Source organism: Nonomuraea glycinis (genome assembly GCF_014646515.1).
Classification (GTDB): domain Bacteria; phylum Actinomycetota; class Actinomycetes; order Streptosporangiales; family Streptosporangiaceae; genus Nonomuraea; species Nonomuraea glycinis.
The window spans coordinates 399476-621013 of record NZ_BMNK01000001.1 but is presented as its reverse complement, the minus strand read 5'-3'; the positions used below and the strand labels follow the sequence as shown (position 1 = coordinate 621013).

The window sequence follows — 221538 nt, the reverse complement described above, 5'->3', positions numbered from 1 at the left end:
CCTGGCCGCCACCGAGGACACGCTGCGCCGCCATGGGCCCGCCAAGGCGACGGTCGTGGACGTGGCACGGGCACTCGGCGTCAGCCACACCGCCGTCTACAAGCACTTCCCCTCCAAGACGGCCCTCCGCGAGGCCGTCACCCGGCGCTGGCTGAGCCGCGGCCGCGACACCCTGGCCGCGATCGCCGGCGACACGGAGCTCTCCCCGCCGCGGCGGCTACGCGCCTGGCTCACCGCGGTGCTCGCCGCCAAGAAGGCGAAGGTCCGCGACGACCCGGAGCTGTACGCGGCCTACGGGATGCTGGCCGCCGAGCACAGCAGCGTGGCCGCCGACCACGTGGCGGACCTCCTCGACCAGTTGCGGGGCATCCTCGCCGACGGCATCGCCGGCGGCGCCTTCCAGGCCGGTGACCCGGCCGAGGCCGCACGCGCCGTCTTCGACGCCACCTTCCGCTTCCACCATCCCGCGCACGCCGCCGAATGGCAGGCACCCGGCATCGAGGCCGAACTCGACGCCGTGTGCACCCTGCTCCTCCACGGCCTGCAGACACGCCCGACCACACCGGACCTCAGACACGACCACCCGTAACCGTTCGATCAAGTCCGTGAAGGCTCCAGGTGGAGAGTCGAGCGTTCTGGCGAAAATCCTCGGCTGTGCCGGCATAGATCGAGGTGCTGCCCGCGTCCTTGCCTGTAGACATCGCGAGGAGGATGGGTGGATCCAGGATTCGAGGCGGACTTCCGGCAGTTCGTCGTGGACCGATCAGGGGCGTTGTTCCGTACCGCGTACCTGCTGACCGGTGACCGGCACGCCGCAGAGGACCTGGTGCAGTCGGCTCTGGTCAAGACAGCCGCGAAGTGGCGCGGTCTGCGCGATCCGGCCGCCATCGAGGGATACGTCCGCCGGGTCATGTACCACGAGCAGGTGAGCTGGTGGCGACGGCGCTCACGCGTCGCAGAGGTGTCCTCCGGCCGGCTGCCCGACCAGACCGGCGACGGGCACGCCGACGTCGTGGAGCTTCGCATGGTGATGCGCGCGGCCCTCTCCCGGCTCACCCCCCGGCAACGGACCATGCTCGTGCTGCGCTACTTCGAGGACCTGTCCGAGACTGAGATCGCGCGCCTGCTCGGCGTCAGGGTGGGGTCGGTACGCAGCCAGATCTACCGCTCGCTGGCGCGCCTGAAGGAGACGGCACCTGAACTGACCACCGTGAAGGAGTTCGGATGAACATCGAGAACCTGCTGCGTGAGACTCTCTCCGACATGGCCGACGAAGAGCGGCCACCCGCGCCGGGCCGGTTCCTCCAGGTCCGTGAGCGCCGACCCCATCGCCGCGGCCTCGCCCTGGTGGCGGCGTCGGCCGTCGCCGCGATGGTGGTCGTATCCACAGTCGTGGTGCAGGGGATGTCGTCGCGGGCTCCCAGCGATGTCGCCGGGCATCAGAACGCCGTCCCGCGCCTGGCCCCCGAGCGCCGACCGGCCATCACCGTGACCGTGGCTGAAGGGATGCGGCTCTCGCAGCTCTTGAAGGCTCTGTCGTCGCTCACCGGCAGGCCGGTGGCGGAGTTCGAGAAGGCCGCCAAGGACGGCATGGCGCTCGGCCTGCCGTCCTATGCCCGGGGGAGGCTCGAAGGGTTCGCCTTCCCCGGAACCTACGAGTTCGCGCCCACCGTGAGCCCGGGCGAGATCCTCAAGGCGATGGTGGCCCGGTTCGGGCCCGCCGCCGAGGACGCCGACCTGGTCGACGGCGCCAGGCGCGCCGGCAGAACGCCGCTGGAGATCCTGACCATCGCCAGCATCGTCCAGGCTGAGGCAGGCAGGCACGAGGACATGCCCAAGATCGCCCGGGTCATCTACAACCGGCTGAACCGGAAAATGCGGCTGCAGATGGACAGCACAGTCTTGTACGGCCTGGACAAGTACGAGGCCAGGGCAGCGCTCAAGGATCTCAAGAGCTCGTCGCCATACAACACCTACAGGCGTTTCGGCCTTCCGCCGGGCCCCATTGGCAACCCGGGAGAAAACGCCATCAGGGCCGCGCTGAAGCCGGCCCCCGGCTCCTGGCTCTTCTATGTGCACACCGACCCGAAAAGGGGAATCACGAAGTTCGCCTCCTCCGCAGCGGAATTCACCGAACTGATGGAGCGCACCAAGAAGCCCGGCGCCGAGTGACGTCGCCAGCCGCCGGGCGAGACGAGCCACGCTTGACCCAGGAGGCCAGGAAATGAAGATCGCTGTCATCGGTGGGACCGGCCTCATCGGGTCGCGGGTGGTCGGCGTCCTGAACGCGGGCGGGCATCGGGCGGTGCCGCACGCGACGTCCACCGGCTTGGACCTGCGCAGCGGTGAGGGCCTGCCGGAGGCGCTGACGGGCGCCGACGTCGTCGTCAACCTGACCAAGCCGGCGACCTTCGACGAGGCCTCCCCCGTCTTCTTCCAGCAGACCATGGACCACCTGCTGACCGCCGCCGAGGAGGCCGGCGTCGGCCATGCGGTCATCCTGTCGATCGTGGGCGCCGACCTGGTGCCCGGCCTGGCCCACTACCGCGCGAAGGTGCTGCAGGAGGACCTCCTGAAGGCCGGACCCGTGCCGTACTCGATCGTGCGTGCCACGCAGTTCTTCGAGTTCATCGACACGGTGCTGTCCTGGACCTCCGACGAGCACACCGTCCGGCTGCCCGCCACCCTGATGCAGCCCGTGGCGGCGGACGACGTCGCCCAGGCCGTGGCCGACGTCAGCGTGGGCGTCCCGCTGCGCGGCACCCGGGACATCGCCGGCCCCGAGGTCTTCACGCTCGACGAGCTGGGCCGGATCACCCTCGCCGCCCGCGGCGACCACCGCGCCGTCGTCACCGACGACGGCGCGGGCCTGTACGCCGCCGCGCCGGGCCGCGCCCTGCTCGCCGGGGGCGGCGCCGTCATCGCCAGGACCACCTACCGGGAGTGGCTCGCCTCGACGGCCGGGCGTCAGGTCAGGAGACGGTGATCACTGGGCCGTACGTCTCGGGTGAGCTGCCCGAGCCGTGGAAGACGACCCGGTGCGGGCCGGTCAGCGGCACCCGCCAGACGAACAGGTCGTCGGCGGAGGACACCAGCGGGTTCAGGTCCACGGGCGTCCAGTTCCAGCCGGTGCCGGTGTGCCGGTAGAACCAGGAGTTCTCGATGAGGTAGTCGGCGCCGATACCGGCCACCGCGAAGCCGGTGGTGGCGTCGTTGTCCTGGTCGATGTACACGTGGTGGAAGTCGAAGGGCAGGTTGTAGCGCGCTTGGTAGGTGGCGTCGGTGGCGGTGACCGAGCCGGTCTGCTCGGAGATGGGGTCGCCGCTGGGCGCGGTGGTGGTGACGGTCAGTGGCCGGGCGGGCGCGGACTCGTTCCCGGTCGCGTCCCTGGCGACCACGGTGAAGGTGTACGAGGTCGCCGGGGTCAGGCCGGTGACCGGGACGGTGGCGCCTGTGGGCAGCAGGGCGGCGGGCAGCCTCAGCAGACGACGGCCGTCCATGAGGACGTCGTACCAGGCGGTGTCCTGCGTGCGTGCCCAGGTCAGCCGGGCGCTGGCCACCTTGATCTGGTCGGCGCGCAGCCCGCTCGGGGTGGCGGGCGGCCGGGAGTCGGACCTCCTGGTCCGCGCGGGCACGGGGATGCTCGCGGGTGAGGCGTTGCCGGCCGCGTCGCGGGCCTTGACCGTGACCGCGTATCCGGTGCCGGGGTCCAGGTTCTTCAGGGTGACGGCGGGGACGCGGCCGGCTGTGCCCGCGACGCGCCGTCCGTTCAGGTGTACGTCATAGCCGACGGCGCCGGGCGAGGGCGGCCAGCCGAGGGTGAGCGTCGTGGGGCCGCGCTGGACGGCGACGGCCGGGCCGGGGCGCGCGGGCGCGGTGGTGTCCGGCGACCTGGCCGCGTCCAGCTCGGCCTGCCAGTAGTCCGGCAGCGTGTCCCACGGGTTGGCCAGCACGTCGGGAGTGACGTACATGTAGCCCGCGCCGCGCTCCTTGCCCAGGCGCAGCGCCTCGGTCATCTGCTCCTGGGTGGCGGTGGCGTGCACGAGGTGCCAGAACCGGCGCGGGTCCCGGCCGCGCTGCCAGGCGGGCGGCTGCCAGCTCCGGTAGGTCTCGTACGTGCCCTCGAACGTCAGGCTCACGTCGGCGATGTCGGCGTAGCACTGCTCGGTGCCGATACCGGGGTTGATGACGGTGAACGCGCCACGGTGCAGGCTTTTGATCGACTCGTCCAGGGCCCGGTAGGTGTCGGAGTAGGCGTTGCCGGGGCCGCAGACGTTCTGCACCTCGTCCAGGAAGACGCCGCCGAGACCGTGCGCGCCGTACAGCTCGTACCAGCGGGCCACGTCCTGCTGCGCCTGCGCGAGCCAGGCGAGCGGGGTGGTCTCGCCGAGCCTGGTGGCGCGGCCGGTGCTGCCGAGGTAACCGGTGGCCACGTAGCCGAGCACGGTGACCCCGGCGGCGCGGGCGTCGGAGATGGCCTGGGCGTAGGCGGGGTCGGCGTCCTTGCCGGGGCCCGAGAACGGGTTGGCCACGACGATCCCCACCCCGGGGTCGGCGAGCCGGTCCCACAGCTCGCCCGGGGCGAAGTACGCGGGCACGGCCAGGGAGACGCCCGCCGGGGTGCTGTCCGCATGAGCGGTACCGGATAACCCGGATACAGAGGTCAGGAGGAGAACCGCCACCACGGCGGCTCGGCGTAAGAACATGGGTCAGCCTTTGCTGCCGGTGTGGGCGATGCCCTGGATGAACTGGCGTTGCAGGAAGACGAACACGGCGATCACGGGGAGCGAGGCGAGCAGCGAGCCGGCCATGAGGACCGGGTAGTCGGTCTGGTACTGGCCCTGCAGCGCCGCCAGCCCCGCCGACAGCGTCATCTTGCCCGGGTCGGTGTTGACCACGAGCGGCCAGAACAGGTCGTTCCACGCCCACAGCAGGGTGAGGATGCCCAGCGCCACCAGGCCGGGCCGGGCCAGCGGCAGCATGATCGACCAGTAGATCCGCACCGGACCGGCGCCGTCGAGGCGGGCCGCCTCCTCGATCTCGCGGGGCAGCGCCAGGAAGAACTGCCGCAGCAGGAACACCCCGAAGGCGCTGAACAGCCCCGGCACGATGATCGCCTGAAGGCTGTTGAGCCAGCCGAGCGACGACATGATCTGGTACTGCGGGATGACGAACAGCTGCGGCGGCACCATGAGCACCGACAGGAAGACGCCGAACAGCAGGTTCCTGCCGGGGAAGCGCAGCCGGGCGAAGGCGTAGGCGGCCATCGAGCAGAACAGCACCTGCCCGCTCACCCGCCCGGCGGCCATCAGCACGGTGTTGAGGAACTGCTCGCCGAACGGCAGCAGGTCGAACACCTTCGCGTAGTTGTCCCAGCGGCCCTCGGGCAGGATCGTCGGCGGCACCGCGGTGGCGCTGCTCAGCGTCTTGAGCGAGGTGATCAGCTGCCAGGCGAACGGCGCCACCATCACCAGCGACGAGACGACGAGCACCGCGTGCACGCCCAGCACGCCGCGACGCTCAGACATAGTGCACCCACCTCCGCTGGAGCCGGAACTGTACGACGGTCAGCGCCGCGATGAGCACGAGCAGCGCGATCACGATGGCGGCGGCGTAGCCGCGGTCGTTGGTGACGAAGGCGCGCTCGTAGAACAGCTGCACGACGGTCTGCAGCCGCGCGTAGGCCGGATTGGCCCGCGCCGCCTGCCCGGACCCGGTCATCACGAAGACCAGGTCGAACAGCTGCAGCGAGCCGATCACCGAGATGATCGAGATGAAGAACGCGGTCGGCGACAGCATCGGCAGCGTGATGGCGAAGAACTGCCGGACGCGGCCGGCGCCGTCCATGGCCGCGGCCTCGTACAGCTCCTTGGGGATGGCCTGCATCCCGGCCAGGAAGATGATCAGGTTGTAGCCGATGCTGCTCCAGATGCCGACCACGACGAGGGCGTACATCGCGGTGGCCGGGTCGGCGATCCAGTTGGGCCCGTCGATCCCGACGACCGCGAGCGCCTGGTTGACCAGGCCGTAGTCGCCGTTGTAGAGCCAGCGCCAGAGCATCGCGACCGCGACCGGCATGGTGACCACGGGCAGGAAGAACGCCGTCCGGTAGACGCTCACCCCGCGCAGGCCCGGCCGGTTGATCAGCGCGGCGAACACGATGGCCAGGGGGATGCCGATCAGGCCGAGCGCGGTGTACGTCAGGGTGTTGAGCATCGCGCGGCCCACCTCGGGGTCGGCGAACAGCCGGGTGTAGTTGTCCAGCCCCGTCCAGGTGTGCCCGCCGAACGCGCCCCACTCGGTGAAGGAGAAGTAGGCGGTCTGCGCGACGGGCCACAGGTTGAAGATCGCCAGACCGAGCCCGGTGGGGGCGATGAACGCGTACCCCCACAGGGCCTGGGTGCGGTTTCCGCGGCGCTTCGCCACGTGGGCCGCCCGGGCGGTGGTCATGTCACTCCTTGGCCAGCAGGTCGTTCATGCCGGTCGCGAGGTCGGTGGCGGCCTTCTCGATCGGCACCTCCCCCGTCCACGCCTTGGTGAGGTGGGTGAGCTCCGCCTCCTGCCAGGCGGCGGTGTTCTTGGAGACCGGGTACGGCACCGCGTAGGCGACGGCGTCGAGGAACGTCTGCAGCTTCAGCTCCGGATGGGCGGCCACCCAGTCGCTCTGCGTGCCGTTGTAGGCCGGGATGGGGCCCTTCTTGCCCAGGATGTCGGCGGCCGGCTTGGAGCCGAGGAACTTGACGAACTCCCACGCCTCCGCCGGGTGCTCGGTCTTGGCCGACATCACGTTGGCCACGCCGTGGATGATCGTGGCCTGCTTCTCACCCTTGGGCAGCGGGGCGACGTCGACCTTGTCCTTGGTGTAGTCGTTCTTGGTGAACTCCGCCACGTTCCACGACCCGCCCCAGTACATCGCCAGCTTGCCGGCCTCGAAGAGCTGGAGCGTGGCGGTGTCGGTCATGGTCTTGAGGTCGGGCGACTGCTTGGCGGCGATGAGGTCGGTCCAGAACTTCAGACCCTCGATCGTCTTGGGGTCGTCGTAGCCGGACTTCTTGCCGTCCGGGGAGATCACGTGGCCGCCGGCCTGGTAGATGGTGTTGTACTGGTATTCCTGGAAGCTCGTGAGCTGCGCCCCGACGGCGTGCACGCCCTTGTCCGGGTCGGTGAGCTCGGCCGCGGCCTCCTTGAAGTCGGCCCAGGTCCAGTCGTCGGCCGGATATTTCACCTTCGCGGCGTCGAAGAGCGTCTTGTTGTACCAGACGCCGACCGTGTCCATGTCCTTCGGCAGGCCGTACAGCTTGCCCTCGTAGGTGTAGAGGTCCACCAGGGGCTTGGGCCAGACCGAGGTGTCGACCTGCTCCTCGATCGGCTTGATCACGCCGTTGGAGGCGTACAGCTGGAAGTTGGGGCCGTTCATCCAGAAGACGTCGGGCGCCGCGCCGCCGCTCACCGCCGCCTTGAGCTTCGTCCAGTAGTCGACCCACGGGGTGAGCTGGACGTCGACGGCGACGTTCGGGTGTGTCTTGGTGAACTCCGTGGCCAGCTCCTGCATGACGGCCTGCTGGGTGGCGTCCCAGACGCCGTAGGACAGCGTCACCTTCTCCGGCGACCCCGTGTCCGTGCCGGCCTGCTCACCACCCGCGCACGCGGTGGCGAGCAAGGCCGCGCAGAGGAGGGCCGCACCGCTCCGTGCCGACTTCCACATCTCCCAGTCCTCTCATAGAACGTGGGAGTAATCATGGAGTCCATGGAAATTATTGGCAAGGGCACCTATGTCACAGATGGCTTACGAGCGGGGCCCGGCCGTCGAGCACGCGGTCCTCGACGTCGTCGAGCGCGAGCCGTACGGCGCCGAGCACCACGGCCTCGTCGCCGAGCGCGGACATCCGCACCTCGGGGGTCCGGATGCACCAGCGGTCGAGCTCCCGTTTGAGCGGCTCGATGAGCACGTCGGCCGAGCGCGAGAAGCCGCCGCCGACCACCACCATCTGCGGGTCCAGCGCCAGGACCAGCGCGGACGCGCCGAGCGCCAGATCCTTGACGTAGCGGCGCACCGCCGCGACCGCCGCCCGGTCGCCGGCCCTGGCCGCGGCGAACACGTCGCCCGCCTCGCCGTTGGCGGCGCTCAGGTGCTCCTGGGCGCGGATCCAGCCGAGGGCGGGCAGCGCGCCGATCTCGCCGGAGGCGTTGCCGAAGCCCCGGTGCAGCTTCCCGTCGATGACCAGGCCCGCGCCGGTGCGCAGCCCCGCCAGCAGGAACACCATGTCCTTGGCGTAGCGGGCCACGCCGCGCCAGCACTCGGCCAGGGCGGCGAGCTTGCTGTCGTTCTCGACCAGCACCGGGGCCGGGGCCAGCCGGCGGACGTGCGCGGCCAGGTCCACGCCGGTCCACTCGGGCAGCGCCTCCGACAGCATCACCCGGCCGGCGCCGTCCACCAGGCCGGTCGTGCCGACGCCCGAGGCCCAGATGTCGCCGCCGGTCAGCCCGGCGCCCGCCAGGCACTCGGCGACCGCGCGGTCCACCGCGTCCAGACGTTCGAGCCGGCCCATCGCGGGCGTGACGGCCACACAGGCGCTGTGCTGCACCTCGCCGTCGAGGTCGGCGACCACCGTGCGGATCTTGTGGCCGCCGATGTCGATGCCGAGCAGCCGGCCCGCGTCGGCCCTGAAGCGATAGCGCCTGGCCGGGCGGCCCACCCCGCCCGCCGTGGCCCCGGCCTCCGCCACCCAGCCCTTCTGCAGCAGCTCGCGGACCACGTCCTCGGTGGAGGCCCGCGACAGCCCGGTGCGCTTGGCGACCTCGGTGAGCGTGAGCGACGGCCCGCCCTGCAGAGCCTTGATCACGGCCAGCGCGTTGAGCTGCCGCAGCCGCGACAGATCACCGCCGCTCAGTTCCCCGGCCATCGGGCCCCCTTGCCGTCAGCTTCCCAAGACCGAATAATGACACTCTCCAGGATAATTCGTCGGGGAAGGTTCCATGACTGAGGTGACTCTAGCCGTCGTCGGCGGCGGCCTGCGAGGACTGACCTACGCCCGCCGCGCGCACGCCACGGGCGCGGGGCGGGTGGTGGCGGTGGCAGAGCCCGATCCGGCGCGCCGGGCGGCGTTCGCGGCCGAGTTCGGGATCGCGCCGGACCAGGCGCACCCGGGCTGGAAGGAGCTGGCGGCGGCCGGGCGGGTGGCGGACGCGGCGGTCATCGCCACCCACGACCGGCTGCACACCGATCCGGCGATCACCCTGGCGGACCTCGGTTATCACATCCTCCTGGAGAAGCCGATGGCCACCGAGGAGCGGGAAGCGGTCCTGATCGCGGACGCGGCCAGCCGCAACGGCATCATGCTGGCGGTCTGCCACGTGCTGCGCTACACGCCCTACACCCGGATGATCAAAGAGCTGCTGGACGAAGGGCGGATCGGGCGGCTGGTCAGCGTCCAGCACCTGGAGCCGGTGGGGTGGTGGCATCAGGCGCACTCGTTCGTCCGCGGGCACTGGCGGCGCCAGGACACCTCGGCGCCGATGCTGCTGGCCAAGGCCTGCCACGACGTGGACTGGCTCGTGCACCTGTTCGGCCGCCCACCCGCCCGCGTGTCGTCGTTCGGCTCGCTGTCGCACTTCCGCCCGGAGGAACGGCCCGCGACGGCGGCCGACCGGTGCGTCGACTGCCCGCTGGAGCCGTCCTGCCCGTACTCGGCGCCGCGGCTCTACCTGGGCTGTCTCGGCGACGAGGACAGCGAGTTCTGGCCGTTGTCGGCCGTCACGCAGGGGCGGACCGAGGAGGAGGTGCTGCGGGCGCTGCGGACCGGGCCGTACGGGAGGTGCGTGTACGCCTGCGACAACGACGTCGTCGACCACCAGGAGGTGGTGATGGAGTTCGACGACGGGGCGACGTGCTCGTTCACCATGAGCGCCTTCACGCCGATGGAGCACCGGCGCACCCGCCTGTTCGGCACCCACGGCTACCTCGACGGCGACGGGCACGAGCTGCGGGTGGTGGACTTCCGCACCGGCACGGAGGAGATCATCGCCACGGAGGGGGCGACGGGCCCGTCGGCGGCCGACGGGCACGGGGGCGGCGACGAAGGGCTGGTGGACGCCTTCCTCGCCGCCGTGGCCTCGGGCGATCCGGCCCTGCTGCGCTCGGAGGCGGCCGAGAGCCTGATGACCCACCGCGTGGTGTGGGCCGCCGAACGCGCCCGCCTGACCGGCACGGTCGTGTCACTCGACCGATGAGGAACCGCTCACCCGTTCTCGACCATGCCCTCGTCGATCACGTACTCGTCGCCGGCGATGTCGTCGGGTGAGGCCAGGAACGCGATCATGAGAGGTTCTCCTTTCCGTGGCGGTGGGACCGCTCCGGCCGGAGACCTCTCCAGATGAGCGTGACACTGACGAGCGTGACGACCACGTTCACGGTCAGCGCCAGGTGGATTCCGTTCAGTTCCGACGCCTGGGTGGCGGCGATCGCGCTGAGGATCGGGATGCCGATCGTGATGGCGACGTTCTGCGTCATCGTCGTGAGGCCGGTGGCCAGGCCCTGCTCCTCGTCGGGCAGGCCGGACGTGCCGGTGACCGTGTACGCCACGATGGACGTCACGTGCCCGAAGAAGCTGATGAGCAGTGCCGGGATCAGAACGACCAGCCCCAGCGGGTCGGAGCCGATGAAGATCAGCGGGACCACGGCGAGGCTCTGCACGGCCAGCCCCGCCGGCAGCACCTTGCGGTAGCCGTAGCGGCCGATGAGGCGACCGGCGATCGGGCCCGCGAGCACCGCGGCCAGCCCCGGGACGCCGAAGATGAGGCCGGTGACGAGCGGGGTGAACGTGAGGATGTTCTGGAGGTACAGCGTCATCATGAAGATCATCGCGGTCTCCATGCTGAACACCACGAGACCGGCGTAGTTGCCCCACTTGACGGTGGGGCGCTTGAGGATGCCGACCGGGGCGAGAGGGGCGGGCGAGCGTAGCTCGATCACCCAGAACGCGGCCAGCAGCACGATGCCGACGACACCCTCGGGGATGCTCTGCTCGATGATCGCGTAGACGACGGCCAGCAGACCGCCGGTCACGGTGATCGCGCCGGCCACGTCCAGCTTGACCCGGTCGGGCACCTTGCTCTCGGAGATCAGGAACGGCGTGAGCACGAGGATGATCATGGCGACGGGCACGTTGATGAAGAACGCCGCGCGCCAGCTCAGCAGACTGACCAGGGTGCCGCCGGCGAGTGCGCCGATGGTGAAGCCGCCGGACAGCAGCGCGCCGTTGAGGCCCAGGACGCGATCCCGAGTCGCGCCCTCCTCGAAGGTGGTGGTGAGCAGGGAGAGCGAGGCCGGGATGGACAAGGCGGTGGACAGGCCCTGGAGCGCGCGGGCGCTCAGCAGCGTCTCGGGGTCGGTCGCGAAGCCGCCGAGCAGCGAGGAGGCGGCCAGCAGCACCATGCCCGCGAGGAAGATCCGGCGACGGCCGAACAGGTCGGCCAGCCGCCCGGACAGGAGGGTGAAACCCGCCGCGGGCAGGGCGTAGGCGGAGGCGATCCAGGGCAACGCCGTCACCTCCAGCCCGACGCCCTCGCCCACCTGCGGAAGCGCGACGTTCAGGATGGAGAAGTCGACGGACAACATGAACCCGGCGCCGAGCAGAACCAGCAGGATCAACCGTTGCCGGCCGGTGAAGCGGGGCGGCGCGGTGGTGTCGATGTGCAAAGGACGGTTCCCTTCTCAAGAACCCGTTATGGACATCGGCCCGTCGTCGGGCCGGTCGGATACGCACCCTCAGGTGTCGTCACGGAAACTGTTTCTGGTGACCGCCGAGCGCGGCCGTTCACCTTCTCGGCGGGGTGGGCGGGGGTGCCCCACGCGACAGCCCGCCGCACTCGGTTTCATGGCACGCTCAGGAAACCCGCGGTACGGGGTGAGCTGTTTCCTTTGGCCGCCTTCGGGTCCACCCGCGACAGTGGGCGGGTGACCTGGTAAGAGGTGGGCTAGCCCTGTTCCGGTTCGGCCGCCTCGGCGACGCGCTTGATCGTCGCCAGCCGCCTGTCCCAGTCGGCCGCGAGCGCGGCCATCCACCGCGCCGCGGCGTCCAGTGCGGCAGGCCGCACCGTGTATCGCACCTCGCGCCCCACCCGGCTGCCGGTGACCAGCCCGGCGGCGTCCAGGACGGCGAGGTGCTTGACGATCGCCTGCCGCGAGACGGGCAGTCGTTCGGCGAGCGTTGTCGCGGTGGCCATCCCCTGCGCGGCGAGCAGATCGAGCAGCTGACGTCGCGTCGGGTCGGCCAGCGCGACCAGAACGCCGTCCACCGTCTCAGCGGCGCCGCCGCGTTCGTATGTCACACGGATGCCTGCTCGGCGCGCGCCTTGAACGCATCGAACGCCATGGCCCAGCCGCTGGTGTTGAACCGCATCGCCTTGACGCGCAGCTCCTCGGACGCGCTCAGCGCCGCGAACCCGCTCTCGATGACGCGCAGGCGGATCTTGTCGCCCTCCTGGGCCAGGGTGAACTCCACGAGGGTGCTGTTGTCCGCACGCAACTCTTCTCCGGGGAACGCGCTCGTCCAGCGGTACGCCACGTACGTCAGCGGCTCCACCTTCTCCACACGCACCCAGACCTCACCGAGATGGGGGTTCTTCGCGACCAACGACGCGCCTTCCGTGGCCACACTACCGGCCACCTCCGCCTCGTCGGCCACCCAGAACCCTGGTTCGGCCACCAGCGACCACACCCGCTCCAGCGATGCCGCGATCAGGGTCTCGCGTTCGATCCGATCCTCAGTCATGAGGAGAACTCCCTCGCTGTCGACATTTAGTGCAATCTGATAGTTGCACATCGGCCAGCTTTGCGCAACCCATAGGTTGCACATGTACGGCCCCGAGGCGCGTATCCAGTGATCAGAGCGCAGCCGAAAAGGCCCTCCTGCCAAGGGGCAGGAGGGCCGGACGGTGCAGCTCTCGCGACGGCACTCTCTTCAGTCGGAATGCGTCCGGTCACTTCCAGGTGGCGCGTTCGACGATGCCCGCCAGGCCGGAGACGTTCCAGTCGTCGGCGATGAGGATCTGCGATGTGGGCAGATACCACACTCGCTGCTTGAAGGTCCTGCCGCCCTTGTCGGTGTTCATGTCGTAGCACTCGCCGGCCCACACCCGGTATTGCGCGCGGTGACCGGAGCTGGGGCGGCTCGGCTCGGCATCGCCGCTTCAGAGCAGGAAGGGATTCTCACCGGACGCGACGGCCGAGAACAGCGCGGACCCGTACGCGTTGTAGAGGTGCCGTTGCAGGGCCGGCCCGAAGCTCACCCGCGCGACGCCGAGCGCGGCGAACTCGGCCTGCGACAGCTTCCCCTGCCCGTACCCGACGTTGATGGGCCCGGGAATGTCCTTGGCCAGGACCCGGATCACGTCGGGATCCCCGGCGCCGATCGGATAGACGCAGTCCGCGCCGGCCGCGAGGTAGCGGGCACCCCGGTCGAGGGTGGCGGCGAGCTGCGCCTCTGGCGACCCCGCCCGGCGTACGAACGAGTCCGTACGCGCGTTGATGACCAGGTCCACGCCCAGCGACACCGCCGCCTCGCGCACCGCGGCCAAGAAGTCCGTTTGCTCCGAGACATCGATCATGTCCCCGGTCGGCGGGTTCGAGTCCTCCAGATTCAGCCCAACGGCCCCGGTCGCGGCGAACCGCTCGACCAACTCCGCCGGCGCGAGCCCGTAGCCGCGCTCGAAGTCGACCGTCACCGGCACGCTCACCGCCCGGACGATCCGCTCGGTCGCAGCCAGCACCTCCTCGACCGGCGCCGCCTCGCCATCGTCGTAGCCGAGTATCGCGGCCGTGGCGGCGCTGCTCGTGGCCACGGCCGTGAATCCGGCCGCCTCGACCATCCGGGCCGAGGCGGCGTCCCAGGCGTTGGGCAGCACGAGCGGGTCACCGGCCACGTGCGACCTCCGCAGCGTGGCGGCCTTCTCCTGTGCGGAGCGGAACAGGTCTGTCATCGTGTCCTCCATGTCATAGTGATCATTAGGCGCGTTCGCCCTGGGGTACGACGCCCGCCACCGGCGGTGGTGCGGCCGGTCGCCTGCCGGGCATGCCGAGTGCGACGAGCATGCCGACGAACGCGAACGCGGTTACCGTGCCCATCGCTGCCGTGAACCCCGCACTGAAGTCCTCGGCCGAGGCGTAGCCCCCGGTGCCTGCGAAGACGGTGACCGAGACCGCCACGCCGAAGACCCCGCCGAAGATCCGTAGCATCATGAACGCGCCGGACACCTGGCCGATCTCCTGTGGTCGCACCGCTCCCACCACCGCCTTCTGCGCCGCGGGCATGGCCATGGTGAGTCCGGCCCCGCCGACGATGAGCGCGGGCAGGAGTTCGAGGTAGCCCGTATCGGTGTCGGCGACCAGGGCAATCCAGCCCATGCCGATCGTCTGGAGCAGCAACCCGGCGACCACGAACGTGCGCTCGCCGTACCTGTCGGCCAATCTGCCGGCGATCGGCGCACAGATCATCAGGGTCGCGGTCCAGGGAATCAGCCGCAGGCCGGCGCCGAGCGGCCCTTCGCCGTGCACGGTCTGGAAGTACTGCGCGAGAAAGAACAGCGTGCCGTACAGCGAGGCGAACACGCAGAAGTTCGCCGGGTTGGCCGTGGCGAACGCCCGCACCCGGAAGAGCCGCATCCGCAGCATCGGCGCCTCCGTGCGTTGCTCCCACAGCACGAAGGCGATCACCAGCGCGACACCGAGCAGCAGCGCGCTCAGCACTTCCGCGCTGGTCCAGCCCGCCGCGTTCCCGCGGACCAGCCCCCAGACGAGGCCGAACGCGCCCAACGTCACGAGCACGACGCCACCCAGGTCGAACCGGTTGTTCGGGCCGAAGCTCTCGTTCACGCGCCGCGCCGTGAGCATGATCGCGATCAGGCCGATCGGCAGGTTCAGCCAGAAGATCCACTGCCAGGCCAGCCCTTGGGCGATGACGCCGCCGACGAACGGGCCGCTGAACGTCGCCAGGCCGGTGATGCCCAGGTACAGGCCCATCGCCTTGCCCCGCTGCCGTGGCGGGAACAGCGCGCTGATCAGAGTGAGCGACAGCGGCAGCACCAGCGCGGCGCCGACCCCTTGCAACGCCCGCGACACGATCAAGGCGCCGATGTCCGGCGACAGCGCGCACGCCACCGACGCGACGGTGAACACCGCCAGCCCTGCGGCGAACATCCGGCGGCGGCCGAACCGGTCGCCCAGCGCCGCTCCCGTCAGGAGCAACACCGCGAACGTCAGGTTGTACGCGTTGACGGTCCACTCAAGTGATTCGACCGATGCCGTCAGATCCTGCCGGATCGTGCTCAGCGCCGTCGTCACGACCAAGCTGTCCAGGGCCATCATGAACGACGCCAGTGCGGCAAGTCCTAAGGCCCATGCCTGCTCGGACGTCATCCGTCCCCCGTTGGAACTCACCGTTCCTCCTCTTCGGGTGTGCCGTCGGATTTCCGGTTCACGCGTAGCGATCGTGGAAGCCCGAATCCGGTCAGCAGTGAGTTGTCGTGGAATCGGGTCAGCGCGATAATCCGGTCGCCGGTCAGGGTGAGCACCAGCAGTCCGTGCGCGTGCAGGATCGGTGTCCGCGGGTCGCGTACGTAACAGCCGAATGCCGGTTGGCCGTTCGCCCGCGTCGGGACCAGCATCTCGCGGCGGCATCGGCGCAGCGCGACGGTAGCCAGGAAGTGCCGGATGGCGTCCCGGCCCTGGTATTCCAGCGGCAGCGGCGGCATGGTCAGCCACGCGTCGTCCGTCAGCATGGCCACGATCGCATCGACGTCCCCGGCCTCGAACGCGCGGGTGAAGTCGGCCACGACCCGGCGTTCCTGTGGTGAGTCCGGCAGCGGGGCGCTCTCCCGGTCGGGGCCCGGCAGCACGTGCGCCAGCGCGCCCCGTGCCCGTCTCAGCGCGCTGGTCACCGCGTTCTCGGTGGTGTCGAGCATGCTCGCCACCTCGGCGGCCCGGAATCCCAGCACGTCCCGCAGCACCAACACGGCCCGTTGCCTCGGCGGCAGTCGCTGCAGCGCTACCAGGAACGCCAGCGACACCGACTCCCTGACCTCGTAACGCGCTTCCGGGCCAGGCAGGTGGTCGGCGATCTCGTCCAGCAGCACGTCGGGGTACGGCTCCAGCCAGCTCGGCTCCTCCCGGCGGCGCGACGGCTCAGGCAACGCAACCTCCAGCTGGTAGGCCGCGCGTTCGTGCGGACGACGGGCACTGGACCGCAACGCGTTGAGACAGCGGTTGGTCGCGATCCGGTAGAGCCACGTCCGCACCGACGCGCGCTCCTCGAAACCGTCGATCCCGCGCCACGCCGCCAGCAACGTCTCCTGCAGCACATCCTCGGCGTCCTGCACCGACCCGAGAATGCGGTAGCAGTGCACCTGAAGCTCACGTCGGTACGGCTCGACCAGCCGGCGGAACTTCTCGCCGTCTTCACCTCGCGCCGACACCGCCGGCTCCCCGGGCAGCGAAATCCCCTGCATCTCGGCTCCTTCCATCCATGGACCCCTCTCCCCTGGATAGACACCGCCGGAGCCGGAAAATGGTCGGTCGTGAGCAAGCTCAGCGCGCGGGCGTCAGCATCACCTGTCCGTCGCGATCAGAGCCGGAGGCGGTAAAAGCGCCAGAAGCCGAAGTCGCTGATCGGCAGGACGTCGACGCCGGTGAATCCGGCCTCCTCGGCGTACCGCCGCAGGGTGCCGGGGCGCATGACGGTGCCGGTGGCGGCCGACGGCTGCTCGCTCATCCCGTCCGGCAGGCAGATGAGCAGGCTGAACCCGTACATCAGCCGCTCCAGCTCGTCCGCGTCCGGGGTGAACGCGTCACCGACGGCCTCGTCCATGACGACGACGGCGCCGCCGGGCACGAGCGCGCGGCGGGCGGCGGCGAGGGTGTCCACCGGGCGTGGCATGTCGTGCACGCACTCGAAGGCGAACACCGCGTCGTACCGGCCCGCGCCGAGCCCGGCCGCGTCGCCGCAGCGGAAGGTGACCCGGTCACCGAGCCCTGCCGCGTTGCGGCGGCGGAAGGTGACCCGGTCACCGAGCCCGGCCGCGTTGCGGCGGGCCAGCTCGATGGAGGGCGCGTCGATGTCCACACCCTCGACCGTCGCCTCCGGGTACGCCCCGGCCAGCGCGATGGCCGACCAGCCACCGCCGCAGCCGACGTCGGCGATGCGGGCGCCGGGACGGCGCAGCAGCGCGTCCAGGTCCGGGACCCCGGCCAGGGCGTCCGGCAGCGCGTGCTCGAACCAGGGCCGGTTCATGTCGGCCTGCGACTCACGCATGTCCGTCCCGAACGCCGCCCAGCCGACCCCGCCGCCGGTGCGGTAGGCGTTCTCCAGGGCGGGCAGCTGCGTGGCGGCCGCGGCGAGCATGCGGGCCAGCGGCGCGAGGTAGGCCAGGCTGGACCGGTCGGTCAGCACCTCGGCCACGCCCGGCGGCAGCGCGAACCGGCCGTCCGGAGCGACCTCCAGGATCCCGGCCGCGGCCTGCTGCTCCAGCCACTCCCGGGCGTACCGCTCGGCGCCACCGGCTCGTACGGCCAGCTCGGCGGGTCCGGCCGGGCCCTGCTCGGCCAGCGCTCGGTACCAGCCGAGCCGATCACCGAGATGGATGGCGAGAATCTCGATGGTGCCGAGCGCCGCCTGGAGCAGGTGATCGGCGAACTCGTCGGTCTTGGTGGTCATGTCTCCGTCCTCCGTTCTGCTGTGGTTCTCAACGAGGATCGGCGCCCACGGGCAAAGCGAAAAGGTCCTTGGACACACACCGATGGCCGCGGTTCACCACCGGGCACTTGGACTCCTCCCCAGCTCAAGCCGGGTCGATGCCCACGTGCCCGGATGGCGCCCCGTCGGCGTGTAGATCACTTCAAGCGCATCGGCAAAGGTTCCGCGGGGGCAGGTTCGATGATCGCCGCCCAAGGACACATCTGCGGGAGTGACCGGGACACGTCACGCCGTGTCGAACAGCGCGGCAGCGAAATCACCAGAGGGGGACGTCCATGTCCGAGCTGCTCTTCTACCGTGAAGGCGACGGCGGGATTTCCACGGCCAGAGTCGACGACCAGGGCACCTTCACCAATCTGAAGGACGGACGCGTCAACCCGAACTGGACCCGCATCACGCCGGCCTGATACCACCCTGGCCCGTCTTCACCACGTGTAGAAGCCCTGGCCCGTCTTGCGGCCGAGGTGACCGGCGGCGACGAGGTCGCGCAGGATCTGTGGCGGGTCGAATCGGGGGCCGAGCTCGCGTGACAGGTGCTCGGCGATGGCGAGCCGCACGTCGAGGCCGACCACGTCGGTGGTCCGCAGCGGTCCCATCGGGTGGCGGTAGCCGAGGGTCATCGCCGTGTCGATGTCGGCCGCGCCGGCGACGCCCTCTTCGAGCATGCGCATCGCCTCCAGCGCCAGGCAGACGCCGAGGCGGCTGCTCGCGAACCCGGGCGAGTCCGCGACGGTGATCGGCGTCTTGCCGAGCGCCACCGCCCAGTCCCGGGCTCGCGTCACGAGCGCGGGGTCGGTACGGGGCCCGGTGACGATCTCGATGAGCTCGCTCACCGGGACGGGGTTGAAGAAGTGCAGCCCGAGGAAGCGGTCCGGCGAGGCCAGACCGGCGGCGAGCCCGCCGATGGACAGGCTGCTGGTGTTGGAGGCGAGCACCGCGTCCGGCGCCAGCCTCTCGGCCAGGGCGAGCACCTGGGCCTTGAGCGCCGCGTCCTCCGGCACCGCCTCGATGACGAGGTCGCACGGCGCCAGGTCGCCGGGGTCGGCCGTGGCCCGCAGCCGCTCAAGGGCATCCTCGGCCACCCCCCGACCCTCGGCCAGGCTCTCAGCCTCCCGACCCTCGGCCAGGCTCTCAGCCACCCGACCCTCGGCCAGACTCTCAGCCACCCGAGCCTTGGCCAGGCTCTCAGCCACCCGGTCGCGGGCCTGGCCGGCCGCCTCCGGCCCGTTCTCCACGACGATCACGTGGCTGCCCGAAGCGAGGAACGCGTGCGCGATCCCCGCCCCCATCCGCCCGCCGCCGAAGACGCCGACCGTCCGTGGCAAGGTCATGAGCGCCGCTCCTTCCACCGGTCCAGGAATGCTGTCATACCAGCGTGCTTCTCCTCCGTCCCGTACGAAACCGCCGCTCGTACGAAACCGCCGCCCGAGCACCGACCCGGCCGTGATGTCCGGCCTGCCCTCCGGCCGCAGCAGTTCCCATGCCGGCCCGGCCCACCGTGCGAGTTGCCTCAGGGCTTGCGCCGGTCGGGAGCCGGGGTGCCGGTGATCGCCCGCCTGGCGATGTCCCACAGCCGTTCCAGGGTCGCGTTGACGTGCGGGGATTCCGGTCCCAGCAGCCTGGCCCAGGCGCCCGCCCGGTTCGGCAGCGTGCTCGCCCCGCCCACGAGCCCGCTGCCCGCCGCCGCCTCGTGCAGCGCGTCGGCCAGCTCGGCGGCGTCCACCGCCGACGTGACCACGTACAGGGTGGACAGCACGCCGTGCGCGCCGAACATGGCCGGCCCGGCGACCGGTGCCCGCCCGGGGACGAGCCTCATCGGGTCGGCGAACAGCAGCTCGCCGCCCGGACCGCATACCTCCAGGTCGTTGCAGTAGGCGGTGTAGGCGTGCCGTTCGCCGTGGGCCAGCCGCCCGGCCAGCAGGGTCTCGCCGAGGATCACGGTGGCGGTGGGGTCGCAGGTCACCCTGGTGCACTGGTAGAAGCGGGACTCGGCGAACGGGATCACCGGATCCGGCAGATACTCGACGTAGCCGCCCGGCCCCGCCGTGATGGTGACGAGCTGGCTGGCGTAGTCCTGCTCCATCCGGTAGATCTTCGTGGCGGCCTGCGTCGTCAGGTGCACCGACGCGTCCGCGCCGCAGGCGAGGTCGAGCCGGTAGCGGTCCCCCTGCAGCATCCCGCCGCCCGAGGACATGACGATCACATACGGCAGGTCCGGCCGGGCCGGGTCGTAGTAGAGCGGCCGCATGATCTGCAGCGGCGCCTTCTGATAGTGGCCGGTCAGCTCGGTCCGGCCACTACGCCGCTCGAAGGCCAGGTCGAGCACGCCGACCTTGCCCGGACTGCCGACCGGCAGCGTGTCCGGCACCTCGGCGTACCTCGCCACGTCCTCCGGGATCGAGGTGATCGTGTAGTGCCCGGCGGCCAGCCGGTCTACGCGCTCGGCGAGCATGCCGGCCTGCGGCTGGCGATGAAGTCGGCGACCTCCGCCACGCCGGTGCCCTTGAGCGAGTCGGTGAGGATGACCGGGCGCCCGTCGCGGACGCGGTCGGCGTCGCGTGCCATCACCTCCAGGTCGGCGCGGACGTACGGGGCGATGTCAATCTTGTTGATGACGAGCAGGTCGGAGTTCGTGATGCCCGGCCCGCGTTTGCGCGGCATCTTGTCGCCCTCGCCGGTGTCCAGGACGAACACGTACACGTCCGCCAGGGCGGGACTGAAGGTGAGCGTGAGGTTGTCGCCGCCGCTCTCGTACAGCAGCGTGTCGATGTCTCCGAAGCGCTTGACCATCTCGGCCCCGGCGGCCAGGTTCATCGTCGGGTCGTCGCGGACGGCGGTGTGCGGGCAGGAGCCGGTCTCCACGCCCACGACGCGGGCCGGGTCCAGCACGCCGTCGAGGGTGCGCTTGATATGGTCGGCGTCCTCCACGGTGTAGATGTCGTTGGTGATGACGCCCACGCTGTGCCCCCGCTCGATCAGGATGGGGACCAGCGCCTCGATCAGGGCCGTCTTGCCGGAGCCGACGGGCCCGCCGATGCCGACCCGGAGAACGCCGTCCATGTCGTGGTGCGTGCCGGGGTCCATCTGGTGGTGCATGTGCTGGTGCATGGCGTGCTGCCTTTCAGGTGGTGAAGAGGCGGGCCTCCGCCCGCTCGTGGACGGCGCTCATGATGTCCGCGACCGGGGTGGCGGCGTGCAGGTCGAGAGGGCCGCGGGCGGCCAGCGCGTGCGCGGCGGCCCGCCCGATCGCGCCCGCCGCGCCGTACAACGTCGCCTGGGCCTGCCGGAAGTCGAGCCTGCCGAGCCGGACGGCGGCGCTGACCCAGCTCGCGGCGAACGCGTACAGGTCGCCGGTCACCGCGTCGTGCACCGGCACGCCCAGGCCGGCGTAGGCGGTGCCCAGGACGACGGCGTGGTTGCCCGGCGCGGTCCCGGCCTCGACCAGCTCGGTGAGCCGGGCCAGCTCGGGGGTGGCGAAGACCAGGGTGGCGGTCCGCAGGACCTGGTTGCCGGTCCTGGTGGCGGCGGCGCGGATCTCCCGGCTGAGCTTGATCGCGTGCAGCCGCCGGTCGGCCGCCACCACCGCGTCCCAGTCCCCGGCCGTCACCGCCCGTTGGGTGAGCACCAGGGCGGTGGCGTCGCCGGGCCCGGCGGCGTGCAGCAGCACGTCCTCCAGCAGCTCACCGACGTCCACCGGCCCGGCCTGTGTGTACGCCTCCAGCCCGTGGGAGAGCGTGTAGAGGCCGCCCGGGAAGGCCGAGTCGGTCAGCTGGAGCTGGGCGAGCAGGGTCATGCCAGGAAGAACAGGTGGTTCAGCGGCAGTTCCTGCGCCGGCGCGATGGTGGCGTGCTCGCCGTCCACGGTGACCTTGTACGTCTCCGGATCCACGGTGATCTTGGGCAGCGCTGAGTTGCGAACCATGTGCCGTTTGTCGACCGTACGGGTGTGGCGGATCTTGGCGATCAGCCGTTGCAGGCCGAGCCGTTCCGGCACCCCGGCGGCGATGGCGGCGTCCGGCAGGAACGTCACGTTGCTCTTGCGCTGCGCCATCCCCATCGCCCCGAACATCGGCCGGTAGTAGACGGGCTGCGGGGTGGGCAGCGAGGCGTTCGGGTCACCCATCTGCGCCCAGTTGATCAACCCGCCCTTGACCACGAGCGCCGGTTTGGCGGCGAACGAGGTGAACGGCCAGAGCACGATGTCGGCCAGCTTGCCGTCCTCCAGCGAGCCGACCGTCTCGGCGATGCCGGTGGTCCTGGCCGGGTTGATGGTCAGCTTGGCCAGATAGCGCAGCACCCGGGCGTTGTCGTTGCGCTCGGAGTCCTCGGGCAGCCTGCCGCGCTGGTCCTTGCAGTGATGCGCGGTCTGGAAGGCCCGGGTGAAGGTCTCCCCGACCCGGCCCATCGCCTGGGAGTCGGAGGAGAACATGCTGATCACCCCCATGTCATGCAGAACCGTCTCGGCGGCGATGGTCTCCGCCCGCACCCGGCTGTCGGCGAACGACACGTCCTCGGGGATGTCGTGGCTGAGGTGGTGACAGACCATCACCATGTCGAGCAGCTCGTCGACCGAGTTGATGGTGTACGGCAGCGTCGGGTTCGTCGAGGACGGCAGCGCGTTCGGCTCGCCGGCGATGCGGATCAGGTCGGGCGCGTGCCCGCCGCCCGCGCCCTCGGTGTGGAAGGTGTGGATGGCCCGGCCGTCGATGGCACTGATCGTGTCCTCCAGGTAACCGGCCTCGTTGAGGCTGTCGGAGTGCAGTGCCACCTGGACGTCGTAGGTGTCGGCCACCCGCAGCGCGCAGTCGATCACGGCCGGGGTCGAGCCCCAGTCCTCGTGCACCTTCAGCACGCACGCCCCGGCCTCGATCTGCTCGATCAGCGTGCCGGGCCGGCTGGAGTTGCCCTTGGCCATGACGCCGATGTTCACCGGCAGCGCCTCGACGGCCTGCAGCATCCGGCCGATGTTCCACGGGCCCGGCGTGCAGGTCGTGCCGCGGGTGCCGTCGGTGGGGCCGGTGCCGCCGCCGATGAGCGTGGTGATGCCGTTGGTGAGCGCGGCCTCGGCCTGCTGCGGGGAGACGAAGTGGACGTGCGGGTCGATGGCGCCCGGCGTGGCGATCATGTTCTCGCCCGCCAGCACCTCGGTGCCCGCGCCGATGATCAGCCGGCGGTCCACGCCGTTCTGGGTGTGCGGGTTGCCGGACTTGCCGATGCCGACGATCTTGCCGTCCTTGATGCCGATGTCGCCCTTGACGACGCCGAGGATCGGGTCGAGCACGACCGCGTTGGTGATCACCAGGTCGAGCGCGATCGTGGCGTTCTGCGAGCCAGGGTCGGCCGACATGCCGTCGCGGACGGTCTTGCCGCCGCCGTAGACGGCCTCGTCCCCGTAGTGGCCGGCCGTGTAGTCCTTCTCGATCTCGATCACCAGGTTGGTGTCGGCCAAGCGGACCCGGTCACCCACCGTGGGACCGAACATGCTCCCGTACTGCTTGCGGCTCATCGTGGCCATCGGTGTCAGCCCTTCTTCCTGCTGGGAGACTTCTTGCCGTCGGCCGGCTTCTTCGCCGCCTTCCCTTCGGCGCCCTGCTGGTCGGTCGCCGAGGGCTCGGGCGCGTCGGCGTAGCCGAGCTCGGCCAGCCGCCGCAGCGCCCGTGCCCGGGCGTCCCGGGTTCGGATGCCGCCGTCGAGCAGGCCGGCGAAGCCGACGATGCGCATGCCGCCGCCGTACTCGACCAGGTTGACCCGGTGGGTGTCGCCCGGCTCGATGCGGACGGCGGTGCCCGCCGGGATGTCGAGGTGCCTGCCGTACGCCTTCGCGCGGTCGAAGCTGAGTGCCCGATTCGCCTCGAAGAAGTGGAAGTGCGACCCGACCTGGACGGCGCGGTCCCCGGTGTTGCGCACGGTCAGGGTGACCGTGGGCCGGCCGGCGTTGATCTCGATGGGGCCGTCGGCGTAGACGACCCTGTCCGTGTCCGTCATGACGAACCGGTCCTTTCTCGTCTGGCGGCGGTGTCAGCCGCCGATGGGGTCGTGGCAGGAAACGAGCTTGGAACCGTCCTTGAACGACGCCTCGACCTGCATCAACTTGAGCATTTCGCGCACGCCCGGCATGACGTCGTCGGCGCCGAGGACCTGCTTGCCGAGCTCCATGCACTCGGCGACGGTCCTGCCGTCACGGGCCGCCTCCAGGACGGCGGCGCTGATCAGGGCCACCGCCTCGCTGTAGTTCAGCTTGAGACCGCGGTCCCGCCGCTTGGTCGCCAGGTCGGCGACCACGTAGATCATCAGCTTGTCGATCTCACGAGGGGCGAGGTTCATCAGCTCTCCTTAGGTAGTACTGCGCCGCAGGCCGGAGAACGCCGGCACCGCCGCCAGGAAGATCCAGGTGACTATGACGAAGGGCCAGGTCAGCGTGTGGCCGCCGACGGGCTCGAACAGGTCGCCGACGAACGCCGTCAGCACGGTCGCCGACACCACGCCGGCGAGCGCGTACAGGATGCCCAGCGGGGTCAGGGCGAGGAACGTGCCACACAGGGCGATGCCGGTCAGCACCGCGTTGTAGCCGTACAGCCCCGCGCCGACGTCGGCGGCGGGCGCGCCCAGCAGCAGTGCCACCACGATGCCGACGGCGCTGGAGACGAGCGCGGCCACCCCCACGAGCCATCCGCCGAACAGCAGGCCGATCAGGAAGATCAGGCCGACGTACCACTTGCTCTGGAAGAACACCTGGCCGATGCCGTTGAACAGGCCCTGCAGGTGAGCATGCCGACGGCGCCGGCGATCATGGTGTTGAGGAAGGCGTTGACGGCGACGCGGCCGTCGGCAGTTTGGGCAGGGTCGCCAGCGTCGCCCGTCTACGGGGCGAGACTCGGCGCCTGGGCGAGAGAAGCCTGGCCCAGGACGCGGCCGAGCCAGTCGCTGCGTGTCCTGCGCGCCGCGGCCGAGAGCCGCACCTGCGGGAACAGCGCGTCGAAGCCGTGGAAACCGCCCGCCCAGATGTGCAGTTCGGCCTGGCCGCCGGCCGCCCAGATCCGGGTGGCGTACTCGACGTCCTCGTCACGGAACACCTTGGCGGTGCCGGCGTCGATGTAGGTGGCCGGCAGACCCGACAGGTCGTCGGCCACCGCGGGCGAGACGTACCCGGGCACCTCCTGGCCGGCGAGGTCGCCGAGGACCGCCCGCCATCCGAACGCGTTCATCTCCCCGGTCCAGGTGCCGGGCCCCTCGGCGTACTGCCTGCTGGAGGTAGTGCCGTTGCGGTGGTCGAGCATGGGACAGATCAGCACCTGAGCGGCGACGGCCGGGCCCCCGAGGTCACGTGCCATCAGTACGGTCCCGGCCGCGAGGCCGCCGCCGGCGCTCGTACCGGCGACGACGATACGGGCGGGGTCGATGCCCAGCTCACCGGCGTGCTCGGCGACCCAGCTCAGCCCCTGGTAGCAGTCCTCGACCAGCGTCGTCCCGTTGACCTCCGGCGCCAGCCGGTAATCCACGGAGATGACGACGGCGCCGAACTCGGCGAGCCACTCCAGCGGGATGTCGATCTGCGAGAACCGATCCCCCATGATCATGCCGCCGCCGTGGATCCAGTAGACGCACGGTGCCGCCGCGGTCTGATCGGTCCCGGCGGGACTGAAGATCGACAGCGGGATCCGTACGCCGTCCGAGCCGGGCACGCTGACCTCGCGCCGGTCCACCGCCAGCCCTTCGAGAAAGGTCTCGACCGGCGGCGACGGATACTGGCGCAGCTGGGCGAGCACCTCGGAGCTGAGCGGCGGCATGGACGGCAGTTGGGCGAGCGCGACCTGCAGCTCGGGGTCGAAGTCGGGGCGAGCGAGCGTCATGAGAGGGGTCCTTCCTAAGGTGTTGATGCCGGGTGGTCTTAGAAGGCGGCCTTACCGCCGACCGGCACCTCGTCGACGTACTCGGACTCGCCGACGAGCAGCGTCCCGAGCTTCGCGACCAGCTCCTGCGCCTCCTCGGTCTTGAAGAACCGGCCGTGGGCCTCCTCACTGCTCCAGCCCTCGGTGACGTACACGATGTCCTGGTCACTGGCCGAGCGGCTGACCAGGAAGACGACGCAGTCCTCGTTCGCCAGGGACGGCGCGTTCAGCAGGAACTCGACCACCTCGTCGGCCTTTCCGGGCCGCGCGGTCAGGGTGGCGTGGAAACCGTGCTCGACGCTCATGGGGGACTCCTTCGATCGTGGAGCCGCTGTGTGCTCCTGGGATGTCGATGAGTCAATGTAAACAGCCCGACCTGCGCAAACGTTAGAACGATGCTGCCGGCTTCTTGCCTGATCCTCTCATTGCCGAGAGAATCAGGTACGTGCTTCAATCGGGGCATGAACCTTGACGAGCTACGCGCCTTGCTCGCGCGCCATGCCCGGCCCGACATGACCACCGCCGTCGAGGGCGTCCTGGTCTCGAAGGCCGAGCACGCGGACCCGCCGTCCCCCTCGATGTCGGGCACGGTGCTGGCGCTCATCGCGCAGGGCGCGAAACGGATCGCGCTGGGCGACCGCGTGTACGAGTACCGCGCCGGGCAATACCTGCTGGCCTCGGTCGACATGCCGATCACCGGCCACTTCACCGAGGCGAGCCCCGACCGGCCGGCCCTCGGCTTCGGCCTGGTCCTGCACCCGACCACCGTCGCCGAGCTGCTGCTGCAGGCGGCCCCCGGAGACCTCCCACCCGACAGCGGCACACCGTCCGGCATGGCCGTCAGCGACGCGCCCGACGAGCTCGTCGACGCGGTGATCAGGCTGCTGCGCCTGCTGGACCGGCCACGCGACCTGGCGGTCCTCGCCCCGCTGCTCAAGCGGGAGATCCTGTGGCGGCTCATCACCGGCGAGCAGGGTGCGGTGGTCCGTCAGCTCGGCCTCGCCGACAGCAGTCTCGCCCACGTCGCGCGGGCGGTCCGGTGGATCCGCGACCACTACGCGCAGCCCTTCCGGGTCGAGGACGTGGCGCGGCTGTCCGGCATGAGCGTGTCCGCCTTCTACCGCAACTTCCAGGCGGTCACCGCGATGAGCCCCATCCAGTTCCAGAAGCAGATCCGGCTGCAGGAGGCCCGGCTCCTGCTCGCCACCCACCCCAACGACGTCACCACCGTCGGTCATCGCGTCGGCTACGACAGCCCGTCACAGTTCAGCCGTGAATACCGCCGCCAGTTCGGCGCGCCGCCCAGCCAGGACGCCGCCCGCCTGCGCGGCTCGGCGCCCGGCGCCTCCCCCGCCCTGGCGTGAGACCTCAGTGGCTGTGGGCCATCTGGAGACTCTCCCGATGCGCTCGGTTGATGACCATGAGTTCGTCGAGCGTGTCCCGGGTGCGGATGAGGTCGGCGATGTGCGCGGACAGCCGGTCGCGTTCCTGCGCCATGCGCTCCATCGCGGCGTCCGAATTCTCCTCGCTGGGCGAATGGACACAGGGCAGCAGCTCGGCGATGGTACGACTGGACAGACCGGCGGCGTACAGGCGCTGGATGAGCGCGACCCGGTCGATCTCGCCGGCGGTGTAGTGCCGCTGCCCGCTGGCGCTGCGGGTGCTGGCGAGCAGCCCCTGCTCCTCGTAGTAACGCAGGGACCGGACGCTGACCCCGGTACGTGACGCCAACTCCCCGATGCGCACGCCGTCCTCCCGACTGTGACCTGTGCCACACATGGTTGCCTCTGACATGGATGTGAGGTTCTAGCTTAGCCGCAGCGGGCCGGATCGGGCGCCGCGGAACGCGAAGGAGCCTTGCGATGACCACCCTTTTCGACAGCTACCGGCTCGGGGACCTGGTCCTGCCCAACCGGGTGGTGATGGCCCCGATGACCCGGGTCCGGGCCGCGGCCGGGGGCCTGGCGACACCGTCCATGGCCACCTATTACGCCCAGCGGGGCGCGCGGACCTCATCAGCTTCGGCCGCGCCTTCATCGCCGACCCCGACCTCGTCGAGCGGCTGCGCACCACGCTCCCGATCACACCCGTCGACGATGCCACCTACTACCAGGGCGGTGACGCGGGCTATCTGACCTACCCGACGTATCAGCACACGGCCTGATCGCGGGTGCTACGGTTTCCCCCGAATACACGCACGGGGGAACATATGTTTGGCATCGTCCGGCCATGTCAGCACGGCATGTGCAAAGGGCTCTACGCGGACTGGATGGGCCACCTGTGCGGGCTCTGCCTGGCGCTCCGCGACGAGCACGGCCACCTGTCCCGCCTGGTGACCAACTACGACGGCCTGCTCGTGTCCGTTCTCACCGAAGCTCAGTCGCCCGCCGCCGCGCCCCGCCGGCGAGCGGGCGCGTGCGCGCTGCGCGGCTTCAAGGGCGCGCACGTGGTGGAGGCCGAAGGGGTACGGCTGGCGGCCTCGGTGTCGCTCCTCCTGGCGGCCGGCAAGGTGCGCGACCACGTGGCGGACGGGGACGGCGCCTACGCCCGCCGCCCGGTGGCCGCCGGCGCCACCCGCCTGGCCGACCGCTGGTCCTCGGCCGGCGCCGCCACGGCCGGCACGCTCGGCTTCGACGTCACCCCACTGACGGCGGCGGCCGGCCGCCAGGCCCTCCTGGAACGTACGGGGAGCGCCGGGTTACGGGAGCTGACCGCGCCCACCGAGGACGCCGTGGCCGCCGCGTTCGCGCACACCGCGACCCTCACCGGCAAGCCGCACAACCAGGAGGCCCTGGAGGCGGCCGGGCGCCGGTTCGGCAGGCTGGCCCACCTGATCGACGCGGTGGAGGACCTGGCCGACGACCGCGCGTCCGGATCGTACAACCCGCTGGCCGCCACCGGCACCGGCCTGGACGAGGCGCGCCGCCACTGCGACACCGCGCACGCGGAGCTGCGCGCCGCCGTGGACGAGCTGGACCTGCCCCGCCCCGCCCTGACCCGCGCCCTGCTGGTACGAGAGACCGGCAACGCCGTCTCCCGAGCCTTCGCCGCCGCCGCCCCCGGCCCCGGCCACCCACCCGGCTCCCCGGACGCCCCACCGGGACACCGCCCGCCGAAGCGGGACCCCGGCGGCCTGCTGTCGTTCGTATGCGCCGCGCTGACCTGCTGCACGTGCGGCCTGTACCGTCCCGAGTGGGACGAGGACCACCAGAGCTCCTGCTGCGGGCGCTTCGACTGCTCCGGCTGGGACTGCTGCGGCAACTGCTCCCAGTGCTGCTCCTGCGACGGCGACTGCTGCTGCGACGGCTGCGACTGCAACTGCAACTGACCGTCCGGCGACTACCGGCCCTGGATCATCTCGTCACCTCGTCGATGATGCCCCGGTTGTCCTCCATGATGTCCCTGTCCTCGAACTGCAAGGGACTGCGCCGCCCGGTGTTGAAGTCGTTGAGCAGGTCCACGACTATTTCGGCGAGCACCGGGTGCGTCTCCTGAGGAAAGACCGCCCGGCGTTCGCTGTCGATGCAGACGACACCAGGAATCCCGGCGCCGAGCGAAGGGAATACGAGCCGCTCGATCGGCACCGAGACGCTGCTGGCGATATGAAAAATGATGTTCGAAACCTTGTCTCGGGTGAAACCGTGCTGGACGGCTTCCGCTATGTAGGCTTCGGGATCCGCCGCGTATTCCGCTTGGTAGTCCACGTGGTGAAGCCGGCGCTTGTTCCATGCGCTGGCGGCGGGGTTCAGGTGCCGTTGCCGACCAGGGTCGAGAGTGAAGCGGTGTTTGCAGTGCCCGACGACCGACGTATCCGAGACGTACAACTGCAGTCGCAGGCATTCGTACTGCTCGTGGACCGTGAACAACAGGACGCGGACGGCCGGCACATGGCGGTACGGCGAATCGTCGAGAAGGCGATAAGCGGTAAGGAGGACGTTTTTCACCGCATTATGGATGTTCGAGCAGAGCTGTGCGGCAAGTCGAAGATCGCCCTCACGTAGTGTCGTCCGCGCGAGTTCATGCTCCAGCTCGTCATGCCTCGTTATCGTCACCGGAGGATGCGCTGCTCTGATCGCCCGCACCAAGGCGCGCAGCGAGTCGGCCATAAGATCAGGCCGGGAGAAGTCGATGGCGAGCTTCCGAGCCAGATAGGCAGGCAGTTCGGTGTCGTCCAGCTTGACCGGGATGACCCGCGGGCCACGGTGCTTCTCTTCCAGCTGTAATGCCTGCACGAGCTCCTCGGCGACCCATCGTGATTGCACGGAATGCCGTGAGACAACGGCGAGGACACATGAGCTGGCCGGAATCTGTTTCGATATTTTATCCTGAATGAAGTCACCCGCATGCATTTCGTGCAGGTCGATCCACACCTCGATCTCATGCGAACGCAGCAGCTCCACAAGAATCAGCAGAAAAGGTTTGTCCTGCGAGCTGTGGCAGATGAAGACACTGCGCGGCGGCGGAGCCTGAGCCGAGGAGGATTGATCCATGCGACCACCTGGAAGGACTTGCCGGGTCTCTCCGTCACGTATGCCTAATCCACACGTTCCCTACCCACGACAAGAAGGATCGGAACCGCATCACTTCATTCGCTCCAAAAGCTGTCAACCGGGTACGCCGCAGGTAAAGTCGGGGCGTGACGAAGACTCAGCTGACCGCTCTTCGCCAGGGGCGGGTCGTCCGCGTGTTAGCAGCGGCCGTCGTCGGCGCACTGGCCGGCCTGGTGATCTTCGAGTTGACCAGGATCGGTGGCCGCGGTCTCTACGTCACCGCCGGCGCCGTGGCCGGGGTGGCGGGCATCCTGGTGATCCAGATCTACAACCGGTCGGCCCGGCTGACCGAGGTGAAGGTGTCGGTTCCGCAGCTGAGCGAGCTGACGTTCGTGGTCAACAACGAGAGCCGCAACGTCGCCTGGCAGTTGTTCGTGGAGACCGTGACCCGGGTGTCCACGCAGCCTCTCGACGATGACGAGGGCCTGACCCGCGAGGCGCTGACGTCGCTGTACGGCCTGTTCGCCACCACCCGCGACACCCTGAAGTCCAGCCGACCGTCGGTCCCGGCGCCGGGAGGGCGGACGGTCGAGCATCTGGCGATCACGATGCTCAACCAGGAGCTCCGCCCGTTCCTGTCGAAGTGGCACCCTCGGCTCCGCGAGTTCGAGCAGGCGCAGCCGGACGCCCCCGAATCGGACTGGCCGGCGAACGCCGCCTGCCGCACGGAGCTGCGGGAGGTGCAGCGGCGCGTCCATGGCTACGCCATGGGGTTCGCCAAACTGGCGGGTGTTCGGGAACCGGAGGCGATGGCCAGTGCGGGGATCTGAGGAGAGCCGGTACGACGCCTTCCTGTCCTACGCGTGGGAGCCGGATGCCCCCCTGGTGGCGGCCGTGCGCGACGCCCTGCACCGGCTGGCGCGGCCCTGGTATCGGCTGCGAGCCTTACGGGTCTTCCGTGACGCGTCGAGCCTGGCGGCGAATTCGGCCCTCGATCCGGCGATCGAGGATGCGCTGGCCGCTTCCCGCTGCCTTATCGTGTTCCTCTCGCCCTCGGCCGTCAGATCGTCCTGGGTCCCCCAGGAGATCGACTACTGGTTGAGGCACAAGAGCGTGGACAGCTTGCGGCTGGTGCTGACCGGCGGCGATCTCGTCTGGGACGCCTCTGCCCGCGGCTTCGACATGGAACGCTCCACCGCGCTTCCCGCCGTGCTGCGCGGCGTCCACCGTCATCGGCCGCTCTACGTCGACCTGCGCTGGGCGCACGCGGAAGATCAGCGCGTCCTGCGTAACGACGACTTCCACAGAAGCGTCGTGCAACTGGCCGCGCCGCTGCACGGCAAGCAGCCGGACGAGCTGTACGGCGAGGACGTCCGGCAGCATCGCAGGACCCGCCAGGTGAGCGCCGCGGCGGTGATCGCGCTGGCCGTGCTCGCCGCCTCCACGGCGGTGGCGGCGGTGATCGCCGGCCTGCGCGCCGAAGAGGCCCTGGCCAACCTGCGCCAGGCGACCTCGCGCTATCTGGCCAGCCAGGCGCTCGCCGACCGGGAGGGCAATCTGGACCGGGCTCTGCTGCTGGCCGTACACGCCTGGCGGACGGCGCGGACCGCCGCCGCCCGCAGCAGTCTCGTCACGGTCGTGCACGAGGCGATGCGGGGGGTCGTGGGTTTCCCGCGCATCCGGCCCGGTGACCCTGTTCCCTTCCACCTGCTGACGCTGGCGATCAGCCCGGACGGGCGCAGGATGGCGGCCAGCAGATACAGCGAAGGGGGAGACGCCGGCGCGCCCGCCGACGGACGTGTCTACGTGTGGGAGCTCGCCGGTGGCGACGCCCGCATTCTGCGCAGCCCCTTCGAGCGGGTGCAGAACGTCAAGCGATTGATCTTCGGACCGGACGGCCGCCATCTGGTCGCGGAGGACCTCGACGGCCAGGTGCTGCTGTGGGACCTGGCCGGCGACCCCGCTCGCGTGGTGCGGACCGCCCAGGCGCCGCTGGACGTGACCGCTGATCATCACATCGCCGCCGTGTCCTCCGCCGGCGGCGGAGTCGTGCTCCTCGACCTGGTGTCCGGCGGGGAGCTGGGCAGGCGTGCGGGCACGCTGTTCGAGGTGGACCGCCGTAGCGAACGGGCCTTCGGCAAGGACCCGTCCGAGCGGCCCGTGGTGTGGGATCTGCGCTCATCTCGGGCGGTGAAGATGAAGGTCGCCACCCAGTACGGCTTCGCCGAGTTGGCCGGTGACCGCGTGGTCATGGCGACCGGAAGGGATCTGACGAGCCTGGCGGGCTACGACGCGACGACCGGCGAACGCCGCTGGCGGGCCGGGCTCCCGGGCCGGGCGGTCGCCGCGGCGGTGTCCTCCGACGGCGGCCGGTTCGCCGTGTGGACGGCGAACGGCACCGTGATCCTGGTCGCGACCAAGGACGGCACCGTCACCGGCCGAGCCCGGCACGCACCCGGGCAGGACCCTCGGCTCTCCTTCAGCCCTTCCGGTCGCTTCCTGGTCGCCGCCGACTCCCGTGACAGCACCGGCCGGCAGACGCTGCTGGACGCGCGCACCGTACGAGTGCGCTGGACGAAGCGCGGAGAGGAGGTGATCTTCGGCTCCGGCGACAAGGTGGCGGTGGTGCGAGGATCCCCCGTCCAGGTCACCGACCTCATGACCGGCGACGTCATCGCCTCGGGAGAGGCCGACGCCTGGTCAGCGGCCGTCTCACCCGATGGCCGGCACGTCGCCCTGGCAGGAGACGACGTCCGCCTGATCGACCTGACCGCGCCGGAACCACGGTTGGTCTCCCTGCCCGGGGAGCCGTCGACGATCTACACGGTGACCTTCGACCCCTCGGGACGCCGCCTCGCAGGGGTCGGCATCGGAGGTGCGGCCGTCGTGTGGGACGTCGCGGCCGCGCTGCGCCCCGCCGACGTGCCCACCGCTCCGCGAAAGAAGCCATCCGCGCTGAGCAGCGACGGTGTGACGCTGGTCTATGCCGATGACAGCCGCCAGGTGCGGCGTCGCGACCTGCGCGACGGGAAGGATCTGCCCATTCCCGGCCTGAGCGAGGTAAGCGGCCTGCGGATCTCCCCCACCGGGACGCACCTGTTGGCCAGTGTGGGCAGCTCGTACGTGCTGTGGTCCATCGCGCAGGCCGCCGCCGTACTGCGCTTCCCGTACGAGCTCGGCACCGAGACGGCGTTCAGCGGGAACGGCCGCCGCCTCGCGGTGGCCCGGCGCGACGCGAACACCGGCCGCTACACCGTGACGGTCCACGAGGTCGGCAGCGGCGCCGTGGTGGCCACGATCCCGCTGCCGGACTTCGCCCAGCCGACGGACCTCACCAGCGCCCTCGCCTACCCGGTGATCGCTCTCGACGAGACCGGGGGGCGGCTCGCGGCCAGTCTGAGCACTCGGCAGATCCGCACGTGGGAGATCGCCTCCGGCGCGCCCGAGGGAGGATGCGACACCCGGGTCGACGACTACACCCTGCTCTCCGGCAGCGTCCAGTTCACCCCCGACGGGCGGACGCTCGTGGTCAGCGCCCCTGACAGCGAGACCATCAGCTTCGTTGATCCGGCGTCCTGCGCGGTACGGCGCAGCCTGACCACCGGCAACGGCAAAGCCACCCTCAGTCCGGACGGCACTCTGCTGATCACCGAGAGTCCGCTCCGCCTGTGGGACACGCAGACCCTCGAACCCCTCGGCGAGCCGCTGCTCCCCCCGGAGACCGACCCCGATCAGATCGTCTTCACCGCCGATGGTTCCAGCGTCATGGCTCTCACCGCGGACCGGTCGGTGCGCCGCTGGCCCGTCGCCCCCGAAGCCCTGATCCGGCAGGCCTGCGCCGTCGCGGGACGGGAACTCACCACCGAGGAGTGGGACAGATTCCTGCCGCAGGGCGACAGACAGCCCGCCTGCACGCCACGACCCTGATCGAGCCGCCTCAGGGCAGCGAGGCGGGCAGACCGATGGCGGTGAAGTGCTCGGGGCCGATGAACGAGGTGATCTCGCAGATGTACGCCCCACGCAGCGTGAACACGTTGACCGACCAGGCGAGGTAGGCGCCGGCGGCGTCGTTCCAGAGGTAGCAGCCCAGGGCGGGCTGGCCGTTCGCGCCGGTCTCCAGGTGCCGCCAGGAGCCGCAGCCCGTCAGCGGGACCCGTACCGCGAAGTCGGTTACGGTCGCCAGGCCGCGGTACCAGTGCGGCAGCGGCGGCATCGACCAGGTGACGTCCTCGGTCAGCAGGGCGATGAGCGCGTCGGCGTCGTCGCGTTCGAGCGCGGTGGAGTAGCCGGTGACGATCTCCCGCAGGCGCGCGTCGCCGATCTTGCGCAACGTCTGCTGCTGCGTACGGGAAGGGACCTTCTCCGCGACGACGCGGCGGGCACGCGCGAGGGCGGAGTTCACCGAGGTGACGGAGGTGTCCATCATCGCGGCGATCTCGGCGGCGGAGAAGCCGAGCACCTCGAACAGCAGCAGCGCCGCCCGCTGGTTGCCCGGCAGGTGCTGGAGGGCGGCGACGAAGGCGAGCTCGACGGCCTCGCGCTGCTCGTAACGCGCGGCCGGGCCGGCCTGGCCGCCGGTCAGGGCCTTGTCGGGATAGGGGCCCAGCCAGGCGACGTCGGACAGCGGGGCGTCGTCGATCACGGGGTGGTCGCTGGCCGGGCCGAGGTCGACGGGCAGCGCCCGCCTGCCGCGCGCCGCGACGAGGTCCAGGCAGGTGCGGGTGGCCACGGTGTAGAGCCAGGAGCGCAGCGAGCTGCGGCCCTCGAAACGGGCGAGTCCCCGCCACGCCCGCAGCAGGGCGTCCTGCAGGGCGTCGTCGGCGTCGTGGGTGGAGCCGAGCATGCGGTAGCAGTGCGCGTGCAGCTCCCCGCGCAGCGGCTCCACCAGGCGGGTGAAGGCCGTGTCGTCCCCGTCGCGTGCCAGCGTCAGGTCCCGCGTCGCAGAATTCTCCTCCATGAGCGACGATTCTGCCCTCCGTGGGGAGTCCCTACTGCGACCGGACCGAATATCGCCTGCCAGGAGGCCCAGATGAGCCCGACGATCCCCGCCATCTCCGCGACGCTGGAGGTCCCTGGCGCGCGCCTGCACTACGAGGTGCGCGGCGCGGGCCCGCTCGTGGTGCTCGTCGGCGCGCCGATGGGCGCCGACGCCTTCGCGCCGGCGGCCGACCTGCTCGCCACCGACCACACCGTGCTCACCACCGATCCGCGGGGCATCAACCGCAGCCCCGTCGCCGACCCGGACCAGGACTCGACCCCTGAGCTGCGCGCCGACGACCTCTCCCGGCTCCTGACCCACCTGGACGCCGGTCCTGCCGCCGTCTTCGGCTCCAGCGGCGGCGCGGTCAGCGCGCTGGCGCTCACCCAGGCCCACCCCGAGCAGGTGCACACCGTGGTCGCGCACGAGCACCCGGCCTACGCCCTGCTGGACGACCGCGAGCGGCTGCACGCCGCGGCCGACGACATGATCGCCACCTACTTCGCCGGTGACGTCGTCGGGGCCTGGAAGCGGTTCATGGCCCTGTCCGACATTTTTCTGCCGGAGGGGATGATCGAGCAGACGTTCGGCGGGGAGCGCGACCCCCAGCAGGTGGCGGACGAGCGCCGCTGGTTCGCCCACGAACTGCGCCCGACCATCGGCTGGAAGCCCGACCTGACGGCTCTGCGCGAGGTGCCGACCCGCATCGTGATCGGCATCGGCGAGGAGTCCACCGGCCAGCTCTGCGACCGTACGTCGACCGCGCTCGGCGCGGCGCTCGGCATCGAGCCGACGCTGTTCCCCGGTGACCACACCGGCTTCGCTGACGACCCCGAGCGGTTCGTCACCCGGCTGCGCGCGATCCTGCGCGACAACTGACCACCGAACGACCACGCGGTCCTGCGCGACAACTGACCACCGGACGACCAGAGGAGACCACGATGCCCACCCAGCCGATCGATCTCACCTTCACCGCGCCCATCGAGAAGGACGGGGCCTTCGCCACCTTCGTGACCGTGCCGGGCTCCGCCGAGTATCTCGGGACGAGGGCGGCGGTGAAGGTCGCCGGTACGATCGACGGCCATCCGTTCAACGCCACCCTCATGCCGTCGGGCGGCGGCCCGCACTGGCTGCCCATCAGGGCGGCGCTGTGCAAGCTCATCGGGAAGAACCGGGCGGGCGAAGAGGTGACCTTCCACCTGCTGCGGCGGCTCAGCTGATTGTCGGAGTCGATCTCTAGTCTGCGGCGCATGACGAACGCGATCTCCCGCGATGGAGCCGGGCAGGACGTACGCGATCTCATCAGCGCGCGCAGGACCGGAGAGCTCGCCGACCGGGTGCTCGCACTGACCGGCCCCGAGCGGGCCGAGGTGGCGCGGCGGCTGCCGGAGTTCCGCGCACAGGCTCGCGCGATCGCCGTACGGGCGGAACGGGTGTCCTGGGGTGGGGAGGAGGACGATGAGGACGGCCGGGATCGCCTAGGGTGGCGCGGTGATGTCCCAGGTGATCGTTCTCAATGGTGGTTCCAGCTCGGGGAAGTCCGGCCTGGTCCGGTGTCTGCAGGCGGTCCTGCCGGATCCGTGGCTGGCCTTAGGGACGGACACCATGATCGAGGCCATGCCGGCGGCGATGCACAGCTCGGCGGCGGGGATCGAGTTCGCCCCGGACGGCACCGTGAGCGTCGGGCCGGAGTTCATGGCGATGCAGGCGGCGTGGATCGAGGGCGTCGCCGCGATGGCCCGGGCCGGCGCCCGCATCATCGTCGACGAGGTCTTTCTGGGCGGGGCGGGGTCCCAGCAGCCCTGGCAGCGGGCCCTCGATGGGCTGCACGTCGTGTGGGTCGGCGTGAGATGCGAGGCCGCGGTCGCCGAGGGCCGCGAGATCGCCCGGGGCGATCGGATCGCCGGGATGGCCGCGTCCCAGGCGGAGCTGGTCCACCGAGGCGTGACCTACGACCTGGAGGTGGACACGACGCACACCGAGTCGCTGGAGTGCGCGCGGGCCATCGCCGCCCGGCTTCGCTGACCGCAGGTCGCGGCCCCCGTCCGCGACTGGCGCAGCCAGGCCGAGGCGGCAGGGCGGTCGTCTCTGTCCGGGGCCTACTCGAAGAGAGAAGGATCACCGGTGCCTCGGCGGAGGATCTCGGGCTCACCCTGGGAGAAGTCGACCACCGTCGTCGGGGTGGCGCCGCACTCACCGGAGTCGATGACCGCGTCCACCACGTGATCGAGCCGCTCCTTGATCTCCCACCCCTGCGTCAGGGGCTCAGCCTCGTCGGGCAGCAGCAGGGTGCTCGACAGCAGCGGCTCACCGAGCTCGGCCAGCAGCGCCTGGGTGACGACGTGATCGGGGATCCGGACGCCGACCGTCTTCTTCCGGGGATGCATCAACCGCCGCGGCACCTCTTTGGTCGCGGGCAGGATGAACGTGTATCCGCCGGGAGTCGCCGCCTTGACCGAGCGGAACAGCGCATTGCTCAGATGCACGAACTGGCCGAACTGAGCGAAGTCCCCACACATCAGGGTGAAGTGATGGTTGCTGCCGAGGCCCCGGATCTCTCTGATCCGATCGATCCCGTCCCTGTTGCCCAGCCGGCACCCCAGGGCGTAGCACGAGTCCGTCGGGTACGCGATCAGCCCGTCCGCCCGCAAGAGGTCGACCACCTGGCTGATCAGCCGGGGCTGCGGATTGTCCTGATGCACATCGAAGTACCTGGCCACACCCTGGATCTTAGGAGCGAAGCCGCGACCGCATGACATCGGCCTGCCGACTCGACGGCCGTCGGAGCCCCCGGGCCGGTTGATCAACAAGTGTGATCGATGAGGGTGGGCGGCGGTGAGACACCGACTACGCTTGCGGCAACTTGATCTCCGAGCCTGACGTCGCATGCCGCGATCGTCCACAACGACGAGGTGCCGGATCGTGGTTACGCACGAAGAGCTGGTCGAAGCGTTCGGCGACGACGGCCTCCTGCTGATGGACCCGGCGCGGCTCCACGGCACGGGCGTCTCGGCGGCGGACACACACCTTCTGTGCCAGGTCGGGCTGCCGGTACGGGTGGACCCGGCGTTCACCACCCTGGTCACCGGTGAGCCGGCGGTGGGCTCGCTGGTGGAGTTCCGGGCGGGCGCCGTCCTGGTGCTCGGTGGGACGCCGGGGGACGCGGGCATGCGCTACTTCCTCGACCCCCGCAGCGGCGCCGTGGGACTGCTCACCTTCGACGACGAGCCGCACGCCGAGCAGGTCAACAGCTCCCTGGGCCACTTCGTGGAGTTCCTCCTGCGGCTCGGATCCGCGACCGTCGAAGAGCTGAAGGCGCTGGATCCGGGCGCCTTCGGCGACGCCGAGGCCTGGTGGCCCATGGTGCTGGTCCGCCGGATCACCGAGCGGCGCGCCGACCGCGACCGGTTCGAGCGGGCGCTCGGCCGGTTGGCGGACGAAGGCTGGCAGATCGTCGACGCCGAGCGGTTCGCCGCCGACACCGGGACCAGCGGGCTGCTGAGCCCGGCCGTGGGGGACCACTTCACGCCCGACGGCGCGCTGGTGAAGGATGTCGCCCTCGCCTGGCGGGGCGGGCTCTCCTCGCGGATCCAGTCGCTGTTCGCCTGGGAGGGGCTGGTGCTCTCCGTTCCCGGGCAGGCCGAGCGGCGTGCCGACCATGACGCGCTGCTGGAGATGGACGCCGACGAGCTGAGCGAGCAGGCGGACGCCGCGATGGACGCGCTCTTCGCGGCGGTCCACGGCCTGGCCAAGGCGGAGGAAGGGGTCGTGACCTGCCTGGCCACGGACCGGGCCTCGGATCTGTGCCGGATCGTCGGCGTGTTCGGCCGGCTGGTCGCGCGCGGCTACGTCGCCGAGCCCGACCTCTGGCCGACCTCCTCCGGCGGCTGGCAGACGGTCCACGACCTGACCCCGGCCGGGGAGCCGCCCAGGGCGCTCTTCTGGACCACCCAGGCGCACACGTCCTGCTTCGACGCCCGTGGCGACCTGGTCGACGACCTCGCGCTGGAGTGGGCCGGCGATCGGGACCTGATCGCGGCGATCCTGGCCGAGACCGGGCTCGTGGTGCGGGTCCCCGAGACCGCGGACAGCGCCTTCCTGCTCCGCCCGGCGGGCCGGGCAGGTCTCACGTGATCACTCGCCGTCCGGCTCCCAGACCCAGTTCCGGCGGCTGTACATCGGCAGCAGCCCCGCCCGCAGCATGTTGTTCAGCGACGGGTTGGGCCGTCCTTCCTGCGGCAGCCCGGTCTCGGTGACCAGCCAGCGGCACCCCAGCTCCGCGGCCAGCTCGGCGCGCCTGGCCAGCAGGGCCGACTGCGCGCCCTGGTTGCGGTATTCCCGCAGCGTCGCGTCGGCGGTGAGCGCGCCGACCTCCCCGCGGACGAAGAGGCTGCCGGTGGCGACCATCGTGTCGCCGTCCCACGCGGCCAGCGGGTGGAAGTCCGGATGGTCGTAGGTGGCCGCCAGCATCTCGGTGAACCCCTCCTCGGGCATCCCGAACCCGCGGAAGGTGACCGTCGCCCACTGCCGCACGTCCTCGGGGCGGACGGGCTCGACGTCCAGCTTGCTCTCCCCGGGCCAGAAGTCCTCCACCCGGCAGGCCAGCTTCACGTAGTGCGAGGCCGGCCGGAGGCCGAAGGCGGCGCGGATCTCCTCCCAGTCGGGCGGCAGCACCGAATGCGCGATCTGGAACGTGGTCCGCGTGTTCCCCTGTGAGCGGTAGAAGTCCACCACCCGGCCGATGAGCTCGTACGTGACCGGCTCCTCGAAACCGAAGCCCAGCGCCTTGTTCCAGAACCCGGTGACGTCATGGAGGATCGACAACGCCACCCCGCCACCGATGCGCGTGGTGGCGATCCCGAGCTGGGCCTTGACCGAGGGCGCCGCCATGGACTCGTACTGGTACATGGTCTCCGCCTCGACGCCTTCGGCGAGAGCGGTGGACAGGTCTGCCATTTCATTCCCCTCGACACGCGGTGTGGCCGCCACACTCTCTCAACGGGATGTCCACTCTCCAGACCGTTTCCTGCCCACTTCCTGCCCACCCGTGCCGTACGTCGACTGCCCACCCGTGCCGTACGTCGACGCCCGGAACAGGAAGGACGCCCAGGAGCGGTAGGGCCGCCACGCCTCCGCCAGTTTCCGGTACGCGGCCGGGGTCGCGTCCTCCGGCAGGTCGTACGCCTGGCGCAGGATCGCGAACAGGCGCGGCTCGTCGCCCGGGAACGCGTCCGGCGCGCCCGCGCCGCGAATCAGGATGAGCCCCGCCGAGAACGGCCCCACGCCGGGCAGCGCCCGCAGCTCGGCCAGGGCCACCTCCGGCTCGGCCGCGCGCAGGTGCTCGGTGGTGAGCACGCCGTCGAGCGCCGCGCGGGCCAGCCCGCGCAGCCACTCCTCCTTCTGCGCGGGCAGCCCGAGCCCGCCGGCTTCCAGCAGCGTCACGGGCGGCGGGAAGACCGCGTACGTCTGCCCGTCCATGGTGATCTCGGCGCCGTACCGCTCGGCGATGCGCTGCTTGAGCCTGGCCGCGACGATCATCGACGACCGTTGGACGATCACCGCCCAGCACGCCGCCTCCCACGGGCTCCAGAAGCACACCGGTCGCAGGCCGGGGCTGCGCCGCTGCAGGTCGCCGAGCACGTCGTCATCCTGGCCGAGCTTGGCGAAGCCGCCGCCGTCCACGTCGAGGGACAGGATCCGCGCCACCTCGCCCCTGATCTCCCGCCCGGTGGCGCGGGTCGTGGCGACGGCGACGCCGTCCGGCGCGGCCGTCACGCGCACGCCGATCGGCAGCCAGTCGGCCTCCGCGCAGTAGGCGAAGCGCAGGGCCCGCCCGTCGGAGGGCAGCGCGCTGGTGGCCGGCCAGTCCTCGACGAAGCGCAGCGACGCGCCGAAGTCGAACGGCCCCTCGGCGGAGAGCGTGAATCCGTGCATGGTCATGTGCCTATGCTGCCCGCCCTCTCCCCGGGTGCGCCCATGCCGGTGGTGAAGTAATGTTCGCCCCACGTACGCGTGGGAGGTGAGGATGGCACGCATCGTCTTCATCGGCGCCGGTGACGTGGACCTGCTGCGGAGGATCGTCTCCGATCTGCTCCTCGCCCCCGCCCTGCGGGGCGAGCTGGAGATCGTGCTGTACGACGACGACCCCGGCCATCTGGCGACGGCCGAGGCGCTCGTCCGGGCGCTGGACGCCGAGGCGGGATCGGCCGCGGTGATCAGCGTCTGCCCCGTGCGCCGCCAGGCGCTGGACGGCGCCGACTTCGTGGTCGGCTACCTCCATGTGGGCGGGTTCGAGGCGACGCTGCGCGACTTCGAGATCCCGCACCGCTACGGCCTGCGCCAGACGATCGGCGACACCATCGGCATCGGCGGCATCTTCCGGGGCCTGCGCACCATCCCCGTCTATGTCGAGCTGGCTCGGGAGATGGCCGAGCTCTGCCCGGACGCCTGGTTGCTGAGCTGCAGCGACCCGATGGCGATGACGGGCTGGGCGGTGCAGGAGGCCACCACGTTCGAACGGTTCGCGGGCGTGTGTCACGCGGTCTGCGACACCCACGCCTACCTCGCCGACCTGGTGGGCCGTGGCCTGGACGAGGTCCGTTTCCGCACCGCCGGGGTCAACCACCAGTCGTTCGTGCTGAGCTTCGAGGCCGACGGCCGCTCGCTCTACCCGGAGCTCGACGCGGTGCTGGCGACCGACCCGGAGCTGGAGCGGCACGTACGCGTGGAGATGTACCGCCGCTTCGGCTACTTCCCCACCCAGTCCAGCGAGCACGCCGCCGAGTACGTGCCGTGGTTCATGCGGCACCCGGCGGAGACCTCCCGCCTCGGCGTGCCGGTGGAGGAATATCTGCGCCGGGCCGGCCGGAGCCTGCACAAATACGAGGAGACCAGGCGCGCGCTGTCGGCGGGCCGGCCGCTGCTGGTGCGCTGGCAGCATCAGGAGCCGGCCGCCGCCGCCATCCTGGCCATGCTGACCGGCCAGGAGAAGGAGGTCTACGTCAACGTGCGCAACCGGGGCCTGATCGGCAACCTGCCCGAGAGCTGCTGCGTGGAGGTGCCCGCCCTGGTCGACGCGGCCGGGGTGCATCCGCAGCCGATGGGGGACCTGCCCGTCCAGCTGGTCGCGCTGAACCGTACCTTTCTCAATGTCGTCGAGCTGACGGTGCGCGCGGTGCTCGACGGCGACCCGCGCCATGTGCACCACGCCGCGATGCTGGACCCGAACACCGCGGCCACGCTCCCGCTGCCGGCCATCGAGGCGCTGTGCGAGGAGCTGATCGAGGCCCACGGCGACCTGCTGCCGGCGGCGATCCGCGCCCCCGGCCGTCCCGCCGGCGCCCGCTCATGACCGAGTCGGTGCCGACGGAGGTGCGGCGCGAGCGCATGCTCGGCCTGCTCATGGAGCAGGAGTTCGCGCGGGTGGCCGAGCTGGCCGAGGTGTTCGGCGTGTCCAGCGTGACGGTGCGCGCCGACCTGGACGCGCTGGAGGAGCAGGGCCGGATCCGGCGGGTCCGCGGCGGCGCGGTGGTGGCCGGTCCGCTGCCGCGCACCGAGCCGTCGTTCGAGCTGTCGCTGGGCACCGCCGCGGTGGAGAAGGCGCAGATCGCCAGGGCCGCCGCGCGGCTGGTCGGCTCTGGCGAGAGCGTGATGATGGGGGCCGGCACCACGACCGCCTACGTCGCCAGGGAGCTGGTGGCGCGCGCCGACCTCACCGAGGTCACCGTGTTCACCAACGGCCTGCGCACCGCCCTGGAGCTGGAGCCGGCGCTGCCCCGGTTCGCCGTCGTGCTGACCGGCGGGAGCCTGCGCCGCCAGCAGCACTCCCTGGTGGACCCGCTCGGCGGCAAGCTCATCGAGGGCGTCCGGGTGGACACCGTCTTCATCGGGTGCGGCGGCGTGCATCCCGACGACGGGGTCACCAACGTCAACCTGCCCGACGCGGAGATGAAGCAGCGGATGCTGCGCTGCGGTGCGCGCCGGATCCTGGTCGCCGACTCCGCCAAACTGGGGGCGACGAGCATGGCGCCGATCTGCGCACTGTCGGACATCGACCTGCTCATCACCGGCGAGGCGGCCGATCCCCAGCTGGTGGCGGTGCTCCGCGAGCGCGGCCTGAAGGTCGAGCTCGCCGGCTGAGCAGGGCGGCCCGTAGGTCGAGCCGGCTGAGCAGGGCGGCTCGAAGGTCGAGCTCGCTAGCTGACCAGGGTCGTCCGCAGCTCCGGCGGCAGCAGGTCGCCGTGGGCCTTGGTCAGGTCGTCGCACATGCGCCAGATGGCGTCCAGGGAGAGCGTGGCCGAGGCGTTGGGATCGACCATGACCGCATGCCGTACATACTCGGGCCGTCCTTCGAGCGCCGCCCGTACCGTGAGCTCGTTGACGCTCACGTAGGTGCGGTTGAGCGCGGCGAGCTGCGGCGGCAGCGCGCCGACGCGGGTGGGCCGCACGCCGCTCCCGTCCACCGCGCAGGGCACCTCGACGACGCAGCCGGGCGGCAGGTTGGAGATCAGGCCGTCGTTGACGACGTTGCCGTAGACCACCCGCGGGGTGCCGGTCACCATGCTGTGGATGATCTGCGGCGCGTACTCGCCGGTGCCCTCGACGGGCAGCTCGGCGCCGGTGCGGACGGCCTCGCGGGTCCGCTCGTACTCGCGTACGTTCTCCGCGCTGATCCCCACATAGTCACCCACGGGGATGCGCAGCCGGTCGATCTCGGCGTCGTGGCGGAGCAGCCAGGACACGTATTCGGCCGAGTGCTCGCTGGTCTCGGTCGGGTAGTGGCCCAGCCGCCGGTACATCTCCACCCGCACGCGCCGCCGCAGCTCGGCGTCCCGCTCGACGGCGGCGTCCAGCCGGTCGTAGAGGTTCTCGCCGTCCCGCTCGAACCGCAGCACCCAGGCCTGGTGGTTGACGCCCGCCGCGAGATAGGTGACCTCGTCGTACGGCACCCCCACCAGCTCGGCGAGGCCCTGCATGGTCCAGTAGACCGAGTGGCACAGGCCGACGACGTTGCGCACCTTGCCGCTGAGGTACCAGACGTTCATCGCCATCGGGTTGGTGTAGTTGAGCAGCAGCGCGTCGGGGCAGACCGCGGCCATGTCGGCGGCGATGGCGTCCAGGACGGGGAAGGTGCGCAGCGCGCGGAAGACGCCGCCGACGCCGATGGTGTCGGCGATCGTCTGGCGCAGGCCGTAGCGGGCCGGGATCTCGAAGTCGGTGACGGTGGCGTCGTGCCCGCCGACCTGGATCATGTTGATGGCGAAGTCGGCGCCGTCCAGGGCGATCTTGCGGTCCGGCTCGGCGGTGATCTCCGGGCGGGCGCCGCGCTCGGCGGCGATCCGGTGCGCGACGGCCTCGGCGACCCGCAGCCGCTCGGGGTCGATGTCGTGCAGGACGATGCGGGCCGCGTGCAGCTCCGGGTAGGCCAGCAGGTCGGCGAGCAACCCCTGGGTGAACACCACGCTGCCCGCGCCAATGAAGACGATCTTCGGGTTTCTCATGCTGGAACGACTTCCTCCCAGGTCGGCCGTGCCGCCGTGCCCCTGCGGCGGCCATCGGCAGGAACGCTCCCAGCACCTTCGATAACTTGTCAAGTCTTACGAAGTTACTCGCATAACGCTCGCGTCGCGTTTCGCATCGAAGGTATTGACAAGGTTTCGAAAGTGGCGAAGATGGACTCCATCCCGCCGTTCAGGAGGTCTGGAGATGCCGCCACGATGCTAGAGACCCCACGTAGACAGCGCAGGGACGGCAGGGTCGCCGTGGGATTCCTCGCCCCGGTGTGCCTCGCCTTCGCCGTCTTCTACCTGTATCCGGCGATCCGCGGCGCGTGGTACTCCCTGACCGACTGGAACCTGCTGTCCGAGCCGACCTTCGTCGGCCTGGACAACTACGCGACCCTGGTGAGCGACCCGCTGTTCTGGAACGCGCTCAAGGTCACCGGCTACTACGTCGTGCTGACCATCGCCCTGCAGATCGTCGGCGGGCTCGGCCTGGCCGCGCTGCTGCACCGCCTCACCCGCTCGCTGCTGATCCGCTCCCTGCTGCTGGTGCCGTGGCTGGTGCCCAGCGTGACCACCGCCCTGCTGTGGATGTGGCTGCTGGACGCCAACCTGGGCTTCTTCAACCATGTGCTGCGCGGTGTCGGCCTGGACAACCAGGGCTTCCTGACCTCGCCCGACCTGGCGCTGCCCAGCGTGGCCGTGATCAACGCCTGGAGCGGCGTCGGCTACACCGCCCTGCTGCTGTACGCCGGGATGCTGCTGATCCCGCCGCAGATCTACGAGGCGGCGGCGATCGACGGCACCGGCGAGGTGCGCCAGTTCTTCTCCATCACGATGCCGCTGCTGCGGCCCATCCTGGCGTTCGTCCTCGTGGTGTCCCTGATCGGCTCCTTCCAGCTGTTCGACACCATCGCCGTCACCACCAAGGGCGGTCCCGTCAACGCGACCCGGGTCGTCTACTTCTACATCTACGAGCAGGCGTTCACCCACTTCAAGATGGGGTACGCCTCCGCGCTGGCGCTGAGCCTGGTGCTCATCCTCGGCGTGCTGACCTTCATCCAGCTGCGCCTGTTGCGCGCCTCCACCTCGGACCTCACGTGAACCTGTCCAAGATCGGCCGCCTGGTGGCGTGGCTCTGCCTGATCGCGGCCCTCGTGATCTCGCTGTTCCCGCTCTACTGGATGCTGCGCACCGCGATCACCCCCGGCCGCGAACTGGCCGCCGACAACGCCGGCCTACTGCCCGGCAACCCCACGCTGTTCAACTTCGAGCGGGTGCTCGGCCTGGCGACCAGGGAAGAAGCACGGGCCGCCGGCGGCTCGGGGGCCGACCTGAACTTCTTCCTCTACCTGCGCAACTCCATCCTCTACACCGGCCTGATCACCGTCGTGCAGACGCTGATGTGCGCCATGGCCGGCTACGCCTTCGCGCGGCTGCGCTTCCGGGGCCGGGACACGCTGTTCGGCCTGTTCGTCGCGGCGCTGATAGTGCCGCCGATCTTCACCCTGCTGCCCAACTTCGTCCTGGTCAAGGACCTCGGCTGGCTCAACACCCTGCCGGGGCTGGTGGCGCCGACGCTGCTGATGACGCCGTTCGCGGTCTTCTTCCTGCGCCAGTTCTTCCTCGGCATCCCGCGCGAGGTCGAGCAGGCGGCGCTCATCGACGGCGCGGGCGCGTGGACCATTTTCTGGCGGGTGGTGCTGCCCATGACGAAGGGCCCTCTGCTCACCCTGGCCCTGACCACCGCGGTCTGGACCTGGAACGACTACCTTTGGCCACTGCTGGTGGCTCCGGGCGAGGAGTCGCGGGTGCTCACCGCGGCCCTCGGCATCTTCCTCAAGCAGTCGCCGAACACGGCGCCCGACTGGACCGGCCTGATGGCGGGCTCGGCGCTGTCGGTCATCCCGGTCCTGCTGCTGGTGGCCTTCTTCGGCCGCCGCCTCGTGGACTCGATCCAGTTCTCCGGCATGAAGGGATAAATGATGAAAAAGCTGTTCATGGCGGTGACGGCCGTGGTGCTCACCGCGTCGTGCGGCGGCGGCGGCGCGTCCGACGGGGGCGCGTCCGGCGAGGGCAAGACCACGCTGACCTACGCGCTCTGGGACGACGTCCAGCAAGGCGCCTACCAGCAGTGCGCCGACGCCTTCCAGAAGGCCAACCCGGACATCACCATCAAGATCACCCAGAACGCCTGGGACCAGTACTGGCAGAGCCTCACCACCCAGATGGTCTCCGGCGACGCCCCGGACGTGATCACCATGCAGGCGTCGTTCTATCCCCAGTTCGTCAAGAACGGCCAGCTCCTGGACATCCAGCCCATGGTCACCGCGGACAAGGTCGACCTCACTCAGTACTGGCCCGGCCTGGCCGAGTCCTGGGTCAAGGACGGCAAGAGGTACGGCCTGCCCAAGGACTGGGACACCATGGCCATCATCTACAACGTCAAGCAGGCCAAGGAGGCAGGCGTCGACCTGACCGACCTGACCTGGAACCCCAAGGACGGCGGCACCTTCGAGGACGCCCTGGCCAAGCTCACCGTCGACACCGCCGGCAAGCGCGGCGACGAACCCGGCTTCGACAAGACCAAGATCGCCGTGTACGGCTACGCGCCCGAGCTGAACGACGGCTCCCTGGGGCAGAACAGCTGGGGCAACCTGGCGGTCTCCAACGGCTTCTCCTACATCGACAAGAACCCGTTCGGCACCAAGTACTTCTACGACGACCCCAAGCTCGTCGAGACCGCGGCCTGGTTCAAGACCATCGCCGACAAGGGCTACACGCCGTCGTACGACAAGACCAGCTCGCTCGGCACCGACGCGGTGCTCACCTCCGGCAAGGCGGCACTCGGCGTCACCGGCTCCTGGATGATCAAAACGTACCTGGAGGCCACCGAGCAGGAGTTCGCCTTCGCCCCGCTGCCGGCCGGGCCGCTGGGCCGCAAGTCCTCCTTCAACGGCCTGGCCGACGTGATCTACGCCGGCACCGAGCACAAGGACGCGGCCTGGAAGTGGGTGAAGTTCCTCGGCTCCACCGACTGCCAGAACATCGTCGCCGACAACGCCGTCGTCTTCCCCGCCATCACCAGCGCCACCGAGCGGGTGCTGGCCGCGCACGAGAAGGCCGGGCGGGAGGTGCAGCTCTTCGTGGACCAGGCCAAGGCGGAGAACGGCACCTTCCTGCTGCCGGTCAGCGACCACGCCGACGAGATCAACCAGATCATGGGCACCGCGTTCGACGAGATCTGGCTCGGCCAGAAGGACGCCAAGACCTCCCTGACCGCGGCGAACCAGCAGGTCAACTCCCTGCTCGCCGGCGGCTGACCCCCTCCACCGGAATCACGTTCGACGCCCCTTCACCCCAGCGAGAGGCAGAACATGCGTTTTTCCCGATCCCTGATCACGGCGCTCGTCACCTGCTGCGCCATCGCCCTAACCGGCGTGGCTCAGGCGCAGGCCCAGCCCGCGCACACCCAGCGTCCGGCCACCGCCGCCACCGCCACCGCCACCGCCGAGAAGCTCAAGCTGCCCGCCCCCATCCCCTGCCCCGGCTGCTGGCGTCCCGCGCTCAACACGAGCTGGCAGTGGCAGCTCTCGTCCGTGCCCACCGAGCCGTTCCTCAACGTCACCATGTACGACATCGACGGTTTCAACGCCACGAAGGCGACCGTACGCCGCCTGCACGACACCAAGGCGGGCCGCAAGGTCGTCTGCTACCTCAGCGCCGGATCGTACGAGGACTGGCGGCCGGACGAGGCCGACTTTCCCGCCTCGGTGCTCGGCGACCCGCTCGACGACTGGGAGGGCGAGCGCTGGCTGGACATCCGCCAGTACACCGGCGCCTTGGGCGGCATCATGCGAGCCCGCCTGGACATGTGCAAGGCCAAGGGCTTCGACGCCGTCGAGTTCGACAACGTCGACGGCTACACCAACGAAACCGGCTTCGACCTCGACGCCGGCGACCAACTTCGCTACAACGCCTGGCTCGCCAACGAGGCCCACCGCCGCGGACTGTCCGCCGCCCTGAAGAACGACGTCACCCAGATCCCCGCCCTGCTGCCGTACTTCGACTGGGCCCTCAACGAGCAGTGCTGGCAGTACAAGGAATGCACGACCCAGCAGAACGGCGACTACGGCTACGACCAGTTCGTCAAGGCGGGCAAGGCGGTGTTCACCGTCGAATACGAGCTGCCCACCTCAAAGTTCTGCACCAAGTCCAACACCCAGAACTTCAACTCCCTAAAGAAGAACCTGGACCTGGACGCTTACCGAGTCGCCTGCCGCTAACCACCCCGCCCGGCCGTGCACCCCAGCAAGAACACCCAGAGCATTCCGGACCTCGGCATCCCACCCCCTCCAGCGACTTCCAGGGCACGGCGAGCTATCCTGTCAAAGAGCCAGAATATCCTGGCTCTTTGACATTAATATACGGAGCGTGATCAGTTCATCACGCATGCTGCTGGCAAAGGATCCAGGCATGCAGCGACCACCGCCCCCGATTTTCCCGATCTTCCGCTCCCTGATCACCTGTGCGGTGCTGACGCATACGTACGTGGGTGGCGGCGAGCAGTCTGTCACCGAGTTGGCCGAGGCCATCGGGACCGACAGCGGCACCATGACCCGCGAGGTGTTCAAGCTTGAACAGGCCGGCATCCTGACCAGCCGCCACGTAGGCCGCACCAAATTGGTGCGAGCCAACCGGACGGCTCCCTTCTATGAGCCATTGCGGGACCTCGTCACGATCACTCTGGGTCCCGCCCAGGTCCTCGCCGAGGAACTGGGCCACATCGACGGGATCGAGGAAGCCGCGATCTTCGGCTCGTGGGCGGCACGCATGCGCGGCGAGCCTGGTCCCGCCCCGGTGGACATCGACCTTCTCGTCATCGGCCGTCCCGATCGCGACGATCTCCACGACGCCACGGCACGGGCAAGGTCCAGGCTCGCGCGCGAGGTCAACACCGTGGTCGTCACCAGCGCCCGGTGGCAGGCGAACGAGGATGGATTCATCCGTGAACTCCACAATCGCCCACGGGTGACGCTGCGCCTCGCCGTTGGAGACACCTGATGCCGAGCTGGGCCCGTGGGAGGCACGAGATAGGCGGCGCTCCTCCAGATCCAGGGCCTATGCGCGACTACGGCCGGTGGCCACTTGGCGGTCCAGCACGCCGCCCGCGCGCAGTTCGGCGCCTCCATGGGAGCGATCCTCCGCCCGGTCGACCGTATCCGTACGACTCGACACGAAAGCGAATATCCGACTACGACCACCTGGATCGACGAGGACAGCGTTCGCGACGACCTTCCAGCGGCGACCGCAGTCGTGGACGCGGCGGACAAGGCACTTCAACACCTCTCACCGTTCGTCCGGTGACACTGCTCTGTCAAAACGCCAGGACATCCTGGCGTTTTGACAGTTGTCAACGGACTGCGATCGGCTCGCCACTCCGAGGCCAAGCGATCAGCTGGAACCAGACGGACTTCCCGTATGGCGTGACGGTCCAGCCCCAGTCGTGGGAGAAGGTCTGGACGATGGCGAGCCCCCGGCCGGACAGGTCCAATGGTGAGGCGAGGCGGAGGCGGGGCAGCACGGGACAGGTGTCGTGGACATCCACCACGAGCAGTTCCTCCTCGCGGCTGACCGTGACGCGGATGGCGTGAGTGCCGGCCGCCCCGTGCGTGAGCGCGTTGGTGACGAGCTCTGAGACCAGAAGCTCGGCAACTTCCGGTACGTCCACCGCCGCGCCCCAGTCGGCGGCCACGTCGCGGACGAACCGGCGAGCCGACGGCAGGCGTCTCCTTTCGCACGGAATCCATTTCTCGCCCAGCACGGGAACGAGCCGATCCGGCGCGTAACGGCATTCGGCCAGGGCCGCACGGGCGCTGAGGGCCTCTTTCATCGATGTTTCTCCCGGTCTTGGATTCCCGGGTTCCACGCTCTCGCACCGCGACTACTCTTAGTAGATTATTCATTACCAAGAGTAGGATTTGAAGGCCACGCCCATGTCATTGAAGTCTGGCGAGGGAGGGCGCAGTGAGTGATTTCCATTCACCACAGGCGATATGGGGCCGAGAGCTCCGCCACTACCGGCAGCGGGCATCCCTGACCCAGGCTTAGCTCGCCGACAAAATCCACTTCAGCGAGTCCCTGATCAGCGGAGTCGAAACCGGGCAGCTCCCGGCCAGCCCCGAGTTCGCCCAATGCTGCGACACGACCCTCGACACCGGCGGCGCCCTCCAGCGCCTGCTCGACTGGCGCCGAGCCCAGGTCTTCCCCTCCTGGTTCGGCAAGTGGCGCGACAAGGAACAGGTCGCCACCACACTGCGCTCCTACGAGCCGCTCCTGATCCCGGGTCTCCTCCAGACCAAGGCGTACGCGCATGCGCTGCTGCGTGGCGATGAGAGCGCCGTGGCCGCCCGCCTTCATCGGCAACTCATCCTCACCCGCGAGGACCCTCGGCCCCCGATCCTCCGTTGCGTGATCGACGAGGCCGTGCTTCACCGGCCGATCGGCCCGCCGGAGGTGATGCGCGAGCAGTTCGACCACCTGATTTCCATGGTCAGTCCAGCGCTGAGCGTGCAGGTGGTCCCCCATGGCATGCATTCCGGTCTCATGGGCGGCTTCGCCATCGCGACGCTGGAGGGCGGGATCGACGTACTGTATGCGGAGACGGCCGTCCGAGGTCTGACCACCAACGATCACGACGACGTCACGGCGGCGATCGAGCGTTTCGAGGCCATCCGCACCGAGGCGTTGCCGCTGAGCATGTCGCTTGAGCTCATCAAGAGGACAGCGGAGGAACGATGGACCTGAGCAAGGCGCAGTGGCGCAAGTCAACCTTCTCCGGCGACAACGGCGGAAACTGTGTCGAAGTCGCGGAGCTGACCTCCCGGTTAGAGGGCGCCCGCCCCGGTCATGACGACACACTGATCGCCGTACGAGACTCCAAAGACCCCGACGGCCCAAAACTGTTCTTCACCCCGGCCGAATGGGACGCCTTCCTCAACGGCGTCAAGGCCAACGAATTCGACCGCAGCTGACCTCGTACACGAGCAGTTTGTCGCTGACAGGCGCACCGGATGCACGTCTGCCGCCTTCCGGTTCGGAGAGCAGCGCGACAACCCTGCCCTTGCTGAACAGGCATTCTGTCAAAACGCCAGGACATCCTGGTGTTTTGACAGGACCCAGCGCGATCAGGCGGCCAGCAGTTGGTTCTCCAGCTGATGCTTGATCACCATAGGTGAGACCTGATAGCGAACCGCAATCTCCTCGATGTCATCCTGGATCGCCACCAGAGGCGAGGCGCCCAGCAGACCGCCGATGCCGGCGGCAGGAGCGAGCAGTTCGGCGGCGAACGCCCTCTCCACCTTCTGACGATCGGTGTACGCCGTCGTGACCAGGAAGAACGGCTCGGACTCCCACAGGTAGTGCCACAGTGCCCGGGAGAGGGTGAACCGGCTCGCCGTCACAGGAAGGCCCGGCACGGTCACCGCCACCGGCCCGAACCCTTCGGCCGCGCCGCCGAAGGCGCGCAGCCCCGGATCGGCGGGACTCCTACCTACATTGACGATGTACGGCTCCAGCGGGAATCTCTCGCTGTCTGGCAGACCCAGTGCACGCCGCACGGTTCGCGCCTGCGTCCATCCTCTCTCCCAGGCCCGATCCACCGGCGGCGGCGTCGTCGTCGCCCCCGCCCACAGGTCTTCCCGCAGCCGTACGGCATCCGTCCGGCGCTGGGTGAGCCCTACCTCGGACCGCGCCTCGTTGATCCAGTCCAGCGCGGCAGCCAGCGAGTCCGGCTCCACCGCGTCCTAGAAGTCCCCCAGGATGTTCCCCCGCAGCTCACTCGCCGCCCGCACGATCAGATCCTGGTACGGCTCAGCCTCGGCATAGGGATCGAGCCCCAGCCGCGCGGCGGCGAGACAGAACTCCACCTCATCGGGCTCAGCCGCCTGAACCGCACCCCACTCCTTCTCCAGCGTGGTGCCGTGAACCCCCTGCTCGGCAAGCCGGGTCAGTACGGCCGAGATCAGCCGTTCGAGCTCCAACTCCACGGCCGCGCCATCGACCAGCGCCTCTCCCTCGGACAGGAACCGAATCGGGCGTTGCCCATCCGGCTGTGCATGATCTCGCTGCCAGATCAGCCGCTTGCTCTGCCCCTCAGGAATGATCAGCAGATCGGGCCACAGGAAGCCGTCCCCACTGCCACGGAGGGAATGCCTGCGGACATCTCGCGGCAGATAGCGATCCGGACGGCCGACATCGACGTTGCGCGCCGGCCTCGCGTCGGCGCGCAGAAACCACCAGTGGTAGGCGGCCCATTCGGCCAGCGGGTACAAGGGGCAGTAGATCGACCGCCGCGAGCTCCCCGACTCCCGGTCCTCCACCAGTGTCACCTGCTCAGAGCCCACACTGATCTCGATCCGAGCCCACGTCGCCCGATACTCCGGCGCCCTGACCGAAGGCGCCGGCTCCCACTCCCACCGGAGCCTCAGCCCAGAATCCGTCGTCATCGCTCGCCTCATAGATCACATCATCCAGGCCGCGCCAGACGTATCGAGGGAACTTGCCGCAGATCGGTCGTCGGTGGTGATGACGTTGCGCATATGGCCGACCGTGGACAGTGTGTATCTATAGAATCACGCTCTGTGGCCATGAAAGTCGGCACCGTTGTGGCCACGCTCCTCCTCCACACGAGCGTTTCCCCACAGGAAGGGACCACCGACCATGCACACAGCCCTCAGAATCACCCTCGGCGGCGCGGCCATGAGTCTCCTCGCACTCCAGGGCACGGCAACGGCATCTGCGATCCCCGCGGGCAACGCCCCGTCCTGCGTCACCGTCTGGCAGACCACGGGCACCATCACCAAGACCGGCTACGCCAGGAACGACTGCGGCGAGACGATGAACCTCAAGATCGTCTGGGCGCACGGCGTCGACGGGAGCTGCCAGACGGCACGGCCGGGCGACACCATCAGCAGCAAGGTGCCCCGCGGCCCCAGGAACTTCGACGGCGCCGGCCGGTGCTGACCGTCTGAAGCGAGCCCGGGACAACCTCCGATCGAGACGAACGGGGGTTGTTCCGGCCGGCCCATCGGGAATCTCCGCGAGGCGGACTCGCCGCTATGGCTGTGACAAGAAACGATCACCGGTTTCGCGATCGGCCGGTTGCGGCCTGTCGGATTTGATACACAATCTCCATGGAGATGCAGGTCTGGGCTTCGCTGCTCGGTGTGCTGCTGGGAGGGCTGATGTCCTATCTGGCGCAGTTCACCACCGTGCGACTTACCGGCAGGAATGAGGAGAAGCGGCAAGCGGCTCAGCGGGCCGAGGCTCGACGTTCGGAGCAGCTGGAACTGCTGCGCGAGTTCATCACGATCACGCAGGAAGGCATTCGCATCGCCGAAGAGCGCGATCAGGCCCCTGACTGGAATGCCGCAGGAACGCCTGAGTGGCTCGCGAAGGCCCGGAGCGTCATCGACCGCCTCTGGGTGGCTGAGCGGATGATCCAGGTCCTGTTCCGTCCTCAGATGTACCAACTCGCGCGTGCTTACGCGACAGCGGTGGACCATGTCCTGTGGCGCCTGCCCGACCAGATCGCGGCCGAGGGTTCGATGTGGGACCACCTCAGAGGTCCGCAGCACGCGTTCCTGGAGGCGGCCCGTACAGAGGTCGGTTCGCAGCACGCTTGAGATGACCGGCGAGCCCGGCTCCGGCGCAAGCGCCAGGTGAACGTCTCAACCGTCACGCAACACCGTTGGCGAACAAGCCCTGACCCGCGACAAGGAACTCCTTCTGAACCCCGTGCGTTTCCTGAGTGTCACCCCTCGACACAAGGAAAATCATGACCAATATGGGCGTCCCGGAGATCCTCCAGCTGCTTGTGATCGTCGGCGTGGTGGTCCTCATCGTCCTGCTGGTGAACCGCCTGCGAAAGTAGCGCCGCTCCGGAACCTGTCAAACCCGGTGAGACAGGTTCCACCCCGTCATGGGACGGGCGCCCTCTCACCATCGCCGAGCATGGTCACCGTCTCCTCCAGGGTTCCCGCGAACTCGGCGGCAGGGAGCTCGGCCACGAAGACCGTTCCCGCATGCCCGGGATGTGTGAGCAGGTGGCCCTCTCGCCAGAACTCCAACGTGATCACCAGGCGGACCCCTTCCCGCCAGAGGAATGACGTCACGTTGTCAGTCGTGGGACCCCAGCCCCAGCGGTGAAAGAACCCGAACCGCTCGTACTCCTGCTCGCCGTCCCTGGCCCCGGCCTGAAGCCGCCGGTGAATGGCGGCCGGAGACAAACCGACGAACGGCGGGGCCTGGTCCTCAAGGGAGCGGATCCCGGCAGCGGTGCGTGCCACGTCAAAACGGAACTGTTTGACGAAGACCATGTTGTCCTCGCACGTCACCCACTGATCAGCGACCCACAGGTCCACCCGACGCAGCGACGAGCCGCCCCAGCCTCCGACCTCGACAGCGAACCTACGCTTGTCACCCAAAAGCCCAGCCATCCGAGCACCGTGGCAGATGCATCGCCCGCGCACAAAACACGCCTCTCCCGTCACTCACACAAAACCATGATCACTGGACTTGGCCTAGTCAGCTGCATATAGGCGGAAACGCGACATCGGAGCACCAGAGCCCTCGATACGACCATGACGTTTGGCATATGGCCAGTCGGTGACTATGGGCATCTATATGCTTACGCTTCGTGGCCATTGACGTCGGTAGAAACCAACTGCGAGCTCGTTCAGCCGCCCATCTGGCAGCGAGCGATTCCCTGGAAGAGGAACCGTCGGCCGCGCTGCTGCTCTTCTACGGGGCAGAGTGTGGACTGAAGGCGGAGATCATCCACCAACGCGGTCTGCGGACCACAGCCGACCTCCCGGACTACCTGCGTAAACATGATCTGCAGCGTCTGGCAAGAGAACTGAACCTACCGCCGCAGCTCTGCGCCCAGATGCGGCCTTGCGCCACCCGGCGGAGGGAAGCACAAGTCTCCTTCAGCGAGCTTCATGAAGCCTGGAGGTACGGCCGGCCACTCGATGAGAAGCACGAGATACAAGCCGTCGTGGTGCTACGTGCTTTGCTGGACTGGTGTGGATGAGAATCGAGGCCATGACCATGCCCGTATCTGGCGCCGGTGTCCCGGAACACATCTACACGTGGGTCGACGTCAACGATCACCTGGCGGTCTTGGCCACATGCCGGGCCTGGCCGATGTGGCTGCTCGAGTGTGACGCGTTCTGGGATGGGCTGGAGTTGACGGTCCGCCCCGACACCTCCCCAGACCTGGCCATACAGTGGCTGGGAGAGTCATTCGGCGTGGGGTCGTTGGTGCGCGAGGCCGGTGAGGCGTCGCTTCGGCTCGACGGAGTGCCCGGTCGCCTGTCTGATCGTCTGCTTCCGGTCTCCATCAGGGAGCGCAAGGTCACATCCGCCCGCCGTGAGCTGCGATGGCGGGAACGGCACATCGTCCGGGCCCTGGGCGAACCGCTGCCCGCGCCTGAGGCGCCTTTCGCGGGCGGAGTGCAGATCGCGGCGTTGCACTCGTTCAAGGGTGGAGTCGGCAGGACGCTGCACGGAGTGGCACTTGCCCACGCGGTCGCCCAGCGAGGCGGCAAGGTGCTGCTGGTGGACGCCGATCTCGAAGCTCCGGGAATCACCTGGATGTTCGCGGCCCAGGGGCGGCGGATCGACTTCAGTTACGAGGACTTCCTCGCGCTCCTGCACTCCTCCGAAGACGGTCGTCCCGACGACGCCGTAACCCTCGGCGCGGCCTATCTGCCTAATCAGAGAGCCGACAACGTCATCGTGCTTCCGACGAAGCGATCGCTCCTCGATGTGGTCCCACCCCGGCTGGAACCTGTCGACCTGCTGACTCCAGGCCGTTCGAGCTACTTCCTCACCGAATCGCTCGCGGAGTTGGCCGTACACTTGGATGCCCGTACCGTGCTCGTGGACCTTCGCGCGGGCACCAGCGAACTTACCGCCCCCGTCCTGCTGGATCCGCGGGTCAAACGGGTCTTCGTCACCACGATAAACGATCAGTCATTGCGGGGGACGGTACGCACGATCAGGGAACTCGGCCGCCGAGCACCGACCCGACCGGAGATCGATCCGCCCGGTTCAGTGATCATCACTCAGTTCCGTGATCAGGGGCACGAAGATCTGGCCGCCAACGCTGCGGCTCAGCTGCGTGACGCGGTCGCATGGACGCTCGTTCCGGACGAGGGCGGCGCGGAGGATCGCACAGTCGATGACGATGTCACTCTTGAGCCCATCTTCAGCCCATTCCAGGAACGTCTCCTGGCTCTTCCCGCGTCATGGGATGCTGTCATCGATGTGATCCGCCGCCAGCAGTTGCCCGAGATGCTGTCGTCGCTCGTCAACGAGCTGAGCCAAGTGAGAAGCGCCGCCGCCGATGACGACATACGGGGCGAGATGATTCTCGATGACTTGCCGAGCCGCCGGGAGCGCCTCAAGCGTTTCAGCCGGAAACTCGTCTACGCGGAGACGGCGGAAGACGCGGACTTTCTCGCGACCGAGTCCCTCCGGAATCTGCTCTCCTCACATCGCACCGAGCCCCCGCTGTGCGTAGTGGTCGGAGCCAAAGGTTCCGGGAAGACCTTCACCCAACTCCAGATGTGTTTCCGCAGAACCTGGAACCGTTATGCGGAATCCGTGGGTGTCAGCGATGTCACGCTCAAGGCACCGTTGGTACCGGTCTTCGTATCGAAGAATCTGAAGACCTCCACAATGGACCGCCTCGAGAGAATTCAGCGAGACGTCGGCGCGTTCCCGGACGGCGTGCCTGCGAGTCCACTCGATCTCCGCGATCTGATCGCCGATGCGCTGCGTTCGAACCTGTCGGATATCGAGTGGCGGAGGGTGTGGCTGACCTGTATCGCCCGCTCTGTCGGGCTGAAAGCGGCTCCGGACAACGTCGAACTGCTGCTCGCCCGGTTCGCTGCCGGCAGCAGCCGGATATTTCTCGTCGACGGTCTCGAGGATCTGCTCCAGAATTTCTCGCAGAACAAGGCGGAGAGCCAGGCTCTGCGGGTGCTCCTGGTGGATTGCCTGGACTGGCTGCGAAGTCTGCGCGGGCGACCACTCGGGCTCGTCGTGTTCGTCCGCCGCGATCTGGTCCAGGCGGCCATCCGACAGAATCTTCGACAGTTCTTCGCGCGATACAGCGAGTACGAACTTAAATGGAACCCATCTGAGGCGCTGCGGCTCGCGCTGTGGGCCGCGCAGCAATCCGGAGCCCTGCCTGATATCACCCCCGAGCAGGTGTTCAAGGCTACCGATCAGGCACTGGGACATCTGCTCACCCGACTGTGGGGCGAGAAGATGGGCTCCACCCGATCGCGGGAGGCCCGGTCGGTCGGGTGGTTTCTGGCGGCGCTGTCGGACTTCAACGGGCAGATCCAGGCTCGCGACATCATGACGTTCCTCGCCGAGTCAGCCGCCCTGTCAGTGGACGAAGGGCGATGGTCGGACCGCCTGCTGGCACCGGCGGCCATGCGAAAGGCACTCGTGGCGTGCAGCCAGGACAAGATTCGCGCGATAAGTGAAGAGAGCCCTCCTGTCGGGGCCCTGCTCAAGCGACTCGATGAACTGCCGATCGAACAGAAACGCATTCCCTCCGGCCCCAAAGCCCTGCGGCTGGCCAGCGGTGACCTGGAGATTCTGGCCGCGAACGGAGTCGTCTTCCGCGAAGAGGACCAGTACTGGATCCCAGAGATATTCCGGCACGGTCTCGGGTTCAAGGCGGCGGGCCGTCCGAAGATCCTGGCAATCGCGAATCTGGTCCGGCAGCAGATCACCTGACCCGTGTTCCCCACCCCCCGGTCGCGGCGGGCGGGGAACACGTTGTCAGTCCACGATCATCCGGGCGCGGCGGCCGTCGTGTTCGCGCTGCCGCCGGACCACGTACGCCCCCGGCGCGCACCCGGACGCCCCGTGCTCCGGGTGCAGCAGGTAGACGGGCGCGGTGGCTTCGAAGATGCCGATCGCCAGCCAGTCGGGGTCCGTCACATGAGTCGTCCAGCGGCCGGTGCCCCGGTCGGCGACGAGCGTGTGCGGGTTGCCGCCGGATCCGCCGCGCAGGAGTTCGATGCCCTCGGGGGGCACGTCCGTCCAGGGGCTGTCGGGCCAGGTGCGCACGGACGGGGCCAGCATGGCCAGCGGGATGACGATGAGGTCGCCCTGGGCCTGGAGGCCGTCGACGACGGGGATGCGGGCCGACTGCTCCAGGTGGTCGAGCACGGCGAGTCCGGTCTGCTGGGCGAGCGATGCGAGTGTCACGGTCATGGAGATCACCTCAGGTTCGGCGGACGAGTTGGGAGTACTGCTCGGCGGACAGCCCGTACGTCCAGCCGGCGGCGTCGACGGGGTCGCGGAGGAAGCCCGGCACGGTCAGCCCGTACTGGCGGCGGCGCCCGTCGCGTTCGACGGATCCGTTGACCGCGAGGAGCACCTTGGTCTCCGCGCGCATGTCGTACAGCCGCAGGTGTGAGCCGGGGTTGCCGGGGTCCGGCGCGGTGGCGACCAGGCGCAGCCCGGCCCGCTCGATGTAGGACGCCCAGCCGATGCGCTCGATCGCGCACCGCCTGATCTCGACGTTGGGCTCGCGGGCGATCCGCTCGACGCTGGGATCGGTGATCACCCACGCGGGCACCGGCCGGCCGTGCCAGGCGTGTACGTCCCAGCCGTCGGCGTACCGCAGGGCCGGGCCGTCCGCGTGGTGCAGCCGGATCTCCCCGGGTTCGTCTCCCGGCTCGGTGTGCATTTCGGCCGGTCGTTCGGCGATGACGCACACCTCGTCGCGGGGCCACCACCAGCCGCACGACCGGGCCACCTCGACCCACAGATCGAGCAGGCGGGTCTGCTCAGTGGCGAAGACCACGCCGGCCGCCCGGCGCAGGGCGTCGTAATGGGCGATCCGGGACGGTTCCTGGGCCACGTACCAGCTGGCGGTCCAGTCGTAGCGTGACTTCCGCGCCCGTGGGAGCGCTTCCTGGAGCGACCTGTCGAAGGACCGGGCCAGCGGGGCGCGCACCTGCGCGCCGATCAGCTGGTCCAGCGGGCGCTGAGGATAGGTGAGCCGACTGTCGAGTTCCATGTACAGGGTATGGAGGAGGGTGGTCAACCGGCGCGGCACGGGCCAGTCGGCCAGCCGGTCGATGCTCTCCGCGGGACGGACGCCGGACGGGACGGTCTCCACGGCCATGAGCGGCGAGGAGACCCAGTGGAAACGGGGTGGGGTGCGCCCGATCAGGCGATAGAGCTCGGAGATGGCCGCCTCGGCGGCCGGTCGATCGGCGGGCCGGGTGGAGAACACCCAGCTCAGCCATTCTTTCCGGATCTCGGCAGCTTCCCGCTGCACGAGCGTTCTCACCGGAGGGGGGCGGCAGCGCCCCTTTCATTGATCATGCCGCAGATGGTGACAGATCGTCGGGGGCGCTGTCCAGTCCGTCGCTTCGCTACCGGCGGCACATGGTCCCGTTCCTCGGCGGGACGCGGTTGATCAGATAGCGGTCGACCGCGCCGTTCACGCAGGTGGAGGGGTCGCCGTAGGCGGTGTGGCCGTCGCCGTCGAAGCCGAGCAGCACGCCGGACGAGAGCTGGCCCGCGAGGGCTCTGGCGTCCTTGTACGGCGTGGCGGGGTCCCGGGTGGTGCCCACGACCAGGATCGGCGGCGCGCCCTTGGCCCGTACCCGGCCGACGATGCCTTCACCGCTCTTGACCGGCCAGAAGGCACACGGCGAGAGCAGCCCGTCGGAGAAGTACTTGCCGAAGTGCCGCGACTCGGGCACGTACGTCACCGCCGAGCGGGTGGCCCTGCTCGTGGGCGGGTAGTCGGCGCAGTTGACGGCGGTGAAGGCTTCACTGCTGTTGTCGTACGAGCCGTCGATCCGCCTGCCGTTGTAGCCGTCGGCGAAGGCCAGCAGCGCGGTGCCGTCGCCCTTGAACGCGTCGCCGAGCGCGGCGCGCAGCGACGGCCACTGCTCGTGGGAGTACATGGCGGCCATCACGCCGCGCCACACGAGCGCCTCGTTGATCTGCCTGCCGTCGAGGTCGTTGCGCAGCGGCGCCTTGTCGGCCCGCTTGAACAGCTTCGCCAGCTGCTGGAACGACGCGCTGACCTTGTGCGTCCTGAACGGGCAGCCCGGCCGCTTGTAGCAGTCGCGCAGGAAGGACGCGAACGCCGTCTCGAAGCCGTGCGCGGCCGCGCCGGGGGCGGTCCCGCGGGTGGCGGGGTCGATCGCGCCGTCGAGCACCATGGCCCGCACCCGCTTCGGGAACGCTTCGGCGTACGTGGCGCCGAGCAGGGTGCCGTACGAGAAGCCGAGGTAGGTCAGCCGCCGGTCACCCAGCGCCGCCCGCAGCACGTCGATGTCCCTGGCGGCGTCGCGGGTGCCGACGTGGGCCAGCAGCGCGCCGGCGTTCGCCTTGCAGCCCTGGGCGTAGATCTGCTGGTAGGCGTCGCCCTTGCGGACCTCGGACGGCGTGTCGGGGGTGGGGTCGAGCGCGTGGTAACTGTCCATCACGCCGTACGAGAGGCAGCGGACGGGCGAGGAGAGCCCGACGCCGCGCGGGTCGAACCCGACCACGTCGAAGCGGGCGAGCAGCGCGGGCGACAGGAACTGCTTGGCGTTCCTGGCCAGGTCCACGCCCGACCCGCCGGGACCGCCGGGGTTGAGCACGAGCGAGCCGATCCGCTTGGGCCCCTTGGCCCGCAGCCGGATCACCGCGATGTCGATCTGCCGCCCCTTGGGCTTGGCGTAGTCGAGCGGCACCTTGACCTTGGCGCACTGGAACCCGCCGCCGCAGGCGGACCAGGCGAGCCGCTGACCGTAGTAGCCGGCCAGCCCTGGCGGGGCCTGCGCGGACGCGGGCACGGCCGAGACGAGCAGGCCGACGATCGACATCAGAATGACCGCGAATAAGCGTCGCATTTTCCTGTCCCCATCTGGCGGCCGGGTGGACTTTCACTGGCTTTCGATAGTCGGTGAAATCGGTTGCGACGCCCTTGAACCCGGCTGACGAAAGTGTTCGTTCAGCGGGCCCGGTTGGGGAGTAGGAAGCCCAGGCCGAAGGTGATCGCCGTCAGGACGATGGCCACCAGCGTCACCTGCGTGACGGCGTCGAGGAAGCCCTGGGCGCCGGCCACCGAGAAGAACAGCGTGCCGAGCGCCGCGACCCCGAGGGAGGCGCCGAGTTGCTGGAAGGCCGACAGCAGGCCGGAGGCGGAGCCCACCTCGTGGTCGCGCAGGCCGCCGACGATGATGTCGAAGAGCGGGACGAAGATCATGCCCATGCCGATGCCGTACACGACGAGCGCGGGGGTGAGGTCCCAGCCGTTCAGGGTGGCGCCGGTGATGGCGAACACCGCGTAGAGGCCTGCCAGGCCGGCGGTCATCAGGGCCAGGCCGATGTGCAGGAGGTTGCGGCCGAGCCTGTTCATCAGCGTGCCGCCCACGGCCGAGCCGATGAACGCGCCCACCGCCCAGCCGATCATCGCCACGCTGGCCTCCAGCGGCGAGTACTTCAGGCCGATCTGCAGGAACAGGGCCACCACCAGGGAGAAGCCGGTGATCGCGCCGAAGAAGGCGACGACGAACGCGACTCCGGAGGCGTACGAGCGCTTGCCGAAGACGCTGAGCTCGACCAGCGGGGCGCGGCCGGTGCGGCTGCGGCGGAGCTGGTGGAGGGTGAAGGCGGCCAGGACGGGCAGCGAGGCGGCGAGCATCACCAGGGTCCAGGTGGGCCAGCCCAGCTCGTGGCCCTGTACCAGCGGGACGACCAGCATGGTCAGGCCGGCCGCGGCCAGCAGCGCGCCTGTCACGTCGAGGCGGGTGCCGCGCGCGGTGGGCGGCTTGGCGGGGAGCACCTTCCAGCCGACGGCCAGCGCGAACGCGCCGAGCGGCACGTTGATCAGGAAGATCGCCCGCCAGCCGGTGCCGAACAGGTCCGCCTCTACGAGCAGCCCCGACACGACCGGCCCGAGGATGGTGGCCAACCCGATCACCGGCCCGAGCGCGGCGAAGGCCTTGCCGGTGCTGTCGCCGAACAGGTCGCGGATGAGGCCGAAGGACTGCGGCACCATCAGCGCGCCGAAGCCGCCCTGCAGGACGCGGGCCGCGATCAGGGACTCGGGCGAGAAGGCGAGACCGCAGGCGAGGGAGGCGGCCAGGAAGCCGACGATGCCGATCATCATCATGCGCTTGCGGCCGAACATGTCGCCGAGGCGACCTCCGGTCAGCAGCCCGACCGCCATGGCCAGGGTGTAGCCGGCGACGATCCACTGCATGGTGGCCGTGGAGCCGCCGAGGTCGGCGCGGATGGCGGGGGCGGCCACGTTGCCGACGGTGCCGTCGAGCAGGTTGAGCAGGTCGGCGGAGAGGATGGCGAACAAGCCAAGCCATTTCCGGGACGGCGCCCGGGTGATGACTGCGGGTACGGGGGGAGCTACGACGGCCATCTGCTCGGCTCTTCTCTAACGGAACGGAACGTTATATTCCCATCATAACAGAACGGAACGATCGGTTCCACAAAGGTGGCGCAGGTTTACGCGCCCTGCTCCACGGAAGAGCTAACACGTGGCTCGAATAGCGATTGTGGGCAGTGGATTCGGCGGTTACACCTGTGCCCGGCTCCTGGAGCGGTGGCTGCGGCCCGACGAGGCGGAGATCGTGCTGATCACGCCCAAGGACTACACCCTCTACCTCCCGCTCCTGCCCCAGGTGGCCGCCGGGGTGCTGCAGCCACGCTCGATCGTGGCACCGCTGCACACCAGGCTGCGCCGCGCCAAGCTGCTGCCCGGCGTCGCCATGGACGTGGATCTCGACCGCCGCCGCTGCGAGGTGCTCAAGATCAGCGGCGAGGTCACCAGCGTGCCGTTCGACGTGATCGTGCTCGCGCCCGGCAGCATGACCCGCACCTTCGACATCCCCGGGCTCAAGGAGCACGCCCGCGGCATGAAGACGCTGGCCGAGGCGGTGTTCCTGCGCGACCACGCGATCGCCCAGCTGGAGCTGGCGGCCAGCTCCAGCGATCCGGCGGAGCGGGCGGCCAGGTGCGGGTTCGTCGTGGTGGGCGGCGGCTACTCAGGCGTGGAGACCGCCGCGACGATGCAGCTGGTGACCCGCGCGGCGCTGGCCCGCTTCCCCGGCCTGGACCCCGGGCTGCTGCGCTGGACCCTGCTCGACATCGCGCCCAAACTGATGCCCGAGCTCGGCGAACAGCTCGGCGACGCGGCCACCCGGCTGCTGAGGAAGCGCGGGATCGACGTACGGCTCGGCGTCACGCTGGAGAGCATGACCGACACGTCGGCGAAGCTCACCGACGGCACGACGCTGCCCACCCGCACCGTGGTCTGGACGGCCGGGGTGACGCCCAGGCCGGTGGTGTCGAGTCTGGGCACCGAGACGGTCAAGGGGCGGCTCGTGGTCGGCCCGGACCTCCAGGTGCCCGAGCACGACGGCGTGTTCGGGCTGGGCGACGCGGCGGCCGTACCCGATCTGACCACGCCGCAGGGCGGGGTCTGCGGGCAGACCGCGCAGCACGCCTCCCGGCAGGCCGCGACGGCCGCGCGCAACGCGATCGCGGCGCTGCGCGGCGGCCCCATGCGGGAGTATCGGCATCGCGATCTCGGCCTGGTCGTCGACCTCGGCGGCAGGGACGCGGTGGCCAGGCCGCTGGGCGTGGACCTGTCCGGCCCGCTGGCGCAGCTCGTCACCCGTGGCTACCACCTGCTGACCGCGCCGTCGGGGCGCACCAGGTTCAGGATCAGCGGCGACTGGCTGATGAACATGTGCGCCGGCGACGACCTGATCAGGCTCGACTTCCTCAAGGACTCCCCCGGCACGCTGGACGAGCTGGAGCACATGCCGATCAAGGTGAAGTCGCGCCACGAGCAGAAAGCGGGACTCCGACAGTGATCTCGCCGCTCAGCCGGTAGTCGCCCTGAAGGTCGAGGTCATCGCCGCTCCAGAACTTGCCCGGGTCGTACCAGTTGGGGCGGCGGCCCGGCAGCAGCAGCCCCATCGCCTCGTAGGTGACGGCCACCACCTCCGCGCAGTAGGCGCTCTCCAGCGTGCGCTCGCGCGCCCGGCGGAGCTGCGGGATGCGGCCCCTGGCCCAGCGCGCGGCGAGCCGGGCCGTGGACGGGAACGGCGTGCCGTCCAGCCGGGCCACGGTCCGCAGCGCCGCGTCCTCCATCTCGGCGCTCGCCTGCGGTTCGAGCTGCCGCAGCCAGGGACGCTGGCCGTAGCGGTCGGCCCAGACCGTCACCGCGTCGCGCAGGTCGTGCAGCTGCACGCCGCGCTGGTGGGAGCCGGACCACAGGTCGGGCAGCGACCTGCCCAGCTCGGCGTGCCACATCATGGGCGGCATGTCGTCGATCACGATCGCCATGCCCACATGGTTGACCGGGCTGTTGGTCATCGTCTGGATGGCGCGGTCCGGCACCGAACGCCCCCGGAAGATCCACAGGTCGCCGGTCCTGGTCAGCTCCACGGCCTCATCGAGAGTCAGCACACCGATAGCGTAGGCACATGCGCTGGTGGAAGATAATCGGGCTGGCAGGGGCCGCGGGCGTCGCGGCCACCGGGGTGGCGATCGCGCGCGCCGAGCGGCGCCGCCGCGCCTACACCCCGGAAGAGATCAGAGTACGGCTGCGCGAGCGGATCGAGAGTCAGCCGGAGGGCCGCAGGTCATAGACGAAGACCACGTCGGGATAGGCCGGGTTGTCGTCGTAGCCCTGGATCCCGCCGAGGTAGGCCCGGCGTGAGTTCACCACCCACGGCATCGCCACGGCGGCCTGCTTGTCCAGCACCCGCGTGGTGGCCTGGGCGAAGACGCGCTGCGCGGCGGCCTGGTCGGTCACGATCAGCTCGGGCAGCGTGTCGAGCAGGGCGTCGGTGGCGGGATCGTGCAGATACGACAGGTTGAACATCGGCGGGTCCGCGCTGTGGAAGACGTTGCCGAACCAGGAGTAACCGTCGGCGTAGTCCGGCCACCAGTACATCACGAAGATGTCCTGGCGCTTCTTCTTGCCCTCTTCCCACTGGGCGGTCCAGGGCATCGCCCTGGCCCGCAACGTGACGTTGAGCGGCGCGAGGTCCCGGCGCAGCCTCCTGACGAGCTGCTGCTGGTCGGTGTCGCCCTCGGCGTAGGTGAGGGTCAGCGTGAGCGGCTCACCGCCCGGACCGTACCCGGCCTGCTGCAGCAGCGTGGTGGCGGCCGGCAGATCCTGCTTCGGCTCGCGGCCCCTGATGTGGCCGAGCAGCCCCTCGGGCACGATGCCGCTGGCGGGCGCGACCCCGCCGCGCAGCGCCCTGACCACGCCCCGGTAGTCGACCGCCTTCTGCACCGCCCGGCGCACCCGCAGGTCGGTCATCGGGCCGGTGGCCGTGTTGAACAGCATCATGGCCGTCTGGAACGACGGCTGCTCGGCCGTGCGGATGCCCGGTGTGGCCAGCGCCCTGGCGAACAGCTTGGGGTCGAGCCGGTAGACGAAGCTGGCCTCGCCGCGCAGCAACAGCCGCCAGGCCCGGCTGGGATCGGGCACGACGCGGTACTTGACCGTGCGGTAGTGCGGCCGGTCCCAGCCGCCCCAGTAGCCGCCGTACGACCTGAGCGTGAGCTCGTGCTCACTGCCCTTCTTCCACGAGGAGACGGTGTACGGCCCGGAGCCGGCGTCCCGGCCCGCCGCGAACCAGGTGCGCAGGTCCGACGCCGCCTTGGTGTCGTAGATGTAGGCCGCGTACGCGGAGGAGGCGACCAGGTCCAGCGGGACCGGGTAGCGCAGCGTGAAGATCACGGTCGACGGGTCTTCGGTCCGGATGGAGGAGACGGCGTCCCAGATGTAGGAGGCGCCGGTCTTGGCCTGCTTGGTGCGCTCGATCGACGCCTTGACCGCGCTCGCGTCGAGCGGCCGGCCGGTGTGGAAGGTCACGCCCTGGCGGAGGACGAACGTCCAGGTCCGGCCGTCCGGTGAGGCCCGCCACGAGGTGGCCAGCCGGGGACCGGCCTTCTTGGTGACCGGATTCCACAGCGTGAGCGTCTCGTAGACGTTCTGCAACGCGACGACTTCGTTGGAGTAGGACCGGCTCGGGTCCCACTCTGTGATCATGTCCAGGTGCCTGACGTAGACGAACGCCGACTCTCCTGGCGGAGCCTGCCGCACCTCGGGCGGGACCGAGCAGGCCGTGATCAGCAGCACCAGCGCGGCGACCGCTGCGAGTCGACGGCGCAACCTATCTCCCTCAGTGACCGAATCTACCTGCGAAACCTACTGCATGATCATGGTTACGTGTCCAAACCCGCTGAAAAATTGGGCATTCCGGAGATCCGATTGCTATCCTCTTGGCTTGTCCCGTCCGGGGTTGCCAGCAGGGGACCGACCGGAGTGAGGTGTCATGGGTCGTAGCCGCACGATCCGTACCAAGATCATCGGCCTACTGCTGGTTCCACTGGCCTCGATGGTCGTGCTGTGGGGAGTCATCACCGCAGTCACGGCCGGCGAGAGTCTGGAGCTCCGGCAATACACCACGCTCTGGACTAACCTGCGTCATCCCGCTCACAAGCTCGGCAACGAGTTGCAGCGCGAACGCCTCGCCTCGGTGAAGTTCTTGAATGCCGGGAAGACGGCCACCGACAGGTCGGCCATCGCCCAGCAGCGTGCGCGCAGTGACAGGGCCAGGGAGGAATTCAGGAAGCTCTCGGGCGCGTCCCGGGACACGTCGGAGGCGATCCGCACGCAGGTTGACGTGGTTTACACGCAGTTGAGCAGGCTCGACTCGATCCGAGGGGAGATCGACGCGGGCCTGTCCGATCGGCTGCACACAGTCGAGGCCTACAACGCCGCCATCGACGCGCTCTTCGGGCTGCACCGGCGGGTCGGGCTCATCGACGACATCCCGATCTACGAGCAGTCCCGCCTGGTCATCGACCTCGGCTACGCCGAGGAGTTGCTCACCAGGGAGCAGGCCATCGCGATCGGCCCCACCACACCGGCCGAGCGCAGGCTCTTCGCCCAGCTCGTGGGCAACCGGCGCTTCCTCATCGACCACGCGCTGGGCGAGCTCGATCCCACCCTGCGCGAGATCCAGGTCTCGATCATCACCTCGCCCGTCTACCAGCGGCTGCGGCTCATGGAGGACCAGATCATCGCCGGCGGCGCGCCGCGCGGCTGGCTCGCCACGACCGAGGCGCTGTCCAAGTCGTTCTCGGCGGCGCAGCTCAAGGCGAGCATCATGCTCTCGGCCCGGTCCGAGCCGGTGGCCGACGCGGTGCTCGTCCGGGCGCTCCTCCTCGCCGGCACCTGCCTGCTGCTGATCATCGTGTCGATCGTCTTCACGCTGCGGATGGGCAACCGCCTGTCCAAGGAGCTGTTCACCCTCAGGGAAGCGGCGCTCGAGGTGTCCAGGGAGCGGCTGCCGGAGGTCGTCGCCAAGCTCCGCAAGGGGGAGACGGTGGAGGTGCCCGAGCTGTCGGTGGCCAGCACCACCGCGGAGATCGGCGACGTGGGCCAGGCGTTCTCCACCGTCCAGCAGACCGCGGTGGAGGCGGCCGTCGGCCAGGCGCAGCTGCGCGACGGCGTCGGCCACGTCTTCCGCAACCTGGCCAGGCGCAGCCAGGCGCTGCTGCACCGCCAGCGCATCCAGCTGGAGGACATGCAGCACAAGGCCACCGACCCGGACGCGCTCGAAGACCTGTTCCGGCTGGACCACCTGACGACGCGCATGCGCCGCCACGCCGAGGGCCTGATCATCCTGTCGGGCGCCACTCCGGGGCGCGGCTGGAGCAGGCCGGTGCCGCTGCTGGACGTGGTCCGGGGCGCGGCGGCGGAGGTCGAGGACTACCAGCGGGTCATCGTCGAGCCGATGCCCACGCAGCGGCTGAACGGGCCCGTGGTCGGTGACGTGATCCACCTGATCGCCGAGCTCATCGAGAACGCCACCGTCTACTCACCCCCGCACACCACGGTCATGGTGCGCGGGGAGGCGGCGGCCCGCGGCTTCGCCGTGCACGTCGAGGACCGCGGGCTCGGCATGAGCGCCGAGGAACTGGCCGACTTCAACGGGCGGCTGGCCAGCCCGCCCGAGTTCGACCTGGCCGACAGCGAGCAGCTGGGTCTTTTCGTCGTTTCCCGGCTGGCCGCCCGGCATGACATCCGCGTGACGTTGCGCGGTTCACCATATGGAGGGACCACCGCCATCGTGCTGATCCCGGCAGAGCATGTGACAGATCCCCCGGCCGCGCCGGAGGAACCCATCAGGCAGCCGGCACGCCCCATGCGGGTGGTGCAAGGTGAATGACGAGCGCTGGCTGGACGAGGACGCCGGCCCCATCGTCCCTGCCTACTTACTCACCAGGGGCCGGACCGTGCCCGCGAGCGAGGCCATCGACCTCATCGCGGTGATCATCACCTCCGGCGGGCTCACCCCGCCGGTCGGGCTCGGTCCCGAGCACCTGATCATCCTGCAGAAGTGCACCAAGCCGACCCGGCTGGTGGACGTCGCGGCGGAGCTCAACCTGCCCATCGGCGTGGTGCGGGTGCTCGTCGGCGACCTGCACACGCAGCAGCTCGTCCAGGTGGAGTCGCCGCCACCCGCCCCCGACGCCACGGTGTTGCTGGAGGTGATCACCGGGCTGAAGGCGCTGTGACGCCCCTTCCAGGCGCTCCGCACGCCCTCGGCCCGGTGACCGGCCCCGCTCAGCATGTCCCTGGGCGGTGACAAGCCCCCTGCTCCAGCCTTCAGCACGTCCTCGGCTCAGGCGTTCAGTACGTCCTCGGCGCGGTGACAGGCCACGCGCCGTCCGGCCACCTCACGCAGCGCGGGAGCGCGCTCACACTCAGGTACGGCCAGCGGGCAGCGCAGCCGGAACGGACAGCCCGTCCCAGCCGGCCTGGCCTCGGCTCTCCCTCTCGCCGCCGGCGGCTCTCCCCCCAGTTTCGGTACGGCTTCCCGCAGCGCCAGCGTGTAGGGATGGGCGGGTCTGGCGAGGAGGTCGGCGGTGCCTCCGGACTCGACCACCCGGCCCGCGAACAGCACATGAGAGGTCCTGCACAGCCTGGCCACGATCGCCAGGTTGTGGGTGATGAGCAGGCGTTCGGTGTCGAGCCCCGCCAGCAGGTCGAGAATCTTCGCCTGTACGGTCACGTCCAGGGCGCTGGTGGGCTCGTCGAGGATGAGCAGGCGCGGGCGTACGGCCAGTGCTCTGGCGATCACCACCCGCTGGCGCTGGCCGCCGGAGAGCTGGTGGGGGCGGCGAGTGGCCAGGTCGGGGGTCAGGCCGACCTGTTCGAGCAGGTCGGGGACGCGGTGGCGGTCGGCGCGCGGCAGCGCCTCGGCGACGGAGCTGCCGACGCGCATCCTGGGGTCCAGGGCCTCCGCCTGGAAGACCGGCTGCACGTCGCCCCGGAACTTCCGCATGTCCACTTTTTTCAGGTCTTGTGTGCCGTACCAGATATTTCCTGACATGGGGGTGAGGAGGCCGAGGAAGGCGCGTGCCAGGGTGGTCTTGCCCGAGCCGCTCTCCCCGATCAGGCCGACGCCGCCCTCGGTGAGGTCCAGCGTGACGTCGTGCACCACGGCCGTACGCCCATAACCGAGCGTCACCCGCTCAGCCCGCAGCGACGTCATGGGAGAGCCTCCAGCAGTTCGCGGGTGTAGGGGTGGGAGGGACGGGTCAGGACGTCGGCGGCGGGGCCGCTCTCCACGACCTCGCCGTCCTTCATGACCAGCACTCGATCGGCGATCGTGGACACCAGGGCCAGATCGTGGGAGACGATCAGCAGGGCCAGGCCGCGCTCCTCGCGCAGTCCGTGCAGGACCCCGACCACCTCGGCCTGCACGGTCACGTCCAGGGCGCTGGTGGGCTCGTCGGCCAGGATCACCTCGGCGCCCAGCGCGATGGCCAGCGCGATGGCGAACCGCTGCGCCTGGCCGCCGGAGATCTCGTGCGGGTAGCGGCGCAGGATCTCCGGATCGAGCATGACCGCCTCCACGGCCTCCACCATGACGCGCTCCAGCCCGCCCTTCGAGGCCCGGCCCTTCCAAGACCGCTCCTTCCGCGACCCGGCCGACCCGCCCGTCTCAGGCCCGCCCGTCTCAGGCCCGCCGCCGCGCGGGCCGGTGATGCCGTGCAGTTCGAGGGCGCGGCGCATCAGGGTGCCGAGGCGGGTGGTGGGGCTGAGGGCGGCCTGGGGGGACTGCAGGACCAGGGCCACGCGGGCGCCTCTGATCCGGCGGAGTTGCTGGGGGGACGCCTGTAAGACCTCGACGCCACACACACTGACATGTCCAGAAACGTCGGCACCCTCGGTGAGCCCGAGCAGGGACAGCAGGGTCGTCGACTTGCCCGAGCCGCTCTCCCCCACGATGGCCACGCACTCCCCCGCGCCCACATCCAACTCCGGCACCCGGGCGACGACCCGCGTCCCGTACCGCACCTGAAGGTCCCTGACCTCGATCACCTGACGACCCTCCGGGGATCCAGCGCGTTGCGCAGCCCTTCGCCCAGCACGTTGAACGCGAACGCCGTCACCAGGATCGCCAGCCCGGGGAAGGTGACGACCCACCAGTTGGTGGTGAACAACGTCTGCCCCTGGTCCACCATCAGTCCCCACTCCGCCGTCGGCTCCTGCGCGCCCAGCCCCAGGTACGACAGCGCGGCGGCGGTGAGGATGACCCCGCCGGCGTCGAGCGAGATCTGCACCAGGACGGGCGTGATGGAGTTCGGCAGGACGTGCCGGACGATGATGACCGGGGCGGGCACACCGAGGCAGCGCGCCGCGTCCACGTACGGGCGGGTGGCGACGGAGGCGGCCACCGAGGCCGACAGCCGCGCGTACCACGGCCACCAGGTCACCGCGATGGCCACGATCACCGTGGTGACGCTCGGCTGCAGGACCATGGCCAGCATCAGCGACAGCAGCAGCGCGGGAAAGGCCAGGAACACGTCCGTCACCCGCATGATCACGTCACGCACCCAGCCGCCGGCGTACCCGGCCACCAGGCCGAGCGTGACGCCCACGGCCGCCGAGACCGCCAGCACGGACACGGCGATGAACAGCGACGTGCGACCGCCGTACAGCACTCTGGTGAGCACGTCGCGGCCGGCCTGGTCGGTGCCGAACCAGTGCTCGGCGCCGGGCGCGAGCAGGGCGTTGACCGGATCGACCGCGTCCTCCGGGTACGGCGCGAGCCAGGGCGCGAGCAGCGCCGCCGCCGCGACGACCACGATGAGCACCGCGCCGGTGGCGGCGAACCGGTCGGTGATCTTGGGCAGGGTACGGCGCAGCGGCGCCTCGGACGGCCCCGCCTCGGACAGTGACGCCTCGGGCGGTGTCCCGGGCGGTGTCCCGGGCGGTGTCCCGGGCGGTGTCATTGGGGCCTGACCCGTGGGTCGATCAGGCCTTGCAGGAGGTCCACGACCAGGTTCGCCAGCACGTAGACCAGCGCCACCAGCAGGGTCACCCCCGCGATGGCCGGGGTGTCGAGCGAGGAGATGGCGGAGGCGGCGTAGCGGCCCAGGCCGGGCCAGTTGAAGACGGCCTCGACCAGGAAGCCGTTGACGATCGAGTAGGCGAAGACCAGCGCGATCAGCGACAGCACCGGGCCCAGCGCGGGCCGCAGCGCGAACCTGGTCAGGATGGACGTCTCGCCGAAGCCGAGCGCGCGTTCGAGCCGGGCGTGGTCCTGGCCCGCCTCCTCGATGAGCATCGCGCGGGTCATCTGGGCGATCACTCCCGTCGGGTAGGCGGCCACCACCAGCGTGGGCAGCACCAGATGCCGCAGGGTGCTGGTGAGAATGGGCCAGTTGCCGGTGATGAGCGCGTCGACGACGGTGATGTTGGTCCAGAGGGTCAGCGGGCTGGTGGTGTCGAGCGAGGAGTCGTACTCTCCCGCGACGGGGAACCAGCCGAGGTTGCTGGCGAAGACCGTCTGCAGCGCCAGGGCCAGCCAGAACACGGGGACGGAGACGGCCAGCATGCTGGCCACCCGCACCCCAAAGTCCGGAAATTTCGTCTTATAGCGGGCGGCGAGCACCCCGACTGGAATGCCGGCCACGATCGCGAGCAGCAGCGCCGCCCCGACCAGCTCCAGGCTCGCCGGGAACGCCAGCAGCAGATCGTCGCGGACCGGCTGCCGGGTGTGCAGGCTGGTCCCCCAGTCTCCCGTCACCAGGTCCCTGACGTAGTTCCAGAGCTGCACCCACAGCGGATCGTCCAGCCCGAACCGCTCGCGCGCCGCCGCGAGCTGCTCGGGCGTGGCCTTGGGCCCGGCGAAGGCCACCGCCGGATCCCCCGGCACCAGCCGCATGACGACGAAGGTGAGCATGACCACGCCGGCCACGACCAGGAGGGCCTGGCCGAGCCGGCGGATCAGATACCGCAGCACCCAGGCCTCAGCTCGCGCGCTTGAGGTCGTGGAAGAAGACCACGTTCGGATAGGCCGGGTTGTCGACGTACCCCTGCACGTCCGCCGACAGCGCGCGCTGGTAGGTCTGCACGTACGGCACCGCGACGGCGGCCTGCTCCTGAAGGATCTTCTTCTGCAGCTCGTCGTACGACGTCTCCGCCGCGAACAGGTCGGTGGCCGTCAGCTTGGGCAGCTCGTCGATGGCCGCGTCGATCTCGGCGTTCTTCAGGTAGGACAGGTTGAGCTCCGGCTTGTCGTTGCTCCTGAAGACGTTGAAGAACCACGAGTACGCGTCCGGATAGTCCGGATACCAGTACATGACGAAGATGTCCTGGCCCTTCGCCTTGCCCTGGTCCCACTGGGCGTTCCAGGCCATCGGCTTGGCCTGCAGCGTCACGTTCAGCTTCTGCAGCGCGGCGGTGAGCAGAGTGACGAGCAGCTTCTGGTCCTCGTCGCCCTGGGCGTAGGTCAGGGTGAGCTTGAGCTCCTCGTTGTCGCCGCCGTAGCCCGCCGAGGCCAGCAACTCCTGCGCCTTGGCGAGGTCCTGCTCGGCCTCCAGGTTGGCCGTGTGGCCGACCAGCCCCTCGGGCACCAGCCCGCTGGCCTTCACGCCCGCGCCCTTCAGCGCCGCGAGGAGACCGTCGTAGTCGATCGCGAGCTGCAGCGCCTGCCGTACCCGCACGTCCTTGGTCGCGCCGCCGGCGGTGTTGAACAGAACCAGCAGGTTCTGGAACGACGGCGTCCGGCTCACCTGCACGCCCTCGGTGTCGCTCGCCTGCTCGAACAGCTGCGGGTTGAGCCGCTGCACGAAGTTGACCTCGCCCTGCTTCAGCAGTTGCCAGGCGGTGGTGATCTCGGGGGTGACCCGGAAGGCGACCTTCTTGTACTGCTCGGGCTTCCAGCCGCCCCAGTAGTCCTCGTACGCCTTCAGCGTGAGCTCGGTCTCCTTGCCCTTCTGCCAGCTGTCGATCGTGTACGGACCCGTACCGGCGTCGGCTTTGCCGTCCTTGACCTGGTCCACGGCCTCGGTGTCGTAGATGTAGGCGGCGTAGCCGGAGGCGGCGACCACGTCGAGCGGCGTGGCGTACTTGAGGGTGAACTTCAGCGTCGAGGCGTCGGGAGCCTCAATCGTGTCGACCGCGCCCCAGATGTAGGCCGCGCCGGAGTTCTCCTTGATCGTGCGCTCGATGGCCTTCTTGGCCGCCTCGGCGTCGAGCGCGGCCCCGGTGTGGAACTTCACGCCCTGCCGCAGCTTGAACGTCCACTCCTTGCCCTCGGCCGCCGAGGTCCACTCGGTGGCCAGACGCGGCTCGGGCTTCCTGGTCGCGGAGTTGTAGCGGGTCAGGCCCTCGTAGATGTTGGACATCGCGATGTTCTCGTTGGAGTACGAGGTCGCGGGGTCCCAGTCGGTCACCACGTCGAGGTTGGGGGCGTAGACGAAGGTGTCGTCGTTGGCCGTGGCCGTGGCCGGCTGGGTCTGGGTCGCCGCCGTCTCACCGGTGCTGCTCGGCTGGGGAGAACGGTCAGCGCCGCGCACCTGGCCGCCCGCGCACGCGGACGCGGCCATGGCCACGGTACCGGCGACCCCTAAGAGGAGCAGACGCTTGTGCCAGCTCATGTGGGGGAAGTCCTTTCGATCTGTCACCGGGTGAGGGGTCCGGCGGCTTTGACGTGCACCCGTACGGCGGGTTCCGACAGGTAGCTCAGCGGCACCTCGAGGAGATCGACGATCTGGACACCGGCCGGATCCGCGCCTGCCGCGACGGCCCGCGCCACGGCCTCCTCCTTGACCCTTTCGATCGCTTTTGACCGGCTTTCACCTGCAGGCATGATCGTATCGACTCTGCCGCTCGCCAGCGCGATGGCGGCGCCGACGGCATTGGCCACGGCGGCGTGCTCGGGCCGGATCACCCGGCTCACCCCGGGGATCCGTTCCGGCAGCAGGAACGCCCCTCCACCCACCGCCACCAGGGGACGGTCGGCTCGGCCGAGGCTCATCCGGTCCACCGCGTCCAGCGCCAGCGCGTCGGCGACGGCCAGCGCCCTTTGCAGAGTGTCGCGAATATCTTCCGACATGTCGCCCACCCCCCTCCGCCCGCCCGGCCCTCGCTCCGCCGACCCCTGCCCGGCCGACCCCCGCTCGGCCGGCACCGCCTCCAGGCGCTCGGCCAGCACCGCCTCCAGGCGCTCGCGCCAGCCTGAGACGCCGCGGGGGAGGCGGCCGCCCGCCACGGCCGCGTCGGTGAGCGTCGCGGTGCCGCCGCCGAACACCAGCGCCTCCTCGGCGATCCGGTACCCGACCGAGTCGGGCCCGACGGCCCCGTCCCGGACCACGCTCCCACCGCCCAGCGCGATGGCCAGGATGTCCGGCATGCGGAAGTTCGTCAGCACCCCGCCGATCTCCACCGCCGCCGCCGACTCCCGGGGGAACCCGCCCACCAGCACACCCAGGTCCGTCGAGGTGCCGCCCACATCGGCGACGATCGCGTCCTGAACCCCCGACAGCAGCGCGGCCCCGCGCAGCGAGTTCGCCGGGCCGGAGCCGATGGTCGACACCGGCAGCCGCGCGGCGTGCTCCACCGTCATCAGCGTGCCGTCGTTCTGCGCGAGGTACGGCCTGGCCGACAGCCCACGCTCGGCCAGCGCGCTGGTCAGCGCCTGGGTGACGTGCCCGGCGACCGTGTACAGGGCGGCGTTGAGCACGGTCGCGTTCTCCCGCTCCAGCAGGCCGAGCGAGCCGATCTCATGGCTCATCGAGACGGGCAGCCCGTACTCACGCCTGACCAGCTCCTCGACCGCCCGCTCGTGCTCGTCGCCGGCCGGGCTGAACACGCCCGTGACCGCGACCGCGTCGGCCCGCACCCCGTCCAGGAAGCGACGGATCGCGTCCGGGTCGAGCAGTCCGATCTCGCGACCGTCCACGTAATGCCCGCCGGGCACGATGGCCTCACCCGCGGACACGACCTCGCGCAGGTCGGCGGGCCAGCCGACGAGCGGCGGCACAGCCGTGGTCGCGGGCGCGCCCAGCCGCAGCACGGCCACCCGGCCGAGATTCCTGCGCTCCAGGATCGCGTTGGTGGCGTGCGTGGTGCCCAACATGACCCGAGTGATGCGCCCCCACACCACCCCACCCTCCATCCCGTACGCCCCTCCACCCGATGCTCCGGGCTGTGCGAGTTCGGTCAGGACGGCGTCCAGAGCCGCCCGGAGGCCGGCGGTGACGTCCGGGGTCGTCGGCCGCTTGGCCTTGGCGATCACCCGGTCGGACGCGTCCAGCACCACCGCGTCGGTGTTCGTGCCCCCGACGTCGATGCCGACGCGCAGATCGCCCTCAGCCACGCGACTCCTCCTTGACCGACTCCTCGACGGGCACGTACTCCAGGTCGTAGCCGAACGCCCGCGGCCCGGCCGTCTCCAGGCCCTTCGGCGTGCGCCAGAGCGGGTCGCACGGCCAGGCGAGCACCGCCACGCGCTGGCCGTAACGCAGGCTCTCGGTCTGGATCGCACCGGCCGTCTCGGTGTCGACCACCGTGATGAGGTCCGGCACCATGGCCCTGACCTCTCCGTCCTCGATCGCGACGAGGTTCTCGTTCTGCAGCTCCAGCCGGAGCGTCCGGCCACGGTCGTCGCCGGTGCCCTCGATCGTGGCCGTGCCCCGGACGAAGCCGCCGGTGGTGCGCCGCTCCACGTCGGTCAGCTTGCCGGTGATCAGCCGCGCCGCCCCGAGCTCGCGCTGGAGGGCCGCCAGTGGCTCGGCCGCGCCTTCGGTGGATCGGCCGACCTCCAGCGCGCGGGTGACCGTACCCTCGATGACCGCGCCGCGCGCCTGCGCGGCGGTGAGGATGTAGTCGGCCATCAGCGCGTGCGAGCCGGCCGCCACGCACACCGCCCGCGCCAGCCGCTCCGACCACAGCCCGTCGATGGGACGAATCGTCACTACATTGCCCACGATGTCGGACATGATGACGAGGTCGGCGGGCAGTCCCGCGACGTGCATCGAGATCATCTGGACCTCGGGAAAGGCTCGCCCCATGCCGTCGGCGTCGAGCAGCGGCAGGCCGAGCTGGGCCGCCCAGGCCACCGGCGCCACGCCGTTCGAGCCGCCGATCTCCGACGACATGATGGCGGTCGGCGGCCTGCCGAAGATCCGTTCGACCTCCTCGACGACGCGCCTGGGCTCGTCCTCGCCGTAGATCATCTCGTGGCCGACCGTCGGCGCCCCGATCCCGGACAGCGGCACCACCAGGGCGTCCTCGGGCAGGTCGGCCAGCCGGACGAGCGGCACCTCGCCATACGTCTCCATGGCCCGCCGGGCCGCCAGCGCACCGGTGCGCACGTCTCCTCCGCCGCCGGTGCCGAGCACCGCGCACCCTCGCGCGAGCGCCGGAATGTCTTCCACCCTGATGATGCTCATATGGCGACACAACCAAGCACATAAGACCGCGTTTCGCCACTTAATCGGTTGCTCGCCCTACCCGATCGCGCGAGGCTTGCCTTCTCGGCGGGTGAGGGCGCTGGTGTGCCCGGCGGTTTCATACGCCGCTTCAGGTGGGTTCGATTCCCGCACCCGCCACCACGCTTCTGATCCGCGGTCAAGGGCGGCTCAAGCACCGACGAAGCAGAACTCGTTGCCTTCCGGGTCGGCCATGACCTGGAAGGAGCCTTGGTCGTCGGTCACCGTCTCGCCGATCCGCGTGGCGCCCAGGCGCAGCGCCTGGGCGATGGCGGGCTCGATGACGTCGACCTCGACGTCCAGATGCAACCGGTTCTTCACGGTCTTGTCCTCGGCGACCGGCTGGAACGCCAGCCGTACTCCCGGAGCTTCGACGTGGGACCAACCCCGGGCACGATCCACCGGATCGCCGCCGAGCAAGGCGGCCCAGAAACGCACCAGCGTCCTCGGATCCCGGCAATCCACCACAATCTGACCAAGACGCGTACGCATGACGGCCAGGCTAACCGAAGCGGATCATCGCGCCCGCCGACCAGCACCCCGCCGACCGGCCGCTCGCCGCCCGACAGCCGCCGCCCTAGGGCCACCGCTCGACGGCCACCACGGCCTGGCGGGCCTGGGCTCCCACCCGCGCCTGTCAGCACGCTCTGGTACACCTGGAGCCATGCGGATCTCAGTAGCGGCCGACAGCCTGGACGGGGTGGCGGAGCAGGTCGTGACGGCGCTGCGCGAGCGGGGCCACGAGGTCATCCCGCACGGCGCGCTGAGCGCCGAGGAGCGCGACGACTGGGCGTGGGCCTCGGAGTCGGCGGCCCGTGACGTCAGCGAGGGGCGCGCCGACCAGGCGGTGGTGTGCTGCTGGACCGGCACGGGCGCCTCCATCGCGGCCAACAAGGTGCCCGGCGTGCGCGCCGCCCTCTGCGTCGACGCCTACACGGCCGACGGCGCCCGCAAGTGGAACGACGCCAACGCGCTCGCGATCAGCCTCCGGCTCACCTCGGCCGTGATGCTGGACGAGATTCTCGACGCGTGGCTGGCGGGCCGGCCCAGCACCGACTCCGCGGACCGGGCGAACGTCGCGCATCTGGGCGAAATATAGAGGTCTCGTCGACGTCTGGCAAAGCGTTCTGGGAATCGTCGGTGCCGCGCTCTAGGGTGCTGGCATGACCGACGTGCCGGTGCCGGCGAGCGCGCCCGACGGGTTCACCCTGCGCGGACTCTGGTCATGAAAGACGGCGTCGTCCTGCACAATTGACCGGCGGGACCATCGAAAGGCAGACAAGTGCTCTCTATTCACCAGCGGATCGCCGAAGAGCTCGGGGCGCGCGAGGGGCAGGTGCGAGCCGCGGTCGACCTGCTCGACGGCGGCGCGACGGTGCCGTTCATCGCGCGATACCGCAAGGAGGCCACCGGCGCCCTCGACGACGCCCAGCTGCGCACGCTCGAAGAGCGGCTGCGCTATCTCCGCGAGCTCGAAGAGCGCCGGACCGCGATCCTGGAGTCGATCGAGTCGCAGGGCAAGCTCGACGACGAGCTGCGCGCGCAGATCATGGCGGCCGAGACCAAGGCCCGTCTCGAAGACATCTATCTGCCCTTCAAGCCCAAGCGGCGCACCAAGGCGCAGATCGCCCGCGAGTTGGGCCTGGAGCCGCTGGCCGACAAGCTGCTCGGCGACCCCTCGCTCGACCCCGCCGAGGTCGCCCTGTCCTTCGTGACCGAAGGCGTCGCGGACGCGGGGGCGGCGCTGGAGGGGGCCAGGGCGATCCTGATCGAGCGGTTCGCCGAGGACGCCGACCTCATCGGCGGCCTGCGCGAGCGGCTGTGGACCCACGGCCGCCTGGCCGCCAAGGTCCGCGAGGGCAAACAAGAGGCGGGGGCGAAGTTCTCCGACTACTTCGAGTTCGCCGAGCCGTTCACCAAGCTGCCCTCCCACCGGATCCTGGCCATGTTCCGGGGCGAGAAGGAGGAAATCCTCACCGTCACGCTGGAGCCGGACGACAGCCCTGACTACGAGCTGCGCATCGCCGCCCGCTTCGGCGTCTCCGACCAGGGCCGCCCCGCCGACAAGTGGCTGACCGAGACGGTCCGCTGGGCCTGGCGCACCCGCATCCTCGTGCACCTCGGCATCGACCTGCGGATGCGCCTGTGGCAGGCGGCCGAGGACGAGGCGGTGCGGGTGTTCGCGGCCAATCTGCGCGATCTGCTCCTGGCCGCCCCGGCGGGCAGCCGCACCACCATGGGCCTCGACCCCGGGCTGCGCACCGGCGTCAAGGTCGCCGTGGTCGACGCCACCGGCAAGGTCGTCGACACCGCCACCATCTACCCCCACGAGCCCAAGCGGCAGTGGGACCAGTCGCTGGCGGTGCTGGGCGCGCTGGCCCAGAAGCACGGCGTCGACCTGATCGCCATCGGCAACGGCACCGCCTCCCGCGAGACCGACAAGCTGGCCGGCGAGCTCGTCAAGCTGATGCCGACCATCACCAAGATCGTGGTGTCCGAGGCCGGCGCGTCCGTCTACTCCGCCTCCGCCTACGCCTCGCAGGAGCTGCCCGAGCTGGACGTGTCCCTGCGCGGCGCGGTGTCCATCGCCCGCAGGCTCCAGGACCCCCTGGCCGAGCTGGTCAAGATCGACCCCAAGTCCATCGGTGTCGGCCAATACCAGCACGACCTCGCCGAGTCCCGGCTCTCCCGCTCCCTCGACGCCGTGGTCGAAGACTGTGTCAACGCCGTGGGCGTCGACGTCAACACCGCCTCGGCCCCGCTGCTGACCCGCGTGTCGGGCATCGGCTCCACGCTGGCCGAGAGCATCGTCCGCCACCGTGACGCCCACGGCCCGTTCAAGGCCCGCAAGGCGCTCAAGGACGTCTCCCGCCTCGGCCCCAAGGCGTTCGAGCAGTGCGCCGGCTTCCTGCGCATCCCCGGCGCCGACGACCCACTGGACTCCTCCAGCGTCCACCCCGAGGCCTACCCGGTGGTCCGCCGCATCCTCGGCTCGGTCCGCACCGACCTCACGTCCCTGATCGGCAACACGGCGGCGCTGCGCTCCATCAAGCCGCAGGAGTTCACCGACGAGACCTTCGGCCTGCCGACGGTCACCGACATCCTGCGCGAGCTCGAGAAGCCTGGCCGCGACCCGCGCCCCGCCTTCAAGACCGCCACCTTCAAGGAGGGCGTCGAGAAGCTCTCGGACCTCGCCCAGGGGATGATCCTGGAGGGCGTCGTCACCAACGTCGCGGCCTTCGGCGCGTTCGTCGACGTCGGCGTGCACCAGGACGGCCTGGTCCACGTCTCCGCCATGTCCCACAACTACGTCAAGGACCCCCGAGACGTGGTCAAGCCGGGCGACATCGTCCGGGTCAAGGTCCTCGACATCGACATCCCCCGCAAGCGCATCTCCCTCACTCTCCGCCTCGACGACGACCCGGCCCAGTCCGCCACCGGCGGCCCCCGCGCCGACACCGCCCAGTCCGGCGGCTCGGCCGAGGGCGGCCGCCGCCCACGCGGCCGGGGTGACGGCGAGCGCGCCGGCGCGGGCGGCCAGCGCGGTCGCGGTGACGGCGCCCAGCGGGGCCGTGGCGACGGTGGACAGCGCGGGCGTGGCGACGGCCCCCAGCCAGACGGACAGCGAGACGGCGGCCAGCGCGGCCGTGGTGACGCTGCCCAGCGAGACGGCGGGCAGCGCGGGCGTGGCGACGGTGCCCAGCGGGACGGACAGCGGGACAGTGGCCAGCGGCAGCGCGATGGCGGCCAGCGTGGTGGGGGTCAGCGTGGTGGGGGTCAGCGGCGCGCCGAGCCGTCGGGCGCCATGGCCGAAGCCCTCCGCAAGGCGGGCCTCACCGGCGACAAGAGCTGACCCGTTCAGGTCTCCGCGCCGCAGGCGTCCTTACCGGACGCCTGCGGCACACCCCCACCCTTCTGGCGCACCCGGATACCTGTGACGCGCCCATCCGGCCCGCGACCGGCCGCTGGACGGCCTGCGCTCTAGACGCCCCAGGCCGGGATCGTGACGACGGTCTTACGGGGATAGTCCTTCATGTCGTTCACGATGATGGCGGGGGGCTGAGCCACCATGTCACCGAGGCCCTGGCAGTGGCCCCAGAGGTCGATGACGAAGGCGTCCTGGTTCCACTCGGAGAGCTTGCCGCCGATCTCGCCGGTGGTCCGCCCGGCGACGAGGACGTAGTGATTGTCGTGGAGCTTCTTGATCTCGACGACCTCGATGGGGACGGTGAACTTCGGCGCGGTGCTCTTGAGGGCGTAGACGCTCAGGTAGGCGAACAGGATGCACGTCAACGGCCGGTCCGGATCCTTTTCGAGGGCATTCGCGACGAGTTCGCCACCGGCGAACCAGTACTCAGGGGTGACCGTCCAGGTCTTCATCTCGGCCGGCGTCCGACTGGCGCCGTCCGAGGGCCGGACGAGCGCGATCGTCCTTTCGAGCTGCCCGGCGCTCTGCAGTTTCTGCGGGTCGGCGGTTCCGATGACGGGATTGGCGACCTTCGACTTCGCGTAGGAGCTCAGCACGTCGCGTGCGACCTTGACGTCACTCATCCGTTTTCCCTTTCGTCGTGCGCGGTGCGTCTCTCGCCCTCGGCGGATCCGCGCAGACCTAATTCTGCGTAATTGAGCCGACACGGCGAGTGCCTTCGTGGACACCATTGGCTGACATCAAGGAACGCAACAGTCCTTCAAAAAGCTGTATCTGGTAGGGCGACAAGATCTGGCCACCGGCCTCGAACCCGGTCAGCCGAGCGGGAACGAGGCCGTCACGACATCTCCGTGGGCCCTGGATGAGGTTCCGATGCGCTAGTCGGCGATCTGCACGCTGGTGAAGTCGTAGTCACCGAGCACCGGCACCTGCCAGCCGGTCACGCCCTTGCGGAACGCGGCCAAGTAATTCAGGTTGCAGATGGGGATCACCGGCGGGCCATCCTTGATCACCGTGTTGAAGGCCTCCCGCATCGCGACCCCGCGCTCCGTGTCGTCCGCGCTGGCCCGTACCTTCGCCAGCAGCTCCTTACCGCCGGGCAGCTCGTAGCCGCCGGAGTTGTACGGCCCGCCCGGCAGGTAGAAGTCGGCGATGAACTGACTCGGGTCGGGGCGCCCGGCCTGGATCCCGGAGACGGCAGCGGTGAACTTGCCGGTCCGGCGCGCGTTGATCATCTGCTGGAACTCGAGGACCTTGACCGACGCGTTGATCCCGACCTGCTTCAACTGGGCCTGCACCACCTGCGCCAGCGCCTGGTAGGAGGAGGTGGTGCCGGACGCGAGCTCCATGGCGAAGCCGTTGGGGTAGCCGGCCTCGGCCAGGAGCCGCTTGGCCTTGGCCACGTCGTAGTAGGGCGTGGTGTCCTTCAGGTCGGGCGTGGCCGCCCAGTGGCTCTGCGGGAACGGCTGCACCGTGGGGACGCAGCTGCCCCCTTGCAGGCTGTTGTTGATCGACTCACGGTCGATCGCGTACAGCAGCGCTTCCCTGACCTTGGGGTCGGACAGCGCCTTGGCCTTGGTGTTCAGCAGGAGACCCATGAACCGGGTGTTCGGCCCGTTGACGATCGAGAGACCGGCCGCCTCGGCCTCCTTGATCTGCTCGCCGGAGATGCTGGTGCCGTCGATCTGCCCCGACTTCACCGCACGCAGCCGGGTCGATTCATCGTTGAAGACGACCATCTCCATGCTGCCGATGCTGACCGCCTGGGCGTCCCGGTAGCCGTCGAACTTCTTGAAGCTGACCCTGCCCGGCTGCAGGCCGGTGACCGTGAACGGCCCGGTGCCGACCGGCTGGGTGACGAGGTCGGGGGCGTCCAGCGCCTTCGGCGAGACGGCGATGCCCGCCTCACCGGCCAGCGCGTTGAGCATGTACCCGGCGGGCTCCTTGAAGGTCAGCTTCAGCTCCAGCGGCCCGGTCACCTCGACCTTGTCCAGGATCGCCAACTGCCCGACCAGGGTGCCGGTCTTCCTGAACGCCTCAAGGGACGTCTTGGCCGCCTCGGCGTCGTACTTCTCGCCGTCGTGGAACGTCACGCCATCGCGCAGAGTGAAGGTGAGCACTTTGTTGTCGTCGCCGAACTCCCACTTGGTGGCGAGGCCCGGGCCGAGCTCACCGGCCGGGGTCCGGTTGATCAGGCTTTCATAGACCGCGTTCAGGAAGATCGGGTCCAGTGGCGCCGACTTGCGGGGGTCGAAGGAGGTGGGCATGCCCGGCACCCCCCAGGTGAAGACGGCGCCGCTCTTGGGGCCCGCCGAGCCCTGCGGGGACGTACCTCCGCCACCGCCACCGCCACAGCCGGCGAGGACGAGACCTGTGGCCAGCGCGAGGACCCCGACAGATTGCACCGATGCTCGTTTCACGTCGTTCTCTCCGTACTTCAGATGGGAGCTTGCCTCGCTTGATCGGTGAGCACGGTGATGTCCGGCTCGGGCCCCGATGAATGCGCTCGAAAGTGGAGATGTACAATTATCGGACAAAAAGTTTCAATGGTGTTGCGCCATCGTGCACCGCGCTCCACTTGACGTCAAGGGTCGGTTTAATCCCCGAGGTCGGGACTCGCACCAAGAACGCCTGCCACATCGTGGCGCTCCTGGAAACCGGCCGCTTTTCTTTTGGAGGTCGACCGGCGGTGGCCACCGTCGGTCGCTGCCGGCGAGGGTGAAGATCGAGAAGCCGCGGCATCCCGCCAGAGCGCGGCCGGAGGGCGATACGGTCGAAGGGTGAGCACCACAGGTTTCGACACGACCATCAGTCAGGCCCGCGACCTGCTCAGGTGGCGTTCCCCGCTGCGCACAGAGCTCTGGGCCGCCCGGCTCGCCGCCGAGGTCCAGACGGACGGGACGCTCCTGCCGCGGCTGGCGCAGGACGGCAGCGCGGAGGCCCGGCTCGCCCTCGCCGCCCTGGCGGCGGTCCATCCCGTGGCGCCGGACGCCGAGGACGACGACGTCATCGGACCCCAGCTGCAGGCCGGCCGCGAGGCCGTCGGCTCACTTCCCGGCTGGGTGGCCCGCATGGGCCAGGTGACCTGCGAGGGAGCCTGGCACGGCAAGGCCGACCGCTACGGCGAGCAGACCCTGGCCGCCCTCTCCTTCCGCTACGGCAACGGCAAGGAGCCGCACCTGCTCGTGGTCGGCATCGACCAGGTCCACGGCGGCCTGGCGGTCGACGCCCTCGTCGAGGAGCTCAAGTTCCTCGACGATCTCGATCTCACGCCGGCCGACCCGGCGGTGGTGGCGGGGCGCATCCTGGACGCGTTCGAGCTCACCGACCTCGTCATGGGAGCGGAGGTCGCGCAGACCCTCCCCGCCGTCCGCGCCCTCGCGCTCGCCCGCGCGCACGCCGTCCCCCACCCTGTACGGCATGCGGGCGACGACCTCGTGGCCCGTTTCCACGACCTGCCGGACGTGCCGGGGGCACGGGAGGCGTTCGACGCGCTGGTGGACTTCCTCGGCGACCGGCCGCTCTGGTGGAGTCCAGCCAGGGCCTCGCGGTTCCTCACCACCTGGCTGCCCCGGGAGGCCCTCGTGTCGGACGAGGCGATCGCGGCGATGCCGGAGGTGGTCCGGGCGTGGACCCGCCACCACGGCGACCACCCCGAGATCCTCCGCCGCATCGACGCCGACGCGCCCGGGCTGCCCCTTCTCATGGCCGACGACTCCCTGGCCAGCGTCAACAAACGCATCAGCCGGCACCGGACCTGAGCGAGAGGGCCAGCCGACGGCGAAAGCAAGGCACTGGGCAAGGGCGGCTATGCTGCGCAGTGACGTTCACGCCGCCCCCGCCCGGGCGTTCCAAGGGAGATCTACGCAATGTACAAGGAGTTCGCTGCCGAGGCCGTCGTCTGGCTCGTGCCGATCGTGGTTCTCATCGGTCTCGCCCTGCTGGTGACCTCCTGACCACTGACGCCGGCGACGCCGGACGGGTTTGACGGCGGACGCCGCCTGGTGGCCGGTGCCGAAGGGTGCCGGCCCCTCACCTGTAGTACTCGTAGTGCACCACGGTGTTGACGTCCTTGTCGTAACGGATCTCGCCGTCGAGCCACCGGTTCCACAGGGTGGACAGCGTGCGGGTCCTGACCGTGCAGCCTCCCCAGCGGACACGCTTGGGGCGGATCTTGCCGATGTAGTCGTAACAGGATCCCGCCTTGCGGCCATTGATCTTCAGGCGTGCGTTCAGATTCACCGAGTAGAGGGTTTTACGGGACTTGTTGGTGACGCGCACCTTGATGCGGCAGGTGTCCTTACAACGGCCGAAGTAAATCTTGTACGCGATCAGCTTGGGCGCGGATTCCGCTGAACCGGTGACGGCCATCACCGCAGGCGCGGCTCCCGCTGGGCCGGCGACGGTCATCGCCGCAGGCGGGGCGGTCGCGGGCGCGCCGGTCGCGGCGCTCGCGGGAAGTGGCGCGAGGGTGACGGTGAGTGCTGTCGCGAGTAAGAGCGCGCCGGCGAATTTCCTGACCATGTTGCCCCCAGAGCAACGCAACCAGCCGCTTTCCCCAGTCGAAAACGGCCTCCCGCTTTCCGATTAACCGCCAGGAAAGCGACAGGGTCAACAAATTGCCGCGAACAGGCATCACCCGGAGAAGGTTGGCGAATCTCCTGGTTCGTTGAGCTCGGCGATGGCGAGCTCGGCGGTGGTCCGGATCTCGAAGAACTTGTCGAGCGCGGTGATCGCGAACAGGTGCTTGCACCTGCCGTTGAGCCCGGACAGCAGCAGCCGGCCGCCGGACGCGGTGACCGCCTTGTGCAGGTAGACCAGCACGGACAGCCCTGAGGAGTCGCAGACGGCGACCGCCTGCATGTCGATGACGAGCATAGGTGGCTGGGTCAGGTCGAGAGCCTTGGTGACACGATCGCGAACCTCGGCCGCGGATCCGAAGTCGAAGTCTCCCGTCAGCCTTGCGATGACGCACGGGCCCTGCAGCCCGAGACTGATCGACAAGGCTTGATCTGAACTCACCCAGCTCCACCTACCCGCATTTGTGCTGCCCTTCCCCACACTTTACGAGAGGTCGCGTCGGGAATCGGACACCAGCATCTGCTCGATCTGCTCAACGGGCACACCCGGGTCGCGCGGTGCGGCCACCATGTCGTCGTGGATGTGATCGTAGCGGCAGTTGGCACTCTTGCGCTGAGGCCCTCCTCCCGGACCTCGGCAGAACTCCCCAGGACGCAGGCGACAGCGCGGTTGACGCCGATCCGGCGGCACCCCCAGGGGCCCCGAATCGCGTCCACCAGGGCCACCGATGCCGATCCGCAATCGGTCCGTACCAAATGCCGCCCACACCACGGCAAATAGTCCAAATCGTTACTGTCTCTCCCTGAGGCCCGCAAGCAGTTGCTCCGGCCACGGCGACCACCCCTCCCCGCCGCCGTCATGTACTCATGGCAACGCCCGTCATCAGACGAACCCGGCCAGTTTGTAAAGCACGAGCGACCCGGCGACCGCCACGTTGAGGCTGGCACCCGTACCGATCATGGGAATCTCGACCACGGCGTCGAGCAGGTCGAGCGCCTCGGCGGGGATCCCGGACGCCTCGTGGCCCAGCACCACGATCGTCGGCTGCCCGGCCATCGGCAGGTCGGCCAGCCTGATCGCCTCCTCGGCCAGCTCCACCCCCACCACCCGCTCGCCCGCCGTACGCCGTTCCTCCAGCCACCGCAGCGGCCGTACCCAGTGCACGCACGCGCCGGCCCGCAGCGTGTTGCCCTTGTCGAGTGCCGCGGGCACCCACGGCAGGCGGGGGACGGCCATGCAGGCGCCGACCGCGTCGCAGGTGCGCAGCAGGGTGCCCAGATTGACGCCGTGCATCGGCCACAGGGGCGCCACGGTCAGATGGCCGAGGCAACGCGGCGGGCGGCGGCGCCGTACGGACCGCAGATCTTTTCTCGTACGGACCCTGACCCCGCTCATGCGCGCGGGCGGATCTCCTCCGCGGAGGTTGTCATGTGGAGGGCGCTTTCAGCGGCACGCCCGAGCCATCGACGGAAGACCTCAGGATAACCCGTCGGCCCGGCCGCCCCAAGGCCGATGCCGCACCGCCCAGACGGCCGCCCCGACGGCGAAGACCGCCAGCCCGGCGATCACCGACTGCGCCGGGAGCGTGGCGGCGAGCCCCAGGCAGAGCACCAGCCCCAGCCCGGAGACGACCTTGGGAGGCGCGCCCTCGTCGCGCGCGAGCGTCAGCGCGGCGGCGTTGGCGATGGCGTAATAGACGAGCACCCCGAACGACGAGAACCCGATCGCCCCCCGTAGATCGGCCACCACCAGCAACCCGACCACCGCCACCCCCACCACAAGCTCCGCCCGCCGCGGCACTCCCGCACCGCCACCCCGACGCGCGGCAGGGGAGTCACCTGGCACGGGCGGACTGCCCGACGCAGGGGAATCGCCCGAGGTGTCGTCAGGACCGTCCGGTGAGGGCGAAGTGTTCCTTGTGCGAGGGGGAATCGGGGAGAGGGCCGCGAGGGCGGGTGGGAGGTCGCGTTCGCGGGCCATGGCGAGGACGGTGCGGGAGACGCCCAGGAGCAGGGCGAGCAGCGCGCCGAGCGCGGCCACGGCAGCCCCCGCGCCGACGACCGGCCGTAGCCAGGCCGCACCTGCCGCATCCACCACGTCGGCGAGTGGCGCGGTGGAGTGCGCCAGCGCCCATGGCCCGAGCTGGGTCAGCGCGGCCGCCGCCACCAGTGCGTAGACCAGCAGGGTGATGCCGAGCGCGATCTGGATGGCACGGGGGATGGTGCGGCCGGGGTCGCGGACCTCCTCCCCCATGGTGGCGATCCTGGCGTAACCGGCGAAGGCGAAGAACAGCAGCCCGGCCCCTTGCAGGACACCCCAGACCCCTGGGTCGGCGACCCCGGCGGTCAGGGCCTCGACCAGTTCGCGCATCCCGTCAGGGATCGGGCCCAACGAGGGATCATCGAGGTCGGAGAGCTCGATGATCTGCTCTTTGTCGATGATCCGGGCGTTCGACGACAGCGTCTCACCAGCCGGATCAGACGACAGCGGCCGGTCGGCCTGGTCCGACGTGCCGGTGCCGGTGGGCGGTTGGTTCAGGAAGGCGGCGCCCACGACGGTGGCGAGGATCACGAGGACGAACGCCACCATCACGCGGGCCGCCGTGGCCGAGCGTTGCACGCCGAAGAGGTTGAGCGCCGTCAGGGCGATCACGGCGGCGATGGCGAGCGGCCTGGCCAGGTCGGGGGCCACGTAGGCGCCGAAGGTCAGTGCCATCGCGGCACAGGACGCCGTCTTGCCGACGGTGAACCCCCACCCCGCGAGGTAACCCCAGAACGGGCCCAGCCGCCGCCTGCCGTACACGTAGGTGCCGCCGGACTCGGGGTAGCGGGCGGCGAGCCGGGCTGAGGAGGTGGCGTTGCAGTAGGCCACGACGGCGGCCAGCGCCAGCGAGACCGGCAGCCACGCCCCCGCCGCCCCGGCGGCCGGCGCGAAGGCCGCGAAGATCCCCGCGCCGATCATGGCGCTCAGCCCGACGAACACCGCGTCAGCGGTCCCGAGCCGCCGCGCCAGCCCTTCCGCCACGTCTCCGCCTCATCCTGCTCACCGGCGACTCCGCCGGCCGCTGAGGGATCGTACCCCCTCTACGGCGCGGATTCCGTGCCCGGCACCACGAGCACGGGCCGGCGTGCGTGGTGGAGCACGCGGTCGGAGGTGCTGCCGAGGAGCAGCGACTTGATGCCGCCCATGCCACGGGAGCCGGTCACGATCAAGGTGGCGTCGAGTTCGTTGGCCACGTCCACGATCGTGGCCCACACGGCGACGGAGTCCGGCTCACAACGGGGCGTCGCGTCCAGCCCGGCCTGCGCCGCGAGGTCGGCTCCCGCCTTGGCCAGCTCGGTCATGGCCTTGCCCACCGCCTCGTCCTCGGCGGCGGAGTTGTCGAGCGCCATGATCAACCCGGCCGACGCCCTGGCGGTGGTCAACGCCAGCCGCTCCCACACCGTCAACACCACCGCCGACTGCCCCTGGAACAGGGTGCCCGCGAACGCGATCGCGGCCTTGGCATCGTCCGAACCGTCATAAGCGATCAAGATAGTCATATCCGGCTAACCTCCATGTCGTGGTCAGGCATTCCCTCTAACCGAGCGGCGGCCGTTCACGCCTGGGTCAGGCCAGGACGGGCGAGATGCCGCCCCGCGACCTCCGGGTCAGCGGCCGGAGCAGCGCCAGCCCGGCCAGGGCGAGCACGCCGAGCTCGGTGACGACCACGGTGCGCTGGATCAGCCCGGCGGGGATGTCATCGTTGGACAGCGGAATGCCGAACATCCGCACCACGTACGGGATCACGACCAGCAGCAGCGCGCCCAGTGCGAGCACGCTGAGCATCCGCACGCACCTGGCGTAGCGAATGCGTGCCCTGGCCAGCAGGAACCCCGCCAGCGGCATCACCAGGAAGGCGACGAAGGCGGCGTAACGGTGGATGCCCCCCGACAGCGACAGCGGCAGGCCGGGGGCGTCGGTGGGGAAGGCGCCGATCAGGAGCATGCTCACCCCCCATGTCAGCAGCAGCGCCACCACCCAGCGATCGGCCCCGGCCCGGCGCAGCGCCTCGGCGATCAACGCGGAACCGAGCGCGAACAGCGTCAGCGACGTGGGCAGCAACCAGCCCGCCGCCTGGAACGCGTACTCGCTGATCACCGAGTGCAGCGGGTCGAGGCCCGCTTCCGCGTGCAGGGTGAGCATGGCGCCGGTTCCGGTGCCGATGGCGGTGAATCCACTGACCAACAAAGCCTTCATGCCTCAAAGGTCGTGGAGCAAGGGCTTTCCGAGTATCGGAGATGAGCCCCAGCGAGCCCTGGCAGATCCCCTAGTACTTCGGTCGTACGACCCCTTAAGGCACCTGTCTGACCTGCGTGAACACCGTCGACGGTGGGGAAGGCCCCCTCAGGGAGGGTAGGGACTTGACCTGGAGCGCGCTCCAGCACCGAGGCTTGGCACAGAAGGAGGCTGTAATGCGCAGGCGCACTTTGGGCAACGGCGGACCGCGGGTGTCGGCTCTCGGTCTCGGTTGCATGGGCATGTCCGAGTTCTACGGCCAGGGCGACGAGAAGGAGTCCATCGCGGTCATCCACCGCGCCCTCGACCTCGGCATCGACTTCCTCGACACCGCCGACATGTACGGCAACGGGCACAACGAGCGGCTTGTCGGCCGGGCCATCGAGGACCGTCGCGACCAGGTGGTGCTCGCCACCAAGTTCGGCATCAGGCGCGACGGCGGCGTCCGCACGGTCGACAACACCCCCGAGTACATCAGGGCCGCCTGCGACGCCTCGCTCCAGCGGCTCGGCGTCGACCACATCGACCTCTACTACATGCACCGCCGCGACGCCGGCGTGCCGGTGGCGGAGTCGGTCGGCGCGATGAGCGAGCTGGTGGCCGCTGGCAAGGTCAGATATCTGGGGCTGTCGGAGGTGAACGAGGACACCCTGCGCGAGGCCGTCTCCGTCCACCCGATCGCGGCTCTGCAGAGCGAGTATTCGCTGTTCACCAGGGATCTGGAGGCGCGGATCCTGCCGGCGGCCCGGGAGCTGGGCGTCGCGCTGGTGGCCTACTCGCCGATCAGCCGCGGCTTTCTGGCGGGCACCCTGCCGCCGGCCGACGAGATGCCCGATGACGACTTCCGCAAGCATCTGCCTCGCAACCAGGGCGAGAACGCCGCGCACAACGCGGCTCTGGTGGCGCGGGTCAAGGAGATCGCCAGGGAGGCCGGGGTGACCGCGGCGCAGCTGGCCCTGGCCTGGGTGCTGGCACAGGGCGACGACATCGTGCCGATCCCGGGCACCAAGCGGCTGAGGTATCTGGAGGAGAACGCCGCGGCGGCGTCGATCACGCTGACCGGCGAGCAGCTCGCCGCACTGGAGCGAGCCGTCCCTGCGGGCGCGGCCCGCGGCGGACGCTATCCAGACATGTCGCCCATCGAAACCTGACCTCGCAGGCCGGCCGGGTCAGCGCGTGGGGACGTCGAAGTAGGTGCGGATGACCGTGGCGCCGGCCTGGGTGTGCACCCGGACCAGGTCGCTGAGCAGGTTGACGATGAGCAGCCCGCGTGAGCCGGCCACCCGCGGATCGACCGGGTTGCGCCCGGCCAGCGGGTCGGTGATGTGGCCCGAGTCGCTCACCTCGCAGACCAGCCTGTCGTCCTCGGTCCAGATCCTGATCTGACCGGAGCCGCCACCGTGGTCGAGGCTGTTGGCGCCCAGCTCGGCGACCACCAGGCGGACGTCGTCGACCCGGACGGACCCGAAGCCCAGCTCGGTGGCGCGGTCGGCGGCCAGCGTGCGGACGTCGGCGAGATTGGTGCGGTCGAAATGGAGCGCCGCGCAGTCGGCGGGCTCGCCGAGCGGCCCGTTGTGCTCGTCGACGACCCGCTGCGGGGCGTAGTGGTCACTGACCCACTCGCCGGACCCGTCGCGCAGCACGGGGTGCGTGATCGCGGCCTCGTGAATGACCTCGGGATCGAGCCCCTCCAGATCGTACGGACACAGGATGGTGACGTGCCGGCCGGTGAAGGCGTAGTTGATCAGCGCCTCGTGCTGCGCGCACGCGGGGTATTCGGCCTTGGTGCGGCCCGGCCAGATCGGCTCGCCGATGATCCGCACATGCTCGTCGGGATGGCGGTCGGCGAACTCCCTGAGCACGCCGGGGATGATCCGCCCCGGGTTGCGACCGGCCTCGGTCATGTCGAGCAGCAGGACCCGCTCCGCCTGGGGGCCGAGCTCCTTCTCGATCAGCGCGAGGTTTCGGCCGGGAACCGCCACGGCCACGGGCTCACCGGCCGCGAGGCCCTCGCGGACGAAGCCGGTGGTGGCAGCCACATATTCCCGATCGCCTCTGTAGAAGAGTGCCGGGTGCGTGAACAGGTCCGCCAACATCGCTTACCACGCTACCCGTCCTTGAGGAGTTCAAGGCACACTGTTGGGTACCTATTCAATCGTGAAGACTCAACAGGTCGTCCAGCGCCCTCGGCCTCCCCGTCGGCCGCTCCCCCTCGATCTGCGTACGCCCACCGGTAAGTTGCTCCCGTTTTGAGACCCCTTTACCTATGCTCGATGTATGTCGGACATGCAGATCCGCGTCTCAGACGCGGATCGAGAGCGCATCACCCAGCGGCTCCAGCAGGCCTTCACCGAAGGCCGGCTGGACCACCTCGAGCTTGAGGACCGTCTGGGACAGGCGCTGACCGCGAAGGTCGGCGCCGATCTCACCAAGCTGGTCGAGGACCTCCCCGCCGCAACGCCATCGGCGGAGGAGGAAGCCGTCCTGCTGGAGACCGTGCACGACCACGTGAAGCGCACGGGCGACTGGGCCGTCCCCCACCGCCTGCGGATCGTCACCAAGCACGGCGGCGCCCACCTCGACTTCACCGAGGCGGTCGTCCCGCATCCGGTCGTCGAGATCGAGCTGGAGCTCAAGTACGGCTCCGCCAAGATCGTGCTGCCGGAGGGCGCCACCGCGAACATCGACGGCTTCCGCACCACCTACGGCTCGGCCTCCTCCACCGTGGCCGGCCGCCCCCGGCCCGGCGCCCTGCACGTGGTGGTGACGGGCGGGAGCAAGTACGGCCAGCTCGCGGTCCGCTATCCACGCAAGCGCTGGTTCACCCAGTCGTGAAAGGCGGAGATGTGGTGCTCACTGGGCACCAGCACGCCGCCCTTGCCGTACGCGCGTGACGACATGCCGGGCTGGGTCCGTTCGCAGGCGTCGAAGTCCTGCTCGTTGACCCGGTGGAACAACTCGACCGACAGCGACAGGTCGGCCCCCGACGCCACCACGTCGGGGTGGTAGAGCCAGTCGCACTCCACGATCGTGCGGTCGACGGCCAGCGGATACATCCGGTGCATGATCACATGGTCGGGGACCAGGTTGACGAAGACCTGCGGCTTGACGGTGATCGCGTAATAGCGCCGGTCCTGCTCCTCCGACACGTCGGGCAGCTTGCCGAAGCCGGGGCTGCCGTCCACCGTGAACCCCTCGACCCGCTGGGCGAACTCCGCCCCGTGGCCCACGTAGTACTGCGCGGCGTAACCTCCGGCGAACTCCGGCAGCACCGCGGTCAGCTCGGGGTGGATGGTGGCGCAGTGGTAGCACTCCATGAAGTTCTCGACGATGAGCTTCCAGTTGGCCCGCACGTCGTAGCGGATGCGCCGCCCGAGAGCCAGGTCGTCCACGTGGTAGTGCTCGATCGCGGCCAGGTCGCCCAGCCGTTCGACGGCCGCGTGCATCACCGTCTCCTCGAACGAGGGCGGCTCGTCGGCCAGGCAGACCCAGGCGTACCCCAGCCACTCACGCAGGCTCACGGGGATCAGGCCGTACTCGACGCGGTCGATGTCGGGCATCTTGACCAGGTTCGGGGCGGCCACGAGCGTGCCGTCCAGGTCGTAGGACCACGCGTGGTAGGCGCACCTGATGGTCCGCTTGACCTCGCCGTCCTCCTCCACGCACAGGCGCGCGCCGCGGTGCCTGCAGACGTTGAGGAAGGCCCGCAAGGCTCCGTCCCGGCCCCGGACGACGATCACGTTCTCCCTGCCCACCTGGACCGTCTTGAAGGCCCCGGGCTTGCTGAGCTGGTCCGATCGGACCGCGCAGAACCACAGCGCTTCGAAGATCTTCGCTTGCTCCTCGGCGAACACGGTCGGGTCGGTGTAGGAGCGTCCGGGCATGGTGGAGATCAAACTCGAAGTGCTGTCCAAGGGACACTCCTTGTTGCGTAATACGCACCGAGTTGCTCTATATGCGACATAGTCAGCTCGGCCCAGGAGGCTGTCAAGAGGCTGCATCCTTTTACGCGGACTTGATGCGGTTGGTGTTAGTGGGGTGCAAGCGGCAGTCAAGAACGCGGCCATACCGTCTCCTCGTCTCCCATCCAACGAAGGGCACGGAAATGACTCCCCCTCGCCGTCGCATCGCCATCGCGTTCGCGACGCTCACCCTCGCCGCAATGACCGCCGCCTGTGGCGCCATCGGAACCGCAGTGGACTGCAACACCGCGGCTCAAGAGGCCAGCAAGATCACCACCGACTGGTCCAGCGCGGTCACCAAGAGCGCGACCGACCCGGCGGCCATCGAGAAGGCCTCGCAGGACGCGGCCACGAAGACCAAGGATCTCGCGAGCAAGCACGACGGTGAGATCGCCGCCGCGCTGAACGACCTCGCCGCCGGCTTCGACAGCATGAAGGGCGACATGACCAACGTCAGCACCTTCACCACGAAGATCCAGGACTTCCAGACCAAGATCACGAGCGCCTGCTCCTGATGAGAGCCCGGCGGCCGCTCCGCCTGCGGGGGGCAGGACGGTGCGGCAAGCCGGGGCGGCTTTGATGGGAAATCGGTAGTGTGGCTGCACGTGAAGCGGGACGCGCCGGCGGCGCCATCCGGGGTGCCTGGCGCCGCCCCCGCCGGCCGACCGGCCGTGCTCAGCGGACATCGCCCGCGCGTCGGACTCATCTGCCTGGTCGCGGCCGCCGCCTACGCGGCGATCGGCCTCGTCAAGCTGGCCACCTACCGGGCCTCCACCGTCGACCTGGTCATCGTGGATCAGGCGGTACGCAACTACGCCGCCTTCCGGCCTCCGTACGTGCCCGTCATGGGGGCGTGGCACGACCGGGGGCTGGACTACCTTCAGCTGGCCGACCACTTCTCGCCCGTCTACGCCCTGCTGGCGCCGTTCTACTGGGTGCATGACGGGCCGGAGTCGCTGATCGTCGCGCAGGCGCTGCTGCTCGCGGCGGCCGTCCCGTTCGTCTGGCTGTACACCCGGCGGGTGCTCGGGACCGCCCCCGCCTACCTGGTCGCGGTGGCGTTCGCGCTGTCGGGGCCACTCGCGCAGGCGGCCTCGTTCGACGCGCACGAGGCCATGTTCGTGCCGCTGCTCTCCGCGATCATGATTGAGCGCTACCAGGCGGGCAAGACGCTGCCCGCCTTCCTCGCCATGTTCGCCCTCCTGCTGGTCAAGGAGGACATGGGGCTCATGGTGATCGGCTTCGGCGGCTACCTGTTCTGGATCGGCGACCGCCTGCGCGGCGTGTGCTGCGCCCTGGTGGGCCTGGGGGGGCTCATGGCGGCGCGTGGCGCGATCATCCCCATGCTGGGCGGCGACACCCGGGACACCTGGGCCTATGGCCACTTCGGCGCCGACCTGCCGGGCGCGCTGCTCGGGATGGCGCGCGACCCCCTGGCCACGCTGCTGCTGCCGTTCAGCGACGAGGCGAAGGTCGACACGCTGTTCCTGCTGGCCTGGCCCACGCTGCTGCTCTGCCTGCTGTCGCCGCTGACGCTGGTGGCGCTGCCGCTCGTGCTGGAGCGCATGCTGTCGGACCGGCACCTGTGGTGGCAGTCGGACTTCCACTACAACGCGTTCATCGTGGTGGTCCTGTTCTGCGCGGGTGTGGACGGACTGGCCAGGCTGCTGCGCCGGCTCGGCCGGGGTGAGGACCGCTCCCTCAGGCTGACCTGGGCGGTGGCGGTCGCCGCCGTCGCCCTGACCCTGGTCCCCCGCTTCGGCCTGGACCAGCTTTACCATCGCGACTTCTACCGGGGAGACCCGGTCAAGACGGCCGCCGCCGCCGCGGCCGTCGCCAAGATCCCCTCGGGGGTGACGGTCGAGGCGGCGAACTCCCTCGGCCCCGCGCTGACGGGCCGCACCACCGTCCTGCTGTGGACCGGCCGCCCGAACGGCGCCGACTGGGTGGTGGCCGACACCTCCCGCTGGGAGTTCCCCTTCGGCGGGCCGGAGGAGCAACTCGCCCAGGTGGACCTGCTGCTGTCGGAGGGGTACGCCAAGGTCTTCGAACGCGACGGCTACGTGGTCCTCCACCGCTCCTGACCCAATCCGGCGCGCCCGAGTAGGCGGGATCTCTCACGCGCTCCCGCCGCGCGCTGGACCTCCTACGCGTCTCCACCGCGCGCCGGACCTCCTACGCGGTTCCGGCGGCGGCTTGGGCGTAAGCCCGGTCGAAGCCTGCCAGGACCGTCGGCCACGCGCCCGCGGACGGTGTCGTGGCGCGGTTGTGCGCGGTGATGCGCTCACGCAGGCCGGTGTCCACGCAGAGCCTGGCCACCGCCTCGGCCAGCGCGTCGAGGTCGCGGCCGAGCAGGCCCTCGGTGCCGTGCGCGACGAAGTCCGCGACGCCGCTCTGCGCCCGCGCGACCACCGGCAGCCCGGCCGCGCGGGCCTCCAGGGCCGCGATGCCGAACGACTCGCGCGGCGCGGGCGCCACGAAGACGTCGGCCGACTCCAGGACCTTGGCGATCTGCTCGCGGGTGTAGCGGCCGGGCAGCGAGACCCAGTCGGTCATGCCGTGCCTGGCCAGATAGCGCTCCATGGAGCCGCGGGCCGGCCCGTCGCCCACCACGGTGACCCGCAGCGGGACGGCCGCCGGAACCCGGGAGCGCACCGAGGCCAGCAGCTTGAGCAGGCGCACGGGCTGCTTGCGTGGCGCCAGACGCCCCACCGCCACCAGGTGCACACCGTCGACCGGCGGGCTGACCGGGCCCTCGTCGAGGGCGTCGGCGGAGGGCCTGGCCGGGGTCCCGGCCGTAACGGCAGGGGCCTCGTCAGAGGTTTGGGCACAGGGCCTGGTCAGGGGTTCGGTGGGGGTGTGGCGCCAGCCGGACAGGTCGAGGCCGTTGGAGACCACGTGGACCGGCACCCGGGGGCCGGCGATCGAGCGGATGGGGACGGCCGCGGCGTTGCTGACCGTGGTGGCCACCAAGGACCACCGCTGCCAGCCGTACCCGAGTCTGAGCAGCCGGTAGAGGGCGCGGGTGAGCGGATCCCACATGCTGTGCACGGTGACCACGCACGGCAGCCCGGCGCGCACGGCGGCACGCACCCCCATCCAGGCGAACGGCGAGACCGCCCCCATGTGCACGTGCACCACCTCGGGCCGCGACAGCGCCAGCCGCCGCGTGAGATGGCTCACTCCGGCGGGGTGCACGGGCAGGTCGAAGGGCATCCGCGCGACGATCCGATGCACGCCGGGCAGCGGCTCCCCTCGGGTGGCGGTGGCCACCTCGACCTCGTGACCGGACTCGCGCTGCATCCGGACGAGATCGGCCACCTGCACCTCGATCCCCCCGAGTCTCGGCAGGTAACAGTCACTCACGTGAAAGATCCGCACCCCTCCCAGACTAATCTGGCCCTGTGCCTCCACGTACCGCTGTGTTCTTCCACGCTCATCCCGACGACGAGGCCCTGCTGACGGCGGGCACGATGGCCATGCTCGCGTCCGAGGGGCACCGCGTCGTGCTGGTGGTGGCCACCGCCGGCGAGCGCGGCCTGGCCGAGATGAGACCGGGCGAGGCGCTCGGCGAGACCCGGATGAAGGAGCTGTACGAGTCGGCCGCCGTGCTCGGCTGCGCCCGCGTGGAGTGTCTCGGCTACGGCGACTCGGGGCTCAGCCCGCAGGGCGGCGTGGCCGACGAGCGCCCCGACAACGCCTTCATCGACGCCGACTCCGAGCAGGCCGCCCAGGCGCTGGCCGCCATCCTCGAGGAGGAGAACGCCGACCTGCTGTCGATCTACGACCCGGCCGGCGGCTACGGCCACCCGGACCATGTGCAGGTGCACCGGGTCGGCAAGCGGGCGGCGCAGATCGCGGGCACGGAGATCGTCCTGGAGGCGACGGTCAACCGCGACCCGCTGGTCAAGCTGCTGAGGATGGCGGGCCGGGTCTACCGGTTCCCGCCGGAGTTCGACGTACGGACCTTCGAGAGCGCCTATTCGTCGAGCGAGACGATCACGCACCGGGTCAACGTGCGCAGGTTCGCCAGGCAGAAGCGGGCCGCCATGGCCGCGCACGTCTCCCAGGCCAGCGGCGGCGAGAGCGACCGCACGCTGGCCGTCATGCTGAAGGTCCCCGGCCCCGTCTACCGTCTGGTCTTCGGCACCGAATGGTTCGTCCGCCGTGACCTGCCGCCCGGCACTCGGCTGGATCATCCTTTCGACCGATGGCCGAAATAGCGCGCAGGAAGGGCTCCGCGCCCGACAGACTGGAAGCGATGAAGAACAAGTGGCTGCAGGGCGCACTGTCCGTCCTGTCCCTGGGTCTGGCCGTGCTGCTCGTGATCTATCTGCCGCAGATCGTGCGGACGCTCACCGGCAAGCCCGTCTCCTGGAGTGAGATCGGGGCCGTGTTCGGCGGGCTGGGGGCGGGCACGATCGCGGGGATGGCCGCGCTGTGGTTGCTGAGTCTGCTGGCCTACACGTTCGTGCTGACCGGCTCGCTGCCCGGGCTGAACAACCTCCAGGCGCTCACCCTCAACGCCGCCGGCAGCGCGGTGAGCAACCTGCTGCCGTTCGGCGGCGCGGCCGGGGTGGCGCTGACCTTCGCGATGACCAGGGGCTGGGGCTTCGCCAACCGGCCGATCGTGGTCATGACCCTGGTCAGCGGCATCTGGAACACACTGTTCCGGTTCATCCTGCCCGCTGTGGGGATCATCGGGCTGCTCATGGCGGGGCAGGTGCCCGACCGGACGGTGGCCAACGCCGGCTGGGTCGGCGCGGTCTCCATCCTGGGCCTGTGCGCGCTGGTCGCGGCCGCTCTCTACTGGGACCGCGCCGCCAACGCCCTGGGCGCCGGGCTGGACTTCCTCATGCGGCTGGTCCGGCTGAAGGTGCGGCCGTCGGCGGCCTTCCACCGGCTGCGGTCCGACACCGCCGAGATCGTCAGGACCCGGTGGGGGCGGCTGTCGCTGGGCATGGCGGGCTTCCTGGGGCTCCAGTGGGCGATCATGGTCGCCTGCATGGTCGCCACCGGCGCCTACCCGGGGCTGGCGCAGTCGATCGCCGTCTTCGCCCTGTCCCGGGTGCTCACCTCCGCCCTGGTCACGCCCAGCGGCGCGGGGATCATGGAGGCCGGGGTGGTCTTCCTGCTCACCAGCGCCTTCGGCATGGCGGCCGCTCCGGCGACCGCGACGGCACTGCTCTTCGGCTTCTGGACTTACACTGTCGAGATCCCGTTCGGCGGCCTCGCGCTGGGCGCGTGGGCGCTCCTGCGCAGGCGCAACGGCCGCGGTGCCGCCGCAACGCCATCATCGACGATCTCGAAGGCCCCCCAGTGACTATCCCGAACCTAACCAGCGATTATCGACCATGGGCCTTGTGCGTGATTCGGAAGCACGCATAGCGTGGCGGCTGACATGGTGGCGTTCCGAGTTCTGGGGCCAGTCGAGGCGTACGAAAACGACGAACTCGACCTCGGCGGGTTGCGGCAGCGCGCCGTCCTCGCCCGGCTTCTCGTGGCCAGGGGTCAGGTCGTGCCCGTGGACACGTTGCTGTACGACCTGTGGGCCGATGACACCGCCAAGGGCGCGCAGTCGGGACTGCAGGTCTACATCTCACGACTGCGCCGGGTGCTGGAGCCCGGCCGCCCGCGCGGCGGCCCCAACCGGCTGCTGGTGACGGTCGCCTCCGGCTACGCGCTGCGGGTGGCGGCCGACCAGGTGGACGCGCTGCGGTTCGAGCAGCTCGTCAGGGCCGCGGGCGAGCACCTCGAGGAGGGCGACCCGCACTCCGCCCGAGGCCGCCTGGAAAAGGCGCTGGGCCTGTGGCGCGGCACCCCCTACTCCGACTTCGCCGACCAGCAGTGGGCCGAGGCCGAGGTCAACCGGCTGGCCGAGATGCGCCTGGTGGCGCGCGAGCGGCACGCCGACACCGGGCTGCGCCTGGGCATGCACGCCGAGACCGTGCCCGACCTGGAGGCGCTCACCACCGAGCATCCGCTGCGCGAGGAGGGGTGGCGGCTGCTCGCCCTCGGCCTCTACCGGTGCGGCAGGCAGGGCGACGCGCTCGCCGCGCTGCGCAGGACCCGCGCCATCCTGGCCGACGAGCTCGGCATCGACCCCGGCCCCGCGCTGCGCAAGCTGGAGTCCGACATCCTCTCCCAGGCGCCGGAGCTGGAGCTGGCCGCGCCGCCGCGGACGTCACGCCAGGTCCCGGCCGCCGACACCTGGCCGCCCAGGCCGGCCACCCCGGTCGAGCCGCCGCCGCTGGACCCCGAGCCGTTCGTCGGCCGTGACACCGAGCTGGCCAGGCTCACCACGACCGCGGCCCGCACCGGCCGGTTCCAGGTGGCGATCGTCACCGGGGTGGCGGGCGCCGGCAAGACCACCCTGCTGCGCCGGCTCGGCCAGCAGCTCACCGCCGACGGCTGGATGGCCGCCTCCGGCGCCTGCCCCGACTCCAGCGCCACCCCGCCCGGCTGGGCCTGGGTGGAGATCCTGCGCACGCTCGTGGCCGGCACCGGCGCGGGCGAATACTCCCAGCTGCTGGCGCCGCTGCTCGACGACGCCGCGCCGGACCCCGACGACGACGAGGTGTCGGGCGGGTTCCGGCTGCACCGGGCCGTCGGCGGCTACCTGGCCGGCGTCGCCCGCCGGGCGCCGGTCCTGCTGACGCTGGAGGACCTGCACTGGGCCGACGACCAGACGCTGGCGCTGCTGCGCGCGCTGCCGAGCCTGCTGGCCACCAGCCGGGTGCTGCTCGTGGTGACGTGCCGGGAGAGCGAGCTCGACGACCGCCAGGCCGACGTGCTGGCCGCCCTGGCCCGGCTCGGCCCGGTGCGCGTGGGCCTGTCCGGGCTGGAGCCCAAGGCGGTGGCCGAGCTGGTCCGGGCCACCTGCGTGCGCGAGATCGAGGAGGACGCGGTCGAGTCGATCGTGGAGCGCACCGGCGGCAACCCGTTCTTCGTCCGCGAGACCGTACGCCTGCTCGACGCGGAGGGCGCGGCCGATCGGGCGAGCGCGGCCGAGGTGCTGTCGAGGGTGCCGTCAGGGGTGCGCGACGTGCTGCGGCGGCGCATCTCCCGGCTGCCCGCGGGCGCGCAGCAGATCCTGCTGCAGGCCGCCGTGATCGGCCGGGACGTGGACGTGGACGTGCTGGTCGACGTGGCCGGCGACGAGGACGCGGTGGTGGAGGCGGTCGAGGCCGCGCTGCTGGCGGGGCTGGTGACCGAGCCGGGGCCGGGGATGCTCCGGTTCGACCATGACCTGGTGCGCGACACCATCTACTCCGACGCCTCCCGGCTGCGCCGTACCCGGCTGCACGCCGCCGTGGCGGCGGTGATCGAGCGGCGGGCGCCGTCCGACGTGGCCGCGCTCGCGCACCACTACTTCCTCGCCGACGCCGCCGAGAAGGCCGTTCACTACGCCGGACTGGCGGCCGAGCAGGCCGAGCGGCGCTTCGCGCACCGCGAGGCGGCCACCCTCTGGGAGCAGGCCACCGCCGCGTTCGACCGCACCAGCGGCGGCACCAAGCAGCGGCTGCAGCTCATGCTGCGCCGGATCAAGGCGCTGGCGCTGTGCGGCGACATGACGGCGGCCAGGCTGCTGCGGCGCGAGGCCATGGACGCCGCGCTGCCGCTCGGCGACCTGGAGCTCACCGCACGGGTGGCGGCGTCGCTGGCGGTGCCGCACAAGGGCATCGCGCGCGACTTCACCCGCACCGCGTGGGAGATCGTCGACGTCACCGAGAAGGCGCTGATGGAGCTCCCCGAGGGGGAGCAGTCGCTGCGCGCCAGCCTGCTGACCACGCTGGCGCTGGAGCTGGAGGGCTCCTCCTCGCCAGAAAGGGGCCGCCAGGCGTCCCTGGAGGCGCTGGAGGTGGCCAGGCAGAGCGGCGACCCGGTGCTCATCGCCGTGGCGCTGAGCGGGCGGTTGCGTCAGTCCTACGACATCCCGGCCGTCGACACCCGGGAGAGCATCGGCCGCGAGCTGCTGGACGTGGCGCAGCGCTCCGGCCAGATCGCCACCCAGGCGCTGGCCCATCTGGTGCTGCTGGAGTGCGCGGCGGCGCGCGGCGAGTTCGCCGTCGCCGACGAGCACGCGGCCGCGGCGGACCAGCTGGCCAGACAGTACGACCTGCCCGCGCCGGCGGCCGTGCACGCCTGGTACTCCGGGCAGCGGCAGATGATCGCCGGCGACTACGCCGGCGCCGAGCGGGCCTACCGGGACGCCGCCAGGATGACCGCGCGGGCGGGCATGCTGGAGGGCCGCCAGGACCTGCCGCTGATCGCCGCGTTCTGCCTGCACCTGGTGTCGGGGCGGGCCGCCGAGATGGTCGACGTGCTCGCCGAGGCGCACCAGCGCGGCGCCAAGTGGACGCTCGACGCCTACGCGCTGGCGCTGGCCTCCGCCGGTCACGTCCCCGACGCCAAGGCGGTCGCCGCCGTGCGCCCGCCGGTGCGGCCGGACTTCCTGTACGAGCTCGCCATGACCTGGCGGGCGCTGGCCGGGATGCTGCTGGACGACCGGGAGCGGATGGTCGACTGCTACGACAAGCTCAAGCCGTTCGCCGACCGCATCGCGGGCGCCGGGACCGGGGTCGTGGCGCTCTGGCCGGTGGCGCTGACCCTGGGCGACCTCGCCGTACGCCTGGATCTGCCGGACGCCGCCCGTGCCCACTACGACAAGGCGCTGGAGGTGGCCCAGCGGGTCGGGGTGCCGCGGTGGGTGGAGGCGGCGCGGCGCTCGGTCAGCAACTCACCTGGAAGCGATCGCTCTTGACGGTCCTGCGGCCTTCGGCCTTGAGCTCGACGCGGTACCACCCGGGGTTCGCGGAGATCGCGTAGGCCCACTCGGCGCTGTGCTCGTCACCGGCGAAGCCCGAATAGTCCACCAGGTAGGTCTTCCAGGTGTTGGTGCCGGGGTTCCAGCGCGCCAGCCGCCAGTTGTAGGAGACCGTCTCGTTCGGCTCCGGGTTGACGATGAGGCTGCGGGCCAGGAACGTCTTGAGGCAGTTCGGGCCGGTGGTCTGGGTGCCGATGGCGATCCGGCCGGCCTCGGCGGCGGGCTCCGAGCGCTGGGCCGCGGTCGCGACGACGGGCAGTTCCTGGGCCGTCAGGCTCGCGGTCGGCGTGAGGGTGGGGGTGGGGGTGGAGTCGGCGGTGCCGTAGGCCGACAGTCCGACGTAGGCTGCGGTGAAGGTGAGCGCCGCCACGAAGAACTTGGCCGCGCTCGCCGAGCCGCTGGCCAGAATCGTGCTACCGGTCTTCGCCATGATCTTTACCCCTCTTCGCTCATATATAGGGATAAGGCAGAGTGGTTGAGCACGGCTTGTCACGCGGTTGCACCACTTGCAGGCCGGTATGGCGGCCGCTTGCACGGTGAAATAAGGTAAGGCTGACCTAACAGACCGACTGGGAGGAGTAGGCACGAATGCGGCACCTCCCGCTCGCCGTCCCTGCCCCGGCCGACCCCTTCCTGCTCGGCCTGCCCTACTGGCTGGTCGGCGCCGTGCTGATCCTGGCGCTGTTCGGCGCGTTCCAGATCTACTACTGGGTCGGCCGCGCGCTCGGCGAGAAGATGTACGACTCCCGCCTCGGCCTCAAGGTGGGCCGGGAGCGGATCGAGAAGGTCGAGCGGGTCGTCGAGAAGTGGGGGGCGTTCGCCGTCTACGGCTGCTTCTGGGTGCCGATGCTGCGGCACACACTGCCGTGGGTGGCGGGGGCGTTGCGGGTGTCGTACCCGTGGTACGTCGTGGCCAGCGCGCTCGGCTGCCTGACCTGGGCGCCGCTGTGGTGGTTCGGCCTGTGGGGCTGGCTGCACCTGGCGGTCCGGTCGCCGATCACGGCCGGGGCCGTGGCGGTCGTGGTCGTGGCGGGGATCGTCATGCTCACCGTCCGGCGCAGGAGGAAGCGTGAGTCCCTCGCCGCTTGACGCGAGCCCCTCATTGACGCGGGCCCTCGCCGCGTGACGCGAGCCCCTCGTTGACGCGGGCCCTCGCCGCTTGACGCGGGCCTCCCTTTCGCTCCTTGACGCGTCAACACCCTCTAGATATGCCCGTTTTGCCCTATTTATCCTCCTTTTACCGTCCCTAGGGCGTTGTTTTTCTCGCCGCGCCGCATGTTCGACATCCGGCCGCTTGCCGGGATGCCACCATGTTCGGCATGCGTATTGCCGGTTTCATGAGCTCTGCCGTTCTCGCCCTGCTCATCGGGGTCTCCTCGGCCGCTCCCGCGACCGCGGCGGACGCCCCGGCCGTGGGAGCCAGGACGGCCTACGTGGTCGACTCCCAGGGAACGATCCACTACGACAAGCGCGCCACGGCCCGCGTCCCGATCGCCAGCCTGGTCAAGGTGATGACCGCCTACGTGGTGCTGCGCGAGGCCGAGCCGGGCGACATCGTCAGGATCACCGCCGAGGACGTCCGCTACGCCGCGAAAGGGGGCGCCGCCACCGCCTCGCTCAAGGCAGGCGAGCGGTTCACCGTCAGGGATCTGCTGTACGGCCTCATGCTGCCGTCCGGCGCGGACGCCGCCAACGCCCTGGCCCGCACGTACGGCCCCGGCAAGCCGGGCTTCGTCCGCAAGATGAACGCCACCGCTCGTGAACTGGGCCTGGACGGCACCCGCTACACCAACGCCGACGGCATGCCCACCCCGTCGCAGGGCGGCTACTCCACCGCCGCCGACCAGGCCAGGCTGGCGCACGTAGCGATGTCCGACCCCACGTTCGCGGCCGTCGTCGGCACCCGGACGCACGTGGTGCGCAAGACCGCCGTGCACCGCGCCCACACCTGGCGCAACACCAACAAGCTGCTGACCCGCGCGAAGGGCGTGCTGGGCATCAAGACCGGCTACACCCGCGCGGCCGGCTACTGCCTGCTGTTCGCCGGTGAGCGCAACGGCAGGCTGGTGGTCGGAGTGCTGCTGAACGACCAGGACGCGCGCCGCTTCAGCACCGCCGAGCGCCTGCTCGACCACGCCGGCGACCAGATCGCCTACAGCTGACGCCTCTCAGCGCCACACCCCGGCCGGCCTCGGCAGATCCGCCGCCGGTCCTGGCGGTCCCGCAGAGGCCGCCGCCCGGCGCCGGCACTCTCGTCGTCAGGGCGTCTCTTCCAGCCGCGCCCCGCCGAAGTCCAGGACGCGCTCGCTGACCAGCTCGGGAACCTCCTGCGGGACGCCGTGCCCGACCCCCGGCACGACCTCGGCCCTGCGCAAGGAGCCGATCAGGCGGGCGCGGGCGAGCGCACTCGCCGGTCGCAGCATCCTGCTGCGACCGCCGAGGATCACCTGCGTGGCCACGGTCACTGCCCGCAACTCCTCGTCGGTGTACGTCCTGGCGGGCGTACGGTTCGGCCGGAAACTGCGCACCCCGAGCAGAACCGGGGCCATGATCTCGGGCCGTTCGACCAGGCCGGCGTCGGCGAGCAGGCGTGCCAGCCGCGGCTTCCACGACGCCGGCGCCTGAGTCGCCAGCAGGCTCGCGAACAGACCGAGCAGAAATCTCGCCGGAATCCGCTGCAGCCCTCCCGGGTCGACCAGGGTCAGCGCCGACAGCCTGCCGCTCCCGCGCACGGCCAGGCCGAGCGCCAGCCAGCCGCCGTAGGAGTGGCCGACCAGATGGACGTCGTCGAGATGGAGACCGGCGAGCACCTCCTCCAGCCAGGCGCCGGGGTCGGTGAGCGGGGCGGTCTGGACGCTGCCGCCGGGGTCGGTGATGGTGTCGATGGCGTACACACTCCGGTGCCGCCCGAGCCGGGAGACCAGGCCGTACCAGGTGGAGGCGTTTCCGCCGTGGCCGTGCACCAGGACGATCGGGCGGCCCTGCCCGGCGCCGTGGCGGTAGACCCGGGTGACGCCGTAGGAGGTGTCGATGTCCAGTGCCTCGCGGTCATCCGGCCAGAGGGTCATGGCGCGCTCGTACGCCACCCCGAATGCCTGCCTGGCCTCTTCGCTGGTGAACCGGCCGATCCCGCCGCGGCTCCCGCTCATATGCCCTCCTAGTAATACAGATGTATAGGGTACAGTTGTACCAATTGTTCGGCCGCCTCACAAGGGAGCTTCGTATGGCCCGCAGCGCAGACCGCGAGCAGCGCAGGCGTGACATCGCCGACGCCCTGTTGCGGGTGGCGGGCGAGCGAGGGTTGCACGCCGCGACGATGCGGGCGGTGGCGGCCGAGGCGGGCGTGTCCCTCCATCTGGTGCAGCACTACTTCGACACCAAAGAGCAGCTCATGTCCTTCACGCTGCAGCGTCTGGCGGAGCTCATGCGGGACCGGATCAGAAAGCGGGCAGCGGGCGTCACCGGGCCCCGGGGCCTGGTTGAGGCCATCCTGGCCGAGGCGCTGCCCACGGATCAGGACAGCCGTATCCATCACCTGGTCTACACGTCGTACGCGATGCTGGCGGTGACCGATCCCGGCGTCGCCGCCCATCCGTTCCTGGCGGCGCCGAACGCGATGGAGTCGTTCATCGCCAAGCAGCTCGCCCAGGGACGGCCGGACATCGACCCCGGCGTGGAGTCCGCCGCCCTGCTGGCCATGTGTGCCGGGCTCGGCGCGGGTGTGCTGGCCGGGCAGCGCAGCGCCGAGGACGCCATGGCCATCCTGCGCCACCAGCTCGACCGGATCTTCGAGTAGTCGTACTGAAATTTCAGTGAAAAGTGGTGGACCACGGCCCATAGGTGTCACCCCAGGCCGCCGTCAAGTGGCGTGGCAGGCAGGAAAATCGCCCATCGCAGCCCATTGACCTCATGAGTGGTACGTCATAGTTTCACTGAAATACCGCGAAAAATGCCGTTCACGAGGAGACGTGTGAACACGATCGCGTTCATGGGCGCCAACTACGTCACCAGAGAGACCGACTACCGCATGCCCGCGGCCGGCTGGGGTGCGGCCGACCGGGTCACCAACGAGCGGTTCGCGCCGCTCGACGGGTACGCCGAACGGTTCGGGCAGATCGTCTCGGAGGTCGAGGAGCTCGGCTTCGACTCGATGGACGTCTGGACCGCCCATCTGAACCCGCGATGGGCGACCGACGAGCATCTCCGGATCGCCGCCGGGCTGCTCGCCGAGCACCAGCTCACCGTGCCCAGCCTGGCCGGGTCCGCCGGGGCCGACCTGGACTACTTCCGCGGCCTGTGCCGGATCGCCCGCGCCGTCGGCGCGCCGGTCATCGGCGGCATGGCGCCCGTGCTGGCCGCCGACCGGGCCGGGGTGGTGGCCGCGCTGGAGGAGTACGACCTGGTGCTCGGCGTGGAGAACCACCCCGAGCGCACCCCGCAGGAGTATCTGGAGGCCATGGGCGACCCGGCCGGCGGCCGGATCGGCGCGGCGCTGGACACCGGCTGGTTCGGCACGCACGGCTACGACGCCGCCGACGCGATCGAGGCGGTCGCCGACCGGCTCAAGCACGTGCACATCAAGGACGTGGCCGCCCCCGGCGGGCATGACACGGTGTCCCTCGGCGAAGGCTGTGTCCCGGTGCGGCGATGTGTGGAGGTGCTGCGGCGGATCGGCTACGCGGGCACGATCAGCATCGAGCACGAGCCGGAGGACCGCGATCCGGTCCCGGAGGTTCTCAGGTCACGAGAACTGCTGCGCGAGTGGCTGGCCGCCTGAGCCGCCGAGAAGGGATCTCCATCGTGACTTCCGAGACCACCGGCGTGGCCATCGTCGGCTGCGGCAACATCGCCCAGGCTTACGCCCGCCAGCTCGCCGGCTTCCCCGAGATCGACCTGCTCGGCGTACAGGATGTGGACGCCGGGCGGGCGCGAGCGCTCGCCGCCGCGCATGGGGTGCGCGTCTACGGCTCCCTGGCGGAGCTGCTGGCCGACCCTGGCGTCGAGATCGTGGTGAACCTGACGGTGCACCGCGCCCACTACGAGGTGATCCGCCGCTGCCTGGAGGCGGGCAAGCACGTCCACAGCGAGAAGCCGCTCGCCCTGACGCACGAGGAGGCGGCGGAGCTGGTCGAGCTGGCGGACAAGCGCGGGTTACGGCTCGGCGGCGCGCCCGCGACCTTCCTCGGCGAGGCCCAGCAGACCGCTCTGAAGCTGCTCCGCGAGAACGCCGTCGGTCAGGTCAGGCTCGTGTACGGGGAGGTGAACTGGGGGCGGATCGAGGTCTGGCATCCGGATCCGGTCGGCTTCTACGAGGTGGGGCCGCTGTTCGACGTGGGCGTCTACCCGCTGACGATGACCACGGCCGCGCTCGGCCCGGCCCGGCGCGTGCAGGCGTTCGCCTCGATCGTGCGGCCGCAGCGGGTACGGCTCGACGGCACGCCGTTCACCCTCACCACCCCCGACTACGTCGTGGCCGACGTGGAGTTCGACGGCGGCGTGCGGCTCCGGCTGACCTGCGACTTCTACGTCGACAACCACAACACCCACCAGCACGGGCTGGAGTTCCACGGCGACGACGGGTCGCTGCTGCTGCACAGCTGGCAGAACTTCGACTCCGTCCTGGAGATGTCCGCCTTCCGCGAGGAGTTGCGGCCGGTGCCGCCGGTGCGGGAGCCGTACGCGGGGGTGGAGTGGGGCCGGCCCGTACGGGACCTCGCGGCGGCGATCCGGGAGGAGCGGCCGCACCGAGCCACCGGGGCGCAGGCCGCGCACGTGGTGGAGATCCTCTGCGCCATCCGCGCGTCCTACGAGACGGGCAGGCCGGTCGACCTCGTCTCGTCGTTCGTCCCGGCGGCGCCGATGGAGTGGGCGCTGTGACGGGGTAAGTCGCACAGGAGGAGAGAGCCGCCACCCGGAGGGAGCGCACATGCCGATCAGGGTCACTGTCTGGAGCGAGAACTACCACGAGCCACGCGAGCCGGACGTGCGCCGGCGTTATCCGGACGGCATCCACGGCGCGATCGCGGCCGGGCTGGCCGAGCGGCTCGGCGAGCGCGTCCGGGTGCGCACCGCCGTGCTGGCGGACCCCGAGCACGGCCTGTCGGACAAGGAGCTCGCCGACACCGATGTGCTGACCTGGTGGGGGCACATGAGCCACGAGGACGTGGCCGACGAGGTGGTGGCGCGGGTCCGCCGGCGCGTGCTCGGCGGCATGGGCCTGCTGGTGCTGCACTCGGGGCACTACTCGAAGATCTTCCGCGCCCTGATGGGCACCACCTGCAGCCTCAACTGGCGGGACGCGGGCGAGCGGGAGCTGGTCTGGACGGTGGCTCCCGGCCATCCCATCGCCGCGGGCGTCCCGCACCCGCTGATCATCGGCGAGCAGGAGACGTACGGCGAGCCGTTCGGCATCCCGCAGCCCGACGAGCTGGTCTTCATCAGCTCCTTCAGCGGCGGCGAGGTGTTCCGCAGCGGCTGCTGCTACCGCCGGGGCAAGGGCAGCGTCTTCTACTTCAGCCCCGGCGACCAGAACTACCCCGTCTACCACAATCCCGAGGTACGCCGCGTGCTGGCCAACGCGGTGCTGTGGGCCGCCCCGGCCGGCGGGGTCGGCGAGCCGCTCGACAACGCGCACACCCCGATCCGATGGTAGGGGATCCGGTAAGCGACGGCCCGTCAGCCGCCGGCGCGGCTCTCGATCGCCCGATGCCGGAAGGTCCGCGCGCTGGCGCGGTGCACGGCGGCCTTGACCACGCCGAAGATCGCACCCTGCACCCCCGCGGCGACGAGGACCTCCGTCCAGCCGCGATCCATATCCTCCGCGTCCGGCGCGTCGTCCTCACCGGACGACAGCATCCACAGCCTCCTGAACACCGCGGTCGCCAGCGCGCCGCTGAGCACGCTGATCCCCAGCGACGTGACCTTCTGCACAGGGTGCATGTCCTCTCCTCCCGGTCCGGCCGTCCCTGTACGCGCACACGGGTGTGGTCCAGGGGCGGTCGACATGCCCTACCCCATCCGCCGGAGATAATCACGAACCCGAAAAGGCCGCACCGCGAAGTCAGCTCTCCTGGTGGGACAGGTCCGCCGACCGCATCAGCCCGTGGCAGGCGATGGCCGCCGCCGCCACGACGTTCAGGGAGTCGACGCCGTTGGCCATCGCCGACGGGCTCATCGGGATGCACACCGGCTCGTCGGCCTCGTGCAGCCACCGCGACGACAGCCCGTCCCCCTCCGCCCCGAGCAGCAGCGCCACCCGGTCGCCCATCTTCACCTGGTCCAGCGCGGTGGCCGACTGGTCGGGGGTGAGGGCCAGCGTCTGGAAGCCGGCTCCGCGCAGCTCGTCCAGGCCGGTGTACCAGTTGTCCATGCGCGCGTACGGGATGGAGAACACCGCCCCCATGGAGACCTTGACCGCCCGCCGGTAGAGCGGGTCGGCGCAGCGCGGGGACAGGATGACGCCGTCCACGCCCAGCGCGGCGGCGCACCTGAAGATCGCGCCGACGTTGGCGTGGTCCACGATGTCCTCCAGGACCACGACGCGGGCGGCGGGGTCGAGGACGGTCTCGGTCGAGGGCAGGGGCAGGCGTTCCATGGAGGCCAGGGCTCCCCGGTGGACCTGGAAACCGGCGACGCCCTCCATGGTCTCGTCGCTGACCACGTACACGGTCGCCGGGCCGAGGACGTCGGCGAGGGAGGCCACCCAGCGGCGGGTGGTCAGGACCGAGCGGACGGGGTAGCCCGCCGCGATGGCGCGCCTGATCACCTTCTCGCCCTCGGCCACGAACAGGCCGCGCTCGGCTTCGAGGCTCTTGCGGAGCTCGACGTCCCGCAGCCGGGTGTAGTCGGCGAGCCTAGGGTCGGCGGCGTCCGTCAGATGTTCAAGCACCTTCCGATACTGCCATGAGCCGCCTGACCTGCCAGACGGCCGCGTAGCAGGCGAGCACCAGGCACAGGCCGATGACCGTGCCCGCGCCGACCTTGGTGATCACGCTGGCCAGGCCGAAGGCCGGGTTCGGCTCGTCCACCAGGGGCCAGAGGAAGGCGCCCGCGATGACGCCGGCCGAGCCGCAGGCGACGACCGTGCCGCGGACCCGGGCGGAGGTCCGGAACCGGCCGGGCACCGGGCTGGGCGGCATGGCGCTCAGCCCGCGCCAGGCCCACCGGACCACGAGCGCCAGGCCCACCGCCGAGGAGATGTACTGCAGAAGACGGAAGAGGGGCAGCACGCCGAAGAGCATGACCCCGAGCCAGCGGCCCCACTCGGCGGCGGCGGTGGAGTGCGTGAAGGAGTCCCACAGGACATGGCTGGCGGCGCCGATCAGGCCGCCCGCCACGATGGCCGGCAGGCTGCGCGCGAGGTGGCCAGGGGAGGGCCGCAGGGTGACGGCGCGACCGGCCAGCGCGGGCGGCAGCAGCGACAGCAGCGGGTCGCGGATGAGGCCGTGGAACAGGACGAGCAGGACGAGGACGGCGGCCAGGTCCACGGTGATCACGCCCTGCCAGGAGTGCCAGTCGCTGTAGTCGGGCAGGAACGGCAGGAAGATCGGCAGGTCGGGGACCATCGCGCCGATGGCCAGCGCCCATGGATCCGCGAACCGGCGCAGGCGCGGCGACGACATCAGTGGCAGCACCGCCGCGATGTGGCTGGGCGTGAACGGCATCGGCCCCCGCTTCTCCCCGTAGTGATCATTTAAGCCTACCCATTCTTTGCCGTCGATCCCTAAGCGTCACAATTAGTGATGGGTAGATTACTTATCGCTGTCGACGGCCGGAAGGCGGGAATGCGGAGGTTCAAGGTGCCTGAGCAGCGCGTTCATGCGCATCCGGCCGCGTCAGCCGAATGGTTCAGGGCCGCCCGCCTGGCGCGGTCGCTGTCGTTGGCCACGCTGGCCTGGCTGGCCGTGGAGAGCACGCTCGGCCTGGCGGCGGGGCTGTCCGCGCACTCCGTGGCCCTGATCGGGTGGGGACTGGCGGCCCTGGTCGAGGCGGCGGGGAGCCTGATCGTGCTGTGGCGGTTCACCGGGGCGCGCACGCTGTCGCCGCACGCCGAGCACCGGGCGCGCCGGGCGATCGCGGTGAGCTTCTGGCTGCTCGCCCCCTATCTGATCATCCATGTCTGGTACGACCTGGACGTCGGGCACCGGGCGGCGCCGACCGTCCTCGGCATCGTGGTGACCGCGTTCAGCCTGGTCAGCATGCCGATCCTGGGGACCGTCAAACGGCGGCTGGCCAGGCGGCTGGCCTCCGGGGCGACCGCCGGCGAGGCCACTCAGAACTTCATGTGCGGCGCGATGGCGGCCGGGGTGCTGGCCGGACTGTGGCTCAACACCATCGGATGGTGGTGGGTGGATCCGATGATGGCGGTGGCGCTCGCGGTGGTCTCGATCCGAGAGGGAACGCGCGCCTGGCGTGGTCACGGATGCTGCCATTGACCGTAACAATGGGTTATCACTGCACCAAAAGGGCTGTTTTGCCACAGCAAGCGTTCCGAGTATCGTTCCCCGAGTATCGCGGAGCATCTCCGGCTGTGTTCACCGGAAGGTCTCGAAGCCACCAGATCACACCAAGAGGACATTGTGGGGCGACACCGCACAGACGAGTTCGATGGCGGCTACCAAGCCCAGGATCCTGCCCCTCGCCGGCGCCCGCGCGCGGGGCGCGGCCGGGTGCTCGTTCCGCTGGCGGGAGCCGTGGCGCTCGCCATGCTGCTCGGTGTCGCCGCGTTCGTGATTTTCAATCGGGAGCATGACTGCTCAGGCGGGAAACTGCCGCTCCAGGTCGTGGCGACGCCCGACATCCAGCCGTCGCTCACCAAGATCGCGGATACGTACAACAAGGCCCTGCACTCGATCGACGGCAAGTGCGTCGAGGTCGCGGTGGCCAAGCAGACCGCGGCGAGGACGGAGAACTCGCTGGTCGCCGGCAAGTTCGCGGCCGACGTCTGGGTGGCCGACTCCAGCCTCGTGGTGAACCGGGCGCGCAACCATCCCTCCGGCGCGGTCTCGCTGCCCGAGTCCGCCGGCTCGATCGCCACCTCGCCCGTGGTGCTGGCGGCGGCCAAGTCCGCGGCGGCCAAGCTCGAAGGCAGCCTCAAGCCGAGCTGGTCGAGCATGGTGGCGGCGGCCAACGTGGCGAACGTGGACGGCCCCGGCAAGAAGGTCCGGGTGCTGGCCCTCGACCCGCAGAAGAACTCGGCGGGACTCGCCGCGCTGCTGGCCGCGGCGGGCACCGCCAAGGCGGCGAAGCAGGACAAGGCCCTGGTGGGCGCGCTCAAGGAGCTCGCGGGGCAGCTCGTCTCCGACCCGAGCGCGCTGCTGGCCAGCCTCACGGTGAAGGGCGGCAGCAAGATCCCGCTCGGCGTCACGTCCGAGCAGGCGATTCACGCTCATAACGCGAAAAAGCCGGAAACGCCGGTCGTGGCGCTCTATCCCGGCGAGGGCACGCTGAGCCTCGACTACCCCGTCACGGTCGTCACCAAGGATCCCGAGGTGCTGAAGGCCGCCGCCGCCTTCAGTAAGGAGCTCACCACGGAGTCCGCGCAGCGGGTGCTGCGCGGCCAGGGTTTCCGCGGCCCCGACGGCGATGCGGGCGAGGTCCTGACGACGGCCAAGGGCTTCACCCCCAGCCCTCCGAAGGCGCTGCCCGCCCCCGACGTCAAGACCGTGGCCACCATGACCCAGACCTGGACCCGGCTGAACCTCGGCACCCGGCTGCTCACGCTGCTGGACGTCTCGGGCACGATGGCGCTGCCCGTCCCCGGCACGAACCTGACCCGCATGCAGGCCATCAGCAAGATCGCGACCGAGGGCCTGAGCCTCTTCCCCGCCGACTCCGAGATCGGCGTCTGGAAGTTCTCCACCCACCTCGACGGGCGGGGCAAGGACTGGCAGGAGGTCGTCTCCGTCGGCCCGCTCACCGAGAGCGTCAACGGCGTGCTGCGCAAGGACGCGCTGGCCCGCCAGATGGCCACCGTGCAGGCCAAGGCCACGGGCGACACCGGCCTGAACGACACGCTCAAGGCCGCCTACACGGAGATGACCTCGACCTACCAGCCCGACAAGATCAACACTCTGCTGATCCTGACCGACGGCGCCGGCAACGACGACCCCGACGGCGGGGTCACCAACGCGCAGATCCTGACGTACCTCAAGAAGGCCTACAACCCCCAGCGGCCGGTGAGCATCCTGCTCATCGCGTTCGGGCCGGAGGCCCAGTCGGGCAAGCGGCAGATGGACGCGGTGGCCCAGGCCACCGGCGGCGAGGCCTACATCGCCAAGGACCCGCTGGAGGTGCGCGACTTCTTCCTGCAGGGCATGGAGCGGCGCCTCTGCTCCCCCAACTGCGACGGCTGATGCCATCAGTCACATCTGACCCAGTTTTCCCTGGTCAATGCCTGTTCGGCATGATCTAAGCGCGCATGTCAACCCGCCTGCCGCAGGCGGCGTCCTTAACCCCGTGGGGACGCCGAAGTCCTGCGACCTGCGGGGAGGAAATTCGTGCCTGGATGGCCGACCGTCACGCGCGCCGACGAACAGGAGCTCGTCAAGGCGCTGCGCCGCGCCGACGCGGGTGCCCCCGACAGGCTGTACGGCGCGTACGCCGAGCGGCTGTTCGACTACGCCTCCTCACTGCTCGGTGACCGGGACGGCGCGGCCGACTGCGTGCACGACGCCCTGGTCACCGCTCAGGGGTGCGTCCACCGGCTGAAGGACGCGGGCAGGCTACGCGCCTGGCTGTACGCGCTGACCAGGTCCCAGGCGATGGCGCGGCTGGGACACCGCGGCCAGGACCGGACGCCCCCGCCGATGCTGGAGGACCCGGCGGATCCGGAGCTCGCGGAGCTGGTCCGCGAGACGCTGGGCGAGCTGGGCAGGAACGCGCGTGAGGTGCTGGAGCTGTCCCTGCGCCACGGGCTGACGGCGGCGGAGGTGGGCTCGGTGCTGGGGCTCACCTCGCGGCAGGTCGCCGGCCGGTCGGGCCGGGCCCGCGACCACCTGGAGCTCGCCGCCGCCGCCGTGGTGCTGGCGCGGACGGGGCGGGCGCACTGCCCGGACCTGTCGGCGATGGTGGACTCCTTGGAGGGGCCGCTGAGCCCGATGCTGCGCCGACGGCTGTCCGGCCACATCAGGCGCTGCGAGGTGTGCACCGAGCGGCGCCACCGGCAGGTGTCGGCGGGCCGGCTGCTCACCCTGGTGCCCGTGCCGCTGCCGCCGCTCTCGCTGCGCGGCAGGGTGGTCGAGACCTGCGTGGACCCCGGACTCGACCAGACCCGCACGATGATCACCGACCGGGGCGACGACTTCGACCGCGCCGGTTTCCCCGTCGCGCGGGAGGAGCGCCCGCGGCGCCGGGGCCGGCGCCGGCTCGCTCCGGTGGTGCTGGCCGGCGCGTGCGTGCTCGCCGGGACGAGCGTGGTGATCGTGCTGAACGCCCAGGAAGGCGCCAGGAGCGCGCTGCACGTGCCGCCGAGCCCCGGTCCGACCGGGGACGAGGACTACGCCCTCCAGAGCCCCGAGGGCACGCCGAGCACCGAGCCGCTCGCGGAGACCGAGCCTCCGGTCACCCCCGCGGACGACGTGCCCACCGCGACGCCGAGCAGGAGGGTCGCCGTCACCGCCGCGACCACCAGGCCACCGGCCGGGCCCACGCCGACCCGCCGGCGAGCCGTGCCGGCCGCCCGGCTCGCCGTCCGGTGCCCGTCCGCGATCGAGGACACCGCCAAGGTGGGCCTGCGGGCCCGCAACGCCACCGTCACCTGGAGCGCGGCCGCGTCGAGCGGCCTGGCCGTGTCCCCAGCGACCGGCTCGGTCAAGGCGGGCCGGTCGGTGGTGATCTCGGTCACCGTGGACGACCCCGGCACCGCCGGCAGCGGCACGGTCTCGTTCGACTCCAACGGGGGCGACGCGACCTGCTCGCTGTCGTGGCGCGGCGACGATCCGCAGCCGCAGACCCCGCCGTCCGACGAGCCGGACCCGGACCTGGATCCGACCGGGACGCCCAGCGTCCGCTCGGAGACCACCGCGCCCACGGGCACCCTGGACACCGCCCAGGACAGGGCTCAGGAGACCGCCCAGAACACCGCCCGGGACAGCGCCGACGCCCAGTCGTCGCACGCGACCACCGATCAATGATCGGCAACGGACGGCAAAGCGCTTATAGATACTGATTTACGCGACATCGGGGTATGTATCGGGCCCCAGGTCGCTACGTATGCGACAAGTAGGGCATCCTGGGGTGCTTGGGAAGCACATCGGGGGACCGGAGCCGTTTTTCCATGTGTTGAACACCACATGAAAAAACCCGCTCACCGGTAAACCCGAGGACGTCGCCAAGCGTCGGCGTTGACGTACACGCGCGAAGATTGATCCCATGAATATGATCGATCGTCGTGACATCCAGCCGGACCGGGAGAGAGACAGTAGATGCTCAAGCACCGCAGAGCGCTCACGTGGCTGCTCGCGCTCGCCTGCATCGCGGGAGCGGTGATCGCGCTGTTCGACATCGACACGCCACTGCGGCCGCTGCTGATCTCCCTGTTCCTGCTCGTGGTGCCCGGATCCGCGGTCGTGGGACTGTTGCGGGATCGTGATCCGCTTGCAGCACTATCGGTGGGAGCGGCGGCGAGCCTCGTCATCAACGTGCTCCTCGCCCAGGGAATGCTGCTTGCCAACGCGTGGTCGCCGCGGGCCGGGGTGGCCACGGTCGCCGTGCTCGGCGGGTTCATGTACGTGCTTCGGGTGCTGTATCGGGGGAAGAACATGCAGACCGAACAGGGGGCCAGGGCAAGGTGAAGATCAACGTCATCCGCCCAGGAGAGCTAGGCGCTGGTGAGCGAGCCCGATGGCGGGAGCTCCAGAAGGCGGATGCCAGTCTGGACAATCCGTTCTTGTCGGTGGAGTTCGCGGTCGCCATGGACCGGTTGCGCGACTATGTGCGGGTGGCCGTCATCGAGGACGGCAACCGTATCGTCGGCTTCCTTCCGTACGAGCGGCACAGTTTCGGCATCGGCAAGCCCCTCGGCGGCTTCCTCACCACGTGCCACGGGCTGATCGCGGTCCCGGACCTGAAGATCGACGCGCGGGCGCTCCTGCGGGCCTGCAAACTCACCGTCTTCGACTTCGATCACCTGGTCGCCGGCCAGCCGACGTTCGCGCCCTTCGAGAGCGACGTCCGCCCCGCGCCCGTGATGGATTTCACCCTCGGCTTCGACACCTGGCTCGAGCAGGTCAAGACCAATTCCCCGAAGAACCTCAAGACCGTGCGCTACAAGGAGCGCAAGCTCGGCAGGGAGCACGGGGAGCTCCGCTTCGAGTGGTCCTCGCCGGACCCCGGGGTGCTGCGCACGCTGCTCAACTGGAAATCCGACCAATACCAGCGGACCGGCCGGGTCGACAGGTTCGCGCAGCCGTGGATCGTCGAGCTCATCGACCTCATGCACGCCGAGCGGTCACCCGACTTCTCCGGTGTGCTCACCATGCTCTACTCGGGTGACGTGCCGGTCGCGGGCCATTTCGGACTGAGCACCGCCACCACTCTCGTGGGCTGGTTCCCCGCCTACGACACCGAGTTCGCCAAATATTCCCCCGGCATCGTGCACCACATGCAGATGGCCGAGGCCGCCGCCGCGAGCGGGTTACTCATGGTCGACATGGGCAAGGGCGGCAAGGAGTACAAGGACTGGCTCAAGAGCGGAGTCCTCTACGTCGCCGAGGGACGCGTCTCCCGACCGTCTCCCGCGGCGGCCGTTCACTGGATGGGCCGGACTCCTTTTAATAAAGCTCGAACAATTGTCATGGATCGACCGTCTCTCTATAGGGCGGCCGATCGCGTACTGAAGGGTTTCGGTCGAGTACGCCGTTCCATGCAGCAGGACACCGACGCAGTCGCGAAGGATCCGACGGGGGCGGGCTGAGCCCATCCCCACCCCCGAGACCAGCAAGACAGCACAGCACAGCACAGCACCGAAGCAGCACAGCACCTGCACCGCCCTCACCTCAGGACCACCGATGCACCGCTCGCCTCATCAGCCATTCCCACAGCACCTGGGAGAGGCTGACCACGCGGTGCGTCGGCTGGTCTCGGAAGGATCAACCTCGCCATGAGTCCCGAGATCACCAAAATCAACGGCAAGACGCAGCTCAAGCCTCTGCGCTCCATGCCGCCTATCGAGCGGTTCACCCCGGTCACACCTCACCTGGCCATCTCTCCGACGGTGAGCGTCGTGGTGCCCGCGATGAACGAGGCGGAGAACCTGCCTCACGTGTTCGCCACGCTGCCGCAGTGGATCGACGAGATCGTGCTCGTGGACGGCAACTCCGTCGACGACACGGTGGCCGTGGCCCGCCGCCTCCGGCCCAATGTGAAGGTCGTCACCCAGACGGGCAAGGGCAAGGGCGACGCCCTGGCCGCCGGGTTCGCCGCGTGCACCGGCGACATCATCGTGATGATCGACGCCGACGGCTCGACCGACGGGCACGAGATCATCTCGTTCGTCGGCGCGCTGGTGACCGGCGCGGACTTCGTCAAGGGCTCGCGTTATGCCGCGGGGGGCGGCAGCGACGACCTGACGTTCAACCGCCGCTTCGGCAACCGGGTCCTCACCGGCATCGTCAACACGATGTACCGCACCCAGTACACCGACCTTTGCTACGGCTACAACGCTTTCTGGGCCCGTCACCTGGAGGTGCTCAACGTCGACTGCGACGGCTTCGAGGTGGAGACCCTGCTGAACATCCGGGCCGCCAAGGCCGGGCTGAAGGTGCACGAGGTGCCCAGCCACGAGCGCAACCGCATCCACGGCGAGAGCAACCTGCACGTGGTCCGTGACGGCCTGCGGGTGCTCAAGACCATCCTGCGCGAGTATCGTCGCCAGCCCGCTCCTCCGCAGCCCGAGCCCGCCGCCGCACCGGCCACTGACCGGGGTGTCGCGTAGGTTTCGTACCGAGTCGCCCTAAGGAATCGTTGTGAACACGTCTGTTGTCATCTGCGTCTACACCGAGGACCGGTGGGAGGACATCAGGCAAGCCGTCGAGTCGGTCGAGCGGCAAACGCGCCGGCCGTACGAGCTGATCCTGGTCGTCGACCACAACCCGGACCTGCACCTGAAGCTCAAGCGCGAGTATCCCGACGTGATCGTCGTGGAGAACACGCACGAGCAGGGGCTGTCCGGCGGCAAGAACACCGGCGTGGCCACGGCCACCGGTGACATCGTCGCGTTCCTCGACGACGACGCGGTCGCCGACGCTGGGTGGCTGGAGGCTTTGGAGGAGGGCTTCCAGGATCCCGGTGTCGTCGGCGTGGGCGGTCGCACCGAGCCGATCTGGGCGTCGCAGCGCAGGCCGGGCTGGTTCCCGTACGAGTTCGACTGGACGGTCGGCTGCAGTTACCGGGGCATGCCCGAGGTGCGAGCGCCGATCCGCAACGTCATGGGCGGCAACGCGGCCTTCCTGCGCGAGGTGGTGTCCGAGGTGGGCGGATTCCACAGCGGCATCGGCCGCAGCGTGCAGGGCCGCAAGAGCAGGCCGCTGGGCTGCGAGGAGACGGAGTTCTGCATCAGGCTGAGCCAGCGCAAGCCCGGCTCGGTCATGCTGTTCGAGCCGCAGGCGCTCATCGGGCACAAGGTGTCCAGGCAGCGGGAGACGTTCGGCTACTTCCGCTCCCGCTGCTACGCGGAGGGCCTGTCGAAGGCCCTGGTCACGCAGGAGGTCGGCACCCAGGACGGGCTGTCCAGCGAGCGGGCGCACGCGCTCAAGACGCTGCCGCTCGGCGCGCTGCGCGGGCTCGGCGAGGCGGTCAGAGGTGACCTGGGCGGGCTCGGCAGGGCCGGCGCGATCGTGGTGGGACTGGGCTGGACGGCCTGGGGTTATCTGGTGGGCTCGGTACGACTGAAAGTGGTGCGGTCATGACCCGGGTGCCGATCCTGATGTACCACTCGGTCACCGACAAGCCCAACGAGGAGACCAAACCGCACTCCGTACGGCCGTCCGACCTGGCCGATCAGATCGCCTACTTAAAGGAGAGCGGCTTCACGCCGCTCACCCTGGGCGACCTGATCGCCTCGTTCAACAAGAACAACGGCAGGATCCTGCCCGCCAAGCCCATCGTGCTGACCTTCGACGACGGCTACGCCGACTTCCACAGCCAGGCGCTGCCGCTGCTGGAACGCTATGCCTTCCCCGCCACGGTCTTCCTGACCAGCGGCTGGGTCTCCGACGCGGGCAAGGACGCGGCGGGCAAGCCGCTGGACGACATGCTGTCCTGGACCCAGGCCCGCGAGGCCGCCCAGACCGGCATCGAGATCGGCGGCCACAGTCACAGTCACCCGCAGCTCGACCAGCTCCGCAGCGAGGAGCTGCGCCAGGAGCTGCGCCGCAACAAGGCCCTGCTGGAGGACAAGATCGGCACCCCGGTCGCCACCATGGCCTACCCGTTCGGCTACAGCAGCGCCCGCGTCCGGCGGGAGGTGCGCAAGGCCGGCTACTTCGCCGCCTGCGCGGTGGCCAACTCGATCGCCGCCGACAAGCACGACATGCTCGCCATCCCCCGCCTGACGATCTCCACGAGCACCACCACCACCATGTTCAGGCGCGCGGTCGAAGGCACCGGCGTGCCCCTCATCTATCTGCGCGAGCGCATCCTGACCAAGGGGTACGCCGTCGTCAGGCGAACACGGTACGGGCTGCAACGGGTCCGCGGACATGTCTAGCCTCTGGCAGAGACTGCTCCGCGACCTCCGCAATCCGCTGTTCAGGAACGGCTACGCGTTGATGGCCAACACCGGCATCACCGCCGTTCTCGGCATGGGCTACTGGCTGCTCGCCGCCCACTACTTCTCCGAGGAGGAGTTCGGCCGCGGGCAGGCGGTGATCGTCGTCATGCGGCTGTTCGCGTCGCTGACCGCGCTGGGGCTCGTGGGCGCGCTGGCGCGCTTCCTGCCGGTGGCGGGCCGCCGCACACCGGAGCTCATCCTGCGCGGGTACGGCATAGCCGCCGGCACCGGCGCCGTCGCGGCCGTCGGCTTCCTGCTGACCCTGCCGCTGTGGGGCGAGACCTACTCCGTGCTGGCGGGGTTCGGGCCCGGCCTGTTCTTCGTCGCCGCGGTGGTGGTCTGGGCCGTCTTCACGCTGCAGGACGTGGCGCTGACCGGGCTGCGCCAGGCGACCTGGGTGCCGCTCAACAGCGTGGTGTTCGGTCTGCTCAAGATGGGCCTGCTGGTGGCCCTGGCCGGCGCGCTGCCCAACGGCGGGATCTTCGTCTCTTGGATCGTTCCCACGGCCATCGCGCTGATCCCGATCAACTGGCTGATCTTCGGCGTCGTGGTGCCCCGGCATGTCCGGCAGACCACCGACCTCGGGCAGCACCCTCCTGGGCTGCGGGAGGTCGGCAGGTTCCTGGCGGGCGACTTTCCCGGCGCCCTGTCGGTGCTCGCGATCGTCTACCTGGTGCCCGTGGTCGTCGCCACGCAGGTGGGCGAGGCCACCTTCGGCCGCTTCTCGATGGCCCACACGCTGGGCTGCATGATCGAGGTGCTGGCGATCAACATGGCCGTGTCGCTGACCGTCGAGGGCTCCTTCGACCGGTCCCAGCTCGCCGCCAACTGCCGGCACGCGCTGCGGCGGGCACTGCTGATCATCGTGCCGATCGTCGTGGCGGTGATCGTCGGCGCGCCGTTCATCCTGCAGGTCTTCGGCTCGAAGTTCGCCGATGAGGGGACCATGCTGCTGCGGCTGATGGCACTCGCCGTGCTGCCGCGGGTGCTGATCGAGGTCTATCTCAGCGTGCTGCGGGCGCAGAGCCGGGCGCATACGCTCGCACTGGTCCAGATCGGGCTGGCGACGCTGGTGCTGGCCTCTATTCTGGTGCTTTTCCCGTTCACGAACGTGAACGGGGTGGGATACGGAATGCTGATCAGCCAGACCGTGGTCGCACTTTTGATCTTCGGGAAACTACGTAAAATTCTCAAATACGGCGAAACTACGCAAGTGGAAGTCGCTCAGGGGTCGCCCGGGGCCGCATGATGGTCAACGTGAGGCAACGGGACGGCGATGGCATGACAGCGGGAACCGGCTCTTCCGGCGTACGGGGGGACGCGGGAGAGGAGTCAGAGGTGCCTTTCGATCCGGAGGCGACGGGGATCATTCCCCGGCTGGATCTCGAATCCGTCAAGGAGACCCCACCGTCGGGCTCCGCGGACCCGAAGGCGTCCCCACCCCCCGACCCGCCCGAGCCTGAGGACGACTCGGCGGGCGATGACGAGGACGTCAGCGCCACCATGACCTTCCGCATCCCCACGTCCGCCGCCGTCCGCATCGGCGGCCCGCCGACCCTCGACGAGCCGACCCTCACCGACGAGCAGGCCAAGGACCCGGGCTCCGCTGAGGAACAGGGCAAGGAGCCGGGCAAGGAGCCGGGCCCCGCTGGCAAGCCGGCCAAAAAGTCGGCCTCTGCCGGCAAACGGGGTCAGGAGACGGCCTCCGCTGAGGAGCAGGGCAAGGAGACGCGGCCCGCCCTTCCCCGCCTGAGCGGCGGCGGCAAGCCCGCCCGGAAGCCGGCCCCGAAGCCGACCGCTCCCGGTGGCGCGGCCGAGGAGGTGACCGCCACCCAGCCCACCCCGGTGGCGGCCACTGGTGAGTCCACCCGGGAGGCTCCGGTGTCGGACACCCACGCCACCGACGCGCCGCCGAAGCCCTCAAGCACGCCGTCCCCCAAGGCCGGCGGCAGGCCACACGCTCCCCCGGCCTCGCCGGACGCGCGCCCCGCCCCATCGGACGCGCGACCAGCCCCGCCTGACGCGCGACCAGCCCCATCGGACGCGCGACCAGCCCCGCCTGACGCGCGATCAGGCTCGCCGGAGGCGCGCTCAGCCCCGTTGAGCACCGAGAAAGCCCTGACGCCCGACACGACTCCGCCGAGCATCGAGACAGCCCTGAAGGCCGACACGGCCCCGCCGAGCACCGAGAAGGCTCTGAAGCCCGGCGCGGCCCCGGCGACCCCCGGGACGATGCCGACGGGGCCGGCGGGGCCGACGGTGAAGCCCGCCGAGTCGGACGGGGAAGCCGCTGGCGCCGGTGCGGCGGACGGCGAGCGGGGTCAGGTGCGCGAGCGGGCCGGGCAGGCGTCGGCGACGGGCATCCGGGGGCGGATCTCGGCGCTGATCGCCAGCGCGCCCCAATGGCTGCCCCTGGTGCTGGTGCTCGAAGGTCTCGTCATGTACGTCCTGGCGCTGAAGGTCAGCCCGGGGCCGCTGCGCGGGGTGAACCCGGCGGACATCAACGGCCTGGGCCTGATCGCGGCGCTGCCCGCGAGCGCGTTCGCCGCGATCCTGATCATGCTGGTGTCGTTCTTCGTCACGGTCGCGCAGAGCACGGACCGCAAGTTCCTGCTGCTGTTCCAGATCGCCGCGATCACCTTCGCGTTGCACGGCGCCGGGGCGCTGGTGGCCGAGGAGCCGAGGTTCCCGACCGCGTACATCCATGCCGGTTTCGTGGAGTTCATCGGCAGGACCGGCGAGTCGGCGATCAACATCGACGCCCGGATGGGCTGGCCCGGCTTCTTCGCGCTGTTCGCGTTCGTGACGAAGGCGGCGGGGATCACCGACCTGACGCCGATACTCAACTGGACGCCGCTGCTGTCCAACCTGCTCTATCTGCTGCCGTTCGTGCTGATCCTGCGCCAGGTGGTGGCCACCACGCGGGCGCGCTGGTTCGCGGCGCTGCTGTTCGTGCTGGTGCAGTGGATCGGCCAGGACTACTTCTCGTCCCAGGGTTTCACCTTCGCGCTCTATCTGGCGTTCCTGGCGATCCTGTTGCGATGGTTCGGGCGGGTGGAGCCCCGTAAGAAGCCCCTCGCGCCGAAGGGGCTGCGCAGGCTGCTGGGCCGGCTGGACGCGATGACGCCGGGCGAGCTGGCCAACACCGGCATGTACCGGGCCGACAAGCTGCTCATGCTCATGCTGATGATCGCCCTGTTCGTCGCCGCGACGGCCTCGCACCAGATCACCCCGTTCATGATGCTCGGGGTGATGACCGCGTTCCTGATCCTCAAGCGGACCTCGCTGACGTGGGCGCTGCCGTTCTCCCTCGGCATGGTGGTGCTGACCTGGATCAGCTACCAGGCCGTGGGTTTCTGGGCGGGCCAGATCGAGGCCATCTTCGGCGGTCTGGGCAGGATTCTGACGAACCTGCAGACCAACACCGGCGACCGTATCGAGGGGACGGACCCGCTGCACGCGCTGGTGCTGCAGGCGCGGCTCGGCATCCTCATGGTGATCCTCGCGCTGGCGGCGGTGGGCCTGTTCCGGCGGATGCGGCGCGGCGTGTTCGACCGGGCCGCGCTGATCCTGCTGTGCGTGCCGGTGACGGCGCTGGGACTGCAGAGCTACGGCGGCGAGATCGGGCTGCGGATCTACATGTTCGCGCTGCCCGGCGCCTGCCTGCTGGCGGCGTTCGCGTTCTTCCCGAACCTGCCGGCGGACAGCGCCGACGTGCGCGAGGAGACCGTCCCGCTGCGCAAGCGGAACGCGCGCTTCAACCCGGAGCTGACCAAGAAGGTGTCGCTCGTGCTGGCCGCCTGCTTCGCGGTGGCGTTCTCGATGGCCTTCCTGGTCGCCCGCTACGGCAACGAGCAGTTCGAGCGGGTGACCGCGGGCGAGGTCGCCGCCATGCACTACGTGTACGAGCACGACAAGCCGAGCGCCCGCGTGGTCTACATGACCTCGCAGCTGGGGCCGGAGGTCACGCCGACGCTGCCGTGGGGCGAACGGGACATCGAGCTGGTCAACTTCGCCGGGCAGGTGCTCGTGCACAAGGATCCGACGAACGTCGCCGACGTGGTGAAACGGATGGCGCCGGGGCCGGACAGCCCGCGCAACACCTACCTGGTCGTCAACCGCGGTCAGATCAACTTCCTGCAGCTGAACGAGAACTTCCCGGACGGCTGGGGCGAGAAGTTCCGGGCGACGCTGGACGCCACGCCGCAGCTGAAGAAGGTCTACGCCAACAAGGACGCCGCGCTCTACACCTGGAAGTCGTTCGTCAGAGGCACGGAGACGCCGGATCCGCAGCCCTACCAGACGGCCGGCGACCCGAGCTCACCCTGGACGCCGGTCGGCGTCGCGGCGCTGATCGTGATGTGGGCGGCCCTGTTCGGCTACGAGGTCATCCGGCTCAACGGGGTCAAACGAGCGCCGCGAGCCAGGAAGTGGCTGCTGTTCATCGGCATTCCGGCCTTCGCGGTGGCCCTCGGAGTGATCATCGAACGGTTCATCTACATCGCCCTGGGCCCCTGATCCCACGGTGAAGGTCCCCTTCGGCAAGGGGACCTTCACCGTCGACAAGGTCGATCAGGTCGTGCCCCGGCCGCTCCACCGGACCTCGTACGGCTTGAGCGTCACCTGCTTGCCGTCGACCGTGGCGGTCACGGCGGTGGCGGCGGTGTTGACCATGACCACCTGACGGGCCTGGGCCAGCACCTTGACCCGCTTGTCGGACACCGCGGCCTGCTCGAGCTCCACGCTGGCGGGGAACCACTTGGTGAAGCCGCTCAGCAGCCCCGCCATCGGCAGTTCGGCGCCGTTCCCGCCGTCCCACAGGCAGCCGCGGCAGGGGCCCGGGTTCTTGGTCTGCGGGCTCCAGTAGAGGGCCGTGGTGACCTCGGTCCTGGCGAACTCCATGAGCGTGACGGCCTGCACGGCGAGGCGCTTGTCCTCGGTCCAGTCCGAGGTCTCCGGCTCGACGTACCACTCGGCCCACCAGACGGGCATGCCGCCGCTCTTCTCCTTGAGCCAGGCGGTGATGGCGCTGAACTTGCCCGTGGCGGCGAAGTCGTCCGGGATGTTGCCCTTGTCGCCCGTCAGGGTCGCGCCGTCGACCACGATGAAGTCGGCGCCCTTCTTGTGCTCGATCCAGTATTCGATCGCGTCGAGGCTGCGCTGGTCGATCGTGCCGTAGGTGCCGGACAGCTCGGAGGGCGCGCCGTTCTGGTAGCTGTCGATGGGCACGTACGGGCCGCCGACCTGGATCTCCGGGTCTACCTTCTTCAGCGCGTCGTACACCTTGTTGTAGAGCTGTGTGTAGCCTTCGGCGTCCCAGCGGTTGGTCGTCGGGTTCCAGAAGCCCTTGAACTCGTTCCACACCATGTAGTGCTTGACCGTCGGGTACTGCTTGGCGACCCTGACGGCGAGTTTGGCGTAGTCGTCGAAGAATTTGGGGTCGGGGGCGACCGTGTGGTTCTTGCTCCAGTCGGTGTAGCCCGCCTTGCCGCCCTTCATCCAGTCGGGGGCGCAGCACAGCGTGATGATCGGCAGCGCCCGCGACGACGCCATGAACTCCAGCCGCCGGTTGAGGTCACGGAAGTTGTACTGGCCGGGGCTGGGCTCGGGGTTGCCGGAGCCCCAGCCCATGATGTGCTGGTTCTGCAGCATCGGCACCTGGCCGAGGATCCCCTGGGCCCGCTCCCGTACCGGCTCGGCGGCGTTGTCCGCGCTGTACTGGGTGTGCGTGACGCCCCAGCGCGGCCAGTCGTCGACGGCGGGCGGCGGCTCCAGGCTGGGGGCGGGCTCGCTGGGGATGGGCTTGGCCGCCTCGCCGCCCTTGAAGTCCGGCTTGGACGCCGTTCTCATGCCCGCGTAGATCATGATGCCCGCCACGAGCAGAACGGCGAGCACACCGGCCCCTACGGCGATCGGCCAGGGCGACCGCCTGCGGGCATGTCGACCGTCCGTCGGAATCACGGATCCCACCCCTCACACGACGTTCAAAGGCCGGGCGAGGTCGCCCGGCCTATATAACCGTATCGGCACCACTTGCGCGCCACTTGCGACGTGTCAGGAGGAGGGCGGACGCTGACCCGTCGCAGGGCCCGGAACACCTGCGTAACGGTACGGCACGGGCTGCCTTCCCGGCTGCACGATGAGCAGGGTGCCCGTTTCCTCCGAGTAAAAGGCGGACTCCACGGCGGCGGCCACGTCGTCGGCGTCCAGCAGCGGGAATCCGGCGCTCGCGAACAACTCCCTGGCCTCGGCCACCAGCGGGGTGTCGGTGAAGCCGGGGCAGACGGCGTCGATCCTGATGCGCTCCTTCGCCAGCGGCGCGGCCAGCCCCCGGACGAGGCCGACGACGGCGTGCTTGGTCATGGTGTAGATCGGGTCGCCGTCGTAGCCGACGAGCCCGGCGAGCGACGCCGTGACGACGATCGCGCCGCCGCCCGAGCGCTTGAGCAGCGGCAGGCTGGCGGCGACGCCGAAGACCACGCCGTCCACGTTCACCCCGACCGCCTTGCGGTAGGCGTCGACGTCGAAGGCCGCCAGGTCCACGCCGCTGGTGACGCCGGCGTTGAGGTGGACCAGGTCCAGCCTGCCGTACCTCTCCTGGGCCAGTTCGACGGCGCGCAGCGAGGCGTCCTCGGTGCTGACGTCGGCGGCCAGCCAGGCGCCGCCAACCTCCTTGGCCAGCCGCTCGGCGCCCTCGCCGTCGAGGTCGACCAGGACGCAGGTGGCGCCACCCGTCGACAGGCGCCTGGCCACGGCGGCCCCGATGCCGCTCGCCGCTCCGGTGATCAGTGCAACAGTGCTCATGGCGCTCCTCAGGGGTGGGACTGGATGAGGCAGGCGGTGCCCGGGGCGCTCACGACTCGTCGAGCATGCGGTGGGCGCGGGCGATCAGGATGGGCACGGCGGCCCCGATCTGCTCGAAGCCCTCACCCACGGTCTTACCCTGCCGGAAGCGGGCGTGGATACCCTGCACGATGACCGCGAGTTTGAAATTTCCGAAGGCCGTGTAGAAGCCGAGGTCGGAGATGTCACGGCCGGACACCTTGGCGTAGTGGGCAGCGAACTCGGCGGCGTTCAGGAAGCCGGGCGCGACCGTCACGTCCCCGGCCAGCGGGATCCGGGCCCGCTCCTCGTCGCCGGGGTCCTGCCAGTAGGTCAGGGTGAGCCCGAGGTCGGCCAGCGGGTCGCCGAGGGTGGACATCTCCCAGTCCACCACGGCCAGGATCTCCGGCTCCGCCGGGCCGAGCCGTACCAGCGTGTTGTCGAGGCGGTAGTCGCCGTGCACCAGCGTGCCGGCCGAGCGGGACGGCAGGCGCTCGCGCAGCCGGGTGCGGAGCCTGTCGTACTCGGGCAGGTCGTCGGCCTTCGACCGTTCCCACTGCTGGTTCCACCGCTCGAGCTGGCGGGGCAGGTAGCCTTCCGGCCGGCCGAAGTCGGCCAGGCCCGCCTCGCGGTAGTCGACGGCGTGGATGGCGGCCAGGATCTCGGCCAGCCGCTCCGACAGCCGCCGGGTCCGCGCGGGCGCGGGGGTGGGCTCGCCGAGTTGCCGCCTGCTGCTTACGGCCTCGCCCTCGACGTACCCCATGAGGTAGAACGGCGCCCCGATGACGTCCTCGTCGGCGCAGAACGCGACCGGCTCCGGTACGGGCACCGGGGTGGGCGCGAGCGCCGAGATGACCCGCCACTCGCGCCGCATGTCGTGCGCGGTCGGCAGGACGTGCCCGAGCGGCGGACGGCGCAGCACCACGCGCCGCCCGGCCGTCTCGATCAGATAGGTCAGGTTCGACCTCCCGCCCGCGAGGAGCGAGACGGACAGGGGGGCACCGGCGTCGGGCACGTGCCGGCCCAGCCATGCGAAGAGCCGGGTCCGATCAATGCCTGGAACGGTCATGAGTCACCATTAGAACGTTATTCGGTCCTGAATACCACCTGAGAGTTGCATAACGTTCCGAATCATGAAGGGCCGACCACCGGTACATATCCTCTAAGCTGGCCGAACATGTCTGCCCGCATGCTGATCCGAGTAAGGCATGTCGACAGTAGGAGCCCATGCACGTCACGCTCGTTCGCCCCAGCGAGCTGGGAGCATCCGAAGTAGGTCGCTGGCGCGCGCTTCAGGAAGCCGACCCAGCGTTCGACAACCCGTTCCTGTCTCCCGAATTCACGATCACGGTCGGCGAACTGCGCGACATGGTGTGGGTCGCGGTCGTCTATGACGGGCCCGACATCGTGGGGTTCTTCCCCTTCGAGCGCCATCCGCTGGGCATCGGCAGACCGGTGGCCGCGGGTCTGACCGACGCGCAGGGCATGATCCATCTCAAGGACGCCGACATCCATCCGCACCGGCTGCTCAAGCTGTGCGGACTGTCCGTCTACGAGTACGACCACCTGGTCGCGGGTCAGCCGATGGAGCGCGCCAAAGCGGACGCCTACCCGTCGCCGATCATCAACCTGCGGGACGGCTACGCCCCCTACACCGAGTTCCTGCGCGAGCACTCCGGCAAGACCTACAAGAGCACGCTGGCCAAGACGCGCAAGCTCCAGCGCGACCTGGGCGAGGTCCGGCACGACTACGCGACCGCCGACCTGGCGCCGCTGCGCACCCTGCTGTCCTGGAAGACCGACCAGTACCGGCGCACCGGCCGCACCGACCGGTTCGCGCACCAGTGGATCGTCGAGCTGGTCGAGCGCCTGCTGGACACCCGGACCGAGAGCTTCGCCGGCGTCCTGGACATGGTCTACGTCGACGGCACGCCGCTGGCCGGGCACTTCGGCATCCGCACCCGCACGACCCTGGCCGGCTGGTTCCCCGCCTACGACACCTCCTTCGCCAAATACTCCCCCGGCCTCATCCAGCACCTGGCCATGGCCGAGAAGGCGGCCGGCTCCGGCATCCAGGTGATCGACATGGGCCGTGGCCACAAGGAGTACAAAGAGAAGCTCAAGAACGGCGAGCTCATGGTGTCCGAGGGCCGCATCGCCCGGCTCAGCCCGTCGGCCGGCGTGCACTGGATGCTCCGGGTGCCCGCCCGCAAGGCCCGCGCCACGGTGCTGGCCAACCCCCTGCTGCACCGGACCGCCGACAAGGCGCTGAAGACGTACGGACGGTTGCGTGCCGTCCTGCCTCAGTGAGACCGATCGCCGAGCGCACCGGCCGGCACTGCTTACTCCTGCCCTCCAACCGCCTCGGCCTCTACCTGTCGTTGCGCCACTGGTGCACGCCGGGCCAGCGGCTCCTCATGTCGCCCCTGTCGGCCGACGAGATCCTCTTCCTCGTGCTGGCGGCGGGCCTGCGCCCGGTGATCGCGCCGCTGTCGCCGGGTGACGGCAACATCGACGCCGCCCAGGTGGACCTCTCCACGGTGGACGCGGTCCTCACGACCAACCTGTACGGCCTGCCGGACCAAGTGTCGGCGTTCACCGGCAAGATCCTCATCGAGGACGTGGCGCACGCCATGGAGACGAGCGTCGACGGCCGGCCGCTCGGCACCTTCGGCCAGGCCGGCGTCTTCAGCCTCTCCAAGCATCCCGGCGCCGGCTCGGGCGGCGTCCTGGCCGTCGAGCACGCGTCGGACCTGAAGGCCCTGCAGCGGGCTCGGGACCAACTGCTCCAGCCCGGCGCCTTCCGCGCGGAGGTGCTCAGCGTGGTCACCTCGATGGCCCGTCAGCTGGCGCTCAAGTACAACCTCGTCCGTCCGGCGCTGCGGCTGGCGCGGGCGCTCGATCTGCAGGAGCCCCGCGACGGCTACCGCATCCCGCTGCTCGCCGAGGCCCTGTCCCAGGTGCTGCCGCACGCTCCCCTGCTGCCGCCCTTCGACCCGTGGGTCCAGGCCGACCTACACTCCTACCGCACCGAGCGGGGCCCCCTGGCCCGCTGGTACCAGGCGCGGCGGGTGGCGGCGGTGCCCGGCGAACGCTCGCGCAGGCTGGCGGGCGTGGCCCGGCTGGCCGCCCTGCCGTCGGCCGCCTCGGCCGTCCGCGACCACCTCGATCAGCCGCTGTTCCGCGTCCCGCTGCTGGTGCGCGAGCGCGACGCCGCGATCGCCGAGCTGGAGCGGTACGGGGTGGCGACGGGTTATCTGTACGACCCTCCCTACGACGACTACGCCGAGCCCTTCACCCAGCCCTCCGCCGACCCGGCGGCGGCCCGCTGGTGGGCACGGCACGTCCTGCCCGTCGACCCGTTGTACGCCTCCCGCGCCCTGCCGGTGCTCCGCCACCTGGAGCCCGCCTGGGAACGGGTCCGGTGACCCGGCTCCCGCCGCTGATCAGACCGGCTGAGGCCGTACCCGGCCCAGACCGGCTGAGGCCATGCCCGGCTCAGACCGGCTGAGGTCGTACCCGGTGATTCGGCTCAGGTCGCGTCGCTGATCAGCTCGGCGAGGATTCGGCATCCTCGTCCGACGTCGGTGAGCGACGCCGAGCCGTAGCCGATCACCAGGCCGTGCAGCCGCTCGGGGCCGAAGTGGTGCCGTTCGACCGTGTCCAGCAGGACCCCGCGCTCAGCGGCCCGCTCGACGATCTCCGGCCCGGTCCCCGGCGGCAGCTCCGCCAGGACGTGCAGCCCCGCCGTGTCCCCGCGCAGGCGGCAGACCCCGCCGAGCACCTCGACGACCACGGCGCGGCGGCGCGCGTACTCAAGGCGCATCCTGCGCAGGTGCCGGTCGAGGTCGCCGCGCTCCAGGAGGGTCGCCACCGCGTGCTGCACCGGGCCGCTGGTGCGGTCGCAGACGCCACGCCTGATGGCGGCGATCCTGTCCAGCAGCTCCGGGGCGCCCACCAGCCAGCCCACCCCGACATCGGGCGCCAGCGACTTCGACAGCGTGCCCAGCAGCACCACGCGGGCCGGGTCGAGGCCGTAGAGGGCGGGCAGCGGGGCGACGTCGTAGCGGAACTCGGCGTCGTAGTCGTCCTCCACGACGATCGCGCCGGTGCGCCTGGCCCAGGCGAGCAGCCGCTCCCGGCGCGGGATCGGCAGCCGCCCGCCCAGCGGATATTGATGCGCCGGGGTGGTGTAGAGCAGGCGCAGGTCGTCCGGCAGCCCTTCGACGATCACCCCGTCCTCGTCCACCGGGCACGGCACCACCTCCGCTCCCCTGGCGGCGAACACGGTGCGCGCCACGTGATAGCCGGGATCCTCCACGCCCGCCCGGGTGCCGGCGCCGAGCAGCGCCAGCGCGCAGAGGTCGAGCCCATTGCCGGTGCCTCTGGTGACCAGGATGTTCTCCGGGCCCACCGGCACGGCCCGGACCCTGCGCAGGTGATCGGCGAGCAGTTCTCTGAGGTGCGGCAGGCCGTACGGGTCGGGGTAGTCGCCCGGGGGCAGGTCGGCGGCCTTGCGCCAGGCCCGCTTCCACGCCGCCCGGTCGTAGTCGCGGACCCACGGGTGACCCGGCGTCAGATTGATCTCCTTCTCGCCCGGCACGGCCCGGCGCCGCATCCCGGGACCGGGCGTCTCCGGCACGGAGCGGCGGGGCGCCTCCAGCGAGGCGACGAACGTGCCGGAGCCGTGCCGTCCCTCCAGCCACCCCTCGGCGTAAAGTTGCTGGTAGGCCTCCGTGACGACCGTACGGCTCACTTCGAGCTGCCCCGCGAGCCCGCGCGAGGAGGGCAGCCGCACCCCGGGCGCCAGCGCCCCGGACAGCATCGCGCCGCGCAGCCAGTCGGCGAGCTGCGCGGTGAGCGGCGCGGCCGCCTCCCGGGACAGGGATATGGGCAGGTCAACGAGGGAACGCACGAAGTGGTCTCCGAGAAGAGTCCGATAGTGGCTCTACAGCATAGGTCCACTTTCTCGTTACGGTCGTGCGCATGCTTTCCACCACCGCGCGCACCCGCCTCGGCCGCGAGAAGGACCGGGGCAGCGCCGACAGGAACGATCTGTACGACGTGCTCGACGCCGGGCTGGTGTGTCATCTGGGCGTGGTGGTCGACGGCCATCCCAGGGTGATCCCCACCGGCTACGGGCGGATCGGCGAGACCCTCTACCTGCACGGTTCGACCGGGGCCCGGTCGCTGCGCGCCGGCTCAGACGACTCGGGCGGGGACGTGTGCGTCACGGTCACGCACGTCGACGGCATCGTGCTGGCCCGCTCGGTCTTCAACCACTCGATCAACTACCGCTCGGCGATGATCTACGGCCGGGCCAGGCCGGTGACGGACGAGGACGAGCGGATGGCGGGGCTGCGGGCGCTGAGCGAGCAACTCGCACCCGGCCAGTGGGACTATGCCAGGAAGCCCACGGCCAAGGAGCTCGCCGCGACCGCCGTGCTCGCGCTCTCGCTGGAGGAGGCGTCGGTCAAGATACGCCGGGGCGCGCCGAAGGACGAGGAAGCCGACTACGCGCTGCCCTTGTGGGCGGGGGTGCTCCCCATCGACACTAAATGGGGTGAACCACAACCAGATCCGGTGCTTCCCAAAGAAATCGGCATACCTGTTCACATAGCAGACCGTTAGTAGTTCCATAAAACACGGGCCGTCCGGCAAACCCCGCCGCTGGATCGCACGTCTCATCAGGTGGGCCGACTTCTGATGGGAGGGCCGCATGGAGTGGGAAGCTCCCGGTTACACGGAGGTCAAGCAGCTCGGGGCCGGTGCCAGCGGCCGTGTCGTGCTGGCGGTGCATGACGACACGGGCATCAAGGTCGCGATCAAATACCTCTCGCCGAGGTGGCTGCGCGACCCGGTGGCCCTCGCCCGATTCCGGTCGGAGGCGCGGCTGCTGACAACGCTGCGCGACCCGAACGTCGCCACGCTGTGGGAGTACATCCAGGACCAGTACGGCGCCGCCATCGTGATGGAGCTGGTCAACGGCGTCTCCCTGCGCGCCCTCATGCGCGAGAACGGCACCACCGGGCCCGAGGCGGCTCTGGTCGTGCTCAAAGGCTCGCTGCTCGGCCTGGCCAAGGCGCACTCCCTGGGGCTGGTGCACCGGGACTACAAGCCCGAGAACGTGATCGTCCGCGAGGACGGGTCGAGCAAACTGGTCGACTTCGGCATCGCCGTCCGCCAGGGGACGATCTCCCAGCCCGAGGGCACGCCCCCGTACATGGCGCCCGAGCTGTGGTCCGGGCAGCCCTCCTCGCCCGCCACCGACGTCTACGCGGCCACGGCCGTGTTCTTCGAGTGCCTGACCGGGCACCGGCCCTACCGCTCCACCGAGCCGACCGTACTCGGCTACCAGCACGTCCACATCCCGGTGCCCGCGCACGACGCGCCCGAGCCGGTACGCGCGCTCATCTTGCAGGGCATGGCCAAGGACCCGGCGCACCGCCCCGCCAGCGCCGAGGCGTTCCTGGCGAAGCTGGAGGCGACCGCCAAGGCCGCCTACGGCGAGGACTGGGAGGAGCGCGGCAGACGCCGGCTGGCCGCGCTGGTGGTCCTGCTCGGCCTGCTGTTACCGGTGCCGCAGACCCCGCCACCGCCCGCGCAGGTCACCACCTCACTGGCGCGTACGGTGTTCCGGGGCTCGCACGGCGTGCGCGCCGGCGCGGTCAAGATGGCGATGGGCACCACGCTCGCCGCGCTGGTGGCCGCGACGGTGGTGATCGTGGCGGTCAACCGGGACCGGCCGACGCCGTTCAACCCGGTGGCGGCCGCGCCCTCGGAGTCCCGGCCACCGGCCGGGCTGTCGTCGCCGCCCTCCACCGTCCCGAGCCGGCCGGCGGCCGAGACCCCGGCGGCCGTCCCGCAGGTCGGCCCGCAGCAGTTGATCACTGACAGCCCGACACTCGAGCAGCCGCCCGCCTCCGAATCACTCGCCCCCACCCTCGTCGCCACCCCGCCCACCTCGACGTCCCCCTTCACCCTGCCGTCGACGTCCCGCTCGGCCTCGGCACCGACGTCGACCTCCACCGCCGGCACCCCGCCGAGCTCCCGCACGCCCACCCGCACATTCACTCGAACGCCCACCCGAACTCCCACGCGCACATTCACCCGCACGCCCACCCGCACCCCGACCACCTCGCGCGTCACCACACCGCCGGTCACCACACCGCCGGTCACCACGCCTGTCACCACGCCGCCCGTGACCACACCGCCGGTGACGACCCCACCCGTCACCACGCCACCCGTCACGACACCGCCTGTGACGACACCGCCCGTGACGACGCCGCCGGCCACCACCGTGTCGCGGCTCACCGTGGACCGTTTCACGGTGGAGCGCACCGTGGCCGGCGGGACGTACACCGTCGCCGCCACCGGCACCGCGCCGATCGTCCTGAACGCCACCTGGCTGGTCAGCGGCGAGACGGTCCACAACGAGCGGGTACGGCTCAGCGGCGCCTCCTCCTACACCCGATCCCTGCGGCACGTCCTGCCCGAGCCGCCGTGCGGCCGGCGGGTCACCTTCACCGTCAGCACCGTCCCGGCGGCCCCCGGCGGGGCGAGTTCGTCCACGGTCAGCGTGCCCGAGTGCCCGACCCAGGTGACCGGGCTGCGGGTCCGGCTGAACCCGGCCTCCGGCGGCGCCCGCGCCCAGGTCACCATGACGACCAGCGGCACCTCCGCGGTGCCCGTGACGGCGGCGTTCTCGGTCAACGGGGACCAGGTCGCGACGCGGGAGGCGAGCCTGTCCGGGCGGACCTCGTACATCCAGACCTTCACGCACGCCTTCAGGTCGCGTCCGTGCGGCGCCACCGTCGCGGTGCGGGTGGTCGCGGGCGGGCGCACCGCGACGGGCAGCACCGAGGTCACCTGCCCGGCGGAGGTGAAGCGGGTGTCGATCTCACGCGCCGTGCTGCGCGGGAACACGGCCACCGCGTCGGTCGCGGTGACCACTGGCAACACCCAGCCGGTACGGGTAAACGTCGTTTTCAGCGTCGGCGGCAGGACCGTCGGGGTCAGGGCGGTGACCCTGTCCGGCGCGACCTCGTACGTCAGGACCGTGAGCCGGTCCTTCGGCAAGGTGCCGTGCGGGGCGTCCTGGCAGGTACGGGCCGGCACCCGGCCCGCGGCGGGCAACGGAGGCGCGTCGGCCGGCGGCAAGACCCCGGCCTGCCCGCCGAGCGCGGAGCCCTCGAAGAGCCCGCAGTCGCCAAGCCCGGACTCGGACTCGGATTCTGGCTCCGACTCGGACTCAGACTCGGCGGACTCGGACCCGGGTTCCGACTCGGACTCGGGTTCCGACTCGGACTCGGGCGAAATCATTAACTGACGTGCCGTTTCTCATGTATCAGGATATTGCCTGTCACAGCTCGGTATCGGCCGGATAAACTACGCTCCTTCTGTTTAGGGCGGGGGCCCAGAGGACTCCAGGAGGAGACCGTTATGCACGGGGATAGTCAGTGGGGGGTTCCCGGATATACCGAGGTCCGTGAGCTCGGCAGCGGCGCGACCGGCAGAGTGGCCCTCGCCCGGCGCGACCACGACGGGGCCGAGGTCGCCATCAAGTACCTGTCCGACGAGCTCAGGGCCGACGTGGGCTTCGTGGCGCGCTTCCGCCACGAGGCCAGGCTGCTCGGCACCATGCGCAGCCCGCACAGCGCCCGCCTGATCGACTACTTCGAGACCGGCTACGGCGCGGCCATCGTCATGGAGCTGGTCAACGGCGCCTCGCTGCGCGAGTTACTCAGGTCGCAGGGCCCGACCGGCCCCGAAGCCGCGCTGACGGTGTTGAAGGGATCGCTGCAGGGTCTCGCGGCCGCGCACGCGATGGGAGTCGTACACCGCGACTACAAACCAGAGAATGTGATCGTCCAGGGCGACGGCGACAGCAAGCTCGTCGACTTCGGCATCGCGGTCATGGCCGGAGAGGGCGCGAGCGCCGCCGGCACCCCGCCGTACATGGCGCCGGAGCAGTGGGCCGGCCACCCCGCCTCGCCCGCCACCGACGTCTACGCCGCCACCGTGGTGTTCTTCGAGTGCCTGACCGGCGCCCGCCCCTACCGGGCCCCCAACCTCGCCGCGCTCGCGCGGCAGCACCAGAGCACGCCACCGCCGATCGAAGACGTGCCCGCCCCGCTGCAAGGACTGGTCGAGCGGGGCCTGGCCAAGCACGCGGGTGAGCGTCCGCCGTCCGCCGAGGCGTTCCTGACCGAGTTGGAGGCCATCGCGGCCGACGCGTACGGTCCCGACTGGGAGGAGCGCGGCAGGCACCGGCTGTCCAGCCTGGCCGGCCTGCTGCTGCTGATGTTCCCGAGCGCGCCCGAGGCGCCCGCCGAGGTGCAGACCACCCTGGCCGAGACCAGCTTCGACGAGCCGTCCACGCTGATGAGCAGGATCCCGGGCAAGGTCATGATCAGTACGGCGTGCGCCGGCCTGGTGATCGTGATCGGGGTCGTGCTGGTGAACACCCTCGACGAGGAGCCCGTACTGCGGGCGCAGACCTCACAGGTGACGCCGACCTCGCTCCCGTCCGAGACGGAACCGCCCATCGAGTCCACGCTGGAAGCGGAGCCGACGCCCGCCCCCGAGGAGACCACGGCGGAGCCGACGGCGGCCCCGTCGGACACCGCGAGCGTCGCCCCGCCCACCGTGAAGCCGACCGCCACCAGGACCGCCACCAGAACCCCCGTCAGGAGCCCTCGGGTCAGGACCCCGTCGGCCAGGCCCACCCGCACCCGGGTGAAGACGCCCGCCCCGACCGCCACCAAGTCCTCCGACCCGGTGCTGAACAGCACGGGCCGGGACAACGGCAACGGCACGCCGCTGGTCACCCGGACCCCGGAGCCGACCCGAGCGCCGACGCGCGACCCCGACCCCCGGCCTACCCCGTCCCGGACTCCGACCACGACGGATCCCAGCTCCCCCGGCAACTCGCCCAGTGGTGGCTCCACGCCCCGTGACACGCCGACCAACCCTGACATCCGGCGCGTGCCCGAGATCTCGCAGGTGCGGGAGTCCGTGACCGTGGCGCCGGGCGTGCTGCTCGCACTCGCCCTGGTGACGTCCGGCACGCTTCCGGGCACACTGGCGGTGAAACGTCGCATGGCGGGACGGCACCGCACGAAGCGCTGAGCTGGCCGGGGGCATCGTCGATGACCAATCCGAGAAACGGCATCGCCGGATTCCAGTTGACCGAGCACACCTGGATCACCGAGGTGGGCAACTGGATCGACGCGATCTCGCCCGATGGCCGCCGGGCCGGAGCGCTGCTGTTCGACGCCAGGATCATTGACACGCCGGGCGTGCGCGACCGCGTCGTGGCGGCCGTGCTGACCGACCGCAGGCTGGCCATGGGCGGGCTGCCCGGCCTCATCCCGGTCGCCGACGTGGTGGCCGCCGGATCCCAGGTGTGGCTGCTGACCGCGCAGGCCGTCACCCCGACCCTGGCCGGCCTGCTGGCCGCCGGGTCGGTCGACGCGAGCGGCGCGGCGTCCGTGCTCGCCGAGACGGCCCACACCCTCGTCGCGCTGCACGCGGCCGGGATCACGCATGGCTCGGTGCAGCCGGGCACCGTGGTGATCACGGCCGAGGGCGGCGCGCTGCTGTCGGAGCGCGGCCTGTCGGACGCCATCCACGGCCGGCTCTCCACACCCGAACGGGACTCGTCCGGCTGGGCGGCGCTGGCCCGGGGGCTGGCCGCCTCGTGCGCGCGCGGGGCTCCCCGGGCCGCCGACCTCTTCGAACGGGCCGCGGCGACGGCGACGACCCGTGGGCTCACGGCGGCCAGGAGCATGCTGCTGGCCGAGCGCGACCTGCTGCCCGGTGGCGTGGTCAGCCGACATGGCCTGGCGCAGGCGGCACGCGGCCAGTCGGTGTTCGCGCAGCCACTCGCGTACACCAGACCGGAGGACGCGGCCGGCAGCGGCCGCGAGGCGGACCGCGACGAGGGCGACATCGTGACCCTGCTGCGCGTCCCCGGCACGAGCACAGGACCTGGCACAGGCACGGGACCCGATGGTCAGTATCCGGGCGCGGGCTTCGGCGCGGGTGCGGGACTTGCTCCGGGCGCGGGCGCGGGCGCAGGCTTCGGCGCGGGCGCGGGCGCGGGTGCGGGATTCGGCGCGGGCGGGCAGGGCTCTGCGGGTGACCAGGCCATGCTGGGCAGTCAGGCGCCGACGCACCCCAGCCCCGGCAACCAGGACGCGGAGCGGTTCGGGCCCGGCGTCGGCACCGAGACGCCGGTCGAGCGGATCTGGCGTGAGGGGCGCGACGGGCCCCGGCGGGGCTCGGCCCGGCGCTCCAAGGTCGAGCGGGCGCGGCGCCGCCGGACGATCCTGGCCGCGGGCGTCCTCGCGGTCATCCTGGCCGGCGCGGCCGTCGCCTGGTTCAGGCTGGGCGCCTCGCCGGACCTGACGGTCGCGTCCGTCGCCGTCAAGGCCCCGAAGAAGGCCCAGCGCTGCAACAGCTCCGTGCTCATCACCGGCACGATCGTCACCAACGGCGAGGCCGGCGAGATCACGTACGAGTGGCGCAAGAACCTGGACAAGGAGGTGGTCAAGGCGACCCTGGAGACCACGTCCGACAAGACCTCCTACAGCGTGCCACTGAGGTGGTCGCTGAAGGGCAAGAGCACCGTCAAGGCCACCGCCACGTTACGGGTGCTGTCGCCGGGCCCGCCGCGCACCGGGAAGGCGAGCTTCACTTACCGGTGTTGACCAACGCAACAATGCATCTCAAACCGGTTCTTACTACTCTGACGGACATGACCACGCAGACCCCCGCGGGCTGGTACCCCGACCCCTACGGATCGCCTCAACTCCGGTGGTGGGACGGTGCCCAGTGGACGGACGCCACGCACCCCCTGGAGCAGGGACACCAGCAGCAGTCGTCCTCCGGCCCCCAGCCGGCCTCCGGCCCGCAGCAGCCCTACGGTAACCAGCAGCCCGACTGGTCGGCCGCCCCCGCGAACCCCACCCTCGCGTACGGCCAGTCGCCGCAACCTCCCTACGGCCGGCAGCAGCCGACCCAGTGGGGCGGCACGCCGCTGCCCGGCGTCGGCTACGGCCCGCCGCGCAAGCAGAGCAGTCCCCTGCCGTGGGTGTTCGGCGGCCTGGCGGCCGTCGTCGTGGTCGCCCTCATCGTGGTGGCCGGCGTCTTCGTGCTCAACAGCAGCTCCGCACCCGTCGGGCTGCCCTCCGCGGCTCCCACGCAGACGGAGGAGTCGCCTCCAGAGCAGACCCCGGAGGCGACGCCCACCGAGCCGGCGCCCACGGCCTCGGCCTCGGCCCCGTTCCCCGAGGCGGTGTCGGGGCGCGTCACCGACCCGCGGGCGGGGGTCTCGTTCGAGGTTCCGGAGGGCTGGGAGGTGCCGAGGACCAACGTCAACAGCGCCGACCCGCGCGCACAGCAATGGACGGGTGGCGTCCAGAAGACCTCGCACGACAACTACGACGGCAAGAACGGCAGCTGGATCGGCAACGTCTACTCCGGGACGCTGGGCGAGAGCTATCCGTACGCCGGGGTGTCCGGGATGAGCATCGCGACCAAGGCCGTCTATATCGACTTCATCACCAAGTACTACGGCATACCGCACACGAAGAAGATCGTCTCGGACAAGGCCATGAAGGTCGGCGACCGGGACGCCTGGGTGCTCCAGTTCGAGCTCGACTTCACCGCGGAGTCGGAGAAGAACGACTACAAGTGGAAGAAGGAGAACGGCGCGATCGTGCTGATGGACCGCGGCGACGGCCGGCGACCGGCCATGGTCTACATGTCCGTCCCGGACAATCTCGGCACCGATGTGGTCAGCGACGTGCTGAGCTCGCTGAAACCGGCCTGAACGGTGGCACTAGGCTGGTGGGACAAGCAAGCGGGCGGAACGCTCCGAGCCGCTGCGGCGAGGAGAACGAATGAGTGACGTGCTGGTCTGGATCGACTGCGAGATGACCGGGCTCGATCTCGGGCGCGACGCGCTCGTCGAGGTGGCGTGCGTCGTCACCGACAGTGAGCTCAACCAGTTGGACGAGGGCGTCGACGTGGTCATCAAGCCGCCGCCGGAGTCCCTGGAGCAGATGTCGCAGGTGGTCCGCGAGATGCACACCGCCTCCGCGCTGCTGCCCGAGCTGGCGGGCGGCGTGACGCTGGCCGAGGCGGAGTCCCTGGTGCTCGACTACATCCGCCGCCACGTGCCGGAGCCGAAGAAGGCGCCGCTCTGCGGCAATTCCATCGGCACCGACCGGACGTTCCTGTCCAGGGACATGCCGGCGGTGGACGGCTATCTGCACTACCGGATGATCGACGTCTCGTCGATCAAGGAGCTGGTCCGCCGCTGGTATCCGCGCGTCTACTTCGCCGCGCCCGAGAAGCAGGGCGGGCACCGGGCGCTGGCGGACATCACCGAGAGCATCAGAGAGCTGCGCTACTACCGCGCGGCCGTGTTCGTGGGGCAGCCGGGGCCCGATTCGGCCACGGCCAGAACACTCGCCGAGCGTGTCACGGGTTAATCAGTGGCGTAAAGACTCCCGAACACCGCTACACTTTTCCTGTGCCGCTCATGCGGGTGGCTCATGGTGGGTGTAGCTCAGGCGGTAGAGCGCCAGGTTGTGGTCCTGGATGTCGAGGGTTCAAGTCCCTTCACTCACCCCACGGTGCAACGGCCGGTCCTTCTGGACCGGCCGTTGCCGTTTTTTCCAACATCGTCCCCAAAACATGACAATGCGAGTTATGCTCACTGTCTACCGCTAACGCCGGAAGCGCGGGGGCCTCGGCGATCTGACCGTCTTCGTTCCGGAGGCCGGATGAGAGTCGACGATGCAGCGTTTGACAGCGTGTTCACGTCATTGAGCAAGCGCGAGGCCGAAGTCATGGACCTGATCGCCACCGGTCAGTCCAACGGCCAGATCGCGCAGCGACTGTTCCTCAGCGAGAAGACAGTCAAGAACCACGTCAACCGGATCTACGCCAAACTCGGCGTGGATTCACGCGTCACGGCCATCGGCCTGTGGCGTTCTCGCTCCTCGGAATAGCCGGCCCACCCCTCGGCGCCGCCCGGCCCGAACGGCGCCGAGGCGTCGTTCCAGGGCTACGCGTTGGTCCAGGACTACGCGTCGTTCCAGGGCTACGCGCGCTGTTCCAGGGCCGCTGACAAGGCCGAGAGGCCGTGGTCGAGGTCGTGCTCCGAGATGTTCAGGGCCGGGCGCAGCCGGACGGAGCGCGGGCCGCACGGGAGCACCAGGACGCCCGCCTCCTCGCGCAACTGGGTGATCAGGGCGTCCCGCTCGGCGGCGCCGGGCAGGTCGAAGGCGCACATGAGGCCGCGGCCGCGAACGTTGGCGACGGTGGCCGGGTGCTCGGCTTCGAGCTTGGTGAGCCGTTCGAGGATGAGCGCGCCCAGCGTGCCGGCGCGCGGGATCAGGCCGTCCCGTTCGACGATCTCCAGCAGGCCCCGGCTGCGCACCATGTCCACCAGGCCGCCGCCCCAGGTGGAGTTGATCCGGCCGCTCTGCCGGAAGACGTTGTCGGGCACCTGGTCCAGGCGGCGGCCGGCCATGATGCCGCCCACCTGCACCTTCTTGGCGAAGGCCACGATGTCGGGCGACAGGCCGAGCTGCTGGTAGGCCCAGGGGGTGCCGGTCGTGCCGCCGCCCGTCTGCACCTCGTCCAGGATGAACAGGGCGTCGTGCTCGTGGCAGAGGCGCTGCATGGCCTGCAGGAACTCCGGGCGCATGTGGTTGTCGCCGCCCTCGCCCTGGATGGGCTCGGCGATGAAACAGGCGATGTCGTACGGATACCGCTCGAACGCGGCGCGAGCCTGGGCGAGCGCCCGTTCCTCGGCCGCCTCCACGTCGCCGTGGTGGATGGCCGGGACGTCGATGCGCGGCCAGTCGAAGACGGGGAACCGGTCGGTCTTGACCGGGTCGGTGTTGGTCAGGCTCATCGTGTAGCCGCTGCGGCCGTGGAAGGCCTTGGTGAGGTGCAGGACGCGGGTGCCCAGGGCGGGCGACCTGCCCTCGGCCTCGTTGCGGCGGCTCTTGTAGTCGAAGGCCGCCTTCAGGGCGTTCTCGACGGCCAGGGCGCCGCCCTCCACGAAGAACAGGTGCGGCAGGGCGGGGTCACCGAGCACCCGGGTGAAGGTGTCGACGAAGTCCGCCAGATGCTCGGTGTAGATGTCGGAGTTGGCGGGCTTGTTCCGCGCCACCTGGCCGAGGAGCCTGGTGAAGTCCGGGTCGAAGGGCGGGTTCACGCCGAGCGGGGCCGAGGCGAAGAAGGTGTAGAAGTCCAGGTATCGGCGGCCGTCACGGGCGTCCACGAGCCACGGCCCCTGGCTCAACTCCAGATCCAGCACCAGGTGGTAGCCGTCGACGAGTAGGTGGCGGGCAAGGCGGGCGTGTACGTCCATGTCTCCTCCACGTTGAGCCAGACATACAGTACATTCCCCGCCTTGGACGTGATATATCCGTAAGATTTACGGATATTAGCTCTTCGGCACCATCTTCTTCACTTTGAACGACAGGGCGACCAGCGCGATGCCGTACAGGATGGCGAAGATCGCGATCAGCCAGACCAGGCTGAGCATCCCCGCCCCCGGCCAGATCAGCAGCAGGATGCCGAAGAGCACCGACAGGGCGCCGGTCAGGATGAGGGTCCATTCGTTCTCGATCTCCTTGCGGACCCGGATGCCGTACATGATCTCGGCGACGCCGGTGAAGATGGCCCAGAAGGCGATGACGTACAGCAGCGCCAGCGACGTGATCCCCGGCCAGATGAACGCCACCAGACCAGCCAATATCCCGAGAATTCCGGAAATGATGAGCCAGGCCCGCGACCTCACCCCCTGCTGGAACGCCGAGAAGATCGAGAAGATCCCGTCCACGATCGCGTACGCGCCGAAGAAGATCACCAGCACCAGCAGCGTGATGCCGGGCCAGATCAGCGCCAGGATCCCGAAGATGATCGCCGCGATCCCGCGAATGAGCACCAGCCACCAGGTGCGTGCGAGTTGCTCCATTCCGGACTGTTGTCCGCAACGGGCACTCGCCCACCTCCCCACCCGGTCAAATCTGTGTCATTGCCAGCAGATGCGGTCAAATCTGCGCCACCAGGGGCAGGCGTCACTGCGAGTAGACGACGATCGACACCGCGATGTACTGGACGAGGTAGGCGGCGAGCGTGCAGGCGTGGAAGACCTCGTGGTAGCCGAACCAGCGCGGCGACGGATCCGGGCGGCGCAGCCCGTACACGATCGCGCCGGCACTGTAGAGGAGGCCGCCGACGGCGACCAGCACCACGGCGACCAGCCCCGCGCCCCGCAGGAGTTGCGGCAGCACGAAGACGGCGGTCCAGCCGAGCGCGAGGTAGAGGACCGTGTAGAGCCAGCGCGGCGCGCCCATCCACAGCACCCTGAACAGCACGCCGGCCAGCGCTCCGCCCCAGGTGACGGCGAGCACCGCGATCCTGGCGGCCCCGTCGAGCGCGAGCAGCGCGAACGGCGTGTACGTGCCCGCGATGATCAGGTAGATGTTGGCGTGGTCGAGACGGCGCAGCACCTCCGCCAGGCGAGGGCCGAGGGTGCTGCGGTGATAGGTGGCCGAGATGCCGAAGAGCAGCGCGGAGGTGATCGCGTAGATGGCGGAGGCGAGCCGTGCCTGGAGGGTGGGCCCGAGGGTCACGAGCGTGAATCCCGCGATCAGCGTCACGGGCAGCGCCCCCGCGTGCAACCACCCCCGCAGCCTGGGCTTAACGGTGATCGTCGTCATATAACCTACGGTACCGTAGGTTAGAGCCCATTGAGGAAACGGGTGACGATCGGCACAGCCGCGGCCCTGCCCGATCCGCCGTGCCGCACGAAGACGCAGAAGGCCAGGTCGTCGCGGTAGCCGACGAACCAGCCATGTGACCGTTCGCCCTCGACCTCGGCCGTTCCGGTCTTGCCGGACACCCCGTCGGGGAGTCCGGCGCCGCTCGCCGTGCCGTGCTCCACGACGGCGCGCATCATGGCGCGCAGGTTCGCCACCACGCCCTGGTCCAGCTCGACCGGCGGGGGCGGCTCGCCGTCGACGCGACGGACCTGCTCGTCCGACAGCAGCCGGGGCGAGCGCAAGGTGCCGTCCTGCACCGCGGCGGCGATCATGGCCATGCAGAGCGGGCTGACGACGACCGAACCCTGGCCGATGGCGTTCGAGCCGAACCAGTCGGCGTCCGCCGGGTCCTCGATGGCGCCGCACGCGCCCTGCGCGCCGGTCGGCATCGGCCTGCCGAACCCCCACTCGGCCGCGGTCTCGCGCAGATCCTCACGTCGCAGGCGGGTGAGCGCCTGCTCGACGAAGGTGGTGTTGCAGGAGTAGGCGAAGGCGTCGGTGAAGGAGACCAGCCCCCGATCCACCCCGCCGTCGTTGGTGAAGGCCCGCCGGTCCGGGAAGCTGTACGTGGCCGGGCACGGCACCTGGGCGGCCGGTTCGAGCCCGGCCTTCATCAGAGCGGCAGCGGTGATTATCTTGAAGGTGGACCCCGGCGGGAAGAAGTCGTGGAAAGCGCTGTAGTTGTCCTTCAGCCTGTCGGCCAGCGCGAGCACCTCGCCGGTGGCGGGCCGCAGCACGACGATCGCGGAGTCCTCCGCCCCGTCCAGCGACCGCGCGGCAGCGGCCTGGACGGAGCTGGACAGCGTGGTGCGCTGGACGTCGGGCTTGGGCTCGACCGTCATGATCCGCTGCTCCGGCCGGCCCGGCGCCTTCGCCACCAGCGCCCACCCCGCGCTGTCCCCGTCCAGCTCGGGCCGCAGCCGCGCCAGGAGGGACTCGACGTAACCGTTGTTGGGGATCTTGTGGCCTTCCCTGGTGAGCAGCTCGACCGGGGGCCCTTCGACGTCCACGATCTCCACCGTCCCGCCGTCCTTGAGCAGCGGGTGGAGGGTCTCCGGCGCCCACAGCACCTTCCAGTGCCGGTTCCGTACGGCCAGCCGCAGCGTGCCGTCGAACGGCCAGGCGCCGAAGGTCTCCAGCATCCGGCTGCCGCTGAAGGGGACCTCCGCCGTCTCCTCGCCGGTGACCTTGACCGCCCCCGGCCGTAACTCCACGCTCTTGACGCCGAGTTCGGCGCTCATCGACAGGTGGCGGGGGCGGAAGTCGGCGGGCGGCTCGTGCACCAGAGCGGCCATGGCCTCGACGTTCCCCGCCCGCCAGGCCGCGAAGTAGGCGGCCGAGGTCTCGGCGGCGCTGCCCCTGACCCCGCCGGCGGCCAGGACCGCGAAGGCGACCGCCCCGAATACCACCGCAACCGCGCTCAGGAGGACAATCAACCTTCGGCGTCGCATACGGTTCTCCCAGGAGGGATCAACGTGGCACGTGGACAGCGAGAGCCGATGCCCGGGCAGTACCCGGTGACATTCGGCGAGGTCGAGCTGCTCCGGGATCTTGACAGGCAGGACGGCTGGGTGCTGTCCAAGGATGGCGTACCTCAGTCATATGTTGACCTACAAGACCCGACATTTCTTGAATTCGAGTACGTACGCCTCATGGCCGATGTTATCGACCTGCTGGACGAGGGTCCGCTGAGCTGTCTGCACGTGGGGGGCGGCGCCTGCACCATCCCGCGCTACGTCGCGACCACCCGCCCCGGCTCCCGGCACATCGTCATCGAACCCGACGGGCTGCTGGTCAACCTGGTGCGCGAGCAGCTCGACCTGCGCTCGGTGCCGCGCCTGAAGGTCATCGTGGCGGGCGGCCGGGAGGGCACCGCCAAGATCTGGGACGACTCGGCCGATCTGGTCGTCCTGGACGCGTTCATGGGCGCCACGATGCCGGTGGAGCTGGCCACGACCGAATACCTGAGCGACCTCACCCGGGTGCTGCGCCCGTCGGGCACCCTGCTGATCAATCTGGCCGACGGCAAGGGCCTGGCCTTCGCCAGACGCCTGCTGGCCACCGTCACCGGCACGTTCGGGCACGTGGCGCTGCTGGCCGAGCCGGGCGTCATGCGCGGCCGTCGCTTCGGCAACCTCATCGTCGCGGCCTCCCGCACCGAACTGCCCCTCGACCTGCTCACCCGCCGCGCCGCCGGCGGCCTCACCCAGGCCAGATGCGTGCACGGCGGAGCGCTGACGAACTTCATCGCCGGGGCGGCGCCCATCAAGGACGGGGACGCGGTCCTCGCCCCGGTGCCACCCCCCGCCGTCTTCGGCTAGGGCTTCAGATAGGCGAGCACCGCCGCCACCCTGCGGTGCACGTCGGCGCTGTTCTCCAGGCCGAGCTTGGTGAAGATGGAGTTGACGTTCTTCTCCACCGACGACACCGACAGGTGCAGCGCCCTGGCGATGGCGCCGTTGGACCTGCCGTGGGCCATCTCGCGCAGCACGTCGCGCTCGCGCGGGGTGAGCGCCTCGTGCTCGCCCCGCACGTCGTGCCGGTCCAGCAGTCCCTCCACCACCTTGGGATCGATGACCGAGCCGCCCGAAGCGACGGCCCTGATCGCGCCGAGCAGCTCGTCGAGGTCACCGACCCGGTCCTTGAGCAGGTAGGCCACTCCCTCGGTGCCGTGCTTGAACAGCTCCAGGGCGAACAGCGCGTCGGAGTACTGCGACAGCACCACCACGCCCACCCCGGGATGCTCGTGGCGCAGGCGGTGCGTGACGTCGATGCCCTCGAAGCCCTCCCGCCACCGGCCGCCGGGCATCCGGATATCGGTGATCACCACCTCGGGGCCGAGTCTCCGTACGGCGTCCAGCAGCTCGTCGGCGTTGCCCACCGCGCCCACCACGGCGACCTCGCCGGACATCTCCAGCAGCCGCCTGGTGCCCTCCCGCACCAGGTAGTGATCGTCGGCCACGACCGTCCTGATCGTCTCAGCCACCGACCGGCACCCAGGCCTCCACCCGTGTCCCCTTCCCGTGCTCGCTGTCGAGGTCGAGCCCGCCGCCCAGCGCGTCGAGCCGGTCGGCCAGCGTCGCCAGCCCGCCGGCGTCGAATCCCTTGCCGTCGTCGGACACGGTCGCCCGCAGCCGGCCGGCCGTCCTGTCCAGCCGTACCTCTATCTTGGTCGCCTCGGCGTGTTTGAGCGCGTTGGCCACCGCCTCGCTCACCGTGAAGTACATCGCCCCCTCGATCTCGTCGGCGAACCGCTCGCCCCGCAGCTCCCTGCGGGCGAAGACCTGGGTGGGCACGGGCAGCCGGGCGCAGCGCGCCTCGACGGCCTCCACCAGGCCGCCCTGGGTGAGCGCCGACGGGTGGATGCCCGCCGCCAGCTCCCGCAGGTCCTGGAGGGTCTGGCGGGCCTGCTCGCGCAGGTGGCCGAGCGTCTCGGCGTCGCCGCCGGTGGCGCGGGCCAGCTCGATCCCGGCGATCAGGGCGACGAGCTGCTGCTGGACGCCGTCGTGGATGTTGCGCTCGATCCGCCGCCGCTCGGCCTCCTGCGCGTTGACCAGGCGCGCGGCCAGCCCGGCGCTCTGGATGGCCAGCCCGGCGGGTACGGCCAGCGCCTCCAGGAACCGCTGGTCCTCCTCGTGGAGGCTCCCCCGGTCCCGGGGGCCGCACTCGATCCGCCCCAGACCGCCGCGCACGGGCAGCGTCAGCGCGGCCGGGCCGTCCTCCCTGCCGGAGACCACCCGCCTGCCGTCGGCGAGCGTGACGGCGGCCCACCGGGTGTCCAGGCCGGTCCGCACCGCCGTGGCCAGCCTGCCGAGCTGCTCCACGGGCTCGGCGGTCGCCTCCAGCGCGGAGCCGAGACGGGACAGCACCTCGTCCACGGTGGGGCGGACATCGAACACCAGCAGGACTCGCGAGCCCCGGATTCGCACCCGGATGTCCAGCAGGTGGTGCCGCACGATCGCCACCACAATGGCGCCGGGCAGGGCCGTGACCAGGGTGAAGAGCCCGATCATGCCGATCCCCGGCAGGGCGGCGTTCATGCTGAAGGACAGGACCAGCCCGATCCCGACCTGGACGGCCACCGCGCCGGCCAGGATCCAGCCGTACTGCCCCCGTTCGGGCCGCTCACTGCGCCACCAGCGCACGACCAGTCCGCCGAGCACGACCAGGGACATGATCCAGGTGACGGTCTGACCGATCGTCGACGCCAGCGTGCCGACCAGCCCGACGGGTGTCGAGACGTCGCTGTAACCGGTCGGCATGATCGTCATCATCGCGTTCCCGACCGCATGCGTCGCGATGGCGACACCCGCGATCCACGCGACCGGCCGCCACCGGCGCGAGGGCAACCTCCCCTCGGGAAACAGCAGCGGAATGAACACCCAGGACAGGCCGTAGAACAGGGCGAGCGCCGCGGCCGGCGGATAGCCGCCCGCCACCCCGCGAATCAGCAGGCCGGCGCCCAGCATGCCGATCCCGAAACAGACCGCGGTGACCAGCAGCAGCCAGCCGTACCGCACCTCCGGACGCCGGGCGGCGAGCAGCCAGCCCAGCGCGGGCAGGAGCAGGCCGACCGCGATGAACGCCCACTGCGACGGCCGGGTGCTCTCCAGCAGCATGCCGGTCGTCAGCCCGGCGGCCGCGATCAGCGCCAGCAGGCCGGCCGCCACGTTCGTCCGCATAAGGAGCCTCCGCGTAAAAGAGACATCGTCACAAAGCGGATATGGCGGTGTCCATGAGGTTGACCGCACAGTCCGTACGGCCAACCCCACCCGCCGGAACGGTGGCTCACACGGTGGGCGGGCACTCCCGGATCGCCTTGGCTGGGATCACGTCCTCCGAACGGAAGGAATCCCCGTGAAGCGATCCATGGCGGCAACGGCGGCCGCCCTGACCCTCGTCACCATGACCGCGTGCGCCGGGCAGACCGCCACGGCCACGCCTGGAGCATCCAGGACCGCCTCTCCCACCGCCACGCCCGGAACGTCCGGGCCCGCCACGCCTGGAGCGTCCGGATCCGCGTCCCCGTCGCCCGACGTCGAGATCCCCGGCACCCCGCTGGGCGACGCGCTGCGCTGGCTGCTGGACGCCTCGACCAGGGCGCCGATCATGGAGAGCGAGCTGGCCGAGCACCTGGCGCCCGCCTTCCTCGCCCAGGTCCCGGCGGAGGCGTTCAACCAGACCTTGGCGGCCGTCAAGGACCTGCGGCTGCTCGGGCTGTCCGTCGCGCATGCCAACGCCTTGTACGCCCGTGTCGAAACGGGCGGCACCCCGTACATCCTCGAACTCTCCGCGGACGCCTCAGGCAGGATCACCGGCGCGCGGCTGAGCGCGCCACCCACCCCCCAGCCCACGCCGGCGAGCTGGAAGGAGCTCGACGAGCGGCTGCGCAAGGCGGCGCCGCAGGTCGGCTTCCTCGCGGCCGAGGTGACCCGCGGCGACTGCCGCCCGGTGCACGGCGTCGCGGCGGGCGAGAAGCGCCCGCTCGGCTCGATGGTCAAGCTGTACGTGCTCGGCACGGTCGCCGAGCGGATCCGGAGCGGCGCGTTCGGCTGGGACACCAGGCTCACGATCACGCCCGAGCTGAAGAGCCTGCCGACCGGGCAACTCCAGGACCGGCCGGACGGCAGCGAGGTGACCGTCCTGGAGGCCGCCAGACTGATGATCTCCATCAGCGACAACACCGCCACCGACCTGCTGATCCACCAGGTGGGCAAGAAGGCGGTCGAGCGCACGATGCGCGCCTGGACCGGCTCGGCCGACCGGCGCAACGTGCCGCTGCTGAGCACCCGCGAGCTGTTCACGCTCAAGGGCACCGACCATCCGCGCCTGGCCGAACGCTACCTGTCCATGAGCGACGCCAAGCAGCGCGCCTACCTGGCCAGAACGATCGCCAAGGTGCCGCTCTCGGACATCACCGCCTGGGCCGAGCCGCGCGACCTCGACACCATCGAGTGGTTCGCCTCCCCCACCGACATCTGCCACACCTACGCGAAGCTGGCGAAACAGGGTGACAAGCGGGTCGGTGAGGCGATGTCCCTCTCGGACGGCGGGCTCGGCCTGGACAAGGGGACGTGGCCGTCGGTGTGGTTCAAGGGCGGATCCGAGCCCGGCGTGCTCGACCTGAGCTACCTTGCCCGCTCGAAGGACGGCCGGACCTTCGTCGTCACCGTGATGGGCATCGACCCGGCCAAGCCGCACGACGAAGGCAAGCTCGGCCAAGAGTTCGCGGCGCTGGTACGAGGCGGCTTCGCCCTGGCCAGAAATGGTTGAGCGCGGTCGCGGCACAAGACAGGTTCGCCGGATCCTGCAACGACTCGGCGGCCTGTCAGCTCGTGCGACTGGCTGCGTGACGACTGCTCGTTGCGGGTTTATACCGAGCTCAGCCCTTACTCGGGAGGTTGCCCACGCCGGCCCCGAGTTGCAGACGGAACGGGGTCTTCAGCGTGGGAGATGTTGAGATAGGCACCACGAAAATAATCGGCCAGGCAGGGTTCTCGTTGGTCTCGTCACCGCTGACCACGATGACAGGCCGCTTCGGCTTCACGGTGCGGAGCCGATCGTCACGACGACTGATGAGGCTGCTGTTGGACAGCTCGTATTCAGCTCGCGTGAACGCCGAGTCATAGGGGCAGAAGTTGTCCCAGCGCCAGGTGGCGCCACTGAACTGGTTCTCCCCCGAGACCACGGCTTGAAGGTCGGCCATGTACAGCAGTTTGACGAGCTTCGTCTTCGAGTTCCCACGCCCCTTCGGCGGCCGATGACTTCGGCGCTCCGGTGCGAGGTGAGTTCGTGTCGGCCAGGAATAGTTGAAGGATAAATCATGTTGAGCCGGGCAACTTACCTCTGGAAGGAGCCCGGTATGCCGGCCGTGACCGTAGAGAACCTGATGACGCTCCCCCTGCTGCCTGAGCCCGCGCCCGGCACGCCGCAGCGCAAGGTGCTCGCCGTGGAGACCGCCCCGAGCGGGTTCGAGGGCGAGGGCTTCCCCGTGCGACGGGCGCTGGCCGCGATCAAGCCCGCCTACCTGGACCCGTTCGTGGTACATGATCGACGGGGTGATGGATCACCTCGACTCCAACGGCGGCGGTGGCACCATCACCAACGGCGACACCCAGTGGATGACCGCCGGGGCCGGGATCTTGCACAAGGAGGCGCCGCCGGAGTGGCTCGTGCAGCAGGGCGGGCTGTTCCACGGCATCCAGCTGTGGGTGAACCTGCCGGGCGCCAAGAAGATGACCGCCCCGAAATATCAGGACATCCGGAGCTCCAGCGTCGCGCTGCTCGCCAGCCACGACGGGGGCGCGCTGGTACGGCTCATCGCGGGCGACCTGGCCGGCCACAGCGGTCCTGGCAGCACGCAGACGCCCATCACCCTGCTGCACGCCACCGTCAGCCCCGGCGCCCGGCTCGCGCTGCCCTGGCGCAGGGACTTCAACGCGCTGGCGTACGTGCTGTCGGGAAGCGGCACGGTCGGGGCCGACAAGCGCCCGTTGAAGAGCGGCCAGCTGGCCGTCTTCAACGGCTTCGGCGACCGCCCGGGGCTCGGCACCGACGGCGAGTTCGTCACGATCTCCGCCACCACGGAGACGCTGGAGGTCATCGTGCTGGGCGGCGAGCCGATCGGTGAGCCGGTGGCCCACTACGGCCCGTTCGTCATGAACACCCAGGCGGAGCTCGTCCAGGCCATGGAGGACTTCCAGGCGGGCAGGCTCGGCACCATCCCGGCCGGCCACGCGTAACCGGCGACGCCGAGGCGGACCACCACCGCGGCCGGGCACGCGTGACCAGCGAGGCGAACCACCACCGCAGCCGGGCACCCGTGACCAGCGAGGGTCCGCGTGGGCGATCCCGGCCGGTCACACGCCACCGGCGACGGCCCAGGCGGGCCGTCGCCTCGGCCGGGCGCGTATGACCGGTGGGTGGGTCCGCGTGGGCCCACCCACCGTCAGGAGAGGATCACTTCAAGGTCAGGCAGGCGGCGCGGTCTCCGGCCATGCCGATGTCGGGGCCGGAGGTCGTGGTGGGCCGGGCGTGCACGATGAGGGATCGGGGCAGCCGGGTGGAGTCGAGACTCCAGTCGTGACGGGCGCTGGCATGACCGGCCCCCGACTCGTCGGTGGTGAAGTCGAGCCAGACCTCGCTGGCGGTGCTCACCTGGCCGGGCACATGCTGGTAGTGCGGACCGGCGTCCTCGCCCTTGGGGCCGCAGGGCTTGGTGTGCAGATGGGCGCCGTAGGCCCGGCCCGGCCGGAAGTTCTCGACCATCAGGGACGTGAGCGTCCGGCCCGCGGTGGACTCGGAGGTGACGTTGGCCTGGGCGCCCACGGGCACCAGGCCGCGGTCGTAGGTGATGATGTCGGGATCGTTGGTGGAGAACTCACCGCTCCCCTTCAGCATGATGCCGCTCTGTGCCGCCGGGTGCGCGAGCTGCGCCGGCGCGCCGGAGCAGCCCGCCGCGAGCAGGGCGAGCAGAAGTGCGGGCAGGCGCATGTGAACCCCTCTGGAGCACGAGTCCGTACGGGCGCGGACTCTCGGGGCACCTACTCTATAGAGTAGCCGCTCGGCTACGCACCGTATTCGGCCGCGATGGCGTCGATCCGTGCGGCGAGGGCGAAGTCGAGCTCGGTCAGGCCGCCCTGGTCGTGCGTGGTGAGCGCCAGGTGCAGCTCGCGCCACCGGATGTCGATGTCGGGATGGTGGTTGAGCTCCTCGGCCCGGACCGCGATCGCGTCGACGATCCGGATGGCCGTGGGAAAGTCGGGGGCGGTGATCGTGCGGCGGATCTCGTCGCCTTCACGCCGCCATCCGGGTAGCTCACGCAGCTTCTGCTCGACGTCCATGGGGGCAACGCTACGCGGCGCAGGCGGTGATCGACTTGGCCGGGGCCGCCGACGATCCGCCGCCCCGCGCGGCTCAGCTCGCCGGCGAGGACGCGAGATCGCGCTTCACGGCGCGGGTCAGCTCGTCCGCGAGAATCTCCGGTGCGCCCGACCCGACCGCGTCCAGCGCGGCGCCGGCGACCCCGGCCGGGTCGGTCTTGTTCTCGGCAGCGACGAACGCGGCCATGTCGGTGTCCATGTAGCCGACGTGCAGGGCGGTCACCGTGATGCCCTTGGGCGCCAGCTCGTGACGCACCGCGTCCGTCATCGCCCAGCTCGCGGCCTTCGCGGCGCTGTACGCGCCGGAGGTCGGCGGGTGCAGCCAAGACAGGACGGACAGCACGTTGAGAATGGCGCCGCCGCCGTTCGCCTCGATGATCGGCGCGAAGGCGCGGGTGACGCCGAGCGTGCCGAAGTAGTGGGTCTCCATCTCCAGGCGGATCTGGTCCAGGTCGCCGTCGAGGAGCCTGCTGCGGGTGGAGACGCCGGCGTTGTTGATCAGCAGCGTCGCGTCGGCCGCGACCTGGGCCGCCCGCGCCACCGACTCCGGGTCGGTGATGTCCAGTCGCAGCGGCACCGCGCCGGGCACGTCGATCGACTCGGGGTTGCGGGCGGCGGCGTACACCTTGGCGCCGCGCTCGATGAGCTGCGTGACGAAGTGCCTGCCCAGCCCGCGGTTCCCTCCGGTCACCACTGCCACGGATCCGTTGATGTCCATGTCATATCCCCTTCTTTGTCACGATTCGTACCCAGTAAGCCTGATTTATAGGTCTTGGTCGGGTTTTGCTGAGTGCTCGCGCCGTCCAGGCCATCGCGCCTCGCGGCGTCTTCAATATGACCGGTCGTCTTAGGTTCGTCAAGTGCCGGTACGAGATTTGACAGTGCTTGAGATGACCGGCCATATTGACGACGGAGGTGTGTCATGGCCAGGCGGAGCATGCGCAACGAGATCGTCACGGCGGCGCTGGAGCAGTTCCATGCGCACGGCTACAACGCGGCCGGGGTCAAGACGATCACCGACGCGGCGGGCGTACCTAAGGGGTCGTTCTACAACCATTTCGACAGCAAGGAGACGCTGGCCGTCGAGGTGCTGCGCGTCTACGGCGAGGGGCGTCTCGACGAGTTGCTCGGCGGCGCGGACGAGCCGCTGGTCCGCCTGCGCGCCCACTTCGAGGCCATCCGGGACCAGGTCGTACGGCTCGAGTTCACCCGGGGGTGCCTGCTCGGCAACTTCGGCGCCGAGATCGCCGACCACAGCGAAGTGATCCGGGACAGCGTCGCGGCAGGATTCCGGCAGTGGGTGGCGGCGATCTCGGCCACCCTCGCGCAGGCTCAGCGCGGCGGCGCCGTCCGGGCCGGCCTCGACCCCGAGATGACGGCCCGCTTCCTCCTCAATGCCTGGGAAGGCACCCTCCTGCGGGCCCGCGCCGACCGCTCCGCCGAGGCCTTCGACACCTTCTTCGCCATCGCCTTCGGCCCCCTGCTCGCCGACGGCGCCTGAAATGCGGCTCAGCCGAAGTGGGTGCGGGTCTCTGCGAAGGCCTGGTCGGTGCCCTCCAGGGCGCGGGCCACGTCCTCCTCCGTGTGGGCGGCCGACATGAACCAGTTGTGCCAGGGGTGCAGGTAGACCCCGTGCCGCAGGCAGGCGTCGCTCCAGTACAGGGCCGTGGACAGGTCGGCGTCGCCGTCGAAGCTCAGCCAGGGGATCGTCACCGGCCCGGTCTGGTTGACGGTGAAGCCGTGCGCCTTGGCCTGGGCGTACAGGCCGTCGCGCAGTTGGGTGCCGGCCCGTTCCATGGTGGCGATCCCGTCGGTGTCGCGCAGGGTCTCGATCGTGGCCTTGGCCGCCGCCATGGCGACCGCCGAGAACCAGAACGACCCGGTCGAGTACAGCGTCTGGGCCGGGCCGCGCAGCGCGTCCGTGCCGGTGACGGCGGCGATCGGGTAGCCGTTGGCCATGGCCTTGGACCACGCGGTCAGGTCCGGGCGCACCCCGTACTGCTCCCACGAGCCGCGCAGGTCGATCCGGAAGCCGGCCCGCACGTCGTCGATCACCAGCGCGGCCCCGAGGCGGTCGGCCAGCGCCCGCGCGCCGCGCGCGAAGGTGGGCTCCACCAGCTCCTGGTCCTCGAACGCGTCGTGCTTGAACGGCGTCACGATGATCGCCGCCACGTCCCCTTCGACGGTGGCCGCCGCGGCCTCCAGCGATTCCAGCGAGTTGTAGGCGAACTCCACCAGGTCGGCCCGCTCGTTCGGGGTCGTGCCGGCGGTCGAGGGCGTGCACCAGGGGTCGGCGCCGTGGTAGGCGCCGTGCGCCATGAGGACCTTCGTCCGGCCGGTGGCGGCCCTGGCGACCATCAGCGCCTGGGTGGTGGCGTCGGTGCCGTTCTTGGAGAACATCGCCCAGTCGGCGCTCGGCACGGTGTCGACCAGCAGCTCGGCCAGCTCGACCATGACCGGTCCCGGGCCGTTGAGGCAGTCTCCCTGGGCGAGCTGCCGGGCCGCCGCCTCCTCCACGCGCGGGTGCCGGTGGCCGAGCACGATGGGTCCCCAGCTGCACATGAAGTCGATGTACTCGCGCCCGTCCACGTCCCACTGCCGGCATCCCTCGCCCCGCGCGAAGAACTGCGGGTAGCCGGGGGCGAAGATGGCCGCGTTGAGATGCCCGTACATGCCGCCGGGCACCACCTTCATGGCCCGCCGGCGGAGATCGGCGTCTGTCATGGGAGAGCTCTTTTCCACGAGAAGATCAAGCGAGAAAGTCAGGCGAGGAGGGCCAGGGTGGTGGCGAGGTCCGTCAGGCCGGCGTCCGAGCCGAGGCCGGTGGCGACCTGCGCGGCGGCGGCCGTGCCCCAGCGGGCGGCGGTCAGCACGTCCTGATCGTGCAGCAGGCCGGTGATGAACCCGGCGCAGTACGCGTCCCCGCAGCCGGTGGTGTCGGCCACGTCCGTCTTGAGCGCCGGCACCGGCTCAGCCCCGGCCTCGGTCACGACCAGGCTGCCCGCGGCCCCCAGGGTGACCAGGACGCCGCGCGGTCCGTCGGCCAGCAGGGCCGCCGCGGCGGCGGGCACGTCGGCCGCGCCGGTCATGAGCAGAGCCTGGGCGTCGTTGGGCAGGACGTAGTCCACGTGGGGCAGGAACGCCCGCGCCATGCCTAACAAATCCGGCATTTCCGATAGCAGGTCCATCGTCACGATGACCCCTGAGGCCCGGACGGCGTCGAGCAGCTCGAAGAAGGCCGGGTCGCCGAGTCCGAACGTCACGTCCATGCCGCCGAGGTGGATCGCCCGGACGCCGCGCAGCGTCTCGGTGTCGAGGTCGGCGAGGGTGACGCCGAGATTGGCGCCGGGGACGTGGAAGCTGGGGCGGCCGCCGTCGGGCCGGATCGGCAGGATGGAGGCGGCCGTCTGCTCACCGGCCCGGCGCACCAGCCGGCTCACGTCCACGCCCCGCTTGGTCATCACCGCCACCAGGAAGTCGCCGAGCTCGTCGTCGCCGACGGCGCCCATGGAGACGACCTCGTTGCCCAGCTTGACCAGGTCGACCGCGGTCCCGGCGGCGGCACCGGCGGCGGTCAGCCGGATCTGGTCGACCAGGACGGTGTCCTGCCCTTCGGGGATGCGCTCGACGGGCCTGGCGAGGATGTCGACGATGTGCACGCCGACCGTGGCGACGGTCATGGGTCTAAATAGACAGACGTCCGAATAAAAAGTCAATATGCTGAGGCGAGAACGAGAGGGGGCCGTCCATGCCGAAGATCGTCGACCATGACGAGCGCAGGCGGGAGGTGCTCACCGCCGCCAGCCGGGTGATCGTCAGGGACGGCATCGACGCGGCCACCACCCGCGCCATCGCCAAGGAGGCGGGCTACTCCAACGGCGTCCTGGCGCACTACTTCACCGACAAGGACGAGATCCTGCTGTCGGCGCTGCGCCAGTCGCACCAGCGCATCCGCGAGCGCCTGGCCCGCAAGGTCGACGCCGCGTCCGGGCTGGCCGCCCTGCGCGAGCTGCTGCTGGACAACCTGCCCCTGGACGCCGAGCGCACCCAGGAGACCCGCCTTGAGGTGAGCTTCTGGAGCCGCAGTCTGGCCTCCGAGCGTCTGGCCGAGGTGCAGCGGGCCGAGGCGGCCGAGTTGCGGTCCGCCGTGCGGGACCTGCTCGGCCAGGCCCGCGCGGCTGGCGAGCTGACCTCGGACCAGAGCCTCGACGACCTCACCGAGCAGCTCCTCGCCCTGGTCGACGGCCTCAGCCTGCACCTGCTCCTCTACCCCGACCGCCTGCGCCGGGCGGACCTGGAACGCCTGCTCCTCCGGTTCGTCGATCAGGTGATAACCGACATTTCCGGATAACGCGGGATAGCATGCCGCCCCATGAAGAGACGGGCGAAGATCGTCAATGTCGCGCTCGCGACGGCTCTGGTAGCCACTCTCACCCCGGCCGCGCCTGCGCACGCGGCCCGGGGTTACATGATCAGGAACGCCTCCACCGGCACCTGCCTGGGCATCACCAAGGACAACTCACCGCACAAGATGGGCTACTTCCTGCACTCCTACCGCAATTGTGACCCCTTCGCCATAGACCTGCGGTGGACCCGCACCCGTGCACATATCGCCAGCGTCGGCTTCAAGGGCAAGCAGTGCGTCAGCGCCCCCAAGCACGTGCCCGAGCGCTCGGTCGTGCTCGTGCGGCGGTGCGGCTCCGACCGGAAGCACCAGCGGTTCGCCTTCCCCCTGGTCACGCGCCGGCTCGGCGGCGACCGGCACCAGATCGAGTGGCAGGGCCGACTGAGGGACACCTGCCTGCTGGCCAATGACCAGAACCAGGTCTTCGGGGTGCGATGCAACCCCTCCAGCATGACCCAGAACTGGGTGCTGGTCCCCTGAGCCAACGGATCCGGCCGACCGGCCACCTTGCCGTCGCATGAGCCTCGACCGGCCCTGATGGTCAGGGCCGGTCGTCGCCGATGACGAAACCGGTGTGGGTGTCCACGTCCACGGCCGAGCGGGCGAGCACGGTGCCATCGCTGACCAGGGCGAGGTGCAGCCGCCCGCTCGACCAGCCGGCCGGCAGCTCGGCGCGCACCTCGGCGGGGCCGCTGAGCAGGAACGGCTTGGCCTCGATCCACGGACCCTCGACGCCCGGATCGGCCGACGAGGCCGACGAGGCCGACGGGGCGGACGGGGCGGACGGGGCCGACGGGGCCGACGCGACTGGCACGGCCGGCGCGGGGCCGAAGACGGGGGTCCAGGCCGTGTGCAGGCGGCCGTTGACCGGCTCGGTCCCGTGGTGCGAGACGCGGACGGGCACGGTGACCTCGCGCTCCGCGCTGAGCAGGTCACGGCCGGGGGCGACGGGGACGACGTCGAGGACGAGCGCGGTCGTGGCGTTCACGTCCGCCGGGTCCACGCCGGCCAGGTCCTTGGGCCGCCGCTCGAAGTCCAGCAGGCCCGCGGACTCGTGCTCGACGTCGTACAGCTCGGTGTAGACGTAGCCGGCCAGCCGGTCGTGGCGGCGCAGCTCCTGGGTCTGCCAGCGCAGGTGCCAGGCGCGTTCGACACAGGTGAAGCCGCCGCCGTACTCGCTGTTGAGGTTCGGCAGGCCGCGCAGCGGCTGCGACGGGACGCCCGCCAGCTTCTTGCGCACCACGTGGTCGGGGCCGAGCCGGACGGGGAAGTCGTCCTGCTCGCCGTCGAGCAGCGCGGCGACCGTCCGGCCCCAGGAGGCGGCGGACTCGTCGTAGTAGTGCCAGTCGAGCAGGTCGGTCCTGACGTGCGTCCAGCCTGAGTTGTCCACCGCGGGCCTGGTCGGGTCGAGTGCTTTGAGCAGGTCGTACGCGCGCGCCGCCGCCTCCTGCTTGGCCGGGTCGCCCGGGATGTCCCAGTCCAGGCCCCACTCCTCGTTGTACAGGCCCCAGATGACGATCGCCGGGGAGTTGCCGTCGCGTTCGACCATGGGCGCGATCTGCTCCTCGAACGCGGCCACCGACTCGGGCGAGAAGCGGCCCGTCGCGGCGGGTTCGGCCCACACCAGCATGCCGAGCAGGTCGGCATGGTGAACGAAGCGCGGATCTTCCAGCTTGAGGTGCTTGCGCACCAGGTTGTAGCCCGCCGCCGCGGCCAGCTCGATGTCATGGCGCAGCGCGGCGTCGTCGGGGGCGGTGATGCCGGTACGCGGCCAGTAGCCCTGGTCGAGCACGCCGCGCACGAACAGGCGGCGGCCGTTGAGGTAGAGGTCCTCGCCGATCACCTCGATCCGGCGCAGTCCGGTGTAGGCGGCGACCCGGTCGGCGCCGTCAGCGGAGATCAGCTCGGCGTCCACGTGGTAGAGGTACGGGTCCTCGGGTGACCAGAGTCGCGGCTCGGCCACGGGGAGCACGATCGGGTCCGTGGCCGTCGCGGCCTCCGAGCCCGCGACGGCGCCCGTGCCGGTGACGCGGCCCGTGCCGGTGACCGGGAGCTCGACCGTGGCGCCCGTCTCGCGAACGGTCAGGCGCAGCGTCGCCTCCGACGGGCCCTCGACCCGGGCCGTCACCTCGATGGCGTCCAGCCCGGCGGCGGGGCGCAGGCGCAGCTCGGCCAGGTGGGTGGCGGGCCGGGCCTCCAGCCACACGCTCTGCCAGATCCCCGACGACGGGGTGAAGCACACGCCGTCGAAGTCGTCGCGCGGGATGCTGCGCTGCTTGCCGTGCGCGAGCTCCCGCTTGTCGAGCGGCGCGGAGACCCGTACCAGCACCTCCTGATCGCCCTGCCGCAGCGCGTCGGTGATGTCGGCCTCGAACGGCGTGGAGCCGCCCCGGTGCGCGGCCACCTCGATGTCGTTCACCCAGACGGTGGCCTCGTGGTGGACGGCGCCGAAGTGCAGCACCACCCGCTGTCCCGTCCAGGCGGCGGGGACGGTGATCCGGCGCCGGTACCAGGCCAGGGGCAGCCAGTGTGCCTCGATGCCCGATGCGGGGGTCTCCCAGGCGAAGGGCACGGTGATGGTCCGGTCCCAGTCCTGCTCGGTGTCGGCCCGGAAGTCCCAGTCGCCGTTCAGGCTCGACCAGGTGTGCGACCGGTCGAAGTGGGGCCGGGGATATTCCGCACGCGGCGTCATGGTGCTCCGTTTCGTTGGGATGACGAGGATTCGAGGTTCTTTGGGACGGTGAGGGTCGTCGGGTCAGCCCTTGACGCTGCCCGCGAGGATGCCGTTGATGAAGTGGCGCTGCAGCAGGACGAAGATCACCAGGAGCGGCAGCATGGCGATGCTGCCGGCGGCCAGCAGCTCGCCCCAGACGGCGGCGAAGTCGGCGCCGATCCGGTTGCCGGTGATGTTCTGCGCCAGCGTGGCCAGCACCACCTGGAGCGTCTGGTGCGAGGTGTCGTTGACGGCGACGACCGGCCAGACGAAGTCGTTGTAGACGTTCATGGTGGTCAGCACGGCCAGCGCGGCCATCCCCGGCCGGATCACCGGGAGCACGACCTTGGCGAAGATGCCGAACTCGCCGGCCCCGTCCACCCGTCCGGCGTCGATCAGCTCGTCCGGGATAGCGGCGATGGTCTGCCGCATCCAGAAGATGCTGAACGCGTCGATGCTGCCCGGCAGGATCAGCGCCTGGTAGGTGTTGACCCAGCCGAGCGCGCTCATCTCCAGCAGCAGCGGGATGATCAGCACCAGCGTCGGCAGCATCAGCGTCAGCAGCACCACGCCGAACAGCAGGTCCTTGCCGGGGAAGGTGTACTTGGCGAAGGCGTAGCCGGCCAGCGGGCAGAAGAACATCGTCATCGCGCCCTTGACCGCCAGCACCAGCGCCGTGTTCGCGAACCCGGTGCCGATCGGCACGTCGGCGAACATCGCCCGGTAGTTGTCCAGCGTCGGCGCGCCGATCGACAGCGGGCTGGTGATGATCTCGGCGGCCGGCTTGAACGAGGAGCTGATCGCCCACCAGATGGGATACAGGAAGGCGAGGGCGAGCAGCGTCAGCAGCACGTACTGCGCGACGCCCGGTCTGGTCGGGTTCATGACACCTCGTCTTTCGGCCGCAGCAGCCTGACCGCGCCCAGCGACAGGCCGAAGACCAGCAGGACCAGCAGGAACGAGTTGGCGGCGCCGGTGCCCAGGTCGGAGGCGGTGATGTGCTCGTAGAGGTAGAGGCCGGCGGTGGTGGTGGAGCCGTACGGGCCGCCTTCGGTGACCACGAACGGCTCGGCGAACATCTGGAAGACGGCCAGCGTCTGCACGACCACCAGGAACGCCATGCTCCGGCGCACCAGCGGCACGGTGATCGACCAGAACTGCCGCCACCGGGACGCGCCGTCGAGCGCGGCGGCCTCGTACACGCCGCCGGGGACGGCCTGGAGGCCCGCGAGCAGGATGATGATCGCGAACCCGGTGGTCTTCCACAGGAACAGCAGCGCCAGCGTGGGCTTGGCCCAGACCGTGGACGTCAGCCACCCCACGTCGGGCAGCCCTGCCAGGTTGAGCAGGTAGTTGACCGGCCCGTGGTCCTGGTCGAACACCACGATCCACACCTGCGCCATGGCCACCAGCGGGGTGACGAAGGGCGCGATGAACGCCACCCTGTACAGCCCGCGCAGCCGCAGCCTGGCGTTGGCCAGCAGCACCGCGCCGCCCAGGCCGGCCACGACCTGGATCGGCACGATGAGCAGCCACATGACCGCGCTGTTGCCGAGCGAGGCCCAGAACTCCGGGCTGGTCAGCAGGTAGAGGTAATTGTCCGCACCGACCCAGTGGGCCGCGCCCGCGCCCCGCCAGCGCATGAAGCTGAGCTGCAGCGCGTAGATCAGCGGGTAGATCCCGAAGGCGGCGAAGACCACGAAGAACGGGGCGACGAACAGGTACGGCGTGAGCCGTACGGACCTCATGAGCGGTCGATCAGGTTGCGCTGGATCTTCTCGCCCGACTCGGCGATCACCTGGTCGGGGGTCATCTTGCCCTCCATCAGGCGCTGGAGGTTGTTGCCCAGGTAGTCCACCGACTGGGCCCACCACCAGGGGATCGGCGCGGCGGCCGGGATGGTGGCGGCGGCCTCGACGGCGACCTTCCACAGGTCCTGGCCGCCGAGCGCCTCGATCGGCTCGAACAGCGGCTTGGCCGGGTCCAGGGCGGGCTGGAAGCTGGGGACCGAGGTGGACAGGCCGCCGGGGTAGACGTCGTTGGGGCCGTACACCGCGGTGTAGCCGGGCTCCTTGAAGCAGAGGAACTCGTACAGCAGCCAGGCCAGCTCGGGGTTCTTGGCCTTGGCGGGGATGACGAAGCTGCTGCCGCCCATGGCGCCGCTGCGCGCGCCGCCGGGCGTCCAGGCCGGCAGCGGCGCGGCCCGCCACTTGCCCTTGGTCCGCTTGAGCAGCTGCTGCGGCGCGAACGACCACCAGATCGCCCATGGCACGAACACCTGCTGACCGCTGTCGAGTGTGTTGACGTCGGCGGGCTTCAGGTAGGGCACGTGGGTGACCAGGCCGTCCTTGACCGCGGTCTCGATCCAGGTGAGGATCCGCCGGTACTCGGCCGAGTCCAGCCTCAGCTTGCCCTGGGCGTCGGTGAGGCTGGTGCCCTGCTGGTTGGCGAGCATCTCCAGCCAGAGCTGGCCGAGGAAGGGGTCCTTGTCCAGGTGGATGGGCTTGGTCGTGGGGTCCTTCTCCTTGACCGTCCGGGCCGCGGTCACCAGGTCGTCGTACGTGGCCAGGCCCGCCGGGTCGACCCCCGCGTCCTCCAGGATGTCCTCGCGGTACCACAGCAGTCCGGGGTCCAGGTCCCACGGCACGCCGTAGATCTTGCCGCCCACGGTGTTGACGGACAGCTTGTACGGCGCGGTCCGGTCGCGGTAGGGCGCGATGAGGTCGGTCAGGTCGAACAGGTGCTCGGCCTGCCCGCCGATCTTGGCGTCGTCCCAGAAGCTCCCGTCGGGCACGCCCGTGCCACTGATCAGCGTGTTGGCCAGCTTGGCGTCGATGTCCACGGCCTGGTGGTTCACCGTCACGCCCGGGTACGCCGCGCGGAACTTGCCGATCGCCGCGTCGAACACCTTGAACAGGTCCCCCGACCGGTTCCAGATCGTGATCTCGCCCTTGACGGAGGACGCGGAGGCGCTCGGCGCGGCCAGTTTGCTCGGCGCGGCGCCGGTGCCGCCGGGGGCGCAGGCCGCGAGGGACCCGGTCGCGGCGAGCGCGCCGACACCCAGGGCTCCTTTGAGGAAACCACGTCGGGCGATCGGGGGTGTGGACATCTTGACTCCTCGGCCATGGCTCCGGTGCGAGCTCTGCAACGATGCAGACATCATGCATACTTGTCTGCAACGATGCAAGTGTGGGTTTGGGATCTTCCCAGTCCCGATGACGGGAGGTACAAGAGACGCATGTCCGGTCCTACCCTGCGCGACGTCGCCAAGCGAGCGAACGTTTCGATTCGCACCGTCTCGAATGTGGTCAACGGTTACGCGCCGGTCTCCGACGAGCTGCGCACCCGGGTGCAGGCCGTTCTGGACGAGCTCGACTACCGTCCCAACCTGATCGCCCGCAACCTCAAGCAGGGCCGCACCGGGATGATCGCCCTGGTGGTGCCCGAGCTCGACGTGCCGTACTTCGCCGAGCTGGCCCGTGAGGTGATCACGGCGGCCCGCGCACACGGTTACGTGGTCATGATCGACCAGACCGACGGCGCCGTCGAGCGGGAGCGCGCGCTGCTCGGGCGGGACTCACGGGCCATGATGTTCGACGGGCTGCTGCTCAGCCCGCTCGCCGTCTCCGCCGAGGAGCTGCGCGGACGCGGCAACCGGATCCCGATCGTGCTGCTCGGCGAGCACATCTTCAACGGCAGCTTCCACCACGTCGCCATCGACAACGTGGCCGCCGCCCGCGACGCCACCGCGCACCTGCTGGGGCTGGGCCGGCGCCGGGTGGCCGCCATCGGCGACCAGCCGTACGCGACCGGGGAGACCGCCCAGCTGCGCACCGTCGGTTACCGCCAGGCGCACGCCCACGCCGGCCTGACGGTGGACGAGGAGCTCATCGTCGCCACGCCGCACTTCCACCGCAAGCTCGGCGCGCAGGCCATGGAGCGGCTGCTCGCGCTGCCGGACCCGCCCGACGCCGTGTTCTGCTACAACGACCTGCTCGCGCTCGGCGCCATCCGGGCCCTGACCAGGAACGGCCGCCGCGTCCCCGACGACGTCGCCGTGGTGGGCCTCGACGACATCGAAGAGGGCCAGTACAGCACGCCGAGCCTGACCACGGTCGCCCCGGACAAGGGCGAGATCGCGCGCACGGCGGTGGACACGCTGATGGAGTCGATCAACGGCGGCGCCGCCATCCCCGCCGAGATCGTGGTGCCGCACCGGCTGATCATCCGGGAGAGCACCACGGGCGCGGACGACCCGCGAGGGTGACCGGGCCGACTGGTGCTGATCCGGCCGACCGGCTACATTGCCGCGCATGAGCCTGCGCGAACAGCTGTGCGAGTACGGCCGGCGTGCCGTGGAGCTCGGCCTGGTCATCGGCACGTCGGGAAACCTGAGCGTGCGCGAGGGCGATCGGGTCGCGGTCACCCCGTCGGGCGTGGCGCTCGACCGCCTGACCCCGGAGCTGTGCCCCGTCGTCGACACCGACGGCTACCTCCTGGAAGGCGAGCTCCAGCCGTCCTCGGAGACCCCGATGCACCTGGCGGTCTACGCGGCGACCGGCGCGCAGGCGGTGGTGCACACGCACTCGGTGTTCGGCACGGTGGTGGCCACCACGATGACCGAGCTGCCGCCCGTGCACTACAACGCGCTGCTGCTCGGCGGCGTGGTCAAGGTCGCCGAGTACGCGACGTACGGGACCGACGAGCTGGCGGCCAACGTGCGGGCGGCGCTCGATGGCAAGCAGGCCGCCCTCATGGCCAACCACGGCGGGGTGACCGTCGGCGCGACGCTGGAGCAGGCCTTCGAGGCCACCCGCCTGCTGGAGTGGCTCTGCGAGGTCTACGTGCGCGGGCTGAGCGTCCGCAAGCCGGCGATCCTCACCGACGAGCAGCTCGCGGCGGTGGTCGAGCGCGCGCTCAACCCGCCGCGGTTCCCGCGCCGCCCGGCCTGACGGCGGCCTCGGCGAGGCCGAGCGGCAGCCCGCCCGCGCCCGCGATCCGGTCGTGGAACGACTTCAGCGACCCCTGGTACGACTCCCGGATCCGGTCGATCTCGATGGCGCCGGTCAGGTAGGACGGCGCCTGCGTGGGCCAGGCGCAATAGCGGTTCACCTCGCCCTCGGCGGTGCCGGGTGACAGGGACGCCTTGGTGGCCATGAAGGTCTCGGCCTCCTCGATCGTCATGTCGTCGCAGTGCAGCGCCGTGTCGACGACCATGCGGGCGGCCCGGAAGATCCGGCAGTCGAGGTGGGCCAGCTCGGTGGCGGGGGTGTCGAAGTAGCCCTGCTCGTGCAGGAGCTTCTCCACGTACAGGGCCCAGCCCTCGGTGAAGTACGGCGTGCGGAACACCTTGCGGACGGCGCTCGGATGACCCGCCATGTAGGACAGGTGCCAGTGGTGTCCCGGGTAGGCCTCGTGGACGGCCAGGGAGGGCATCACGGCCCGGGAGTTCGTCCGCAGGCGCTGCCGTACCTGCTCGTCGGTGAAGTCGTCCGGGGTGTAGGGGACGAAGAAGACGCCGGTGCGCGAGCTGCTGAGCGGCGGCGGCGCGAGATAGTGCGCGACGGACAGGACGGGCCGGGTGTAGACGGCCGACGGCAGCACCAGGCACTCCTCCCCGTCGGCGAAGGTGACCAGGTCGCGGTCGCGGACGAAGTCGCGGGCCCGCCGGGTCTCCACCTCGTACTCCGCGCGCATCTCCGCCAGGGTCGCGGGGTGGTCGTCCATCAGGGACTCCATCGCGGCCCGCCAGTCCGCCGAGCCGTTCACCCGGGGCGCGACCTCGCGCATCCGCTCGTCCAGCGCGTCCCAGGCCGCCCGGCCCTTGGCGTGCAGCTCGGCCGCGCCGTACCCGAGGAGTTCGCGCTCGCGCAGCAGCGTGGAGTAGAGCCGCTCGCCCATCCGCCAGGTGCCGCCGCACCGGAAGTCGTCGAGGAAGGCGACGAGCTCGTCGAACGCGACGGCGGCCGGTTCGGCGGCGTCGGCGAGCCGGGCGCGCAGGACGGGATCCTCGATCATGGCGGGGAGGGTCTCGGTGAGGAAGCCGCGTCCGGTGCGGGCCTGCCGGAGGCCGCGCTGGACCAGCAGCGGCGCGGCGAGGTCGGGGTCGAGGTTGGCCTGGCAGGCGGCGAGCACGCCGGGCACCTCGGCCAGCCGGGAGAGCGCGGCGGCCACCAGCTCGCCTTCGGGCTTGAGCCGCCGCTGGAGCGGGGTGTACAGCGCGCTGAAGACGGTCCCGAGGTAGCCGCCCGGATCGCGGCGCCAGTCGGGCCAGGCCTCCAGCGCGATGGAGCCGCGCAGCTGGGACAGGACGAGGTCACGGTCGATCGCGTCGTCGGGGGTGGTGGGCTGGAGAGCGGACAGGCGCTCCAGCCAGCGGAGTTCGTCGCGGGCGCGGTCGGTGAAGGCGGTGGCGGAGAAGTCGCCGAGCGTGTGGTCGTAGCCTTCGGCTCCCAGGTTGGCGGCGGCCACCGGACGTCCGGAAAAGTACCACTTGAGAAACTCGTCCATCGACGCACAATATCCTGGTGAAATGCCCCTACAGATCACCGGCGCGCTAGGCGATTCCGACCTGATCCGGCTCCCCTGGGAGCTCCCCCTGGAACAGTGGCCGCAGCGCCACCTGGTCGATCTTCCCCGCGGCATCTCCCGGCACGTCGTGCGCTTCGCCCGCCTGTCCGGCAAGGTCTACGCGATCAAGGAGATCAGCGAGCGGTACGCCAAGCGCGAGTACCAGCTCCTGTGGGACCTGGCCCGGCTGGACGCCCCCGCCGTGGAGCCGATCGCCTACGTCACCGGCAGGGAGGAGGGACTCGACGCGGCGCTGATCACCCGGCACCTGCAGTTCTCGCTCCCCTACCGGGCCGTCATGTCCGGCACGCTGCGCCCGGACACGCTCACCCGGCTGCTGGACGCGCTGGCCGTGCTGCTGGTGCGGCTGCACCTGAACGGCTTCTTCTGGGGCGACTGCTCGCTGTCCAACACGCTGTTCCGCCGGGACGCGGGAGCCTTCGCGGCCTACCTGGTCGACGCCGAGACCGGCGAGATGCACCCGATGATCAGCGAGGGGCAGCGGGCCGCCGACATCGACAGCGCGCACACCAACATCTTCGGCGAGATGCTCGACCTGGAGGCCGGCGGGCTGCTGGACCCCTCGATCGACCCGATGAACACCGCCGAGGACGTGGTCAACCGCTATCACCGGCTGTGGAGTGAGATCACCCAGGACGAGATCATCGAGGAGGTCGACTGGCACCGGGTGGAGCAGCGGATCCGGCGGCTCAACCTGCTCGGCTTCGACGTGGCGGAGATGATGGTGCGGCGCAAGGTCGGCACCGGCCGGCTGATCGTCCGGCCCAAGGTCGTCGACTCCGGGCACCACCAGCGCCGGCTGCTCCGGCTGACCGGCCTGGACGCCGAGGAGAACCAGGCCCGGCGGATGCTGAACGACCTCGACGGCTTCAGGGTGGCCAAGGGGCTGCGGCACGAGGACGAGGCGATCGTGGCACACCGGTGGCTGGCCGAGGTGTTCCAGCCCACGGTCGCGACCATCCCCGCCGAGCTGCGCGGCAAGCTGGAGACCGCGCAGCTGTTCCACGAGATCCTGGACCACCGGTGGTTTCTGTCGGAGGCGGCCGGCGGCGACGTCGGCCTGAGCACGGCCGTGCAGTCGTACGTGGACAACGTGCTGGTGTTCAAACCCGAGGAAAAGGCACTGCTGCCCGCCGAGCCGTCCACCACCGATCCGCAATAGGCGGAAAACGCGAATCACATTCTGAGATCTCGCGAACTGTTCACATAAATCGCGGGATTCTGCATCACGGTAGGGTTTTTCTTCGCCTCGGCGATATACATCTCCATCTCTGTACGACTCCCGCCAAGTTCCGGCATTCGGCACTCCTTCCGGCGCTTCTAAGCTGTCCCAGTCCAGGACGGCGAGGGAGGCCATGTGCTCGGACTAGACAACTGCCTGACCGCGGTCATGGCCATACCGGGAGCGCTCGACGCGATGCTCGTGGACCACACGAGCGGTATGGCCGTGGCCGTCAGCGGGCAGCCGGACGGCGTCGACCCCGAGAAGTCGGCGGCGGCGCTCACCGAGACGCTGCGCGCCACCGTGGAAGGGCTGGCGCACTCCTGCCCCGGCGACACGGTCCGCGTCGACGACATGCTCATCACCACGGACAAGGGTCACCATCTGCTCCGGATGCTGGACACCCTGTTCGAGGGCCCACTGGTGATCTACGTGCGCCTCGACCTGGAACGTTCGAACCTGGCCCTGGCACGCCATCGCCTGCGCGCCCTTTCCGACCAGCTGCTGGCGTGACGTCATGCCTCCGCTCGACACACTGCTGGCCGGCCTCGCCCGCGAGCGGTCCACCGGCGCCCTGCGCGTCGGCAGGGCCGGCACCGTCTTCCTCGACGAGGGGCGCGTCACGTACATGGACTGTGCGCAGACGCCGGGCGTCGAACGGCTGCTGGCCGCGCGGGGACGGGTGTCGGAGGCCGCGCTGCGCAGGCTGCAGGCGGACGGCGGCTGCGAGCAGCTGCTCGAACAGGGGCCCGTCACCCTCGGCGAGCTGCAGTACTGCGTGCTGGGCGCCGTCCTGGACGCCGCGTTCTTCCTGCTGCCCACCACCGGGACCAGGCCGAAGTTCCGCCCCGGCGAGCGTCACTGGCTGGGCGGGCGCTGGTACTTCGACGTGCCCGGCCTGGTGCGCGAGTGCGCGCGCCGCCGCGCGCGCCTCGCCCAGATCTGGCCCGCCGCCGACGTGGACACCGCTCCTGTACGGCCCACTTCCCGGCTGGCAGGACGGGCAGTGGCGCTCAGCGACGTGCAGTGGGAGATCGTGGTCCGCGCCGACGGCGAGGCCACCTCCCCGGAGCTGGCCAAGCGGCTGGGCAGGTCCAGCTACTCGGTCATGCTCGCGGTGCGCAGGCTGGCGGCGGCGGGTCTGCTCGTCACGGGCGAGCAGGCGTCGGCGCTGCCCAAGCGGGACAGGCGGCCCGAAGCCCGGCAGCAGGCCGGCGGCCCCCGCCCGGCCGGCCCGCTGGGCCCGCCGGTGACCGCCGACCCCACGGACATCGAGCTGCTGCTGCGGCTCAAGAAGGCGCTGGAGGAACTGTCGTGAGGTTCCCCTCGCGCAAGAGGAGGCCACCGGTGGAGCTGCGTGAAGAGGTGCACAGGGAGATGGTTCTCCTGCGCGAGCGCACACCCGACGTCAAAGGCAGCGTCGCCGCGACCGTCGACGGGCTGACGATCGCGTGCGACCTCGTGACCGACGGGGGCGAGCAGGTCGCCGCGCTGGCCTCGGCATTGCTCGCGATGAGCAGGCGAATGATGATCTTGGCGGGCCGGGGCGACCTAGAGGAAACGCTCGTCTCCGGCACCGCCGGCCACGCCGCGTTCTACGCGGCGGGCCCCACCATCGTCCTCACAGTCCTGGCCGAGCCCGGCGCGAATCTCGGGCTGCTCCGGCTGGAGGGCCGTAAGACGGCGTCCATGGTCGCCGCGGTCGCACAACAAGGCAGGAATTCTTGATCGGAGGAGAACATGACCAGCATGGACATCTCACTCAAGGAGATGATGACGATCGACGGCTCGCTCGGCGCCGCGATCGTCGACCACGGCAGCGGCATGGCCCTGGGCTCGCTCGGCAGCTCGAAGGATCTGGATCTCCAGGTCGCCGCCGCGGGTAACACGGAGGTCGTCAAGGCCAAGCTGCGGACGATGGACTCGCTCGGGCTCAAGGACGCGATCGAGGACATCCTCATCACCCTGGGCAGCCAGTATCACATCATCCGGCCGATCTCCGGCCGTGGCGGCAAGGGCCTGTTCCTCTACCTGGCCCTCGACCGTAACCGGGCCAACCTGGCCATGGCCAGGCACCAGCTCAAGACCATCGAGGGCAGGCTCGAGGTCTGACAAGCGCGGCGGCTCGCGTCCGGGCGCGGCGGGCGCGAGCCGTCGTCACAAATCTACGCTTTTCCGGCCGAATTCGCGGTCAGCTTCGTGATGGGACCGACGATCTGCGGCCAGAGGGGCTGTGGCAGGTCGTGTCCCATGCCGGGGAGGACCACGAGCTCGGCTCCGGGGACGGCCGCCGCGGTGGCCTGACCGCCGGCGAGCGGGACCAGCGGGTCCGCGTCACCGTGGATGACCAGCGTGGGCACGTTCACCCCGCCGAGCAGCTCGGTCCTGTCGGGGGAGGCCATGATCGCGGCGAGCTGCCTGGTGGTGCCCGCGGGGTCGTAGCAGCGGTCGTAGGCCAAACCCGCCATCCGCGTGAAGCGCTCCCGGTCGAGCTCGTAGCCGGGCGAGCCGATCGCCAGCCGGTTCGTCAGCGCCTGCGCCAGCGCCGTCTCCCGGTCGGCGGCCGGTGGGACGTACAGCACCGCGGCGGCGGCCTCGGTGGGCGGGGCCACCGACGGGCCCGGGGTCGACATGATCGAGGTGAGGGTGAGCACCCGCTCGGGATGCCTGAAGGCGAGGGTCTGGGCGATCATGCCGCCCATCGACGCGCCCACCACGTGCGCCGCGGGCCAGCCGAGCACGTCCATCAGCCCGGCCGCGTCGTCGGCCATGTCGTCCAGCAGATACGCCGAGGACGCTCCCGGTGTGGGAACGCCCTTGTCGTGCAGGTGGGTGGACAGGCCCGCGTCGCGGTTGTCGTAGCGGACGACGTGGTGGCCCTGTTCGGCCAGTAACGAGCAGAAGCCGTCGTCCCAGTGGATGAGCTGGGCGCCCAGTCCCATGATCAGCAGGAGAGGGCGCCCGTCAGGAGAACCGAAGCTCTCGTAGGCCAGTTCGATGCCGTTAACCGATGCTCGCAAGGTCACAGGACGACAATTACCGTCAAATGCCCCTGACGTAAAGCGGGTCAGCGGGTCATGAAGCGGCGGATGCGGTCGCGGCCCAGGATGGCGCCACCACCGACGAGGGCGAGGCCGCCGGCCAGCACGGCGCCCGCGACACCGTTCGGCTCCTCGGCCGGGGCCGCCGCCGCGCTCGGGCCGGCGGGGCCGGAGACCGGCTCGGTCCTGACGAAGGCGGGACCGCCGAAGGCCGAACCGGAGGGGGCCTCGGCGATGGGCTTGCTCTCGACGGCCTTCTCCTCGACCTTCTTCTCGGCCAGGATCTGCGGCGGCTTGGCCGGGTTGGCGTCCTTACGCGACCAGGCACCGGTCGAGAAGGCCACCGGGTGGTTCTTCTTGCCCACGCCCTTGCCCCACTTGGTGATGACGTACTGGACCTTGATGTGGCCCTTGCCGCCGTTGCTGTCGACCATCAGCGTCCGGGGGTTGAACCGGCCACCGGTCAGCTCGGCGAAGGTCTTGGAGTCCAGGTCCAGCATGATGCCCGTGTTGGAGGGGGCGCCGGGGCCGCGGTCACCGACGAAGAACGGCATCTTCTTGCCCTTGTAGACCACGTAGCCCTCGGTCATCAGCGGCCAGCTGGGGCTGGCGGCCATGCCCTTCTGCATCGGCTTTCCGCTGGCGGGCAGGCCGGTGTCACCGGCGCGGCCGGAGCTGTCGTCCCAGAAGTAGGAGGCCGTGGTCGAGCCCTGGAGCAGGACCTTCTGGTTGTCGTCGACGTCGGCGTGGGCGGCGGGACCCGCGCCGAAGGTCAGGACGCCGGTGACGGCGACACCGGCGAGCATGGTGATGGAACGCATGCCGAAGCGAGCAGACATGAAGAATGAAGTCCTTCGTCAGAGAACGGGGAGGGGCGCGCTCGCTTGAGGGCGTAGCCGGGCAGCAGAAGGCCGACGGACGCTACGCGGAGCGCGAAGAAGTGCGGAGAAAGTGGCCGCTCAGTGGGCGGCTGGTGTTACATGGGCCGGGGGTACGCGGGCTGGGGGTACGCGGGAAAGCACCACAGGTAGGTTCGTCCTCTCCATCTCGCCTACCGGGTTAGCTGACGGGTTCGGGCGTGGAGATGCCCTACCGGCCGCGAAGGTCGGATTCACCCCAGGAGATGGGTCCCCGGTTCCCGCGAAGGCGCGGGATTCGGCGCCAGGTGGCTGCCTCTTCCTGATGAAGGGCTAGGTCACCGCCTGGTAACGCCACCCAACGTATAGCCCAAACCGGACAAACGCAAAGCAAATGCCATGAATCGGTCGAAGATCTACCTACGAGGTCAAGAAAAAAGGGGGGTACGGCATGCCGTACCCCCGCGAACTCCCCCGATTCAGCCGCCGCTCTTACGCCTGAACGATCGCTTGCTGGCAGCCGGCCCGTGTGCTCCGTGGATCTTCGAAGCGTCGGCGCCCCTGCCACCCGCGCTCGTGTCCGCCTGCTGGTTGCGCTTGCGGTCAAGCGCCTCGCGGAACTTGCGCTTCATCTCGTCCTCGGGGGTTTCGCTTGCTTCCTGCTCCGGTGATTCCGCCATGAGGACCTCCTGGTATTGGGGACGTACACAGCTTCGCATGACGGCCCTGACAGCGCGAAACCGGGGATCAGCGGCTCGCCGCCGGCAGGGCGGTCGAGCAGGTGCCCGAACGGATGAAGGCCAGGCCGTCGAAGTCGTCCGCGAGGACGGTCGGCGTGAACGTGAACTTGTAGGTGAAACGGTTGACCACGGCGCCGAAACCGCGCACGTACAGCCGGGCGCCGAGCCAGCGCGCCACGCCGTCCGGCCGCTCGCCGGCGCGCAGATCCAGCAGATGATCGTACGGACACGCGGCGGCCAGCCTGGCCTCGACCATCGTGGCATTGTCGACGCGCGGCACCCGGTTGCGCACGGGCGGCTTGCGCGGGTCCGGCCGGCCGAAGCGGGACCGCCTGGCCCTGAACTCCCCCTCGCCCATGAGCAGCCCGAGAGCGTAGTAGGCGTCGCCGTGCCGCTGCCGCAGGTGCCGGCCCATGGCCGGGACGGGGCCGCCGCCGTGGTGCCCGGTCATCACGTGCCCGTTGTGCGCCCACACCGCGACCTTCACGCCGGGGTCGCGCAGCAGCCGGTCCACGTTGTCGGCGAGGAACAGGTCGCGGACGGCGATGACGGTCTGCTGCGGGTCGGCGTGCCGCATCGGCCGGGACGCCAGCACGGCACTCTGCCGCAACGTCCTGGCATGCACGACCGCCTCACACGGAGACCCGTGCCCGGCATCCGCACCACGTGGCGATCCGGCGTCGGCGCCCGTCTCGTCCGCATCGCGCGGGGATCCGGCGTCGGCGTCCGCCTCCTCGCAGCGGGCGTTCAGGTAGTCCTCCAGGCGGCGGGCGGCCGTCTCGACGGCCGGGTCCAGCGGCCCGTCCACCCCCAGCCGCGTCTGCCCGAGCGCGGCCAGCGGCTCCAGGAACGCCGGGGCGACCTCCCCCAGGTGCCGGGCCAGCCACTCGATCGAAGCCGCCGGATATTGCGGGTCGATCCCGGCGAAGCGCACCCTGCGCTCCGGCGGCGCGGCCCGGTTGTGCTCGCGCATCCACTCCACCACCGCGAGCATCTCGCGCGTGTGCCAGGTCCAGAAGACCATCCCGCCCAGCGCCTCGGCCGCGTCGCCGGTGCCGTGCAGCACGTAGTCGTTGACCGCCTCGGCTGCGGCGACGCTGGCCTCCATCGCCAGCACGGTGTAGCCCAGCTCCTCGACCAGGAAGCGCAGCAGCCGGTGCTTGAGCAGGAAGAACTCCCGGGTGCCGTGGGTGGCCTCGCCGAGCCCCACCACGCGCACGCCGTCCAGAGCGAGCCGCAGCGGCTCCAGGTCGGCGACGGGCGCGCCCGGCTCCAGCGTGTCCAGCCGACCGGCCCGCCCGGCCAGCCAGCCGGTCAGGTCCTCGGGGACGGCGACAGCCGTCATGACTTCTCCACGCCGCGCCGTACGGCGTCACCGAGCAGCACCAGGCCGAGAATCCTCATGGACTCACCCTGCCATGGCGACGTCCGCGCCACAGTCGACCAAAGTATGCCCGCGGCGAACCATCGAACGTTTCTTATTGCCACCGAAGAAAGTGCCGACCATTTTTCTTACGCCAAAGATCCGCACCGCGCCGAGAACTCGTACTATTTCTGGCATAAGCACCGGAAAAGAGGCGAGGGCATGACAGGAGACGAGCAGTTTCCGGCACACATCGATCCGACCGTGCCCAGCGTCGCCAGAATGTACGACTACTACCTCGGCGGAAAGGACAGCTTTCCCGCCGATCGGGAAGCCGCCGAGCAGGTCATCGCGCTGGGCCGCGAGCTGGGCTCGGACATCAGGGAGAGCGCCGCGGCCAACCGCGCGTTCCTGATCCGCGGCGTACGGCATCTCGCCAGGTCCGGGGTGCGGCAGTTTCTCGACCTCGGCACCGGCCTGCCCACCCAGGACAACGTCCACCAGGTCGCCCAGCGGGTCACGCCCGAGGCCAAGGTCGTCTACTCCGACAACGACCCCATCGTGCTGACCCACGCGCGGGCGCTGCTCGCCGACAATCCCAGCACGGTCATCGTGGACGCGGACGTACGCGAGCCGGAGGCCATCCTGGAGGCCGCCGCCGGGCATCTCGACTTCACCCGCCCGGTGGCGGTGGTCATCGCGGCGGTGCTCCACTTCCTGCACGACGACGCGGAGGTGGCGCGGATCATCGAGGCGCTGCGCCGGCCGCTGGTCCCGGGCAGCTATCTGATGATCTCGCACGGGTACGCCGAGCCCGGCCGGACCGACCACCGCAAGGCGGAGCAGGTACGCGGCATCTACCGGAGCAGCACGGCCGGCATGCTCGCCTGGCGCGACCGCGAGAGCCTGCTGGGCTGGTTCGCGGGGCTGGACGTGCTGGACCCGGGCGTGGTCCCGGTCCAGCGGTGGCGCAACGAGGACGACCCGTACGACTGGACCGGGCTGGCCAGGGGCGGCGTGCTGGGCGGGGTCGCCCGGGTGCCGTGACAGCAGCCACACCGGGGCCGTACCGGGCCGCACGAAGGCCGTACCAAGCAAGAGCTTGTTTTAGCTTGTCCCGGTGTCTACGGTGGGGACGCATGGCGAGGTTCCAGGTAGGCGCGGTCACCGTCACCGAGATCGTCGAGACCCAGATGTCCGTTCCCATCGCCCTGGCCTTCCGGGGCCTGAACGGCGAGGACCCCGCGGACCTGCGCGCCCGCCTCCCGGCGGCCCTCTTCGACCAGGCCGGAGACCCGGTGCTGGTCTTCCGCAGCTACATCCTGCGCACCCCCCAGAGCCTGATCGTCCTGGACACCGGCTGGGGCAACCACAAGGAACGCCGCCTCGACCCGTACGCCCACCTCCTGAACACCGGCTACCTCGACGCCATGACGGCCGCCGGCGTCGACCCCGCGGACGTGACCCACGTCTTCTGCACCCACCTGCACCAGGACCACGTCGGCTGGAACACCCACCTGGTGGACGGCGCCTGGGTGCCCACCTTCCCGAACGCGACCTACCTGTTCGTACGGTCGGAGTACGAGCACTGGACCACGGTGCGCCCCGGCTCCCACGGCCACGACTCCTTCACCGACAGCGTCCAGCCCGTCGTCGAGGCCGGCCTGCACCGCCTGGTCGAGCCCGGCCACGCCATCGACGACACCGTCCGCGTCGAGCTCCTGCCCGGCCACACCCCGGGACACAGCGGCCTGCACGTGACCTCGGGCTCGCAGGAGGCGGTCTTCACCGGCGACCTGTTCCACATCGTCCACCAGTTCGCCCGCCCCGACTGGCACATCGTGGTCGAGCACGACGTCCCGCAGGGCGCGGCCACCCGCAAGGCCTTCGTGGACCGCTACACCGGCACCGGCGTCCGGGTGGTCCCGGCCCACTTCGCCCTGCCGGCGGGCGGCTACCTGGAGGCGTCCGGCTTCACCCCGGCTTCCTGACCTCGGATTCGAGGCCGGGTATCCCCTTTGCCAGGTAGGTAAAACCATGGTCTAGCGTGATCGCCATGAAGGCGGCGGCTCGGTATCTGTGCTGGCTGGCCTGGGCGCAGAAGGGCCGGGTCACGCTGGGCGCGACGCTGGGCACCCTGTGGATGGTGGGCCTCACGCTCCCGCCGTACCTACTGTCCAGGGCGATCGACGACGACCTGGCGCCCGGCTGGGTGCTGGCGCTGCTCGGCGCCAGCCTCGCCAACGCCTGGCTGGCGATGATGCGGCACCGCACGATGACCAAGATCCGGATGGACGCCAACTTCCGCACGGTACGCGCCCTGGTGGAGCAGATCAACTCTCTCGGCGCGGTCCTGAACAAGCACACCTCGGCAGGCGAGGTCGTGACGATCGGCATCGGCGACGTCACCACGATCGCCGCGTCGCTGACGGTGACAGGTCCCGGGGTGGGCGCGGTGATCAGCTACGGGGTGGTGGCGGCGCTGCTGCTGCAGGTCTCCGTGGTGCTGGCCGTGGTGGTGCTGCTCGGCGTGCCGGTGCTGGCGATCGTGCTCGGGCCGCTGCTCGGGCGGCTGATGAAGGTGCAGAACGGCTACCGCGAGAGCCAGGGCAGGCTGACCACCCGCCTGGTCGACCTGATCGAGGGGCTGCGGGTGCTCAACGCCTTCGGCGGCAAGGACGCCTACGCCGAGCGTTACCTCTCCGACTCGGCGCGCCTGCGCGAGCAGGGTTACCGGGTGGCGTCGCTGACGAGCTGGATCGGCGCGCTGGGCGCCGGGCTGCCCGCGCTGTTCCTGGCCGCGGTGACCTGGCTGGGCGCCAGGCTGGCCGCGGAAGGCACGATCACGGTGGGCGAACTGGTCGGCGTCTACGGATATATCGCCGTGCTGGTGGTTCCGGTTTCCTCCTTCATCGAGGGCAGCTTCCAGATCAGCCGCGGCCTGGTCTCCGCCCGGCAGGTCACCCGCTTCCTCGCGCTGCGGCCCGGCGACCGGCCCCGCTCCCCCGGGCTGGAGGTCACGCCGGGAAGCCTTGTGGGGCTGGTCAGCGCTCGCCCCGAGGAGAGCGTGGCGCTGCTCGAGAGCCTCGGCGGGTTCGACGGCACCTCGTTGATCGCCGACCATGACGCCGCGCTGTTCGCCGGCACGCTGCGCGAGGTCCTGCAGGGCCGCGGCGCGGCCGACGACGAGACCATCCGTCGCGCCGTCACCGTCGCCACCGCCCAGGACGTGGTCGCCGGGCTGCGCCACGGGCTGGACTCCCCGATCGAGCCCGGTGGCCGCAACCTCTCGGGCGGCCAGCGCCAGCGGGTGCGCCTGGCCAGAGCGCTGGTGGCCGATCCCGAGGTGCTGCTGGCGGTGGAGCCCACCTCGGCACTGGACGCGCACACCGAATCCCTGCTCGCGCAGCGTCTTCGTACGGCGCGCTCCGGCCGTACGACGGTCGTCGCCACCACGTCGCCACTGTTGCTCGCCCAGGCGGACCAGGTCGTCCTGATCGAGGACGGCCAGGTGGCCGCGACGGGCACCCACCACGACCTGCTGGAATCCAGCGACGCGTATCGAACGGTGGTGTCGTGATCCGCGACCTCCCCGTCGCCGACCGCAAGCACGTACGGCAGGCGGCCCTGCGCCTGATCCGCCGCGACGTCCCCGGTTTCACCGCCACCCTCCTTCTCAACGGCCTGGCGGCGGCCGCGGCCCTGGTCAGCCCATGGCTATTGGGCCGCATCATCGACACCATCGCCGCCGGCGGCACGATCGACCTCCTTGCCGCGATCGCCGTGGGCGGGGCGCTGCTGCAGCTCATCCTGTCCCGATACGCCGAGAAGATCGGCACCCGCTTCAGCGAGCGCACGCAGGAACGCATCCGCCAGGAGCTCCTCGACCGCGTGCTCGCCCTGCCCGCCGCCACGGTCGAGCACATCCGCACCGGAGACCTGATCGCCCGCGGCACCACAGACGTCGGCCTGGTCGGGCATACCCTGCGCGACGCCGCCCCCGCCGTGCTGGTCTCCTCCCTGCAGGCGCTCTTCCTCGTCGCGGCCGTCTTCCTGGTCGACCCGCTGCTGGGAGCCTGCGGTCTGCTCGCGCCGGCCGGCATCGCCGCCGCCTCCCGCTGGTACCTGCGCCGCGCCCGCGCCGCCTACCTGGAGGAGGGCGCCGCCCGCTCAGAACTGGCCGAGCACCTGGCCGCCAACGCCGCCGGCGCCCGCACCATCGAAGCCCTCGGCCTCCAGGACCGGCGCGCCCGCGCCGCCGAGCGGGTGATCGAGCGCAGCCGGGTCGCCCAGCTCAACACCCTCTTCCTGCGCGGTGTCCTCTGGCCGTCGGTGGAAGTCTCGGCGCTCCTCCCGCCGGTCCTGGTCCTGCTGCTCGGCGGAGTACTGCTGGACAGCGGCCAGGTCACCCTCGGCGCCGTGGTCTCGTGCGTGCTCTACCTTCGCCAGCTCCAGCAGCCCATCGAGACCATCCTCATCTGGATGGAACAGCTGCAAAGCAGCGGCGCCTCCTTCGCCCGGATCGAAGGTCTCCAGACCCCGGCGACGCAGACCGCTGTGGCCGCCGCGGAACCCCGGGACGACCACATCGTGGCAACCGGCGTGCACTTCGCCTACGAATCCACCGACGACGTCGTCACCGGAGTGGACCTGACCGTACGGCCCGGCGAGCGCCTGGCCATCGTCGGCCCTTCGGGAGCCGGCAAGTCCACGCTCGGCAAGCTGCTGGCCGGCATCGACCGCCCCCGCCTCGGCATGGTCACCGTCGGCTCGGTCCCGGTCGCCGACCTGGCCCCCGCCCAACTCCGCGAGCACGTCGTGCTGGTCACCCAGGAGCAGCATCTGTTCCTCGGCACCGTCCGCGACAACCTCCACCTGGCCGACCCCACGGCCGACGACGACCATCTGGAGAAGGCCCTGGCGGCGGTCGGCGCCGACTGGGTCACCTCGCTGGACGACGAGCTCGGCTCGCACTCCTCCGGGACCGAACTCGGCCCCGACCGGGTGCAGCAGCTCGCCCTGGCCCGAGTCATCCTGGCCGACCCGCACACGGTCATCCTCGACGAGGCCACCGCCATGCTCGACCCGCGTACGGCCCGGCGCGCCGAACGGTCGCTGGCGGCGGCGCTGGAGGGACGTACGGTGATCGCGATCGCGCACCGGCTGCATACGGCACGGGATGCGGATCGGGTGGTGGTGATGGAAGGCGGGCGCGTGGTGGAGGTCGGCGCGCATGATGAGCTGGTTGCGGCCGGTGGGGTCTATGAAGCGTTGTGGAGCTCCTCACACGTGGAGGCTCAGATCGGCGGCTGAGGGTCGTGCCGTATGGACCGCCTCAGACCGGCGGCTGAGGGTCGTACCGTATAACCCGCCTCAGATCGGCGGCTGAGGGTCGTACTGGATGTAGCGCCGCACCTCGCGCGCCCGGTCCGCCCCCGCCAGCCGGCTCACCAGGTGCAGCGCCATGTCGATGCCCGCCGACACGCCCGCCGAGGTGATGATGTCGCCGTCGTCGACGAACCGGTCGTCGGGCCGGACCTCGATACTCGAATCGAGCTCGCCGAGCCGGTCCAGGGAGCCCCAGTGGGTGGTCGCCGGGCGGCCGGCCAGCAGCCCCGCCGCGGCGTACACCAGCGAGCCCGTGCACACGCTGGTCAGCAGCGGGACGCGGGCCCGCTGCTCGCGGATCCACGCCAGGTGGGCGTCGTCCTTGAGCAGCGCGCGGGTGCCGAACCCGCCGGGGTGCAGCAGCACGTCCAGCGGGCCGACGTCGGACAGTCCGTGCTCGGCGACCAGGCGCAGCCCCTTGGCAGCCAGGATCGGCCCGGCCTCGCGGGCGAAGGCGACGACCTCGGCCTCGTCGGGGTGCGACTTGGCCCAGGAGGCCAGCACCTCCCACGGGCCGACGGCGTCCAACTCCTCCACGTCGTCGAACAGCATGATTCCGATGCGCATCAGTGGCTCCTCACAGCCTGGAAGTGACGGCGGTACTGGCCCGGTGTGACGTCGAGTGCTCGTTTGAAGCTGCGGTGCAGGGTCTCGACCGTGCCGAACCCGCAGCTGCGGGCGATCGAGTCGAGCGTCGTGCCGGTGGTCTCAAGCAGGCGGCGGGCCGCCTCCAGCCGGGCCGCCTCGACGTACGCGCCGGGGGTACGGCCGGTCTCGGCGGCGAAGACGCGGGTGAAGTTGCGCTCGCTCATGCCGGCCCGCCGGGCGAGCGCCGGCACGGTCAGGTCCGCCTCGGGATGGGCCGCGATCCAGGCCGGCAGGTCGCGCAACGGCTCCCGGACCGGCCGCTGCACGGCCAGCTGCGCGGAGAACTGGGCCTGCCCGCCGGGCCGCTGCACGAACATCACCAGCGTGCGGGCGATCCGCCGCGCCGCCTCCGCGCCGAGGTCCTCCTCGACCAGCGCGAGCGCCAGATCCATCCCTGCGGTCACCCCCGCCGACGTCCAGACGTTCCCGTCCCGGACGAAGAGCGGCTCGGGGTCCACGATGACGGCCGGATAAAGCTCGGCCAGCAGCTCACACCCCGACCAGTGGGTCACCGCCCGCCGCCCGTCCAGCAGCCCGGCCGCCGCCAGCAGGAACGCCCCCGTACACACCGACGCGACCCGCCGCGCCCGCCCGGCCGCCTCCCGAATCCACCCGACCAGCGACTCGTCCCCGCACGCCTCGATCTTCCCCCGCCCACCGACGACGACCAGCGTGTCGATCGGCCCCCCGTACGCGCCGACCGTCGCGGTCGGCTCGACCACCACCCCGCCCCCACTCCGCACGGGCCCGGCCTGCGTGGCCACGATCTCCATACGGTACGGCCCGGCCTGCTGAAACACCTCATGCGGCCCGGTCAGGTCGAGAATCTGAAACCCGGGATAGATGACGAAAACAACGTCCACCCCTCCATCGTCAGGGCGACACGAACCCGGCGGCAAGGACACGAACCTGACGATCCCCGCCACTCCCTGCCCGGAGCTTCGCGCATCACAAAGGTAACCGGCCCCCGTTACATTTGGCAGGGATCTAGTTACGTTTCAGAGCCGTCCAGTTACATTTCAGCGGGATCCCGTTACATTTCAGCAGCGCGACCTGTCACGCCACCATGGCCGACGGAGCGACCGGGCCGTGCACTCGCTGGAGGTACTCCACCGCATGCTCGGTGGCCGGGTCATGGTTGAGCCGTTCACGGTAGAAGTGGAGACGATCTTCGCAGTCGTCGATGATCTCACTCCAGGTACGTGCCCAGATGCGCACACCGTCCTCCCATTCGGCGATGCAACCAGGAGGGCGGTTCGGTGCGCTGGCGTCGCGTCTGACGATGTCGTCCATCTCGCAGGAGACGACCCAGAAGTCCCAGGACACCCGGGCATCACGGAACTGCGGATCGTTGGCGACCGCCTGAGCGTAGCTCTTGATCTGCGCGACCTCCGTCTGGCCGATCCTGACCTGGGGGGCCTTCAGTTCGACCACGAGGTGCTCCCGTCCAGAGCTTCCGCGATGCGCCCTGCCGAGCATAAGGTCAACGATCCCCTTGCGGCCGTCTTCACGAAGGACCGGGTCAAGCTGGCGTGCTTCCCCCTCACGGCCCAACTCCCTGAGATGACGCACGAGTACGGCGTCCAAACTTCGGTCGCTGACCATGAGCGTGTAAGCATCCCCGAAGATCCAGGTCTCACGCTCGAGAATCTTGTGCAGTTCGCTCCGCTCCTTGACCGTCTTGCTGATCTCCGGCTCGAAGGCCAGCCTTTTCAGCGCGGCCAGGAAATCGAGCCGGTCACTCACCTGCCCAGTCGCCTTGATGACCTCGGAGAGAGTGGTCCGCTGCAGGATCCGTTTGAGCTCGTCCTGCTCGGACTGCGGGAGCCGGAACAGCTCGTCGAGCACGGGGTAGAGCCCGCTTGGATCGTGCGAGATGATCTCCCTGAGCAGGCGCAGAGTGGTCTTCTTGCTCTGCGGTACGCCAGGCAGACGACGAGCGATAGTGGTAGCCACTTCGTCGAACATCTGACGCTCGACCGCCTGTGAGGGCATGGCGGGTTCAGCGGAGTAGGGGTAGACGCCTTCGGATTTCCACTCCTGGATCAGTCTGGTCCGGCGCTCCTGGTCGCGTGGCTTGGCCTCCATATGAACCCTCTCTGTCGGACTCTTGTGAGATATGGGACGATTGATGCCTCGGAGCCAGGGATTCGACCGGTTTGGTGTACCGGTTGGTATCGGCTGCTGGCGGGTCGGTGTCATGGCGATGGAGCCAACGCGGAGCAAACACGCGTTACCCACTGTCGCCGCGCTGCCCGACGAGGACGGCGGGCGTCATCCCATTTCGGGTGTTTGTTGGTCTCTATGGGTGGTGGCGCACTCCTCCAACAGAAGGCGGATGCCCTCCCTGCTGGTGCGCAGCGGCCGCAGGTCATCGACGCCGACAGTGAGGGACAGCACTGGCGTTAGAAGCCTTCGGTGGTCACCATGGGACCGCCGTTGAGATAGTTGATCAGCGCGGTACGTGTGGTCGACACGAATTCCTCGGGCACTTGGTTGACCGAGTGCCATGCGACGGCGCCGTGTTTATGTGGTTCGGCGTTGAGTGGGTCGCCGCTCCAAGTGCTGGTGATGAAGACGACGGTGACGAAGCCGTTGGGTGCTTCAACTCCCCAGGAGCAGTGGATCAGGCCGGCCACGCGCAGGTCGGTGGGGTCCACGACAAGTCCGGTCTCCTCCTTGAGTTCGCGGACTGCGGTCTGGGTGATCACTTCGCCCTTGGCTGACTTGCCGACGGGGAGGTCCCAGTGGTCAGGCGCGAACTTCGCCTGGCGTCCTCGTCGGATGAGTAGCACCCGTTGCTGGGCCTGGTCGTGAACGATGATGGCGGCGACAAGGAGGGTGTGCGCTTCTAGGGCAGGGGGAAGGGCAGTGCCGGGTGTGGCCATGATGCGATCCTTTCATGCGACGGTGGCCGCTTGTCGGATGCGCTGGTCCAGCATGGCTGCACCCGGGACGCCTCGACGTTTGTAGACGGCGAGGGTTGGACGGATTCCTGCTAGGGCGGTCCTGCTGCGGCCCGACGCCATACCTTCGGCGAGGTCGAGCGCCTGGCTCCAGGCTCCGATGGCTTCGTCGGCTCGTGCTTGAGCAGCGAGGCAGTCACCGAGGTCCATGTGGGTGAGCAAGTGGACGCGTGGATAGGCGGCAAGATCCCACGAGGTGAACGCTGCGCGGTGGCGGGCCTCGGTGCCGTGATGGTCGCCGAGCTCGGTCAGGGTTCTCGCGGTGTGGGAGTCTACGGTCCCCGCGGCTGGCCCCATGAGCAGCGAGTAAGAAGGCTGGGGATCGCTAGTGCAGCTCAGCGCGTCTTCGGCCGCGAGAAGTGCGCGTGCGGCACCGATCTTCTCCCCGAGCGCCGCGTTCGACCTTGCATGTGTGATGTGCAGGAGTGCTTCGGTCGCGCCGTCGCAGTGGCCTTCGGCTCGCCGTAGAGCGGCTTCGATGAGATCTCGGCTGTGGTGGGGTTCTTTCAGGCTGAGTGCCTGGTGGGCGATTGCTCGCATCATCCAGGCGGCGTGGGCGCCGGGGTCGGCTTCAACCGCGAGTTGGAAGCCGGTGAGGTAGTACCGCTGAGCCGCGCCCTCGTGGCCGAGGTCGTGGTGTTTCCAGCCGAGTAGCCAGGCAAGTTCGGCAGCGGCGCTGAACGCGTCGCGTCGTGTGGCTTCGTCGGCGAACCGTCCCGAGAGCATGGGGGCGACGGTGTCGGAAAGGTAGGCCGCCACGGTGGACAGCCCGTGTCCGCCGCCGAGGCGTTCGTCGGCCGCGCCGAACGCCTCGGTGATCTGCCGGACGACGGCTACCTCGACCGCTCCGACGCGGAACAGCCCGGTGCGCGCCCGCAGGAGCCTGCTCACTGCCTCGGCATCGTAGCCGAGGGGCATTCTTACGTGGGCGGCGGTGTAGACGGCCGTGGCGAGATAGTTCCGGTTCTCGACGTCGGTTCGGCTGAGAAGGATGGTGGTCTCAATGGGCTGATCACCCTCGAGTGTCGGCAGTTCGTCGGTGACGAATCCCAGTTGCTGACGGGTCACCGAACGCCCGGCTCGGCGTGAGAGTGCTTCGACGAGATACCCGATGGTGCGCTCACCCGGCTCGACGCCTGCCACCCAGTGCGCGATTGCCGATTTGTTAGTGCGCAGCGCTTCGCCGTTCTCCGCGGCCAGACGCACGACCGCGCGAGCCACTCCCTCATAGCTCAGACCGGAAGCCGAGATCATCTCCCGCAGCCGGTCGTTCGGGGAGCGTTGGCCGGGGGGCCTCGCCATCGGAACTCCTACGGATAAACCGATTAAACGCCCTGCGATGCCTTCGACCATAGCGGTCCGGTTCGCAGCGAGGCCACTGTTAGCGAGAACCCACATCCGGAGCGTGAGAACGGAGCACCCAAATGTCCACTACCACCCACAACAAGATCGGTGTCGAGCTGCCTGAGGCGTTTGACCCGCGCTGGAACCGCATCCCCGGCATCACCGTCGACGGCCACCGCGTCACCCTCGACCCCGAGGAGTACTTCTTCAAGTTCACCAACCACACCTGGCTTGTCATCCCCTGGCAGCAGGTGCAGCGCAACATGCTCGACGCCCACGAGACGCCCGACACCTCGCTGGAGCAGGTCGCGCTGGACTACATCCGCGCCAACGCCGCGCCTACCAGCGACGCCGCGAGCGTCCTGAAGATCGGATACGAGGTGTACCGGTACGTGTTCCGTGCCGAGCACCTCGCCGACCTGGGCTTGCCGGAGATCACAGAGGACCACCTGACGATGCTTCGACAGGCGGGCACATTCATGGCGCTCAACAAGGTCGAGCTGACCGGCGAGATCTCCAACATCGGCCCGGCCTGGTTCTTCAACTCCACCACCCGGGCGGTGTTCGACCTCACTGACGCCGAAGGCGACCTGCTGGACGAGGTCTACCACGGCGGCTGGTTCAACGAGAACCGCCGCCTGGAGCTGGTACGCGCTCACACCGCACTCGGTGGGCGGCTCGTGCACGGATGCCAGTCCGTGCCGAACCAGACCGGCGGAGCGGTCGTCCCCTACGGTGCTCCGCTGGAACGGTTCCGCAGCGAGCTCGCCGCCATGAAGGACAGCTGGATCGCGGCCGTCGAATCCTGCCGCGTCACCACTCGATAAGGAAGGCCAGAATCTTGGACACCATCGAGGTGAACGCTCTGCTCGCCCGGCTGCTGGACGACCTCGGGCAGGGGTCGGCCGAACGCGAGGAGATCCGCGTCTGGGCACGCTCGGGCGTGGAACGCCTCCACCTGGCCGACGGCACCTCGGTGGTGTTCAAGTACGCCGAAGGTCCCTTCGCCGCCGAACACCACGCCCTCGCGGTTGCCGAAGACGGCGGCCTGCCCGTCCCCGCACGCCTCGCCGTCGATCACACACCCGAGCTGCTGGGGATGCTGCTCACGGACCTTGGGCCAGCGGCAGGCGTGGCGACCGACGACGAAGGAGCGGCACTCGCCGTTCGCGTCCACGCCGTTACCGACACCAATGATTTGCCGGTCCTGGATGAGCAGGGCCTCACGGCGATGCCCGAGCGGATCCGTGAACGCCTCCACCAGCACGACGGCGCCCGCCACGATCTCGCCTCCCTCACCGAGACAGCCCGCGCTCTTGCGAAGGTGGCTGATGGCCGAGCCTTTGGGGCTGACCTCGCGCCGTTCGGGCTCTGCCACTCCGAATGGCATCCGACCTCGGTCTACCTCACTGAGGACGAGTCGTACCTGCTCGACTTCGCCCGTGCGTTCCGTGGGCCGGGCCTGCTCGACCTGGCGTCGTGGCCCGGCACGATCGACGCTCCCGACACCGGCAAGGTCAGCGAGCTCATCACCTCCTACATCACAGCCGGCGGCCCCGAGGAGACAGCAGCCCCAAGGGGCGGGTTGAGCGCGGCCCGGTGGGCGCTCGGCTGGCACCGCGTGTGGGTGGCCGACTGGTTCACCCATCAGCTCACGATCGGATGGGCCGAAGGAGCCGAAGACGCATGGATCTCCGCGATCTCCCGCCATCTCACCGAAGCCGCGCTCCTGCTCCGGGTCTGACCGTCCGCGACCGGTTCGAGTGGACCCGGGCCGTGGGAATCGGCCCTCCACCCGCCGTCTTCGGCGACCTGCACGGCAGGCAGGTCGCCGAACTCGGCTGCAGCGGCGGACACAACCTCGCCCACCTCGCCGTCCACCACTGCGCCGAGGCGGTCGGCATCGACCACGACCCCCGCAAAATCCAGCGCGCCCGAACGCTCTACGGAAACGTCCCCCGTCTCGCCTTCGTCCGGGCAGACGCCATTGCCTACCTTCGATCCCTCCCACCTGCCTCACTCGACCTCTGCCTCTCGATCTTCGGAGTGTTCTCCTTCCTCGAACCCACCGAGCCTGGCCCGCTCCTGACTGCGACCGCCCGTGTCCTAAGACCCGGCGGGCGGCTCGCGCTCACGCTGCGCGCCACCGACACCACGGACCTGGTCCTCATCTACACCAGGAGCTGACCATGCACCTTCTGTGCGACATCGACGGCGTCCACATCCCCTTCCCCGGCCCCAGCGGTGAGATCCCGCTCGGCGTCCGCACCGACCACGTCACCCCCACTGGCTACGACGAGCCCGTCAAGATCTGGCTCAACCCTGTAACCGGCCGACTCGTCCTCGACCTGGCCACCCGGTACGCCCTCACTCCCTGGTGGTGCACCAGCTGGCGCGCTGACGCCGCTCCTCTCATCGGCAGCCGCCTCGGCCTGCCCACCTGGGACCACATCGACCTTCCCCACCTCCCGCTCACCACCAGCCACCCCGGCGGCTACCTCTGGAAACGCGACACCATTGCCCGGCGCTTCACCGACCAGGCACTCATCTGGATCGACGACGACTTCACGCCCGCCGATCACACCTGGGCCAGCGACCGCACCCAAGCCGGACTCCTAACGATCCTTGTTCAGCCGAATCCGTACCTCGGCCTGACCATCGCTGACCTTGAGATGAGCGGCCTCAACCAGCCCGCAGAACGACGCTTGCGCTCCCGCAAAGAGATCTGTGCCCGCCGCGGCGACCGTTTGCCTGCCGTCCCGACCGAGACGGAGCCTCCGACATGGCGCCCTTCCTCCCTCCGGTGACGCACTGGCACGCCTCGGGCCCGTCCCAAGACCTGCGACGAGCGCCCCGGCTCAGAGGCAGTCGATCGCCCATCCCAGAGGTGCCGCATGCCAGCGGGGCCTCGCCGATCTCCGGCTCACTCCAGAGGGGGTGTGAAGGTGACTGCTCCACGGTTCCTGGGCCGGGTCCCGCTTGCGGTGGCGGTCGCCGGACCCCGCCCCGCAGGACCGTCCGCACGATCCGCAAGCACGGGAAGAAGCGAACCTCATGAGCCCCACCGTCTACGGGACCGCGTTCCTGCGGTCCCAGATGCTCCGGCCGCCGTCCGGCGGCCGGAAACCCGATCGAGGAGGCAGCATGCACCACACGCCCATCAGGCTTGAGGCGAAGGAGTGGAGGGCGGACGCTCCCCCCGGGGTCCTGCGCTACACCTTCCCCGGCATCCCCGCCAAGGTGCGGGAAGCGCGGAAGCTGGTGGAGGAGCTGTTCACCGGGACTGGCCGCGAAGACGACGCCGGTCTCATCGTGGACGAACTCGCCAACAACTCGATCTTGTACACGCGGTCGGGGAAGCCCGGCGGCTGGTTCGGCGTCGAACTCGCCTTCGGCACCCTGGTCCGGGTCGGGGTGTTCGACCTCGGCGGTGCGGGCCGGCTGATCGGCGCACCCGCCCCCGCACCGTCCCAGCACGACGATCCGGAGGGCCTTGAAGGCTCGGCCGGGCTCGGCGAGCTGGATGCGGTCGCGCTCGGCGGGCGCGGCCTGGCGATCGTCGCCGAACTCGCGGTCACCACCGGATCCTGCGGCAGCGACACGCTCGGCCACTTCGTGTGGGCCGACCTCGCGCTGCCCACGCCAGTGGCGGAAACCCCCGGAGAGGCGCTGCTGCTGGTGCCTTAGGGGAGGCCCAGCCTGGTCATAACAGGCTGGCCCTCCTTGAGGCCAGGATAGAACCGCAGCGGTCGGCTTGAGGCCCTGTTCGCCTCGCTTCTTGATCTTTTCGAAGGGGTGAGGTCAGGCAGGGCCTTCGTCGTCTTCGGCGACATGGTCGAGGTGATCGTTGCCAACCGGGGGGCCTCTGCCGGGCTCCGGTGGGTGTGTCAACGTCGGCTGAATAGGCGGACCCTTCCGCCCTCGCCAGAGAACCTTGTCAAGGCTGTTCCCACCCCATCCAACCTGCTCCCTCTTCGGCGCAAGGTCGACACTGACGTGAGTGGCCTCCGCGTCCAGCGCGTTCCAGATCATCTCCGCGACCGCACCCACGGGATCCTTCTGACGCGCCAGACGCAGAAGGTGATCCGGCTTGGCCTCGATGTGAACGGTACGCACACGGTCACTATCCCAGACCGTACGCAAGATCGCCGGAACCAGCGGGCAGCTCCTCAAAGAAGAAACCCCAGCTCGCCGGAGCGAGCTGGGGTTTCGTGCGGTGCGCCGTCAGGGACTCGAACCCCGGACCCGCTGATTAAGAGTCAGCTGCTCTAACCAACTGAGCTAACGGCGCGCCGTGCATCAAGGAATATACCGGCACTGAGCATCTTGGTCGAATCGGCGCGAGTCATGCGTCTTCGCTAGAATAAAGTTCGGCCCGCAGACAGGAGCTTTGATGTTCGACTCCCCCGCCGACGTCACCGAGCGGCTCGCCGCCGTGGACTATCTCTCCGACGACGCCATCTCCACGTCGGTGTTCCTGGCCGCCGCGCTCGGCAAGCCGCTGCTGGTCGAAGGGCCGGCGGGGGTGGGCAAGACGCAGCTGGCCAAGGCCGTGGCGCAGGCCACCGGGTCCCAGCTGATCAGGCTGCAGTGTTACGAGGGGCTCGACGAGGCCCGGGCGCTGTACGAGTGGAACTACAAGAAGCAGCTCCTGCGCATCCAGGCCACCAGCGCCGACGACGACATCTTCAGCGAGGAGTTCCTGCTGGAGCGGCCGTTGCTGAAGGCGATCAGGGCCGGGACGCCGACCGTGCTGCTCATCGACGAGACGGACAAGGCGGACGTCGAGGTCGAAGGGCTGCTGCTGGAGCTGCTGTCCGACTTTCAGGTGACGATTCCGGAGCTGGGCACCATCGCCGCCGTACGCAGGCCGTACGTCGTGCTGACCTCGAACGCCACCCGCGAGCTGTCCGAGGCGCTCAAGCGGCGCTGTCTCTACCTGCACATCGCGTACCCGACGCCGGAGCGCGAGCGGGACATCGTGCTCAGCCAGGTGCCGACGATCCGCGCCGACCTCGCCGAGCAGCTCGCCAGGACGGTGGCGACGCTGCGGGCGCTGGAGCTGAAGAAGGCGCCGTCGGTGGCCGAGACCGTCGACTGGGCCAACACGCTGCTGGCGCTGGGCCGGGCGGACCTGGACGAGGCGACGGTGGCGCAGACGCTGGGCGTGGTGCTCAAGCACAACTCCGACCAGACCCGGGCGGTCAAGGAGCTCGGACTTCCCACCGCATGACGCCCGAGGAGGGGATATGTCGCTCGTAGATAGACATGTCGGGTTCGTGCATGCGTTGCGCGAGGCCGGGCTGCCCGTGTCGCTGGCCGAGGGGCTCGACGCGGCGCGGGCGCTGCGGGTGATCGATCTGACCGAGCGGGAGTCGCTGCGCGCCGCCTACGCGGCGACGCTGGTCAAGAAGCCGTCCTTCCGGCCTGGCTTCGACGTGCTGTTCGACCTGTGGTTCCCGGCCTCCACCAGCGGCCTGTACGCGGTCCGCCCCGGCATCGAGGGGACGCCCGATCTGGCGAACGCGCCCCTGCCGGAGCTGCGCGAGCATCTGGCCAGGCTGCTGACCGGCAGCACCGATGCCGAGATGCGCGCGTTCGCCCGTGCCATGGTGGAGCGCTTCGGCCGCCAGGAGGCCGGGCCGGGACGGCAGAACTGGTTCTCCTACAGCGTGCTACGCGCCCTGTCGCCCGAGACCCTGATGGCCGGCATCCTGCGGGAGGTCCTGGCCGGTCAGGAGCGCGGCGGGCTGGCGGAGAAGACGGCCCGCCGGCGGGTCACCGCCAACACCGGGCGGCTGGAGGAGGCCGTGGCCACCGACGTGCGCCGGCGCATCGCCGAGGACTCCGGCATCGAGCGCATCGCCCGCTCGGCCGTACGCCCTCCGCTGGAGCAGCTCGACTTCCTGCGCGTCACCAAGGCCGACCTGGCCAGGCTGCGCCGGGAGGTGCACCCGCTGGCCCGGCGGCTGGCCGCGCGCCTGACCATCAAGCACCGGCGCGGCAGGCGGGGCCGGTTGGACTTCCGCAGGACCATGCGGGCCTCGCTGCAGACCGGCGGCGTCCCGCTCACCACGCACTTCAAGCCGCCCCGGCCGCACAAGCCGGAGCTGGTGATCCTCTGCGACACCAGCGACTCGGTCTCGTCGTTCGCCCACTTCACGCTCCTGCTCACCTACGCGCTCAGGGAGCAGTTCACCAAGGTGCGCGCGTTCGGCTTCGTGGACCGGGTGGACGAGATCACCCGCTTCTTCGTCCCCGGCGCCGACGTGGTGGAGGCCATGACCCGGCTGGCGAACGAGGCCGACATGGTCCGCTTCGGCCGCACGAACTACGGCCACTCGCTGGAGGGCTTCGCCGAGCGCTACGGCGACGCGATCGGCCCGAAGACCTCGCTGCTGATCCTGGGCGACGCCCGCTCCAACTATCAGCCGCCCGCCCTGGACGTGCTGCGGTCACTGACCGCCCGCGCCCGCCACGCCTACTGGCTCAACCCCGAGCCCAGGGCGCAGTGGGACACCGGCGACTCGATCGCCACGGACTACGGCACGGTCATCCCCATGCACGAGTGCCGCAACGTGGTCCAGCTGACCGCGTTCATCGAGAGCATCGTCTAGACACGCGCCTGGACACACCTCTAGACGCGCTGCAGCTCCCGGGCCGCGGTGCGGGCCAGCAGCTCGATCTGGGCGTCGTCGAACTGCGGGGTCGCCGTCTGCCGGATGCGCCTGGCCACCAGCCGGGGCTTGAGCAGGGTGATGCCCTCCACGGTGAGCGAGCCGCCGCGCGGCAGCATGCCGCAGTGCACGGCCAGCAGCGGAGCGATGGTGACCTTGACCCCGGTCTCGCGGGTCAGCAGCTCGGCGAAGGCCTCGGCGGCCCCGACCAGCGGCTTGGCGACCTTCGTGCCGTATTTCTCGCCGAAGAACAGGCGTCCGCCGTAGGTGGCGATCTCGGTGTCGGGGCTCCAGGACTCGTTGTCCACGACCCAGACCCCGCCGGGGCCGATCACCAGGTGGTCGATGGAGGCCTGGTCCCGGATGGCGCGGCCGTCGAGCACCTGGTAACCGTGCTTGCCCAGGGAGCGGCGCAGCAACCTCCCGGTGATCACCTCGCCGCGCCGGCGGCCCCGCCAGACGGCCGTGGCCCAGAACGCCCGCCAGTCGATGAACCAGTCGACCGCGGCCACCAGGCCGGCCGCCAGCAGGCCGTAGAGGGCGGCGTAGGGCAGTCCGAACCGGAGGGCGAGCACGAATCCGGCGACGAATCCCACCGCCGCCTTGAGCGCCCGCGACCTTCTGCGGTTCTGGGCGTCCTCGCGCCAGAACTTCTCGTACCACCACTGTGGTGACGAGCCTGTGAACTTCTCGTCCTGCTGCACGTAGATTGAGCCACCAGGCACGGCAAACTCCCCGAATGAGTTGTCGTCAACCAGGATCTGCCACGCCGAAGATCCCTCGCCGGTCAAGAGATACCCCATCTGGAACCAAGGCGAGCCTAAGGTGACGGAATTGGTACCCCAAAGAGAAGCATCACGGCGCCGACCGACCAGCCGGTATGCTTAGAGGGTGACAGTGAAGGAAGAATCCGTGCGCCAGAGGCTGCTGAGCGAGGCCACCCGGCTGTTCGCGGAGCACGGCTTCGAGGGCACCTCGGTCCAGGAGATCGTCGTGGCCGCCGGTGTCACCAAAGGCGCCATGTACCACTATTTCAACTCCAAGGATGACCTGCTGCACGAGATCTACGGTCGCGTGCTGCGCATGCAGATGGACCGCCTGACGCGGATCGCCGATGGCACGGGCACCGTCGTCGAGCGGCTGCACCGGGCGGCGGCCGACGTCGTGGAGACCACCAGCGCCAACCTCGACGACTCCACGATCTTCTTCCGCTCGATGCACCTGCTCGCGCCCGAGACCCGCAAGAACGTACGCGCCGAGCGCCGCCTCTACCACGAGCGCTTCCGCGACCTGGTGCTGGAAGGCCAGCGCGAGGGCGTCTTCAGCGACCGGGTGGCGGCGGAGCTCGTCGTCGACTACTTCTTCGGCTCGGTGCACCACCTGTCCACCTGGTTCCGCGCGGACGGGCCGCTGACCGGCGCCCAGGTGGGCAAGCAGTTCGCCGACCTACTGCTGGCCTCCCTCGGGGCCGGGCACGTCGGCGAGTGAGGCCAGCGCCTCCCGGTGGTCGCCCGGCGTGCCGAGCGCGATCTCACTCGCCTTGGCCCGCTTGAGGTAGAGATGCAGGGGATGCTCCCAGGTCATCCCGATCCCGCCGTGCAGCTGCAGCGCCTCCTCCGCCACGCGTACGGCCACCCCCGCGTTCCACGCCTGGGCCACAGCCGCCGACACAGCCGCCGACGCCTCCGAAGCCTCCGAAGCCTCGGCGGCGGCGTTGCGAGCCGCCGCCTTGGCCCTGACCACGTCGAGCCAGAGGTCGGCCAGCCGGTGCTTGATCGCCTGGAAGGAGCCGACCGGCCGGGCGAACTGGTGACGCTCCTTCACGTAGGCCACCGTGGTGTCCAGGCACCACTGCGCCACGCCGTACTGCTCGGAGGCCAGCAGCCCGGCGCCGAACAGCAGCACCTGCGCCAGGTCCACGTCGCCGAGCCGGGTGGCGGCCGCGTCGTCGAGCGTGACGGTCGCGACCGGCCGGGTCAGGTCGAGCGACGGCACCACCCGCACCTCGGCTCCCTGAACGGCGTAGAGGCCGCCGTCGACCGGCACGAGCAGCAGGTCCGCGACGTCGGCCCCGGCCACGCCGGTGACCGTGCCGGACAACCGCTCCCCGCCGTCCGCCACCCGCACCGACCCACCCCTGAGGGGTTGGTAAGAGGAGGCGGCGAACGAGACCACGAGCGCGGCCGTGGCGCTGCCGTCGGCGAGCCGTTCGAGCAGGTCACCCGCGCCCGCCTGGATCAGCGCCCGGGTGGCGAGCACCGAGCTGGTGAAGAACGGCACCGGCGCGACGCCCCGGCCCAGCTCCTCCAGCACCACGGCCACCTCGCTGGCCGACGCGCCGGCGCCGCCGTGCTCCTCGGGGATGAGCAGTCCGGCCACCCCGATCTCCCCGGCCAGCGTCTTCCACAGGCCCAGGTCGTACGGATCGGACTCGGCGCGCTTGAGTACGGCGGCCGGCGGGCAGCGGTCGGCGAGCAGGCCGCGCACGGCGGCGCGGAGCTCCTCCTCGACTTCGGTGTACAGGAGGGTCATCGCGGCAGGTCCTTCCAGGGCACGTCCTTGTCGATGCGGGGCTCGGAGGGAAGGCCCAGCACGCGTTCGGAGATGATGTTGCGCAGGATCTCCGAGGTGCCGCCTTCGATCGAGTTGCCCTTGGCGCGGAGATAGCGGTAGCCGGGGCCACGGCCGTAGAAGTCGACCGTGTCCGAGCGGCGGAAGGTCCAGTCGTCGTAGCCGAGGTCGCGGTCGAGCTCCACCTCCAGGCCGGACAGCACCTGGTTGAGCCTGGCGAACGACAGCTTCATGCCGGAGCCCTCGGGGCCGGGCTGCCCGGCGGCCAGCTGCTCGCGCAGCCGCGCCCCGGACAGGCGGGTCACCTCCGCCTCCACCCAGAGCGACAGCAGCCGCTGGTGCAGGTCGTGCGTGCGCAGCTCGGGCCGCTCGCGCCAGGTGGACAGCACGGGGCCGAGCATGCCGCCGCCGCGCCGTACGGGCGCGCCGCCGATCGCGACGCGCTCGTTCATCAGGGTGGTCTGGGCGACGCGCCAGCCGTCGCCCACCTCGCCGAGGCGCAGGTCGTCGGACAGGCGCACGCCGGTGAGGAAGACCTCGTTGAACTCGGCCTCGCCGGTGATCTGCCGCAGCGGGCGCACCTCGACGCCGGGCGCGTGCATGTCGCAGATGAAGTACGTCATCCCACGGTGTTTGGGCACGTCCGGGTCGGTACGGGTGACCAGGATGGCCCATCGGGCGTGGTGGGCGCCCGAGGTCCACACCTTCTGGCCGTCGACGACCCATTCGCCGCCGTCCCTGACCGCGCGGGTGGCGAGGGTGGCGAGGTCGGATCCGGCGCCGGGCTCGCTGAAGAGCTGGCACCAGATCTCCTCGCCGGTCCACAGCGGCCGCAGAAAGCGCCGCCGCTGCTCCGGCGTGCCGAAGGCGAGGATGGTGGGGGCGGCCATGCCCAGCCCGATGCCCTGCACGCCGACGTCGAGCTGCGGCGTGTGGGCGAGCTCGTGCTCGACGAGCTGCTGCAGGTCGCGCCCGAGGCCGAGCCCGCCGAGCCCCTCGGGGAACCACACCCAGGCCAGCCCGGCGTCGAACCTGGCCCGCAGGAACTCCAGCCGGTCCCCGGCCGGGTCGTGCTCGCTCAGCAACGCGGCGACGCGCTCCTTGAGCCGTGTCTCGTCCACTCCAGCTCCCGTCGTCACATGTACTTCTTGAGTTCGCGGTAGGCCAGCGACCGCTTGTGCACCTCGTCGGGACCGTCTGCCAGGCGCAGCGAGCGGGCGCCGGCCCAGAGCCCGGCCAGCGGGAAGTCCTGGGAGACGCCACCGGCGCCGTGCGCCTGGATGGCCTTGTCCAGGATCCACTCGACGGCGATCGGGGTGGAGATCTTGATGGCCTGGATCTCGGTGTGCGCGCCCTGGTTGCCGACGGTGTCCATCAGCCAGGCGGTCTTGAGCACGAGCAGGCGCAACTGCTCGATGCGGATGCGGGACTCGGCGATCCAGTCCTGGACCACGCCCTGCTGGGCGATGGTCTTGCCGAACGCCGTCCGGCTCAACGTCCTGCGGCACATGAGCTCGACCGCGCGCTCGGCCATGCCGATCAGCCGCATGCAGTGGTGGATGCGGCCGGGCCCGAGCCGGGCCTGGGCGATGGCGAAGCCGCCGCCCTCCTCGCCGATCAGGTGGTCCACCGGCACCCGGACATCGGTGAAGACGATCTCGGCGTGGCCGCCGTGGTCGGCGTCGCTGTAGCCGAAGACGTGCATGCCGCGCTTGATCTCCATGCCGGGGGTGTCGCGGGGCACCAGCACCATGCTCTGCTGACGATGCGTGGGCGCCTCCGGGTCCGTCTTGCCCATGACGATGAAGATCTTGCAGGCGGGGTTCATCGCGCCGGAGATGAACCACTTGCGGCCGTTGATGACGTACTCGTTGCCGTCGCGGGTGATCGAGGTGGCGATGTTGGTGGCGTCGGAGGAGGCCACGTCGGGCTCGGTCATCGCGAACGCCGAGCGGATCTCGCCGTCGAGGAGCGGCCGCAGCCACTCCTTGCGCTGCCAGTCGTTGCCGAACATGGCCAGCACTTCCATGTTGCCGGTGTCGGGCGCGGCGCAGTTGGTGGCCACCGGGGCCAGGTGCGGGCTGCGGCCCATGATCTCCGCCAGCGGCGCGTACTGCAGGTTGGTCAGTCCGGCGCCGTGGTCGCCGGGCAGGAACAGGTTCCACAGGCCGCGCTGTCTGGCCTCGTCCTTCAGGTCGTCGATCAGCGGCGGAGCGCCCCAGCCGCTGGTGGCGGCCTGCTCCTCGAAGGCGTGCTCGGCCGGGTAGACGCATTCGTCCATGAAGAGCAGCAGACGCTGGCGCAGGTCCTCGGTGACACTGTCGAAGGCGAAGTCCATGAACGGAGGCTACCGACCGGCCGGTATGCATGTCGACAGGTGGTTCCCGGCAAAACCACCCATGTGGCCATCACCCCAGGCCACGGACCACCCATAGGGTCACGCCATGACCGCTGATCTGCCCGCGCCCGTGGTGCTGGAGAACGACCTCGTCCGTCTGGAACCGCTGACCCTGGACCACCTGCCCGACCTGTTCGCCGCGTCGGGCGGCGACGAGGAGGTCTGGCGCTGGCTGCCCGCCAAGACGCCGAGCACCGAGGCGGACCTGGCGGCGATCGCTCGCTCCCTGCTGGAGGACGACCGGCACATCCCGCTCGCGGTGATCGTCAAGGAGACCGGCAGGGCCGCCGGCTGGACCACCTACATCGACGTGCCGGGCTTCGAGCAGAGCATCGAGATCGGCTGGACGTGGTACGGCAGAGCCTGGTGGCGCTCGGCCGTCAACACCGGCTGCAAGCTGCTGCTGATCGACCACGCCTTCGACAAGCTCGGCTACAACCGGGTCCAGCTCAAGACCGACATTCTTAACGTACGTTCGCAGAATGCGATCAAGAGGATCGGCGGGGTGCACGAGGGCACGCTCCGGCGCCAGCGCCCGAGGCCGGACGGCACCTGGCGCGACACGGTCTACTTCGGCATCCTCGACGAGGAGTGGCCCGCCCACCGAGCCCGTCTGACGGCGGCCTACGCGGAACCCGGCGCCTGACTTCCCAGCATGCCCGCCAGCAGCTCGCGAACGGCCTCGCGGAGTTCGTCGAACGTCGGCTCGACGCCCGCTCCGGCTATCGCGTCGAACATGATGCCCTCGCCGAACGCGACCATCTGGCGCGCGTGCCGTACCGGATCCGTCGAGCCTGCGGTGGCGAGCAGGGCGACGGCGGGGTCGCGGAAGCGGCGGCCGGCCCGGTCGTAGATCGCGCGCAGCTCCGGCCGCCTGGTCGCCTCCAGCGCCAGCTCGTAGCGGGCCAGGGTGCGCCTGCCGTCGCGGAGCTGGACCTGCAGCACCTGGGCCATCAGGTCCGGCAGGTCGCCGGGGGCCTCCCCGGTCAGCGCCGCGGCGAACACCCGCTCCTCCAGCTCCGTCAGCCGCGACAGGGTGAGCTCCAGCAGCGCGGCGCGGGTGCGCGCCAGGTTGGAGGTCGAGCCGGGCGGCAGGCCCGCCACCTCGTCGACGGCCCGGTGGGTGAGGCCGCGCATGCCCCGCTCGGCCAGCAGGGTGATCGCCGCCTCGGCGACGGCCTCGGAACGCTTCACGGACCCTGATACTACGCGTGTAGTGACGGAACTACGGATGTAGTAGCCTGACACTACAGACGTAGTTAAGGAGCGCTGCCATGGCGAAGGCCGTAGTGATCGGCGGGGGCATCGGCGGGCTGACCGCCGGCATCGCCCTGCACCGCGAGGGCTGGGAGGTGAGCGTGCTGGAGCGCGCCCCCAAGCTGGAGCCTGTCGGGTCCGGGCTGGCCATCGCCGTCAACGGGCTGCGCGCGCTCGACACCCTGGGTCTCGGTGACGCGGTGCGCAGGCTGTCCCGCGTCCAGGGCCAGGCGGGGATCCGCGCCGCCGGCGGGCGCTGGCTGACGCACACCACCGAGGACACGGCGCGGCGGCGCTACGGCGACTCGGTGGTGGTGCTGCTCCGCGCCACTCTCGTGGATCTGCTGGTGGACGCGCTCGGGCCGGAGAGGCTGCGCCTGAACACCACCGTCACCGCCGTGGACGCCACCACCGGCGACCTCCACACCACCACCACGGACCCGGGGACGACCATCGGTGACGTGCACCTCACCACCACCGGCTCGCAGAAGGCCGCCGGCGACAGGGATGCGCTGCGGGCAGATCTGGTCGTGGCCGCTGACGGCGTCAACTCGGCGGTGCGTGCCACACTCTTCCCCGGGCATCCCGCCCCCGCCTATGCGGGGGTGACCGCCTGGCGCGGGCTGGTGCCGCGGCCCGACGTTCCGGTGCCCAGCGCGGAGAGCTGGGGCAGGGGCACCGTGTTCGGCGCCCACCCGATCAGTGACGACCTGGTCTACTTCTACGCCACCGACCTGTCACCGGCCGGGGCCGCCCACGGTGACGAGCGGGCGGAGCTGCTGCGCAGGTTCGGCGGCTGGCACCAGCCGATCCCGGCCGTGCTGCGCGCCGCGGACCCCGCGCGGATCATCCGCAACGACCTCTTCTACCTGCGCGAGCCGCTGCCCGCCATGCACGCGGGCCGGGTGGCGCTGGTGGGCGACGCGGCCCACCCGATGACGCCCCACCTCGGCCAGGGCGCCTGCCAGGCGATCGAGGACGCGGTGGTGCTCGCGCGGCTCGCGGACGGCGACCTGGCCGCCTATACCGAGGCCCGCCTGCGGCGGACCGCCGAGGTGGTACGCAGGTCCATGTCGATCTGCGCGCTGACCAAGCTGCGCAACCCCGTGGCCGTGGCGCTGCGCGACAGCGGAATGTCGCTGGCCACCCGGCTCACGCCCGATCTGATGCTGAAGTCAATGGACGGGATTCTGGGCTGGCGGCCGCCGCCACGGACGGGGAATGGTCAGGAGCCAGCCGCCCCAGCGTGATCGTGCCGGCGATGGTCAACGCCGCCGCGAGCAGCGCGGGCACCGCCGTGGCGGAGCCGGTCGGCAGCGGCTCGCCGAGCAGGATCGCACCGGCCAGCACCGAGGTGATCGGGTCGATGACCTGCACGCCGGCGTAGGCGATGCCGAAGTAGCCGACCGCGTAGGAGCGCTGCAGCAGCACCACCGCGCAGACCAGCAGCACCGGCACGGCCAGGGTGAACCAGTGCAGCAGCCGCCCCCAGTCGCCCTCCATGCCGCCGCCGACCACCCGGACGAACGTGGACACGCTCGCGGTGACGGCGCCCGCCCCGATGGACAGCAGCATGGCCCGGCCCGGCCCGTGGGTCCGGCTCGCGGCCACCTGGCTGACCAGCACGATCACCCCGATCACGGCGATGAACGCCAGGGCGGAGCCGTTGCCGAGCCGGGGCGTGACGTGATGCTGCGGCACCAGGATCATGAGCCAGAGCAGGCCCACGGCCACCGCGATCGAGCCGAGGATCTCCGCCTTGTGCGGCTTGCGGCCGTACATGAGCGCGGCCAGCGGCACCGCGAAGACCAGCGTGGCCACGCTGATGGGCTGCACGGCGACCAGCGGCGCGAAGCTCAGCGCGACGGCGTGCAGACTCGCGCCCGTCATGCCGATGACGCCGCCGATCCACCAGCGAGGGCGTCTCACCAGTCTTAACGAGGCGCCCTCGGCCACCGCTTCGTACTGCTGCAGCGCCGCGCCGAGTGCGTATCCCAGCGCGCCGGCCAGGGCGATGGCCACACCGACCCAGGTCATGGGCACCCGCGCAGGGTCCGAGGTCCGTCCAGGAGCATTGACCCAGCTTAGAGGTGAAGCAATGCCCCCGAATCATCCTTTAGGCCAATTTCGGGGTGAGCCCAGGGGCCTAGGAACCGCTATCTGGCGTCTCCGGGCAGACGCACAGGAGGTGGCCCTCAGGGTCCTGAAGGACGATCCAGCGGGTGCCCTCCTCGGTGACGCCCGGCTGGAACTCCGGCTTGGTGGCGCCGATCGCCAGGTATTCCTCGACGGCCCGCGCCACGTCCGGCACCCGGAAGTCGAGATGGAACTGCTTGTCCGGGCTCGGCCAGACCACCGGCTTGCGCTCGGGCACCCGGCCGAAGTAGATGCTCGTGGTGCCGTCGCTCACGGCGGCGTACTCGTCCTCGGCGTACTGAATGTCGAACCCGGTCACCTGGTGGTAGAACGCGGCCAGCTTCCTGGGCTCCGCGCAGTCGATCGTGAACGCTATGAGATTCGCCTTGGTCGTCGTCATGTCCCAAGGCTCGCAGCCGTACCTGCCACCTTCTGTCAGGTACGGGAAGCGCGTGCGCTCGAACTCATCCGCTTGAGGATCCGATCCCACTCGGTGCCGAACGGGTTGTCCTGCACCAGGTAGGTCCAGGTCGCCTCGGGCCGCTTCAGATCCGGCTCCGGCGCCTCGAACGACTCCAGCGAGCGCCGCTCCACCTCGGCCTGCAGCGATTTGTACTCGGCCACGGCCTCCCGGTGGAACTCGTCCACCGGGCTCATCCGGCCCAGCGCCCGCAGGTGGATGCCCTCACGCAGGTCGGTGAGGAACGCCAGATGCTCGGTCCAGCACTGGTCGATCGCGTGCAGCACGATCTGCCTGGCCGTCTCCTGCCGGGTCTCCTCCGGCAGCGACGCCCAGCGCTCGGGGTCGGCCGCCGCCAGCGCCTTGGCCGCCGAGTCGCCGTGCAGGACCTTGTCGCGCCACTCCATGATCAGCTCCCGCTGCTGCTCCAGCAGCCGGGTGTAGCGCCAGGTGTTGCGGTGGATCTGCAGGTTGACGCCCTCCGCCACCCGCTGGGCGTGCCCGACGAGATAGGCGCCCCGGCGGTGCCGCACCAGGCCGTCGGCGTCGGCGGCCGGCGGGCGCTCGTCCGGCGTGAACTGGGTGATCAGCTCGTCCCCCATGCTGACGAAGAACACCGAGCCGCCCGGGTCGCCCTGCCGGCCCGCCCGGCCGCGCAACTGGTCGTCCAGGCGGCTGCTGGCGTGGCGGCCGGAGCCGATCACGTACAGGCCGCCGAGCTCGGCGACGCCGTCGCCGAGGCGGATGTCGGTGCCGCGCCCGGCCATCTGGGTGGAGACGGTGATGGCGTCGCGCTCCCCCGCCTTGGCGATGATCGTGGCCTCTTCGGCGTCGTTCTTGGCGTTGAGCACCACCGGCCGCAGGTTGCGGCGCTGCAGCAGCTTGGCCAGGCTCTCGGACTCGGCCACGTCGAGGGTGCCGATGAGGATGGGCCGGCCGGTGGCGTGCGCCTCCTGGATCTCCTCCACCAGCGCCGCGTCCTTGTCGGGCACCGTCGGGTAGATCCGGTCCGGCTCGTCCTTCCTGACGCACGGCCGGTTGGACGGGATCACCGCGACCTTCAGCCCGTAGAACTCGCCGAGCTGCTCGCTCACCGCGACGGCCGTGCCCGTCATGCCGCACACCGTCGGATAACGCCTGACCAGGCCCTGGACGGTGATCGAGTCCAGGATCTCGCCCTTCTCGCTCGGCGGCAGCGCCTCCTTGGCCTCCACCGCCGCCTGCAGCCCGTTGGGCCAGCGCTGCAGCATCGCGACCCGGCCGCGCGAGGGGTTGATGAGCTGCACCTTGCCGTCCCGCACGATGTAGTCGACGTCGCGCGACAGCAGCGCGTGCGCGTGCAGGGCCAGGTTGAGCTCGATCAGCGTGCCCGGCTCGTGCTCGTCGTAGAGCTCCACGCCCAGCAGGTTCTCGACGGTCTCGGCGCCCTTCTGGGTCAGATAGACATTGCGCGCCTGGTCGTCGATCTCGTAGTGGTAGCCCCTGATGAGCTGCCTGACCAGCACCGCCATCTCCGGCACCGCACTGCCCGCGTCGGAGGCCCCGGCCATCACCAGCGGCACCCGCGCCTCGTCCACGAGCACCGAGTCTGCCTCGTCGATCAGCGCCACCTCCGGGTCCGGCACGATGATCGCGCTCGCGTCCGTCCGCAGCCGGTCGCGCAGCACGTCGAACCCGATCTCGCTGACGGGCCCGTAGGTGACGTCCTTCGCGTACGCCTCCCGCCGCTCCTCCGGCGTGGACCCCTGGCCGATCCAGCCGACACTGACCCCCACCGCCTCGTAGAACGGCGCCATCCACTCGGCGTCCCGCCTGGCCAGGTAGTCGTTGACGGACATGACGTGCACCCGCTTGCCCTGCAGCGCGTATCCCGCCGCCGCCATGGCCCCGGACAGCGTCTTGCCCTCGCCCGTGGCCATCTCCGCCACTTTCCCGTCCAGCAGGGCGAGCGTCCCCAGCAACTGCACGTCGTAAGGCCTGAGCCCCAGCGTCCGGTCGGCCGCCTCCCGCGCGACGGCGCAGAACTCGGCCAGGTCGCTCATGTCCGGCGTCGGCAGCTCGTCCAGCCCGCCGATCCGATCGCCGCGATCACCCGCCGCTTTGACGATCTTCCGGTAAGGGGTCAGGTTCACGCCTCCGGGACGGTCCAGAAGGTTCCTGACAATCGCTGTAATAGACGCCACAGTTCCTCCAACGCGCGCTCCGCCGGCACCGTTCCCTCCGTGCCGTCCGCAGGCTCGGGGAGCGGAGCGACGAGTGCGGCAAGCGTCGCCGTACGGACCCTAACCCATACCGCCCACCACACCGTCACACCGCTCACCCGAGCTCACCTCATCCGCGCCCTCAGCGCGCTGACAGGCGTCGTGACGCGCGCCGCCGTGCCGCCGGCAGCGCCGCCGGGATCACCATGGCCAGCAGCAGCAGCGCGCAGCCGGTCCAGGCGGCGGGGGTGAGCCGCTCACCGAACAGCAGCACGCCGAGCACGGCCGCGCCGGCGGCCTCCCCCAGCGAGACGATGGACACGGTGGTGGCCCGCAACGCGGTCAGCGCCCGGAAGAACAGCCCGTAGGCCAGCGCGGTCGGCACCACACCCAGGTAGACCAGCAGCGCCACGCTCTCCCCGCTCACCCGGGGCAGCACCCCGCCCGCCAGGGCGAGGGGAGCCAGGCAGATCGCGCCCACGACGAACCCGCCCACGGCCATCCCCTCGGGCTCGTCGCGATACCGCCGGGAGAACAGGGTGACCGCCGCGTACCCGGCGGCCGACAACGACCCCAGCCCCACCCCGGCCGCCGCGCCACCGCCAGGACCGGCGGCGACGGCGGTTCCGCCGGTGAGGAGGAGCAGGCCGGCGAGCGCGGTCACCAGGGCGTACCGTCCGGTCCGGCCCAGGCGCTCACCCAGGAACAGGCGGCTGCCCAGGGCGGTGAACAGCGGGGTCGCCCCCATGGTGACCACGGTCGCCACCGCCACCCCCGACTCGGCGATGGCGGCGAAGTAGGCCGTCTGGTAGACGGCCATCCCGAGACCCACCAGCGCGACCCGCCCGTTGGGACGCCACAGGCGGACAGGGGTGAAAGGGAGAAGGAAGGCGGCGCCCAGCAGGTAGCGCCAGAAGGAGACGTCCAGGGCATCGAGTCCGCCCGAGGCGAACAGCAGGGCGCCGGCGGCGCCACCGGTGCCCCAGGCCGCTGCGGCGATCGCGACGTACACGGTGGCACGTCGAGGAGAAAGGTCGGTCATGACAGATTGCTCCGGGGTGGAGTGGTCGAGATGGGCCCGGTGTGCGGGCAGCAGCCACCCCCGGATCGGTCAGACCCGGAAAATCAGGAATCGCCGCCCGCTACTGGGCGGGCGGAGGGGAGCAAAGAAAATCGCGCGGCACAGCCGTACTCTATTCCTCTGCCGGAAGGCGGTCGGAACCCGCAGGCGGCGGAGCGCGGAGGCGTCGGGACCCGCAGGGGTCGGAGCCGCGAGGCGTCGGGGGTGGGTCAGGGTTTGCGGGCGACGCCGCCCAGGAGGAGTTCTTCCCAGGGGGTGAGGGGGCCGGGGAGGCGGTCGTCGGGCCGCCATTGGGGGAAGTGGACGACGCCCGGCTCCACGAGTTCCAGGCCGTCGAAGTAGCGGGTGACGGCCTCGTGGGAGCGGAAGTGGCCGGTGCCCATGGTCATCTGAAGCATCGCCTCCAGGGCCCGCGCCTTGGGGTTGAGGCCGGCGAGCATGTTGGAGGCCGCCAGGTAGCTGCCGGACGGCAGGGCGGCCAGGTAGCGCCTGACCAGGGCGTGCGGGTCCTCCCGGTCGGGGATGAGGTGCAACAGCCCGATGGCCAGGACGGCGACCGGCTGGGTCAGGTCGATGAGCCGCGCCGCCTCCGGGTGGCGCAGCACCGCGTGCACGTCACGGGCGTCGGCGGTGATCGCCGTGGCGTGCGCGTTGCCGGACAGGATGGCGCGGGCGTGCGGCTCCACCATGGGGTCCAGGTCCACGTACAGGACACGGGCCGCCGGGGAGGCGAACTGGGCCACCTCGTGCGTGTTCTCGATGGTCGGCAGGCCCGCGCCCAGGTCGACGAACTGCCGGATCCCGGCCTCGCGAACGAGGAAGTCCACGACTCTGCCGGTGAAGGCGCGCGAGCACCAGACGAGGTCGACCACGTCGGGCACGGCCGACTTCATGGCGCGGGCCACGGTACGGTCGGCGGCGAAGTTGTCGACGCCGCCGAGGAGCGCGTCATACACGCGGGCGACGCTCGGCTGCTCGACGTCGACTCCGGGAGGGGTCCACTCGGCTTCGGGGCGGATGGTCACGCGGGCCCCCCTTTGATGAGGTGTGCGCGGATCGTATCCGCACCCGGCATCTCAGCGGGAGGGGGAAGCGTGAACAGGCAGTGAGGCCGCGCGGCCTCACTGCCAGGTGACTCCCCCGCAGGCCGTACGGAGATGTTCGGCTCTCACGGCCAAGTGGGGTCCCCCGCGGGCTGGACGGGGGCGTTCAGGACGCCCAGGCGTTCGAGCAGGGTGAGGAACGTGGCCGCGTACGGCGAGTGGGCGGTCACCGCGGCGACCCGCGGCCAGTCCACCTGCTCACGCAGCGCCCGCACCTGGGGCAGGAGGGCGCCGTAGTCGCAGGCATGCTCCGACATCGGCAGCAACCAGGACACGACCAGGTCGGTCGCCTCCAGCACGGGGACGATCATGGCCGACGCCTTCATCGGCTCGGCCCGGTCGAGCAGTTCGTCGGTGACCGGCTGGTCGGACACCTTGAAGATCAGGTCCACCAGTCTGCCGTCGTCGAAGGCCTTGACCAGCCAGTCCTCCGGGGGTTTGGCCGTCGTGAAGCCCATCTCGCGCAGCGCTTCCAAGGCAGCGGGGATGTCGTGCTCGGTGACCACGAAATCGACGTCGTGCAAGGAAGGCGCGGCTCCTCTGGCGTAGGCCGCGCACCCGCCCGCCAGCGCGTACTTCACCCCCGCGTCCTTCAACCCGGAGCTGGCGCGTTTGAGCGTGTCAAGGATGGCGTCAGTGACCTCATGGCTATGGCTGCTCATGGAGTCGCGCTACCCGCAGGCAGGCCGAGTAGGCGTTCGGTCGCCCGCGTGCGCGAGTATGGCGATGCGGTACGGGTAGCGCCAGGCTTTATGACCCAATTCATGGACAAGACCGAGCAGGACTACCAGGGCGAGCACGACCGGCCGCTGGGCACGTACGTCCGCATCTTGGCCGTTTACGGGGGCGTGGTGGCCACCGCCACGGTGGCCGCGGCGGTGACGGGACGGCGGTTGCCGGAGCGCATCGGGCTGATGGACCTGGGGCTGATGGCGGCGTGCACGCACAAGGTGGCGCGGCTGGTGGCCAAGGACCCGGTGACGAGCCCTCTGCGAGCGCCCTTCACCCGATTCGAGGGCGTGAGCGGGCCGTCGGAGCTGAAGGAGGAGCCCCGCAACACCGTCGGCGAGCTGCTGAGCTGCCCGTTCTGCATCGCCCAGTGGGCGGCCACCGGATACGCCATCGGCCTGGTGTTCGCGCCGAGGTTCACCCGGCTGGCCGGCGCGGCGATGACGGCGGTGGCCGCGTCGGACTGGCTGCAGCTCGCCTACGCCAAGCTGATGAAGTCGGCCACCTAGCCGGCCCTGGAATGCCACCGGCCGTGGGATCGCTCCCGCGCGTGGGACCGGAAACAGGGTCCTGACCGGGCCGGACAGGAAAACATGTTAATAGATGAATCGCAGGGGCAGCTCTGGACTCATGGTTACTTTGCTCTGGATTCTCGCGGTAGTTCTCGTCATCGCCGGCATCTATGTGATTCTGGCTCGTCGCGATCTCCTGTGGGGGATCGTACTGATCGTTCTCGGGCTGCTGGTGGGTCCGGGAGGGGTCAGCATCTTCAATGTCTAGGGGCGCCCGTCGCCCCAGCCGTCCCTCCACTGGGCCGGGACCCGAGAGCGGCCCAGTGGACAATGACCGCTTATCGCCCTTCCTCTCGGGCTTGGGAAGGGCGTCTCTAATGAAGGTTTGCTGACGATCGCACGCGAAAAGCGGCCGGCTTCCTCAAGCCGGCCGCTTTCGCTGAATAACTGAACAGCTGACTATTCGCCGTTCATGGCAAGGCAGTAGACCGCATAGGCCCGCCCGATCACCGGCAGCGCGACGTTGCGCACCCGGATCCCGCCCGGCGTCATGCCCTTCTCACTGCCCTTGTGCGCGTGACCGTGCAGGATCAGGTCGGCACCCGCCGTGTCGACCGCCTCCGCCAGCAGATAGCTGCCGAGGAACGGGTAGATCTCCAAGGGCTCGCCCTCAAGGGTCTCCTTGACCGGCGAATAGTGCGACAGCACCACCCGGTGGTCCGCCTGCACCTCCTTGAGCGCGACCTGCCACGCCTCGGCGATGAGCCGGGTGTGCCGGACGAGGTCCTTGATCTCCCGCTCGCCGAACTCGCTCGCGCACTTGCCGGCGAACCCGCCGCCGAAGCCCTTGCCGCCGACCACGCCCAGCTTGGTCCCGCCGCACTCCACGACGGCCCAGTCGTCGTCGAGCACGGTCACACCGGCGTCCCTGAGCTCACCGGCGATCTCGTGCTGCAGGTCGGAGTGGTAGTCGTGGTTGCCCAGCACGGCGACGACCGGCAGCGGCAGATCGCGGAACTCGTCGGCCACCAGCCGCCCCTCCGCCAGGGTGCCGTGCCTGGTGAGGTCGCCCGCCAGCATCAGCACGTCGGCGCGCTCCTCGATGCCCTCCAGGCGCTTGCGGTAGTGGCCTCGGGCGTCCTCGCCCAGGTGGATGTCCCCTACGGCCGCGATGCGTAGGTCAGTCAAGGTGCTCATCCTCTCCGGGCGCGCTCGCGTCGAGAATCCTGATCTCGTTGTGCAGGTGAAGGGCCGGGGCGGTCTCGTGGGCCACCTCACCGAGCCTGTCCCGCTGTCCGGGCTCGCTCACCTGACCACGCAGAAAGAGCTGATCGCCGCGAATGTCGACGCGGATGCCGAGCTCGTTCGTGCGCGCGTCCTCGGCCAGCGCCTGCTGGACGCGGGCCGCGACGTACTGCGGAGCTTCTCCCATCGTTTCCTCCTTCTCCGAACGCCGCATGCCCATCGGCGCTGTGCTCAAACGGCGCGCGGCAGGCGGCGCGGCCATCGAGCCTGGTCAACCGGCGCGCAGCAGGTCGAGGACCGCCCGCTCCACCGTCCCGTGCGTGGCGAGCTGCCCGAAGTCGACGTCGGCGCCCAGCTCGGTCAGCGCGCCGGCGATCGTCCTGCCCCGCTCGTACGCCTCGATCACGCGCGGATCCACGTACGACGCCCGCGCCACGGTCGGGGTGTTGCCCAGATACTCGGCGACCTCGCGCATGACCCGGCTGATCGCCCGTTTCCTGGCGGTCTCCGTGGCCGCCCCCTTGGACACCGCCAGGCCCACGGCGGCCAGGACGGTGGCGTGCCAGGTGCGGAAGTCCTTGGCGGTGAAGTCGCCGACCGTCTCGCGCAGGTAGGCGTTGATGTCGTCGCTGCGCACGTCCGCCCAGGCCGAGCCGTCGCGGTAGCGCAGCAGTTCGCCGTCGGCGCGCAGCGACTTCAGCGACCTGATCACCCGGCACGCCCCCGCGTCGGCCACCTCGATCTCGCGCGGGATGTCGCCCTTGGCCGGGTAGGAGCAGGTGACGATGCCGTTCGAGCAGGTCACGTGCTCCATCCGCAGGGTCGCCAGCCCGTAGGAGTCGTAGCTCTCGCCGCCCACACGGAAGAAGCCGATGTCGAGCAGTCGCGCGGCGGCGGCCAGCACCCGCTGCCGGCTCAGTCCCCGGCCCTTGAGCTGCTCGTCGATGGTCTTCCTGAAGGCGGGCAGCCGCTCGGCCAGCTCCATGACCCGCTCGAACTTCGCCTCGTCCTGCTGCCGGCGCCAGTCGTCGTGGTAGCGGTACTGCCTGCGCCCGGCCGCGTCGGTGCCCACGGCCTGCAGGTGGCCGTCCGGGGAGGCGCAGATCCACACGTCGGTCCAGGCGGGCGGGATCACCAGCGCCTTGATCCGGTCGAGGTCCGCCCGCTCGCGCACCGGGGAGCCGTCCGGGCGGTGGTAGCTGAAGCCGCGCCCGCGACGGCGCCGGACGATGCCCGGCTCGTTCTGGTCACTGGGCTGCAACTCCGGCACGCCCGCCGGGCTACCCGGGACGTTAGGCCGCAAACGGGAAGGGCAGTTGGGGCTCATGACCGAAGACAGGGATTGGGAAGAGACCTCCGACAGGGGGCATGCCATGGTGCCCGCCACGCCGCGCGACGTGGTGCACATCAGGGTGGGGTCGTTCATCCTGGTGTTCCTGTTCGCGCTGGCGGTGCTCGGCATCATCGCCCGCGCGCCGGTGATGACCGGGATCGCCGTCGTCGCGGCCGTGGTGGTCGTCATCGACATCGTGCTCGCCGTACGCCGTCAGAAGGACCGTAACGTCGGAGAGGCGGGGTGAGGCGCATGTCGGCGCATCCCCTCAGCGGGCAGGTGGTCGTCGTCACGGGCGCGAGCGGGGGCGTCGGGCGGGCCGTCGTGCGCGAGCTCGGCGCGCAGGGAGCCAACGTCGCGCTCATCGCCCGTGGCACGACCGGCCTGGGCGCGGCCGCGGTCGACGTGGGCGTCGCGGGCGGGGTCGGGCAGGTCTACGAGGCCGACGTCGCGGACTACGACCAGGTACGGCAGGCGGCCGAACGCATCGAGGCCGAGCTAGGCCCGATCGACGTGTGGATCAACGTGGCGTTCTCCTCGGTGTTCGCCAGGTTCACCGACGTGCGGCCGGAGGAGTTCGAGCGCACCACCGCCGTCACCTACCTCGGCTACGTCTGGGGCACCAAGGTGGCGCTCGACCTGATGCGTCCCCGGGGCCGCGGCACGATCGTCCAGACGGGCTCCGCGCTGTCCTACCGCGGCATCCCCCTGCAGTCGGCGTACTGCGGGGCCAAGCACGCCGTCAAGGGGTTCACCGAGTCGGTCAGGACGGAGCTGCTGGCCGAGCGCAGCGGCGTCCAGATCACCATGGTCCAGCTGCCCGCGGTGAACACGCCGCAGTTCGACTGGGTCCTGTCGAAGCTGCGCCGCCATCCGCAACCGGTGCCGCCCATCTATCAGCCGGAGGTCGCCGCGCGGGGCATCGTCTACGCGGCCGCGCACCCGGAGCGCAAGGAGTACTGGGTCGGCGCCACCACCGCCGCCACACTGCTCGCCCAGCGCGTCGCGCCCGCCCTGGTCGACCGGTATCTCGCCAGGACCGGCATCGAGGCGCAGCAGACCCCCGACAAGCCCGCCGGCGAGGTCTCCAACCTGTGGGAGCCGGCGGACGAGTCGCAGGATTTCGGCGCGCACGGCGGTTTCGACGACCGCAGCCACGCCCGCAGCCCGCAGCTCTGGCTCTCCCAGCATCGCGGGCCGGTCGCGGTGGCGGTCGCGGCCGGCGGTGTGGCGGCGGCCTTGGCGCTCTCCCTCCGCGCCAAGTCCTGACATTTCATAGACAGAGCGTGGTTGAGGCCACCCGTCCATGCGGCGGGTGGCTTCTTCGTACGTGCCGGCCCGCGACCGGCTGCGTGCCGGTCCGCGGAAAGCACGGCCGGGCAGGGGAATTGCGTTAAGCGGGCCGGTGAGGGTAGGCGGCGGAGAACCACAAGGAGGGCTGATGCCTGAACACGATCTCCAGTTTCTGAGCGAGCTGGCCGCGCAGTTGCGCGTCGACTCCGTGCGCGCGTCCGCCGCCGCCGGATCGGGTCATCCGACCTCGTCGATGTCCGCCGCCGATCTGATGGCCGTGCTGTTCTCCTGCCACCTGCACTACGACTTCAGCCGGCCGGACGATCCGGCGAACGACCACCTGATCTTCTCCAAGGGTCACGCCTCGCCCCTGCTGTACTCGTTGTTCAAGGCCGCGGGGGCGATCAGTGACGAGGAGCTGCTGACCTTCCGTCAACACGGCAGCAGGCTGGAAGGTCATCCGAGCACGCGACTGCCCTGGGTGGACGTCGCCACCGGCTCGCTGGGACAGGGCCTGCCGGTGGGCGTGGGCATGGCGATGGCCGGCCGGCTGGAACGCGTGCCGCAGCACGTCTGGGTGCTCAGCGGTGACAGCGAGCTGGCCGAGGGGTCCGTCTGGGAGGCCGCCGAGCACGCCGGCAGCGAAGGGCTGTCGAACATCACGCTCATCGTGGACGTCAACCGGCTCGGCCAGCGCGGCCCCACCCGGCACGGCTGGGACCTGGGGGCGTACGCCCGCCGGTTCGGGGCGTTCGGCTGGCACACGGTCGAGATCGACGGGCACGACCCCGGCCAGATCGACTTCGCGCTGAGCGACGCCCGCAACACCCGCAGGCGGCCCACCGTGATCCTGGCCAAGACCCGCAAGGGCGCGGGCGTGGTCGAGGTCGAGAACCGCGAGGGGGCGCACGGCAAGGCGCTGAAGGAGCCGGAGCAGGCCATAGCGGAGCTGGGCGGGCCACGGAGTCTGACCGTCGAGGTCCGGCGGCCGGCCGGGCGGGCGGAGCCGTACCGGTTCGGGGGCGGCGAGCTCGCGCTGCCCGAGTTCAAGATCGGCGACGAGGTGGCGACCAGGACCGCGTTCGGCGAGGCGCTCGCCGCGCTCGGCACCGCGCGCGGCGACGTGGTGGTGCTCGACGGCGAGGTGGCCGACTCGACGAAGGCCGAGGCGTTCGCGACCGCCCACCCCGAGCGGTTCTTCCAGATGTACATCGCCGAGCAGCAGCTCGTCGCCGCCGCCGTCGGCATGCGGGTGCGCGGCTGGGTCCCCTACGCCGTCACCTTCGCCGCCTTCCTGACCCGCGCGTACGACTTCATCAGGATGGCGGGCGTGAGCCAGTCGCCGATCCGGCTGGTGGGCTCGCACGCGGGCGTGTCGATCGGCGCGGACGGGCCGTCGCAGATGGGGCTGGAGGATCTGGCCATGATGCGGGCCGTCCACGGCGGCATCGTGCTCTACCCGTGCGACGCCAACCAGGCGGCGGCCCTGACCGCCGAGATGGCCGACCTGTCCGGGGTGGCGTACCTGCGCACCACGCGCGGCGCGACGCCGGTGATCTACCCGCCGGGCGAGCGCTTCCCCGTGGGCGGCTCGCGCGTGCTGCGGCACTCCCCGTCCGACCGGGCCACGATCGTGGCCGCCGGGATCACCGTGCACGAGGCGCTGGCCGCGGCAGACCTCCTGGCGAAGGAGGGCATCGGCGTCGGCGTGCTGGACATGTACTCGATCAAGCCCATCGACGCGGCCGCCCTGATGGAGGCCGCGACGACCACGGGCAACCTCATCACCGTGGAGGACCACCGGCCCGAGGGCGGCCTGGGGGACGCGGTGCTGGACGCGGTGAGCGAGCTCGGACCGAGGGTCGTCAAGCTCGCGGTGCGGGGGCTGCCCGGGTCGGCGACACCGGGCGAACAGCTCTCGGACGCCCGCATAGACCGCCACGCGGTGGTCGCGGCGGTCAAGCGGTTGCTGTGAGGGGGCGGGTCAGCGGCGGGCCTCGGCGGTGGCCCGCCGGTTGGCCTTCTTGATGGCGTCCACGAGCTCCTGCTTGGTCATCTTCGACCGGCCGCGGATGTCGAGCTCCGCCGCCACGCCCCGCAGGTGCTCCTTGGTCGCGTTGGCGTTGACGCCCTCCTCGGTCCGGCCCGAACGGTCCTTCGCGCCCTGGTCGGAGGGGCCCTTCTCGGACTTCGGCTCCCAGTGGTCGCCGATCTTCTCGAACGTGTGCTTCAACGCGGCGAAGGCCGTCATGTGGGCGCGCCGCCCTTCGCCGTACTGCTCCACAGCCGAGTCGTGCGCCGCCATCCACGTCTCCCGCGCCTTCTTGGGGGAGCGTCGGACGGTCGTCGGCAGTTCCTGTTCGGCCGGCATGTCAGTTGTCACCTCCTGATTCGCAGCTGGGGTTCACCGCAGGGTTCACAGTGGGGTTCACAGCGGGGGTTCGTCGACGCGCCTACGCTCCTCGTAGACGGTGGTCCTGCGCGTGTCCGGCTCCTCGTAGACCTCGTGGCGGTGGACCGGCTCGTCGATCGGGCCCACGGCCCGGCGCGTCAGGCTGATCCGGTAGAGCCCGAACAGCAGCCCGGCCACGCCACCGAGCATGAGGACCACACCGACGATGTTGATGTCGAGGCCGGCGAGATCGAATTCGACGGCCCAGGTGAGGATCGCACCGAGCATGATGAGGATGATGCTTCCGGCGATGGTCATTTGATTTACCTCCTTGGCACGAGGAACCTCTATCCACATGTGGAAAAACAAACCAATCGTGGTGATCGGCCTGATGGGAAGCGGTAAGACGACCGCAGGGCGCCTGCTGGCCGACGCCCTCGGCCTGCCGTTCAGCGACAGCGACCCCTTTCTGCGGGCCCGTTTCGGCGGGAGCGCGGCCGAGATCGCCGCCGCCGAGGGCGCCGACGTCCTGCACGAGCGCGAGGCCGAGCACGTGCTGGAGGAGCTCGCCGGCGAGCGGAAGGTGATCGCCGCCGCGGCCAGCACCCTGGAGAGCCCGGTGGTACGCGCGGCCATGCGCGGCGCGTTGGTCATCTGGCTCGACGCGGCGGACGAGATCCTGACCGAGCGCATGCGCTCCAGCGATCACCGCCCCGACTTCTCCCCCACCGCCATGCGGGCCCGCCGTGGTCACTTCTTCCAGGAGGTGAGCGACCTCACCTTCGACGTGGGCGTGATGACGCCCGAGGAGGTGCTCAAGGCGGTGCTGCGGGAGCTGGCCGCCGGATGATGTTCGCCGCCAAGCCCACGCTGGTGGGCGAGCTCGTGACCCTGCGGCCGGTCGGCCCCGAGCACGCCGACGGGCTGCACGAGCTGGTCACCGACCCCGAGGTGCGGCGGCTGACCGGCTCGCACGGCGAGATCGCCGCCGAGGCGGGCCGCCGCTGGTACGCCACCAGGGGCGAGCACGACGACCGGCTCGACCTGGCGATCACGGTGGCGGGCGACTATGTGGGCGAGGTGGTGCTCAACGAGCTCGACACCGCCAACCTGTCCTGCAACCTGCGGATCGCGCTGATCGGCGCGCGCGTCTTCGGCAGGGGCTACGGCGGCGAGGCCCTGTCGCTGCTGCTCGACCACGCCTTCGGCACCACGCCGCTGCACCGGATCAGCCTCGACGTCTTCTCCTTCAACGAGCGGGCCAAGCACGTCTACAAGAAGGCGGGGTTCGTGGAGGAGGGGGTGCTCCGCGACGCGCTGCGCTGGGACGGCGAGTGGTACGACTCGGTGATCATGTCGATCCTGCGCTCCGACTGGCAGGCAAGATCCCAGACCCTGCCATAATGATCTTTGTCCATGGGCTCCCCGAGGCGCGCGGGGGGCCTGTGGCGTTCCGAGGTGCCGACAACCAATCCTCCACCACGTGCGTCTAAGCCTTCGATGACACGCTCGATGCCCGGCGACCCCGAGGAGCTTGGCGGCTACTGGCTGGCAGGCCGGCTCGGCACGGGCAGCCGCGGCATCGTCTACGACTCCTACGACGACCAGGGCCGCCGCTTCGCGGTCAGGGTGCCCTGCCGCGACCTCGCGCCGATCCGGCGGGTGGCGCACCGCCATCTGGCCGAGGTGGTCGCGGTCCGCCTCGACGGCCGGGTGCCTTACGTGGTGAGCGAGTTCGCCGACGGCCCCGATCTGCGGCAGGCGGTGAGCCGGCACGGCCCCTACCGCGGCGACGAGCTCGTCACGCTGGCCGTCAACGTGGCCTCCGCGCTGCACGCGCTGCACGCGGACCGGCTCACCCACCACGACCTGAGACCGGACAAGGTGCTGCTGACCCGTTGCGGGCCGAAGGTGATCGGCGTGGGCGGGCCGGGCGCGGTCGGCGGCACCCGCACCTACCTGGCGCCCGAGGTCTTCATGGGGCAGCCCGCGGGCGCGGCGGCCGACGTGTTCGCGTGGGGCGGCCTGGTGCTGTACGCGGCCACCGGCGAGGACCCGTTCCACGGGGAGAGCCTCGGCGAGGTCATGCACCGCCTGCTGACCGTCGATCCCGACGTGAGCATGCTCCCCGAGGCGCTGCGCGACCTGGTCGCGCGGGCCCTCGCCAAGGACCCGTCGGAGCGCCCCCTGGCCCGCGAGCTGCTGGTGGAGACGGCGCTTGAGCTGCCCGCGCCGGACGGGCCCGCCGGTCCGCGCCCGCTCGGCGAGGTGGCCGAGGAGGTCTACGCCACGCTGTCGTTACCGCAGCGGCTGGAGCTGCCGGGGCTGCTGCTCGCCCTGATGACCGGCCCCGCCCCGCGCGACGAGCACGGGACGCTGGCCCGCCTCACCGAGGCGGGTCTGCTGGTACGGCCCAGCGTCCGGGTTCCCCCGGTCCAGAGCGAGCTGGGCACGCTGGTGGCCGTCAACGGCGACGGCGTGGTGCCGGTGAGCGCCGCGCTCTACAAGGCCTGGCCGAGGCTGCGCGCCTGGGTGGCCGACGAGCGCACGGGCCGCGCCCGTCGTCCCGTGCGCCGCGCGGCACGCCGGTGGGCGGGAGTGCCCGCCGTGGCGCTGCTGGCCGCCGGGGTCGCGGTGGCCGTGAGCGTGTCCGTCGTCACGGTGCGGGGCGCCATGAGCCCGGTCGAGGTGGTGAGCCAGGCCAACGCCCGGGTGGTGGCGGCCCGCGCCGAGTCCCTGCGCACCGCGGACCCGCAGGCGGCGATGCGGCTGAGCGTCGCGGCCTGGAAGCTGGCGCCGGTGGTCGAGGCCCGCGAGGCGTTGCAGGCGTCGCTGTCCCAGCCGGAGCTGCGCGTGTTCACCGACCCGGCCGCGAGCTTCCCGACGAGCTACCGGCTGATCGGCGACAAGCTGATCAGGTGGGCCGGTGGCGCGGTCACGCACTGGGACGTCCCGAGCAGACGACTGCTGGCGATGTACCCGACGCCGTCCGGCACGGCGGCGCTGAGCGCCGACGGCCGCTACGCCGAGACGGCCGCCGGCCGCCGGGTGGCGGTCTCGGGCGGGCTCCCCGCGGCGGAGGCGACCTTCACGATCACCAACGGTGACCGTACCTCGCTGTACGCCCGGAACCGGCCGGTGTTCGAAGTGGTCGGCGGCCAGGTGGCGCTGTCCGCCGACGGGCGCAGGGCCGCCGTGTCGAGCCAGGACGGCCGGGTGGAGCTGTGGGACGTGCCCGGCCGGGCCGTCAGCAGCACCGTCCAGGTCCCCCCGCGGACGGACGGCGCTGCCCCGGCCCTCACGTTCAGCCCCGACGGGCGGCTACTGGCCGTCGCGGGCGCCAAGCCCTCGCTCATCGGCGAGTCCGGCTCCCGCGCCCACACCCTTCCCGGATCGGACGCCGGCCCGCTGGGCGCCCCCGCCTTCAGCCCCGACAGCCGTCTGCTGGCCATCCCCTCGGAGGAGGGCGTGCGCCTGTGGCGGGTGGCCGACCGGCGGCTGCTCGCGACGCTCGCGCCGCACACCCCCGGTCACCACTATGTCTTCTCCGGCGACGGCCGGACCCTGCACTACCTGACCGGTCACGGCTCGGTCGTCTCGCTGGACGTCTCCGCAACCGTCGCGTCGCCGGGCATCCCCGTGGACCCGGCGCTCGCCGTACGGGAGGTCTGTGCGCGGGCGGGCGGGGCGCTCAGCGAGGCCGAGTGGCGCAGGCTGATCCCCGAGGCCGGCTACCAGGAGATGTGCTGATCACTTGTTGGCGTAGCCGCAGTCCTCGACCTTTTCGGTGCCGCCCTCGCTGAAGTCGGGGTCCAGCACGATGTTGGTGAGGATGGTGGCCTCGATCGGGCGGCGGACCGTGGCCATCTTGCCGCAGTCATAGAAGGTGTACGACCCGCCGTCCTGGCCGAGCACCAGCCAGCGGTCGTCGGGGGTGAGCACCTTGCCGTCGCCGTCGGACACGGCGGCCCACTGGTTGGGGAACCCGGCGAGCATGAGCACGATGTTGCTGTCGCCGTTCTTGTACACGTCCTCCGCGCCCTCGGTCATCCAGCCGACCAGCACGAACCCCATCCCGATGCCCACCAGGGCGCTGATGAGCACGCGCATGCCGGCCCGGCCGGAGGGCTGCCTGCGCAGCAGCCGGTACGGGATCAGGTAGCCGAAGAGTGCGACCACCGCGATGGTGACCAGCACGGGCGTCCCGGTGACGCCGAGCATGGTCAGCAGACCCCAGTAGGCGACGCCGGACAGCAGGGCGCCGACGGTGGCGGCCAGCCACGGCCGCTCACGTCCCCGGTCCAGCATCCGGCCGGCCCAGCCACGAGTGATCACGTTGAGCAGCCAGCCGACGCCGACCACCATGCCGGCCAGCGGCAGGAGGATCAGGAAGAGCAGGATCAGGGTGGCGATCAGGCGGCCCAGGAGGGTGGACTGATCGATCCCGGCCTGCTCAGGGGTGATGCCGAAGGTGTCATAGACGCTCTGGAAGCCCAGGTAGAGCAGGGCGTACAGGCCCACGGCCACCGGCACCACGACGGTGCCGAGTCTTTCGAAGATTTCGAGGACGCTGCCCCGCTCCTTAGGAGCCTGGACCTGCGGTTCCTCCGCTTTTGCCTCGATAGGCGGTAATGTCTGAGAACTCATGAGACCTAAGAGTGCACTGCGCATGATGTGCCTCGCTCGGTGATTGAAAAATCAATCATCACGACCAGGAAACAATTATCGCGGCACGAGATGTGCCGCGATCGCCCCTACGTTGGACGGCATGAACCCCCTCCTCACCCGCAGGGAACTGAACAGAGCGACTCTTGACCGGCAGTTTCTCCTGAGCCGCACCGATCTTCCCATCGCCGAGGTGGTCGAACAGGTCGGCGGCCTCCAGGCGCAGACCCCGCACACCTGGTACACCGGCCTGTGGAACCGGATCGCCGGCTTCCGGGCCGCGGACGCCGCCAAGCTGCTGGAGTCGCGCGCCCTGGTCCGCATCGCATTGCAGCGCTCGACCATCCACCTGGTCACCGCGCGCGACTGCCTGGCGATGCGGCCGCTGCTGCAGGTGGTCACCGAGCGGATGACCAGGACCACCTTCGTCAGAAAGCTCGACGGCGTCGACCTCGACGAGCTCGCGGCCCACGGGCGGTCGCTGCTGGAGGCCGAGCCGATGACCTTCGCCGCACTCGGCAGGGCGCTGGCCGAGCGCCGGCCCGGCAACGACCCGCACGCGCTGGGCCAGGTGGTGCGCTGGCTGGTGCCGCTGGTGCAGGTGCCGCCGCGCGGCCTGTGGGGCAGGAGCGGGCCGATCGCGCACACCAGCGCCGAGTCGTGGCTCGGGTTCGACATGCCGCCGATGACCGCCGAGGAGCTGGTCATCCGCTATCTGTCGGCGTTCGGCCCGTCGTCGGTCATGGACGTGCAGACCTGGTCGGGCCTGACGCGGCTCGCCGAGGTGGTGGAGTCCATGGACCTGCTCCGGTTCCGCGACGAGTCCGGCCGCACCTTGTACGACCTTCCCCACCTTGTACGACCTTCAGCCGAAATTTCGGCACCTGTGCGATTGATGTATGACTTCGACAACCTTTTCCTGTCACATGCCGACCGGACGAGGGTCATCACCGAGGCCGGTTTCGCCGCGCTGCGGGGCTTCATGGGCACCAACGTGATGCCCCGCGTCATCCTCGTCGACGGCTTCACCGCCGGGGACTGGACCGTGGCCCGCGCCAAAGGCGCCTCCACGCTGACCATCCACCAGTGGGAGCCGATCGCCGACCTGGAGGCGGTGGCCGAGGAGGGCCGCCGGCTGCTGAGTTTCCTCGCCCCCGGCGACGAGCACGAGATCGCCGTCCTCGACGGCCCCTCCACCTCGAACCTGCGCCCCCGCGAAGATGGGTAGTTCCCCGGGATGACCGATCTGGTGACCTTCGGCGAGACGATGGCGCTGTTCGCCGCCCGGCGCACCGGGCCGCTGCGCTTCGCCCGTGACTTCGACCTGGGCCTGGGCGGCGCCGAGTCGAACGTCGCCATTGGCGTGGCCCGGCTCGGCCACGCCGTCCGCTGGATCGGCCGGGTGGGCGCGGACGAGTTCGGCGACCTGATCCGCTCGACGCTCGCGGGCGAGGGCGTGGACGTGCGCGCCCTCCCCGACGAGGCGGCCACCGGCCTGATGATCAAGGGCAGGCGGACGGCCGACCACATCGACGTCACCTACTACCGCCAGGGCAGCGCCGGCTCCCGCCTCACCCCGGCCGACCTGGACCCCGAGCTCATCCGGGACGCCCGGGTGCTGCATCTCACGGCGATCACCCCCGCGCTGTCCGCCTCCTGCCGGGAGAGCGTGCGGCACGCGGTGACCGTGGCCCGCGCCGCCGGTGTCACCGTTTCCCTGGACATCAACTACCGCAGGGCGTTGTGGCCGCCCGACGAGGCCGGCGCCTGGCTACGCGAGATGATCGGCCAGGTGGACGTGCTGTTCGCCACCGAGGCGGAGGGCAGGCTGATCACCGCCGCCGGCCCCGGGCCGGTCGGCGGCGGGACGGAACCCGCCGAGCTGGCGCGGGCGCTGGGTGCGTTCGGGCCGCGGCATGTGCTGGTCAAGCTGGGCTCCCAGGGCGCGATCGAGTGGTCCGGCGGACGCCTGCTCCGCGCGGAGCCGTACCAGGTGACCGAGGTCGACCCGGTGGGGGCCGGGGACGGGTTCGCGGCCGGGTGGCTGGCCGACTGGCTGGCCGGCGCCACCCCCGAGCGGCGGCTGGAGACGGCGTGCGCGGCGGGGGCGTTCGCGGTGACGTCCCAGGGCGACTGGGAGTCGCTGCCCCGGCGCGACGACCTGCGCCTGCTCGGGCGGGACGGCGACGGTGTCAGCCGTTAGGACGTTACCCCGCTGGACTATGGGAAAGGCTTGCAGGAGGGAGGTGGGGACTATGGAGTACAAGCAGTGGAACGTGCAGATCTGGATCAGCGAGGACGACGACGACGCCGTCACCACCGCCACGGCGGTGCTGTTCACCGCTGAGGGCAAGCGGCACGAGAGCGTGGCCCACGCTCGTCGCAACCCGGACGACCCGCCCGTGCCCGGCATCGGGGACGAACTGGCCGTCGGGCGGGCGCTGTCCAAGCTCGGCGCGAAGCTGATGGAGGAAGGCGCCCAGGAGGTGTCCGAACTCGCCGGACAGCACTGACGGGGCACACGAAGGCGACCGGCCCACAACGGGCCGGCCGCTGTCCCGCCCACAACAGACCCGGCCCACAACGGACCCGGCCTACGACAAGACCGGCCTACAGCAGGACCGGCCTACATCAGGACCGGTCCGCAGAAGGACCGGTCCACAGCAGGACCGCCTACAGCAGGCCCGCCGCCGCCAGGTGTTTGCCGATCCGGCCGATCTCGTCGTCGTTCAGCGGGGTCTGCGGCATCGCCGTGGCCGGGTGGTCGATGATGCCGCGCAGGTGCAGCGCCGCCTTGAACGCGCCGAGCCCGGCGGAGCTGCCGCCCATCCGGGAGCCGCCGACGTGCACGATCTCGAAGAGCCTGACCAGGCGCTCCTGCTCCCGCCTGGCGGCCTCCCAGTCGCCCCGCGACGCTGACCTGACGAGATTCACGTACCCGTGCGGGTCCACGTTGCCCAGGCCGGGCACCACGCCGTCGGCGCCCATCCACAGCGCCGCGTCCACGGTCACCTCCGACCCGGTCAGCACGCTGAACGGCGCCTCGCGGCGCAGGATCACCTGGCGCATCCCGCCGTCGTCGCCGCTGGAGTCCTTCACCCCGGCCAGCACCCCCTCGGCCGCCAGCTCCAGCAGCAGCTCGGCGGACAACTTGGTGTGTACGGAGACCGGCAGGTCATAGGCGTACAGCGGCACCCCGCCACCGGCGGCGATGGCCCGGAAATGGGTGCGGATCTCGGCCGGGTGGGTGCGCGTGTAGAACGGCGCCGTCGCCACCAGGCCGGACGCCCCGGCCGCGACCGCGACCCGCGCGTGCGCGAGCACCCGCGGCGCGGTCATGTCGATCACCCCGGCCAGCACCGGCACCTGCCCGCCCACATGGCCGATCACGGTGTCCAGCACCACCTTGCGCTGCGCGTCGGTCAGGTAGGCCACCTCCGAGGAGGACCCGAGCACGAACAGCGCGTCCACCCCGCCCGCCACCAGGTGGTCGACCAGTCGGGCCAGCGAGCCGGCGTCCACCTCCCCTTCGGGGGTCAACGGGGTGCACACCGGGGGGATCACACCGCTCAGCGTGGGGGTTACAGCCGTCGTCATGCGCGCTCCTGGATCAGTTGCAGGTCTGTGGCTCCCGCCGCCACCGGGTGGTGGCAGTGGTAGAGGTGCTCGTCGTCGGTGCCGGCCTCGGGCCAGGAGGCGCCGCACACGTCGTCGGCCCGCCAGCACCGGGTGCGGAACGGGCAGCCGCTGGGCGGCCTGGTCGCCGACGGGACCGTGCCGACCAGCGGGATCGGGTTGATCGGCGAGAGCAGGCCGGGGGTGGCGGAGAAGAGCGCCCGGGTGTACGGGTGCCGCGCCCCCAGGGGCAGGGCCTCGGCGGGCGTCTGCTCGACGATCCTGCCGAGGTACATGGTGATGACCCGGTCGCTCATCCTGCGGACGGTCTGGATGTCGTGCGAGACGAACACCAGCGCCAGCCCGAGCCGTTCCTTCAGATCGAGCAGCAGGTTGAGGATCTGGGCCCGCACCGACACGTCCAGCGCGCTGGTCGGCTCGTCGGCGATGAGCAGCTCGGGCTCCAGCGCGAGCGCCCTGGCCACGGCCACCCGCTGACGCTGGCCGCCGGAGAGCTGGCTGGGCAACGCGTCGGCGGCGCTGGCGGGCAGGCCGACGAGGTCGAGCAGCTCGCGTACCCGGGCGTCCCGCTGGGCGGGGGTGCCGCGCCGGTGCACGTTGAGCGGGTCGCGCAGGACCTGGCTGATCGGCAGGCGCCGGTTCAGCGCCGTGGACGGATCCTGGAAGATCATCCCGACGCTGGAGCCGATCGCCGCCCGCCGCTCGCTCTCCTTCAGCGCCCACAGGTCCCGGCCCCGGAAGGACACCGTCCCGGACGTGGGCGGCTGCAGCCCGACGAGCACCTTGGCCAGCGTGGACTTGCCGCAACCGGACTCCCCCACGACGCCGACCGTCTCACCGGCGCCGATGATCATGTTCGCGCTGGTCAGCGCGTAGACGCGGTCGCGGGAGAAGATCCCGCCCGAGCGCGCCTTGTGCACCACGTGCACGTCCGTCAGCTCAAGCATGCTGCTCACTCCCCCGCGTCTCCTGGGTCTGGTCAAGGAGCACCGCCGGATGGTGGCAGGCCACCGCGTGCAGGCGGGCGTCGCCGTCCAGCGCCGGGGTGTCGGTACGGCACACCGCCGTGGCCATCGGGCACCGGTCGGCGAACCGGCAGCCCGCCGGGAAGTCCGCCGGTGACGGCACCACCCCGCGGATCTGGGTGAGCCGCTCGGCCCCCGACTCCAGCGACAGCAC

Annotated in this window: 220 protein-coding genes, 3 tRNA genes and 1 riboswitch (2 of these 224 only partly in view); of the genes, 107 read left to right on the top strand and 116 right to left on the bottom strand. The window is 70.3% G+C overall.

The genetic code is table 11. The features are described 5' to 3' along the window. From IEY87_RS02920 to IEY87_RS02905, 4 genes are all read left to right on the top strand, one after another. A protein-coding gene (locus tag IEY87_RS02920) for a TetR/AcrR family transcriptional regulator (protein WP_189136869.1) crosses the window boundary here: on the top strand, positions 1-589 show its 3' portion. Its footprint begins 35 nt before the window's first position; only the last 589 of its 624 coding nucleotides appear in the window; its start codon lies beyond the left edge, outside the window; its stop codon occupies positions 587-589. 126 nt (positions 590-715) lie between these two features. Beyond that, positions 716-1228, top strand: coding sequence for a SigE family RNA polymerase sigma factor (locus IEY87_RS02915; RefSeq protein ID WP_189136868.1), 513 nt, complete (start codon positions 716-718; stop codon positions 1226-1228). Then, complete coding sequence (gene mltG / locus IEY87_RS02910; protein ID WP_189136867.1) at positions 1225-2172, top strand: endolytic transglycosylase MltG; 948 nt, start codon at positions 1225-1227, stop codon at positions 2170-2172. Before IEY87_RS02915 ends, mltG begins: the two co-directional genes overlap by 4 nt. Before the next feature lie 52 nt (positions 2173-2224). Next, on the top strand, positions 2225-2986 hold the full coding sequence (locus IEY87_RS02905; RefSeq protein ID WP_189136866.1) for an SDR family oxidoreductase: 762 nt from the start codon (positions 2225-2227) through the stop codon (positions 2984-2986). On the opposite strand, the gene IEY87_RS02900 is transcribed toward IEY87_RS02905, so the two are convergent. The 5 genes from IEY87_RS02900 to IEY87_RS02880 form a co-directional block, all read right to left on the bottom strand. Then, positions 2973-4706, bottom strand: coding sequence for a spherulation-specific family 4 protein (locus tag IEY87_RS02900; RefSeq protein WP_189136865.1), 1734 nt, complete (start codon positions 4704-4706; stop codon positions 2973-2975). The two genes, IEY87_RS02905 and IEY87_RS02900, sit on opposite strands and share 14 nt — an antisense overlap. 3 nt (positions 4707-4709) lie before the next feature. Beyond that, positions 4710-5528 carry a carbohydrate ABC transporter permease gene (locus IEY87_RS02895; RefSeq protein ID WP_189136864.1) on the bottom strand — a complete coding sequence of 273 codons (819 nt, stop codon included), beginning with the start codon at positions 5526-5528 and terminating at the stop codon, positions 4710-4712. Next, positions 5521-6450 carry a carbohydrate ABC transporter permease gene (locus IEY87_RS02890; RefSeq protein WP_189136863.1) on the bottom strand — a complete coding sequence of 310 codons (930 nt, stop codon included), beginning with the start codon at positions 6448-6450 and terminating at the stop codon, positions 5521-5523. Before IEY87_RS02890 ends, IEY87_RS02895 begins: the two co-directional genes overlap by 8 nt. A 1-nt stretch (position 6451) precedes the next feature. Next, the gene (locus IEY87_RS02885) at positions 6452-7705 is read right to left on the bottom strand and encodes an ABC transporter substrate-binding protein (protein ID WP_189136862.1); all 1254 of its coding nucleotides are present in this window, start codon (positions 7703-7705) and stop codon (positions 6452-6454) included. A gap of 70 nt (positions 7706-7775) precedes the next feature. Then, the gene (locus IEY87_RS02880; protein WP_189136861.1) at positions 7776-8903 is read right to left on the bottom strand and encodes an ROK family transcriptional regulator; all 1128 of its coding nucleotides are present in this window, start codon (positions 8901-8903) and stop codon (positions 7776-7778) included. 73 nt (positions 8904-8976) lie between these two features. Between IEY87_RS02880 and IEY87_RS02875 the strand changes: the two genes are divergently transcribed. Further along, on the top strand, positions 8977-10230 hold the full coding sequence (locus IEY87_RS02875; protein WP_189136860.1) for a Gfo/Idh/MocA family protein: 1254 nt from the start codon (positions 8977-8979) through the stop codon (positions 10228-10230). 85 nt (positions 10231-10315) lie between these two features. Here IEY87_RS02875 and IEY87_RS02870 read toward each other — a convergent pair whose 3' ends face one another. The 8 genes from IEY87_RS02870 to IEY87_RS02840 all read right to left on the bottom strand — a co-directional run bounded on the left by IEY87_RS02870 (position 10316) and on the right by IEY87_RS02840 (position 17708). Next, positions 10316-11698 carry an MFS transporter gene (locus IEY87_RS02870; RefSeq protein WP_225276801.1) on the bottom strand — a complete coding sequence of 461 codons (1383 nt, stop codon included), beginning with the start codon at positions 11696-11698 and terminating at the stop codon, positions 10316-10318. A 278-nt stretch (positions 11699-11976) separates the two neighbouring features. Further along, complete coding sequence (locus IEY87_RS02865) at positions 11977-12330, bottom strand: ArsR/SmtB family transcription factor (protein WP_189136859.1); 354 nt, start codon at positions 12328-12330, stop codon at positions 11977-11979. Next, positions 12327-12773 (bottom strand): SRPBCC domain-containing protein, encoded by a 447-nt coding sequence (locus IEY87_RS02860; protein WP_189136858.1) that lies wholly within the window; start codon positions 12771-12773, stop codon positions 12327-12329. The genes IEY87_RS02865 and IEY87_RS02860 overlap by 4 nt, the downstream gene beginning before the upstream one ends. 208 nt (positions 12774-12981) lie before the next feature. Further along, complete coding sequence (locus IEY87_RS46550; RefSeq protein ID WP_263651055.1) at positions 12982-13113, bottom strand: hypothetical protein; 132 nt, start codon at positions 13111-13113, stop codon at positions 12982-12984. 78 nt (positions 13114-13191) lie between these two features. Further along, the gene (locus IEY87_RS02855; protein ID WP_189136857.1) at positions 13192-13980 is read right to left on the bottom strand and encodes an isocitrate lyase/PEP mutase family protein; all 789 of its coding nucleotides are present in this window, start codon (positions 13978-13980) and stop codon (positions 13192-13194) included. A 25-nt stretch (positions 13981-14005) separates the two neighbouring features. Further along, positions 14006-15436, bottom strand: coding sequence for an MFS transporter (locus IEY87_RS02850; RefSeq protein WP_225276802.1), 1431 nt, complete (start codon positions 15434-15436; stop codon positions 14006-14008). After that, positions 15433-16503: a sigma-70 family RNA polymerase sigma factor gene (locus IEY87_RS02845; RefSeq protein ID WP_189136856.1), complete on the bottom strand. Its 1071-nt coding sequence runs from the start codon at positions 16501-16503 to the stop codon at positions 15433-15435. The genes IEY87_RS02850 and IEY87_RS02845 overlap by 4 nt, the downstream gene beginning before the upstream one ends. Before the next feature lie 116 nt (positions 16504-16619). Further along, positions 16620-17708, bottom strand: a complete 1089-nt coding sequence (locus IEY87_RS02840) for a class I SAM-dependent methyltransferase (RefSeq protein ID WP_189136855.1) — start codon at positions 17706-17708, stop codon at positions 16620-16622. A gap of 314 nt (positions 17709-18022) precedes the next feature. Between IEY87_RS02840 and IEY87_RS46545 the strand changes: the two genes are divergently transcribed. Then, positions 18023-18154 (top strand): hypothetical protein, encoded by a 132-nt coding sequence (locus tag IEY87_RS46545; protein ID WP_263651056.1) that lies wholly within the window; start codon positions 18023-18025, stop codon positions 18152-18154. An 18-nt stretch (positions 18155-18172) separates the two neighbouring features. Here IEY87_RS46545 and IEY87_RS02835 read toward each other — a convergent pair whose 3' ends face one another. The 10 genes from IEY87_RS02835 to IEY87_RS02790 all read right to left on the bottom strand — a co-directional run bounded on the left by IEY87_RS02835 (position 18173) and on the right by IEY87_RS02790 (position 25940). After that, positions 18173-19078, bottom strand: a complete 906-nt coding sequence (locus IEY87_RS02835; protein ID WP_189136854.1) for a 3-hydroxyacyl-CoA dehydrogenase family protein — start codon at positions 19076-19078, stop codon at positions 18173-18175. Between the two features lie 179 nt (positions 19079-19257). Continuing rightward, positions 19258-20199: an urease accessory protein UreD gene (locus IEY87_RS02830; protein ID WP_189136853.1), complete on the bottom strand. Its 942-nt coding sequence runs from the start codon at positions 20197-20199 to the stop codon at positions 19258-19260. Beyond that, positions 20181-20855, bottom strand: coding sequence for an urease accessory protein UreG (gene ureG, locus IEY87_RS02825; protein WP_308112900.1), 675 nt, complete (start codon positions 20853-20855; stop codon positions 20181-20183). Before ureG ends, IEY87_RS02830 begins: the two co-directional genes overlap by 19 nt. Before the next feature lie 13 nt (positions 20856-20868). Next, entirely contained in the window at positions 20869-21540 is a 672-nt protein-coding gene (locus tag IEY87_RS02820) for an urease accessory protein UreF (protein WP_189136852.1), read from the bottom strand. After that, positions 21537-23261 carry an urease subunit alpha gene (gene ureC / locus IEY87_RS02815; protein WP_189136851.1) on the bottom strand — a complete coding sequence of 575 codons (1725 nt, stop codon included), beginning with the start codon at positions 23259-23261 and terminating at the stop codon, positions 21537-21539. The genes IEY87_RS02820 and ureC overlap by 4 nt, the downstream gene beginning before the upstream one ends. A gap of 5 nt (positions 23262-23266) precedes the next feature. Further along, entirely contained in the window at positions 23267-23731 is a 465-nt protein-coding gene (locus IEY87_RS02810) for an urease subunit beta (protein ID WP_189136850.1), read from the bottom strand. Between the two features lie 33 nt (positions 23732-23764). Beyond that, a complete protein-coding gene (locus IEY87_RS02805; RefSeq protein ID WP_189136849.1) occupies positions 23765-24070 on the bottom strand; it encodes an urease subunit gamma in 306 nt (101 codons plus the stop codon). A 9-nt stretch (positions 24071-24079) separates the two neighbouring features. Beyond that, positions 24080-24478 carry an urea transporter gene (locus IEY87_RS02800; RefSeq protein ID WP_229699275.1) on the bottom strand — a complete coding sequence of 133 codons (399 nt, stop codon included), beginning with the start codon at positions 24476-24478 and terminating at the stop codon, positions 24080-24082. A 128-nt stretch (positions 24479-24606) separates the two neighbouring features. Beyond that, entirely contained in the window at positions 24607-25596 is a 990-nt protein-coding gene (locus IEY87_RS02795; RefSeq protein ID WP_189136848.1) for an alpha/beta hydrolase, read from the bottom strand. A 38-nt stretch (positions 25597-25634) separates the two neighbouring features. Continuing rightward, positions 25635-25940: a putative quinol monooxygenase gene (locus IEY87_RS02790; protein ID WP_189136847.1), complete on the bottom strand. Its 306-nt coding sequence runs from the start codon at positions 25938-25940 to the stop codon at positions 25635-25637. Positions 25941-26096: 156 nt separating this feature from the next. On the opposite strand from IEY87_RS02790, the gene IEY87_RS02785 reads away from it, so the two are divergent. Then, positions 26097-26999, top strand: a complete 903-nt coding sequence (locus IEY87_RS02785; protein WP_189136846.1) for an AraC family transcriptional regulator — start codon at positions 26097-26099, stop codon at positions 26997-26999. A gap of 4 nt (positions 27000-27003) precedes the next feature. Here IEY87_RS02785 and IEY87_RS02780 read toward each other — a convergent pair whose 3' ends face one another. Beyond that, positions 27004-27381 (bottom strand): MerR family transcriptional regulator, encoded by a 378-nt coding sequence (locus IEY87_RS02780; RefSeq protein WP_189136845.1) that lies wholly within the window; start codon positions 27379-27381, stop codon positions 27004-27006. 116 nt (positions 27382-27497) lie between these two features. On the opposite strand from IEY87_RS02780, the gene IEY87_RS47090 reads away from it, so the two are divergent. Together IEY87_RS47090 and IEY87_RS02765 are read left to right on the top strand one after the other, a co-directional pair. Continuing rightward, the gene (locus IEY87_RS47090; protein ID WP_372462238.1) at positions 27498-27770 is read left to right on the top strand and encodes an oxidoreductase; all 273 of its coding nucleotides are present in this window, start codon (positions 27498-27500) and stop codon (positions 27768-27770) included. 107 nt (positions 27771-27877) lie between these two features. Then, a complete protein-coding gene (locus IEY87_RS02765) occupies positions 27878-28963 on the top strand; it encodes a DUF5685 family protein (protein WP_229699274.1) in 1086 nt (361 codons plus the stop codon). 25 nt (positions 28964-28988) lie between these two features. Here IEY87_RS02765 and IEY87_RS02760 read toward each other — a convergent pair whose 3' ends face one another. Continuing rightward, on the bottom strand, positions 28989-30125 hold the full coding sequence (locus IEY87_RS02760; RefSeq protein ID WP_189136843.1) for a toll/interleukin-1 receptor domain-containing protein: 1137 nt from the start codon (positions 30123-30125) through the stop codon (positions 28989-28991). A gap of 146 nt (positions 30126-30271) precedes the next feature. On the opposite strand from IEY87_RS02760, the gene IEY87_RS02755 reads away from it, so the two are divergent. Continuing rightward, positions 30272-30955: a hypothetical protein gene (locus tag IEY87_RS02755; protein ID WP_189136842.1), complete on the top strand. Its 684-nt coding sequence runs from the start codon at positions 30272-30274 to the stop codon at positions 30953-30955. Next, complete coding sequence (locus IEY87_RS02750; protein WP_189136841.1) at positions 30942-34052, top strand: toll/interleukin-1 receptor domain-containing protein; 3111 nt, start codon at positions 30942-30944, stop codon at positions 34050-34052. The genes IEY87_RS02755 and IEY87_RS02750 overlap by 14 nt, the downstream gene beginning before the upstream one ends. 10 nt (positions 34053-34062) lie before the next feature. Here IEY87_RS02750 and IEY87_RS02745 read toward each other — a convergent pair whose 3' ends face one another. Further along, entirely contained in the window at positions 34063-35082 is a 1020-nt protein-coding gene (locus IEY87_RS02745; protein WP_189136840.1) for a sigma-70 family RNA polymerase sigma factor, read from the bottom strand. A 72-nt stretch (positions 35083-35154) separates the two neighbouring features. Here IEY87_RS02745 and IEY87_RS02740 point away from each other — a divergent pair, with 72 nt between their 5' ends. From IEY87_RS02740 to cpt, 3 genes are all read left to right on the top strand, one after another. Further along, complete coding sequence (locus IEY87_RS02740; RefSeq protein WP_189136839.1) at positions 35155-35982, top strand: alpha/beta fold hydrolase; 828 nt, start codon at positions 35155-35157, stop codon at positions 35980-35982. 62 nt (positions 35983-36044) lie between these two features. Further along, a complete protein-coding gene (locus IEY87_RS02735) occupies positions 36045-36323 on the top strand; it encodes a DUF1905 domain-containing protein (protein ID WP_189136838.1) in 279 nt (92 codons plus the stop codon). 274 nt (positions 36324-36597) lie between these two features. After that, the gene (gene cpt, locus IEY87_RS02730; RefSeq protein WP_189136837.1) at positions 36598-37128 is read left to right on the top strand and encodes a chloramphenicol phosphotransferase CPT; all 531 of its coding nucleotides are present in this window, start codon (positions 36598-36600) and stop codon (positions 37126-37128) included. Between the two features lie 74 nt (positions 37129-37202). On the opposite strand, the gene IEY87_RS02725 is transcribed toward cpt, so the two are convergent. Continuing rightward, entirely contained in the window at positions 37203-37823 is a 621-nt protein-coding gene (locus IEY87_RS02725) for an L-threonylcarbamoyladenylate synthase (RefSeq protein WP_189136836.1), read from the bottom strand. A gap of 202 nt (positions 37824-38025) precedes the next feature. On the opposite strand from IEY87_RS02725, the gene IEY87_RS02720 reads away from it, so the two are divergent. Next, positions 38026-39237, top strand: a complete 1212-nt coding sequence (locus IEY87_RS02720; protein ID WP_189136835.1) for an SUKH-4 family immunity protein — start codon at positions 38026-38028, stop codon at positions 39235-39237. Here IEY87_RS02720 and IEY87_RS02715 read toward each other — a convergent pair whose 3' ends face one another. Together IEY87_RS02715 and IEY87_RS02710 are read right to left on the bottom strand one after the other, a co-directional pair. Beyond that, a complete protein-coding gene (locus IEY87_RS02715) occupies positions 39238-40059 on the bottom strand; it encodes a GNAT family N-acetyltransferase (RefSeq protein WP_189136834.1) in 822 nt (273 codons plus the stop codon). A 39-nt stretch (positions 40060-40098) separates the two neighbouring features. After that, on the bottom strand, positions 40099-41043 hold the full coding sequence (locus IEY87_RS02710; RefSeq protein ID WP_189136833.1) for a DNA-3-methyladenine glycosylase family protein: 945 nt from the start codon (positions 41041-41043) through the stop codon (positions 40099-40101). Positions 41044-41128: 85 nt separating this feature from the next. Between IEY87_RS02710 and IEY87_RS02705 the strand changes: the two genes are divergently transcribed. Both IEY87_RS02705 and IEY87_RS02700 read left to right on the top strand, forming a co-directional pair. Next, positions 41129-42454, top strand: a complete 1326-nt coding sequence (locus tag IEY87_RS02705) for a family 4 glycosyl hydrolase (protein ID WP_189136832.1) — start codon at positions 41129-41131, stop codon at positions 42452-42454. Further along, positions 42451-43242 (top strand): DeoR/GlpR family DNA-binding transcription regulator, encoded by a 792-nt coding sequence (locus IEY87_RS02700; protein ID WP_189136831.1) that lies wholly within the window; start codon positions 42451-42453, stop codon positions 43240-43242. Before IEY87_RS02705 ends, IEY87_RS02700 begins: the two co-directional genes overlap by 4 nt. Before the next feature lie 56 nt (positions 43243-43298). On the opposite strand, the gene IEY87_RS02695 is transcribed toward IEY87_RS02700, so the two are convergent. Further along, entirely contained in the window at positions 43299-44603 is a 1305-nt protein-coding gene (locus IEY87_RS02695) for an alpha-glucosidase/alpha-galactosidase (RefSeq protein ID WP_189136830.1), read from the bottom strand. A 216-nt stretch (positions 44604-44819) separates the two neighbouring features. Here IEY87_RS02695 and IEY87_RS02690 point away from each other — a divergent pair, with 216 nt between their 5' ends. From IEY87_RS02690 to IEY87_RS02670, 5 genes are all read left to right on the top strand, one after another. Next, positions 44820-45707 (top strand): carbohydrate ABC transporter permease, encoded by an 888-nt coding sequence (locus tag IEY87_RS02690; protein ID WP_225276803.1) that lies wholly within the window; start codon positions 44820-44822, stop codon positions 45705-45707. Beyond that, a complete protein-coding gene (locus IEY87_RS02685; protein WP_225276804.1) occupies positions 45704-46585 on the top strand; it encodes a carbohydrate ABC transporter permease in 882 nt (293 codons plus the stop codon). The genes IEY87_RS02690 and IEY87_RS02685 overlap by 4 nt, the downstream gene beginning before the upstream one ends. Beyond that, entirely contained in the window at positions 46586-47926 is a 1341-nt protein-coding gene (locus IEY87_RS02680; protein ID WP_225276805.1) for an ABC transporter substrate-binding protein, read from the top strand. It begins immediately after the preceding gene. Between the two features lie 54 nt (positions 47927-47980). Further along, a complete protein-coding gene (locus IEY87_RS02675; RefSeq protein WP_189136829.1) occupies positions 47981-48889 on the top strand; it encodes an endo alpha-1,4 polygalactosaminidase in 909 nt (302 codons plus the stop codon). Between the two features lie 166 nt (positions 48890-49055). Further along, entirely contained in the window at positions 49056-49667 is a 612-nt protein-coding gene (locus tag IEY87_RS02670) for a MarR family transcriptional regulator (protein WP_189136828.1), read from the top strand. A 349-nt stretch (positions 49668-50016) separates the two neighbouring features. Here the strand turns inward: IEY87_RS02670 and IEY87_RS02665 are convergent, their stop codons facing one another. Both IEY87_RS02665 and IEY87_RS02660 read right to left on the bottom strand, forming a co-directional pair. After that, the gene (locus IEY87_RS02665; RefSeq protein ID WP_189136827.1) at positions 50017-50496 is read right to left on the bottom strand and encodes an ATP-binding protein; all 480 of its coding nucleotides are present in this window, start codon (positions 50494-50496) and stop codon (positions 50017-50019) included. Between the two features lie 149 nt (positions 50497-50645). Then, positions 50646-51023 carry a hypothetical protein gene (locus IEY87_RS02660; protein ID WP_189136826.1) on the bottom strand — a complete coding sequence of 126 codons (378 nt, stop codon included), beginning with the start codon at positions 51021-51023 and terminating at the stop codon, positions 50646-50648. Between IEY87_RS02660 and IEY87_RS02655 the strand changes: the two genes are divergently transcribed. Next, positions 50919-51410 (top strand): DUF5753 domain-containing protein, encoded by a 492-nt coding sequence (locus IEY87_RS02655; protein ID WP_225276887.1) that lies wholly within the window; start codon positions 50919-50921, stop codon positions 51408-51410. The two genes, IEY87_RS02660 and IEY87_RS02655, sit on opposite strands and share 105 nt — an antisense overlap. Beyond that, a complete protein-coding gene (locus IEY87_RS02650; RefSeq protein ID WP_189136824.1) occupies positions 51401-51637 on the top strand; it encodes a DUF397 domain-containing protein in 237 nt (78 codons plus the stop codon). The genes IEY87_RS02655 and IEY87_RS02650 overlap by 10 nt, the downstream gene beginning before the upstream one ends. A 153-nt stretch (positions 51638-51790) precedes the next feature. Here IEY87_RS02650 and IEY87_RS02645 read toward each other — a convergent pair whose 3' ends face one another. Together IEY87_RS02645 and IEY87_RS02640 are read right to left on the bottom strand one after the other, a co-directional pair. Beyond that, the gene (locus IEY87_RS02645) at positions 51791-52402 is read right to left on the bottom strand and encodes an ImmA/IrrE family metallo-endopeptidase (RefSeq protein WP_189136823.1); all 612 of its coding nucleotides are present in this window, start codon (positions 52400-52402) and stop codon (positions 51791-51793) included. Between the two features lie 6 nt (positions 52403-52408). Next, positions 52409-52984: a hypothetical protein gene (locus tag IEY87_RS02640; protein ID WP_189136822.1), complete on the bottom strand. Its 576-nt coding sequence runs from the start codon at positions 52982-52984 to the stop codon at positions 52409-52411. Between the two features lie 340 nt (positions 52985-53324). On the opposite strand from IEY87_RS02640, the gene IEY87_RS02635 reads away from it, so the two are divergent. Together IEY87_RS02635 and IEY87_RS02630 are read left to right on the top strand one after the other, a co-directional pair. Beyond that, entirely contained in the window at positions 53325-53627 is a 303-nt protein-coding gene (locus IEY87_RS02635; RefSeq protein WP_189136821.1) for an alpha-amylase inhibitor, read from the top strand. A gap of 170 nt (positions 53628-53797) precedes the next feature. Further along, positions 53798-54289, top strand: coding sequence for a hypothetical protein (locus tag IEY87_RS02630; protein WP_189136820.1), 492 nt, complete (start codon positions 53798-53800; stop codon positions 54287-54289). A gap of 294 nt (positions 54290-54583) precedes the next feature. Here the strand turns inward: IEY87_RS02630 and IEY87_RS02625 are convergent, their stop codons facing one another. Beyond that, positions 54584-55102, bottom strand: a complete 519-nt coding sequence (locus IEY87_RS02625) for a hypothetical protein (protein ID WP_189136819.1) — start codon at positions 55100-55102, stop codon at positions 54584-54586. 200 nt (positions 55103-55302) lie between these two features. Between IEY87_RS02625 and IEY87_RS02620 the strand changes: the two genes are divergently transcribed. Then, positions 55303-55698: a hypothetical protein gene (locus tag IEY87_RS02620; RefSeq protein WP_189136818.1), complete on the top strand. Its 396-nt coding sequence runs from the start codon at positions 55303-55305 to the stop codon at positions 55696-55698. Then, positions 55695-58424 (top strand): KGGVGR-motif variant AAA ATPase, encoded by a 2730-nt coding sequence (locus tag IEY87_RS02615; protein ID WP_189136817.1) that lies wholly within the window; start codon positions 55695-55697, stop codon positions 58422-58424. The genes IEY87_RS02620 and IEY87_RS02615 overlap by 4 nt, the downstream gene beginning before the upstream one ends. 45 nt (positions 58425-58469) lie before the next feature. Here IEY87_RS02615 and IEY87_RS02610 read toward each other — a convergent pair whose 3' ends face one another. From IEY87_RS02610 to IEY87_RS02595, 4 genes are all read right to left on the bottom strand, one after another. Continuing rightward, a complete protein-coding gene (locus IEY87_RS02610) occupies positions 58470-58907 on the bottom strand; it encodes a DUF8820 family protein (RefSeq protein WP_189136816.1) in 438 nt (145 codons plus the stop codon). A gap of 10 nt (positions 58908-58917) precedes the next feature. Beyond that, positions 58918-59982 carry a DUF6745 domain-containing protein gene (locus IEY87_RS02605; RefSeq protein WP_189136815.1) on the bottom strand — a complete coding sequence of 355 codons (1065 nt, stop codon included), beginning with the start codon at positions 59980-59982 and terminating at the stop codon, positions 58918-58920. A gap of 97 nt (positions 59983-60079) precedes the next feature. Further along, on the bottom strand, positions 60080-61555 hold the full coding sequence (locus IEY87_RS02600) for an alpha/beta hydrolase (protein WP_189136814.1): 1476 nt from the start codon (positions 61553-61555) through the stop codon (positions 60080-60082). 101 nt (positions 61556-61656) lie between these two features. Then, positions 61657-63015, bottom strand: coding sequence for an MFS transporter (locus IEY87_RS02595; protein ID WP_225276806.1), 1359 nt, complete (start codon positions 63013-63015; stop codon positions 61657-61659). A 202-nt stretch (positions 63016-63217) separates the two neighbouring features. Here IEY87_RS02595 and IEY87_RS02590 point away from each other — a divergent pair, with 202 nt between their 5' ends. Continuing rightward, positions 63218-64540, top strand: coding sequence for an NAD(P)/FAD-dependent oxidoreductase (locus tag IEY87_RS02590; RefSeq protein ID WP_225276807.1), 1323 nt, complete (start codon positions 63218-63220; stop codon positions 64538-64540). Here the strand turns inward: IEY87_RS02590 and IEY87_RS02585 are convergent. After that, entirely contained in the window at positions 64494-65135 is a 642-nt protein-coding gene (locus tag IEY87_RS02585; RefSeq protein ID WP_225276888.1) for a hypothetical protein, read from the bottom strand. The genes IEY87_RS02590 and IEY87_RS02585 overlap by 47 nt on opposite strands. Positions 65136-65155: 20 nt before the next feature. Here IEY87_RS02585 and IEY87_RS02580 point away from each other — a divergent pair, with 20 nt between their 5' ends. Beyond that, positions 65156-65320 carry a hypothetical protein gene (locus IEY87_RS02580; protein WP_189136810.1) on the top strand — a complete coding sequence of 55 codons (165 nt, stop codon included), beginning with the start codon at positions 65156-65158 and terminating at the stop codon, positions 65318-65320. On the opposite strand, the gene IEY87_RS02575 is transcribed toward IEY87_RS02580, so the two are convergent. Next, the gene (locus tag IEY87_RS02575; RefSeq protein WP_189136809.1) at positions 65296-66858 is read right to left on the bottom strand and encodes an ABC transporter substrate-binding protein; all 1563 of its coding nucleotides are present in this window, start codon (positions 66856-66858) and stop codon (positions 65296-65298) included. The genes IEY87_RS02580 and IEY87_RS02575 overlap by 25 nt on opposite strands. Positions 66859-67021: 163 nt before the next feature. Here IEY87_RS02575 and IEY87_RS02570 point away from each other — a divergent pair, with 163 nt between their 5' ends. Together IEY87_RS02570 and IEY87_RS02565 are read left to right on the top strand one after the other, a co-directional pair. Continuing rightward, positions 67022-68923 (top strand): sensor histidine kinase, encoded by a 1902-nt coding sequence (locus IEY87_RS02570; protein ID WP_189136808.1) that lies wholly within the window; start codon positions 67022-67024, stop codon positions 68921-68923. Then, positions 68916-69272: a DUF742 domain-containing protein gene (locus tag IEY87_RS02565; RefSeq protein ID WP_189136807.1), complete on the top strand. Its 357-nt coding sequence runs from the start codon at positions 68916-68918 to the stop codon at positions 69270-69272. The genes IEY87_RS02570 and IEY87_RS02565 overlap by 8 nt, the downstream gene beginning before the upstream one ends. A gap of 107 nt (positions 69273-69379) precedes the next feature. On the opposite strand, the gene IEY87_RS02560 is transcribed toward IEY87_RS02565, so the two are convergent. The 7 genes from IEY87_RS02560 to IEY87_RS02530 are packed head-to-tail and all read right to left on the bottom strand — an operon-like array spanning position 69380 to position 77432. Then, positions 69380-70252: an ABC transporter ATP-binding protein gene (locus IEY87_RS02560; protein ID WP_189136806.1), complete on the bottom strand. Its 873-nt coding sequence runs from the start codon at positions 70250-70252 to the stop codon at positions 69380-69382. Beyond that, positions 70249-71085, bottom strand: a complete 837-nt coding sequence (locus IEY87_RS02555) for an ATP-binding cassette domain-containing protein (protein ID WP_189136805.1) — start codon at positions 71083-71085, stop codon at positions 70249-70251. The genes IEY87_RS02560 and IEY87_RS02555 overlap by 4 nt, the downstream gene beginning before the upstream one ends. Beyond that, complete coding sequence (locus IEY87_RS02550; RefSeq protein WP_189136804.1) at positions 71082-71999, bottom strand: ABC transporter permease; 918 nt, start codon at positions 71997-71999, stop codon at positions 71082-71084. The genes IEY87_RS02555 and IEY87_RS02550 overlap by 4 nt, the downstream gene beginning before the upstream one ends. Continuing rightward, on the bottom strand, positions 71996-73012 hold the full coding sequence (locus IEY87_RS02545) for an ABC transporter permease (protein ID WP_189136803.1): 1017 nt from the start codon (positions 73010-73012) through the stop codon (positions 71996-71998). The genes IEY87_RS02550 and IEY87_RS02545 overlap by 4 nt, the downstream gene beginning before the upstream one ends. 7 nt (positions 73013-73019) lie before the next feature. Then, a complete protein-coding gene (locus IEY87_RS02540) occupies positions 73020-74651 on the bottom strand; it encodes an ABC transporter substrate-binding protein (RefSeq protein ID WP_189136802.1) in 1632 nt (543 codons plus the stop codon). A 23-nt stretch (positions 74652-74674) separates the two neighbouring features. Further along, positions 74675-76372: a hydantoinase/oxoprolinase N-terminal domain-containing protein gene (locus IEY87_RS02535; RefSeq protein WP_189136801.1), complete on the bottom strand. Its 1698-nt coding sequence runs from the start codon at positions 76370-76372 to the stop codon at positions 74675-74677. Beyond that, a complete protein-coding gene (locus IEY87_RS02530; RefSeq protein WP_225276808.1) occupies positions 76365-77432 on the bottom strand; it encodes an S-methyl thiohydantoin desulfurase family protein in 1068 nt (355 codons plus the stop codon). Before IEY87_RS02530 ends, IEY87_RS02535 begins: the two co-directional genes overlap by 8 nt. A 101-nt stretch (positions 77433-77533) precedes the next feature. Between IEY87_RS02530 and IEY87_RS02525 the strand changes: the two genes are divergently transcribed. After that, positions 77534-77609, top strand: a tRNA-Met gene (locus IEY87_RS02525). 27 nt (positions 77610-77636) lie between these two features. Here the strand turns inward: IEY87_RS02525 and IEY87_RS02520 are convergent. After that, a complete protein-coding gene (locus tag IEY87_RS02520; protein WP_189136799.1) occupies positions 77637-77978 on the bottom strand; it encodes a VOC family protein in 342 nt (113 codons plus the stop codon). Between the two features lie 172 nt (positions 77979-78150). Here IEY87_RS02520 and IEY87_RS02515 point away from each other — a divergent pair, with 172 nt between their 5' ends. After that, positions 78151-78585, top strand: coding sequence for an RpiB/LacA/LacB family sugar-phosphate isomerase (locus tag IEY87_RS02515; protein WP_189136798.1), 435 nt, complete (start codon positions 78151-78153; stop codon positions 78583-78585). A 183-nt stretch (positions 78586-78768) separates the two neighbouring features. Then, positions 78769-81339, top strand: coding sequence for a Tex family protein (locus IEY87_RS02510; RefSeq protein WP_189136797.1), 2571 nt, complete (start codon positions 78769-78771; stop codon positions 81337-81339). A 128-nt stretch (positions 81340-81467) separates the two neighbouring features. On the opposite strand, the gene IEY87_RS02505 is transcribed toward IEY87_RS02510, so the two are convergent. After that, positions 81468-82037 (bottom strand): hypothetical protein, encoded by a 570-nt coding sequence (locus IEY87_RS02505; RefSeq protein WP_189136796.1) that lies wholly within the window; start codon positions 82035-82037, stop codon positions 81468-81470. Positions 82038-82292: 255 nt separating this feature from the next. Continuing rightward, entirely contained in the window at positions 82293-83819 is a 1527-nt protein-coding gene (locus tag IEY87_RS02500) for an ABC transporter substrate-binding protein (RefSeq protein ID WP_189136795.1), read from the bottom strand. Positions 83820-84194: 375 nt separating this feature from the next. Here IEY87_RS02500 and IEY87_RS02495 point away from each other — a divergent pair, with 375 nt between their 5' ends. Further along, a complete protein-coding gene (locus IEY87_RS02495; protein ID WP_189136794.1) occupies positions 84195-85175 on the top strand; it encodes a hypothetical protein in 981 nt (326 codons plus the stop codon). Between the two features lie 271 nt (positions 85176-85446). On the opposite strand, the gene IEY87_RS02490 is transcribed toward IEY87_RS02495, so the two are convergent. From IEY87_RS02490 to IEY87_RS02465, 6 genes are all read right to left on the bottom strand, one after another. Continuing rightward, positions 85447-85938 (bottom strand): hypothetical protein, encoded by a 492-nt coding sequence (locus IEY87_RS02490; RefSeq protein WP_189136793.1) that lies wholly within the window; start codon positions 85936-85938, stop codon positions 85447-85449. 111 nt (positions 85939-86049) lie between these two features. Then, positions 86050-86436, bottom strand: a complete 387-nt coding sequence (locus IEY87_RS02485; RefSeq protein ID WP_189136792.1) for an STAS domain-containing protein — start codon at positions 86434-86436, stop codon at positions 86050-86052. 441 nt (positions 86437-86877) lie between these two features. Further along, positions 86878-87390: a TrmH family RNA methyltransferase gene (locus tag IEY87_RS02480; RefSeq protein ID WP_189136791.1), complete on the bottom strand. Its 513-nt coding sequence runs from the start codon at positions 87388-87390 to the stop codon at positions 86878-86880. A gap of 81 nt (positions 87391-87471) precedes the next feature. Continuing rightward, a complete protein-coding gene (locus tag IEY87_RS02475; protein WP_189136790.1) occupies positions 87472-89019 on the bottom strand; it encodes an APC family permease in 1548 nt (515 codons plus the stop codon). Positions 89020-89078: 59 nt separating this feature from the next. Next, positions 89079-89537 carry a universal stress protein gene (locus IEY87_RS02470; RefSeq protein WP_189136789.1) on the bottom strand — a complete coding sequence of 153 codons (459 nt, stop codon included), beginning with the start codon at positions 89535-89537 and terminating at the stop codon, positions 89079-89081. A 67-nt stretch (positions 89538-89604) separates the two neighbouring features. Then, complete coding sequence (locus tag IEY87_RS02465) at positions 89605-90234, bottom strand: DUF998 domain-containing protein (protein WP_189136788.1); 630 nt, start codon at positions 90232-90234, stop codon at positions 89605-89607. Positions 90235-90449: 215 nt separating this feature from the next. Here IEY87_RS02465 and IEY87_RS02460 point away from each other — a divergent pair, with 215 nt between their 5' ends. Beyond that, the gene (locus tag IEY87_RS02460; RefSeq protein WP_189136787.1) at positions 90450-91424 is read left to right on the top strand and encodes an aldo/keto reductase; all 975 of its coding nucleotides are present in this window, start codon (positions 90450-90452) and stop codon (positions 91422-91424) included. An 18-nt stretch (positions 91425-91442) separates the two neighbouring features. On the opposite strand, the gene IEY87_RS02455 is transcribed toward IEY87_RS02460, so the two are convergent. Next, on the bottom strand, positions 91443-92369 hold the full coding sequence (locus IEY87_RS02455) for an anti-sigma factor RsbA family regulatory protein (protein WP_189136786.1): 927 nt from the start codon (positions 92367-92369) through the stop codon (positions 91443-91445). Between the two features lie 181 nt (positions 92370-92550). On the opposite strand from IEY87_RS02455, the gene IEY87_RS02450 reads away from it, so the two are divergent. Further along, positions 92551-93108: a DUF1707 SHOCT-like domain-containing protein gene (locus IEY87_RS02450; protein ID WP_225276809.1), complete on the top strand. Its 558-nt coding sequence runs from the start codon at positions 92551-92553 to the stop codon at positions 93106-93108. Here IEY87_RS02450 and IEY87_RS02445 read toward each other — a convergent pair. Further along, positions 93075-94157, bottom strand: a complete 1083-nt coding sequence (locus tag IEY87_RS02445; protein ID WP_225276889.1) for an aromatic ring-hydroxylating oxygenase subunit alpha — start codon at positions 94155-94157, stop codon at positions 93075-93077. The two genes, IEY87_RS02450 and IEY87_RS02445, sit on opposite strands and share 34 nt — an antisense overlap. 221 nt (positions 94158-94378) lie before the next feature. On the opposite strand from IEY87_RS02445, the gene IEY87_RS02440 reads away from it, so the two are divergent. Together IEY87_RS02440 and IEY87_RS02435 are read left to right on the top strand one after the other, a co-directional pair. Then, entirely contained in the window at positions 94379-94750 is a 372-nt protein-coding gene (locus tag IEY87_RS02440; RefSeq protein WP_189136784.1) for a DUF8711 family protein, read from the top strand. 90 nt (positions 94751-94840) lie between these two features. Further along, positions 94841-96319 (top strand): DUF2079 domain-containing protein, encoded by a 1479-nt coding sequence (locus IEY87_RS02435; RefSeq protein ID WP_225276810.1) that lies wholly within the window; start codon positions 94841-94843, stop codon positions 96317-96319. A gap of 91 nt (positions 96320-96410) precedes the next feature. Here the strand turns inward: IEY87_RS02435 and IEY87_RS02430 are convergent, their stop codons facing one another. Beyond that, positions 96411-97601, bottom strand: coding sequence for a glycosyltransferase family 4 protein (locus tag IEY87_RS02430; protein ID WP_225276811.1), 1191 nt, complete (start codon positions 97599-97601; stop codon positions 96411-96413). 38 nt (positions 97602-97639) lie between these two features. On the opposite strand from IEY87_RS02430, the gene IEY87_RS02425 reads away from it, so the two are divergent. The 3 genes from IEY87_RS02425 to IEY87_RS02415 all read left to right on the top strand — a co-directional run bounded on the left by IEY87_RS02425 (position 97640) and on the right by IEY87_RS02415 (position 102999). Beyond that, on the top strand, positions 97640-98458 hold the full coding sequence (locus IEY87_RS02425; protein ID WP_225276812.1) for a PIG-L deacetylase family protein: 819 nt from the start codon (positions 97640-97642) through the stop codon (positions 98456-98458). 38 nt (positions 98459-98496) lie between these two features. Next, on the top strand, positions 98497-99558 hold the full coding sequence (locus tag IEY87_RS02420; protein ID WP_189136782.1) for a lysylphosphatidylglycerol synthase domain-containing protein: 1062 nt from the start codon (positions 98497-98499) through the stop codon (positions 99556-99558). Between the two features lie 78 nt (positions 99559-99636). Next, positions 99637-102999, top strand: coding sequence for an ATP-binding protein (locus IEY87_RS02415; RefSeq protein ID WP_189136781.1), 3363 nt, complete (start codon positions 99637-99639; stop codon positions 102997-102999). Here IEY87_RS02415 and IEY87_RS02410 read toward each other — a convergent pair. Beyond that, positions 102968-103492, bottom strand: coding sequence for a hypothetical protein (locus IEY87_RS02410; RefSeq protein ID WP_189136780.1), 525 nt, complete (start codon positions 103490-103492; stop codon positions 102968-102970). The two genes, IEY87_RS02415 and IEY87_RS02410, sit on opposite strands and share 32 nt — an antisense overlap. 158 nt (positions 103493-103650) lie before the next feature. On the opposite strand from IEY87_RS02410, the gene IEY87_RS02405 reads away from it, so the two are divergent. Both IEY87_RS02405 and IEY87_RS02400 read left to right on the top strand, forming a co-directional pair. Continuing rightward, positions 103651-104151 (top strand): DedA family protein, encoded by a 501-nt coding sequence (locus tag IEY87_RS02405; RefSeq protein ID WP_189136779.1) that lies wholly within the window; start codon positions 103651-103653, stop codon positions 104149-104151. 248 nt (positions 104152-104399) lie between these two features. Next, entirely contained in the window at positions 104400-105224 is an 825-nt protein-coding gene (locus tag IEY87_RS02400; protein WP_189136778.1) for a D-alanyl-D-alanine carboxypeptidase family protein, read from the top strand. 96 nt (positions 105225-105320) lie between these two features. Here the strand turns inward: IEY87_RS02400 and IEY87_RS02395 are convergent, their stop codons facing one another. Beyond that, positions 105321-106211 carry an alpha/beta fold hydrolase gene (locus IEY87_RS02395; RefSeq protein ID WP_189136777.1) on the bottom strand — a complete coding sequence of 297 codons (891 nt, stop codon included), beginning with the start codon at positions 106209-106211 and terminating at the stop codon, positions 105321-105323. 74 nt (positions 106212-106285) lie between these two features. Between IEY87_RS02395 and IEY87_RS02390 the strand changes: the two genes are divergently transcribed. The 4 genes from IEY87_RS02390 to IEY87_RS02375 all read left to right on the top strand — a co-directional run bounded on the left by IEY87_RS02390 (position 106286) and on the right by IEY87_RS02375 (position 109714). After that, positions 106286-106858: a TetR/AcrR family transcriptional regulator gene (locus tag IEY87_RS02390; RefSeq protein ID WP_189136776.1), complete on the top strand. Its 573-nt coding sequence runs from the start codon at positions 106286-106288 to the stop codon at positions 106856-106858. 174 nt (positions 106859-107032) lie between these two features. Then, positions 107033-107839, top strand: a complete 807-nt coding sequence (locus IEY87_RS02385) for a sugar phosphate isomerase/epimerase family protein (RefSeq protein WP_189136775.1) — start codon at positions 107033-107035, stop codon at positions 107837-107839. 23 nt (positions 107840-107862) lie between these two features. Beyond that, the gene (locus IEY87_RS02380; RefSeq protein ID WP_189136774.1) at positions 107863-108939 is read left to right on the top strand and encodes a Gfo/Idh/MocA family protein; all 1077 of its coding nucleotides are present in this window, start codon (positions 107863-107865) and stop codon (positions 108937-108939) included. A 49-nt stretch (positions 108940-108988) separates the two neighbouring features. Continuing rightward, on the top strand, positions 108989-109714 hold the full coding sequence (locus IEY87_RS02375; RefSeq protein ID WP_189136773.1) for a ThuA domain-containing protein: 726 nt from the start codon (positions 108989-108991) through the stop codon (positions 109712-109714). Positions 109715-109737: 23 nt separating this feature from the next. Here the strand turns inward: IEY87_RS02375 and IEY87_RS02370 are convergent, their stop codons facing one another. From IEY87_RS02370 to IEY87_RS02360, 3 genes are all read right to left on the bottom strand, one after another. Continuing rightward, positions 109738-110001, bottom strand: coding sequence for a DUF4235 domain-containing protein (locus IEY87_RS02370; RefSeq protein WP_189136772.1), 264 nt, complete (start codon positions 109999-110001; stop codon positions 109738-109740). A gap of 121 nt (positions 110002-110122) precedes the next feature. Next, the gene (locus IEY87_RS02365) at positions 110123-110950 is read right to left on the bottom strand and encodes a TrmH family RNA methyltransferase (RefSeq protein WP_189136771.1); all 828 of its coding nucleotides are present in this window, start codon (positions 110948-110950) and stop codon (positions 110123-110125) included. After that, positions 110943-111725, bottom strand: a complete 783-nt coding sequence (locus tag IEY87_RS02360) for a DUF4184 family protein (RefSeq protein WP_189136770.1) — start codon at positions 111723-111725, stop codon at positions 110943-110945. Before IEY87_RS02360 ends, IEY87_RS02365 begins: the two co-directional genes overlap by 8 nt. Before the next feature lie 135 nt (positions 111726-111860). On the opposite strand from IEY87_RS02360, the gene IEY87_RS02355 reads away from it, so the two are divergent. The 10 genes from IEY87_RS02355 (at position 111861) to IEY87_RS02310 (ending at position 125350) form a co-directional block, all read left to right on the top strand. Continuing rightward, positions 111861-112496, top strand: coding sequence for a cation diffusion facilitator family transporter (locus IEY87_RS02355; protein ID WP_225276813.1), 636 nt, complete (start codon positions 111861-111863; stop codon positions 112494-112496). A 234-nt stretch (positions 112497-112730) separates the two neighbouring features. Next, a complete protein-coding gene (locus tag IEY87_RS02350) occupies positions 112731-114416 on the top strand; it encodes a substrate-binding domain-containing protein (RefSeq protein ID WP_189136768.1) in 1686 nt (561 codons plus the stop codon). Positions 114417-114560: 144 nt separating this feature from the next. Further along, positions 114561-116195: a sigma factor gene (locus IEY87_RS02345; protein ID WP_189136767.1), complete on the top strand. Its 1635-nt coding sequence runs from the start codon at positions 114561-114563 to the stop codon at positions 116193-116195. A 291-nt stretch (positions 116196-116486) separates the two neighbouring features. Further along, positions 116487-116855: a hypothetical protein gene (locus IEY87_RS02340; protein ID WP_189136766.1), complete on the top strand. Its 369-nt coding sequence runs from the start codon at positions 116487-116489 to the stop codon at positions 116853-116855. 101 nt (positions 116856-116956) lie between these two features. Continuing rightward, the gene (locus IEY87_RS02335; RefSeq protein ID WP_225276890.1) at positions 116957-117976 is read left to right on the top strand and encodes a GNAT family N-acetyltransferase; all 1020 of its coding nucleotides are present in this window, start codon (positions 116957-116959) and stop codon (positions 117974-117976) included. 186 nt (positions 117977-118162) lie between these two features. Next, positions 118163-118996 (top strand): glycosyltransferase family 2 protein, encoded by an 834-nt coding sequence (locus IEY87_RS02330; protein WP_189136764.1) that lies wholly within the window; start codon positions 118163-118165, stop codon positions 118994-118996. 31 nt (positions 118997-119027) lie between these two features. Further along, positions 119028-119969 carry a glycosyltransferase family 2 protein gene (locus IEY87_RS02325; RefSeq protein ID WP_189136763.1) on the top strand — a complete coding sequence of 314 codons (942 nt, stop codon included), beginning with the start codon at positions 119028-119030 and terminating at the stop codon, positions 119967-119969. Further along, positions 119966-120769 (top strand): polysaccharide deacetylase family protein, encoded by an 804-nt coding sequence (locus IEY87_RS02320; protein ID WP_189136762.1) that lies wholly within the window; start codon positions 119966-119968, stop codon positions 120767-120769. Before IEY87_RS02325 ends, IEY87_RS02320 begins: the two co-directional genes overlap by 4 nt. Next, on the top strand, positions 120762-122081 hold the full coding sequence (locus IEY87_RS02315) for a lipopolysaccharide biosynthesis protein (RefSeq protein WP_189136761.1): 1320 nt from the start codon (positions 120762-120764) through the stop codon (positions 122079-122081). The genes IEY87_RS02320 and IEY87_RS02315 overlap by 8 nt, the downstream gene beginning before the upstream one ends. Before the next feature lie 89 nt (positions 122082-122170). Beyond that, positions 122171-125350 (top strand): hypothetical protein, encoded by a 3180-nt coding sequence (locus IEY87_RS02310; RefSeq protein WP_189136760.1) that lies wholly within the window; start codon positions 122171-122173, stop codon positions 125348-125350. A gap of 54 nt (positions 125351-125404) precedes the next feature. Here IEY87_RS02310 and IEY87_RS02305 read toward each other — a convergent pair whose 3' ends face one another. From IEY87_RS02305 to IEY87_RS02295, 3 genes are all read right to left on the bottom strand, one after another. Next, entirely contained in the window at positions 125405-126727 is a 1323-nt protein-coding gene (locus tag IEY87_RS02305; protein ID WP_225276814.1) for a GH39 family glycosyl hydrolase, read from the bottom strand. A gap of 159 nt (positions 126728-126886) precedes the next feature. Then, a complete protein-coding gene (locus tag IEY87_RS02300; protein WP_189136759.1) occupies positions 126887-127636 on the bottom strand; it encodes an SDR family oxidoreductase in 750 nt (249 codons plus the stop codon). Between the two features lie 49 nt (positions 127637-127685). Continuing rightward, positions 127686-128723, bottom strand: a complete 1038-nt coding sequence (locus IEY87_RS02295) for a phosphotransferase family protein (protein ID WP_189136758.1) — start codon at positions 128721-128723, stop codon at positions 127686-127688. 158 nt (positions 128724-128881) lie between these two features. Here IEY87_RS02295 and IEY87_RS02290 point away from each other — a divergent pair, with 158 nt between their 5' ends. Both IEY87_RS02290 and IEY87_RS02285 read left to right on the top strand, forming a co-directional pair. Beyond that, positions 128882-129964, top strand: a complete 1083-nt coding sequence (locus IEY87_RS02290) for a GNAT family N-acetyltransferase (RefSeq protein WP_189136757.1) — start codon at positions 128882-128884, stop codon at positions 129962-129964. After that, the gene (locus tag IEY87_RS02285) at positions 129961-131082 is read left to right on the top strand and encodes a DegT/DnrJ/EryC1/StrS family aminotransferase (protein ID WP_189136756.1); all 1122 of its coding nucleotides are present in this window, start codon (positions 129961-129963) and stop codon (positions 131080-131082) included. The genes IEY87_RS02290 and IEY87_RS02285 overlap by 4 nt, the downstream gene beginning before the upstream one ends. A 104-nt stretch (positions 131083-131186) precedes the next feature. On the opposite strand, the gene pdxR is transcribed toward IEY87_RS02285, so the two are convergent. Beyond that, positions 131187-132569, bottom strand: a complete 1383-nt coding sequence (gene pdxR, locus IEY87_RS02280) for a MocR-like pyridoxine biosynthesis transcription factor PdxR (protein ID WP_189136755.1) — start codon at positions 132567-132569, stop codon at positions 131187-131189. A 71-nt stretch (positions 132570-132640) separates the two neighbouring features. Between pdxR and IEY87_RS02275 the strand changes: the two genes are divergently transcribed. The 8 genes from IEY87_RS02275 (at position 132641) to IEY87_RS02240 (ending at position 141678) form a co-directional block, all read left to right on the top strand. Further along, positions 132641-133285, top strand: a complete 645-nt coding sequence (locus IEY87_RS02275) for a pyridoxamine 5'-phosphate oxidase family protein (protein ID WP_189136754.1) — start codon at positions 132641-132643, stop codon at positions 133283-133285. Positions 133286-133373: 88 nt separating this feature from the next. After that, on the top strand, positions 133374-135983 hold the full coding sequence (locus tag IEY87_RS45405; protein WP_225276815.1) for a serine/threonine-protein kinase: 2610 nt from the start codon (positions 133374-133376) through the stop codon (positions 135981-135983). A gap of 113 nt (positions 135984-136096) precedes the next feature. Beyond that, positions 136097-137785, top strand: coding sequence for a serine/threonine-protein kinase (locus IEY87_RS02265; protein WP_189136753.1), 1689 nt, complete (start codon positions 136097-136099; stop codon positions 137783-137785). 20 nt (positions 137786-137805) lie between these two features. Beyond that, a complete protein-coding gene (locus IEY87_RS02260) occupies positions 137806-139368 on the top strand; it encodes a protein kinase family protein (RefSeq protein ID WP_189136752.1) in 1563 nt (520 codons plus the stop codon). Positions 139369-139415: 47 nt separating this feature from the next. Next, positions 139416-140492 (top strand): DUF2510 domain-containing protein, encoded by a 1077-nt coding sequence (locus IEY87_RS02255; RefSeq protein ID WP_189136751.1) that lies wholly within the window; start codon positions 139416-139418, stop codon positions 140490-140492. Positions 140493-140562: 70 nt separating this feature from the next. Then, the gene (gene orn, locus IEY87_RS02250; protein WP_189136750.1) at positions 140563-141156 is read left to right on the top strand and encodes an oligoribonuclease; all 594 of its coding nucleotides are present in this window, start codon (positions 140563-140565) and stop codon (positions 141154-141156) included. Between the two features lie 66 nt (positions 141157-141222). Then, positions 141223-141298, top strand: a tRNA-His gene (locus IEY87_RS02245). A 152-nt stretch (positions 141299-141450) separates the two neighbouring features. Further along, positions 141451-141678: a helix-turn-helix domain-containing protein gene (locus IEY87_RS02240; RefSeq protein ID WP_189136749.1), complete on the top strand. Its 228-nt coding sequence runs from the start codon at positions 141451-141453 to the stop codon at positions 141676-141678. A 92-nt stretch (positions 141679-141770) separates the two neighbouring features. Here the strand turns inward: IEY87_RS02240 and lat are convergent, their stop codons facing one another. From lat to IEY87_RS02220, 4 genes are all read right to left on the bottom strand, one after another. Further along, entirely contained in the window at positions 141771-143051 is a 1281-nt protein-coding gene (lat, locus tag IEY87_RS02235; protein WP_189136748.1) for an L-lysine 6-transaminase, read from the bottom strand. Positions 143052-143126: 75 nt separating this feature from the next. Next, the gene (locus IEY87_RS02230) at positions 143127-143660 is read right to left on the bottom strand and encodes an HdeD family acid-resistance protein (RefSeq protein WP_189136747.1); all 534 of its coding nucleotides are present in this window, start codon (positions 143658-143660) and stop codon (positions 143127-143129) included. A 103-nt stretch (positions 143661-143763) separates the two neighbouring features. Next, on the bottom strand, positions 143764-144408 hold the full coding sequence (gene trhA, locus IEY87_RS02225; RefSeq protein ID WP_189136746.1) for a PAQR family membrane homeostasis protein TrhA: 645 nt from the start codon (positions 144406-144408) through the stop codon (positions 143764-143766). Positions 144409-144428: 20 nt separating this feature from the next. Further along, positions 144429-145919 (bottom strand): penicillin-binding transpeptidase domain-containing protein, encoded by a 1491-nt coding sequence (locus IEY87_RS02220; RefSeq protein ID WP_189136745.1) that lies wholly within the window; start codon positions 145917-145919, stop codon positions 144429-144431. Between the two features lie 90 nt (positions 145920-146009). Between IEY87_RS02220 and IEY87_RS02215 the strand changes: the two genes are divergently transcribed. After that, positions 146010-146831 carry a spermidine synthase gene (locus tag IEY87_RS02215; RefSeq protein WP_189137288.1) on the top strand — a complete coding sequence of 274 codons (822 nt, stop codon included), beginning with the start codon at positions 146010-146012 and terminating at the stop codon, positions 146829-146831. Here the strand turns inward: IEY87_RS02215 and IEY87_RS02210 are convergent. Together IEY87_RS02210 and IEY87_RS02205 are read right to left on the bottom strand one after the other, a co-directional pair. Then, positions 146828-147496 carry a response regulator transcription factor gene (locus IEY87_RS02210; protein WP_225276816.1) on the bottom strand — a complete coding sequence of 223 codons (669 nt, stop codon included), beginning with the start codon at positions 147494-147496 and terminating at the stop codon, positions 146828-146830. The genes IEY87_RS02215 and IEY87_RS02210 overlap by 4 nt on opposite strands. Next, positions 147489-149192 (bottom strand): sensor histidine kinase, encoded by a 1704-nt coding sequence (locus IEY87_RS02205; RefSeq protein ID WP_189136744.1) that lies wholly within the window; start codon positions 149190-149192, stop codon positions 147489-147491. The genes IEY87_RS02210 and IEY87_RS02205 overlap by 8 nt, the downstream gene beginning before the upstream one ends. Before the next feature lie 175 nt (positions 149193-149367). Here IEY87_RS02205 and IEY87_RS02200 point away from each other — a divergent pair, with 175 nt between their 5' ends. Continuing rightward, positions 149368-150783 carry a serine hydrolase gene (locus IEY87_RS02200; protein ID WP_189136743.1) on the top strand — a complete coding sequence of 472 codons (1416 nt, stop codon included), beginning with the start codon at positions 149368-149370 and terminating at the stop codon, positions 150781-150783. Positions 150784-150892: 109 nt separating this feature from the next. Here the strand turns inward: IEY87_RS02200 and IEY87_RS02195 are convergent, their stop codons facing one another. Continuing rightward, positions 150893-151216, bottom strand: a complete 324-nt coding sequence (locus IEY87_RS02195; protein ID WP_189136742.1) for a type II toxin-antitoxin system PemK/MazF family toxin — start codon at positions 151214-151216, stop codon at positions 150893-150895. Between the two features lie 355 nt (positions 151217-151571). Between IEY87_RS02195 and IEY87_RS02190 the strand changes: the two genes are divergently transcribed. After that, positions 151572-152252 (top strand): pirin family protein, encoded by a 681-nt coding sequence (locus tag IEY87_RS02190; protein WP_229699287.1) that lies wholly within the window; start codon positions 151572-151574, stop codon positions 152250-152252. Positions 152253-152469: 217 nt separating this feature from the next. Here the strand turns inward: IEY87_RS02190 and IEY87_RS02185 are convergent, their stop codons facing one another. The 3 genes from IEY87_RS02185 to IEY87_RS02175 all read right to left on the bottom strand — a co-directional run bounded on the left by IEY87_RS02185 (position 152470) and on the right by IEY87_RS02175 (position 154110). Continuing rightward, positions 152470-153003 (bottom strand): superoxide dismutase family protein, encoded by a 534-nt coding sequence (locus tag IEY87_RS02185; protein ID WP_225276818.1) that lies wholly within the window; start codon positions 153001-153003, stop codon positions 152470-152472. A gap of 74 nt (positions 153004-153077) precedes the next feature. Then, positions 153078-153353: a 4a-hydroxytetrahydrobiopterin dehydratase gene (locus IEY87_RS02180; RefSeq protein WP_189136741.1), complete on the bottom strand. Its 276-nt coding sequence runs from the start codon at positions 153351-153353 to the stop codon at positions 153078-153080. A 73-nt stretch (positions 153354-153426) separates the two neighbouring features. Beyond that, a complete protein-coding gene (locus tag IEY87_RS02175) occupies positions 153427-154110 on the bottom strand; it encodes an SDR family oxidoreductase (protein WP_189136740.1) in 684 nt (227 codons plus the stop codon). A gap of 204 nt (positions 154111-154314) precedes the next feature. Between IEY87_RS02175 and IEY87_RS02170 the strand changes: the two genes are divergently transcribed. Further along, positions 154315-154893 carry a TetR/AcrR family transcriptional regulator gene (locus IEY87_RS02170; RefSeq protein WP_189136739.1) on the top strand — a complete coding sequence of 193 codons (579 nt, stop codon included), beginning with the start codon at positions 154315-154317 and terminating at the stop codon, positions 154891-154893. An 8-nt stretch (positions 154894-154901) separates the two neighbouring features. Here IEY87_RS02170 and IEY87_RS02165 read toward each other — a convergent pair whose 3' ends face one another. Both IEY87_RS02165 and IEY87_RS02160 read right to left on the bottom strand, forming a co-directional pair. Then, positions 154902-156116: an aminotransferase class III-fold pyridoxal phosphate-dependent enzyme gene (locus tag IEY87_RS02165; RefSeq protein ID WP_189136738.1), complete on the bottom strand. Its 1215-nt coding sequence runs from the start codon at positions 156114-156116 to the stop codon at positions 154902-154904. Positions 156117-156154: 38 nt separating this feature from the next. Continuing rightward, positions 156155-157072, bottom strand: a complete 918-nt coding sequence (locus tag IEY87_RS02160; RefSeq protein ID WP_189136737.1) for a carbohydrate kinase family protein — start codon at positions 157070-157072, stop codon at positions 156155-156157. A gap of 68 nt (positions 157073-157140) precedes the next feature. Between IEY87_RS02160 and IEY87_RS02155 the strand changes: the two genes are divergently transcribed. Beyond that, positions 157141-157743, top strand: coding sequence for a TetR/AcrR family transcriptional regulator (locus tag IEY87_RS02155; protein ID WP_189136736.1), 603 nt, complete (start codon positions 157141-157143; stop codon positions 157741-157743). A 21-nt stretch (positions 157744-157764) separates the two neighbouring features. After that, on the top strand, positions 157765-158277 hold the full coding sequence (locus IEY87_RS02150; RefSeq protein WP_189136735.1) for a hypothetical protein: 513 nt from the start codon (positions 157765-157767) through the stop codon (positions 158275-158277). A 61-nt stretch (positions 158278-158338) separates the two neighbouring features. Here the strand turns inward: IEY87_RS02150 and IEY87_RS02145 are convergent, their stop codons facing one another. From IEY87_RS02145 to IEY87_RS02130, 4 genes are all read right to left on the bottom strand, one after another. Next, positions 158339-160489, bottom strand: a complete 2151-nt coding sequence (locus IEY87_RS02145; RefSeq protein WP_189136734.1) for a glycoside hydrolase family 2 protein — start codon at positions 160487-160489, stop codon at positions 158339-158341. 63 nt (positions 160490-160552) lie between these two features. Next, complete coding sequence (locus IEY87_RS02140) at positions 160553-161395, bottom strand: carbohydrate ABC transporter permease (RefSeq protein WP_189136733.1); 843 nt, start codon at positions 161393-161395, stop codon at positions 160553-160555. Continuing rightward, a complete protein-coding gene (locus tag IEY87_RS02135) occupies positions 161392-162258 on the bottom strand; it encodes a carbohydrate ABC transporter permease (RefSeq protein ID WP_189136732.1) in 867 nt (288 codons plus the stop codon). Before IEY87_RS02135 ends, IEY87_RS02140 begins: the two co-directional genes overlap by 4 nt. Further along, positions 162255-163619: an ABC transporter substrate-binding protein gene (locus IEY87_RS02130; protein ID WP_189136731.1), complete on the bottom strand. Its 1365-nt coding sequence runs from the start codon at positions 163617-163619 to the stop codon at positions 162255-162257. The genes IEY87_RS02135 and IEY87_RS02130 overlap by 4 nt, the downstream gene beginning before the upstream one ends. A gap of 129 nt (positions 163620-163748) precedes the next feature. Between IEY87_RS02130 and IEY87_RS02125 the strand changes: the two genes are divergently transcribed. Beyond that, a complete protein-coding gene (locus IEY87_RS02125; RefSeq protein ID WP_189136730.1) occupies positions 163749-164777 on the top strand; it encodes a LacI family DNA-binding transcriptional regulator in 1029 nt (342 codons plus the stop codon). A gap of 46 nt (positions 164778-164823) precedes the next feature. Next, positions 164824-165462 carry a class II aldolase/adducin family protein gene (locus tag IEY87_RS02120; protein ID WP_189136729.1) on the top strand — a complete coding sequence of 213 codons (639 nt, stop codon included), beginning with the start codon at positions 164824-164826 and terminating at the stop codon, positions 165460-165462. Here the strand turns inward: IEY87_RS02120 and IEY87_RS02115 are convergent. Continuing rightward, entirely contained in the window at positions 165428-167020 is a 1593-nt protein-coding gene (locus IEY87_RS02115; protein WP_189136728.1) for a DUF885 domain-containing protein, read from the bottom strand. The genes IEY87_RS02120 and IEY87_RS02115 overlap by 35 nt on opposite strands. A gap of 22 nt (positions 167021-167042) precedes the next feature. Between IEY87_RS02115 and IEY87_RS02110 the strand changes: the two genes are divergently transcribed. The 5 genes from IEY87_RS02110 (at position 167043) to IEY87_RS02090 (ending at position 170435) form a co-directional block, all read left to right on the top strand. Next, positions 167043-168263 carry a DUF4032 domain-containing protein gene (locus IEY87_RS02110; protein WP_189136727.1) on the top strand — a complete coding sequence of 407 codons (1221 nt, stop codon included), beginning with the start codon at positions 167043-167045 and terminating at the stop codon, positions 168261-168263. Positions 168264-168458: 195 nt separating this feature from the next. Further along, the gene (locus IEY87_RS02105; RefSeq protein WP_189136726.1) at positions 168459-168836 is read left to right on the top strand and encodes a roadblock/LC7 domain-containing protein; all 378 of its coding nucleotides are present in this window, start codon (positions 168459-168461) and stop codon (positions 168834-168836) included. 4 nt (positions 168837-168840) lie between these two features. Continuing rightward, positions 168841-169641, top strand: coding sequence for a MarR family transcriptional regulator (locus IEY87_RS02100; protein WP_189136725.1), 801 nt, complete (start codon positions 168841-168843; stop codon positions 169639-169641). Positions 169642-169670: 29 nt separating this feature from the next. Then, positions 169671-170051: a roadblock/LC7 domain-containing protein gene (locus tag IEY87_RS02095; RefSeq protein ID WP_189136724.1), complete on the top strand. Its 381-nt coding sequence runs from the start codon at positions 169671-169673 to the stop codon at positions 170049-170051. Positions 170052-170063: 12 nt separating this feature from the next. Then, complete coding sequence (locus IEY87_RS02090; protein ID WP_189136723.1) at positions 170064-170435, top strand: hypothetical protein; 372 nt, start codon at positions 170064-170066, stop codon at positions 170433-170435. Between the two features lie 53 nt (positions 170436-170488). Here the strand turns inward: IEY87_RS02090 and IEY87_RS02085 are convergent, their stop codons facing one another. From IEY87_RS02085 to IEY87_RS02070, 4 genes are all read right to left on the bottom strand, one after another. Further along, on the bottom strand, positions 170489-171349 hold the full coding sequence (locus IEY87_RS02085) for an alpha/beta fold hydrolase (protein WP_225276819.1): 861 nt from the start codon (positions 171347-171349) through the stop codon (positions 170489-170491). 41 nt (positions 171350-171390) lie between these two features. Next, the gene (locus tag IEY87_RS02080; RefSeq protein ID WP_225276820.1) at positions 171391-172203 is read right to left on the bottom strand and encodes a hypothetical protein; all 813 of its coding nucleotides are present in this window, start codon (positions 172201-172203) and stop codon (positions 171391-171393) included. Positions 172204-172397: 194 nt separating this feature from the next. Continuing rightward, positions 172398-172535: riboswitch (cyclic di-AMP (ydaO/yuaA leader) on the bottom strand. A gap of 165 nt (positions 172536-172700) precedes the next feature. Then, positions 172701-172901: a DUF5302 domain-containing protein gene (locus tag IEY87_RS02075; RefSeq protein ID WP_225276821.1), complete on the bottom strand. Its 201-nt coding sequence runs from the start codon at positions 172899-172901 to the stop codon at positions 172701-172703. Between the two features lie 67 nt (positions 172902-172968). Next, entirely contained in the window at positions 172969-174306 is a 1338-nt protein-coding gene (locus IEY87_RS02070; RefSeq protein ID WP_225276822.1) for an erythromycin esterase family protein, read from the bottom strand. A gap of 240 nt (positions 174307-174546) precedes the next feature. Between IEY87_RS02070 and IEY87_RS02065 the strand changes: the two genes are divergently transcribed. The 4 genes from IEY87_RS02065 (at position 174547) to IEY87_RS02050 (ending at position 179637) form a co-directional block, all read left to right on the top strand. After that, positions 174547-175371, top strand: coding sequence for an SAM-dependent methyltransferase (locus IEY87_RS02065; protein WP_189136721.1), 825 nt, complete (start codon positions 174547-174549; stop codon positions 175369-175371). Positions 175372-175463: 92 nt separating this feature from the next. Then, entirely contained in the window at positions 175464-176315 is an 852-nt protein-coding gene (locus tag IEY87_RS02060) for an MBL fold metallo-hydrolase (RefSeq protein ID WP_189136720.1), read from the top strand. Between the two features lie 65 nt (positions 176316-176380). Further along, the gene (locus IEY87_RS02055; RefSeq protein ID WP_225276823.1) at positions 176381-177904 is read left to right on the top strand and encodes an ABC transporter transmembrane domain-containing protein; all 1524 of its coding nucleotides are present in this window, start codon (positions 176381-176383) and stop codon (positions 177902-177904) included. Beyond that, entirely contained in the window at positions 177901-179637 is a 1737-nt protein-coding gene (locus tag IEY87_RS02050; protein ID WP_189136719.1) for an ABC transporter ATP-binding protein, read from the top strand. Before IEY87_RS02055 ends, IEY87_RS02050 begins: the two co-directional genes overlap by 4 nt. Positions 179638-179697: 60 nt before the next feature. Here IEY87_RS02050 and IEY87_RS02045 read toward each other — a convergent pair whose 3' ends face one another. From IEY87_RS02045 to IEY87_RS02025, 5 genes are all read right to left on the bottom strand, one after another. After that, positions 179698-180279: a DJ-1/PfpI family protein gene (locus tag IEY87_RS02045; protein ID WP_225276824.1), complete on the bottom strand. Its 582-nt coding sequence runs from the start codon at positions 180277-180279 to the stop codon at positions 179698-179700. Next, complete coding sequence (locus IEY87_RS02040) at positions 180279-181223, bottom strand: GlxA family transcriptional regulator (protein WP_225276825.1); 945 nt, start codon at positions 181221-181223, stop codon at positions 180279-180281. Before IEY87_RS02040 ends, IEY87_RS02045 begins: the two co-directional genes overlap by 1 nt. Before the next feature lie 193 nt (positions 181224-181416). Further along, the gene (locus tag IEY87_RS02035; RefSeq protein ID WP_189136718.1) at positions 181417-182448 is read right to left on the bottom strand and encodes a hypothetical protein; all 1032 of its coding nucleotides are present in this window, start codon (positions 182446-182448) and stop codon (positions 181417-181419) included. A 317-nt stretch (positions 182449-182765) separates the two neighbouring features. Beyond that, positions 182766-183248, bottom strand: coding sequence for an NUDIX domain-containing protein (locus tag IEY87_RS02030; protein ID WP_189136717.1), 483 nt, complete (start codon positions 183246-183248; stop codon positions 182766-182768). 12 nt (positions 183249-183260) lie between these two features. Then, positions 183261-184628 carry an NsdA family TPR-like regulatory protein gene (locus tag IEY87_RS02025; protein ID WP_189136716.1) on the bottom strand — a complete coding sequence of 456 codons (1368 nt, stop codon included), beginning with the start codon at positions 184626-184628 and terminating at the stop codon, positions 183261-183263. Between the two features lie 122 nt (positions 184629-184750). Here IEY87_RS02025 and IEY87_RS02020 point away from each other — a divergent pair, with 122 nt between their 5' ends. From IEY87_RS02020 to IEY87_RS02000, 5 genes are all read left to right on the top strand, one after another. Further along, the gene (locus IEY87_RS02020) at positions 184751-185497 is read left to right on the top strand and encodes a hypothetical protein (protein ID WP_189136715.1); all 747 of its coding nucleotides are present in this window, start codon (positions 184751-184753) and stop codon (positions 185495-185497) included. 14 nt (positions 185498-185511) lie between these two features. Then, a complete protein-coding gene (locus IEY87_RS02015; protein ID WP_189136714.1) occupies positions 185512-186414 on the top strand; it encodes a phosphotransferase family protein in 903 nt (300 codons plus the stop codon). 32 nt (positions 186415-186446) lie between these two features. Next, the gene (locus tag IEY87_RS02010) at positions 186447-186857 is read left to right on the top strand and encodes a class I SAM-dependent methyltransferase (protein WP_189136713.1); all 411 of its coding nucleotides are present in this window, start codon (positions 186447-186449) and stop codon (positions 186855-186857) included. A 2-nt stretch (positions 186858-186859) separates the two neighbouring features. Continuing rightward, positions 186860-187477: a hypothetical protein gene (locus IEY87_RS02005; protein WP_189136712.1), complete on the top strand. Its 618-nt coding sequence runs from the start codon at positions 186860-186862 to the stop codon at positions 187475-187477. A 247-nt stretch (positions 187478-187724) separates the two neighbouring features. Further along, on the top strand, positions 187725-188357 hold the full coding sequence (locus tag IEY87_RS02000; RefSeq protein ID WP_189136711.1) for an ATP-binding protein: 633 nt from the start codon (positions 187725-187727) through the stop codon (positions 188355-188357). 530 nt (positions 188358-188887) lie between these two features. On the opposite strand, the gene IEY87_RS01995 is transcribed toward IEY87_RS02000, so the two are convergent. Beyond that, positions 188888-188961, bottom strand: a tRNA-Lys gene (locus IEY87_RS01995). Between the two features lie 102 nt (positions 188962-189063). Between IEY87_RS01995 and IEY87_RS01990 the strand changes: the two genes are divergently transcribed. Further along, a complete protein-coding gene (locus IEY87_RS01990) occupies positions 189064-189903 on the top strand; it encodes an AAA family ATPase (protein ID WP_189136710.1) in 840 nt (279 codons plus the stop codon). Positions 189904-189919: 16 nt separating this feature from the next. Then, on the top strand, positions 189920-191287 hold the full coding sequence (locus tag IEY87_RS01985) for a vWA domain-containing protein (protein ID WP_189136709.1): 1368 nt from the start codon (positions 189920-189922) through the stop codon (positions 191285-191287). Positions 191288-191307: 20 nt separating this feature from the next. Here IEY87_RS01985 and IEY87_RS01980 read toward each other — a convergent pair whose 3' ends face one another. Further along, positions 191308-192072 carry a nuclease-related domain-containing protein gene (locus tag IEY87_RS01980; protein WP_189136708.1) on the bottom strand — a complete coding sequence of 255 codons (765 nt, stop codon included), beginning with the start codon at positions 192070-192072 and terminating at the stop codon, positions 191308-191310. A gap of 187 nt (positions 192073-192259) precedes the next feature. On the opposite strand from IEY87_RS01980, the gene IEY87_RS01975 reads away from it, so the two are divergent. Next, positions 192260-192835, top strand: coding sequence for a TetR/AcrR family transcriptional regulator (locus IEY87_RS01975; protein ID WP_225276826.1), 576 nt, complete (start codon positions 192260-192262; stop codon positions 192833-192835). Here IEY87_RS01975 and IEY87_RS01970 read toward each other — a convergent pair. From IEY87_RS01970 to IEY87_RS01960, 3 genes are read right to left on the bottom strand one after another with little or no spacing between them, the layout of a single operon-like run. Next, positions 192794-193879 carry an acyl-CoA dehydrogenase family protein gene (locus IEY87_RS01970; protein WP_189136706.1) on the bottom strand — a complete coding sequence of 362 codons (1086 nt, stop codon included), beginning with the start codon at positions 193877-193879 and terminating at the stop codon, positions 192794-192796. The two genes, IEY87_RS01975 and IEY87_RS01970, sit on opposite strands and share 42 nt — an antisense overlap. Then, positions 193876-195057: an acyl-CoA dehydrogenase family protein gene (locus tag IEY87_RS01965; RefSeq protein ID WP_225276827.1), complete on the bottom strand. Its 1182-nt coding sequence runs from the start codon at positions 195055-195057 to the stop codon at positions 193876-193878. Before IEY87_RS01965 ends, IEY87_RS01970 begins: the two co-directional genes overlap by 4 nt. Then, the gene (locus IEY87_RS01960) at positions 195054-196256 is read right to left on the bottom strand and encodes an acyl-CoA dehydrogenase family protein (protein WP_189136705.1); all 1203 of its coding nucleotides are present in this window, start codon (positions 196254-196256) and stop codon (positions 195054-195056) included. The genes IEY87_RS01965 and IEY87_RS01960 overlap by 4 nt, the downstream gene beginning before the upstream one ends. A 106-nt stretch (positions 196257-196362) precedes the next feature. On the opposite strand from IEY87_RS01960, the gene IEY87_RS01955 reads away from it, so the two are divergent. Next, positions 196363-196962, top strand: coding sequence for a GNAT family N-acetyltransferase (locus tag IEY87_RS01955; RefSeq protein ID WP_189136704.1), 600 nt, complete (start codon positions 196363-196365; stop codon positions 196960-196962). Here the strand turns inward: IEY87_RS01955 and IEY87_RS01950 are convergent. After that, positions 196941-197510, bottom strand: coding sequence for a TetR/AcrR family transcriptional regulator (locus IEY87_RS01950; RefSeq protein WP_225276828.1), 570 nt, complete (start codon positions 197508-197510; stop codon positions 196941-196943). The genes IEY87_RS01955 and IEY87_RS01950 overlap by 22 nt on opposite strands. An 80-nt stretch (positions 197511-197590) precedes the next feature. Between IEY87_RS01950 and IEY87_RS01945 the strand changes: the two genes are divergently transcribed. Further along, positions 197591-198823 carry an FAD-dependent monooxygenase gene (locus tag IEY87_RS01945; RefSeq protein ID WP_189136703.1) on the top strand — a complete coding sequence of 411 codons (1233 nt, stop codon included), beginning with the start codon at positions 197591-197593 and terminating at the stop codon, positions 198821-198823. Here the strand turns inward: IEY87_RS01945 and IEY87_RS01940 are convergent. From IEY87_RS01940 to IEY87_RS01915, 6 genes are all read right to left on the bottom strand, one after another. Further along, on the bottom strand, positions 198726-199610 hold the full coding sequence (locus tag IEY87_RS01940) for a DMT family transporter (RefSeq protein WP_189137280.1): 885 nt from the start codon (positions 199608-199610) through the stop codon (positions 198726-198728). The genes IEY87_RS01945 and IEY87_RS01940 overlap by 98 nt on opposite strands. Positions 199611-199719: 109 nt before the next feature. Continuing rightward, complete coding sequence (locus tag IEY87_RS01935) at positions 199720-200109, bottom strand: VOC family protein (RefSeq protein ID WP_189136702.1); 390 nt, start codon at positions 200107-200109, stop codon at positions 199720-199722. A gap of 35 nt (positions 200110-200144) precedes the next feature. Next, on the bottom strand, positions 200145-202301 hold the full coding sequence (secA2, locus tag IEY87_RS01930; protein ID WP_225276829.1) for an accessory Sec system translocase SecA2: 2157 nt from the start codon (positions 202299-202301) through the stop codon (positions 200145-200147). Positions 202302-202512: 211 nt separating this feature from the next. After that, positions 202513-203412, bottom strand: a complete 900-nt coding sequence (locus IEY87_RS01925) for a DMT family transporter (RefSeq protein ID WP_189136701.1) — start codon at positions 203410-203412, stop codon at positions 202513-202515. A gap of 248 nt (positions 203413-203660) precedes the next feature. Continuing rightward, positions 203661-204476, bottom strand: a complete 816-nt coding sequence (locus tag IEY87_RS01920; RefSeq protein WP_189136700.1) for an SAM-dependent methyltransferase — start codon at positions 204474-204476, stop codon at positions 203661-203663. 143 nt (positions 204477-204619) lie between these two features. Next, a complete protein-coding gene (locus IEY87_RS01915) occupies positions 204620-205216 on the bottom strand; it encodes a nucleotidyltransferase (protein WP_189136699.1) in 597 nt (198 codons plus the stop codon). 102 nt (positions 205217-205318) lie between these two features. Between IEY87_RS01915 and IEY87_RS01910 the strand changes: the two genes are divergently transcribed. After that, on the top strand, positions 205319-205792 hold the full coding sequence (locus tag IEY87_RS01910) for a DUF1360 domain-containing protein (RefSeq protein WP_225276830.1): 474 nt from the start codon (positions 205319-205321) through the stop codon (positions 205790-205792). Between the two features lie 121 nt (positions 205793-205913). Further along, positions 205914-206063 (top strand): GPGG-motif small membrane protein, encoded by a 150-nt coding sequence (locus IEY87_RS01905; RefSeq protein WP_189136697.1) that lies wholly within the window; start codon positions 205914-205916, stop codon positions 206061-206063. Between the two features lie 191 nt (positions 206064-206254). Here the strand turns inward: IEY87_RS01905 and IEY87_RS01900 are convergent, their stop codons facing one another. From IEY87_RS01900 to IEY87_RS01890, 3 genes are all read right to left on the bottom strand, one after another. Further along, entirely contained in the window at positions 206255-206983 is a 729-nt protein-coding gene (locus IEY87_RS01900; protein ID WP_225276831.1) for a metallophosphoesterase family protein, read from the bottom strand. Continuing rightward, positions 206976-207227 (bottom strand): BON domain-containing protein, encoded by a 252-nt coding sequence (locus IEY87_RS01895; RefSeq protein WP_189136695.1) that lies wholly within the window; start codon positions 207225-207227, stop codon positions 206976-206978. Before IEY87_RS01895 ends, IEY87_RS01900 begins: the two co-directional genes overlap by 8 nt. Before the next feature lie 84 nt (positions 207228-207311). Beyond that, positions 207312-208310: a DNA topoisomerase IB gene (locus IEY87_RS01890; RefSeq protein WP_225276832.1), complete on the bottom strand. Its 999-nt coding sequence runs from the start codon at positions 208308-208310 to the stop codon at positions 207312-207314. 55 nt (positions 208311-208365) lie between these two features. Here IEY87_RS01890 and IEY87_RS01885 point away from each other — a divergent pair, with 55 nt between their 5' ends. The 3 genes from IEY87_RS01885 to IEY87_RS01875 all read left to right on the top strand — a co-directional run bounded on the left by IEY87_RS01885 (position 208366) and on the right by IEY87_RS01875 (position 211641). Beyond that, on the top strand, positions 208366-208620 hold the full coding sequence (locus IEY87_RS01885; RefSeq protein ID WP_189136693.1) for a hypothetical protein: 255 nt from the start codon (positions 208366-208368) through the stop codon (positions 208618-208620). A 5-nt stretch (positions 208621-208625) separates the two neighbouring features. Further along, positions 208626-209642 (top strand): SDR family oxidoreductase, encoded by a 1017-nt coding sequence (locus tag IEY87_RS01880; RefSeq protein WP_189136692.1) that lies wholly within the window; start codon positions 208626-208628, stop codon positions 209640-209642. Between the two features lie 172 nt (positions 209643-209814). After that, the gene (locus tag IEY87_RS01875) at positions 209815-211641 is read left to right on the top strand and encodes a transketolase (RefSeq protein WP_189136691.1); all 1827 of its coding nucleotides are present in this window, start codon (positions 209815-209817) and stop codon (positions 211639-211641) included. 9 nt (positions 211642-211650) lie between these two features. On the opposite strand, the gene IEY87_RS01870 is transcribed toward IEY87_RS01875, so the two are convergent. Both IEY87_RS01870 and IEY87_RS01865 read right to left on the bottom strand, forming a co-directional pair. Beyond that, positions 211651-212037: a ChaB family protein gene (locus IEY87_RS01870; RefSeq protein ID WP_189136690.1), complete on the bottom strand. Its 387-nt coding sequence runs from the start codon at positions 212035-212037 to the stop codon at positions 211651-211653. A gap of 57 nt (positions 212038-212094) precedes the next feature. After that, positions 212095-212376, bottom strand: coding sequence for a hypothetical protein (locus tag IEY87_RS01865; protein WP_189136689.1), 282 nt, complete (start codon positions 212374-212376; stop codon positions 212095-212097). Positions 212377-212413: 37 nt separating this feature from the next. Here IEY87_RS01865 and IEY87_RS01860 point away from each other — a divergent pair, with 37 nt between their 5' ends. From IEY87_RS01860 to IEY87_RS01850, 3 genes are all read left to right on the top strand, one after another. Continuing rightward, the gene (locus IEY87_RS01860) at positions 212414-212908 is read left to right on the top strand and encodes a shikimate kinase (protein WP_225276833.1); all 495 of its coding nucleotides are present in this window, start codon (positions 212414-212416) and stop codon (positions 212906-212908) included. Further along, a complete protein-coding gene (locus IEY87_RS01855) occupies positions 212905-213462 on the top strand; it encodes a GNAT family N-acetyltransferase (protein WP_225276834.1) in 558 nt (185 codons plus the stop codon). Before IEY87_RS01860 ends, IEY87_RS01855 begins: the two co-directional genes overlap by 4 nt. A 96-nt stretch (positions 213463-213558) precedes the next feature. After that, entirely contained in the window at positions 213559-215808 is a 2250-nt protein-coding gene (locus tag IEY87_RS01850) for a serine/threonine-protein kinase (RefSeq protein WP_189136687.1), read from the top strand. Here IEY87_RS01850 and IEY87_RS01845 read toward each other — a convergent pair whose 3' ends face one another. After that, entirely contained in the window at positions 215809-216705 is an 897-nt protein-coding gene (locus tag IEY87_RS01845; RefSeq protein WP_189136686.1) for a hypothetical protein, read from the bottom strand. A 121-nt stretch (positions 216706-216826) separates the two neighbouring features. Between IEY87_RS01845 and IEY87_RS01840 the strand changes: the two genes are divergently transcribed. From IEY87_RS01840 to IEY87_RS01830, 3 genes are read left to right on the top strand one after another with little or no spacing between them, the layout of a single operon-like run. Beyond that, positions 216827-217951, top strand: a complete 1125-nt coding sequence (locus tag IEY87_RS01840; RefSeq protein ID WP_189136685.1) for a winged helix DNA-binding domain-containing protein — start codon at positions 216827-216829, stop codon at positions 217949-217951. 9 nt (positions 217952-217960) lie between these two features. Then, complete coding sequence (locus IEY87_RS01835; RefSeq protein WP_189136684.1) at positions 217961-218926, top strand: sugar kinase; 966 nt, start codon at positions 217961-217963, stop codon at positions 218924-218926. Positions 218927-218978: 52 nt separating this feature from the next. Then, positions 218979-219236 (top strand): DUF1876 domain-containing protein, encoded by a 258-nt coding sequence (locus IEY87_RS01830; protein WP_189136683.1) that lies wholly within the window; start codon positions 218979-218981, stop codon positions 219234-219236. Positions 219237-219396: 160 nt separating this feature from the next. On the opposite strand, the gene IEY87_RS01825 is transcribed toward IEY87_RS01830, so the two are convergent. The 3 genes in view from IEY87_RS01825 to IEY87_RS01815 are tightly spaced (each overlapping or abutting the next) and all read right to left on the bottom strand, a layout consistent with a single transcriptional unit that may run on beyond the window. Next, positions 219397-220320: a dihydrodipicolinate synthase family protein gene (locus IEY87_RS01825; RefSeq protein ID WP_189136682.1), complete on the bottom strand. Its 924-nt coding sequence runs from the start codon at positions 220318-220320 to the stop codon at positions 219397-219399. Continuing rightward, positions 220317-221306 carry an ABC transporter ATP-binding protein gene (locus IEY87_RS01820; RefSeq protein WP_189136681.1) on the bottom strand — a complete coding sequence of 330 codons (990 nt, stop codon included), beginning with the start codon at positions 221304-221306 and terminating at the stop codon, positions 220317-220319. The genes IEY87_RS01825 and IEY87_RS01820 overlap by 4 nt, the downstream gene beginning before the upstream one ends. Beyond that, positions 221299-221538, bottom strand: the 3' end of a protein-coding gene (locus IEY87_RS01815) for a dipeptide/oligopeptide/nickel ABC transporter permease/ATP-binding protein (protein ID WP_189136680.1). Its footprint extends 1713 nt past the window's final position; the window shows 240 of its 1953 coding nt (coding positions 1714-1953); its start codon lies beyond the right edge, outside the window — the gene reads right to left on this strand; it ends in the stop codon at positions 221299-221301. The genes IEY87_RS01820 and IEY87_RS01815 overlap by 8 nt, the downstream gene beginning before the upstream one ends.

Excerpts from the sequence above, each read along its gene's own strand:
- IEY87_RS02635 (WP_189136821.1), top strand. The coding sequence starts at position 53,325 with ATGCACACAGCCCTCAGAATCACCCTCGGCGGCGCGGCCATGAGTCTC.
- IEY87_RS02300 (WP_189136759.1), bottom strand. The coding sequence starts at position 127,636 with ATGAGCACTGTTGCACTGATCACCGGAGCGGCGAGCGGCATCGGGGCC.
- IEY87_RS02360 (WP_189136770.1), bottom strand. The coding sequence starts at position 111,725 with ATGCCGTTCACGCCCAGCCACATCGCGGCGGTGCTGCCACTGATGTCG.
- IEY87_RS46550 (WP_263651055.1), bottom strand. The coding sequence starts at position 13,113 with ATGAACACCGACAAGGGCGGCAGGACCTTCAAGCAGCGAGTGTGGTAT.
- IEY87_RS02795 (WP_189136848.1), bottom strand. The coding sequence starts at position 25,596 with ATGACGCTCGCTCGCCCCGACTTCGACCCCGAGCTGCAGGTCGCGCTC.
- IEY87_RS01840 (WP_189136685.1), top strand. The coding sequence starts at position 216,827 with ATGAACCCCCTCCTCACCCGCAGGGAACTGAACAGAGCGACTCTTGAC.
- IEY87_RS02175 (WP_189136740.1), bottom strand. The coding sequence starts at position 154,110 with ATGGACATCAACGGATCCGTGGCAGTGGTGACCGGAGGGAACCGCGGG.
- IEY87_RS02170 (WP_189136739.1), top strand. The coding sequence starts at position 154,315 with ATGGCCAGGCGGAGCATGCGCAACGAGATCGTCACGGCGGCGCTGGAG.
- IEY87_RS02190 (WP_229699287.1), top strand. The coding sequence starts at position 151,572 with ATGGATCACCTCGACTCCAACGGCGGCGGTGGCACCATCACCAACGGC.
- IEY87_RS02240 (WP_189136749.1), top strand. The coding sequence starts at position 141,451 with ATGAGAGTCGACGATGCAGCGTTTGACAGCGTGTTCACGTCATTGAGC.
- IEY87_RS02070 (WP_225276822.1), bottom strand. The coding sequence starts at position 174,306 with ATGACGGCTGTCGCCGTCCCCGAGGACCTGACCGGCTGGCTGGCCGGG.
- IEY87_RS02760 (WP_189136843.1), bottom strand. The coding sequence starts at position 30,125 with ATGGATCAATCCTCCTCGGCTCAGGCTCCGCCGCCGCGCAGTGTCTTC.
- IEY87_RS02155 (WP_189136736.1), top strand. The coding sequence starts at position 157,141 with ATGCCGAAGATCGTCGACCATGACGAGCGCAGGCGGGAGGTGCTCACC.
- IEY87_RS02710 (WP_189136833.1), bottom strand. The coding sequence starts at position 41,043 with ATGACCATGCACGGATTCACGCTCTCCGCCGAGGGGCCGTTCGACTTC.
- IEY87_RS02665 (WP_189136827.1), bottom strand. The coding sequence starts at position 50,496 with ATGAAAGAGGCCCTCAGCGCCCGTGCGGCCCTGGCCGAATGCCGTTAC.
- IEY87_RS02465 (WP_189136788.1), bottom strand. The coding sequence starts at position 90,234 with ATGAAGGCTTTGTTGGTCAGTGGATTCACCGCCATCGGCACCGGAACC.
- IEY87_RS02670 (WP_189136828.1), top strand. The coding sequence starts at position 49,056 with ATGCTGCTGGCAAAGGATCCAGGCATGCAGCGACCACCGCCCCCGATT.
- IEY87_RS02695 (WP_189136830.1), bottom strand. The coding sequence starts at position 44,603 with ATGAGAAACCCGAAGATCGTCTTCATTGGCGCGGGCAGCGTGGTGTTC.
- IEY87_RS01865 (WP_189136689.1), bottom strand. The coding sequence starts at position 212,376 with ATGACCATCGCCGGAAGCATCATCCTCATCATGCTCGGTGCGATCCTC.
- IEY87_RS02295 (WP_189136758.1), bottom strand. The coding sequence starts at position 128,723 with ATGACCGTTCCAGGCATTGATCGGACCCGGCTCTTCGCATGGCTGGGC.
- IEY87_RS02375 (WP_189136773.1), top strand. The coding sequence starts at position 108,989 with ATGCCGATCAGGGTCACTGTCTGGAGCGAGAACTACCACGAGCCACGC.
- IEY87_RS02290 (WP_189136757.1), top strand. The coding sequence starts at position 128,882 with ATGCACGTCACGCTCGTTCGCCCCAGCGAGCTGGGAGCATCCGAAGTA.
- IEY87_RS02330 (WP_189136764.1), top strand. The coding sequence starts at position 118,163 with ATGAGTCCCGAGATCACCAAAATCAACGGCAAGACGCAGCTCAAGCCT.
- IEY87_RS01855 (WP_225276834.1), top strand. The coding sequence starts at position 212,905 with ATGATGTTCGCCGCCAAGCCCACGCTGGTGGGCGAGCTCGTGACCCTG.
- IEY87_RS02115 (WP_189136728.1), bottom strand. The coding sequence starts at position 167,020 with ATGGACGAGTTTCTCAAGTGGTACTTTTCCGGACGTCCGGTGGCCGCC.
- IEY87_RS02315 (WP_189136761.1), top strand. The coding sequence starts at position 120,762 with ATGTCTAGCCTCTGGCAGAGACTGCTCCGCGACCTCCGCAATCCGCTG.
- IEY87_RS02470 (WP_189136789.1), bottom strand. The coding sequence starts at position 89,537 with ATGACTATCTTGATCGCTTATGACGGTTCGGACGATGCCAAGGCCGCG.
- IEY87_RS45405 (WP_225276815.1), top strand. The coding sequence starts at position 133,374 with ATGGAGTGGGAAGCTCCCGGTTACACGGAGGTCAAGCAGCTCGGGGCC.
- IEY87_RS02065 (WP_189136721.1), top strand. The coding sequence starts at position 174,547 with ATGACAGGAGACGAGCAGTTTCCGGCACACATCGATCCGACCGTGCCC.
- IEY87_RS02690 (WP_225276803.1), top strand. The coding sequence starts at position 44,820 with ATGCTAGAGACCCCACGTAGACAGCGCAGGGACGGCAGGGTCGCCGTG.
- IEY87_RS02895 (WP_189136864.1), bottom strand. The coding sequence starts at position 5,528 with ATGTCTGAGCGTCGCGGCGTGCTGGGCGTGCACGCGGTGCTCGTCGTC.
- IEY87_RS02230 (WP_189136747.1), bottom strand. The coding sequence starts at position 143,660 with ATGGAGCAACTCGCACGCACCTGGTGGCTGGTGCTCATTCGCGGGATC.
- IEY87_RS02140 (WP_189136733.1), bottom strand. The coding sequence starts at position 161,395 with ATGAACCCGACCAGACCGGGCGTCGCGCAGTACGTGCTGCTGACGCTG.
- IEY87_RS02410 (WP_189136780.1), bottom strand. The coding sequence starts at position 103,492 with ATGGCGAAGACCGGTAGCACGATTCTGGCCAGCGGCTCGGCGAGCGCG.
- IEY87_RS02195 (WP_189136742.1), bottom strand. The coding sequence starts at position 151,216 with ATGGCCGACCTTCAAGCCGTGGTCTCGGGGGAGAACCAGTTCAGTGGC.
- IEY87_RS01835 (WP_189136684.1), top strand. The coding sequence starts at position 217,961 with ATGACCGATCTGGTGACCTTCGGCGAGACGATGGCGCTGTTCGCCGCC.
- IEY87_RS02205 (WP_189136744.1), bottom strand. The coding sequence starts at position 149,192 with ATGCGGACGAACGTGGCGGCCGGCCTGCTGGCGCTGATCGCGGCCGCC.
- IEY87_RS02110 (WP_189136727.1), top strand. The coding sequence starts at position 167,043 with ATGCCCCTACAGATCACCGGCGCGCTAGGCGATTCCGACCTGATCCGG.
- IEY87_RS01990 (WP_189136710.1), top strand. The coding sequence starts at position 189,064 with ATGTTCGACTCCCCCGCCGACGTCACCGAGCGGCTCGCCGCCGTGGAC.
- IEY87_RS01830 (WP_189136683.1), top strand. The coding sequence starts at position 218,979 with ATGGAGTACAAGCAGTGGAACGTGCAGATCTGGATCAGCGAGGACGAC.
- IEY87_RS01970 (WP_189136706.1), bottom strand. The coding sequence starts at position 193,879 with ATGACCCTCCTGTACACCGAAGTCGAGGAGGAGCTCCGCGCCGCCGTG.
- IEY87_RS02030 (WP_189136717.1), bottom strand. The coding sequence starts at position 183,248 with ATGGCCACACCCGGCACTGCCCTTCCCCCTGCCCTAGAAGCGCACACC.
- IEY87_RS02055 (WP_225276823.1), top strand. The coding sequence starts at position 176,381 with ATGAAGGCGGCGGCTCGGTATCTGTGCTGGCTGGCCTGGGCGCAGAAG.
- IEY87_RS01825 (WP_189136682.1), bottom strand. The coding sequence starts at position 220,320 with ATGACGACGGCTGTAACCCCCACGCTGAGCGGTGTGATCCCCCCGGTG.
- IEY87_RS02035 (WP_189136718.1), bottom strand. The coding sequence starts at position 182,448 with ATGGAGGCCAAGCCACGCGACCAGGAGCGCCGGACCAGACTGATCCAG.
- IEY87_RS02835 (WP_189136854.1), bottom strand. The coding sequence starts at position 19,078 with ATGACCTTGCCACGGACGGTCGGCGTCTTCGGCGGCGGGCGGATGGGG.
- IEY87_RS02180 (WP_189136741.1), bottom strand. The coding sequence starts at position 153,353 with ATGGACGTCGAGCAGAAGCTGCGTGAGCTACCCGGATGGCGGCGTGAA.
- IEY87_RS02370 (WP_189136772.1), bottom strand. The coding sequence starts at position 110,001 with ATGCACCCTGTGCAGAAGGTCACGTCGCTGGGGATCAGCGTGCTCAGC.
- IEY87_RS02735 (WP_189136838.1), top strand. The coding sequence starts at position 36,045 with ATGCCCACCCAGCCGATCGATCTCACCTTCACCGCGCCCATCGAGAAG.
- IEY87_RS02420 (WP_189136782.1), top strand. The coding sequence starts at position 98,497 with ATGAAGAACAAGTGGCTGCAGGGCGCACTGTCCGTCCTGTCCCTGGGT.
- lat (WP_189136748.1), bottom strand. The coding sequence starts at position 143,051 with ATGGACGTACACGCCCGCCTTGCCCGCCACCTACTCGTCGACGGCTAC.
- IEY87_RS01850 (WP_189136687.1), top strand. The coding sequence starts at position 213,559 with ATGACACGCTCGATGCCCGGCGACCCCGAGGAGCTTGGCGGCTACTGG.
- IEY87_RS02135 (WP_189136732.1), bottom strand. The coding sequence starts at position 162,258 with ATGAGGTCCGTACGGCTCACGCCGTACCTGTTCGTCGCCCCGTTCTTC.
- IEY87_RS02805 (WP_189136849.1), bottom strand. The coding sequence starts at position 24,070 with ATGAACCTCGCCCCTCGTGAGATCGACAAGCTGATGATCTACGTGGTC.
- IEY87_RS01895 (WP_189136695.1), bottom strand. The coding sequence starts at position 207,227 with ATGGGAGAAGCTCCGCAGTACGTCGCGGCCCGCGTCCAGCAGGCGCTG.
- IEY87_RS01955 (WP_189136704.1), top strand. The coding sequence starts at position 196,363 with ATGACCGCTGATCTGCCCGCGCCCGTGGTGCTGGAGAACGACCTCGTC.
- IEY87_RS02100 (WP_189136725.1), top strand. The coding sequence starts at position 168,841 with ATGCCTCCGCTCGACACACTGCTGGCCGGCCTCGCCCGCGAGCGGTCC.
- IEY87_RS02130 (WP_189136731.1), bottom strand. The coding sequence starts at position 163,619 with ATGTCCACACCCCCGATCGCCCGACGTGGTTTCCTCAAAGGAGCCCTG.
- IEY87_RS02630 (WP_189136820.1), top strand. The coding sequence starts at position 53,798 with ATGGAGATGCAGGTCTGGGCTTCGCTGCTCGGTGTGCTGCTGGGAGGG.
- IEY87_RS02860 (WP_189136858.1), bottom strand. The coding sequence starts at position 12,773 with ATGACTGAGGATCGGATCGAACGCGAGACCCTGATCGCGGCATCGCTG.
- IEY87_RS02025 (WP_189136716.1), bottom strand. The coding sequence starts at position 184,628 with ATGGCGAGGCCCCCCGGCCAACGCTCCCCGAACGACCGGCTGCGGGAG.
- IEY87_RS02415 (WP_189136781.1), top strand. The coding sequence starts at position 99,637 with ATGGTGGCGTTCCGAGTTCTGGGGCCAGTCGAGGCGTACGAAAACGAC.
- IEY87_RS02855 (WP_189136857.1), bottom strand. The coding sequence starts at position 13,980 with ATGACAGACCTGTTCCGCTCCGCACAGGAGAAGGCCGCCACGCTGCGG.
- IEY87_RS02255 (WP_189136751.1), top strand. The coding sequence starts at position 139,416 with ATGACCACGCAGACCCCCGCGGGCTGGTACCCCGACCCCTACGGATCG.
- IEY87_RS02740 (WP_189136839.1), top strand. The coding sequence starts at position 35,155 with ATGAGCCCGACGATCCCCGCCATCTCCGCGACGCTGGAGGTCCCTGGC.
- IEY87_RS02900 (WP_189136865.1), bottom strand. The coding sequence starts at position 4,706 with ATGTTCTTACGCCGAGCCGCCGTGGTGGCGGTTCTCCTCCTGACCTCT.
- IEY87_RS02260 (WP_189136752.1), top strand. The coding sequence starts at position 137,806 with ATGACCAATCCGAGAAACGGCATCGCCGGATTCCAGTTGACCGAGCAC.
- IEY87_RS02675 (WP_189136829.1), top strand. The coding sequence starts at position 47,981 with ATGCGTTTTTCCCGATCCCTGATCACGGCGCTCGTCACCTGCTGCGCC.
- IEY87_RS01925 (WP_189136701.1), bottom strand. The coding sequence starts at position 203,412 with ATGACCGACCTTTCTCCTCGACGTGCCACCGTGTACGTCGCGATCGCC.
- IEY87_RS01940 (WP_189137280.1), bottom strand. The coding sequence starts at position 199,610 with ATGACCTGGGTCGGTGTGGCCATCGCCCTGGCCGGCGCGCTGGGATAC.
- IEY87_RS01820 (WP_189136681.1), bottom strand. The coding sequence starts at position 221,306 with ATGCTTGAGCTGACGGACGTGCACGTGGTGCACAAGGCGCGCTCGGGC.
- IEY87_RS01860 (WP_225276833.1), top strand. The coding sequence starts at position 212,414 with ATGTGGAAAAACAAACCAATCGTGGTGATCGGCCTGATGGGAAGCGGT.
- IEY87_RS02455 (WP_189136786.1), bottom strand. The coding sequence starts at position 92,369 with ATGTTGGCGGACCTGTTCACGCACCCGGCACTCTTCTACAGAGGCGAT.
- IEY87_RS01880 (WP_189136692.1), top strand. The coding sequence starts at position 208,626 with ATGTCGGCGCATCCCCTCAGCGGGCAGGTGGTCGTCGTCACGGGCGCG.
- IEY87_RS02450 (WP_225276809.1), top strand. The coding sequence starts at position 92,551 with ATGTCGGACATGCAGATCCGCGTCTCAGACGCGGATCGAGAGCGCATC.
- IEY87_RS02160 (WP_189136737.1), bottom strand. The coding sequence starts at position 157,072 with ATGACCGTCGCCACGGTCGGCGTGCACATCGTCGACATCCTCGCCAGG.
- IEY87_RS02840 (WP_189136855.1), bottom strand. The coding sequence starts at position 17,708 with ATGACCACCAAGACCGACGAGTTCGCCGATCACCTGCTCCAGGCGGCG.
- IEY87_RS02745 (WP_189136840.1), bottom strand. The coding sequence starts at position 35,082 with ATGGAGGAGAATTCTGCGACGCGGGACCTGACGCTGGCACGCGACGGG.
- IEY87_RS02885 (WP_189136862.1), bottom strand. The coding sequence starts at position 7,705 with ATGTGGAAGTCGGCACGGAGCGGTGCGGCCCTCCTCTGCGCGGCCTTG.
- ureC (WP_189136851.1), bottom strand. The coding sequence starts at position 23,261 with ATGGCCACGATGAGCCGCAAGCAGTACGGGAGCATGTTCGGTCCCACG.
- IEY87_RS02145 (WP_189136734.1), bottom strand. The coding sequence starts at position 160,489 with ATGACGCCGCGTGCGGAATATCCCCGGCCCCACTTCGACCGGTCGCAC.
- IEY87_RS01875 (WP_189136691.1), top strand. The coding sequence starts at position 209,815 with ATGCCTGAACACGATCTCCAGTTTCTGAGCGAGCTGGCCGCGCAGTTG.
- IEY87_RS01985 (WP_189136709.1), top strand. The coding sequence starts at position 189,920 with ATGTCGCTCGTAGATAGACATGTCGGGTTCGTGCATGCGTTGCGCGAG.
- IEY87_RS02275 (WP_189136754.1), top strand. The coding sequence starts at position 132,641 with ATGCTTTCCACCACCGCGCGCACCCGCCTCGGCCGCGAGAAGGACCGG.
- IEY87_RS02060 (WP_189136720.1), top strand. The coding sequence starts at position 175,464 with ATGGCGAGGTTCCAGGTAGGCGCGGTCACCGTCACCGAGATCGTCGAG.
- IEY87_RS02215 (WP_189137288.1), top strand. The coding sequence starts at position 146,010 with ATGCCCGGGCAGTACCCGGTGACATTCGGCGAGGTCGAGCTGCTCCGG.
- IEY87_RS02625 (WP_189136819.1), bottom strand. The coding sequence starts at position 55,102 with ATGGCTGGGCTTTTGGGTGACAAGCGTAGGTTCGCTGTCGAGGTCGGA.
- IEY87_RS02700 (WP_189136831.1), top strand. The coding sequence starts at position 42,451 with ATGACCGAGTCGGTGCCGACGGAGGTGCGGCGCGAGCGCATGCTCGGC.
- IEY87_RS02405 (WP_189136779.1), top strand. The coding sequence starts at position 103,651 with ATGCGGCACCTCCCGCTCGCCGTCCCTGCCCCGGCCGACCCCTTCCTG.
- IEY87_RS02080 (WP_225276820.1), bottom strand. The coding sequence starts at position 172,203 with ATGTCTGCTCGCTTCGGCATGCGTTCCATCACCATGCTCGCCGGTGTC.
- IEY87_RS02000 (WP_189136711.1), top strand. The coding sequence starts at position 187,725 with ATGAGCCCCACCGTCTACGGGACCGCGTTCCTGCGGTCCCAGATGCTC.
- IEY87_RS02075 (WP_225276821.1), bottom strand. The coding sequence starts at position 172,901 with ATGGCGGAATCACCGGAGCAGGAAGCAAGCGAAACCCCCGAGGACGAG.
- IEY87_RS02490 (WP_189136793.1), bottom strand. The coding sequence starts at position 85,938 with ATGGTCAGGAAATTCGCCGGCGCGCTCTTACTCGCGACAGCACTCACC.
- IEY87_RS02680 (WP_225276805.1), top strand. The coding sequence starts at position 46,586 with ATGATGAAAAAGCTGTTCATGGCGGTGACGGCCGTGGTGCTCACCGCG.
- IEY87_RS02090 (WP_189136723.1), top strand. The coding sequence starts at position 170,064 with ATGACCAGCATGGACATCTCACTCAAGGAGATGATGACGATCGACGGC.
- IEY87_RS02875 (WP_189136860.1), top strand. The coding sequence starts at position 8,977 with ATGACTGAGGTGACTCTAGCCGTCGTCGGCGGCGGCCTGCGAGGACTG.
- IEY87_RS02400 (WP_189136778.1), top strand. The coding sequence starts at position 104,400 with ATGAGCTCTGCCGTTCTCGCCCTGCTCATCGGGGTCTCCTCGGCCGCT.
- IEY87_RS01885 (WP_189136693.1), top strand. The coding sequence starts at position 208,366 with ATGACCGAAGACAGGGATTGGGAAGAGACCTCCGACAGGGGGCATGCC.
- orn (WP_189136750.1), top strand. The coding sequence starts at position 140,563 with ATGAGTGACGTGCTGGTCTGGATCGACTGCGAGATGACCGGGCTCGAT.
- IEY87_RS02045 (WP_225276824.1), bottom strand. The coding sequence starts at position 180,279 with ATGCGCATCGGAATCATGCTGTTCGACGACGTGGAGGAGTTGGACGCC.
- IEY87_RS01915 (WP_189136699.1), bottom strand. The coding sequence starts at position 205,216 with ATGAGCAGCCATAGCCATGAGGTCACTGACGCCATCCTTGACACGCTC.
- IEY87_RS01960 (WP_189136705.1), bottom strand. The coding sequence starts at position 196,256 with ATGGACTTCGCCTTCGACAGTGTCACCGAGGACCTGCGCCAGCGTCTG.
- IEY87_RS02660 (WP_189136826.1), bottom strand. The coding sequence starts at position 51,023 with ATGAAGGCGGGCGGCCACGGCGCTCTCATCGCCACGCAGCAGCGCATG.
- IEY87_RS02390 (WP_189136776.1), top strand. The coding sequence starts at position 106,286 with ATGGCCCGCAGCGCAGACCGCGAGCAGCGCAGGCGTGACATCGCCGAC.
- IEY87_RS02810 (WP_189136850.1), bottom strand. The coding sequence starts at position 23,731 with ATGACGGACACGGACAGGGTCGTCTACGCCGACGGCCCCATCGAGATC.
- IEY87_RS46545 (WP_263651056.1), top strand. The coding sequence starts at position 18,023 with ATGTCCGAGCTGCTCTTCTACCGTGAAGGCGACGGCGGGATTTCCACG.
- trhA (WP_189136746.1), bottom strand. The coding sequence starts at position 144,408 with ATGACGACGATCACCGTTAAGCCCAGGCTGCGGGGGTGGTTGCACGCG.
- IEY87_RS02785 (WP_189136846.1), top strand. The coding sequence starts at position 26,097 with ATGAACCTTGACGAGCTACGCGCCTTGCTCGCGCGCCATGCCCGGCCC.
- IEY87_RS01945 (WP_189136703.1), top strand. The coding sequence starts at position 197,591 with ATGGCGAAGGCCGTAGTGATCGGCGGGGGCATCGGCGGGCTGACCGCC.
- IEY87_RS01905 (WP_189136697.1), top strand. The coding sequence starts at position 205,914 with ATGGTTACTTTGCTCTGGATTCTCGCGGTAGTTCTCGTCATCGCCGGC.
- IEY87_RS01845 (WP_189136686.1), bottom strand. The coding sequence starts at position 216,705 with ATGAGTTCTCAGACATTACCGCCTATCGAGGCAAAAGCGGAGGAACCG.
- IEY87_RS02125 (WP_189136730.1), top strand. The coding sequence starts at position 163,749 with ATGTCCGGTCCTACCCTGCGCGACGTCGCCAAGCGAGCGAACGTTTCG.
- IEY87_RS02905 (WP_189136866.1), top strand. The coding sequence starts at position 2,225 with ATGAAGATCGCTGTCATCGGTGGGACCGGCCTCATCGGGTCGCGGGTG.
- IEY87_RS02560 (WP_189136806.1), bottom strand. The coding sequence starts at position 70,252 with ATGACGTCGCTGCGGGCTGAGCGGGTGACGCTCGGTTATGGGCGTACG.
- IEY87_RS02020 (WP_189136715.1), top strand. The coding sequence starts at position 184,751 with ATGTCCACTACCACCCACAACAAGATCGGTGTCGAGCTGCCTGAGGCG.
- IEY87_RS02580 (WP_189136810.1), top strand. The coding sequence starts at position 65,156 with ATGCGCTGGTGGAAGATAATCGGGCTGGCAGGGGCCGCGGGCGTCGCG.
- IEY87_RS02165 (WP_189136738.1), bottom strand. The coding sequence starts at position 156,116 with ATGACAGACGCCGATCTCCGCCGGCGGGCCATGAAGGTGGTGCCCGGC.
- IEY87_RS02460 (WP_189136787.1), top strand. The coding sequence starts at position 90,450 with ATGCGCAGGCGCACTTTGGGCAACGGCGGACCGCGGGTGTCGGCTCTC.
- IEY87_RS02520 (WP_189136799.1), bottom strand. The coding sequence starts at position 77,978 with ATGCGTACGCGTCTTGGTCAGATTGTGGTGGATTGCCGGGATCCGAGG.
- IEY87_RS01870 (WP_189136690.1), bottom strand. The coding sequence starts at position 212,037 with ATGCCGGCCGAACAGGAACTGCCGACGACCGTCCGACGCTCCCCCAAG.
- IEY87_RS02880 (WP_189136861.1), bottom strand. The coding sequence starts at position 8,903 with ATGGCCGGGGAACTGAGCGGCGGTGATCTGTCGCGGCTGCGGCAGCTC.
- IEY87_RS02615 (WP_189136817.1), top strand. The coding sequence starts at position 55,695 with ATGAGAATCGAGGCCATGACCATGCCCGTATCTGGCGCCGGTGTCCCG.
- IEY87_RS02550 (WP_189136804.1), bottom strand. The coding sequence starts at position 71,999 with ATGACACCGCCCGGGACACCGCCCGGGACACCGCCCGGGACACCGCCC.
- IEY87_RS02705 (WP_189136832.1), top strand. The coding sequence starts at position 41,129 with ATGGCACGCATCGTCTTCATCGGCGCCGGTGACGTGGACCTGCTGCGG.
- IEY87_RS01910 (WP_225276830.1), top strand. The coding sequence starts at position 205,319 with ATGGACAAGACCGAGCAGGACTACCAGGGCGAGCACGACCGGCCGCTG.
- IEY87_RS02610 (WP_189136816.1), bottom strand. The coding sequence starts at position 58,907 with ATGACCGTGACACTCGCATCGCTCGCCCAGCAGACCGGACTCGCCGTG.
- IEY87_RS02480 (WP_189136791.1), bottom strand. The coding sequence starts at position 87,390 with ATGAGCGGGGTCAGGGTCCGTACGAGAAAAGATCTGCGGTCCGTACGG.
- IEY87_RS01935 (WP_189136702.1), bottom strand. The coding sequence starts at position 200,109 with ATGACGACGACCAAGGCGAATCTCATAGCGTTCACGATCGACTGCGCG.
- IEY87_RS02120 (WP_189136729.1), top strand. The coding sequence starts at position 164,824 with ATGAGCCTGCGCGAACAGCTGTGCGAGTACGGCCGGCGTGCCGTGGAG.
- IEY87_RS02265 (WP_189136753.1), top strand. The coding sequence starts at position 136,097 with ATGCACGGGGATAGTCAGTGGGGGGTTCCCGGATATACCGAGGTCCGT.
- IEY87_RS02320 (WP_189136762.1), top strand. The coding sequence starts at position 119,966 with ATGACCCGGGTGCCGATCCTGATGTACCACTCGGTCACCGACAAGCCC.
- IEY87_RS02395 (WP_189136777.1), bottom strand. The coding sequence starts at position 106,211 with ATGAGCGGGAGCCGCGGCGGGATCGGCCGGTTCACCAGCGAAGAGGCC.
- IEY87_RS02540 (WP_189136802.1), bottom strand. The coding sequence starts at position 74,651 with ATGAGCTGGCACAAGCGTCTGCTCCTCTTAGGGGTCGCCGGTACCGTG.
- IEY87_RS02570 (WP_189136808.1), top strand. The coding sequence starts at position 67,022 with ATGGGTCGTAGCCGCACGATCCGTACCAAGATCATCGGCCTACTGCTG.
- IEY87_RS02185 (WP_225276818.1), bottom strand. The coding sequence starts at position 153,003 with ATGCGCCTGCCCGCACTTCTGCTCGCCCTGCTCGCGGCGGGCTGCTCC.
- IEY87_RS02445 (WP_225276889.1), bottom strand. The coding sequence starts at position 94,157 with ATGCCCGGACGCTCCTACACCGACCCGACCGTGTTCGCCGAGGAGCAA.
- IEY87_RS02650 (WP_189136824.1), top strand. The coding sequence starts at position 51,401 with ATGGACCTGAGCAAGGCGCAGTGGCGCAAGTCAACCTTCTCCGGCGAC.
- cpt (WP_189136837.1), top strand. The coding sequence starts at position 36,598 with ATGTCCCAGGTGATCGTTCTCAATGGTGGTTCCAGCTCGGGGAAGTCC.
- IEY87_RS02890 (WP_189136863.1), bottom strand. The coding sequence starts at position 6,450 with ATGACCACCGCCCGGGCGGCCCACGTGGCGAAGCGCCGCGGAAACCGC.
- IEY87_RS02515 (WP_189136798.1), top strand. The coding sequence starts at position 78,151 with ATGCGGATCTCAGTAGCGGCCGACAGCCTGGACGGGGTGGCGGAGCAG.
- IEY87_RS02340 (WP_189136766.1), top strand. The coding sequence starts at position 116,487 with ATGCTCAAGCACCGCAGAGCGCTCACGTGGCTGCTCGCGCTCGCCTGC.
- IEY87_RS02505 (WP_189136796.1), bottom strand. The coding sequence starts at position 82,037 with ATGAGTGACGTCAAGGTCGCACGCGACGTGCTGAGCTCCTACGCGAAG.
- IEY87_RS02790 (WP_189136847.1), bottom strand. The coding sequence starts at position 25,940 with ATGAGCGTCGAGCACGGTTTCCACGCCACCCTGACCGCGCGGCCCGGA.
- IEY87_RS02845 (WP_189136856.1), bottom strand. The coding sequence starts at position 16,503 with ATGCAGGGGATTTCGCTGCCCGGGGAGCCGGCGGTGTCGGCGCGAGGT.
- IEY87_RS02440 (WP_189136784.1), top strand. The coding sequence starts at position 94,379 with ATGACTCCCCCTCGCCGTCGCATCGCCATCGCGTTCGCGACGCTCACC.
- IEY87_RS02005 (WP_189136712.1), top strand. The coding sequence starts at position 186,860 with ATGCACCTTCTGTGCGACATCGACGGCGTCCACATCCCCTTCCCCGGC.
- ureG (WP_308112900.1), bottom strand. The coding sequence starts at position 20,855 with ATGCACCAGCACATGCACCACCAGATGGACCCCGGCACGCACCACGAC.
- IEY87_RS02600 (WP_189136814.1), bottom strand. The coding sequence starts at position 61,555 with ATGCGACGCTTATTCGCGGTCATTCTGATGTCGATCGTCGGCCTGCTC.
- IEY87_RS02765 (WP_229699274.1), top strand. The coding sequence starts at position 27,878 with ATGTGCAAAGGGCTCTACGCGGACTGGATGGGCCACCTGTGCGGGCTC.
- IEY87_RS02150 (WP_189136735.1), top strand. The coding sequence starts at position 157,765 with ATGAAGAGACGGGCGAAGATCGTCAATGTCGCGCTCGCGACGGCTCTG.
- mltG (WP_189136867.1), top strand. The coding sequence starts at position 1,225 with ATGAACATCGAGAACCTGCTGCGTGAGACTCTCTCCGACATGGCCGAC.
- IEY87_RS02830 (WP_189136853.1), bottom strand. The coding sequence starts at position 20,199 with ATGCTCGCCGAGCGCGTAGACCGGCTGGCCGCCGGGCACTACACGATC.
- IEY87_RS02820 (WP_189136852.1), bottom strand. The coding sequence starts at position 21,540 with ATGACCCTGCTCGCCCAGCTCCAGCTGACCGACTCGGCCTTCCCGGGC.
- IEY87_RS02715 (WP_189136834.1), bottom strand. The coding sequence starts at position 40,059 with ATGGCAGACCTGTCCACCGCTCTCGCCGAAGGCGTCGAGGCGGAGACC.
- IEY87_RS47090 (WP_372462238.1), top strand. The coding sequence starts at position 27,498 with ATGACCACCCTTTTCGACAGCTACCGGCTCGGGGACCTGGTCCTGCCC.